General features: G+C 39.1%; 211 protein-coding genes, 1 tRNA gene, 7 pseudogenes, 4 riboswitches and 1 other annotated feature (2 of these 224 only partly in view). Of the genes and pseudogenes, 69 read left to right on the top strand and 150 right to left on the bottom strand.

What is annotated here, in order from left to right; genetic code table 11:
- The 8 genes from hsdR to RI196_RS05945 form a co-directional block, all read right to left on the bottom strand.
- Positions 1-207, bottom strand: the start of a protein-coding gene (gene hsdR / locus RI196_RS05975; RefSeq protein ID WP_311067071.1) for a type I restriction-modification system endonuclease. It extends 3039 nt beyond the left edge of the window; 207 of the gene's 3246 nt are visible here — the first part of the coding sequence; it begins with the start codon at positions 205-207; its stop codon lies off the left edge, out of view.
- 429 nt (positions 208-636) lie between these two features.
- A complete protein-coding gene (locus tag RI196_RS05970; RefSeq protein WP_066249918.1) occupies positions 637-1929 on the bottom strand; it encodes a TIGR02679 family protein in 1293 nt (430 codons plus the stop codon).
- 12 nt (positions 1930-1941) lie between these two features.
- Complete coding sequence (locus tag RI196_RS05965) at positions 1942-6093, bottom strand: TIGR02680 family protein (RefSeq protein WP_311067070.1); 4152 nt, start codon at positions 6091-6093, stop codon at positions 1942-1944.
- Entirely contained in the window at positions 6083-7213 is a 1131-nt protein-coding gene (locus tag RI196_RS05960; protein WP_117017513.1) for a TIGR02678 family protein, read from the bottom strand. The genes RI196_RS05965 and RI196_RS05960 overlap by 11 nt, the downstream gene beginning before the upstream one ends.
- A 47-nt stretch (positions 7214-7260) precedes the next feature.
- Positions 7261-8757, bottom strand: coding sequence for a TIGR02677 family protein (locus RI196_RS05955; protein ID WP_130157618.1), 1497 nt, complete (start codon positions 8755-8757; stop codon positions 7261-7263).
- Positions 8758-8775: 18 nt separating this feature from the next.
- Entirely contained in the window at positions 8776-9039 is a 264-nt protein-coding gene (locus RI196_RS05950) for a hypothetical protein (protein WP_063386432.1), read from the bottom strand.
- Between the two features lie 397 nt (positions 9040-9436).
- Positions 9437-9601, bottom strand: coding sequence for a hypothetical protein (locus tag RI196_RS18785; protein ID WP_510904270.1), 165 nt, complete (start codon positions 9599-9601; stop codon positions 9437-9439).
- A gap of 82 nt (positions 9602-9683) precedes the next feature.
- A complete protein-coding gene (locus tag RI196_RS05945) occupies positions 9684-9806 on the bottom strand; it encodes a hypothetical protein (RefSeq protein ID WP_261308773.1) in 123 nt (40 codons plus the stop codon).
- A 410-nt stretch (positions 9807-10216) separates the two neighbouring features.
- On the opposite strand from RI196_RS05945, the gene RI196_RS05940 reads away from it, so the two are divergent.
- Together RI196_RS05940 and RI196_RS05935 are read left to right on the top strand one after the other, a co-directional pair.
- The gene (locus RI196_RS05940; protein WP_311067069.1) at positions 10217-10735 is read left to right on the top strand and encodes a type II toxin-antitoxin system PemK/MazF family toxin; all 519 of its coding nucleotides are present in this window, start codon (positions 10217-10219) and stop codon (positions 10733-10735) included.
- 871 nt (positions 10736-11606) lie between these two features.
- Complete coding sequence (locus tag RI196_RS05935) at positions 11607-11945, top strand: thioredoxin family protein (protein ID WP_063386435.1); 339 nt, start codon at positions 11607-11609, stop codon at positions 11943-11945.
- A 647-nt stretch (positions 11946-12592) separates the two neighbouring features.
- On the opposite strand, the gene RI196_RS05930 is transcribed toward RI196_RS05935, so the two are convergent.
- Together RI196_RS05930 and glcD are read right to left on the bottom strand one after the other, a co-directional pair.
- The gene (locus RI196_RS05930) at positions 12593-13909 is read right to left on the bottom strand and encodes a (Fe-S)-binding protein (protein ID WP_130157634.1); all 1317 of its coding nucleotides are present in this window, start codon (positions 13907-13909) and stop codon (positions 12593-12595) included.
- Positions 13909-15321 carry a glycolate oxidase subunit GlcD gene (gene glcD / locus RI196_RS05925; protein ID WP_311067068.1) on the bottom strand — a complete coding sequence of 471 codons (1413 nt, stop codon included), beginning with the start codon at positions 15319-15321 and terminating at the stop codon, positions 13909-13911. The genes RI196_RS05930 and glcD overlap by 1 nt, the downstream gene beginning before the upstream one ends.
- Before the next feature lie 134 nt (positions 15322-15455).
- Here glcD and RI196_RS05920 point away from each other — a divergent pair, with 134 nt between their 5' ends.
- Positions 15456-16586 (top strand): CdaR family transcriptional regulator, encoded by a 1131-nt coding sequence (locus RI196_RS05920; protein WP_311067067.1) that lies wholly within the window; start codon positions 15456-15458, stop codon positions 16584-16586.
- Here the strand turns inward: RI196_RS05920 and RI196_RS05915 are convergent.
- The 5 genes and pseudogenes from RI196_RS05915 to RI196_RS05895 all read right to left on the bottom strand — a co-directional run.
- Complete coding sequence (locus tag RI196_RS05915; protein WP_311067066.1) at positions 16583-16846, bottom strand: hypothetical protein; 264 nt, start codon at positions 16844-16846, stop codon at positions 16583-16585. The genes RI196_RS05920 and RI196_RS05915 overlap by 4 nt on opposite strands.
- A gap of 137 nt (positions 16847-16983) precedes the next feature.
- The gene (locus tag RI196_RS05910; protein WP_311067065.1) at positions 16984-17556 is read right to left on the bottom strand and encodes a DJ-1/PfpI family protein; all 573 of its coding nucleotides are present in this window, start codon (positions 17554-17556) and stop codon (positions 16984-16986) included.
- Positions 17557-17612: 56 nt separating this feature from the next.
- The gene (locus tag RI196_RS05905; protein ID WP_117017476.1) at positions 17613-18323 is read right to left on the bottom strand and encodes an iron-sulfur cluster assembly protein; all 711 of its coding nucleotides are present in this window, start codon (positions 18321-18323) and stop codon (positions 17613-17615) included.
- Positions 18324-18375: 52 nt separating this feature from the next.
- The gene (locus tag RI196_RS05900) at positions 18376-19398 is read right to left on the bottom strand and encodes an amidohydrolase family protein (protein ID WP_063386441.1); all 1023 of its coding nucleotides are present in this window, start codon (positions 19396-19398) and stop codon (positions 18376-18378) included.
- Between the two features lie 272 nt (positions 19399-19670).
- Positions 19671-19841: pseudogene (locus RI196_RS05895) on the bottom strand (NAD(P)-binding domain-containing protein); the annotation flags it as partial.
- Between the two features lie 396 nt (positions 19842-20237).
- On the opposite strand from RI196_RS05895, the gene RI196_RS05890 reads away from it, so the two are divergent.
- Genes RI196_RS05890 through rpsN form a run of 3 tightly spaced genes read left to right on the top strand, consistent with a single transcriptional unit; the run spans position 20238 to position 22290 of the window.
- Entirely contained in the window at positions 20238-21437 is a 1200-nt protein-coding gene (locus RI196_RS05890; protein WP_063386442.1) for a GTP-binding protein, read from the top strand.
- Positions 21438-21457: 20 nt separating this feature from the next.
- Complete coding sequence (gene dcd, locus RI196_RS05885; protein WP_063386443.1) at positions 21458-22000, top strand: dCTP deaminase; 543 nt, start codon at positions 21458-21460, stop codon at positions 21998-22000.
- A gap of 44 nt (positions 22001-22044) precedes the next feature.
- A complete protein-coding gene (rpsN, locus tag RI196_RS05880) occupies positions 22045-22290 on the top strand; it encodes a 30S ribosomal protein S14 (RefSeq protein ID WP_063386444.1) in 246 nt (81 codons plus the stop codon).
- A gap of 364 nt (positions 22291-22654) precedes the next feature.
- Here rpsN and RI196_RS05875 read toward each other — a convergent pair whose 3' ends face one another.
- From RI196_RS05875 to RI196_RS05865, 3 genes are all read right to left on the bottom strand, one after another.
- Positions 22655-23179, bottom strand: coding sequence for a GrpB family protein (locus RI196_RS05875; RefSeq protein ID WP_063386445.1), 525 nt, complete (start codon positions 23177-23179; stop codon positions 22655-22657).
- A gap of 752 nt (positions 23180-23931) precedes the next feature.
- Positions 23932-24846 carry a TIGR03943 family putative permease subunit gene (locus RI196_RS05870; RefSeq protein WP_311067064.1) on the bottom strand — a complete coding sequence of 305 codons (915 nt, stop codon included), beginning with the start codon at positions 24844-24846 and terminating at the stop codon, positions 23932-23934.
- A gap of 13 nt (positions 24847-24859) precedes the next feature.
- Positions 24860-25852, bottom strand: coding sequence for a permease (locus RI196_RS05865; RefSeq protein ID WP_063386447.1), 993 nt, complete (start codon positions 25850-25852; stop codon positions 24860-24862).
- 899 nt (positions 25853-26751) lie between these two features.
- Between RI196_RS05865 and RI196_RS05860 the strand changes: the two genes are divergently transcribed.
- From RI196_RS05860 to bioA, 3 genes are read left to right on the top strand one after another with little or no spacing between them, the layout of a single operon-like run.
- Complete coding sequence (locus RI196_RS05860) at positions 26752-27315, top strand: biotin transporter BioY (protein ID WP_063386449.1); 564 nt, start codon at positions 26752-26754, stop codon at positions 27313-27315.
- The gene (gene bioD, locus RI196_RS05855; RefSeq protein WP_063386450.1) at positions 27315-28037 is read left to right on the top strand and encodes a dethiobiotin synthase; all 723 of its coding nucleotides are present in this window, start codon (positions 27315-27317) and stop codon (positions 28035-28037) included. Before RI196_RS05860 ends, bioD begins: the two co-directional genes overlap by 1 nt.
- Positions 28027-29400 (top strand): adenosylmethionine--8-amino-7-oxononanoate transaminase, encoded by a 1374-nt coding sequence (bioA, locus tag RI196_RS05850; RefSeq protein WP_311067063.1) that lies wholly within the window; start codon positions 28027-28029, stop codon positions 29398-29400. Before bioD ends, bioA begins: the two co-directional genes overlap by 11 nt.
- Positions 29401-29716: 316 nt before the next feature.
- On the opposite strand, the pseudogene RI196_RS18520 reads toward bioA, so the two are convergent.
- From RI196_RS18520 to RI196_RS05830, 5 genes and pseudogenes are all read right to left on the bottom strand, one after another.
- Positions 29717-29821: pseudogene (locus RI196_RS18520) on the bottom strand (transposase); the annotation flags it as partial.
- 235 nt (positions 29822-30056) lie between these two features.
- Positions 30057-31028, bottom strand: coding sequence for a carbohydrate kinase family protein (locus tag RI196_RS05845; RefSeq protein ID WP_117017470.1), 972 nt, complete (start codon positions 31026-31028; stop codon positions 30057-30059).
- A 16-nt stretch (positions 31029-31044) separates the two neighbouring features.
- Entirely contained in the window at positions 31045-32526 is a 1482-nt protein-coding gene (locus RI196_RS05840) for a glycoside hydrolase family 32 protein (RefSeq protein WP_117017469.1), read from the bottom strand.
- A gap of 79 nt (positions 32527-32605) precedes the next feature.
- Positions 32606-34048, bottom strand: coding sequence for a sucrose-specific PTS transporter subunit IIBC (locus RI196_RS05835; RefSeq protein WP_117017468.1), 1443 nt, complete (start codon positions 34046-34048; stop codon positions 32606-32608).
- 96 nt (positions 34049-34144) lie between these two features.
- On the bottom strand, positions 34145-35143 hold the full coding sequence (locus RI196_RS05830) for a LacI family DNA-binding transcriptional regulator (RefSeq protein ID WP_066249868.1): 999 nt from the start codon (positions 35141-35143) through the stop codon (positions 34145-34147).
- A 1059-nt stretch (positions 35144-36202) separates the two neighbouring features.
- On the opposite strand from RI196_RS05830, the pseudogene RI196_RS05825 reads away from it, so the two are divergent.
- The 3 genes and pseudogenes from RI196_RS05825 to RI196_RS05815 form a co-directional block, all read left to right on the top strand.
- Positions 36203-36535 (top strand): annotated as a pseudogene (locus RI196_RS05825) (T7SS effector LXG polymorphic toxin); the annotation flags it as partial.
- A gap of 12 nt (positions 36536-36547) precedes the next feature.
- Positions 36548-36943 (top strand): CDI toxin immunity protein, encoded by a 396-nt coding sequence (locus RI196_RS05820; protein WP_063386457.1) that lies wholly within the window; start codon positions 36548-36550, stop codon positions 36941-36943.
- A 345-nt stretch (positions 36944-37288) separates the two neighbouring features.
- Entirely contained in the window at positions 37289-37681 is a 393-nt protein-coding gene (locus tag RI196_RS05815) for an immunity 22 family protein (RefSeq protein ID WP_311067328.1), read from the top strand.
- A 103-nt stretch (positions 37682-37784) separates the two neighbouring features.
- On the opposite strand, the gene treR is transcribed toward RI196_RS05815, so the two are convergent.
- The 4 genes from treR to RI196_RS05795 all read right to left on the bottom strand — a co-directional run bounded on the left by treR (position 37785) and on the right by RI196_RS05795 (position 42292).
- Entirely contained in the window at positions 37785-38531 is a 747-nt protein-coding gene (gene treR / locus RI196_RS05810; RefSeq protein ID WP_063386458.1) for a trehalose operon repressor, read from the bottom strand.
- Between the two features lie 23 nt (positions 38532-38554).
- Positions 38555-40240, bottom strand: coding sequence for an alpha,alpha-phosphotrehalase (treC, locus tag RI196_RS05805; protein ID WP_063386459.1), 1686 nt, complete (start codon positions 40238-40240; stop codon positions 38555-38557).
- A 116-nt stretch (positions 40241-40356) separates the two neighbouring features.
- Positions 40357-41772: a PTS system trehalose-specific EIIBC component gene (gene treP / locus RI196_RS05800; protein ID WP_063386460.1), complete on the bottom strand. Its 1416-nt coding sequence runs from the start codon at positions 41770-41772 to the stop codon at positions 40357-40359.
- A 34-nt stretch (positions 41773-41806) separates the two neighbouring features.
- Positions 41807-42292 carry a PTS sugar transporter subunit IIA gene (locus RI196_RS05795; protein WP_063386461.1) on the bottom strand — a complete coding sequence of 162 codons (486 nt, stop codon included), beginning with the start codon at positions 42290-42292 and terminating at the stop codon, positions 41807-41809.
- Positions 42293-42656: 364 nt separating this feature from the next.
- Between RI196_RS05795 and RI196_RS05790 the strand changes: the two genes are divergently transcribed.
- From RI196_RS05790 to RI196_RS05775, 4 genes are all read left to right on the top strand, one after another.
- Complete coding sequence (locus RI196_RS05790) at positions 42657-43229, top strand: hypothetical protein (protein WP_063386462.1); 573 nt, start codon at positions 42657-42659, stop codon at positions 43227-43229.
- 54 nt (positions 43230-43283) lie between these two features.
- Positions 43284-44399, top strand: a complete 1116-nt coding sequence (locus tag RI196_RS05785) for an RNase A-like domain-containing protein (protein WP_311067062.1) — start codon at positions 43284-43286, stop codon at positions 44397-44399.
- Positions 44400-44419: 20 nt separating this feature from the next.
- A complete protein-coding gene (locus RI196_RS05780; protein ID WP_063389303.1) occupies positions 44420-44722 on the top strand; it encodes a contact-dependent growth inhibition system immunity protein in 303 nt (100 codons plus the stop codon).
- A 91-nt stretch (positions 44723-44813) separates the two neighbouring features.
- Complete coding sequence (locus RI196_RS05775; RefSeq protein ID WP_063389304.1) at positions 44814-45059, top strand: YxzC family protein; 246 nt, start codon at positions 44814-44816, stop codon at positions 45057-45059.
- Between the two features lie 320 nt (positions 45060-45379).
- Here RI196_RS05775 and tnpC read toward each other — a convergent pair whose 3' ends face one another.
- The 3 genes from tnpC to tnpA all read right to left on the bottom strand — a co-directional run bounded on the left by tnpC (position 45380) and on the right by tnpA (position 47689).
- On the bottom strand, positions 45380-46957 hold the full coding sequence (tnpC, locus tag RI196_RS05770) for an IS66 family transposase (protein WP_094245431.1): 1578 nt from the start codon (positions 46955-46957) through the stop codon (positions 45380-45382).
- Between the two features lie 61 nt (positions 46958-47018).
- Complete coding sequence (tnpB, locus tag RI196_RS05765; protein ID WP_003352857.1) at positions 47019-47375, bottom strand: IS66 family insertion sequence element accessory protein TnpB; 357 nt, start codon at positions 47373-47375, stop codon at positions 47019-47021.
- The gene (tnpA, locus tag RI196_RS05760) at positions 47369-47689 is read right to left on the bottom strand and encodes an IS66 family insertion sequence element accessory protein TnpA (RefSeq protein WP_003352856.1); all 321 of its coding nucleotides are present in this window, start codon (positions 47687-47689) and stop codon (positions 47369-47371) included. The genes tnpB and tnpA overlap by 7 nt, the downstream gene beginning before the upstream one ends.
- A gap of 84 nt (positions 47690-47773) precedes the next feature.
- Between tnpA and RI196_RS05755 the strand changes: the two are divergent.
- A pseudogene (locus RI196_RS05755) lies at positions 47774-48478 on the top strand (transposase); the annotation flags it as partial.
- Positions 48479-48818: 340 nt separating this feature from the next.
- Here RI196_RS05755 and RI196_RS05750 read toward each other — a convergent pair.
- The 12 genes from RI196_RS05750 to moaA form a co-directional block, all read right to left on the bottom strand.
- A complete protein-coding gene (locus RI196_RS05750; protein WP_311067060.1) occupies positions 48819-49133 on the bottom strand; it encodes a hypothetical protein in 315 nt (104 codons plus the stop codon).
- A gap of 943 nt (positions 49134-50076) precedes the next feature.
- Entirely contained in the window at positions 50077-50382 is a 306-nt protein-coding gene (locus RI196_RS18515; protein WP_375338785.1) for a TIGR04104 family putative zinc finger protein, read from the bottom strand.
- Between the two features lie 685 nt (positions 50383-51067).
- Positions 51068-52405 carry an MFS transporter gene (locus RI196_RS05745; RefSeq protein ID WP_311067059.1) on the bottom strand — a complete coding sequence of 446 codons (1338 nt, stop codon included), beginning with the start codon at positions 52403-52405 and terminating at the stop codon, positions 51068-51070.
- A gap of 92 nt (positions 52406-52497) precedes the next feature.
- A complete protein-coding gene (locus RI196_RS05740) occupies positions 52498-53286 on the bottom strand; it encodes an enoyl-CoA hydratase/isomerase family protein (protein WP_311067058.1) in 789 nt (262 codons plus the stop codon).
- Between the two features lie 30 nt (positions 53287-53316).
- On the bottom strand, positions 53317-54876 hold the full coding sequence (locus RI196_RS05735) for a class I adenylate-forming enzyme family protein (RefSeq protein WP_311067057.1): 1560 nt from the start codon (positions 54874-54876) through the stop codon (positions 53317-53319).
- Positions 54877-54883: 7 nt separating this feature from the next.
- A complete protein-coding gene (locus tag RI196_RS05730; RefSeq protein ID WP_063387539.1) occupies positions 54884-55375 on the bottom strand; it encodes a (2Fe-2S)-binding protein in 492 nt (163 codons plus the stop codon).
- Positions 55362-56249, bottom strand: a complete 888-nt coding sequence (locus RI196_RS05725; protein ID WP_066248256.1) for an FAD binding domain-containing protein — start codon at positions 56247-56249, stop codon at positions 55362-55364. Before RI196_RS05725 ends, RI196_RS05730 begins: the two co-directional genes overlap by 14 nt.
- Positions 56250-56834: 585 nt before the next feature.
- A complete protein-coding gene (locus tag RI196_RS05720; protein ID WP_063387537.1) occupies positions 56835-57290 on the bottom strand; it encodes an SRPBCC family protein in 456 nt (151 codons plus the stop codon).
- Positions 57287-59704 carry a xanthine dehydrogenase family protein molybdopterin-binding subunit gene (locus RI196_RS05715; protein WP_130157993.1) on the bottom strand — a complete coding sequence of 806 codons (2418 nt, stop codon included), beginning with the start codon at positions 59702-59704 and terminating at the stop codon, positions 57287-57289. Before RI196_RS05715 ends, RI196_RS05720 begins: the two co-directional genes overlap by 4 nt.
- Before the next feature lie 517 nt (positions 59705-60221).
- Positions 60222-61310, bottom strand: coding sequence for an XdhC family protein (locus RI196_RS05710; protein ID WP_311067056.1), 1089 nt, complete (start codon positions 61308-61310; stop codon positions 60222-60224).
- 11 nt (positions 61311-61321) lie between these two features.
- Positions 61322-62074, bottom strand: coding sequence for a response regulator transcription factor (locus tag RI196_RS05705; RefSeq protein WP_311067055.1), 753 nt, complete (start codon positions 62072-62074; stop codon positions 61322-61324).
- A 144-nt stretch (positions 62075-62218) separates the two neighbouring features.
- The gene (gene moaA, locus RI196_RS05700; RefSeq protein ID WP_311067054.1) at positions 62219-63238 is read right to left on the bottom strand and encodes a GTP 3',8-cyclase MoaA; all 1020 of its coding nucleotides are present in this window, start codon (positions 63236-63238) and stop codon (positions 62219-62221) included.
- A gap of 467 nt (positions 63239-63705) precedes the next feature.
- On the opposite strand from moaA, the gene RI196_RS05695 reads away from it, so the two are divergent.
- The 3 genes and pseudogenes from RI196_RS05695 to RI196_RS05685 all read left to right on the top strand — a co-directional run bounded on the left by RI196_RS05695 (position 63706) and on the right by RI196_RS05685 (position 65841).
- Positions 63706-63778, top strand: a tRNA-Val gene (locus tag RI196_RS05695).
- A gap of 696 nt (positions 63779-64474) precedes the next feature.
- Positions 64475-65302: pseudogene (locus tag RI196_RS05690) on the top strand (ComEC/Rec2 family competence protein); the annotation flags it as partial.
- 323 nt (positions 65303-65625) lie between these two features.
- Positions 65626-65841: a DUF3006 domain-containing protein gene (locus RI196_RS05685; protein ID WP_094245372.1), complete on the top strand. Its 216-nt coding sequence runs from the start codon at positions 65626-65628 to the stop codon at positions 65839-65841.
- A gap of 464 nt (positions 65842-66305) precedes the next feature.
- On the opposite strand, the gene RI196_RS05680 is transcribed toward RI196_RS05685, so the two are convergent.
- The 8 genes from RI196_RS05680 to RI196_RS05645 all read right to left on the bottom strand — a co-directional run bounded on the left by RI196_RS05680 (position 66306) and on the right by RI196_RS05645 (position 76455).
- The gene (locus RI196_RS05680; RefSeq protein ID WP_311067327.1) at positions 66306-68231 is read right to left on the bottom strand and encodes a TRAP transporter permease; all 1926 of its coding nucleotides are present in this window, start codon (positions 68229-68231) and stop codon (positions 66306-66308) included.
- 37 nt (positions 68232-68268) lie between these two features.
- On the bottom strand, positions 68269-68787 hold the full coding sequence (locus RI196_RS05675; RefSeq protein WP_311067053.1) for a DUF1850 domain-containing protein: 519 nt from the start codon (positions 68785-68787) through the stop codon (positions 68269-68271).
- Positions 68788-68860: 73 nt separating this feature from the next.
- A complete protein-coding gene (locus tag RI196_RS05670; protein ID WP_144596586.1) occupies positions 68861-69868 on the bottom strand; it encodes a TAXI family TRAP transporter solute-binding subunit in 1008 nt (335 codons plus the stop codon).
- A 168-nt stretch (positions 69869-70036) separates the two neighbouring features.
- Entirely contained in the window at positions 70037-71200 is a 1164-nt protein-coding gene (gene metC, locus RI196_RS05665) for a cystathionine beta-lyase (RefSeq protein WP_063387528.1), read from the bottom strand.
- Positions 71193-72308 carry a methionine biosynthesis PLP-dependent protein gene (locus RI196_RS05660; RefSeq protein ID WP_066248281.1) on the bottom strand — a complete coding sequence of 372 codons (1116 nt, stop codon included), beginning with the start codon at positions 72306-72308 and terminating at the stop codon, positions 71193-71195. Before RI196_RS05660 ends, metC begins: the two co-directional genes overlap by 8 nt.
- 116 nt (positions 72309-72424) lie before the next feature.
- Positions 72425-72562, bottom strand: a riboswitch (SAM riboswitch).
- A gap of 1337 nt (positions 72563-73899) precedes the next feature.
- Positions 73900-74910: an aliphatic sulfonate ABC transporter substrate-binding protein gene (locus tag RI196_RS05655; RefSeq protein WP_063387525.1), complete on the bottom strand. Its 1011-nt coding sequence runs from the start codon at positions 74908-74910 to the stop codon at positions 73900-73902.
- Between the two features lie 17 nt (positions 74911-74927).
- The gene (locus tag RI196_RS05650) at positions 74928-75686 is read right to left on the bottom strand and encodes an ABC transporter permease (protein WP_094245366.1); all 759 of its coding nucleotides are present in this window, start codon (positions 75684-75686) and stop codon (positions 74928-74930) included.
- The gene (locus RI196_RS05645; RefSeq protein ID WP_063387523.1) at positions 75670-76455 is read right to left on the bottom strand and encodes an ABC transporter ATP-binding protein; all 786 of its coding nucleotides are present in this window, start codon (positions 76453-76455) and stop codon (positions 75670-75672) included. Before RI196_RS05645 ends, RI196_RS05650 begins: the two co-directional genes overlap by 17 nt.
- A gap of 175 nt (positions 76456-76630) precedes the next feature.
- Here RI196_RS05645 and RI196_RS05640 point away from each other — a divergent pair, with 175 nt between their 5' ends.
- From RI196_RS05640 to RI196_RS05625, 4 genes are all read left to right on the top strand, one after another.
- Positions 76631-77362 carry an alpha/beta hydrolase gene (locus RI196_RS05640; protein ID WP_063387522.1) on the top strand — a complete coding sequence of 244 codons (732 nt, stop codon included), beginning with the start codon at positions 76631-76633 and terminating at the stop codon, positions 77360-77362.
- 61 nt (positions 77363-77423) lie between these two features.
- Complete coding sequence (locus tag RI196_RS05635; RefSeq protein WP_063387521.1) at positions 77424-77942, top strand: YjcG family protein; 519 nt, start codon at positions 77424-77426, stop codon at positions 77940-77942.
- On the top strand, positions 77942-78376 hold the full coding sequence (locus tag RI196_RS05630; RefSeq protein WP_063387520.1) for a GNAT family N-acetyltransferase: 435 nt from the start codon (positions 77942-77944) through the stop codon (positions 78374-78376). Before RI196_RS05635 ends, RI196_RS05630 begins: the two co-directional genes overlap by 1 nt.
- A gap of 222 nt (positions 78377-78598) precedes the next feature.
- The gene (locus RI196_RS05625; RefSeq protein WP_311067052.1) at positions 78599-79273 is read left to right on the top strand and encodes a DUF421 domain-containing protein; all 675 of its coding nucleotides are present in this window, start codon (positions 78599-78601) and stop codon (positions 79271-79273) included.
- A 7-nt stretch (positions 79274-79280) separates the two neighbouring features.
- Here the strand turns inward: RI196_RS05625 and RI196_RS05620 are convergent, their stop codons facing one another.
- The 6 genes from RI196_RS05620 to RI196_RS05595 all read right to left on the bottom strand — a co-directional run bounded on the left by RI196_RS05620 (position 79281) and on the right by RI196_RS05595 (position 81186).
- On the bottom strand, positions 79281-79481 hold the full coding sequence (locus RI196_RS05620; RefSeq protein WP_311067051.1) for a hypothetical protein: 201 nt from the start codon (positions 79479-79481) through the stop codon (positions 79281-79283).
- A gap of 129 nt (positions 79482-79610) precedes the next feature.
- Entirely contained in the window at positions 79611-79868 is a 258-nt protein-coding gene (spoVIF, locus tag RI196_RS05615; RefSeq protein WP_063387517.1) for a sporulation-specific transcription regulator SpoVIF, read from the bottom strand.
- Positions 79869-80037: 169 nt separating this feature from the next.
- The gene (locus tag RI196_RS05610) at positions 80038-80169 is read right to left on the bottom strand and encodes a YjcZ family sporulation protein (protein ID WP_311067050.1); all 132 of its coding nucleotides are present in this window, start codon (positions 80167-80169) and stop codon (positions 80038-80040) included.
- Between the two features lie 136 nt (positions 80170-80305).
- Positions 80306-80512, bottom strand: a complete 207-nt coding sequence (gene yjzK, locus RI196_RS05605; RefSeq protein WP_063387515.1) for a protein YjzK — start codon at positions 80510-80512, stop codon at positions 80306-80308.
- Complete coding sequence (locus tag RI196_RS05600; RefSeq protein ID WP_161939805.1) at positions 80493-80645, bottom strand: hypothetical protein; 153 nt, start codon at positions 80643-80645, stop codon at positions 80493-80495. Before RI196_RS05600 ends, yjzK begins: the two co-directional genes overlap by 20 nt.
- Positions 80646-80718: 73 nt before the next feature.
- Positions 80719-81186: a hypothetical protein gene (locus RI196_RS05595; protein ID WP_063387514.1), complete on the bottom strand. Its 468-nt coding sequence runs from the start codon at positions 81184-81186 to the stop codon at positions 80719-80721.
- Between the two features lie 252 nt (positions 81187-81438).
- On the opposite strand from RI196_RS05595, the gene RI196_RS05590 reads away from it, so the two are divergent.
- Both RI196_RS05590 and RI196_RS05585 read left to right on the top strand, forming a co-directional pair.
- Entirely contained in the window at positions 81439-82158 is a 720-nt protein-coding gene (locus RI196_RS05590) for a BMQ_0737 family morphogenetic spore coat protein (RefSeq protein ID WP_063387513.1), read from the top strand.
- Between the two features lie 336 nt (positions 82159-82494).
- Positions 82495-83529, top strand: coding sequence for a hypothetical protein (locus RI196_RS05585; RefSeq protein WP_311067049.1), 1035 nt, complete (start codon positions 82495-82497; stop codon positions 83527-83529).
- A gap of 908 nt (positions 83530-84437) precedes the next feature.
- Here RI196_RS05585 and RI196_RS05580 read toward each other — a convergent pair.
- From RI196_RS05580 to RI196_RS05510, 15 genes are all read right to left on the bottom strand, one after another.
- Positions 84438-84779: a DUF1360 domain-containing protein gene (locus RI196_RS05580; RefSeq protein WP_311067048.1), complete on the bottom strand. Its 342-nt coding sequence runs from the start codon at positions 84777-84779 to the stop codon at positions 84438-84440.
- 87 nt (positions 84780-84866) lie between these two features.
- On the bottom strand, positions 84867-85253 hold the full coding sequence (locus tag RI196_RS05575; RefSeq protein WP_063387508.1) for a CotO family spore coat protein: 387 nt from the start codon (positions 85251-85253) through the stop codon (positions 84867-84869).
- Between the two features lie 279 nt (positions 85254-85532).
- A complete protein-coding gene (gene fabI / locus RI196_RS05570) occupies positions 85533-86309 on the bottom strand; it encodes an enoyl-ACP reductase FabI (RefSeq protein WP_063387507.1) in 777 nt (258 codons plus the stop codon).
- Positions 86310-86407: 98 nt separating this feature from the next.
- Positions 86408-87220 (bottom strand): bifunctional hydroxymethylpyrimidine kinase/phosphomethylpyrimidine kinase, encoded by an 813-nt coding sequence (gene thiD / locus RI196_RS05565; protein WP_063387506.1) that lies wholly within the window; start codon positions 87218-87220, stop codon positions 86408-86410.
- A 14-nt stretch (positions 87221-87234) separates the two neighbouring features.
- Positions 87235-88248 (bottom strand): ThiF family adenylyltransferase, encoded by a 1014-nt coding sequence (locus tag RI196_RS05560; protein WP_311067326.1) that lies wholly within the window; start codon positions 88246-88248, stop codon positions 87235-87237.
- A complete protein-coding gene (locus RI196_RS05555) occupies positions 88245-89012 on the bottom strand; it encodes a thiazole synthase (protein WP_063387504.1) in 768 nt (255 codons plus the stop codon). Before RI196_RS05555 ends, RI196_RS05560 begins: the two co-directional genes overlap by 4 nt.
- Positions 89013-89018: 6 nt before the next feature.
- Positions 89019-89222 carry a sulfur carrier protein ThiS gene (gene thiS / locus RI196_RS05550; protein ID WP_066248320.1) on the bottom strand — a complete coding sequence of 68 codons (204 nt, stop codon included), beginning with the start codon at positions 89220-89222 and terminating at the stop codon, positions 89019-89021.
- Between the two features lie 7 nt (positions 89223-89229).
- The gene (gene thiO, locus RI196_RS05545) at positions 89230-90342 is read right to left on the bottom strand and encodes a glycine oxidase ThiO (protein ID WP_311067047.1); all 1113 of its coding nucleotides are present in this window, start codon (positions 90340-90342) and stop codon (positions 89230-89232) included.
- A 1-nt stretch (position 90343) separates the two neighbouring features.
- Entirely contained in the window at positions 90344-90943 is a 600-nt protein-coding gene (tenI, locus tag RI196_RS05540; protein WP_311067046.1) for a thiazole tautomerase TenI, read from the bottom strand.
- A gap of 139 nt (positions 90944-91082) precedes the next feature.
- Positions 91083-91191: riboswitch (TPP riboswitch) on the bottom strand.
- 54 nt (positions 91192-91245) lie between these two features.
- Entirely contained in the window at positions 91246-93099 is a 1854-nt protein-coding gene (locus RI196_RS05535) for a monovalent cation:proton antiporter family protein (protein WP_311067045.1), read from the bottom strand.
- 25 nt (positions 93100-93124) lie between these two features.
- Complete coding sequence (gene mgtE, locus RI196_RS05530; RefSeq protein ID WP_311067044.1) at positions 93125-94489, bottom strand: magnesium transporter; 1365 nt, start codon at positions 94487-94489, stop codon at positions 93125-93127.
- Positions 94490-94593: 104 nt separating this feature from the next.
- On the bottom strand, positions 94594-95493 hold the full coding sequence (locus tag RI196_RS05525) for an RluA family pseudouridine synthase (protein ID WP_311067043.1): 900 nt from the start codon (positions 95491-95493) through the stop codon (positions 94594-94596).
- A 14-nt stretch (positions 95494-95507) separates the two neighbouring features.
- Positions 95508-96302 carry an NAD kinase gene (locus RI196_RS05520; RefSeq protein WP_063387497.1) on the bottom strand — a complete coding sequence of 265 codons (795 nt, stop codon included), beginning with the start codon at positions 96300-96302 and terminating at the stop codon, positions 95508-95510.
- Between the two features lie 20 nt (positions 96303-96322).
- The gene (yjbM, locus tag RI196_RS05515; protein WP_063387496.1) at positions 96323-96952 is read right to left on the bottom strand and encodes a GTP diphosphokinase; all 630 of its coding nucleotides are present in this window, start codon (positions 96950-96952) and stop codon (positions 96323-96325) included.
- A 12-nt stretch (positions 96953-96964) separates the two neighbouring features.
- Positions 96965-97333 carry a UPF0738 family protein gene (locus RI196_RS05510; protein ID WP_311067042.1) on the bottom strand — a complete coding sequence of 123 codons (369 nt, stop codon included), beginning with the start codon at positions 97331-97333 and terminating at the stop codon, positions 96965-96967.
- 112 nt (positions 97334-97445) lie between these two features.
- On the opposite strand from RI196_RS05510, the gene RI196_RS05505 reads away from it, so the two are divergent.
- The 5 genes from RI196_RS05505 (at position 97446) to RI196_RS05485 (ending at position 100763) form a co-directional block, all read left to right on the top strand.
- Entirely contained in the window at positions 97446-98036 is a 591-nt protein-coding gene (locus RI196_RS05505) for a CYTH domain-containing protein (protein WP_311067041.1), read from the top strand.
- Positions 98036-98638: a lytic transglycosylase domain-containing protein gene (locus RI196_RS05500; RefSeq protein WP_082830278.1), complete on the top strand. Its 603-nt coding sequence runs from the start codon at positions 98036-98038 to the stop codon at positions 98636-98638. The genes RI196_RS05505 and RI196_RS05500 overlap by 1 nt, the downstream gene beginning before the upstream one ends.
- A 295-nt stretch (positions 98639-98933) precedes the next feature.
- Positions 98934-99344, top strand: coding sequence for a globin domain-containing protein (locus RI196_RS05495; protein ID WP_063387493.1), 411 nt, complete (start codon positions 98934-98936; stop codon positions 99342-99344).
- Positions 99334-100218 (top strand): ClpXP adapter SpxH family protein, encoded by an 885-nt coding sequence (locus RI196_RS05490; RefSeq protein ID WP_375338784.1) that lies wholly within the window; start codon positions 99334-99336, stop codon positions 100216-100218. Before RI196_RS05495 ends, RI196_RS05490 begins: the two co-directional genes overlap by 11 nt.
- 371 nt (positions 100219-100589) lie before the next feature.
- Complete coding sequence (locus RI196_RS05485; RefSeq protein ID WP_162536160.1) at positions 100590-100763, top strand: hypothetical protein; 174 nt, start codon at positions 100590-100592, stop codon at positions 100761-100763.
- Positions 100764-100933: 170 nt separating this feature from the next.
- On the opposite strand, the gene pepF is transcribed toward RI196_RS05485, so the two are convergent.
- From pepF to mecA, 4 genes are all read right to left on the bottom strand, one after another.
- Entirely contained in the window at positions 100934-102751 is a 1818-nt protein-coding gene (pepF, locus tag RI196_RS05480) for an oligoendopeptidase F (protein WP_063386997.1), read from the bottom strand.
- An 84-nt stretch (positions 102752-102835) separates the two neighbouring features.
- Entirely contained in the window at positions 102836-104029 is a 1194-nt protein-coding gene (locus RI196_RS05475) for a competence protein CoiA (protein ID WP_311067040.1), read from the bottom strand.
- Between the two features lie 270 nt (positions 104030-104299).
- The gene (gene cls, locus RI196_RS05470; protein ID WP_063386999.1) at positions 104300-105811 is read right to left on the bottom strand and encodes a cardiolipin synthase; all 1512 of its coding nucleotides are present in this window, start codon (positions 105809-105811) and stop codon (positions 104300-104302) included.
- Between the two features lie 118 nt (positions 105812-105929).
- Positions 105930-106592, bottom strand: a complete 663-nt coding sequence (gene mecA, locus RI196_RS05465) for an adaptor protein MecA (protein WP_063387000.1) — start codon at positions 106590-106592, stop codon at positions 105930-105932.
- Positions 106593-106859: 267 nt separating this feature from the next.
- Between mecA and RI196_RS05460 the strand changes: the two genes are divergently transcribed.
- Positions 106860-107516: a TerC family protein gene (locus RI196_RS05460; RefSeq protein ID WP_063387001.1), complete on the top strand. Its 657-nt coding sequence runs from the start codon at positions 106860-106862 to the stop codon at positions 107514-107516.
- Between the two features lie 50 nt (positions 107517-107566).
- Here the strand turns inward: RI196_RS05460 and spxA are convergent, their stop codons facing one another.
- Positions 107567-107962, bottom strand: a complete 396-nt coding sequence (gene spxA, locus RI196_RS05455; RefSeq protein ID WP_063387002.1) for a transcriptional regulator SpxA — start codon at positions 107960-107962, stop codon at positions 107567-107569.
- A 340-nt stretch (positions 107963-108302) separates the two neighbouring features.
- Positions 108303-108521, top strand: a binding site (T-box leader).
- A gap of 47 nt (positions 108522-108568) precedes the next feature.
- Between spxA and trpS the strand changes: the two genes are divergently transcribed.
- The gene (gene trpS, locus RI196_RS05450) at positions 108569-109561 is read left to right on the top strand and encodes a tryptophan--tRNA ligase (protein ID WP_066248353.1); all 993 of its coding nucleotides are present in this window, start codon (positions 108569-108571) and stop codon (positions 109559-109561) included.
- Between the two features lie 113 nt (positions 109562-109674).
- Here the strand turns inward: trpS and RI196_RS05445 are convergent, their stop codons facing one another.
- From RI196_RS05445 to RI196_RS05425, 5 genes are all read right to left on the bottom strand, one after another.
- Positions 109675-110427, bottom strand: coding sequence for a YjbA family protein (locus tag RI196_RS05445; RefSeq protein WP_066248356.1), 753 nt, complete (start codon positions 110425-110427; stop codon positions 109675-109677).
- Positions 110428-110563: 136 nt separating this feature from the next.
- Positions 110564-112210 carry a peptide-binding protein gene (locus RI196_RS05440; RefSeq protein ID WP_311067039.1) on the bottom strand — a complete coding sequence of 549 codons (1647 nt, stop codon included), beginning with the start codon at positions 112208-112210 and terminating at the stop codon, positions 110564-110566.
- Positions 112211-112301: 91 nt separating this feature from the next.
- The gene (locus RI196_RS05435; protein ID WP_063387006.1) at positions 112302-113081 is read right to left on the bottom strand and encodes a DUF2268 domain-containing putative Zn-dependent protease; all 780 of its coding nucleotides are present in this window, start codon (positions 113079-113081) and stop codon (positions 112302-112304) included.
- A 133-nt stretch (positions 113082-113214) separates the two neighbouring features.
- Positions 113215-114459: a beta-ketoacyl-ACP synthase II gene (gene fabF, locus RI196_RS05430; protein WP_063387007.1), complete on the bottom strand. Its 1245-nt coding sequence runs from the start codon at positions 114457-114459 to the stop codon at positions 113215-113217.
- A gap of 69 nt (positions 114460-114528) precedes the next feature.
- Complete coding sequence (locus RI196_RS05425) at positions 114529-115461, bottom strand: beta-ketoacyl-ACP synthase III (RefSeq protein WP_063387008.1); 933 nt, start codon at positions 115459-115461, stop codon at positions 114529-114531.
- A gap of 213 nt (positions 115462-115674) precedes the next feature.
- Here RI196_RS05425 and RI196_RS05420 point away from each other — a divergent pair, with 213 nt between their 5' ends.
- The gene (locus RI196_RS05420; RefSeq protein ID WP_063387009.1) at positions 115675-115947 is read left to right on the top strand and encodes a hypothetical protein; all 273 of its coding nucleotides are present in this window, start codon (positions 115675-115677) and stop codon (positions 115945-115947) included.
- A 55-nt stretch (positions 115948-116002) separates the two neighbouring features.
- On the opposite strand, the gene RI196_RS05415 is transcribed toward RI196_RS05420, so the two are convergent.
- From RI196_RS05415 to RI196_RS05405, 3 genes are all read right to left on the bottom strand, one after another.
- A complete protein-coding gene (locus RI196_RS05415; protein ID WP_066248363.1) occupies positions 116003-116953 on the bottom strand; it encodes a BMP family ABC transporter substrate-binding protein in 951 nt (316 codons plus the stop codon).
- 274 nt (positions 116954-117227) lie between these two features.
- Entirely contained in the window at positions 117228-118076 is an 849-nt protein-coding gene (locus RI196_RS05410) for an NAD(P)-dependent oxidoreductase (protein ID WP_063387011.1), read from the bottom strand.
- A 139-nt stretch (positions 118077-118215) separates the two neighbouring features.
- On the bottom strand, positions 118216-118953 hold the full coding sequence (locus RI196_RS05405; protein ID WP_311067038.1) for a hypothetical protein: 738 nt from the start codon (positions 118951-118953) through the stop codon (positions 118216-118218).
- Between the two features lie 146 nt (positions 118954-119099).
- Here RI196_RS05405 and RI196_RS05400 point away from each other — a divergent pair, with 146 nt between their 5' ends.
- The gene (locus RI196_RS05400; protein ID WP_311067036.1) at positions 119100-119282 is read left to right on the top strand and encodes a YjzD family protein; all 183 of its coding nucleotides are present in this window, start codon (positions 119100-119102) and stop codon (positions 119280-119282) included.
- A 542-nt stretch (positions 119283-119824) separates the two neighbouring features.
- Here the strand turns inward: RI196_RS05400 and clpB are convergent.
- The 11 genes from clpB to RI196_RS05345 all read right to left on the bottom strand — a co-directional run bounded on the left by clpB (position 119825) and on the right by RI196_RS05345 (position 133881).
- A complete protein-coding gene (gene clpB / locus RI196_RS05395) occupies positions 119825-122464 on the bottom strand; it encodes an ATP-dependent chaperone ClpB (protein WP_311067035.1) in 2640 nt (879 codons plus the stop codon).
- Between the two features lie 109 nt (positions 122465-122573).
- Positions 122574-122753 carry a YjzC family protein gene (locus RI196_RS05390; protein WP_063387015.1) on the bottom strand — a complete coding sequence of 60 codons (180 nt, stop codon included), beginning with the start codon at positions 122751-122753 and terminating at the stop codon, positions 122574-122576.
- 359 nt (positions 122754-123112) lie between these two features.
- The gene (argF, locus tag RI196_RS05385) at positions 123113-124033 is read right to left on the bottom strand and encodes an ornithine carbamoyltransferase (protein ID WP_066248375.1); all 921 of its coding nucleotides are present in this window, start codon (positions 124031-124033) and stop codon (positions 123113-123115) included.
- Positions 124030-127107, bottom strand: coding sequence for a carbamoyl-phosphate synthase (glutamine-hydrolyzing) large subunit (gene carB / locus RI196_RS05380; protein WP_144596630.1), 3078 nt, complete (start codon positions 127105-127107; stop codon positions 124030-124032). The genes argF and carB overlap by 4 nt, the downstream gene beginning before the upstream one ends.
- Positions 127100-128164 (bottom strand): carbamoyl phosphate synthase small subunit, encoded by a 1065-nt coding sequence (locus RI196_RS05375; RefSeq protein ID WP_063387018.1) that lies wholly within the window; start codon positions 128162-128164, stop codon positions 127100-127102. The genes carB and RI196_RS05375 overlap by 8 nt, the downstream gene beginning before the upstream one ends.
- 57 nt (positions 128165-128221) lie before the next feature.
- Positions 128222-129379, bottom strand: coding sequence for an acetylornithine transaminase (argD, locus tag RI196_RS05370; RefSeq protein ID WP_311067034.1), 1158 nt, complete (start codon positions 129377-129379; stop codon positions 128222-128224).
- Positions 129376-130188, bottom strand: a complete 813-nt coding sequence (gene argB / locus RI196_RS05365; protein ID WP_242009260.1) for an acetylglutamate kinase — start codon at positions 130186-130188, stop codon at positions 129376-129378. Before argB ends, argD begins: the two co-directional genes overlap by 4 nt.
- The gene (gene argJ / locus RI196_RS05360; RefSeq protein WP_311067033.1) at positions 130151-131371 is read right to left on the bottom strand and encodes a bifunctional ornithine acetyltransferase/N-acetylglutamate synthase; all 1221 of its coding nucleotides are present in this window, start codon (positions 131369-131371) and stop codon (positions 130151-130153) included. Before argJ ends, argB begins: the two co-directional genes overlap by 38 nt.
- A gap of 18 nt (positions 131372-131389) precedes the next feature.
- A complete protein-coding gene (argC, locus tag RI196_RS05355) occupies positions 131390-132427 on the bottom strand; it encodes an N-acetyl-gamma-glutamyl-phosphate reductase (protein WP_063387021.1) in 1038 nt (345 codons plus the stop codon).
- A gap of 329 nt (positions 132428-132756) precedes the next feature.
- Complete coding sequence (locus RI196_RS05350; RefSeq protein WP_063387022.1) at positions 132757-133065, bottom strand: metal-sulfur cluster assembly factor; 309 nt, start codon at positions 133063-133065, stop codon at positions 132757-132759.
- Positions 133066-133131: 66 nt separating this feature from the next.
- The gene (locus tag RI196_RS05345; RefSeq protein WP_066248429.1) at positions 133132-133881 is read right to left on the bottom strand and encodes an alpha/beta fold hydrolase; all 750 of its coding nucleotides are present in this window, start codon (positions 133879-133881) and stop codon (positions 133132-133134) included.
- Positions 133882-134010: 129 nt separating this feature from the next.
- Between RI196_RS05345 and RI196_RS05340 the strand changes: the two genes are divergently transcribed.
- The 8 genes from RI196_RS05340 to metH all read left to right on the top strand — a co-directional run bounded on the left by RI196_RS05340 (position 134011) and on the right by metH (position 143314).
- Positions 134011-134820: a Cof-type HAD-IIB family hydrolase gene (locus RI196_RS05340; protein WP_066248385.1), complete on the top strand. Its 810-nt coding sequence runs from the start codon at positions 134011-134013 to the stop codon at positions 134818-134820.
- A gap of 132 nt (positions 134821-134952) precedes the next feature.
- The gene (locus RI196_RS05335; protein WP_063387024.1) at positions 134953-135093 is read left to right on the top strand and encodes a hypothetical protein; all 141 of its coding nucleotides are present in this window, start codon (positions 134953-134955) and stop codon (positions 135091-135093) included.
- Between the two features lie 315 nt (positions 135094-135408).
- Positions 135409-136287: a fatty acid kinase binding subunit FakB gene (fakB, locus tag RI196_RS05330; protein ID WP_063387026.1), complete on the top strand. Its 879-nt coding sequence runs from the start codon at positions 135409-135411 to the stop codon at positions 136285-136287.
- Positions 136288-136318: 31 nt separating this feature from the next.
- Complete coding sequence (locus RI196_RS05325) at positions 136319-136450, top strand: DUF3941 domain-containing protein (protein ID WP_082829462.1); 132 nt, start codon at positions 136319-136321, stop codon at positions 136448-136450.
- Between the two features lie 343 nt (positions 136451-136793).
- Positions 136794-137072: an HPr family phosphocarrier protein gene (locus tag RI196_RS05320; RefSeq protein WP_063387027.1), complete on the top strand. Its 279-nt coding sequence runs from the start codon at positions 136794-136796 to the stop codon at positions 137070-137072.
- 144 nt (positions 137073-137216) lie between these two features.
- On the top strand, positions 137217-137708 hold the full coding sequence (locus RI196_RS05315) for a YajQ family cyclic di-GMP-binding protein (RefSeq protein ID WP_063387028.1): 492 nt from the start codon (positions 137217-137219) through the stop codon (positions 137706-137708).
- 101 nt (positions 137709-137809) lie between these two features.
- Positions 137810-137931: riboswitch (SAM riboswitch) on the top strand.
- Between the two features lie 108 nt (positions 137932-138039).
- Entirely contained in the window at positions 138040-139899 is a 1860-nt protein-coding gene (locus RI196_RS05310) for a bifunctional homocysteine S-methyltransferase/methylenetetrahydrofolate reductase (RefSeq protein ID WP_094245331.1), read from the top strand.
- Positions 139892-143314 carry a methionine synthase gene (gene metH / locus RI196_RS05305; protein WP_311067032.1) on the top strand — a complete coding sequence of 1141 codons (3423 nt, stop codon included), beginning with the start codon at positions 139892-139894 and terminating at the stop codon, positions 143312-143314. Before RI196_RS05310 ends, metH begins: the two co-directional genes overlap by 8 nt.
- 233 nt (positions 143315-143547) lie before the next feature.
- Here the strand turns inward: metH and RI196_RS05300 are convergent, their stop codons facing one another.
- The gene (locus RI196_RS05300) at positions 143548-143730 is read right to left on the bottom strand and encodes a hypothetical protein (RefSeq protein ID WP_311067031.1); all 183 of its coding nucleotides are present in this window, start codon (positions 143728-143730) and stop codon (positions 143548-143550) included.
- Between the two features lie 391 nt (positions 143731-144121).
- A pseudogene (locus tag RI196_RS05295) lies at positions 144122-144642 on the bottom strand (ATP-binding cassette domain-containing protein); the annotation flags it as partial.
- Positions 144643-144787: 145 nt separating this feature from the next.
- Between RI196_RS05295 and RI196_RS05290 the strand changes: the two are divergent.
- From RI196_RS05290 to RI196_RS05275, 4 genes are all read left to right on the top strand, one after another.
- A complete protein-coding gene (locus tag RI196_RS05290) occupies positions 144788-144916 on the top strand; it encodes a huazacin family RiPP peptide (protein WP_158640141.1) in 129 nt (42 codons plus the stop codon).
- A 74-nt stretch (positions 144917-144990) separates the two neighbouring features.
- The gene (locus tag RI196_RS05285) at positions 144991-146451 is read left to right on the top strand and encodes a radical SAM protein (RefSeq protein WP_066248391.1); all 1461 of its coding nucleotides are present in this window, start codon (positions 144991-144993) and stop codon (positions 146449-146451) included.
- A 13-nt stretch (positions 146452-146464) separates the two neighbouring features.
- A complete protein-coding gene (locus RI196_RS05280; RefSeq protein ID WP_066248394.1) occupies positions 146465-147703 on the top strand; it encodes a radical SAM/SPASM domain-containing protein in 1239 nt (412 codons plus the stop codon).
- Positions 147704-147718: 15 nt separating this feature from the next.
- Positions 147719-149389 (top strand): ABC transporter ATP-binding protein, encoded by a 1671-nt coding sequence (locus tag RI196_RS05275; RefSeq protein ID WP_311067030.1) that lies wholly within the window; start codon positions 147719-147721, stop codon positions 149387-149389.
- Positions 149390-149585: 196 nt separating this feature from the next.
- Here the strand turns inward: RI196_RS05275 and RI196_RS05270 are convergent, their stop codons facing one another.
- On the bottom strand, positions 149586-149756 hold the full coding sequence (locus RI196_RS05270) for a GH36 C-terminal domain-containing protein (RefSeq protein ID WP_199757321.1): 171 nt from the start codon (positions 149754-149756) through the stop codon (positions 149586-149588).
- On the bottom strand, positions 149743-149868 hold the full coding sequence (locus tag RI196_RS05265; protein WP_311067029.1) for a GH36 C-terminal domain-containing protein: 126 nt from the start codon (positions 149866-149868) through the stop codon (positions 149743-149745). Before RI196_RS05265 ends, RI196_RS05270 begins: the two co-directional genes overlap by 14 nt.
- Before the next feature lie 524 nt (positions 149869-150392).
- Here RI196_RS05265 and RI196_RS05260 point away from each other — a divergent pair.
- Complete coding sequence (locus tag RI196_RS05260; protein ID WP_066248403.1) at positions 150393-151262, top strand: SDR family oxidoreductase; 870 nt, start codon at positions 150393-150395, stop codon at positions 151260-151262.
- A gap of 909 nt (positions 151263-152171) precedes the next feature.
- Here the strand turns inward: RI196_RS05260 and RI196_RS05255 are convergent.
- The 3 genes from RI196_RS05255 to RI196_RS05245 all read right to left on the bottom strand — a co-directional run bounded on the left by RI196_RS05255 (position 152172) and on the right by RI196_RS05245 (position 160386).
- Positions 152172-153566, bottom strand: a complete 1395-nt coding sequence (locus tag RI196_RS05255) for a hypothetical protein (RefSeq protein WP_311067028.1) — start codon at positions 153564-153566, stop codon at positions 152172-152174.
- Positions 153514-154311, bottom strand: coding sequence for an ATP-binding cassette domain-containing protein (locus RI196_RS05250; protein WP_066248413.1), 798 nt, complete (start codon positions 154309-154311; stop codon positions 153514-153516). The genes RI196_RS05255 and RI196_RS05250 overlap by 53 nt, the downstream gene beginning before the upstream one ends.
- Before the next feature lie 606 nt (positions 154312-154917).
- The gene (locus tag RI196_RS05245; protein WP_311067027.1) at positions 154918-160386 is read right to left on the bottom strand and encodes a lamin tail domain-containing metallophosphoesterase family protein; all 5469 of its coding nucleotides are present in this window, start codon (positions 160384-160386) and stop codon (positions 154918-154920) included.
- Between the two features lie 171 nt (positions 160387-160557).
- Between RI196_RS05245 and RI196_RS05240 the strand changes: the two genes are divergently transcribed.
- Positions 160558-161613, top strand: a complete 1056-nt coding sequence (locus RI196_RS05240) for a lactonase family protein (protein ID WP_066251560.1) — start codon at positions 160558-160560, stop codon at positions 161611-161613.
- Positions 161614-162323: 710 nt separating this feature from the next.
- On the opposite strand, the gene RI196_RS05235 is transcribed toward RI196_RS05240, so the two are convergent.
- The 3 genes from RI196_RS05235 to asnB form a co-directional block, all read right to left on the bottom strand.
- Positions 162324-162767: a DUF1284 domain-containing protein gene (locus RI196_RS05235; RefSeq protein WP_130158619.1), complete on the bottom strand. Its 444-nt coding sequence runs from the start codon at positions 162765-162767 to the stop codon at positions 162324-162326.
- Between the two features lie 472 nt (positions 162768-163239).
- Positions 163240-164670 (bottom strand): alpha-amylase family glycosyl hydrolase, encoded by a 1431-nt coding sequence (locus RI196_RS05230; RefSeq protein ID WP_311067026.1) that lies wholly within the window; start codon positions 164668-164670, stop codon positions 163240-163242.
- A gap of 800 nt (positions 164671-165470) precedes the next feature.
- Entirely contained in the window at positions 165471-167315 is a 1845-nt protein-coding gene (asnB, locus tag RI196_RS05225) for an asparagine synthase (glutamine-hydrolyzing) (RefSeq protein WP_311067025.1), read from the bottom strand.
- A gap of 137 nt (positions 167316-167452) precedes the next feature.
- Here asnB and RI196_RS05220 point away from each other — a divergent pair, with 137 nt between their 5' ends.
- Positions 167453-167986, top strand: a complete 534-nt coding sequence (locus tag RI196_RS05220; protein WP_063387038.1) for a DUF2777 family protein — start codon at positions 167453-167455, stop codon at positions 167984-167986.
- Between the two features lie 374 nt (positions 167987-168360).
- Here RI196_RS05220 and RI196_RS05215 read toward each other — a convergent pair whose 3' ends face one another.
- The 17 genes from RI196_RS05215 to RI196_RS05135 all read right to left on the bottom strand — a co-directional run bounded on the left by RI196_RS05215 (position 168361) and on the right by RI196_RS05135 (position 182770).
- Entirely contained in the window at positions 168361-168969 is a 609-nt protein-coding gene (locus tag RI196_RS05215) for a hypothetical protein (protein WP_311067024.1), read from the bottom strand.
- Positions 168962-169546 carry an ATP-binding cassette domain-containing protein gene (locus tag RI196_RS05210; protein WP_311067023.1) on the bottom strand — a complete coding sequence of 195 codons (585 nt, stop codon included), beginning with the start codon at positions 169544-169546 and terminating at the stop codon, positions 168962-168964. Before RI196_RS05210 ends, RI196_RS05215 begins: the two co-directional genes overlap by 8 nt.
- A gap of 253 nt (positions 169547-169799) precedes the next feature.
- Entirely contained in the window at positions 169800-170141 is a 342-nt protein-coding gene (locus tag RI196_RS05205) for a YisL family protein (protein WP_063386645.1), read from the bottom strand.
- Positions 170142-170304: 163 nt separating this feature from the next.
- Positions 170305-171213 carry a fumarylacetoacetate hydrolase family protein gene (locus RI196_RS05200; protein ID WP_063386644.1) on the bottom strand — a complete coding sequence of 303 codons (909 nt, stop codon included), beginning with the start codon at positions 171211-171213 and terminating at the stop codon, positions 170305-170307.
- Positions 171214-171216: 3 nt separating this feature from the next.
- Positions 171217-171990, bottom strand: a complete 774-nt coding sequence (locus RI196_RS05195; RefSeq protein ID WP_311067022.1) for a TatD family hydrolase — start codon at positions 171988-171990, stop codon at positions 171217-171219.
- Positions 171987-172820, bottom strand: a complete 834-nt coding sequence (locus RI196_RS05190; protein WP_311067021.1) for an SPL family radical SAM protein — start codon at positions 172818-172820, stop codon at positions 171987-171989. Before RI196_RS05190 ends, RI196_RS05195 begins: the two co-directional genes overlap by 4 nt.
- A gap of 293 nt (positions 172821-173113) precedes the next feature.
- Entirely contained in the window at positions 173114-174112 is a 999-nt protein-coding gene (locus tag RI196_RS05185; protein ID WP_186439323.1) for an aliphatic sulfonate ABC transporter substrate-binding protein, read from the bottom strand.
- 33 nt (positions 174113-174145) lie between these two features.
- The gene (locus RI196_RS05180) at positions 174146-174913 is read right to left on the bottom strand and encodes an ATP-binding cassette domain-containing protein (protein WP_235600403.1); all 768 of its coding nucleotides are present in this window, start codon (positions 174911-174913) and stop codon (positions 174146-174148) included.
- Between the two features lie 17 nt (positions 174914-174930).
- Positions 174931-175716 carry an aliphatic sulfonate ABC transporter permease SsuC gene (gene ssuC / locus RI196_RS05175; RefSeq protein WP_066250605.1) on the bottom strand — a complete coding sequence of 262 codons (786 nt, stop codon included), beginning with the start codon at positions 175714-175716 and terminating at the stop codon, positions 174931-174933.
- Entirely contained in the window at positions 175713-176861 is a 1149-nt protein-coding gene (gene ssuD / locus RI196_RS05170; protein WP_066250608.1) for an FMNH2-dependent alkanesulfonate monooxygenase, read from the bottom strand. Before ssuD ends, ssuC begins: the two co-directional genes overlap by 4 nt.
- 136 nt (positions 176862-176997) lie before the next feature.
- Positions 176998-178008 (bottom strand): sulfonate ABC transporter substrate-binding protein, encoded by a 1011-nt coding sequence (locus RI196_RS05165; protein WP_130158334.1) that lies wholly within the window; start codon positions 178006-178008, stop codon positions 176998-177000.
- A 105-nt stretch (positions 178009-178113) separates the two neighbouring features.
- Positions 178114-179184: a sulfate/molybdate ABC transporter ATP-binding protein gene (locus tag RI196_RS05160; protein WP_311067020.1), complete on the bottom strand. Its 1071-nt coding sequence runs from the start codon at positions 179182-179184 to the stop codon at positions 178114-178116.
- Positions 179185-179196: 12 nt separating this feature from the next.
- Positions 179197-180051 (bottom strand): sulfate ABC transporter permease subunit CysW, encoded by an 855-nt coding sequence (gene cysW, locus RI196_RS05155; RefSeq protein WP_094246455.1) that lies wholly within the window; start codon positions 180049-180051, stop codon positions 179197-179199.
- Between the two features lie 26 nt (positions 180052-180077).
- On the bottom strand, positions 180078-180863 hold the full coding sequence (gene cysT / locus RI196_RS05150; protein ID WP_235600405.1) for a sulfate ABC transporter permease subunit CysT: 786 nt from the start codon (positions 180861-180863) through the stop codon (positions 180078-180080).
- An 87-nt stretch (positions 180864-180950) separates the two neighbouring features.
- Positions 180951-182018, bottom strand: coding sequence for a sulfate ABC transporter substrate-binding protein (locus RI196_RS05145; protein WP_311067019.1), 1068 nt, complete (start codon positions 182016-182018; stop codon positions 180951-180953).
- Between the two features lie 139 nt (positions 182019-182157).
- Positions 182158-182337 carry a YezD family protein gene (locus tag RI196_RS05140; RefSeq protein ID WP_094245314.1) on the bottom strand — a complete coding sequence of 60 codons (180 nt, stop codon included), beginning with the start codon at positions 182335-182337 and terminating at the stop codon, positions 182158-182160.
- On the bottom strand, positions 182318-182770 hold the full coding sequence (locus tag RI196_RS05135; RefSeq protein ID WP_063386634.1) for an RrF2 family transcriptional regulator: 453 nt from the start codon (positions 182768-182770) through the stop codon (positions 182318-182320). Before RI196_RS05135 ends, RI196_RS05140 begins: the two co-directional genes overlap by 20 nt.
- 425 nt (positions 182771-183195) lie before the next feature.
- Here RI196_RS05135 and RI196_RS05130 point away from each other — a divergent pair, with 425 nt between their 5' ends.
- From RI196_RS05130 to RI196_RS05105, 6 genes are all read left to right on the top strand, one after another.
- On the top strand, positions 183196-183417 hold the full coding sequence (locus tag RI196_RS05130) for a spore germination protein (RefSeq protein WP_063386633.1): 222 nt from the start codon (positions 183196-183198) through the stop codon (positions 183415-183417).
- Between the two features lie 11 nt (positions 183418-183428).
- Positions 183429-183638 (top strand): spore germination protein GerPB, encoded by a 210-nt coding sequence (locus RI196_RS05125; protein WP_311067018.1) that lies wholly within the window; start codon positions 183429-183431, stop codon positions 183636-183638.
- Between the two features lie 69 nt (positions 183639-183707).
- Positions 183708-184331 carry a spore germination protein GerPC gene (locus RI196_RS05120; protein WP_165381960.1) on the top strand — a complete coding sequence of 208 codons (624 nt, stop codon included), beginning with the start codon at positions 183708-183710 and terminating at the stop codon, positions 184329-184331.
- Positions 184328-184504: a spore germination protein GerPD gene (locus RI196_RS05115; protein WP_063386630.1), complete on the top strand. Its 177-nt coding sequence runs from the start codon at positions 184328-184330 to the stop codon at positions 184502-184504. Before RI196_RS05120 ends, RI196_RS05115 begins: the two co-directional genes overlap by 4 nt.
- Before the next feature lie 32 nt (positions 184505-184536).
- Positions 184537-184902, top strand: a complete 366-nt coding sequence (locus RI196_RS05110) for a spore germination protein GerPE (protein WP_157727918.1) — start codon at positions 184537-184539, stop codon at positions 184900-184902.
- Between the two features lie 89 nt (positions 184903-184991).
- The gene (locus RI196_RS05105) at positions 184992-185210 is read left to right on the top strand and encodes a spore germination protein (protein ID WP_063386628.1); all 219 of its coding nucleotides are present in this window, start codon (positions 184992-184994) and stop codon (positions 185208-185210) included.
- Between the two features lie 837 nt (positions 185211-186047).
- Here the strand turns inward: RI196_RS05105 and RI196_RS05100 are convergent.
- The 6 genes from RI196_RS05100 to RI196_RS05075 form a co-directional block, all read right to left on the bottom strand.
- On the bottom strand, positions 186048-189455 hold the full coding sequence (locus RI196_RS05100; protein ID WP_311067017.1) for an SbcC/MukB-like Walker B domain-containing protein: 3408 nt from the start codon (positions 189453-189455) through the stop codon (positions 186048-186050).
- Entirely contained in the window at positions 189452-190633 is a 1182-nt protein-coding gene (locus RI196_RS05095; protein WP_311067016.1) for an exonuclease SbcCD subunit D, read from the bottom strand. Before RI196_RS05095 ends, RI196_RS05100 begins: the two co-directional genes overlap by 4 nt.
- A gap of 29 nt (positions 190634-190662) precedes the next feature.
- On the bottom strand, positions 190663-194394 hold the full coding sequence (gene addA, locus RI196_RS05090; protein ID WP_311067015.1) for a helicase-exonuclease AddAB subunit AddA: 3732 nt from the start codon (positions 194392-194394) through the stop codon (positions 190663-190665).
- On the bottom strand, positions 194384-197887 hold the full coding sequence (addB, locus tag RI196_RS05085; protein ID WP_311067014.1) for a helicase-exonuclease AddAB subunit AddB: 3504 nt from the start codon (positions 197885-197887) through the stop codon (positions 194384-194386). The genes addA and addB overlap by 11 nt, the downstream gene beginning before the upstream one ends.
- A gap of 158 nt (positions 197888-198045) precedes the next feature.
- On the bottom strand, positions 198046-198552 hold the full coding sequence (lepB, locus tag RI196_RS05080; RefSeq protein WP_063386623.1) for a signal peptidase I: 507 nt from the start codon (positions 198550-198552) through the stop codon (positions 198046-198048).
- A gap of 10 nt (positions 198553-198562) precedes the next feature.
- Entirely contained in the window at positions 198563-199180 is a 618-nt protein-coding gene (locus RI196_RS05075) for a TVP38/TMEM64 family protein (RefSeq protein ID WP_063386622.1), read from the bottom strand.
- Positions 199181-199332: 152 nt separating this feature from the next.
- Here RI196_RS05075 and RI196_RS05070 point away from each other — a divergent pair, with 152 nt between their 5' ends.
- Positions 199333-199713, top strand: a complete 381-nt coding sequence (locus RI196_RS05070; protein ID WP_063386621.1) for a YhjD family protein — start codon at positions 199333-199335, stop codon at positions 199711-199713.
- 181 nt (positions 199714-199894) lie between these two features.
- Here RI196_RS05070 and RI196_RS05065 read toward each other — a convergent pair whose 3' ends face one another.
- Positions 199895-200467, bottom strand: a complete 573-nt coding sequence (locus tag RI196_RS05065; protein WP_082829581.1) for a competence protein ComK — start codon at positions 200465-200467, stop codon at positions 199895-199897.
- 229 nt (positions 200468-200696) lie between these two features.
- Between RI196_RS05065 and RI196_RS05060 the strand changes: the two genes are divergently transcribed.
- Positions 200697-200918: an IDEAL domain-containing protein gene (locus RI196_RS05060; protein ID WP_063386620.1), complete on the top strand. Its 222-nt coding sequence runs from the start codon at positions 200697-200699 to the stop codon at positions 200916-200918.
- Positions 200919-200987: 69 nt separating this feature from the next.
- On the opposite strand, the gene aceA is transcribed toward RI196_RS05060, so the two are convergent.
- The gene (gene aceA / locus RI196_RS05055; RefSeq protein ID WP_063386619.1) at positions 200988-202271 is read right to left on the bottom strand and encodes an isocitrate lyase; all 1284 of its coding nucleotides are present in this window, start codon (positions 202269-202271) and stop codon (positions 200988-200990) included.
- A 29-nt stretch (positions 202272-202300) separates the two neighbouring features.
- Positions 202301-203863 (bottom strand): malate synthase A, encoded by a 1563-nt coding sequence (aceB, locus tag RI196_RS05050; protein WP_222422784.1) that lies wholly within the window; start codon positions 203861-203863, stop codon positions 202301-202303.
- Between the two features lie 418 nt (positions 203864-204281).
- Here aceB and RI196_RS05045 point away from each other — a divergent pair, with 418 nt between their 5' ends.
- On the top strand, positions 204282-205733 hold the full coding sequence (locus RI196_RS05045) for a YfcC family protein (protein WP_311067013.1): 1452 nt from the start codon (positions 204282-204284) through the stop codon (positions 205731-205733).
- 100 nt (positions 205734-205833) lie between these two features.
- Here RI196_RS05045 and ytpR read toward each other — a convergent pair whose 3' ends face one another.
- The 5 genes from ytpR to RI196_RS05020 all read right to left on the bottom strand — a co-directional run bounded on the left by ytpR (position 205834) and on the right by RI196_RS05020 (position 209316).
- On the bottom strand, positions 205834-206439 hold the full coding sequence (ytpR, locus tag RI196_RS05040; RefSeq protein ID WP_063386617.1) for a YtpR family tRNA-binding protein: 606 nt from the start codon (positions 206437-206439) through the stop codon (positions 205834-205836).
- Positions 206436-207254 (bottom strand): DUF1444 domain-containing protein, encoded by an 819-nt coding sequence (locus RI196_RS05035; protein ID WP_063386616.1) that lies wholly within the window; start codon positions 207252-207254, stop codon positions 206436-206438. The genes ytpR and RI196_RS05035 overlap by 4 nt, the downstream gene beginning before the upstream one ends.
- A 33-nt stretch (positions 207255-207287) precedes the next feature.
- Positions 207288-207605, bottom strand: coding sequence for a thioredoxin family protein (locus RI196_RS05030; RefSeq protein ID WP_063386615.1), 318 nt, complete (start codon positions 207603-207605; stop codon positions 207288-207290).
- Between the two features lie 91 nt (positions 207606-207696).
- A complete protein-coding gene (locus RI196_RS05025; RefSeq protein WP_311067012.1) occupies positions 207697-208218 on the bottom strand; it encodes a DUF84 family protein in 522 nt (173 codons plus the stop codon).
- 24 nt (positions 208219-208242) lie between these two features.
- Positions 208243-209316 carry a M42 family metallopeptidase gene (locus tag RI196_RS05020; protein ID WP_311067011.1) on the bottom strand — a complete coding sequence of 358 codons (1074 nt, stop codon included), beginning with the start codon at positions 209314-209316 and terminating at the stop codon, positions 208243-208245.
- A 145-nt stretch (positions 209317-209461) separates the two neighbouring features.
- On the opposite strand from RI196_RS05020, the gene RI196_RS05015 reads away from it, so the two are divergent.
- Positions 209462-209776 (top strand): PepSY domain-containing protein, encoded by a 315-nt coding sequence (locus tag RI196_RS05015; protein WP_063386612.1) that lies wholly within the window; start codon positions 209462-209464, stop codon positions 209774-209776.
- Positions 209777-209825: 49 nt separating this feature from the next.
- Positions 209826-210608 (top strand): arginase family protein, encoded by a 783-nt coding sequence (locus RI196_RS05010; protein WP_066250639.1) that lies wholly within the window; start codon positions 209826-209828, stop codon positions 210606-210608.
- Positions 210609-210727: 119 nt separating this feature from the next.
- Here RI196_RS05010 and trmB read toward each other — a convergent pair whose 3' ends face one another.
- The gene (trmB, locus tag RI196_RS05005; protein WP_063386610.1) at positions 210728-211369 is read right to left on the bottom strand and encodes a tRNA (guanosine(46)-N7)-methyltransferase TrmB; all 642 of its coding nucleotides are present in this window, start codon (positions 211367-211369) and stop codon (positions 210728-210730) included.
- Between the two features lie 118 nt (positions 211370-211487).
- Between trmB and RI196_RS05000 the strand changes: the two genes are divergently transcribed.
- Positions 211488-211766, top strand: a complete 279-nt coding sequence (locus RI196_RS05000) for a YtzH-like family protein (protein ID WP_311067010.1) — start codon at positions 211488-211490, stop codon at positions 211764-211766.
- Here RI196_RS05000 and RI196_RS04995 read toward each other — a convergent pair.
- The 5 genes from RI196_RS04995 to thpR form a co-directional block, all read right to left on the bottom strand.
- Complete coding sequence (locus RI196_RS04995; protein ID WP_082829584.1) at positions 211750-212544, bottom strand: phosphotransferase family protein; 795 nt, start codon at positions 212542-212544, stop codon at positions 211750-211752. The genes RI196_RS05000 and RI196_RS04995 overlap by 17 nt on opposite strands.
- A 198-nt stretch (positions 212545-212742) precedes the next feature.
- Positions 212743-213507 carry an NERD domain-containing protein gene (locus RI196_RS04990; protein WP_311067009.1) on the bottom strand — a complete coding sequence of 255 codons (765 nt, stop codon included), beginning with the start codon at positions 213505-213507 and terminating at the stop codon, positions 212743-212745.
- Between the two features lie 24 nt (positions 213508-213531).
- Complete coding sequence (locus RI196_RS04985; RefSeq protein WP_186439324.1) at positions 213532-214218, bottom strand: LrgB family protein; 687 nt, start codon at positions 214216-214218, stop codon at positions 213532-213534.
- Between the two features lie 9 nt (positions 214219-214227).
- A complete protein-coding gene (locus RI196_RS04980) occupies positions 214228-214605 on the bottom strand; it encodes a CidA/LrgA family protein (RefSeq protein WP_311067008.1) in 378 nt (125 codons plus the stop codon).
- 24 nt (positions 214606-214629) lie between these two features.
- Positions 214630-215184: an RNA 2',3'-cyclic phosphodiesterase gene (gene thpR / locus RI196_RS04975; RefSeq protein WP_063386605.1), complete on the bottom strand. Its 555-nt coding sequence runs from the start codon at positions 215182-215184 to the stop codon at positions 214630-214632.
- Positions 215185-215310: 126 nt separating this feature from the next.
- On the opposite strand from thpR, the gene cysK reads away from it, so the two are divergent.
- The 3 genes from cysK (at position 215311) to RI196_RS04960 (ending at position 217103) form a co-directional block, all read left to right on the top strand.
- On the top strand, positions 215311-216243 hold the full coding sequence (cysK, locus tag RI196_RS04970) for a cysteine synthase A (RefSeq protein ID WP_063386604.1): 933 nt from the start codon (positions 215311-215313) through the stop codon (positions 216241-216243).
- A gap of 52 nt (positions 216244-216295) precedes the next feature.
- Positions 216296-216396, top strand: a riboswitch (guanidine-I (ykkC/yxkD leader).
- A gap of 57 nt (positions 216397-216453) precedes the next feature.
- Positions 216454-216792 (top strand): DMT family transporter, encoded by a 339-nt coding sequence (locus RI196_RS04965; RefSeq protein ID WP_311067007.1) that lies wholly within the window; start codon positions 216454-216456, stop codon positions 216790-216792.
- A complete protein-coding gene (locus tag RI196_RS04960; protein ID WP_130157144.1) occupies positions 216789-217103 on the top strand; it encodes a DMT family transporter in 315 nt (104 codons plus the stop codon). The genes RI196_RS04965 and RI196_RS04960 overlap by 4 nt, the downstream gene beginning before the upstream one ends.
- A 7-nt stretch (positions 217104-217110) precedes the next feature.
- Here the strand turns inward: RI196_RS04960 and pepV are convergent, their stop codons facing one another.
- Positions 217111-218505, bottom strand: a complete 1395-nt coding sequence (gene pepV / locus RI196_RS04955; protein WP_311067006.1) for a dipeptidase PepV — start codon at positions 218503-218505, stop codon at positions 217111-217113.
- 160 nt (positions 218506-218665) lie between these two features.
- Between pepV and RI196_RS04950 the strand changes: the two genes are divergently transcribed.
- The 3 genes from RI196_RS04950 to RI196_RS04940 all read left to right on the top strand — a co-directional run bounded on the left by RI196_RS04950 (position 218666) and on the right by RI196_RS04940 (position 221217).
- Positions 218666-219967 carry an NCS2 family permease gene (locus RI196_RS04950; RefSeq protein ID WP_063386600.1) on the top strand — a complete coding sequence of 434 codons (1302 nt, stop codon included), beginning with the start codon at positions 218666-218668 and terminating at the stop codon, positions 219965-219967.
- A gap of 539 nt (positions 219968-220506) precedes the next feature.
- The gene (locus RI196_RS04945) at positions 220507-220659 is read left to right on the top strand and encodes a hypothetical protein (RefSeq protein WP_165381916.1); all 153 of its coding nucleotides are present in this window, start codon (positions 220507-220509) and stop codon (positions 220657-220659) included.
- A 336-nt stretch (positions 220660-220995) separates the two neighbouring features.
- Complete coding sequence (locus RI196_RS04940; protein ID WP_063386591.1) at positions 220996-221217, top strand: DeoR family transcriptional regulator; 222 nt, start codon at positions 220996-220998, stop codon at positions 221215-221217.
- 179 nt (positions 221218-221396) lie between these two features.
- Here the strand turns inward: RI196_RS04940 and RI196_RS04935 are convergent, their stop codons facing one another.
- Complete coding sequence (locus RI196_RS04935; RefSeq protein ID WP_311067005.1) at positions 221397-222143, bottom strand: pseudouridine synthase; 747 nt, start codon at positions 222141-222143, stop codon at positions 221397-221399.
- A 5-nt stretch (positions 222144-222148) separates the two neighbouring features.
- Positions 222149-223762, bottom strand: coding sequence for a putative polysaccharide biosynthesis protein (locus tag RI196_RS04930; protein ID WP_144596682.1), 1614 nt, complete (start codon positions 223760-223762; stop codon positions 222149-222151).
- A 208-nt stretch (positions 223763-223970) separates the two neighbouring features.
- On the opposite strand from RI196_RS04930, the gene RI196_RS04925 reads away from it, so the two are divergent.
- Positions 223971-225245, top strand: coding sequence for a BaiN/RdsA family NAD(P)/FAD-dependent oxidoreductase (locus RI196_RS04925; protein WP_144596684.1), 1275 nt, complete (start codon positions 223971-223973; stop codon positions 225243-225245).
- Positions 225246-225288: 43 nt separating this feature from the next.
- On the opposite strand, the gene RI196_RS04920 is transcribed toward RI196_RS04925, so the two are convergent.
- From RI196_RS04920 to leuS, 5 genes and pseudogenes are all read right to left on the bottom strand, one after another.
- Positions 225289-225450 carry an IS3 family transposase gene (locus RI196_RS04920; protein ID WP_158640144.1) on the bottom strand — a complete coding sequence of 54 codons (162 nt, stop codon included), beginning with the start codon at positions 225448-225450 and terminating at the stop codon, positions 225289-225291.
- Positions 225451-226489: 1039 nt separating this feature from the next.
- Positions 226490-227014, bottom strand: a pseudogene (locus RI196_RS04915) (precorrin-2 dehydrogenase/sirohydrochlorin ferrochelatase family protein); the annotation flags it as partial.
- Positions 227015-227543: 529 nt separating this feature from the next.
- Positions 227544-227729, bottom strand: coding sequence for a sporulation protein Cse60 (locus tag RI196_RS04910; protein ID WP_063386586.1), 186 nt, complete (start codon positions 227727-227729; stop codon positions 227544-227546).
- A 213-nt stretch (positions 227730-227942) separates the two neighbouring features.
- Positions 227943-228263, bottom strand: a complete 321-nt coding sequence (locus RI196_RS04905; RefSeq protein WP_066249464.1) for a rhodanese-like domain-containing protein — start codon at positions 228261-228263, stop codon at positions 227943-227945.
- Between the two features lie 30 nt (positions 228264-228293).
- Positions 228294-230686 carry the 3' portion of a leucine--tRNA ligase gene (gene leuS, locus RI196_RS04900; protein ID WP_063386584.1) on the bottom strand. It continues 22 nt past the right edge of the window, so the window shows 2393 of its 2415 coding nt (coding positions 23-2415); the start codon falls outside the window, past its right edge; the stop codon is at positions 228294-228296.

Here is a 230686-nt window from a genome sequence, read left to right as displayed (position 1 = left end):
AAGAATTCTCAGACGCTCCTGTTGATCAGTTCTGCGTTCTTCCTTTATTTCTTCTAACGCTAAAATATATTTTGTTATAGTTTCAGCAAATTTTCTAAGCTCACTTATCGCCACATTTGGATTTTGATAGACATTTCGTTCTGCTGTTTCCCCAACACGGGCGAGAACTTCCCATTTTTCTTCTAAAAAGCGAAAATTTTGCGACATATACACACCTCACCCATAAGAACATGTATATAGTGCTATTTTATCATAAATTTTACAATATATATCATTTCCAGTCATACATCTATTTAATAGAGTTGAGTCCGTATAATTGTGTAAAAATGAATGGGTCTAAAAATACTAGCCAATTTCAAATCCGATCCTTTCAGATGCTTGAGCTTGTAAAATCTGGTTTATTTTAACCGCAAATTTTTTGAATTTCCTCGAAGAAGTTGATGCAACATTTCTAAATCTAGGTTAAACTTGTTTTGGTACATTCAAATCTTTTCTCCATTAGAGTTTGGCGGTCCAACTTAATGGCAACTGAGTGTTTTTATTTCCTTTGGTACATTTGCTTTTGCTGGCACCTGTCCCCATTCGCGCATTGTTAGCAAATCGAATGGGAACAGACTCGCAAATCATGTTTCCAGCCTAATCCCACATGTGGCGACAAATATCTTCATAAAGCTTCTTCAGGATTTCTTCTTGATACCCAGCTTTTTTTATTTCCCGCATTTTCTCTTTGATCGGCTGCAATTCTTCGATCGTAACAGTTTCTAGTTTCGCTACTCGGTCATCCGACAACAAAACTTCTGGAGATGACGCTAAGTAATCTTCTAATTGGAAATGCCATAAATGAATATGCTCCTGATTCCGCTCCTTTAATCGCTGTGCCATTTTTAGTCCTTCAGGATCAAAATCTCCAGAATAATATATTTGACAACCTTCTTGGATGATTAAGTCTATTAACATCAGTGACGCTAGTTTAAATTGCCCATTTGTGCAAATCAGCGGCGGGAAAGCGTCAGGAAATAAATCCAACAAAGCGGAAAATACGCCTGAGTTCTCAACGACAAATACGGTCTGCCCCTTAGCAGGATATGCACGTTTTAACTTCAATATTTCCCGCAATGGCACATTGAGTACTGTATTCGTTTTTACAGCAGAAGCAAACACAGAATGAATTCCCTGTTCCGTTTCTGTCAAAATTCCCGCACATGTCACAAAGTTTAAAATATCTTCCCGTAAAATGCCAAATGATTGCAGGAGCTCATTGACTTCCTCGACTGATGATAAGTCATAGTCTTGATCAGAGTAAAATTGAAGTACATGAAGAAATACTTTTCCTTGAAACGTATGCAAGTCAAATGCGTGCGGATCTTTTAGCACTTTTTGTGAAAAAATTGAAAGACGTTCATAATCACCTTTTTTCGGCAAATACTGAAGCGCAGTGCACACATTCTTTAAAACAGTCTCCAAATGTTCCCGATCTTGCGAATAGGCGATATGAATAAAGCGGTTTTGGGGAGCTGATTCAGCTATAAAAGACAGAAGCCTTGCTTGTTCGGGATATTGATGAATAAGGTTTTGAAAAAATTCTTCTTTTTTCTTCCGATCTGTTTCCCTCTTCTCTTGATTGGTTGTAATGTCTTCACCAAAATAATTCTCAAGTAGCGTAACGAGCGGTATACCGGCAAAGCGCGTTTTCTCTAATTGTTCGGCAAACATTTTTAATGAAACCGAAGGAGTAGATTCTTGATGAAAATCCTTCCCAAAAAACGCCCCGAGCGCTTCTTTTTCTTCAAAGGAAAAACCGTCTAATTTGACCGTTCCGCCGATTCTCCCGAGTGATTGATATTTCTTTTTCATCAGCAAAAAAAGGCGGTGAAAGCCGGGTTCACCGCGAAAAAACTCAACAGCATCCGCTACTTTTTGTTCCAACATGAACCATCCTTCCTATATGGATGATGTAAAAGTAAATTCTTCGTCCGGATTTGTCGCAAGTCGTTTCACCTTTCCGTCCCAATGATAACGTATAACCGTTACGAACGGAGCATTTTTCGGGCGAACTAATTCACATATAGAAAGCGCTGGTACCGTATCATAGTCTCCCCAAAGTGCCTGAGAGTTCATGATATAATTGAAACCAAGCTCTTCGACTAAAGCAAACATATCACGAATGTTATTTTCATCAACACCGGCAAACGCTTCATCTAACGAAATAATATATGGAGCATCCTCTGCAGCCTCTTGATAACGTGAATATGCCGCAGCAAAAAGTGGAATATACATCGCCATCGCCTTTTCTCCGCCGCTAAATTTATAAAACTTTTGGTTCGTTAATTCCCGCTTTGGTTCATTTGTTTTTTGGTAATAAAGCGTAAACGAGAACCACTTTCGGTAATCGAGCACTTCTTTAATGACTTGGTGAAGCGTATTGCCCTGCCCACGTTCTTCAAGCATTTCTCTCGCTCGGTTGATTTTTGAGCGGAAATGCATCGTAACCCGCTGCAAATCTTCTTCCTTTAGCAGCCGCGAATTCATTCGCAACAATTCGACTAAATCTTTCGTGTCCATTTCTTCTTCGGTTTCCGCGGTCTTCGGCTTCCATTGAATTGAAAACGTCAGACCTGAAGAAGTATCACGTTTTTCCATTAATGCGTTCATATCTTTAACCCAGCGTTCGGCACGCTGTATGCGGCTTCGCAATATTCGCCCGATCGTTTTCAAAATAATATCTTCATACAATTCGCGGTCCTGTTCGTTAATATATTCTTTTTGCAGCAATATATCTTTTTCAATCTCTTTTAATACATAATATGGTGTAACGCGTTGTCCTTTGTAGTCTAGTAAAATGATGATACGTCCTGCTTTTTCCTTCCAATCGTTCGCTTTTAGCTCCGATTCCTCATCTAATGAAAGCTCGACGAACGGATTTTGTTTGTTCCAATCGGCAGGTTCCTGTGCCGGACGATATTCGATTAAATTCGGTTGTTCTTGGAAAAATATTCGGTTTAATCGTTCGGTGACAGAAAGTCGTGTATTCTCTTTTAATACAGAACCATATTTCTTGGAAATGTCTATTGCTTTGTCCAAAAGCGAGCCTGTTTCATTTTCGTCAACAAACACTAGCCCTCGTTCCAATTCTTTGGCAAATAGCTCTTCCCATGCTTGGACAAGAACCTTTGCAAATTCCAGTTTTCTCTCTAAACTGCTTAATTTGTTTTTCATGTTTGAAAGTTGATTCCCGATGTCTGCTTGTTTCTTAATTTTCTCAGGAATTTCCGTTTTTAAAAACGTTAGTCGTTCTCGAATCTGTTGAATCTCTTGACGAATATGTTCCGCTCCCATTTTCGTTAACATCGATTCGATATGCTCAAGTTCAAGTGATACCCGCTGTTGTTGATCGAGAAGAACATTGATTTCGCCTTTCGCTTCGTCTATTTCGTTTTGTAATGTTTCAAGCTGATCATTTAGATTTTTGATCATTTCATCGGTGTGCACAATGTTTCCATGAGTAATTTGTACGTCATTTAACTCTTTTAAATATGATTTCATATAAGACAAAGCATCTTCGTACCCTTTTTTTGAAAACTTAAGGTCCAGTCCTTCTGTCTTGTTGCGCAAAGTATTTTTCACTTGCTGCCATTCTCGAGCGATTTGTCCGAGTTTTTCATTTTTCCTTACTGTTTCTTGTTCTTTGCTTGCTGCCAGAAGTTTCGTTTGCTCCCACTGGTCATAGGCATATTTGACATTTTGGTCAGTTGGAAACAATTGAAACCCTTCCGTAATGTGGCGGATTCGTTCATCAATGGCTACCAGCTGCTCTCGTTTTTCTCTGAGTTGAGTGTTTAAAAGCTGTAATTCTTCCTCAAATTGCTGAATTTTCTCAAGACGCAGCCGTTTCCGTGCGGCTCTTCCAATATACTTTGCCTTTTCCCTTTCAGGGGCATGTCCTTTTAAAAGTCCTAGTGAATATTGTCCGGATTCGTTTATGACAAAATAATCCTTTTCTTGCGGTTCGTCCGATACGATAATACTGCGCAATACCGCTTCGATTCGTTCCTTAGTAACACCTGAGTCATTCTCTACATCAGGTTTTAAATAATCCTCTAGCGTGTGTGCCATCATTGCCGGGTTTGGCATGATTACTCGATCATATTGGATATCTAAATCCGCTTCCACAATTAAAGCGTCGAGCAATCCAGCATGATTTAATGTAGATTCGATCCGTTCCCGCAACTCTTCAGAAACGTGCTCCTGAAATTCCACCGCCGCATATAACGGAACAAAAGGTATTCCTTTTTCTTTTAGCGACGCCCTTGTTTGCACCGTTTGCATGTCTCGTTCTGGTTCAGGATCTTTTTGTTCCTTCCAATAGCGTAATTTTTCTTCCGTTTCACGAATTTCATTTTCTATCAATTTCATTTCATGTTGTTTTTTAATTTTTTCCGCTTTCCACGATTCTAAAGATTGATAATATTGATTCGTAAACGGTTGTTTCACCTCTTCGAAATGATAGCGCTCATAAAGCTCATTCAACCTTTGTAAAAATACTTGAAATGCTTCGTCATCCACCTTTATATCCGGATACATTTTGCTCCATTCAAACACGCTTTCCTGCAAACGGGATTTTTCGTCTTCAACCAGTTCATACCATTTTTTCTCTTCATTTTTTAGTTGGTCTAATTCCCTATTTAATTCGCCGAGCTCTTTATACGTTTCTTCATAACGTAATTGAATTTCATCATGTTCTTTCCAAAGTCCGTTAATTTGCTCCAGTCGATCAAAATGTGCATTAGCTTCCCGCTTCCATACGGTAAAATCAAATTCATATTCTCGGTTCCGCTGAAAATCTTCTTCGTTGATTGTATGCTCGGAAAAAGAGCTTTCTAACGCATCGTTCCGCATCATTTCTAACTGTTCTGTTAGCTTTTTCAATAACTGTTCGAAACGTTCTTCATACATGTTTAAGTTTTGTTCAATTTTCCGTTCTTGCTCTCGTTTTTCATCTATAAATCTTTCTTTCTTTTTGAGCTCTTTGTTTACATTCTGCAGTTTTTCCGCTGTTTCATTACGCTTTTCTTCTGCCTGAAACACTTCATGATTGGATAAATCAAGTTCCCGTTTACGCAGCACTTCTTGTTCAATCGATAATTGTTGAGTCTCTTCTTTCAATGTCGCAAGTGTTTCCTCATATTCACGATGTTGTGCGACAAACTGTTTCTTTTCTTCAGCTAACTTTTTAAAGCTTTTTTCCGATTTTAAATATTCATTCGCTTTCTCAGCCAACATATACTCATTGTAAGTCGAATAATGCTGGCAAAGATGCTTTAGAGCCTTCTCGTCTTTTTCAAGCTGTTCTAATTGTTGTTTTGCTTGATCCATGTTTTCTATCGTTTCTGACAAGTGTCGCAGCTCTTCATCTGTAAGTGCTGGCAGCGAGCTTTCTAATATTTCGTAGATCACAGTTGGCTTAAAATCTTTTGAAAGCTTCGGACTGCGTAATTGAATGAGTAATTCAATCAATTCGTGGAACGCATCAAGCGACTCAAATCGAAAAATATGTTTATTCACTAACTCCATATATTCACGTTGCGAATCAACAACCGTACCGCCTTCACCAATAACAGTGATCAACTCCCGTTTCGTTAAAGGAATTTTTTGCGTCTTCCCGTCTGTCTTTTCTTCTTTATATAAACGCAAGTCTTTGCCGATGCGCCGATTGTCAAAAACGACAAATCCCCAAAAATCCATATTTTTCTGCCGTTTTGCCCGTAAGCCGATACCCGTTGTGATATATTGTTCAGAGTTTTTCCGCTTATATTCTAAAAATAAATAGCCTGTTCGTTCGTCCCTGTCGACGAGTTCTTTTTCCCCAAGCAAGTAATCTTCCATTCTTCTAGCTCGGGAACCGAACGGATCGAGGCGGTCAGGACTCTTTTTTCCATCAAGCAGAACCGGAAGAAAACTTTGCATCGTCACCGATTTGCCGGAGCCGTTGCTTCCACGCAATAGAAGTTTTCCGTCTGCGAAATGAAAAAATTCTTCATCATAATACCAAAAATTTAACACTCCCGCTCGATATAACTCCCATTTACTCGTCATCTTCATTCGTTCCTTTCATTAGAAAATCATCAGGATATGTTCCGACTAATCGACCTAAAAGAGGGTAGAGAATAATCATCCCAGTCTCCGCTTCACGTTCTGCCATTTTCCACTCCTTTAATGCACTCAATACTTCATCAGAAAGCTGAGAGATTGTCATGTCGCGGTATGTTTTACTCCATCCTTCGGAAAATTCGTCACGGCATTTTTTTAACAGACCTAAAAAATCATTTGGTGTTAAGCGGATTTGTCCATATTCATCAGGCATGTGAACATCAAGATGCTGGCGAATAATTTTGGAAAAATGAAGAATAATCTCCGAAGTACCTTTTTGATCTGGAAACAGCGTATAGCGGCTTTGACGTTCCGGTAAAGTTAAAAGTGCCGCATTTTTAAAAAGTTCATAGTGATAATCAGTATGTTTTTCAATATCTTCCCGCAAGCGATGGCGAAAGTTTCTTAAATAATAAAAGTCAGGATCGTCTTTTTGTCTTCGATAAATGGCTGGCGATAAAAATAGTTGCCGATATATCCGATGGCGGCGATAGTCTTGCGGGGACGCTTTCCATTCTTCTTCTAAAATCTCCTCTATCGTTTCATATTGAAACAAGTCTTTCGGATATGATCTCATAAAATAGCGGGATACAACGGGAACTTCATAGAGTGCTTCATGGTCTTCTTTATTTGCAAACCCTTCAAGATCCCCATCGACGCGTTTTACGATACCAATTTGCTCCGACGTCCTCAGCACCCGAATGAGCGACTTCCGATGTTGATAATTCGTCCAATCGATTGGCAGTTCCCCGGGATACATCGCTTGAATCTCTTCACATAAATCGGACAGAAGAAATTTCTCATCGACGGCTTTGCTCTCTAAATATGCTAATAAGCAGCAAAACAGGGCATAATCTAATATATCTTGAAAATCTTGAATACCCATCCACGATTCTGGCTCAGCCGGGATTTTCTCGAGCTTTGCAAAATAGCGGTGAATGATTAGCCGATATCCAAACTTTTCTTGCAAGTAACGTTTCAATACTTTTTCACGTTCTCTAATCTTTTGATAAAGCTCTGGTTCCTCTTCCCGGACAATCCAGAAGTTTTCAAACAGGGCTGTCATGGCTTCTTTCGCTTTTTCATCAAACCCTTGCTCCGTCTTTTCCAATGTTACATCTCTCCCTTTTCGAGGACATAAAGTTCATAATTCGGCATCGTAAGTGTACCGTCAGAGGCTTTCAATTGAATCGAGGAAGAATCCTTTTGCAAGATTTTCACTTTCCACCCGTTTTCCGTTTTTACGACTCCGTCTTGTTTTGTCATTGATTTTGCTATCCAGCTTAACAATGTTTTTCGAATGTGCGGTTCGATCACCGGCAACTCTCGTAATACGATTTTATTGTCTTGAATGAGGTTCTCTAACTCTTCTTTCTCACGTTTTTTCTCCAGCAAAAATTTCTCCTTCATCTCCTGTTTCTCTTTTTCATGTGTTTCGATCGCTTCCGGCTTTTTCTTTTCACGGTAATGGCGAACGCGAGGCTTTACCGTCCATTCTGTCGGCTCTTCTTCCCAAATATCGCGATAAAAGTTTTCTGTTGCATCGTTCTCTGTTATGAGATGCTTTGTATGGAAACAGCCGAAAACAACAGAGGATAGTCGGTGGGCATCTACTAAACTCGGAAGCTCGGAAAACCACTTTGCTAAATGGAGAAAATCTTTCTTGCGGCTGCGGAAATTGTGATGACGTTCCCCCAGCCTTTGCACGACCCGAGTCATGCGGCGAATGGCTTCATTCGTTTGGTGCTGAAGAAAATACAATTCACTTTCACGTCCTTCTCTGCCTAAAAACCATTCTTTTAGACCTCTCCACTTTTCGAATAAATCTTCTTCAAGTTGTTCTTTCGTCACTTCCATTTCTTCTAATCGAGGAATCGTCATTTGATAATCAGCAACAATTGCGACTAGTTTGTGAACATCATCTTCTGCGATATCTTCCAACAACTTTTCAATTTTTAACGATGTTTTCTGTAAGGCAACGATGAAATCGCGTAAATATGTCGTAAATTTTTCTTTATATACAAGAAAGGCTTCCGACATCATTCGTTCTTCCGTGTTCTCACTGTTAAGGTAAGCGATGTAATCCGCAGAATTTTGAATGATTTTTTTGAAATAATCGAATGTTTCTTCCCAAATTTGATTAATCTCTTCTCGTTTTTCTTGAAAATCGTTTTGTATAATATTTTCTATTCGAACGAGTGAAGAGTATAAACGGTCAAAACGCGTTTTTTCTAAAGATCCTCCGAATGAATCCCCTAGCTTCTCTAACGTGCGGATCATCCTCTCAATTTCAACCGTGTAAGGACTGCATTGATAACGAAACCGTTTCTTTTTAAATTCTTCGATTGTGCGAATATTCACCGTCTCTTGCCGAGCAATTAAGTTTTTCCATTTGACAAGCTGATCTAAATCCTGCTGGAGATCGTCTTCCGTATAGTTCTGAAACTCCTCATGTTCTTTTAAAAATGCAAATACTTCTTCAGGAAACAAATATTGCCGCATTCGTTCATGCTGCATATAAAAATATCGTAAAATCGCCCGATAGCGATAAGCATTGTCCGTTGCCAAATACTTTGCCTCAGAAATCGGCTTCAGCCATGAAGAATCCATTATGCATCACCTTATAAATTATGTTTTTATTTCTATTGTAATAGATTTGCAGAGAGATTGAGACAAGATTTTGATGGGGATTTTTTTGCTGTTTTGATTTTTTGGGTATATTTCGTTTTTACGATCTGTTTTGTAAGCGTTCGCCAACCATCTCATCCTGTTTGTATGTGCCTCTTTTGTTTTTTTAAATCCTTTCAACACTTTTAATGCTTGTAAATCGGTGTTCCTGCCGTTTTCCGAAATACTCCCGGCAAGCGGTGATCCACGCGGTTCTATCTCCATTCAGAAAACCAGTCCATCATCGGGTCATAGCTGTATTCTTCCATCATAAACCTTTCAAGCCCTTCCTACACCGGCTCATTTCGTCTGATGCACATAGTGACGTTTGTTTACCAAGGGCACTCGTGATCGATGTACTCCAACACCTGTTGAAGCAGTTCCCCGAAGGTTTCTTGAATCATCGAAAATAATTCCATTTCGATCTCTTTTAATGTTTGCTCACCTCTCTTTTCTCCTTGTGTTTGGTTTGTGCACTTATCACAATACAGGAAGAGAGTCCTTTTTGCATTTATTTTGCCTTTCCCCCTACTATTTAAGAGAAACTCCTGCTTCTAACGGAAGGATCTTATCTTTCTCCAACAAACATTTTACTCATACAGAGCGAAGATGCATATGAATGCTAATTTAATAAATGTACAATTTTGATTCTCGCATGAATACTGAACTTGAGGGAAAAGAGGATGCATGCGAAATGAACAATCACAAAAGAGATGAAGAGACCAAAACACTTTTTCTTCTTTTGCTCTTCCTCTTTGGCCACAGTGATCATTTTGCGTGTCCCCATGGATTCCTTTAGAAACCGCGTAAGAAGTTCATCCCTTTCCTTTATGTATTTCTGTTGTTGATCTAACCTCATCATGAGTACTTTAGCAGATCGTTTTGTTTGGCACCATCACTTTTAACGTTTGTATATTATCGTTATAACGATCTAATTCCCGTTTTGTCTTCATTTCGCAAACTGCTACGTTTGATTGTCGAACACATGCCATTACTGCTTCTGCCGCTTGTTTCTGGCGTCATATCGCTGCTCTGTTTTATCTCCATAAAACGCTTCAAGAGAATATAATGTCTTTTCTAAATAGCCTCGCTCCCACCCGCGTCTTGCTTGGAGAATGAGAGCATACTTTCTTAAAGCAGATTCCTTCATTCTTAACTAGGTACACACGTCTCTCGGTTCAATCAATATTAGTCCTTCGTCTATATCACTAGTCAAAACACCGATACATTCTGTTATTACACTGTTATATAATCATTCTATTGATGTTTCGGCATACCCTGCAAGCGACAAAATGATGGGAATGTATAGCGAAAAAATATTGAAGCTTTAACAAACTTTAAGATCATGACGTGATACAATCATGAGTGTAACGGTATAAAACAAAGGGAAAGCGAGAAGAAGATGGAATCAGATGCAGTAAAACGTGAGCGATTACGTTTAAAAAAAGCTGACAAAAAAGCTAAACTAGACGAATGGTATCCCAATAAGATCACATTAGCTAATGAATGGATTGAGAATGAGCAAACGCAAATGAAACGACTGATCGTTCAAGGGGCCATTTTCACTTGTGAACTCGGGGAAAATATCGGCACAGAGCAAAACGGAGAACGACCGGTGCTTGTCCTTTCTAATAACAGAATTAACCGTACATCCGGTAATGTTAAGATAGCTCCGCTGACTACAAAGTTAAAAACCAAAATTATAACAGATCGGAAAGGAAAAACAATGGTATCGCCAAAACTTGCGACACATTATTTTCTCAAAAAGGAAGTCTATCCGTTTTTAACGCAGACTTCCGCCGTAAAGGTGGAAGAATTAACGACAGTCAACAAAGTAAGGCTAAAGCAACATATCGGCAATATAAACAAGGATGATTTAAATAAGATTATGAACCGTGTAAAATGGGTATTTAATCTGTAACGTACTTACAACGTATTGACAGTGTATTGATCATGTATTGACATTTCCCAAGGTTTTTTCTATACTTAGAATACAAAATAAGTTGTCTGTCTCGTCACAGACCATTTCACACGTGAAAAAACGTGGATTCGTTTGTGTTTTCCAACGGAGAGGAGCCTAAATGGCTCCTCTCCTTGCATAATATCAGCAAAAAGCTCATAACTTAATGATAAGTTGCCTGCCGCGTCGCAGGCCATTTCACCCCGTCAGCGGGGGATTCATGTTTTTTTGCCCCAGTACTTAGGTGCTGGGGTTTAATGTATTTATTGGAGAAGATTTCTCTCGAAGAAAATCTACATAAAGGTCTGCGATGTTGAATGATTCCGCATCAAAGCGGCTGAATGACTTGTGTAATTCAACATAATTAATGTACGTGTTCACTTACAAGGGGTAGAAAAGAGCATCCGTTGATTTTGCTGCCAGCTGCCTAATAAATAGAAAAAGGTATTTTTGCCCAGCAGATCAACAAACAAGAACAATACGAAGGGCAATAAGTTAAAATTTCTTTGTTATATACAAGAAAGACTTCTAACATCATTCGTTTTTCCGTTTTCTTTCCTGTTAAGGTAAGCGATATCATCCGCACAATTTGAAATCATCGAACGTTTACTCTCAAATTTGATTCATCACTTCCAGTTTTTGTTCATAATCAGTTTTTCAAATATTTCTATTCAAACGATTAAAGAATAGAAGCCGTCAATACACATCTTCTAAAGCCCCTCCAAGTGAATCTCCTGCTTCTCAACGTGTGAAGCATCTGTTCAATTTCTTTATACCTTCCTATGGTATAATGAAGTAAGTTTTTTGATCATGAAAGGAGACGAAATGAATTTTGCAGACAAACCATGATTTATTTTCCATAGAAGATGTCGAGCAATTTATTAATAGTCATCATTTGGCATTTTTATATATATCCAAAACAAATTGCAGTGTTTGTCATGCTTTGCTGCCAAAGGTGGAAAAAGTGCTGGCTGAGTTTCCAAAGATTCAAATGGGCTTTATCAACGCGGATGATATTCCGAACATAGCTGGTCACTTATCCATATTTACCGCACCTGTTTTAATTTTATATGTCGATGGAAAAGAGGTTTTGCGAGAAGCGCGGTTTGTTCATGTTGAGCAGTTTAAGGAGAAAGTGAAGAAAATTTATTTTTTAGCGGAGCAATCGTAACTTGTTTGCGGGTGAAGGCACCTTTTGGCTGAGATTTTCCACAGAGACGGAATGCTAACTAATGTATTCCATGAGCGGAGTCTTCTACACATAGGGGCTTCTAATAAGTCGATTTTCCGGCTTATAGACGCCCCTTTAATATTTTTGAAACGTTGATATATCAATGCTTATGATGTTTCATTTTCAGTGGATTTTGACTTTCTGGTCAGCCCAAAAAATATTCTTGTTCTAAAAGGGAATGAATCTGCTTAAAGTTAGACTGGATCATCAAACGAAAGCAAACTTGCCAACGCCGCAAGCAAAATCTCCAATGATGAAAATGAAGTCTGGAATAAAAAGAGATGTTTAGTTTTTTCATGGAAAATCTAAATGTTTTGCCAACCGTAAAATCTATCTTGATGGCGGTTGAAATAACGGAATGCATGCGCGGTACATTCCGTTTCTTTTCTTCATTTTATGTTGAATTTAACTTAAAATCAGACACAGATGCTTCCGAAGGTCTGAGAAACTTGAGTAGAAGCTACTTCAAACAAGTCCGCTTCTTAGAGAAAGTCCTCCCCCATAATCATCTGAACAAAAAAACTGCAGCTTAGCAATTAAACATTCACATTAAGTTTCAAAATTACATCAAATATAGTGCTTGTTCGTTATTTCGCTGCTTCTAACAATAGATCCACAATATGAACAGCTTTTACATCCTTTAATCCTTCTCTTTCAATTCCTAGCTTCATTTGCATGAAACATCCTGGATTAGCTGTTACTATTGTAGTGGCTTTGGTTTTTTTCATTTTTTCCATTTTCTGATCTAAAATTTCCATGGATGTTTTCGGTTCGACAATGTTATAAATGCCTGCAGAGCCGCAGCAGCTATCGGCATTTTCCATTTCTGTGAATGTTACTCCTTTAATTGAACGAAGCAATTCTCTAGGAGCTTTTGACGTTTTCATGACGTTTCTCAGGTGACAGGAATCTTGATATGTGACGACTTGTTCAGGAAGTGAAAGGCGAAATTGTTTGTGAAAATCAAGCTCATATAAAATGGACGTAATGTCTTTTATTTTTGCAACAAATTTTTCAGCGCGCTCTGACCATTGCGGATCATCTTTTAATAAGTGATCATATTCAATCAAGAAAGCGCCGCAGCCACCTGCGTTTGTTATAATATAATCTACTTCGTTTTTTCCAAACGCTTCAATATTTTGTTTTGCTAATTCTTTCGCTAGTTCTTTTTCTCCGCTATGACCGTGCAAAGCTCCACAGCATGCTTGTGTTTTAGGAATAACAATTTCACACCCGGCTTTTTGCAATAATTGAATGGTTGCATGATTTGTTTCGAGAAACAACGTGTCCATTAAACATCCGGAAAAGAAAGCAACAGTTGCTTTTTTCTCTCCTTTTGGCGGGAAATATTCAGATCGCTGTTTCAGTGTCTTTCTCTCAGGAACATCAGGCAATATTTTTTCCATTTCCCGGAGATGATCTGGAAACAGTTTCATAAATCCTATTTTACGTGCCGCTTTTTGAAGTCCAGATTTTTGATAAAATCCAACTAAGCTAGTTATGTTGATTAAATTACTTTTTTTAGGAAATAGTTGTTTAAAAACCACATTTCGAACTGCCCGCACAGGTAAAGAATGCTTTTTATTTTGGTTAATTATGTCTCTTGCTTCTTCTAATAAATGTCCATAATTCACACCTGATGGACAAACCGGCTCACACGCACGACATCCTAAACACAAGTTTAAAGACTTTTCAAATTCATCATCCGGTTGAAGGACCCCATCATAAACTGCCTTCATTAAGGCAATTCTTCCTCTTGGTGATTGGCTTTCTTTATATCCAGACACAATGTAAGTTGGGCAAGATGGCAAACAAAAACCGCATCTCATACAATTTAACAGCTCATCTTCGTCCATGCGTTCCTTGAAATCTCTTTGGATATTTTGCTTTTCTGATTCTGTCATCATTTTGAGATCACCACACGTTTTCGTGTATCCTTTGCAAATAATTTCCCAGGATTCATAATATTGTTTGGATCCAATGCAGCTTTGATCGACTTCATCACATCGATTCCAGATTTCCCCAGCTTCCATTCTAAATAAGGCGCTTTCATGGCTCCTACTCCATGTTCTCCAGTAATTGTTCCTCCCAGTTCAATGGCCTTTGCAAATATTTCAGCAAAAGCTTTTTCCACCCGTTCCATCTCATCTTTCTTCCGAATATCTGTCGTGCAGGTAGGATGAAGGTTTCCGTCTCCCGCATGACCAAACGTGCATATTTTTACGTTATGTTTTGCGGCTATTTCATTAATGGCTTTGACCATTTTGGCAATTTCTGATCTTGGAACAGTCGCATCTTCTAAAATGGTAGTTGGTGCTAGTCTGGCTAATGCGGACAAAGCGGTGCGTCTCGCTGTTCGTAAAGCTTCAGCTTCTTCTTCTGACTGGGCAATTTGTACAGATACGGCGTTTTCACTCCTGCATATTTCTTCCATGACCTTCATATCTTTACTCACATTTTCAGGCGTTCCATCTTGTTCAATCAGTAATACGGCTTGCACGTCTGTTGGCAGTCCGATTTGTGAATAGTCCTCCACTACTTTTAGCGTCGGCTGATCTAAAAACTCTAAAGTTGCCGGAATTACTTTATTGGCAATAATTTTCGATACGGAACGCGCAGCAGCTTCTAAATCTTGAAATAAAGCAAGCATTGTCTTTTTTGATTCAGGCAGTGGGATCAGCTTTAATGTCGCTTCTGTAATCACTCCTAACGTTCCTTCAGAACCTATAAATAAGCGCGTTAAATCATACCCTGCCACATCTTTCGCTAGCTTTCCTCCTGTTCGAACAATTTCCCCATTAGGAAGAACCGCCTCTAGCCCTAGCACATAATCACGAGTTACTCCATATTTCAGTCCTCTTAATCCTCCAGAATTTTCGTTAATATTTCCCCCAATTGTAGATATTTTCATTGAGCTTGGGTCTGGTGGATAAAACAAACCTTTTTGTTCCACCGCATGGATTAAATCAAGTGTGATAACTCCCGGTTGACATGTGACGGTTAAGTTTTCCTCATCGATCTCTAAAATTTTGTTCATATGTTTAAATAGAAGAACGATTCCTCCTTCAACAGGACAAGTGCCGGCGCATAAGTTCGTACCAGAGCCCCGCGGAACAATCGGTATTTTATTTTTATTACATAATTGCAATATTTTAGATACTTCCTCTGTATTTCTAGGCGAAACGACCGCATCCGGAATCGATTGAAAATTTGGAGTCGCATCATACGAATATACTAACCTTTCAACTTCCGAATCTTCAAAATTTTCTTCTCCTACAATATTTATGAATTCCCTCTTTATATCAGGAGCAATCATTCAAACCCCTCACTTTTATTCTTTTCGTTTTATTATAAAGAATGAGAGTCACATTATCTATGTATGATGATATAATTAACATACCAAAAATGCCTTTTTTATTGTCTTTTTAACCAAAAGGGTGGTGATACGAGTTGCAATTATCCCCAAAGCTGGCTGCTAAAATTATTTCAGAGGTTCAGGACGTAGTCAAAGAGGATATCATATTAGTTGATATTAATGGGATCATCATATCCTCCACTGATGAGAGTCGGATCGGCTCTTTTCATGAAGGAGCTACGATTGTTATTAAGTCCAAACAAAAGCTTTACATTGATCAAATCAAAGCACAAGTGCTGAAAGGCGTCAAAGCAGGAATCAATATGCCCATTATGTTTCATAAGAAGGTAATTGGAGTGATCGGAATAACTGGCGAACCGAAACAAGTGGAGCCTTATGCGGACTTAATTAGAAGAATGACAGAGCTCATTATACAAGAAGCATATTATACTGAAAGAAACGAATGGGAAATAAGAGGAATAGAATCGTATCTTTATGAATGGATCAATGCTTCATCTGTGGATAAAGATTTTTTAGAGCGCGGGTTTATGTTAGGCATTCCTGTGTATGACACTCATGTTTGCACACTCATGGAATTGGAGATACACACATTAAATAATTACGATATTCATCGAATTCAAAAAGAAATCATAGAATTGTTTTATTCTATCTTCGGGAAAGAAAAACATTTTATTGTTCGATGGGGGCAAGAGCGCTTTTTAGTATTAAAAAAGATGGATGCTTCTTATAAACAAAATTATTTTTACAGTCAGTTAAACGATTTAAAAAAAAGATTCGAAAACAGATACAAAAGCACTTTAGCTATTGGCATAGGAAAAACAGCTTGCAAACACATGATCAATAAATCTTTTAAAGAAGCACAAAAAGCATTAAAGGTAGCGCGAAAAAATAAAGGCATTGTATTTTATGAGGATCTTATATTAGAAATCATCTTGGAAGATATCCCATCAGAGATGCAAAAGGATTTTTTGAAGCAAACCATTCATATGATGGAAAAAGATCAAATTCTAATCGAAACGTTACAACACTATATGAACAATAATCAATCGATCAAAAGAACGGCAGAGGAAATGAATATCCATATTAATACACTGCACTACCGTTTAAATAAAATCGAAGAGCTGACAGGAATTAACCCTAAAACAACAGAAGGAATTGTCATATTTTATATATCGTTACTGTTATTAAATTCTTTAAACCGTTAAGTCCGTATAATTTGATCGAAACGGGAGTGAATGAAAAAAGACAATCGGCAAATGTTGTTCGGGGAGACGACCGGCAGGAAAACTTTGGGATTGCTGCCATACGCCAAGTATTTAAGTCCATAGTGTCTTTCAATGGGCAATTTCCTTTTAGACAAGTAATTAGGAACTGCTCTAAATGTGAGAACGTCTGGACACATGTTTGACATTCCAATGATTTTCTCTAACTGTCTCATTTGAACGTCACTCAAAATCATCCTCATTGGATTTCCTCCGCTTACATCTTGTATTCGATGATAAACGTATTTTTCCTGATGAAACAAAAAATCCCGAATATCGAACTTTTTTCAAGTATCCGATATTCGGGTTGCATTTTCAAATACATCAGCCCTTTTATGTTTTAAACAGCAGACTTTTCTCTTACATTCAACAATTTAAAGAATTCTCTCATGAATCCCGGTAAATCCGGCCAAGCGTGGCCCGATACAATGTTCCCATCCACATGAAGCATTTTTTCCACATAAGTAGCGCCTGCTGCTTCCACTTCTGGTCTACAAGCAGTGTAAGCTGTCATCTCTCTTCCTTTGATATATTCTCTTACAGTTGTTAAGACTAATTGTCCATGACAGATCACCCCAAGAGGTTTATTTTCTTTTAAAAAGTGAGCAGTAATTTCCTGAACCTTTGGATTCATACGAATATATTCAGGCGCACGCCCTCCTGGGATAATTAATCCATCATAGTCGGCAGGATTAATCTCATCTACTGATGCATGAGATTCGATTTTATATGCCCATTTTTCTGTAAAAGTCTCCATTTCAGGAAGGAAATCATGGACAACCGTCTGGAGCTTCTTTTTAACAGGTGAGGCAATTGTACAATTAATATTTTCTTCAATACAACGATAATAAGGATAAAACACTTCTAATGCTTCAGCAGCATCGCCAGTAATAATAAGAACATTTTTACTCATCTTACATCACCTTTCCTTTTATTATGAAATTATTTGTACGCTGTAAAAATTATGAATCATTTTGCCAAACTGCCTTCATAAGCAGCAGATAAATTATATCGTGCTTCCAACAATCCCCGGCAATAATGCGCATTAAACTCCATGCTCAACCTTGTCAGCTTGGCGCCTTTCAAGTAATCTGAAAACTCTTCTTCAGTCAATGGTTTCCCTTCTGGAGTTGTTATGGCAAATGTACTTGAGTGATGGAATACTTTTTTCTTCTCCAAATATTTTTCTCTTAACAGCCTCCCTTCTTCAGGCAGGGACAGTTCATTCAGTTCTTGGAGAGATAAAGACGTAATTTCTTCCTTTGACATTCCTATTTTTAGTAGATATTTCATCAGTTTCTCTTGCCTTGCATAGTAGGCTTTTATATCAAAAGTTTTGCGTAATTCTTCAAGATCTCCGTCAGATACATTATGGAAGACTTCGCGAAACGATTTTCCTGCTGATGCTCCGTGATTAATTTCATCGGATGCACAATGATCGAGTAAATGAACTTGAACCGTTTTTACCCATTCAATCTCAGATACATATTTCCTTATATCTTCAGCCATGATGTAGGCAAAGTTAGGAGAGCACCAATAAGTTGGAAGGCGAAAGACTACTTTAACATGATTATCCTTCACTAGGACTTGATCGATAAATCCCAACTCTGTTAACGGCTGATCCAGTTCAGGATCATACACTTTTTCAAGCATGCTATATACTTGCTTTTCTTTATCCATTACCTCGCTTTCACCTCCCTTTTAAGTCTTTTCATCAACTATTCTCTATTCGTCACGCTATCCGTTTGGATAATTGACAATTTTTTAATTTTTCTTTTTGTTTTTCGATATCAATGTTATATAATCTCGCTGCATTTCCTGCTAAAATCTTTTTCTTCACTTCCAAATCAAATGTAACTCCAGTCTCTTCTTGTATATCCTCTGGAAGCTCAAATTCAAGAAACTTTTCAATGATCCATTTCGGTTCCCATATAGCATAGTCACTTCCAAAAATGATTCGGTCTTCATCAAGCCAATACAACAATTCACTTATAATGTGAGCAAAATAACGAGGTCGATCATGAATTAAAGCAATGGCAACTGCCAAACCTGCATAGACATTTTTCTCTTGTGTAGCAATCCAGCAAAAATCTTCTAATCTTGGAAGCCCTACATGTTCGACAATAAAGTTCAGTTCAGGGAAACAGCTTGCTGCATCATCAACATCTGCTACGTCAAATGCATCCCGATTTAAAGGAGTGATCGTCGGTCCCTTATGAATGTGTATGTTTCTTATCCCCAGTTCTTGACATTTTTCAAGATATCTTTTTGACCAATCATCAGATAGTTTATAGCCCTTTGAATTACCATACCAATCAGCTGTATATAACTTGACCCCTTGCCAGTTGTATTTTTCTTTGTTTTCTTCTAATTTTTCTAAGCCTCGTTCGCCATGCCGGGGATCGAATGTTCCATTGCAAATAAAGCGATTAGGGTACTTTTTTGAAAGCTCCTCATTTGCATCAAAATTACCAAAGCCATTTTTATAAAACTCTTTTAGAAAAACTGGCTGAAAAATCGCCATATCCACATATCCTTCCATAAACACGTCATTCACAAGTTTTTCTGGAGAATATTTTACAAACTCATCTTTCGGCCACCAATATTCTTTCGGACTTAGATTTTTGTGATAATCATAAAAACAACTAATAAATTGTTCTCCGTGGATATTCAATTGATTCTCCTTGCTTCCATCCCATAAGGCAATGTGTGCATCAATAATAAAAATTTCTTCACCATTAGATGCTTTAAACAATTTCATTCCCCCTCACATGAGATTAATTAAATAATTGAAAACGCTATCATTTTTCACGAATATTCATTGATGTTTATCAGGTAATAATACTTTATTTTCTTTTTATTCAGAAAATTTTAATCAAATTATACTTGGTTCATCCTCAATTTGATATATACACTTAAACAAAAAAACAACCATTTCTCCAGCAATTTTTTGGGTGATTAAACAAATTTTTTATAATCAAAAACAGACAGCGAAACAGCGTTTAAATCTAATGCACCAAATCCTTATCCTGTGAACGATGGCGTAATAAATCTCATCTCCTTCGGCCATTGCATAAACGATGACCCAATACGGTCACGCTCTAAAATTCCGAAATTTTTCATTCCTAATTGTTTTAATAATATCCCCATTCCAATCCCGACAGAACCCGCTCCTACGATTAGAATAAAAGGGTTCATCTCTTTTCCACTCCTTGAAAATAGTAAAAACTATACCATCTAAAACGGAATTTGTGAATGGATAATCTTTTTTCCATTTATAAAAGCATTGTGCACATTGATTTCAAGCTTCCAGAAATTGTTCATGATGTGTATTGTACGATTGTTTTGTAGAAGACCTTTCTCTGAAGTACTTTTTGGCAGCTATGGATGCGTTCTGCTTTTGTGTATATCGTTTAATATTCGGCTTGCGGAATTCTAAATCAATACTCCCACAGTTTATTTTGCATTTACGAAAAAAATATGTTTAAATATTATATAAATCGTAATGATTACGATTTATATAAATTGGTTTTCAATTATCTCGAACCAATCTGAGGTCAAAGAAAAACTTTAATTGTTGAAAGGAAGATGACAATGGATAAAAAAATACCTGTGACCGTTTTAAGCGGCTACTTAGGAGCAGGGAAAACTACCATTCTGAATCATATTTTACAAAATCGCCAAGGGCTCAAGGTAGCCGTTATTGTGAACGATATGAGCGAGGTCAATATTGATGCTGAATTAGTCAAACAAGGCGGAGAGCTTTCAAGAACTGAGGAGAAGCTAGTCGAAATGTCAAACGGATGTATTTGCTGTACATTAAGGGAAGATCTATTAATCGAAGTAGAAAGGCTCGCTAAACAAGGAAATATCGATTATATCATTATTGAATCGACTGGAATTAGTGAGCCAATCCCAGTTGCTCAGACTTTTTCATATATTGATGAAGAACTAGGAATCGATCTGACGCGCTTTTGTCGATTGGATACGATGGTGACGGTTGTAGATGCCAATCGATTCTGGAAGGATTACCAGTCAGGTGATCGGCTATTAGATAGAAAGCAAGCGTTAAGTGAAGACGATACTCGTGAAATCGCAGACCTTCTTATTGACCAAATTGAATTTTGCGATGTGCTCATCTTGAATAAGTGTGACTTGGTGTCTGAAGAAGAATTGGCAAAGCTGGAAAAGGTATTAAAAACATTGCAGCCAAAAGCGAAACTTATTCGTACTGTCAAAGGTGAGATTGATCCTCGAGAGATTTTAAACACTGGACTATTCAATTTTGAGGAAGCAAGCTCTTCAGCAGGATGGATCAAGGAGTTAGAGCAAGGGCATGATCAGCATACACCGGAAACTGAAGAATATGGAATTTCTTCCTTTGTTTATTCAAGACGTTTGCCTTTCCATTCCGAGCGCTTTTACAATTGGCTTCACTCCATGCCCGAAAATATTGTAAGGGCAAAGGGAATTGCATGGTGCGCAACTAGAAATAACCTTGCCCTTTTGATGTCTCAGGCAGGACCTTCTGTTAGTATTGAACCGATCTCTTATTGGGTCGCTTCTTTGCCGAAAGAAGAGCAGCAGCAAATTTTAAAAGAAAACCCTCATTTGCTGGACGAGTGGGATGATCAGTTCGGAGATCGGCAAACAGAATTAGTATTTATTGGAATGGATTTACGCCCTGAAGAAATTATAAAGGAATTGGATAAATGTTTACTAACCGACGCTGAGTTTGATCAAGACTGGTCTACTCTTCCAGATCCATTCCCTTGGAATTTACAAAAAGTGTAACTGGAGGAAGGAAAGAAGGAATGATTTTATCTGGAAAAACTATTCTTGAGAAAATACAACATAAAGAATTGGTCATTGATCCCTTAACAAAAGAGCAAATTCAACCTGCTTCAGTTGATTTGCGCCTTGGAAATCATTTTCTTGTGATGGCTGAGCACGCCAATGCTCATCTATCATTAGAGGCGAAAGCGAAATATAAAGAAGTAGTAGCTGAAAACGAGAAAATTGTCATTCCCCCCTTCTCTTTCTTGCTTGCTACTACTATAGAAACCATCGAGCTACCGGAAAATCTTACTGCTTTTGTAGAAGGAAGAAGCTCGATCGGCCGCTTAGGGCTATTTATTCAAAATGCCGGTTGGGTTGACCCGGGATTTAAAGGACAAATCACGTTGGAACTGTTTAACGCGAATCGCCTACCGATTGAATTAACGATAGGAAGAAGAATTTGTCAGATTATCATTTCTAAAGTTGATCAAGAAGCAAAACCATACAGCGGAAAATATCTATTTCAAAAAGGAGCGACAGAAAGCCGAATTTTTCAAGACGATGATGTCACGCAATAATGAGGAATTTTCAATAATAAATGATATGACAGGAAGGACGAACATTGGCTAAAAAATCAAAAATAGCGAAAGAAAGAAAAAGACAAGAATTCGTTGTTAAATATGCTGAGCTAAGACGAGAGCTAAAGGAGAAAGGGGACTATGAAGCTCTTCAAAAGCTCCCCCCTATCCGTCTAAAAAATCGTTGTGAAATTACCGGAAGGCCAAGAGGTTATCTCCGTAAATTTAAGCTGTCGCATATTGCATTCCGTGGGTTAGCCTACAAAGGACAAATTCCAGGCATCAAATAAGCAAGCTGGCAGCTAATTTTCAAGAATTTGAGTCAAAAATATTTCACCAATGTCTAATAGTCCGAGGAAATAAGAGCGGGCGTAAGCAAAATTGAGCTCTTTATTTCCTTATGCTTTTTTATAAATAAAAATTGGAGTTGATTTTCATAAAGAACTTTTTTGTTGGCGAGATCAAATTTATTCCGAACATATACAATATAATACATAAATGGTAATAAGGCATCTTGCAAGAAAGAAATAGCTTAAGGGCTTGCAACCAATTTGTTTTAGTCTTCTCCAAAATTTTGGCCAACAAAATAATTTCATAATAAGTATATTTTGTTTTTTTCCTGGACAACAATTGCTTGACCGAGTTTCTTTTTCTTTATTTATTATTTTTTGATGCCCATTTGAGAGATTTTTCAACCATCTCATTGACAAACGATTCTTTCCCCTTTTGATATTGATGAGTATGATCTGGAAACTGTTTTGCTAATTTCATTTTTAATTCACCATATTTTTTAGCTTCATCTGGATTTTTTATCATGTATTCTTTAAAAAGCAAATGTTTTTCAATATTTTCGTGGCCAATTTGATAAATATGTACATGGTGTGTTCGGTTATCTTGTCCTTTTGGGAAGTATCTTCTACCAGATATCCCATTTTCCCCTCTCGGTTCATATCCCAATTCCTTCATTTTTCCATTGTATAAATCAACCTTTTCAATATCTTTAACAACAATCAAAATATCGATAATTGGTTTTGCGTAGCCGATTGTCGGAATAGACGTGCTTCCTATATGGAATATATCAACGATTTCATCTTTAAAAATAGCTTTAAGTATTTTCGCTTCTTTCTTATACGATTTTTCCCACTCTTCTGTCCACGGAAGTATTATCGTTTTTCTCATATGTCACCCTCTAGATCAATTAGATTTACTTTTTATAATTGAACATAAAAATGATAAAGGGGAACCAATTCATCTCGCCTCGCGACAGCACAAATTATGTAAAACTTCTCCTCTTCCATGAGAGCTTGACAACATTTCTGCAGTTTAAAAAAGATAGGTGATCCTCATTATTTTTAACTTTTTTTGCAGTCTCCTTGAAGAAAAAAATAGCGGCTCACGAAATTTTTCTGCTTCCTCCACTCTCTTCTAAGTATAAACCTCTTCCGCATCAAATTGAATATTGTAAATCTTTATGCTTTATTTGGACTTAAACTTAGTTCCCTTTTTGACCATTTGAGCTGCGAAATTTTTGTATTGTTGCTTCTGCTGAAGTATTTTGTGCTGATGAAATGTATAACGGCGCATGAAAAGTTGAACTCATAACAGCTGAAGGAGCACGATTAGTAGAGATGTGAAAACGGAGAAGTTACATTCAAAACCATTAGGACAAGCATATATAGCGATTGATGAGTTAATCACGAATGGTTTTAAGAAAAATTTAACGGCCTTTCCCCGGTTGAATTCCGAGAAAAGACCGCAGCGTATTACACTCTTTTTTTCACAGTCTTCTTAACAGGGAGATGTGCACTTAATATACTCTTTTTTCACTGTCTACTTGACAGAGACATGGGAACAAAAGGCTCTCTTTTTCTTTTAGCCTACCATTCTTCAACAAACTTCGGAACATGCCAGACATCGAACCCTTTAGTCAGTTAGTATTCTTCATAAACGTACGGTTGGTCTGGTACCTCGATCATTTCTATAGCGGGTTGTTCAATGACTGGAATGGTTGATTGATGATACGTTGTTTTATGAATGGTACCTGTAACTTTAATCCAAGTGTCATCCTTCAGCTTCGCAACATTTTCTCCCTCCACCAGCATGCCGTAAACACTCGCATCGGCGATACAACATGTAACACCAAAACGAGCCACAACGAGTTGATTCGAACGAAAATCTCGTTCGCGAAAAACAAAGCCCGTAATTTCGACTTTTTTTCCAATTAATTGTTCGACATTTTCGCTAATCATATTAATGGTAGAAATATATTTTTCATCTGTCACAACAATTTTATCCGTTCCGATTAAATCGTTTTTCAACTGCTCATTTTCCTTTTCTGTACTTTGCACAGCCGAATTGTCCTCTTGCAAAATCTCATTTACTCGCTCGTCTACCTTTTTCATATAACCTTCTGGATCACGCAAATATTCCTCTACTAAATCTTTCTCTTCCGTTTGAACCTGCGAATTGGAACTCTCCGCTAATGGCTGTGCACCGAATTGGACGCCTCGTTTCGAAGCGACAGAACTGTCCAACACATGATTGGACAGCATTAATCCGATCATTACTGGCAGCAAAAAGAGCGAATAAATAAACACCGTACTAGCAGGCGTCTTCGGCATATGATGTTCTCCATCGCAATGACAATGACTCTCCGACGTATTCATGCCGCTCCGCAATATTTGCATTCCTCCTAATATAAGCAGCACAAATAGCGCAAAATATATAAATGGATGCATTTTCGGCGATACATAATTCGCTAATTGAGAAGTCAATAAAAGCTTAAAAAGCAATAGCGCATATCCTGCTAATATAATCCCTCGAATGAACATATGAAAAGAACGCATACGTCTCCCTCCTTTATAAAATGTTTAATGATTGCAGAAGAATGATACTGCCATAAATGACAACCGTTACTACGAAAATGAATACAGCTACAAATTTCGGTTTAAAATAGGCAAACAGCATAAACGTATTTTTTAAGTCAATCATCGGACCGTAAACAAGGAAAGCAATAAGAGAACCGATCGTAAACGTTGAACCGAACGAAGCTGCGACAAACGCATCCGCTTCAGAACATAATGAGAGAATGTACGCTAATCCCATCATGACTGCAGGTGCTACAGTCTGATCTCCCCCGATTTCCAGCAGCGTCGTTCGATCAAAACCAGCTTGAAAAGCACTTGCAACAAGCGCACCAACAATTAAATAGCGCCCCACATCGAAAAACTCATCACTGGCGTGCAAAAGTGTTTCAAGCCAGCGATTTTTTGCATGATGATGATGTTCATGCAAATGATGCTGTTTTTTTAATGGTAAGCTAGTGCGAAAAAAGAAATAAATGATTGCACCGATAACGATCGATGCGACAAACGCTAGTCCCATTCGGGCATAAACGACATCCATGTTTGTTTGAAAAGCGTAATATGTAGAGGCAAACACAACCGGATTTAAAATAGGTGCCGTCACCATGATAACGACGCCTAAATGTAGCGGCATTCCCTTTAAAACAAGTCTTCGCACGACCGGAACAATCGCACATTCGCAAATAGGTAAAAATGCGCCAACAATTGCGGCGGGAACGAGAGCGAGAATCGGGTGCTTCGGAATGAAGCGTTTGAGCGTATCTTCTGAAACAAATGTTTGAATGAGCGCTGATGCAAATACACCAAGTAAAATAAATGGAATGGCCTCTAAAATAATGCTTAAAAACAACGTACTTACATTTAAAACTTCTTTTGGAATGAAACTCGGATCAATAAGACGATCCCCGAATAAAAACAGCAATAAAATCCCGCCAAATAAGGCCGTACCGGCAACATCTTTCCCAATCTGTTTCCCTGCATTTTCCATCGTTCATTCTCCTAACATTGTTATTAATAAAACAGAATGATTCTTATTTTCTATATGCCTGTTTATCTTTTAACATACCAATTAGCAGTTGTCAAAGAGAAAAAAAATAGACCTTATCAAACTATATTTAATAAAGGCAATTTACAATTAAAGAAAATGCAGCAAACTTTTGTCAAATTTTTCTACACATTTTTGTAAACACTATTACTCCTTGAGTTTCCCGACTGCTCATAAATATTTGTTTACCCTTCTGAAACGACGAACTTTGTTGTTTTTACTTGAACTCATCATTCTCCAGAAAACTATCCATCTTGCAAACTGGACACTGCAAAAGAGATGGTGTTTAAAAGATTGCGAAACAGTAATTCATAAACACGAACAAGAAACTTTCTTGATTATAAACTGAAATCATCGGCCGCTTGTTCGATCAGATCTTGAACGTGACTGAAGGAGATGAATGAAATCTCCTGCAGCAACGCTACATCTTTCGTGCGCTAAAAAAAATGGCACCCAAACGTTTTTCGAAAGTGCGGGTACCAATTTTAGTGATGCCGTTTTTCTTTGCTCCTCGGTTTATATCATAATAAGCTTGTGCTCTTTTAATCCGGAAGCAGCGGGCGGAATAATTCGCCGTGTAAGAAAGAATGTGCTGCAGCTCCCGATTGATTTTGAATCGCTTATATCTATCTATTAATAGTCAAAATTATCCGGGTCTGGACCGAAAAAACTTCATGCTTCAATGACAAAATCGGTCTTTCGATGATTGCTGTTATAGCTGGCAAAGTTCCCTTCATTAACCTCCTTCTTTTTTAATATGTTAACCAAATAAAATTTTAGGTTGACATTTCTATCATTCTTCTTGCATAATAAAAAACAAATATTGTATTAGGAGGAAAAACATGAAAATCAAGTCGATGGTGTTAATTGCTCTTTTTGCGGCGTTAACGGCGATCGGTGGGTTTATTAAAATCCCTATTCCATATGTCCCATTTACGCTGCAAATTGTATCTGTTTATTTAGCTGGGTGTTTGTTAGGCCCAAAACTCGGAATGTTAAGCCAGCTTGTTTACGTTTTGATTGGACTGGCAGGTGCGCCTGTTTTTGCGGAAGGAGGAGGTCCAAGTTACATTTTTAAACCTACATTTGGTTATTTACTAGGTTTTGTGTTAGGAGCATACGTCAATGGCTGGTTGATTAAGAGATTTCAATTGGTAAAAACATTTTCTATTTTCCTCGCTAATTTCGCCTGCCTTCTTGTAGTGTATCTTCTTGGCTGTCTTTGGTTATATGCAGCAATGAAATTTATTTTCGATAAGTCGTTAACGATTGCTCAAACATTATTATTTGGTTTTGTGATTCCTATACCGGGAGATATTTTCTTATGTATCCTATGTTCCATCATCGCAGCGCAGATTCTTCCACGGACGAACTTTTTGATTCATAAACAAGGAGTTGCATCTTAATGGGAAAAGCGATTTTTATCACAGGGACCGGAACAGAAATTGGCAAAACGATTGTCACTTCCATTCTATTTCTGGTATTGAAAGAAATGGGAGTGAAAACAAAAATATTTAAACCCATTCAAACAGGTGTATTAGAAGAGAGCGATTCTTTTGCCGATCAATATTGGTATGAAGAAGTGATCGGAGAAGAAAAAGGCTCTACGGGGATGTATTATATGGAGCCTGCTGTTTCCCCTCATTTAGCTTCAGAGATCACAAATACTACGATTCTGCCAAATGAAATAAAAAATAAAATTTTAGAATTAAAAAATCAATACGATGTTGTTCTAGTAGAAGGAGCAGGTGGACTCGCGGTTCCGCTCATTGAACATTCTAACGGATTTTATATGACAAAAGATTTAATTCAAGAATGTGAATTGCCAACAATTCTCGTGTCTTTGGCTGGATTAGGGGCTATACACCATACACTCACAACTGTAAATTATGCCGAAATGCACGACATTAAAATCCTCGGGCTTATATTTAACCATTTTGACCAATACAATATGATTCATATTGATAATGTACGGACTATACATAAGATGTTGAATCTTCCTATCATCGCTAAATTGCCAACAATGGACTCTTTGTCTAAAGACAGTCTTACTCAATTAGCCAAAACATTGATATCCAAGCAAGAACTTAAGAATGTATTGTCAGGGGGATTAGAAATTGAAGTATAGCTACGAACAGTTAGAACAACTTGATAAACAATATGTATGGCATCCTTTTACCCAAATGCAGTCTTATATCGAAGAAAAGCCGCTCATCATTGAAAAAGGAAAGGGAAGCTACCTTTATGATGTCGAAGGAAAAAAATATTTAGACGGTTATGCATCTTTATGGGTAAATGTTCACGGACACAGTGACCCTGAATTAAACGAAGTGCTTCATGAACAAATTGAAAAAATCTCTCATTCTACGCTTTTAGGGTCCGCGAATGTTCCTTCCATTTTATTAGCAAAAAAACTAGTGGAAATTTGGGGAGGAAATTTATCAAAAGTATTTTATTCCGATACAGGGGCTGCTGCCGTTGAAATTGCATTGAAGATGGCATATCAGTACTGGCAAAACATTGACCCTGTCCGCTACAAAGATAAAAACAAATTTATCTCATTAAAAGAAGCTTATCACGGGGATACGATTGGTGCTGTAAGTGTTGGTGGAATGGATTTATTCCATCGAATCTTTAGGCCGCTATTGTTTGAACGAATTGAAGTACCTTCCCCATATGTATATAGAATGGACGAATATGGCGATGAAGAGGAAATTGTGAATTATTGTTTAAAACAGCTTGAGGAAACGCTTGAACAGCATCATTCAGAAATCGCGGGTATGATTGTCGAACCGCTCGTTCAAGGAGCGGCAGGAATCATTGTGCATCCAAAAGGGTTTTTAAAAGGTGTTGAAAAGCTTTGCCGCAAATACAATATTTTGCTTATTTGCGATGAAGTAGCTGTTGGATTCGGTAGAACCGGAACATTATTTGCCTGCGAACAAGAAGATGTCCAGCCTGATATTGTTTGCTTAGCCAAAGGTATAACAGGCGGATATTTACCGCTTGCGGCAACTTTGACAACAGAGGAAATTTATTCAGCCTTTTTAGGAGAGGTTCATGAAAATAAAACATTTTTCCATGGTCATACTTATACTGGAAACCAATTATCTTGTTCTGTTGCGTTAAAAAATATTGAGTTGATTGAAAAGAGAAACTTAGTATCGGATGTACAACGAAAAGCCCATGCGTTGGCAGGTAAATTGCAAAAGCTTTATGAACTGCCGATCGTCGGTGATATTCGTCAAAAAGGACTCATGATTGGCATCGAAATCGTCAAGGATAAGAAAACAAAAGAAATATTCGAGCGCTCGGAGCAGATTGAGCATAAAATTATTTTAGAAGCTAGAAAGCGCGGGCTCATTATCCGACCATTAGGTCCTGTCATCACGTTTATCCCTGTTTTGGCGATGACCGATGATGAGCTAAAGACCGCTGTTAATATTATTTTTGATTCGATTGCGGAAATGGTAAGCATCAAGCAGTTTTAAGATGAAGGTACTTTATCGTTGCAAGGGGATGTCTCATGTTTTGAGACATCCCCTACTTACAATTAGTCAAGAGTTTTTAGTAAATCTATTTGTTTCAGTGGATTTATTTAGGGGGCTGTCCAAAAAGTCAAAATCCACTGAAAACGAAACATCATAAGCATTGATATATCAACATTAAAGGGGCGTCTATAAGCTGGAAAATCGACTTATTAGAAGCCCCTAACTAAATAAATTTACGCATGCCAAATAGCCCCCACGATTTTTGCTTTTTTTCCTACACAACTACAAAGTTGCTGATGCGATTTCGTAATTGTAGGCGATTATGTAATATTTCCTCCTCATAAACACAAATCTGAGCAGAATTATAAATAACCATATAGCTCTTTCCCATACTAACATCAAAGGCAATGACACTTTGCATAAACCTTCCTCCATTATTTGTAGAAGCCTTCATATAACCTTAATGATTCCCTTTTCTTATCCACGATCTCATGGATCCAACTATTAAATCTGATTCTTATAAGATCCGTGAAGTAGGCCAGTTTTTCATTGCGAACTCATAGTTCTGGGGCTGTCACGACCTTTTCTCCACTCCTACTAAAAAAATAGCAGCACAGACCTTGACCGTGGTCTATGCTGCTAATCTTAATATGTATTTATTTACATGAAATGAAGTTAAGGATTTCTTCTTTTGTCGGTAAGGATGAAATGGCACCTTTTCCTGTTGTTGTGATCGCACCGCTTGCATTGGCAAAGGTGAGGATATCTTGATGGTGCTTATTTAATACATCTATTAAGTTATCATGGTTTACTTCTTTTTCGAGTAGTTTATATAAAAAGCCACCGATAAAGGCATCTCCTGCACCTGTAGTATCCTGAACCTCAACTTTGAAACCAGTTGATTCATATTTGGCATTCTTCGTGTAAAGGTCGGCTCCATTAGCTCCTTTTGTGTAAATAACGGCTTTTACATCACCTGTGAATAAGTTTTCAATCGCCTCTTTTTCATTAGTGATTCCTGTGATAAACGCTAATTCTTCATCGGAAATTTTGATGATATGTGCTTTCGGAATAAATTCTAAAATCGTTTGTCGACAATCCTCTGCACTGTTCCATAGTGGAAGGCGAACGTTGGGATCAAAGCTAATGATTCCCCCATTTTCTTTAACAAGTCGAATTGCTTTTTCATGGGCTTTTTTCATTGGGCTTTCGACTAGATCGACGGAGCAAAAATGTAAAATATCTCCTTTGGCAAACCAACTTTCTTCAATTTCATCTTCTGAAAGCAAAAGATCTGCAGAAGGATTGCGATAGAAGGAAAAATCACGTTCACCATCATCGCGCAGTGAAACAAATGCTAATCCTGTATTCGCTTCCTTTGTTCGCTTTATTTTATCTGTTTTCACACCGATTTTTTGTAACTCTTCAATTAAAAAGTCACTAAAGGCATCCATTCCAAGCTTTGTGATCATTGCAGATTCTGCCCCAAATCTCGCAACAGCTGCTGCAACGTTTGCTGGGGCTCCCCCAGGTGCACGTTTAAAAGATTGAACATCCTTTAATGCTTTGCCTTTTTGCATTGGAATAAAATCAATTAACACTTCACCAATTGAAAATAAGCGCCCCATTGTCTACACCTCCCTTTTAATTCATAGTGGATAAGTTATATTTCGTTGTGTCTAATGTAACTTTTCCGTTTCGTGCAAAGAAGCGAATATCTGTGCTTTCAGGTCTTGGAAAAATTCGGCTCGTAAATACTTCAACGCCGTCATTGATAAAAATTTCGACAGAAGACGTATCAACAAACAGATGAAGCTTTAACGTATCCCCTTCAACGCTGCACGTTCTTGTTGTTCCATATTCTTTAGCTGGAACCTCCCCTGAATGGGTACGGTCTAAGGTCACCTTTTGTTCCTTTCTGTTATAGGAGATGACCGTTTTTTCATCTTTACATGACCGGAATTCAATCCCGACTTCATCTGCTTCCATGTTCGTAAATTCACAAATAAGTTCATACGTCGTCCCATTGAATCCTTCATACATTTTTTTCTCATCATCGAGAATATCTTTCACATTTACCGAATCTTGTCGCAATGTTTCTAGTTCTTTTACAGGACACTGAATAAGCTTTCCATTTTGAACGGTCAACTCTCTCGGTAATGTTAAACAATGAGCCCACCCATCCTTATCAGTTGGATATTCGATTTCGGGAAGACCCATCCACCCGACTAAAAGGCGACGTCCCTTATGGTCAATTGTCGTTTGTGGTGCATAAAAGTCAAATCCACGGTCTAACTCAACAAACTCACCGTGTTCAAAAACTTTTGTCTTTAAATCTAGTGTGTTCCCTAAAAGATAACCGGATTGATAGATATTTTGAAATTGATCTCCCTTTGGCTCTAACCCTTGTGGTGAGAAGATCAGCACACCTTTTCCATCTAGTTCAAAATAATCGGGACATTCCCACATAAATCCAAATTCCTTTAAGTTTGTTTGAACCTCACCTTCAAATGTCCAATTTTTTAAATCAGGTGATGAATAAAGAACAATACAACCTGTTTTGTTTTCCCTCTGTGCCCCGATAACAGCATAAAAAGTGTCATTTTCCTTCCAAACTTTCGGATCGCGATAATGATCGGTATAACCTTTTGGAACTTCTTTAATAACCGGCTCTTGTAATTTTTCAATACGTCCATTTTCATTCATTACCGCTAAGCATTGATATGGATGACGAACCCAATTTTCATCTCTTGTATTTCCTGTATACATTAAATGGAGCTTACCGTCATGACAAATAGCACTACCTGAATAAGCTCCGTGAGAATCAAAATAATCGTTCGGCTTAATACCAATTCCGACATTTTGCCAATTGACAAGATCTTTTGATTTTGTGTGATACCAATATTTTAATCCATGAACAGGACCTAGCGGAAACCATTGATAAAACAAGTGATATTCTCCGTTAAAATAAGAAAAACCATTTGGATCATTTAAAAGTCCCGTTACTGGTTGAATATGAAATTTCTGACGCCAAATGCTTTTGTTGACTTTTTCTTTTAATGCATTCAATTCTTCTTTTGTCGCTTCTTCGATTCGGCGATACCGTTGTTTTCTCGTCCATTCCATCTTTAAACCTCAAACTCCTTCACGATGTAAACACAGGGCCTGACCTCTTTTTAAGGATCAGACCCCAATATTTAATTTATTAAGATGCTTTTTCTGCTGCTTGTTCTTTTTTCGCTGCACGTTTCGCTAAAATGATGGTTGTTACGAATGCAACGATGAATGAAATAACCATTCCAATTACGTATGGAGCTATGGAATCTGGACGAATTGAAATAATACCTGGTAAACCGGCTGCTCCAAGCGCAACAGCTTTTACTTTAAAGATCGTAATAAATGCGGCTGATACAGCTGCACCTGTAATAGCACCAATAAATGGATAACGTAGCTTCAAGTTAACACCAAACATAGAAGGCTCTGTAATTCCTAAAAGAGCCGAAATACCAGCTGCGGATGCAATACCTTTAATTTTCTTATCATTAATAATCATAAAAACAGCTAATGTTGCTGCACCTTGAGCTACGTTTGACATAGCCGCAACAGGGAAAATAAACGAACCACCTGTTTTAGCAAATTCTGCTAACAATTGTGTTTCAACTGCAATAAAGCTATGATGCATACCTGTAATAACGATTGGGGCATAAACTAAACCGAATAACGCACCACCAATGAGTCCCGTAGTATCATATAACCAAACAAGTCCGTCTGTTAATAAGTTACCTGCAGAACGAGTAATCGGTCCTACTGCTGTAAACGTTAAAATGCCTGTAATAAAAATCGTTAATAATGGCGTTAATAAGTTATCAAGTGCAGACGGAATATATTTGCGTAAGAATTGTTCTGTTTTCGCTAAAATAAAGGATGATGCTAATACAGGTAATACGGTCCCTTGATAACCGACTTTTTCAATTTCAAATCCGAAAATACTCCAAACTGGAATTTCACCGTTCGCTAAGGCGCTACCATAACCCCAACCATTTAATAAATCAGGGTGAACCATTAACATACCTAAAGTAGCTCCTAAGTACGGGTTACCACCAAAGCGCTGTGTAGCGGAGAAACCAATTAAAATTGGCAAAAAGACAAATGCCGCATTGGCAAATGTATTAATAAGTGCTGCTAAGTCCGCTATTTCTGGATATGCATCAATGAGGGACTTACCTTCAATAAATAGATCCTTTGCCGTTAATACGTTATTAATTCCCATTAAAAGACCGCCAGCAACAATGGCAGGAATAATCGGAACGAAAATATCAGAAAGTAGCTTCACTAAACGTTGAATTGGATTTAAATTTTTCGCTCCAGCATCTTTCACATCTTTTGTAGACATTTCTTGAAGTCCAGTTAATTTGGTCAATTCTTGATAAACTTTGTTAACTGTACCTGACCCTAAAATAATTTGGAACTGTCCACCCGTTGAAAAAGTTCCTTTTACATCGTCCATTTTGTCAAGCGCTTCTTGATTTATTTTACTTTCATCATTTAAAACTAGACGTAAACGTGTCGCACAGTGAGCTGCAGCAGAAATATTATCTTTTCCACCAAGAGCTTCTAAAATTTCTTTTGCGATTTGATCGTATTTCATAGCTTCCTCCCCCATTTATTTAGTGGAACCGGTTCCATTTTTCACGATTTAGGAACCGGTTCCAAACTTTATGAAATGGAACCGGTTCCAGTCTGATTATAAGTCATTAGGAATGATGCTGTCAACGCTTTCTCGTTCAATAATTTCATATTTTGATAATGTTCTTTTTGGAACTGACTCCTCATTGACAAGCTTTACAATGTTTTGCGCTGCCATCTTTCCAGCCTCTTTAAAAAACAGTTTTACTGTTGTTAGCCCTGGGTGAATAATTTCCGTCACATCATATCCTCCAAAACCCGTAATAGAAACATCCTTTGGAATGCTCAATCCTTTTAATTGTGCTGCCCTTAAAGCACCAAGAGCAATATTATCCGTTGCACACACAATGCAAGTTGGCTGAAATCCTTCTAGCATTTCTGTTACCCTTTGTTGAGCAGCAAACATATTAAAACCTGTTTCAAAATAACGAACCTCACATCCTTCCGCTTCTGCTATTGCCCTTTTAAATCCTTCCTTTCTTCTTACTCCAACTGCCACATCCTTTTCGGTAACACCTAAGTAAGCAATTTTTCGATGCCCTTTCTCTAATACATATTTTCCAATTGCATAGCCTGCTTCCAAATCATTATGAATCAGACTATGTACATCAGGATGTTCTTGACCAACAAGAAGAATCGGGATGTTCACCTTTTCAAATGCCTCTAAATGTACTTGTGTAATTTGAGTAGCAAGTAAAATAATTCCCGCAACTTTTTGACTAGCCAAGCTATAAATCGTTTCAATTTCACGTTCAATTTGCTGATTCGTATTGGATATTAATAATTGAAAATTCAACTCTTTTAATTGTTCATCAATCCCAATTAAAGTATGCGATGCTGCATAGGAATCTAATCGCGGAACAATCGTTCCAATAAAATATGTTTTCTTAGCCTTTAAACTTTGTGCAAAAGGATTAGGTGTATATCCTGTTTCTTTAATGGCAAGTTCAATTTTTCTTTTTGTTGCTTCACTAACAGATCCACCATTTAAGTAGCGAGATACAGTGCTTTTGGAAACTCCCGAAATTTTTGCTATATCTGCAATAGTTTTATTCATTCCTAGTCCACCTCAAAAATGAGTTCTCTTTTATTTATTATAATATTAAACCCATTTTTAATGCATGGGGTAACAAAATAAGCATTCGAGATTTAAAATCCTGTGCTCCGAATAATAAAGCAATCGGTCATTCACCGATTGCTGCAAATTTGATAGGTTACTTCTAGGATCGATTGATTCCTCCACTTTTGTTGGGGATTTAAATCACTTCTGGGATCTTTCCCATCACTTTGGCTAGAGATTCAATCACTTTTAAGCACTTTCCCATCACTTTAGCTAGGGATTCAATCACTTTTAAACGCCATTCCATTACTTTCCCCTAACATTTTTACGCACCTTTCCATCACTTTGGCGGGTGATTCAATAATCAATCTTTTGTTTCCACTACTCGATCGACTCTCAACTTTTGAACATGTAAATAGGTCAATGCCCTATATCTCAAGGATTTATGACTTTTCATCTCGTTGATTCCGACTGGTCTCAAACCAGCGACCTCCACCCTGTTAAGGTGTAGTAGTAGGATAAATCATAGTCTAATAGAATGCAAAAAATTTATTTTTATCTTAAACAAAAAATACGCCAACAAACATATTATAAAACCAAAAAATCGACGACAAGCTGCCGTCAAGATTACCTGCAAAACAGAATCATTTATCCCCCTTCAAATTTTAAGGGGGATTTTTATTTTAAGACAATATGATCAGTCTCTATTACCTAAATAAGAAAATAATCTAGAAACCTCTTGGTAGTTTTTTGCTAAAATTCCCTTTTTTCATTTCTATTTACTAAAAAATCCTTTATCTGTCTTATAATGAAACAAAAAGCTTTTCCACTTGATGGAAGCCATTTCGTTTCAATCGGAGGCATGTCATAACAAATCTGAAAAATGTGATCCCTGACCGGCAAATGGGATTCGCCATGGAAGGGGTTGGGGATGTTAAGGTTCCGGCGGAGAATACACATGCGGTGGAGAACAAGATTCAAGCTTGGTTAAGTAAGATGAATGGGATAAATGTAGGCGGAGGTAAAGCAGGCAATGATGGCGTTGAACTTAGCACTAAGGGTATTGGTAAAGGGGAACAAGTATTAGATAAAGTCTAGACATATGAACAGGCTAGAAATAAAGCACTAGACCTAGTTGGAAATTTAGGACCAAATTCAAAGCCATATATAGGAACTCTTAAGTCAAGTGCTGGATATGGTAAAGTAATTGGTAGGCAGTCTGCTGACGGAAAAGTAAGATGGAGATTAGACTATGACCCAAATAAGGGGACACATATAAACATTGAAGATTTTCGCAATGGTAAAGAGGCTAATGCTCGAAAAATCGTTATTCCATTCGAGGGTAACGAAAGCACCTTTAAATCTTTATTAAAACATTTAAATAGATAAGGGGGAATTTGAATGAGTTTATTTGATGAGTGTATTGAAGCACTAGGTGAGAATGTACACGTCTTATCTGATAGTGAGGGAGAGCAAGTACTAAGAGATTTTGAGAATTCTTTTCCATTTACTGAGTGGGGGCGTATTGAATGGGAGAAAGTGACTTATCATGCTAAAATGAATACAGTTGATGAGATCATCTCCTTTTTGAACCAAAACATTGATGAATACAGCAACGTTATATATGTTATTTGGGATGAAAGGACATTACCTATAATTCAATCTGAGTTAAATAAAGTATTTGAAGTTATAGATGATGTTACTGCTGTAAGTTTTGATACATGGATATTTTCACCATCTTCAGGATATGTTATTGAGATATTTCATGACGGTGAAGTAAGAATAGGATTGAAGTAAAATATCATTGAATTAACCCTCAAAAGGGGAATATAAATTCTCTTTTGAGGATTTTCTACTAGTGACGTAGTGCCGAACGAGCTGCTAGTGATACAATTTGTGCATGTAATCTATTCAAGTTCTATATGATAATTTTTAGAGTTATCTTGTACGCACAAAATGTATATAAAAAAGATGCCCTATTTTACAATTTTCATCAAATATAACCCGCTGAAAAATTATCAGTTACTACCGTTTTTTTCGCCAAAAACCTTACCCTTGTTTTTCCACCATTTTATAAAAATTTTTTCGCAACTTTTTCTTCGCTACCACCGATTACTATAGCGAGAGGATTACTCCACCTCGATTAGCTTCTGGCAAGAACCGCGTCATATCAAGATTTTTGAGGATGATTCCGACTGGTCTCAAACCAGCGACCACTATCCCTGTCAAGGTGGCGCTCTCACTAAAGAAGATGGAGATTTACTACCTTCCGAATTTGAAAAAGACTTTAACATTGATTACTACAATGAAGATTTTAGAAAAGTAGAATTCTATGATGAGCCATCGAATGATTGCCGTGTTCTACTTGAAGGCTTTTCTTATGATGAGGAGATAATTCCAAAATTTATAGAGTTTTGCGGTGATTGTTTAAATCAAGAAGCGAACTCAGTTCTTTTACTTTATAACTTTCAATATAATGGAAATATCAATGAAAAACATCAGTTTAGATTTCTAGGAGCCGTGCAATATAAGTAATTATAAACACCTTGAATGAGTGTTCGACACTCTTTCAAGGTTAGCTTGTCAACAAAATCTACAAGCTGAGTGGAGAAAAACAACTCGTTTTTCTCCACTGGCTTCATTTTAAGGACTTATCGGACATCCCCGGGTGATGAGTACGCCGCGCAAAATCAACAAACCGAAATTTATCGAGCCGATGTCTCGATTCGGTATACTGAAACAAGCTCGCATCTTCTAAGTAGACAAAATTTTTCACCACTACTACATGCTCGTAGCCGTTTAAATCCATATATTTTTGATCCTCAGCTGTCACTCGGTCGACAAACATTTCTTTTTTCGCAAAGCTAATGCGAAGCTTTAATTCATTTTCGATATATTCATAAATCGAATTTTCACAAATGCCGCGCGTCAATGTTGGAACGAATTTTTGGCAAAGAAAGTCCTTGTCTAAAATAATTTTCTCTTCTTCTATTTCCCTAGCACGAATCACTTTCCAAACTTTTTCCTTATTTTCGGTTTCCAATTGTCTTTTAATATATTCATCAGGCTCGATCAATTCCAGTTCATGTACGATCGTTCTTGCCGGCTTGTTCATTTTTTGCGCCAATTCTTTAAAGCTGACAAGTCCAGAGACAGGAAAATCATATTTTCCTACATCTAACACAATCGAACCTTTTCCTTTTATTTTTTGAATATAGCCATGCTCTGATAGAAGATTGAGCGCTTTGCGAATCGTCTCACGCGATGTTTGATACCGCTGGGACAATTCATTTTCAGAAGGCAGCTTTTCGTTCGGCTGAAAAATGCCTTTGCGAATATGAAGCAAAAGGTCGTTGTAAATCGCCATAAATTTATTTTCCTTCATAGTCATCACCGAATTGTATAGTATCATTTTGTTAAATGATACACAATCGCTTCATATGGACGCAACATGATTTCTTGTACATGTTCAGAAGAGTCATTATAGTTGGAAAGCAGGATACGGCTTGTATATCCGTTTATATCAAGCTCATTCGGCAAAACAAATTTTGTTTGGCCGCCAAAAAAGTTAGCCACTACTAGAAGCTTTTCACCATCTCCATTGCGCACATAAGCAAAAATTTGCGGATGATCCTCTAACAATAGCTGATAGTTTCCTGTTGTAATAATGTCATAGTTCTTTCGCAATTCAATCAAACGTTTGTAATGGTAAAAAATCGATGTTGGATCCTCTAATGCTTTTTTCACATTAATCTCTTTAAAATTCGGCGCGACATGAATCCAAGGAGTCCCAGTTGTGAATCCGGCATGCGGACTGTCGTCCCATTGCATAGGTGTCCGTGAATTATCGCGCGATTTACATTTTAAAATTTCAAGCACCTCTGCTTCTGTTTTTCCTTGCTCAAGCAAAATTTTATACATATTTAATGTTTCCACATCTCGGTATTCTTCAATTCGCTCAAACTTCGGGTTGGTCATGCCAATTTCTTCACCTTGGTAAATATATGGTGTTCCTTGCATCATATGAATAACTGTTGCCAGCATCTTCGCCGATTCTTTATGATATGCTCCATCATTGCCATAGCGCGACACAATTCTCGGCTGGTCATGGTTGCACCAGAAGAGCGCATTCCAGCCTCCGCCTTTATTCATCTCCACTTGCCAAGTAGATAAAATTCGTTTTAGAGCCAGAAAATCGAATGGAGCTGCCACCCATTTTTCACCATTTGGGTAGTCTACCTTTAAATGGTGGAAGTTAAACGTCATATTCAATTCGTTCCGTGCTGGATTAGTATATTGAATGCAATGGTCAATGGTGGTCGATGACATCTCACCGACTGTCATAATATCATATTTAGAAAATACTTCCCTATTCATTTCCTGCAAAAACTCATGGATGCGCGGACCGTCTGTATAAAATCGGCGGCCGTCACCCAATGGCAGGGATTCGTCATCATCGAGAAAACGTTGATCTTTCGAAATCAAATTAATGACATCTAAGCGAAAGCCATCAATTCCCTTTTGAAACCAAAAATGCATCATTTCATAAATCGTTTTGCGCAGCTCTTCATTTTCCCAATTTAAGTCGGCCTGAGTTACATCAAACAAGTGCAGATAATATTGTCCCGTTTGCTCATCATACTCCCAAGCCGATCCGCCAAATTTGGATTTCCAGTTTGTTGGGGCACTGCCGTCTGGTTTAGGATCCTTCCAAATATAAAAATGGCGGTAGCGGTTTTCTTTTGACGAACGCGCCTGCTGAAACCACTCATGATCGGTCGAGGTATGGTTTACGACCATGTCCATTATCACTTTGATACCGCGCCGATGGGCTTCAGCAAGCAAACGCTCGAAATCCTCCATTGTTCCATAATCTTGATGAATGCTAAAATAATCACTAATATCATAGCCGTTATCTCGCTGCGGCGAAGCATAAATAGGCGTCAGCCAAATGACGTCAATCCCTAATGTCTTTAAATAGTCTAATTTCTCGATAATCCCTTGCAAATCTCCTATTCCATTTCCCGTCGTGTCTTTAAAGCTTTTCGGATAAATTTGATAAACAACGGCTTTTTTCCACCATGGCTGCTTCAATGAATATCACCTCGTTTATAATTTTGAGACTATCGGGAAAAACGATACCATTGGCGGTCATTCACCAATGGTATGAATCTTTGATTATTCATTTTATTATTTAGAACACAGTTCTATTAATTATGATCTTTGCGAATTTTTCCTAACACAAATGTTAGAGCAAACGGCAGCACAATCGCGATCGCCATTCCAATGAAAAACGGCGCCCATTTTTGCTGAACGATTGATAAAAACCCAGGAAGACCGCCAACACCAATAGAAAATGCGATCACTTTATTGAGCGTAATGAACATTCCGCCAATTGCTGCTCCTATCATCGCAGAAATAAATGGATAACGGTAGCGTAAATTCACTCCAAACATGGCCGGTTCCGTGATACCCAAATAAGCTGAAACGGCAGATGTGAATGACAGCCCTTTCAGTTTTTCATCTTTTGCTAAAAACATCATGGCTAACGCCGCCGAACCTTGAGCGATATTAGAAAGAACGAGAATCGGCCATAAAAATGTTCCGCCAGTGTTGGTGATCAGCTGCAAATCAACCGGCAAGAACGTATGATGCATCCCCGTGACAACAAGAGGGGCATATATCGCTCCATATAGAAGCCCGCCAATTGCTGGAACATTATGAAACACTGAAACAAATACACTTGTAATCCCGTTGCCGATTGCAAATGTAATCGGTCCGATCGCAATAAACGCTAAAAAACCGGTAAATAGCAGCGAAAGCGGAGCGACTAACAGCAACTGAAACGCATCGGGAATTCGTTTACGCCAAAACAGCTCTGTTTTCGCCAGCACGTACGATGCCACTAACACAGGCAATACTTGACCCTGATATCCTACCTTTTGAACATCCAATCCGAACAAATTCCATACAGGAATGTTTCCTTCTTCTTTCGCTGCTCCCCAGCCCCATGCGTTTAACAAATCTGGGTGAACAAGCATTAAGCCTAGCACAATACCAAGCAATGGACTGCCGCCGAATTTCGTTACCGCTGACCAACCGATTAAACCTGGCAGAAAGACGAACGCCGTATTGGCAATTAAGTTAATAATGCTGGCAAGATCGGCCCACTCTTTATGCACTTCCACAAATGATTTGCCTTCATAAAAAATATTTTGGCCTGTCAGGATATTATTAATTCCCATCAACAAACCTGCTGTCACAATCGCCGGCAAAATCGGAATAAAAATATCAGCTAATGTTTTAATCGCACGCTGAAGCGGGTTTAGCTTCGCTTCCGCTGCATCTTTAATCTCTTGCTTTGTCGCGCGGTCAATCCCCGTCAACTCCACCATTTCGTTGTACACTTTATCGACAAGCCCTTGTCCAATCACGACTTGAAATTGACCGTTTGCCGAAAAGGAGCCTTTGACGAGATCAATGCTTTCCAAAGCCTCTTTATCTACTTTTCCCTCATCCTTTAATGCAAATCTTAACCGGGTAACACAATGTGTTGCCGCTACAATATTCTCTTTTCCTCCAACAGACTCAACAATCTTTTCAACTGATTGTTTGCTGATATTCATGATGATCCCCCCGTAATCGTTTACAAAACAAGTGTTATTTTGCTACGACAACCATAAATGAATCCGTTCCTGCCTGCACGCTTTCGAGCGACTTCTTTTCGAGTGATTGAACGGCATCCATATTGGTGATGACAATCGGTGTGATCGTGCTTGCTGCTTTTTCTTTGATCAATGCAAGATCGAATGTCAGTAAACTGTCGCCCGCCTTGACTTTGTCACCGACCTTCACATGTCCAACAAATCCTTCACCGTTCATCATAACGGTGTCTAAACCGATGTGGATCAATAGCTCCAGTCCCGTCTCAGAACGAATACCAATCGCATGCTTCGTATGGAAAAATTGAATAACTTCCCCATTGACCGGCGAAACGACAATTCCGTCTGCAGGATCAATAGCCACTCCATCCCCCATGAGCTTTTGGGAAAATGCTGGATCAGGAACTTGTTCGATCTCGACTATTTTTCCGGTTAAAGGGGCTAAGAGCGTTTCCTCTTTTTTTCGAAACCATTTTTTTAACATTGTGAACTCTCCTTTTAACCGCTTTCAAAACTTGTATATACAAGATGCTTTTATTTTAACCTGTATATACAAGTTCGTCAATAAAAAAGTTGCCCGTATACATCGTCACCACTGAAAAAGTACTTTATTTAATAAAAGAGTTCCTAATTTTGAACTTCCCCCTGTCAAGTTTACAGTGGAAATAATAAAAGTTGCTTTATACGGCTTTGGTTCTATATTCCATAAAGGGCATTTTTTATTCAAGACAATATAATCGGTCTCTATTACCTAAATAAGAAAATAATCTAGAAACCTCTTGGTAGTTTTTTCTTAAAATCTCCTTTTTTTATTTCTATTTACTAAAAATTCCTTTATATGTCTTATAATGAAACAAAAAGCTTTTCCACTTGATGGAAGCCATTTCGTTTCAATCGGAGACATGGATACAGTGAATGTCAACTATATACCTTCAGAATGGGAAAGGACCAAGAAAGGCATCGGCAACCTGATCGGCGCCGGTGCATGGGGAAAATGCATGATCGACAACTTAAAAGATATCAGCGATCTTTTGGAAGACGCCCAGTCAGACATCGCCAAATATGACAGCGACGGTGTCATCTCTTTTACCCATACCGATCGCAAAAGCCAATATCAAAGCTTATATGAGAATTTTCTTGTCATGCACCGCTTTAGCGGCCGCATCGGAGATATTGTCGACCGCACCATCGATGAGCCGTTTTATCAAGATATCGATGCTTTTGTCGAAGCGATGCGCGACTTATCGATATCAGAGATCAAGACGAAAAACCGCATCGGCGCAAAAGAAACAATCGTTGTTCCAGGAACTTATGGCTCACAGGAGACGATCGAAGTGCCGAAAGCCGAGGTCGGACTGGAAGATTTGTTCAGCGGCAGCAACTACTATGCCAGGCTGATGGAACGGGAATACGCCTCATGAAAAGAACTGAACCCCCGCCAGGACTTTTCGAAAAAAGAATATATACAGGCGACATTGAATTCCCATGCTTTTCAGTATGAATCGATCAAAGACGGACAGTTGAATAAAGAATTCTGGGGACAAATTACGGCGCTTGCCGTGATTGTCGGCGCTTCATTCATTTGTCCGCCGGCAGGGATGGCATTGGGTGTGGCTTATGGTACACTGGAATTAAGTTCGACCGTTTCCGGAAAAGACTGGATTTCAGGGAGGAAACTGGGAACAGGCGAAAGAGTATTCCGCGGTGCCCTCGTCCCATTGGATATCGTCCCTGGCGTCAACGCGCTTTCGAAATTCAGCAGCGCCGCCCGGTTCGCACCTCTTCTAGAAGCCATGGATCCCAAGCTATTTACAAGCTTGAAAGCTGGCTTGCACCAGAAATCACAACGTGCCTGCGACCTGGTTGTCCGTGCCGATCAAGACATAGTTGTCCGCATTCGAAATGCGAAAGCATGGGCGAAAGAAATGCCGCAGCATTTAAAAACCGGTGCAAAAAAAGGTGCGTTGCAAGTCGGCCGATTCGTAGACAACGCCGCAACAAACTTAAGACACCTCCTGCCAAGCCGGCAAATGGGATTGGCCATAGAAGGGGCTGGGAATGTTAAGGTTCCGGTGGAGAATAAGATTCAAGCTTGGTTAAGTAAGATGGATGGGATAAATGTAGGCGGAGGTAAAGCAGGCAACGATGGCATTGAACTTAGCACTAAGGGTAAAGGTAATGTTAATCCTAAAGACTTTAGCCCTCTTGCCCCCGGTGGAGGATTAGCAGCACATGAGGCAAGGGGTGGGCATTTGATTTCCAGACATGTTGGAAAGACTGATGCCGAGTTATTGCAGCGGTTAAAAGATAATCCTAAAATAACAGGAGCATCAACTTTTAAAGATAGAGCTACTGCTGAAAAAGTTGCTAGCGAAGTTTTAAACGATCCAAACAACAAAAAAATTATTCAAGCTTGGTTGAGTAATCCAAAAAGCAAATCAACTTTGGTTCTGCCTTATCAGGGTACAGAAATTATTGGACGTGGGGTACACAAAGGTTCTACGACAGTTGAACATATGTCGAATGCTAAGATAGTATTAAAGAAGGATGAAGCAGGGAATTTTATTTTAACTGGTTATCCAACCAAATAATGGAATGGAGGGAAAAATGCTTGTTAGTCAAAAATAATCCAGAAGATCCAGTTTTTCAGTTCTTGGCTGGGACTTTTCATCAAGATGCAGATTCACCTGAAGAGGCATTACAAGAATTGTTAACAGAGGAAAGTAAAGAATATCTTAAATCTGCTATCGTATTTTTAACAGAATTCATCAATAGTGAGTATTCGGATGATGAAAAGAATGAATACATTCAACACTGTGCAGACGGAGTATATTTTCCTGATCTTGAGCTAACTCCAATTCAATGGCTAAAAAGTGTAGTAGAACAATTAAAAGAAGCTGTAAAAGCAGAATAGAACTACAAATTCTTGAGTACCTTGATTGAGTAAAAACTCTTTCAAGGTTTTTTTTCTAGCAATGGGAATTATATTGGAAAGTGGTGAAAAAATGAAACAACCAACAAAAGAAGAAATAATTAATAAATTAAAAATGATTTTACAAGGAAAGCTAACACGAGAAGAAGTAGCAGATTGGGCTTCAAAATATGTAATACAGGATGAGCCAAATATATCAGATGAAACTGTTTGGGAACTTTTACAAATTGTTTCCGGAATTGATTTAAAAGATAGTCCAGATGAATATCTACATGTAGAACAAGACATTATAGATTGGATAAACAAGTATAGCAATTAAAAAGCGTTAAATAACCTTGATTGGTTACAAGGCTTTCAAGGTTTTTCTATTTTAAAGCTAACTCTACAACTGCCTTCATGGTTCGTGCCTCTCACCCTATAGAATGGATCCATGCCGGACGCACAAGAAAAATGCGATTCTTGTATTTCACAAAAACCGCGTCATACCAAGGTTTTTAATGATTATTCCGACTGGGCTCGAACCAGCGGCCTCTACCCTGTCAAAGTGATGCTCTCATTGCTGAGCTAAGGAATCTTCATAAAGCTTTGAAAGTAAGCGTAAAATAATCCCCACCTTTTAATGATAGGGATTAAATACTATTATTGTGATAAGTTATTAAAAACCCGACAATTCAAAGGAATTGTTTTGGACCAAGGAAGTAGTTGATCAAGCTCATCCATATTGCTTATATCCATATTGGGAAGCCTTTCAAATAAGTAGCGAAGATAATAAAATGGATTTAATTTATTCTCTTTTGCTGTCTCCACAATACTGTAAATGATTGAGCTGGCCTTAGCTCCTTTCGGAGTATTGCTAAAAATCCAGTTCTTCCTTCCGATCACAAATGGTTTAATGGATCGTTCACTTCGATTATTATCGATTTCTAAACGTCCATCCTCTAAAAATGCCACGAGTTTTTCCCATTGGTTGAGGCAGTATGTAATGGCTTGACCTAATAGACTCTTTGGTAAAACATTGCTTTTCTCTGTTTTTAGCCATGCTGAAAAAGCCTCCAACAATGGTTGGCTGTGTTTAAGTCGTTTTTTATATCGTTCTTCTGGTGTACATTCTTTCAAATCACGCTCGATGGCAAATAGCTGATTACAGAAATTGAGTCCTTCCCGAGCTGTGACTGCTGAATGACGTTTGGATTCAGGAAGTACGTTTAAAGCCTCATCGAACTTTCTGCGGGCATGAGCCCAACATCCAACTAATGTTACGCCGGATACCTTATGGTATCCTGCATATCCATCGACATGCAGGTATCCTTTAAACCCTTTTAGGAATTCTTTGGCATGTTCTCCTGCTCTAGTTTCCTGATAGTCATAAAGGACAAGTGGTGGATCCTCTCTTCCAGTCCGATAAAGCCACATGTAAGATTTCGATGTGCTTGACCTTCCAGGTTCATGTAAAACCTGAACAGTTGTTTCATCCGCATGTAGAATGTCTTTAGAGAGGAGATGCTCTTTCATTCGTTGATAAATTGGCGCAAGCCATTTTTCGGCACCATAAAGCATCCAATTGGCCATGGTTTGCCTGGATAAGATCACACCTAATCGTTTGAACTGTTGTTCTTGGCGATATAGAGGTAGCCCCTCTACATATTTTTGATTCATAATATATGCCATGCTTGACGGTGAAGCTAAACTTTTTGGATACACAGATTTTGGGGCAGGTGCTGTAACGATTGGTGTCTCTATTTCATTACGCTCACAATGACGGCATCCATAGACATATCGAACGTGTTTTAAAACTTTGACTTGAGCCGGAATAATCACTAATTCTTGTCGTACTTCTGTGCTCATTTCGTGTGTTTTTTCACCGCAACACGAACAGACCTGCTCTTCTTCGGGTAAACGATATTCAATCGTTTCCATAGGCAGGTTTTCAAACGTAGCTTGACGTTGACCACGTTTCTTTTTACGACGATATGTAATTGTTTCAACAGTTGGCTCTTCGGCTTTTACATTAGACTCTACCTCTGCTTCATTGAATAAAGGTAGTTCTAATTGATTAGGATTTGTTTTTTCGCTTGAAGAGCCAAATTTTCGTTTTTGACTAAGACGATACTGTTCTTCATACCATTGTAATTTCGCCGTCAATTCAACGATTTGCTGTTGAAGTTTTTCAATTAATTCAAATGGGTTTTGGTTAGGATTCTTTAAATTTTTCATCATGTAGTAATAATTCGACGGTTTTAGCTATTTTCCTCCAAGGTTTTTGTTAAAAGTAAAAAATTCATATAACTGTTCTAGCCTTTACTTCTGGGTGTGCTTTCTTTTGCTCCATTGCAAGACCATCCAATAACCAGCGTAATTGCCGATAACTAATTTGTATCGTTCCAGTGTCATTTTCATTTGGCCATTGAAATTTTCCTTTTTCCAATCGACGATAATAAAGCCAAAAACCATTATAGTCCCAGTGAAGAATTTTTAATTTATCTCGCTTTCGATTACAGAACACAAAATAGCTTGATGAAAAGGGATCTAAATCAAATCCCTCTTTCACCAAAGCAGCTAATCCATCAATGGATTTTCTCAAATCAGTACTTCCTTTTGCCAAGTAAACTCGTTCAGCTCTTGTACCAACTAACATGTTGATTTCAACGTCCTAACCACTTCTGAAAGAAAGGCCGGATCGAAACCAGGTTTTACTTCAATTGAAATCCCACTAATTTCAATCCGTAATGAATTTTCAACTGTTTGTGAATGATCTTCTAGGGTAACGGATGCCCATTTTGTAGACTTTCCTTGATTTTTTATTGGATTTTCAATTTTTCTTAACCAGTATTTAAACTGGTGAATACTCCATTGATTTTCCTTGCACCAGTTTACTTGAGTTTGACCGCTTTTACGATAGTCAGCGATTCGTTGTTCCCAAACCTTTCGTAATTCAGGATTCTTAGGCATAAAAAAACCCCCTTCAATTTCATCTTGAGGAGATTATCTCATGAAATTAGCACATCAAGAAGGTGTGCAAGATTTGACGCTTACTTATTTTTGAATGTCGTTCAATTATACCCTCATCCGGATCATGTGTTAGTTTGTTCAAAAACAGTGATTCGTAATCGTTTAAAAGCCAACACAAGAAAAAACTTATCATTGGCACGTGCTGAAGAAAAAGGGATCGCTTTAATCGAAGCAGCAAAAGAAGCGTATCCAGCAATTTCAAAAGATGATATTCGCTGTGAACAAGTGCGGGATTATGCCAAACGGATTGCAGACTTGAAGGAGAAAAGAGATCAACTTGTCCAAAAGATGGTTAAATTATCGAAAGATAAACAAGAGTATCAGATTTTAATTTCATTTCCAGGAATCGGAGAAACGACTGCAGTTCGTTTAATTGGAGAATTAGGAGATATTCGACGATTCAAAAACCATAAACAACTGAATGCTTACGTCGGTATTGATATTATGAGATATCAATCTGGGAATACCTTTTATAAAGACAAGATTAATAAAAGAGGAAATAACAAACTTAGAAAGATTCTATTTTACATGATCCAGACCATGATCCAACTACGGAAAAACACACAAAATCATATTGTAGATTATTATGATAAATTAAAAACGCAACCCCAGAGGAAACCTCATAAAGTTGCGTCCATAGCATGCGTGAATAAGTTCTTGAAATCGGCTTATCACCTTATCACACATAATCTGAAATACGATTACGAAAAGGCAACAATGCATCAGTAATCGTAAGTAAGATTATATCACAAAGACCTGACGAAAAAAATGGAAATCGTGAGGTCTATTTGTCATGCGAAAATTTATTTTGGAAGGAAGGGGTCCCCCTTCCTTCCAAAATAAAATCTATATTAACCAAATTATTTAATAAAAAATACTTGACTAGAGGTAAGAAACGGGGATAGTATTAATTGGATAATAATAGGAATGAATAAAGCTAAATAGAAAAAGGCGAAGAAGTTTGGACATTATTTTGAAGAAAACAGGGAGGCGAAAAGCTAATTTCAGACATCATTTTGTTTTTATCTAACGGTTTTGTCCAAAAAAAACACTTAATAGATCAGTGCGGTTAATATATGTTTAAAATATTTTTGACTCGCTTGATTTCTTTCTTATTTTCAAACAACTCTTCCACAAGAATTTTTTGACCGTTTGCTACATCAGTGAGCTGTTTGTCCATCTCCTCGATCTTTTGTTCAACTTGGTCGAGCCGCTCATTGATTTCGACCAATTGCTGCTTCGTTTGTTCAAACTGCTGATCGGTTTGTTCAAATCGTTGGTCAATTTGTTCAAACCGGTTATTCGTTTCTTCTGAATGGTTTTTTAGCTGCTCAGCCAGTTCTTTAATCGCTTGCAAAATCATTTCATTTGTAATTTCAGCCATCGGTATGCTCCTTTCTTCATTATAAATATAAATATTATTATACCATATTGCGGTCATTTCGATATCAATCGCATCAACTTTCATGTATTCACATGGTAATTGGAGTATGATGTTTAAAAACACTTTAAGCAATGTTTCGCTCAAATGGAGAAAGTTCGACACTCTCTACATTCGCAAGAGCGGTTATAGATACTTTTTGTTGATCTATTAAGAATCTATCACATTATTTCAGAATAATTTTCACTGATTTTTCCATTTTCGTTTTTTCGAATGATTGTCTTTTGTTGCGTTTCATAATTTAACAACGATGTTTCGCTTATTGATCATTTAATACGATCAAATGATTATTTGTAATCTTTAACCATACTTCTTTTTGCGCAAGTTCAGAAGATGTTGAGTAGAGATTTTTTCATAACTTTGCGTTTCTATCCCTTTTTTGCTCTTACTAATCGGTAGAGATCAAACGATACCCTCGATAACAGTCCGAATGTCTTTTCGTCTTCCTCAATAAAAATAGAAATTTTGGAAAAACCTCTTTCGTTTTTGAAAGGCATCGCTTAAATAGATCCAACCTACTTTCTCATTAATTTCGAAGGAGCAATTGAGAGATTGAATAGATTTCTGAACTGTTTTCGATCCTCAATTTCCTTATATTATTAGAAAATATTCATTCCTCTTTCATATATCTCTTTTGAACAAAAAAATTCTTCTCTCGTAATCGTAAACGACTGCTTCTCTCATTGACACTATAGTTATATGCGGGGATTTTTTTCAGGCGATACGGGGGTACCGATTCTGAGGTCCTTTTGATGAAAAATCGGGATTATTGAATTAAGATGAGAAGCTAAAAACTTTACACACTAATATTCTCCATAAAACTCCTCCCTATCATCAAGATTACGCAAAAACCCTTTTATCATCAGCTTTAACAATACGTCCTTTTTCACCAAAGGGGCTCCTCATGATCGACAAACGAATATAAAAATGGCAGCAATATCATACTCAAAACAGACAACAACAAAAATATCAACATAGTAAACTTGAATGGAAGCCCAAATACCTGTAATGCAAAAGATATGACCAATGGTACAAAAGTTACTATACCCATTTTTTGTCTTGATTTCATTGTTGGATACATTTTTGTTCCACACTTAGGGCACTTTATTTCTTGGCTAAATTTGAACGAAGCACGAAATATGTTTCTCCAACTAAATGGATAGTTACATTTACAACATTTTGGCAATCCCATTGAAACTACCCCTTTTTACTTTATTTTACCATATGATATATATTTCTCTATGATTGATAACAACAATCTTTTAGAGAATAGCTTTTATTTTACACTGATGTAACCTGTTACAAATCCGTGGGGTGTATCATGTTTTCTTGAGTGAAATGTTTGGATATTATGTGTGAAAATAAAGGCAGAAATTTCACTTATTGTCGGCATATAATAAATTATAAGTGTATGTATTATGATGAAAAAGAGGAATATTGCAAATAATCAAGAATGATCAATGCCGATCTTTAGGTAAAAAGAGTAATAATAGCATGAAAAAGATATTTTTTATGAGTCAAAAGGATTTGTTAAGACAGAAGACTTAACCAAAGAAGGGTTAAGCAAATATTATCGAAAGTTCGAACAAAATAATTAGGATCAAACGCGGACTTTACTGTTAAGCTGAATTTAAAAATAATGGGATCGATATGTTTCGCGTTGCAATGAATAAGTTCGGAACATGAAAAATATGATAAAGTAGAGTAAATATTTATGGATAAAATCAATTAACCTCCTTCTTTTTGAACATTTTTAAGAAGGAGGTCTCAAAGCAATCGTACGATAGGCTTGTTCAAAACAGATCTTTTTCCTATCCTGTATGTTGTTTTTAAAGGCTGTTTTCGTAAGCTTTGTTGACTTCCGATTGATTCGCTGTTTATTTAAAATTCCCTTTTGTTTCTGGTATGATGAAGCTGCCCAACAGATACAAAATGAAGAGAGCAATAAAGAAATACCCCAAGGACGATGGAATATTCGACGTTTGACCGCTGACCACTGTTACCAAAGTCGGCATCATTCCGCCTACAGCAAATCCCATATTCCAGGACAGTCCAGTACCCGTCGAACGAATAGATGTAGGAAAACGTTCATTTAAAAAGATCAGCACGGGAGCATATGAGCCATTCCCTAAAAACGACAACCCCATTGCAAAGAGCGTAATCATTGTCAGATTTTGAGCGTGTGCCAATTCTGTATACAAATACGGAAGAGCAAACAGATTTACGATGCCTAGTAAAATGAATGTTTTCTTTCTACCTATAATAGTGCTCAAATGACCGAGAACAACAGCAGCAACCAGTGCAGAAATACTGCTGACCATAAGAATAATTGAGGATTCGGTCTGCGGGATATCATTAATTACTTTTAAAAAGGTAGGCAAATACCCGCAAGTTAGGTAATAGGCTGAGCCGCCGCCGATTACAATCATTAAATTAATTAATAAAACTGACAAATATTTAGTGAACACCGTTTTCACCGGAGACTGCTGATGTTCCGGTTTCGTTTCTTGCTCCTTCTTATGCTGCACCCATAACGGTGACTCCTCAAGCTTCTTGAATACGAACAGTCCGAGAACAGAGCTCAATATGCCGGTAAAGAACATAAAGCGCCAGCCCCATTCGCTGAATTCCGGCCCAGAAAAAATATTTGACAAAACAAAATATACAATGGAGGCCAGCAATGCACCAAGAGCAGCACCGCCCCCGCCGACAAGGCCGGACATCAAGCCGCGCCATTTCTCCGGTACGGATTCCGTCCCAATTGTATGGGTGGAGGCAACAACTCCTCCGACAAATACACCTTGGATTAAACGAAGAATAATAAAGATGATTGATGCAGCGGCACCGATTTGAAGCACTGTTGGCAACGCTCCAAACAGGGCGGTAGAAATCCCTACACCAGACACGGCCACAACCATTGCTCGCTTCCTCCCATGGCGATCAGCATAGGCACCAAAAAGCGCTGAGCCGAGAGGACGCAAAAATAGTGTAACTGCAAAAGAAGCATACACAGCGGCCAACGAAAGTGTCGGTTTATCTGTCGGGAAAAACAACTTTCCTAACTCAGGTGCAACATAGAGAAGAATAAAGAGATCATACAAATCCAACGACCAACCCAACAGAGACGCCATAACGGCTATTATCATTTGCTTTCTACTAGTCGATGCTTCCAATGCTGAAGTTTGCTGAACGGTTGTCTCCATATTACCATTCATACTGCTCCACCTTTCTTTTGAAAAAATTTTTAATTTTCAGTAAATTTTAACTTCAGGAAACGGCTAGCTCGCCGTTTCCCGAAGTTTCCGTCTTATTTGCCTTTAAAATTCGGCTTTCTTTTTTCGACGAATGCTTCGACTCCTTCTTTGAAATCTTCTGTAGTGCGAAGCAATCCATAGGATTTTCCTTCTATTTCAATTCCTGCACTAAGCGGTGTTTCATCGGCTGCATTGAGCACTTGTTTACATACTTTTAATGCAAGCGGAGAGAAGTTTACAAGCTCTTCAACGAGTGAATCGACAGCGCTTTCTAGTTCTTCCTTTGGAACAACCTTTGTGATAAGGCCCCATTGATACGCTTCCTCAGCAGGAATTCTTCTTGCACGCATAATCATGTCTTTTGCGCGAGTTAATCCTACTGCTTTGGCCACCCTTTGTGTTCCGCCGCTTCCCGGAATCATACCAAGATTCATCTCAGGCAGTGCTAATAATGTGTCGTCTGCTGCAATTCGAAAATCACATGCCATAGCAATTTCAAAACCGACTCCAAACGTATAGCCTTGAAGCTGAGCAATGACAGGCTTTGGAGAACGTTCTGGTGCTGCAACGTTTACAGCAAGATGTGATAATTCTTCTTGATGCACTTCCAAAAATTCAGGGATATTCCCTCCTGCACTAAATGCCTTATCTCCTTCACCTTTAATAATGATGACGCGAACATCATCGTCTTTATTTAACTCATCAAAAATTTCTGGAAATTGTGAGCGAGCTAGCATGCTAATATAATTCATTTTTTCTGGACGGTCGAAAACAATTGTTGCCGTCTTTTTTTCCGGATTTTTTTCAACTCGAATGTGATCATATTGTTTTACTGCTTCCATGTTTTGGTTCCCCTTTCTTTTTTGAAAAAATTAAACGATTTTTTCACTTTCATTTATATATAGTTCAAATTCTCCCGTTTTGAGTTTACGACGGAGAATTTTCCCAACAGGGCTTTTCGGTACTTCTTGAATAAATACATATTTTCTTGGACGTTTAAAGTTTGAAAGTTTTGTATTATTTTTACAATAATCGTCAAGTTCCTGTATGGTAAGTGACGGATCTTTTGGTACGACATAGGCAGAAACAACTTGGCCCCAGCGCTCATCTTCTTCACCAATTACAGCAACTTCATGCACTTTCGGATGCTTGGCTAAAACATCTTCTACTTCAAGAGGATGTATATTTTCTCCGCCGGAAATAATCATATCATCGACACGTCCGACGACATATAAATCTCCATCCTCATCTAATTTGCCAAGGTCTCCAGTAAAATACCATCCATCCCGAATGGCTTTTTTTGTAGCATCTGGTCTATTCCAGTAGCCTTTAAAGCTTTCTGGTGATTCAATATTGACAATGATTTCTCCCAGTTCTCCTTTTTCCACTACATCCTCTGGAGTTGCATTGCCATCAGGATCTGCCTTAACAATGCGGATACTCTGATGAAATCCTGGCTTACCGGCACATCCTGGTTTTTCCTTCACATTATGGTTTATTGTAAATGTGTAAATTTCAGTGCTGCCAAAATGGTTCACAAACACTTCAGGCTTTAACATCTCAATACATTTTTCTGTTAAAGCTGTTGTCATAGAAGCGCCTGCATAACCAATTTTTTTCAACTTAGACAAATCGAAATGATGAAATTCAGCGTGATTTAACATATCGTGATATAACGTAGGTACTAAGTAAAGGCATGTAATTTCTTCACGTTCTATTAATTCCAACGCTTCCTTTGCATCAAAATCAGGCAGAATAACATATTTTCCATTTAAAAACATAATAGATAGAAGGGAGCGCATTCCCATTGTGTGATAAAGCGGCATTGTCCCTAATGTACTTTCCCCGTCTTGATATTGGTTTTGGATAATATGGGCTAGCGCTGCACTATATTCATTTTTGTGCGTTCGAGGAACTCCTTTTGGTTTTCCTGTTGTTCCGGACGTATAAAGCATAAGAGCGATATCGTTATCATCTATCGTTGGCTTTTCCAAGCTGCCAGGACTTCTTTCAACAAGCTCATCATAGTAGATATCAGCTCCTTCTACTTCGCCGAACCCAATAAGTATCGGTTTTTGGTGCAGATTTGCTTTCAGCACGGATTCTTGGCTTACGCTCTCGTATACGACAGCAGCAGCCTCAGCATCATTTACACAATACTCAACTTCTTTCACCGAAAGCCGAAAATTAATTGGAGTGTAAATGGCTCCAATTTTTTGCAGCGCCCAATAAATCACCGTATTTTCAAGACGATTTTTTAAAAGGATCATAACGCGGTCATGCTGTTTAATGCCGATTTTTTGAAGTGAAGCAGCGACTTTTTCCACTTCGTTATGATATTGCCTGTACGTATACCTTCTGTCTCCTTCTACAACAGCAAGTCGATTTGGATGACGCTCAACAGCAAATTCAAAAAGAGTTAAAAGGTTCATATCATCATCACCTTTCCACCCGAGCATGATTACTATTTTCTTCAACTGTTTTTTGAATTGCTTCTATAATTCCAACATAACCCGTGCATCGGCATAAATGTCCTGATAGCATTTCTTTTATTTCTTGAACGGAAGGATTCGGATTTTTTTGTAAATAGTCAGTTGCTGACATTAAGATTCCAGGTGTACAGAACCCGCACTGAAGGCCGTGACATTCAATGAAATTTTTTTGTAATGGAGTTAATTGACCGTCTTCTCCCAAACCTTCTACTGTTGTGATCTCCTGCCCATCCACTTGAACCGCAAATATGAGGCAGCTTCGAACAGCTGAACCATTTAAATGGATCGTGCAAGCGCCGCACACACCATGTTCACAGCCGACATGCGTGCCAGTGAGACCGCACGTTTCTCGTAAAAAATCACTTAACAGCAATCTTGACTCAACTTGTTCTTTATACTTTTTCCCGTTGATCGTCACTTCAATTTCATGAACGCTCATTAGCTTCACCCCTCGCTCGTTCGTAGGCTGATTTCACCGTACGCACTGCCAATTTTTTCGAAAGATGTCTTCTATATTCAGCAGTTGCGTGTATATCTGACTCTGGATCTACCATTTCATCCACTATATCCTCGACTTTTTGGAGAAGGGAGTCAGATAAAACCTCTCCTTTCATCCATTCGTTTGCCCCTTCTATTAACAATGGCGTTGCTTCAACACCGCCTAATACAAGTCTTACATTTGTAATGCGATCTAAATGATCAATCGTTAATTGACAAGCAGAGGCAACGAGTGCAAAATCACCGTGACGACGAGAAATTTCATAAAATGAATATCCATTTCTTTCTTGTTCTATGGGAATGTGAATTTCCGTCAGCATCTCATTTGGCATTATGTCAGTTGTTAAATAAGTAATAAAGAAATCCTCGACGTTTACTTCTCGCACCTCTTCTTTAGAAGCAATATGAAGGGTCCCTCCGAGCGCCATCAATGAAAGAGGAATTTCAGCTGTTGGGTCAGCATGAACAAGACTTCCTCCAAATGTTCCCCGATTTCTCGTTTGAACGTGCCCAATAAAGGGAACTGCTTCACTTAGAAGCCCTAAATGCTTCTGAACTACATCTGATCTTTCAACTTCCGCCTGCCTCGTTAACGCACCAATTTTAACTTTGTCACTATCAAACTCAATAAATTGCAAATCATGAAGCTGATTAATGTCAATTAAACATTCTGGCGATGATAGTCTCATGTTCATTATTGGTACAAGACTTTGACCACCGGCAATGATTTTCCCGTCAAATCCTGCTTCTTCTAAAAGTGTTAAAGCTTCATCAACTGTTTTCGGGGAATAATAATCAAATTTTACGGGTTTCATATACTCCCCTCCTCGTTTAGTATTTTTAGAATCCTCTTTAGAGAGAGGCATTTTCCAGTTAGACTCTTTGATAACTTTTTCAGATAGTGTTGCTAACTGGCACTATCTAAAAAAGTTCCATTTTAGGGGTAGATTTTCGTGATGCCCCTAGATAGTAGTATTAAGGATCATTGGGAGAAATCCATCAGCTATGACTACTTATAAAGTCTGTTTCTCCAGCTCTTGTTCGAGCTTCTAACCCGCAATCTTATTCCCTCTTGCCACCAATGCTGAATGTGACAGCTTCCAGACAGCATGGATTAGAGCAAGTTCTCGTGATTGATCAACAAGTGGACTGGGGACATCCCGAATAGTCCTTTCCACAGATCCTTACATGAAAGGGGTTATTTTCAGGAAAAGGGCAAAAATCGCTTTAAAGATGCTAAATGTAGCAAACTCCATTCAAAAGACAGCCAGATTTTCTTATCGGTGCAGAAGACTCAATCGACCTTTTCATTGCGTCCACTCACAGTATGATCTTGCAGTTCAAAGGATTTGGAATTTCCAATTCCTTTGATTTTTGTGCTTGACTAGTATTTTCTCTATTTAAATAGATTGTTCGCTTTTCGCTAGTTCTTTATTAAACTTTTTAAAGAAGTCTTGAATGATTAATTTAGCTACACCATTTAGCATTCTTTGCCCAACCATTGCCACTTTTCCGCCAACTTCCGCTTCATACGTATAGTTCAATTCCGTCTTGTTATCGTCAATTGGAACAAGATCAACAACTCCTGCTGCTTCAACACTTCCTGGTCCGCCTTCCCCTTTTACAACGAGCTTATAATGGTTCGGTTTTTGAACATCAGCAATTTCAATGGTTGATTCATATTTTCCTTTCACAGCAGCAATTCCAATAGATACTTCCGCTTCATATTTGTTTTCATTGACAGGCTCTAATTTTTTACAGCCCATAATGCAATTTTTTAATGCCTCTGGGTCCAGCAGCACTTCCCATGCTTTTTCAATTCCTGCATTTAATGTTACGCTTCCTTTTCCGTTCATGATGAAACCTCCTGTTTTTTAGACTGATTCAAAATGTTCCATACTTTATTTGGTGTTACTGGTAATGAATCAATCGTCACACCATATGGCTTCAACGCATCATTTACTGCATTTGCAATGACAACAGGTGCACTCATTGTATTTCCTTCTCCAAGACCTTTAGCGCCTAATGGTGTAAGTGGTGACGGCGTCTCGATATGTTTGATCGTTACATTTGGTACTTCAGGCGCTGTTGGACATAAATAATCCATAAACGATCCAGTTAAAAACTGACCTTTTTCATCGTAGACGAGTTCTTCATACATGGCGCCGCCAAGCCCATGGACTAGGCCTCCCAATATTTGTCCATCGACAATAAGCGGATTTAATAGTTTTCCTGCATCGTGAACCGTGAAATAATCAAGAATGTGAATGTCACCCGTCTCTGGATCAATTTCAACTGTCACTAAATCAGCAACAAATCCATACGTAACCGATGAATTAATTAAATCCTGGTCATCCGGCGGTTCAGCCTGGGCTGTATAATAGGCTGTTTCATAAATTCCAGGCTCCATCCCTTCTGGTAAAGAAAGCGGATTCCAATGGGCTGATCCAACAACCCTTTTTATAGAAATAGATTTAGATGGATCGGTTTTGGAAACAATGTTGCCTTTTTCAATTGTTAAATCTTCTTCCTTAGCTTTTAAAAAATGTGCAGCAATTTTGATAAGCTTATTTTTTACCTTATGTGCTGCGTAGTACACTGCACTTGATCCGAGTGACGCAAACCGGCTGGAATAGCTTCCAGAAGCAATGGACCATGCACTTGTTGCTGTATCAAGTTCAGCTACAACATTAATTTTTTCATGCGGAATTCCGAGAATTTCCGATACGATTTGGCTAGCGACCGTTTCATGCCCTTGTCCGGACGGTGTTGTACTAATGCGCACATTCACATTTCCCATAGGATCCATCGAAATCGTCGCCGCTTCTGAACAACCAGATTTCGGCAATCCTGCTTTTCTTTCCTCTGGAGTTAAGGCGATCGTAATGTACCCCATATTCGAACCGGATGGTTCAACGATAACAGCGAGGCCAACACCAAGAAGCTTTCCCCTCTTGCGTGCTTCAGCTTGTTTTTTTCTGAATTCATCATATTTACCGATTTTTAATAACAGGTCAAATGCTTTTTCATAGTCGCCGCTGTCATACACTCCACCAGATGCCGTTCTGTATGGAAATTGTTCTTTTTTAATTAAATTCCGTCTGATCACTTCAGCTGGCTCTAATTTTAATTCATCTGAAATGATTTGCATGATCCGTTCAAGAGGGAAATACGTTTCTTGTCCCCCATATCCGCGTATAAGCCCTGTTGGCAATTTATTCGTCATGACGGCATACGCATCAATCATTAAGTTGGGAATATCATAGGCACCGGTTGTGTTAGCATGATTCCGGTACAGACATGCCGGCTCTGGTGCCCGGATATATGCACCAACATTGTCAATCATTTTCATTTTTAATCCGAGTATTTTTCCGTCATTTTTTACTGCTGCTTCAATATATGTGACTCGATCCGTACAGCTTGAACTAGCTGCTAAATGCTCCTGCCTGTCCTCGATCCATTTCACTGGACAGCCTACGAGACGGCTTACAACGGAACAAAGAACGATATACGGGAATATTCCTGCCTTAATTCCATAGCTGCCGCCAATATCTTTTGGTATAATAATCCGCAACCGATTGCTTGGAATTTTTAATGCACCTGCCATAATCGAATGAAGTACAAACGGTCCATGAAAGTTTGCGTGAACTGTATAACTATCAGAGCTATGATCGTATTGGGCGACAATACCATATGTTTCAACTGGTGTTGCAGAATATTTCGGAAAATGAAAACGATGCTTGATGATTTTGTCGGCCTGCTCAAAAGCCTTCTCTACATCTCCATAATGAAAAGTTCGATGATTAGCGATATTTGAACCAACATTTTCATGTAAAATAGGTGCTCCTTTTTCGAGCGCACGTTCAATATCTACAATTGGTTCAAGATTTTCATATTTCACCTTAATTTTTTCTAACGCATCCTCCGCAATATATCGGTTTTTTGCCACGACAACTGCTACTGGCTCACCTACAAAACGAACTTTATCAATAGCAATTGGATAATAGTGTACTGGAGCACTGACGCCAACACTAAAAGGATTTAATAGAGGATGCACATCCTTACCTGTTACAACACCCTTTACTCCAGGAATTTCTAAGGCTTCCGAATAATCGATAGACACAATTTTGGCATGCGGATAAGGGCTCCTTAAAATGGCCACATGACCAGTATTCGGCGGGGTACCGATGTCATCAATATATTTTCCCTGACCAGTCAATAATCTAGCATCTTCAACACGCGTCACTCTTTTCCCAATCACTTTACTCATTTAACTTACCTCCTTCCGAAGAAATCTCTCATAATTTTGTGGTGACTCAACAACTTGAGAATATTGCGATCGCAGCAAAACAAATATCATTACGAATTTTTGCCCTTTGTCTCATCCTTTTAAAGAACTGGATGACCTTTTTAATTCGATATTTTGCTTGAACAATAAACAGGTTCCCATTTCTTTCATAGCATTGAATCACAGCACAATAACGCAACAATGGTGTCAGTCTTGTCAGATACATTTTTTAATCTTATTTTTAGCAACGTAATCAACCTTGATTGGCAATATCACCAAAAACCAATCGGTTTACTTATTTCACAGAAACTTCAGTTCCGAGTTAAGACAGCAACACTACCGCTTAACTGAGATTTTTTACTTACATCCACGGTATTTTGGTTAATACCTTTCCAATAGATGGTATTAATAGATTGTGTTTGACCATCCACTTTAAAAAAACTGCAGCTGATAACACAACAAAATATGTTTTTTCACCTTTATGACTGATGTATCTTTTTTAGGAATAAGCCATTGCCGCCAGCTCTGATAATTTCTTTCCTGTTCCTCCTCTGTACACCGTCATAATTTCAGCCAAAATACTAAAGGCAATTTCTTCCGGTGTTTTCGCTCCAATATCAAGACCAATAGGACTATGAATTTGCTGAATAGAAGGATGAGCCTTTAGAGTTTGGCTGCTTTCAATTAATTGGGCAGTTCTTTTTTTCGGACCTAAAAGGCCAATGTAAGCCGCATTTGAATGAATGATGGATTCTAATATTTCTTGATCGTGCAAAAAATTGTGTGTCATTATAATGACATATGTGTTTTCATTAAACGAAACGTCAGGAACAGACCCTTTAGGATAAACTTGGATAAAATCAGCATCAGGAAAATTATTTTCATTGCAATAAGTAGGACGATGGTCAAGAACAGTCACAATCCATTTCAAGCTTTTCGCCATTTTGACAAGCGGAATGGCATCAGGACCTGCGCCAAAAATCTTTAAGTGTGGTGGTGGACTTAATGATTCATAATATACGTACAATTCTTTTTCACCACCTAAATAAACCATTTCATTTTTTAAATTGTTTTTCCGATCTTGATAATCATGAGCAATTTCAGAAACGGTAATAAGTGAGTCGTCATTACTTTGCAAAGGGTCTAGGATCCATATTTTTCCTTGAAGATTTTCATCTTTCGCATTCACGATCGTGACAGCGTGTAATTGTTTTTGGAGGGATTGTGAAAAATATTGATCAATCACTTCTGTCCTTTCAGGCTGCTTTTTTGGCAGATATGGTTGTAAAAAAATGTTCATTTTTCCATTACAGCCGACACCAAGTCCCCAAACAATATCCTCTTCTCCGTAAAAATCATAGTGGAGAACTGCCGGTTTTCCCGTTTCGAGCACTTTTACAGCATGTTCCACAATATCTGCTTCGACGCAGCCTCCGCTTAAAAGACCTGTTAGCTTTCGATCTTCTGATACGAAGCATTTTGCCCCTGTCTTTTGGTAGGTAGATCCTTTTGTAGAAATAATGGTTCCAATAACACCTGATAACCCTTCCTTTTTGCAGCGTTCCAATTCCTTTTTAATCGTAATCACGACTTCACCTCCTATTCTTTAAAATGAAACTGCTCCCGATACTCTCTTGGCGTCTTCCCAACCAATTTTTTAAAAGCGGTTGCAAAATAGCTTGCATTTGAAAAACCGGTATTGTTAGCGATAATTTCAATCGGAAGACTCGAAACTCTAAGCAGCGTTTTAGCTTTTTGAACTCTAACAAACGATAAATATTCCACAAATGTCATACCAACTTCTTCTTTAAACAATCGGCTGAAATAAGATGGACTTAAATATACTTGATTTGCTACTTCTTTTAGAGTAAGAGCATAGCCATAATTCATTTGAATAAACTGAATGGCACTTTCGATCGGATTTTTTAAGTCAGAGGAAAAATGACTTTTACCATAGATGGTTTGATTAATTTCTTTATTTAATCCTTGGGGCAAAATCCGCTCAAATGTATCAAGCAGTTCATTTTTGGAAAGCGGTTTCAACAAATAAGCTGAAAAACCTGAGTTGATCGCTTCCTGAACAAACTCGAACATTTTTAACTGAGTCACAACAATCACGGGCAAATCTGGATACAGTTGCAGCGCTGATCTCCCTAATTTGATACCGTCTATATCTGGCAAGGAGATATCCACAATGAGTATAGTCGGTCGATTTTGCTTTAAAAGGATCATACCTCGTTGAGATGTACTTGCTTCATAAATGGAAAGAAAGCTGAATTTACTATCTTCAATAATTGACTTTAAATCCTTCCGAGCAGATTTATCATTATCAACAATTAATACATCAGCCAATTGCTCCCCTCCTTGTTTCTATATATTAGATAAAAATGTATTTTAATGGTTTAAAAATTTTGCGATTTCAATTTTAATTTTTTCTCTTTCGAATTTTCTAAAAAATAAAAAACAATCAGCATTTCATCACCAAACGCCGATTGTTTATCCTCCTATATATGACATCTCAATTTTATTTTTGTTCAACATACCTTTGTTTTCTGTACGTTCAACAGAATATTGATCTTTACGAGTTTGCCAAACACGTTCAATAGCCATTTTGATTTCTTCTGGACTTTTTCCTGAACGAATGAAATCCCGTAAATCAAATCCTTCGTGGGCATATAAACAAGTGTACAGCTTTCCGTCTGATGAAATACGCGCCCTCGTACAGCTTGAACAAAATGGTTCTGATACTGATGTAATAAATCCGATTTCTGAACCTGTGTCTTGATGACGATATCTCTTGGCTACCTCTCCAAAGTAGTTTTCATCAATTGGTTCAATGGAATAAACAGAACTAATCATCTTTACAATATCTTTTTTTATCAAGACATCTTTCATATTCCAGCCGTTTGTATTGCCTACATCCATAAATTCAATAAATCTTAATGGAATCCTCTTGTTTTTAAAATATTCCGTCATCGGCAAAATTTGGTGATCATTTACTCCTTTTTGTACAACCATATTTACTTTAACCGAAAAACCGATCGATACAGCATAATCAATATTTGCCAAGACCGTTTTTGCTGATACATCTCGGCCATTTAGACGGCGAAACGTATCGTCATCAATTGCATCAAGGCTGATGTTCAATCGGCGAAGACCTGCTTCATACAATTTTGAGCCATACTTTTTTAAATACACGCCGTTTGTTGTCAAACCAATATCATGAATTCCTTCAATTTTTGAAAGCATGGCAATTAGTTTATATACATCCTTTCGAAGAAGCGGTTCGCCTCCCGTCAGCTTAATTTTCTTCACGCCAAGCTCAACAAAAATTTTCGTGAGCTCGACAATTTCTTCAAACGTCAACAAGTGATCCTTCGGAAGGAATTGATAATCATCTCCGAATATCTCTTTCGGCATACAATACGTGCACCGGAAATTACATCGGTCGGTTACAGAAATACGCAAATCGCGCAAAGGGCGATGCCTCTGATCCAAGACTTGGTCTTTTTTCATTTTTTATCACATTCCTTTATAAGGATTTTCAAAAATGATCGATATTATAAATGTTATCCTATCAAATTATTAAAACGATTTCAAAAATATTGCATAAATGGCAAAAGGACACTCCTGTTTTTCGTTTTTCTTTCCTATCATTTTGTATAACAAAGAGGACTCCTTACAGATTATTTAGATAAAACGAAAAAATAACTACTGTTACACTTTGTCGTCAATCAGAAACAAAAACCGCCCGGTAATTCGGTTGGTCGTTTCGCATAATTTATAATTCTCAACATTTGTGCTTCTATTAAAAGCACTTCCTTTTATCAATTTAGATTCTAAGACCAGAAAGAGCTTATCAATGATTAAAAACTACAGCAAGTAAAAAAACTTGCATATTGAGGCTTGACATATTTTTATAACAACATTACAATAGGTATTGTCAAAAAAACGCATTAGAAATTCATCTGTTTTGTTAATATGATTCCGTAGCTCAGCAGGGAGAGCGCCACCTTGACAGGGTGGAGGTCGCTGGTTCGAGCCCAGTCGGAATCATCATTAAAAACCTTAGTAGACGTGGTTCTTGTGAAATACAAGAATCGCGTTTTCTTTTTCTCTTTTTTTGCCGACTTTTTAACGGCGAAACATTAAAATATCAGGTTTATTCAACAGACTATTTAACTTGTAATTTTTTTTAAATGTAAATTTTGTTTACGCCTTTTATATCGTTCAAATTTTCCATTTTCTCGCGGCCATATTGTATTTTTTAATAATTTTAGTTATATTCACCTTTTTTGACTGTGCAATATGTTTTTACGCTAAATAAAGTTAGGTACAGCGAGCTAATTGGCGACAACAATAATTAGCAACACAAAGTTTTATTTAATCTTCTTATCAATTGTTTTTAACAAATTACGTTTCTCCTTGTTTTAAAATATGCAAACTAGTTTTTTTACTTAAACTTTTTGATTCCTCCATTCACCAACAGTTGCGTTTGAAAAATTAAATTTTGGAATGACCAGATTTCAACAAAATTAAAAATGTACAGACCTTTGTCTGTTTAGGCCGATCCAAGCCTTTTGGGTCGGCTTCTTTTTTCGGCATGAAAAAATCGGATGAGACTTTAGTTCAATTAGACTAGAAAATTTAATTTTCTGTAAAAAAAATAAAATTTTCCAAATTAAATCTTGTAAATTTTTCCTACCACGCTGTATAATCAATTTGATCTATTCAGTACTCGGAGGGATTTTGATGAAATTACGTAAGCTATTGTTTTCGATAGTGTTTGCATTTTCTTTTTTGCTGATGCCGTTTCACGAAACAACAAGCGCTCAGGCAAAAAATATGTATGTTCATTTTATTAATGTCGGACAAGGAGACGCAATTTACATAAAAGCTCCGAATGGAGAAGATATTCTCATTGATGGCGGAAATAACAGTTATGGAGATGACGTTGTTAATTATTTGAAAAAGCAAAAAGTGGATGATATCGAAATAATGATTGCAACTCATCCGGACGCAGATCATATTGGCGGTCTGGACACTGTGCTATCTGCTTTTCGAGTAGAGCAGGTGTATGCGCCAAAAGTCAGCCATACGACGGAAAGCTACAAAGATTTTTTAAATGCTGTTAAGCGTGAAGGCAAAAAAATAAAGACCGCTCAAGCAAATGTTGCTTTGCCGATCAAAGGAGTTACCGCAAAATTCGTTGGGCCTGTCAAAGCATATCCAAAAAGCGACTTAAACAACTGGAGTGCTGTTTTAAAGCTTACTTACGGTAAAAAATCATTTCTTTTCACTGGCGATGCGGAACTTAAAGCAGAATCGGATATGATTAAAGCTAAACAAAATTTGCGAGCTGACGTCCTAAAAGTAGGACACCATGGTGCCAAAACATCTACAAGCACAGCGCTGTTAAACTCAGTAAAACCGACATATGCCGTCATTTCCGTCGGCAAGAACTCATACGGCCATCCTACTCAAGATGTGATCAATCGGCTGAAAGCATACAAAATAAACACTTTTAGAACGGATAAACAAGGCCATATTGTGGCAACAACGAACGGCTCCAATCTTTCCTTTAATGTAAAAGCGGCATCGTCCGGTGCAGCAAGCAAACCAACTAGCTACAAATTAACAGCAAGTGTCGATAACAAAACTCCAAAGCAAAACTCTACAATAATACTGAATGTAAAAGGGCTGCCAAACGGAACAAAATATAAAGCTGTTTTTAAATATAAAAGCAAAAACACCACTTATACCGGTACTATTGGCAAGCCATTGTCGGTAAAAATCGGCCGTGCTGCAAAAGGTTATACTGTTAAAATCGATGTATCAGCCACTTATAAAAACAAAACTTATAAAGCACAAACATCTTTCACTCCTAGATAAGGTGGGACATTATGAAATTTATTATTGATCGATTTGAAAATGACATCGCAGTCTGCGAAGATGAAAACGGCAAAATAATCGAAATTTTAAAAAGCCAGTTACCTAAAAATGCAGAAACGGGAGATGTAATTATTCAGAAAAATAACCGTTATTATGTCGATAAACAAGAAACAAGCAAACGAAGACAAGAAATTGAAGAGTTAATGGACGAATTGTTTGAAGATTAATCGTTTTTTCAATTAAGATTCCAAGCAAATATGATTGAAGTGGAAGTGTCAAATGATGCTTCCACTTCATTATTTTTTGCCGTTTTAGAATCGCGCCTATAGAGCTGATCATTCATTTTTTCCTCTATGCTTGGTTTTTATAGATTTAAATTTTCGTTTTCTATCGGATTTCATTTTGCCGTCTAGGTTGAAATGCCACTCCATTTCCCACCTATTCGTGACATAAAGCGGTTTTTCTTAAACAACATTTTGAATTTTGCAGCATAAAGATAAATCGGCCTTCTGCAAATTTATGGATTGATTCCAACACATCCTTTCTGTCTCTCCGACATTTTATCCTGATTTTGTTCGTTCCAATGTGAATTGCTCTCCGCGTTTATTCTGCGTCTCAATGATTCCGCCTGTAAGAAGACTGAATCATGTTCTAATCAATGGATCGATTCTTCCATGACAACCTGTCTTCTTTAAATGCTTTCACCCTTCACTTTTTGATCAGCTTTGTATTTCCATATATATTGAAACGCATATAATGCGATGAAAATGATGAGACCTGAAATGTCTGAAAAACGTTCTGGATAAATCAGCAACAGCCCGGCCACGACCGCGGCAATTCGTTCAATCAAATGCATTTTTCTCATCCAATATCCGATCATCCCGGCTCCAATTGCGATCATTCCGCAAAACGCCGTAAAGACTACCCATAAAATTCCAAGCCATGTCGTATCAATCATTAACATTTGCGGAGACAAAACGAAAATATACGGAATGATAAAGGCGGCGATTGCCAATTTTGAAGAGTGAATTCCCGTTCGGATCGGTTCCCCCCCTGATACACCGGCTGCGGCAAAGGCTGCAAGAGCAACTGGCGGTGTAATGTCGGCAATAATCCCGAAGTAAAACACAAATAAATGTGCAGACAGATCAGGTACCCCCAACAAAATAATCGCTGGTGCAGCAATCGTTGAGGTAATAACATAGTTCGCTGTAGTCGGCGAACCCATTCCAAGTATCAACGAAGCTATCATCGTCAGCATTAATGTCGGAATGAGATTGCCCCCGGCGATATCAAGCAGCCCGTTGGCAAGCTTCAAACCAAGCCCGGTTTTCGTCACAACGCCGACAATAATTCCGGCAGCGGCTGTTGCTGCCGCAACCCCTAACGCTGTACGGGCGCCGTCGACGAGCGCTAATACAATATCCTTAAATGTCATCCGATTCTCACGATTTAAAAATCCAGCGACAATCGAAATGACTATCGAATAAATGGCAGCATGTGTAACGGTCACTCCTGACATTAGCAAAATAATAATAACAACGATCGGGGCTAACAAATGCAGTTTTTTCAAAATTTCTTTCCGATTCGGCATTTCTTCTTTTGACAAGCCTCTTAAACCGATTCGCTTTGCTTCAAAATGAGTCATGATCCAAATCCCTGCAAAATATAGAATAGCCGGAATAGCTGCCGCTTTGGCAATGTCCCAATACGTAATGCCGTTCCCGATAAATTCAACCATTAAAAACGCAGCTGCTCCCATAACCGGCGGCATTAACTGACCGCCTGTAGATGAAGAAGCCTCCACCGCTCCTGCAAAATCTTTGTTATAACCAAGCTTTTTCATCATCGGGATGGTAAACGCGCCGGATGTGACGACATTGGCAACTGAGCTTCCGCTGATCGTTCCTTGAAGGGCACTGGAAAAAATAGCTACTTTTGCAGGACCGCCAATTCTGCGCCCTGCAACGGCAACGGCCAAATCATTAAAATATTGACCAATCCCAGTTCTAATTAAAAAGGAGCCGAAAAGGAGAAACAAAAAGATAAAGGTTGATGACACGCCTAGCGGAGTTCCTAAAATCCCTTCGGTTGTAAAGAACATAGTTTGAACAATTCGTTCAGAACTAAGACCGCTATGCTGGAGAAAGTTAGGCATGCTAGGACCAAAATAGGCATACGCCAAGAAAAGCAGCGCGATGATCGTAATCGGCAGCCCAACCGCCCTCCTTGTTGCCTCTAAAACTAGTAAAATAGCTAAAATTCCGATATAAAAATCCGTTTCTGTCAATATTCCGACGCGCATTACAATGTCATCAATGAACAGCGGCCAATATGCTCCAACGCCAATACTTAAAAGCGCAAGGATGATATCATACCAGGCCACTTGAAATTTATATTCTTTCCTCTTTTTTCGATTAGCCGGAAACAAAAGAAAAATCAAAGCAAGCGCAAAACCGAGATGGACAGAGCGCTGGATTTGCGCCGTAAAAACACCGAAAATTGATGTATACAACTGAAACAGCGAAAATGCCAATAATCCGGCAAATGCGATGCCTCCCAACACGCCTTTTAGCTTCCTCGTTCCTGCTTCAGGATCATATTTTTCAAGCAGCATTTGCTGCTCTTCTTCTGACAGTACGTCAAATTTCTCTTTACTCACGAATATTCACTCCTTTCACCTGCTGCCAAATACTGATTTTTGCCGGTTTTATTCTTACCCATGAGCCGGGTCCAAAAAAATCCGCCAATTTGTAGCTGTTACCTTGATAAACGATTCGGTGATCGGCCTGTACTTGTCCAATTCTCAAATCAATATAGGAAAATTCTCGCTCCATGTTTTTTATAAAAAATTTTCCATCCTTTTCTAAAAATTTCCCCTCCCCTTCCACATTAGAAGGCATTCCAACAGCAAAATTTTCATACTCAAGTTCTGTCTGAATGATTTTGTTATTGCGTAATGTATATGTCTCCTTCACATCCGTAAGATGGATGGAATGAGTGTACTGAATTTGAAACAAGTCATCATCACGGACAGGCAGATAACCTAATAAGTCATTCTGATCTTCATGATAAAAAGCGATGGCATTTACAATAGGAAGGAAAAATAAAAAAACGTTGATTGTCATAAAAAGGGGAAGACAGATGAACAAAGCTTTCATCCTAGCTCTCATGAAAATCCCCGCCTAAAATGGAGTTACATAAATGAAATCGATAGACCGTTTAAAACGGCCTATCTTTGATGCGTTATGGCTGAATTCCTTTTTCTGAAAAATACGTTTCAGCCCCTGGATGAAGCGGCAAATTGCCTATTCCATCAAGGGCTGCCTCCGCTTTGATTAATTTGCCTTTTGCGTGAGTAATTTTATTTGTATTTTCAAAAATCGCTTTTGTAATATTGTATACGGCATCTTCATCCAATTCGCCGCGGACGACCAGCATCGCTTTTACAGCGACTGTTTTTACGTCCTCAGGAATTTTATATGTCCCCTTTGGTACTGTATCTTCAGCATAGTAAGGATATTTTTCTATCAATTGTTTGATTTTGTCATCCGCAATCGGAATTACTCTAATTTCTTTTTGTGCTGAGAGCGATTCAACTGCAGCCGTCGGTGTCCCCGCAGTAATGAATGCAGCGTCTATGCTTCCGGATTGAATGCCGTCCGTTGATTCGTCAAAAGATAAGCTTTGCGCTTTAATATCATCAAAGCTTAATCCATGAATTTCTAAAATTTGCTGTGCGTTTGCATTCACTCCAGACCCAGGGGCACCAACGGAAACCGACTTGCCTTTCAAATCTTCAACAGAAAGGATGCCGCTATCTTTTGTTGTAATAATTTGCACCGTCTCCGGATATAAAGTCCCAATTGCTTTAACATTGTCGACTTTATTGTCTTTGAACATCAATTCACCGTTTAATGCATAAGCAGCAATATCAGTTTGCGAGAACGCAATATCAGCTTCACCATTTTTTAGCGCTTGCATATTTTCTGCTGATGCTCCTGAAGATTGTGCATTTGCATTAAAGTCCGTTTCTTCCGAAATAATTTGCGCCATCGATCCGCCGAGCGGGTAATAAGTTCCTCCTGTGCCTCCGGTTAAAATGCTTAACGTCTTGCTTCCTGCCTTTTCCCCGCTTTGATTGGAGCCATCACTTTTGCTGCTTCCTCCTTCGCTGTTATTTCCACACGCAGAAATGATCATTATGAAAAGAAGAGCTGTTAAGAATATAAGTCCGCTTCGCCATTTGATCATTGATACTCCCCCTTTTTAAATTCGTTTGACTTTGGGTGCATTACTATCATATTAAAGAACAAATGAAAAAATGTGGGATAATATGTCAGCTAGATTATCAACATAAAAAAAAGACAGGAATTGTCGGTATTCGACATCTCCCTGTCTTCTATTAAGGTAAGAAAAAATTTATTGATAGGCCAAAACAGTAGAAAGACCAGACTCCAAATCATTTTTTAAGTCTTCAAAATTTTCTAGCCCTACGCTTAATCGAAGAAGACCATCGGTTATCCCTCTTTTGATCCGTTCTTCTTTCGGCATCGCGGCATGGGACATTTTAGCTGGATACGACAAGATCGATTCAACTGCACCAAGGCTGACTGCGAAAACAGGCAGCTGAACATGATCAGCAAGAATCTTGACCGCTTTTTCATCTTCTAGTTCAAACGATAAAACCGCTCCACCGTTGACACTTTGCCGCAAATGAATATCTGACCCTGGGTGATCGTGAAGACCTGGATAGTACACTTTTTTAATGGCAGGGTGCTTTTTCAAAAATTCTGCTAATTGAGAAGCTGTTTTGACGGATTGATCCAGCCGCACATGAAGTGTTTTTAACCCTCTTAATACAAGCCAGCAATCATGCGGGCCGAGAACAGCGCCGAAGGCATTTTGAAGTTTGTAAAGCTCTTCGCCAAGCTTTTCATCTTTCACAACTGCCAGTCCTGCCAAACAGTCGCTATGACCTGCCAAAAATTTTGTTGCACTATGTAAAACAATATCGGCCCCTAAATCGAGAGGCCTTTGCAAAGCCGGAGTCATAAATGTATTATCAACAAATGTTAAACAGCCGTTTTCTTTTGCAAGCTGTACAATTGCTCGAATGTCCGTCACTTTTAACAGCGGATTCGAGGGCGTTTCAATGTAAATCACTTTTGTGTTCGGACGTATATTTGCTTTTACGGCATCAAGGTCCGTCATATCGACAAACGTATATTCAATGCCAAAGCGCGATAAAACATCGGCAACGATCCGGTATGTTCCGCCGTACACATCTTCAGTGACCAAAACATGATCACCGGAAGAAAGTAAAAGAAAAGCTGTTGATATAGCGGCCATCCCAGAAGCAAACGCAAAGCCTCTCACTCCGCCTTCCAGTTCGGCAATCGCCTCTTCCAACGCTTTTCGTGTTGGATTTCCTGAACGGCTGTAGTCAAATTCAGGAGATTCATCCAATGTTTGCTGATGAAACGTTGACGCTTGCTGAATCGCCACGCTGACAGCACCAGTTGTCGGGTCAACCTTATGTTTATTATGAATCAATTTTGTTTGAAAGCTCCATTGGTCATGCATTTAGTAAATCCCCTTTCGCAGCTGCTTGCAATGCCTGCTTGAGATCTTCCTTCAAATCCTCCACGCTTTCAATCCCTACAGAAAAACGGAGAAGCCGGTTACATACACCGTTTTGAATTCGGATTTCTTCCGGAATGTCCGCATGTGTTTGGGTAGCTGGATACGTTATAAAGCTTTCTACCCCTCCAAGGCTTTCCGCAAAACAGATTAATTTCAGATTCTGCAAAAACGGGTTGACCCATTCTTCTTTTTTCACACGGAAGGAAAGCATTCCGCCTCTGCCAGGATATAATACATCATCAATTTCAGGAAGCTCTTTTAAATATGCCGCCAGCTCCCTTGCATTTTCCTGATGTTTGGCCATTCTCAATGATAAAGTTTTCATTCCTCTAAGCAGCAGCCACGAATCAAAAGGAGATAATACCGCACCAATTGCATTTTGATGCATGGCTAATTTTTCGCAAATTTCTTTCCCTTTTGCACAGACCAGGCCGGCAAGGACATCGTTGTGACCGCCTAAATATTTCGTTGCGCTGTGAATCACGATATGCGCTCCTTCTTCAATCGGACGCTGCAAAACAGGTGTGTAGAACGTATTGTCAACGATCAGCAGCAAATTGTGCTTCCGGGCCAATTCCGCCAACGAGGAAATCGATGTTTCCTGCATAAGCGGATTAGTGGGCGTTTCTAGAAAAATCGCTTTAGTATTTTCGTTTATTAATGATTCCGTATATTCGCGAGACGTAAAATCGTCATAGTGGAAGGAAAGACCGTATTTGCGCCACTCTTCTTCAAACAAGCGGTATGTCCCGCCATATAAATCTTTTGAAACGATCAGTTCATCTCCACTTTTAAATAAAGCCATAATCGTCTGAATCGCTGCCATTCCGGAAGAAAATGCAAATCCTTGATCGGCTCCCTCCAATTTGGCTATGGCGTCCTCGACAAGCTCTCTCGTTGGATTTTTTGTCCGAGTGTAATCATAGCCTGTTGATTCACCTATTCCTTTATGCCGGTAGGCTGTGGACAAATAAATGGGGGCGCTTACTGTTCCTGTAAGAGCTTCACTTCGATTTCCTAATTGGGCCAAAACTGTTTCAATATTCATCTTTGACTTTCCTCCTTTTTTAGTTAGTAAAAATGTGCTGCTTTCATTGCCTGTAGAGGAGGCTTTAAAAATAAAACGCCCTCTTCATAAGAAGAAGGCGTTTATTGTTTGGCTCCTTCTTATCTTCCAAGCATATCTTACGGCAAAATGCTTGCTGGATTTAGCACCTTGGTACAAAGGTTATCATGCCGCCGTCCTTGTACCGGTTGCTGAGACTTCTTCGGGCCAGTTCCCTCCGCCTCTCTCGATAAGAATTCCGATATGAACTTTTGATAGGTATAACTTTACCTCAGTTTTAAAAAAAATTCAAGACGTTTCCTGCCAACAATTCCGATAACTTTGATTTATTTTCAGTAAAACTAAAGAAAAATAAGAACATTCTTTAAATAATCCGTCGATTCTTGAAATGTTTTTTTGCGAAAGCCAAAAGGGAAATTTTTTTGTATGGATCACCTTTGATCCTCCATCATTTCAATGAAAGTGGTTTTATTTTCCCCTGAGGCTTCCCAAATTTTAATAGATTTTAAAATATAAATATCCAATTCGGAAGCTGTCGTATTTGGAGAAAAATTGTGAACGAGGTGATCTTCTTTAGAGGAATTGGAAAATTTTAAGAGTATTTAATAAACAGTGAATGAAACAATTGAATTGGCAAACTAATCGTTTGATAAATTTTTCTCCAACTTCTGTCAAACGAACCCGTACTCCATAAAGCAGCTGAACAGAAAACGAAGATGCGATATTTGTTTTGCAGGTGAAGCTGGGAAGCAAAAAAGATGAACATAAACGTGCCGTTGGAAAATATGCTGAACATTCTTTACTGATGCGCCTTCTCTTTTTTATCAATATTATGGAAAGGAAAGACTGTTTATGATGCTGTATATGATCGACAGCATACGAACCAATAATTTTCATGACGAGCAAATGATGGGGCAAATCAAAATTATGTGAGAAAACGCTTTCTAAAAACTGGAACATCATCAAAACAATGTGTACGGAATTTATTATGATTATGAAAGCGACTACAGAGGAGATTATTTATTAAGCATTGCAATTGAAGAAAATAATGGGGAAGCTTTTAATTGAAATCCCGAGGAACATGAAAATAAAGTTTTTCAAGTAGATAAAACGGACGAACAAGGCATTTTTAAAACTTGGAGTAAGATTTGGAAGCAAGAAGAAACTGGTTTATTAGAGCGGGCTTACACATATGATTTTGAAAAATACGGCCCAAATGGAGAAATTGAAATTCATATAGGGGCTGTCTAATAAGTCGATTTTCCGGCTTATTAGACAGCCCCTTTAATGTTTTAGAAACGTTGATATATCAATATTTATGATCTTTCGTTTTCAATGGATTTTGACTTTCTGGACAGCTCCAAACAATGTGAAAAAACGGGAGCTTATTCGAGCGATTTGAATAAAAAGCTCTCACAACAACAGAATCCCAATATACAGGCATAGTCATAAACAACTTTTGGGATAAGCCCTGTTTTAACAACTGCTTCATCTTGAATTTACATCAACAAAATAACCCCCCTATCCAGAAGCCGCATAATATCAAAAAGCTTCTGTATAGGGGGTTTATTACTTAATTCAAAAAGCTTGTATCTACAAGACCTTTAAGATCCGGTTTTTCTTTTAAAAATTTCAAGTCATAAGAAGAGTTAGAAAAGTCTTGAAGAACTTTTTCATCCACTTCGGTTGTATAGCGGACACGTTCCCAAGCGCTGTCGATAATTTCTGGGTCAAGCTCTTGATTTGTTATTTCTTTAATCGATTGAATGGCAATATCGCGTGCTTCCTCTTTGTTTTTATTGATGAAGTCGACTGCTTTTTTGTGGGCTTTGACAATATTTTGAACTAAATCTTTATTTTCTTTAATAAATTTGTTGCTCGTCACTAAAACAGTGTTCGGAAGCGTTGTGCCATAGGCGATATCTTTCGTATCGACAATCACTTTCGCCCCGTCTTTTATTAATAATGAAGCCCAAGGCTCAGGCACAGCGGCTAAATCCACTTTTCCCGATTCAAAGAAAGCTTGATATTGTGCCGGGTTTCCAGTTGTATGCTTTAATGTGCCGCCGATTCTTGATGAAGCAATGTCGTAATCTTGCAAGTACGTTTCAAATTGGACATCGTGAGTGCAGCCGACACCAGGAGTAATGAATGTTTTATTATGAATATCATCTAAGCTTTCGATTCCGCTTTTTTTGCTTGCTACGACGACAGTACCCCCAGATGACGCACCGGCAATAATTTTCACGTCTGCACCATTAGAATAGTTATTCATGACAGGAGCTGGACCGACAAGCCCGGCGTCAATTTCGCCGGTTTTCAACGCTGTCATAAAAGCACCGCCATCCGGAAAAGTTTTATATTCAATCTCTACCTGATCCCCTAGCGCTTCTTCATAGTAGCCCTTTTCCTTCGCAATCATCGCCGGAACATGGTCAATATTTGGGAAATAGCCGATGACTACTTTATTTTTTCCGCTTTTCTCTTTTCCTGATGCCTCATTCCCTCCGCCGGCTCCGCAGGCAGATAAAATCCCAATTAACAACAAGGTGATAAATGATAGCAGCAAACCTTTTCTCTTCATAATCTCAACTTCCTCCTTTATTGTTCAAGCAATCCCCATTTTTTCATCACTTTCTTTTCAATTCTGCTGAAAAAAACTAAATCTACTAAAATTCCAATTAAGGCAATGATAAATATAATGCCCATCACTAACGCCATATCGCCAAAATCTGATGCGAATTTTAACGTATAGCCTAAACCCGGGCCGGTGCTTAACAGCTCGCTACCCATCAGGCCTCTCCACCCAAACGCCCAAGCAAGCCTTGCACCAGTTACTGCATGCGGGATGGCTGCTGGAAAAATCACGTGTGTAAACAGAGAAAATCCGCTGTAATCCATTGTCCTTGCCGCATTTGTATATATTGGAGGAACGCTTTTAATCCCTGTCCGCATATTCAATGTCATCACAAGCGTTCCACCGAGCACGACAATAAAAATGATCGCTTTTTCATTTAAACCGAACCAGATGATGGCTAGAGGCAGCCAAACGATGCTCGGCACGCTTTGCAACGGCAAAATTAAAGAGCCAATGGTATCATCAATTACTTTCGATTTTGCAAAAACGACGCCTAACACTGTTCCAAGAATAAGAGCAATCACAAGCCCGATTGCCAGCCGCTGAAAACTTGCCAGCAAATCATAGACAAGAGTTAGATCAGCAAAACCGTTCCACAATGCCTGAAAAATATCGCTCGGAGCCGGAAAGACGACAGCCTTAATATTTAACAGCTTGACGATTGCTTCCCATATACCCAGTGCGGCTGCATAAAAAATGATTCGTTTAACGACCTGCTGCATAACTTTCTTCCTCTTTCACTACTTTATCAATTTCTGACTTCAACAGCTTTTGAATGCGCTCTTCATATTCAGCAAGCTGCTTTCTAAATTCATCACGTGGTCTCGGAAAAGACACTTCTATTTCATCAATAATTCTCCCAGGCCTTGTACCCATGACGATAATACGGTCCGATAATTTTAACGACTCTTGGATGCTGTGCGTAACAAATAGAATTGTTTTTTTCGTATCGATCCAAATTTTTTCCAACACTTCGTGCAGGCGTGATCTCGTCTGCTCATCCAACGCTCCGAACGGCTCATCCATTAAGAGCACCTCAGGATCCATCGCCAAAGCTCTTGCGATCGATACGCGCTGCTGCATGCCGCCGGAAAGCTCGTGCGGAGAATGCTTGGCATATTGGCTTAATTGAACCATGGCCAAATATTCGTACGCCTTTTTTTTCGCTTCTTCCTTCGGCATTTTTTTCTTCAGCGGAAACATGACATTTTCCTCAACTGTCAGCCATGGAAAAAGGGCTGCCTGTTGGAACACTACTCCCCGGTCGCTTCCAGGTCCCTTTACTTCCTTCCCGTTTACCAGCACTTTTCCCGATGTGGGGGCTGTTAACCCGGCAACAATCGATAATAACGTCGACTTGCCACAGCCGGAAGGGCCAAGAATGGAAACAAATTCTCCTTTCTGCACAGTCAAATCAATTTGGTCAAGAACCGTTTGGGAGACGCCATGATGTTGAAATGTTTTTGAAATATGCGCAATTTGGACAGACAAAGTAATTCCCCCAGTATATGATCATTCTTACCTATCTTATCGGATTAGTCGTTATCATTATATAAGCATTTTTTATTTTGTCAACCTTTTTATTTGTTGGAGACTTTTCAAAAGAGTGATAAAATAATGAGAAGTCCAGCCTAACTGGTAATTAGTCAATTTTGGAGGAATTGGTATGGCCCAAAAAGTCGCACCTATAAAAGAAGAAACGTTTTTTAGCGAAGAGCTGGGGGAAGAAGTTTCTTTGCTCATGTATTTGCCGACTTCCTTTTCTCCATTATCTCATCATCATCTTCTCATTGCTCAAGATGGCGGAGACTATTTTAAACTGGGAAGGATCGCGCGTTTTGTTGAGGAGTTAACGGAGGAGCAAACGATTGAAGATTTGATTGTCGTCGGCATTCCTTATAAAGACATTCAAGATCGAAGAAGAAAATATCATCCCGATGGAAGCCAGTTCAACAGTTATATCCGTTTTTTAGCTCATGAATTAATTCCATTTTTAGAAGAACGTTTTCCGCTTTTGCCAATAGGAAGAGGCCGCGCGCTTATCGGCGATTCTCTAGCTGCAACCGTTTCGCTTATGGCAGCGCTTCATTATCCGCATACATTTGGAAAAGTGATCATGCAATCACCATATGTGGATGGAAAGGTGTTAGAAGCGATCGATGCTTTTTCACAGCCCTCTTTACTATCTATTTATCATCAAATCGGGAAACAGGAAACGGCTGTAAAAACGACTGATGGGAAAATAAAAGATTTTTATACAATCAATCAAAAACTTCATGAACAAATGGTACATAAAGGATTCGAATGCATTTATGAAGAATTTGACGGCGATCACCGCTGGACATATTGGCAGCCGCTGCTAAAAGACATATTAAAAAAAATGTTTGCTATATCATGAAAATTGATTCTTTAAGTTGTTATAATAAAGAATACGAGTAAATATCAAGGAGGCAAAAAAAATGAAGTACGGAATTGTGTTATTTCCTTCAAAAAAGCTGCAAGACATTGCCAACTCATATAGGAAACGTTACGATCCGAATTATGCGCTTGTCCCTCCTCATTTAACATTGAAGGCACCGTTTGAAGCTGACGAAAAAGAAATTGGCGACACTGTGAAAGAACTTAGGAAAATTGCGAAACAGGTTAAGCCTTTTAAACTCTCCGTCTACAAATTCAGTTCATTTGCTCCTGTCAATAACGTTATTTATTTAAAAGTTGAACCAAATCCAGAGTTAACAAAATTGCATGAGCTTCTCCATCAAGGAAAATTTAAAGAGGAGCCGGAGTACGCTTTCGTCCCTCACATTACAATCGGACAAAATTTATCGGATGATGAACATTCTGACGTTCTCGGCCGCTTAAAAATGTTAAAAATTCAACACGTGGAAACGATCGACCGATTCCACATTTTATATCAATTAGAAAACGGCTCATGGACTGTTTATGAAACATTCCTGCTTGGGGAAGGACGAGACTGATGAAGGCAGTCAAAGCTATTAATGAAAAACAACGAAATGATGCTTTATATGTAAGAAAAAAAGTATTCGTAGAAGAGCAGAACGTTCCGATAGAAATAGAGACCGACGAATATGAAGCCTTTGCCGAGCATGTCGTGCTTTATGACGATCATCAGCCTGTTGGAGCTGGCAGATTTCGTGTCATTGGCAACATCGGAAAGCTCGAGAGGATCTGTGTTCTGCCACAATACCGCGGAAAAGGAGCGGGAAATATCATTTTGGAAACACTTGAAAAACTCGCGGCCGAAAAAGGATTAAAGAAAATAAAATTGAACGCCCAAGTACAAGTAGAAAATTTTTATAAAAAGCATGGATATCAAACCGTTTCCGATATTTTTATGGATGCGGGCATTCCTCATGTCACGATGGAAAAAACGTTACATCCACATTCATAAATAAAGACAACCAAACGAGGCCGCGGATTGCGGTCTTTCATTTGGAATGGTCAGAAAGCGTGTTAAAGAGGTTAAAAATCTCCCTGTATTACATTCAGATCAATTCGAATGTTTCTCCATTTTCTCCACCGCACGACTTCCCATAGTTTTTTAAAAGAATGTACATGAATTTCGGCAGTTGGGACAACCTAACCATTACCGATCTTAGCAAAGGTGATGGAAATGGAATTTGTAGCAATTGCCACTGAACTGGTCTTCGGTTTCTTTGCCCTTTTTCTATTGACAAAAATACTAGGTAAAACACAAATTACGCAAATCACGACGTTCGATTTTATCTCTGCGCTCGTTTTAGGTGAGCTAGTTGGCAATGCTGTATTTGATGTAAAAATGGGCGTTGAAAAAATATTATTTACGGTCGTGATATGGGGAATGCTAATCTATTTATTGGAATTCATCACACAAAAATGGAGAAGAACCCGCGGAATACTGGAAGGAGCTCCGTCAATGGTCATCCACAAAGGAAAAATTATTCGTGATCAGCTGAAAAAAAACAAGCTTGATATGAACCAGCTTCAACATTTACTAAGAGCAAAAGGAGCTTTTTCGATCCGCGAAGTGGAATACGCAGTTCTTGAAACGGACGGCACGATCAGCGTATTGAAAAAATCGGAATTTGATAAGCCGACCCGAAACGATTTAAATATTTTATCTTCGCCAGCTACCATCCCCTACACGATTATTGTTGACGGAGAAGTGGTTAGTGAAAATTTAAAAGAAGCAGGTTTTGATGAAAAATGGCTTCAGCAGCAGCTTCTCGCTTACAGTGTGGAAGACGCGAAAGATGTTTTTTACGCGGAATGGGATCAAAACAACGGATTATTTGTCCAAAAATATTAGCTTGTTTCTAAACATATTCATGAAATCTTTTTTTGCTATATTTGCGCTTATTTGCGAATAAATCTTGCTTTCGCTGGAAATGCCAATATTCTTCATTCATCATAACATTGTTTCGCTGTTTGACTTTCGCATAATCTTCCTTTGGCTGAACAGCTCTGTTGGCATATTCATAAAAGGCAGGAGTCTGAACGGAAAAAATATATCCCATGTTGCTCTCTCCTTTCTTGATTTGCAAAAAATTATTTTCTAAATCGATCTGTCATTCATTTTTACCAGTTTTTCTAAAAATTGAAACATCATGTAAAAAAACATCAGCGGGAGCACACCCGCTGACGCGCTATTTTTTCTTATTGTCCAACATATTGGCGATGGTGTTAAAATCCATATTTTCTTTTCCGTTTACAATCGCATTGACAATTTTATTTTCTAATTCTCTTGGAACCGGCCGATTCGCCAATTGCGCAACCCGCTTGATCACTTTTCTGACAGTTGCTTCATCATTAAAATTGGAATTTTGCAAAGAATTGGCCAGTTCGAGTACATCTTTCATATTGACGCCGGTTTTTTTCTCAATATTTTTAAAAATATGATCCATTCTGAAATTCGTCCCCTCCTAAATTGTCGAAATGTCCTGTATAACAGGCCTTAATATTTTATGAAAATGAAATGAAAACGTGATGAAGAAAAAGTACAGTCCGCCTTCTAAAAGGCGGACATCCATCCGTGACCAGCACTCACCATTAGTATTGTAAAAGACTTACAGATTAGTATTTAAAACAGGAACAACCAACGATAATCAACAAGATGAATAAAACGACGATTAGCACAAAGCTGTTATTATGAAAACCGCCGCTATAAGGATAGCTGTATCCACCATATCCGCAACCAAAGCCCATTTTTCTGCACCTCCTCCTTTATTCATCACTATACTGTATGAAGCAATTCCTCATTTGGAGTGGACACATAAGATGGGCAAGTGCGGATTTTTTAGGTGGGGTTTCAACCTGTTTTGATTCCCTTTTCATTTCCCTATCAAATTTGTTTTTCAATCTTTTCGATCTCTTTTTCAAATTTTGCCGCCGTTTTTTCAAGGTCTAAAAGCTCCCTGTCTTTTTTCATCATCCAGCTTGAACATTTTTGCTGCACTTTGTCATGTTCTTTGTACATACCTTCGATCCATTTGACGAATTCCTTTTCGAGCTTGTTCATATTTCCCTTTTTAAAACCCTTTTTTCCCACAGCCGCAGCCACCGGAAGTCGTTGAATTGTAAATTTTTATTCCGAATGGATGTATTTTCTTTTTCATCATCTTCTTTTTGATCGCATTTTCTTTCGTCGATGAACTGGAAAAAACTTTTATGTTTTCTTTCAATATGTTTCTCCCCTTTCCCTCAAAATAAGAACCTTATTCATCGTATGAAGAATAAGGTTGATCTGTGTTCTTTCTAATCGTTTTTGACCACATCGTCCATCATCCAAAAATGAAATTCCTTTTGGTTGTTCTGTTCGTTTTTTTCCTTCACAAAATATTCCTTCCGTTCCTGAGGTTCAACTGTTCCTTGAATGGCTTGCGTTTCCTTTAAAATTCGGAAAAACCAATCTTCCTGTTTTTGTTCGTCCTCCTTTTTTTCATTTTCATCCAGATGATGATTTTTTTCAGCTAATTTTCTTTTTAACACTTCGATTTTTTCTAAAAGCTTTTTTCGTTCCTCCCACTTTAAATTTCGATCATTGCTCTGGCGGTGCTTTTCGATCGTTTCTTTTAGCTTTTCGTTTTCTTTGATTGCTTTTTCAAGCTCCCGCTCTTTTTCCTGCAATAATATTTCCAATTCTATCGATTCTTTTGCCTTTTCTTTATAAAACGCAAGCTCCGCTCTCATCCGTTGCAAAAATTCTTTATTGATTTGCGCCATCTATCTCACCTCTCACTGTAAATGTATGAGCTCAAATAAAAAATGTTGACAGAAGCCTACTAAAAAGATACAAATGGCTTTTTAAATGAATTTTTAAAACGGGGCAAAACCATTCTTTTAATGGAAAGAGAATTTTTTAAAAAATTAAATTTTCCGCTCCTGTCACTGCACATTTAACCAGTTTGCTCATAATATACAGTAGTCCGACACCTAAGAAGGTTTTGGAAATCAGAATGATTAGGAGGTAACAGCATGAGCCATTTGGGACATGATACAGAGAGATTATGTATTCGCGTTCCGAAAGTTTATGACTGGGTGAACCGTCAAATTGATCTTCCTCAGTTAAGCTTTAGAAAATTATCATCCATCGGTTTTAATTTCGATGGAATAGCAGGGACATCGGAAGATCCGTTTTCACTGTTTGAAGATGGGCTTTTAAATGTCAATTGCTACTTATCAGACAGCTTGGGAAATCCTGTTGATCCAAATTCACCAAATTCTATAACGGTGACAGAAATCGTTCAGCCGCAAGGTCGTCAATCGGTAGTCGTTCATTTACCAAAAGGAGGAAAAATTACCCTTCAAAAAGTAAAAGTTCTGATCAGAGGGTATATTGTCGTTGCGATCTCCGATTTGCAAGGTACTGTCACTAGTGTGTCAGATGCTATTCCATTTGCAACGGTTCAAACTTTCTTCCTATGCGCGCCGCCCGGCACAACATTAAACAGCCACGTTTCCTATTTTGAAACTGACGCTAACTTGATTTGGGATAATAAATCATTCAGCCAATTAGACATTTCTATCACGATCTGTCTAGATGTGCAAATGGAAGCCCAAGTGAAGCTTGAGGTAGAAGGAAAATTTTGCAGACCTCGTCGGGAACTTCCTTCATCTCTTACATGCGCAAACCCGCAAATTCCGCCGCAATGTCCGGAAATTTTTCCAAACGACGATTACGCCTTGGAGGAATAAATTAATTGCAAAAGGGGACGCTCTCCCCTTTTTATTTTTCCTCTCATTTTTCCGGGAAAGTGTTAAATGAAGGAAACATACATATGTATAGTAAAACTGCTCTTTCAAAGCTGGCGGTAGCGGCGCTTTGTGAGTTTCCATCCTTTTATAGCAAATTGGGCTGTTTTGAAACGCTTATCAGCCAAATTCCGTACATCACGCTTATTAATGATCTGAGGTTTTATCATTTATACTATTTTCCTGTTAAATCGTTAAATAAAAATTCTTCTGTTTGGAGGAAATGGCAACAAACTGTTTTCCACTTATATTTTTTTATTTGTCCGAGGAGGAGATTCAATGAACAAAATAAAACGGAACAAACAGGATTATTTACAGCTTCAGCAGCAGCTTATCCACTATAAATCCGAAATTTCGAAATACAAAAATGAATTGGCAAGCATGCAAAATAAGCTGCTGCAGGAACAGGAAAAAACGGAATATTACAAAGCAGTCATCCGAACCAGCGAGCAATATCGCATCGCAAAAGAACAATTTGAACATGAAATCCTTTCCGTTCAATCCCAATTAAAAGAAGCTGAGAAACATGTTGAAAAGATCAGCAATCAGCTTTCCATTGTTGAAGAGGAGCGAAACGACCTATTAAAACTGCTGAAAGCAGCTGTCACTGGTTTATTAAAGGAAAAGCAAGCCGCTGACAAAAAGATTCAAGACCTTTTGTTTGAAATAAACGAAAAAGAACGATTGATCACCGAATCGAAAAAAGAGCAGCTTCGGATCGATTTATTAACTGCTGAACGAAATGAACTTTTAGATGTCTCTCAATTTTTATTCCAATCACTTTACGAAAAAAATGTCCAACGACAAGAGAATGAATCTGTCCAAAATGAAAAAAACGCCTCCATAAACGATCCGATTCGCGCTCAATTTTCGTATTCGATTGTTCTTCCTCGTGAAAGCGATGATCCGGTAACGATTCTTGGCAATGCCTTGATGGAAAACATCACAGAACAACCTTTGCATTATCCTGTATTATGCATTCACATTCATCCCCATCAGCACGTTCAATTCAGCGGAAAAATCATTACAACCAAAAATCAAAACGAAAATGATTTCAACTATAATACTCATTCTTCCTTGGAATGGGAGTATTTGCACCCGGAATGGCGAAAGCAAATTCAAGAAAAAGGGGAATACTGGCTGAAACCTAGTGAAAAATTATCGATCGAACCAAATGAAAAAATCTCTTTTGAAGGCTTTCACATTACTTTCCCATTCGATGTCTTCGATGAAGCGCTGGTGATTGAAGGGTTTGTATATTGCCAGGAGAAGAAAGAAGGCATTCCGTTTGAAAACAAAATTATTATCAATTAACAGACGGTCAAGTTTATGAAAGTTCTTTATATTCCTTTCGGTTATAAAAGAACTTTCATTTTTTGACCGTTTCTTTTTTCACGACTTTAACAATCTGTCCTTTCCACACAATCATTCGAAATTGGCTGCTTACCTTTCAGCGATAGGCGGCAAAATTCATTACAGGGTGCTAGTCAGAATAAGAACTTTGCCGCCAGAAAAACTTTTTGACGCTGAAACTTCTCGTAAAGAAATGCAGCCGCCATGTCAGTCTCATAAATCAATGAAATTGAGATGAACGGATCAAATTCGTAAAAAATTCAGGTTTTCTTACACTTTTCCGTTTTTTTGAATCGTCTATTGCTAAAGCTTCGACTTAAGGGACATGCTCCACAGTGGTGTTTGAAATCAGCAAGAAATTATTAAAGCTTCCGGCTGTAAATGTTTATTTATTGCGTTCATAAATGGGGTCAAATTGCTCCTTTTCGTTCCTGACAAAACGGCAACTTTCATCCCCTTTCCCTTTCTTAACACCCAATTCCGAGAGTGAGCCGATTCCGCTTGAGGGGCATTTTAAGCTGTAAAGGTTCATAGGTTCTATATCGTCCTGTCGTTTCTGACCAAAATGAACCCCTTTTATTTCCTTACACCCAATTCCCAGAGTGAGCGATTCCGCTTGAAGATCATTTTAAGCTATAAAGGTTTATAGGTTCTATATCGTCCTGTCGTTTCTGACCAAAATGAACCCCTTTTATTTCCTTACATCTAATTCCCAGAGTGAGCCGATTCCGCCTGAGGGGCATTTTAAGCTGTAAATTGTTCATGGTTCAATATTCGTTCCTGACGAAATGAACGCTTTTCATGTCTTTAACAAACCATTCCCTTAGTTTATTCAATTCGTGCTTGAGGGACATTGTAAATGGCGACAATCAATCAAGTAAATGTTCAATAATTCCTGCCAAGCCTGAGATCGCTAAAATAACTGTAATCGGATAGAAAATGCCGTTTATATATTCATTTCCAAAAAATAAAATGGCGGCACACCATATTCCTGTGCACCAATAGCAGCTTAAAAGCTCACCGATCCACAATCGAAGTCCTTTTCCTTTCGGTCTGAAAAAAGAAACGGTTTCTCCTGTCTCCGCTTTTTCCTCCACAATTGTTATAAATGGAGCGCGCAAAAAAGAAGCAATTTTATCAAACACTATAATTCTCGTTAATCGAAAAGTTGCCAATGCAATGAGAGCAAATGAAAACCAATGCCATTCCATCGGAATCAATACTCCTTTCGTTCCCCAACATAGTGAGAAGACTTGTATCGTTCAAATAAAAAACCCGGCATAACCGAGTTCTCCATTTTAATTCCCTAACACTTTTATGTCTAAAATACTTTTCGATTTTATTTTCAAAGGTTCATTTTGATCAAATGTACGGATTTGAACGACATCGTTTTCCTTTGACAAAATAATTCCTTTGTATGTTTTCTCTACTGTTTTAATTTCACATACGTTTTTATACACATGCTCCGGAAGACTTGAAAAGAAATCGATCTTTTCATGAACCGTCATATTTGCCAATTCTCTTCTTCTTTTATAAATCTCTTCTTTCGTCCATGTACTCTTTACCGCTTGCTTAGAATTATTTGCAATTTTTTTTAATAACGTCGACTGCATGGTCACTTCAGGTTTTTTTATATTCGGCTGGACAATATACATCAAAGGTTCTAATTTTTCTTTTTTAATCAAGTTTGATCGCCACCCTCAAATATGATTTCTCTCATTATTTTATGACACGATAGAATGAAATCATGACGGAAATCTAACTTTTTCTTATGACAAAAGAGCATTTGAAAATCGCTGCACATTGACACAAAAAGTCGTAACAGAACATCAACAATAAATCCAAGCTTCACGGCTTGAAATAGTGGCACCTTGAAGCTGACAGCAAAATTTCATTTTATCCTACCATAAAAAAAGATTAATCTTGTGCGAGTAACGCACACAGATTAATCTTTTTCAGCTAGCTTAATAACCTAAAATATGAAAACCTGAATCAACATGAATCGTTTCCCCTGTAATACCGCGGGAAAGATCGCTGAACAGGAACAACGCCGTGTCTCCAACTTCTTCTTGTGTTGTGGTTCGGCGCAGCGGAGCACGTTCTTCTATTTCCTTCAGAATTGAATTAAAATCACTGATACCTTTTGCCGAAAGCGTACGAATCGGACCAGCGGAAATGGCATTGACGCGAATATTTTCTTTACCTAGATCGTTCGCCAAATATTTCACGCTAGCATCCAATGACGCTTTCGCAACTCCCATTACGTTGTAGTTTTGAACGACTCGCTCACCGCCCAAGTAAGTTAATGTAACAATGCTTCCACCTTCTGTCATCAAAGGACGGGCTGTTTTCGCAACCGCCGTTAAAGAATAAGAACTGATGTTGTGGGCCAACAGGAAGCCGTCTCTTGTTGTGTTCAAATATTCACCGCTCAGCTCTTCCTTATTCGCAAAGGCGATACAATGAGCGATACCGTGAATCACACCAACCTCGCTTTTAATTTTTTCAAAACACTGCTCGATTTCTTCATCCTTTGTTACATCACAAGGAAGCACGAGATAATCTTCCCGTCCTAACGAATCTACAAGCTCTCGAACCGATTTCTCCATTCTTTCGCCCACATATGTAAAGATCAATCTTGCTCCTGCTTCATGCAAAGAGCGGGCAATTCCCCAAGCAATGCTTCGCTTGTTTGCAACACCCATGACCACAATGTTTCGGCCTTCCAAATTCAATTTCATGGAAAATCCTCCTAAACATTATTACAAGTTATTAATACCTGATCATAATTATAAAGGACAAAAGAGAAAAAAGCCAGAACATATATGTCCGGCTTATGTTATTTCGAAGCAGCTAAATTTCTTTTATATGCCCAATGATTGGTAGGACCGTGGCCGCCTCCAATGCCTAGTGCATTTTCTACAGCAAGATGGATGAACTCTTTTGCGGTTTTTACGGCTTCGATAACGTCTTTACCTTTGGCGAGCTCAGCTGTCAGCGCAGCAGAAAAAGTGCAGCCTGTTCCGTGCGTATGCTTTGTGTTTACATAGTTGCCTTTAAATTCATAAAAATCATGCCCGTCAAACAACAAATCAATGATTTCGCTGCCCGACGGCTGATGTCCTCCCTTTATGATCACATGCTTTGCTCCCATTTGGCAAATTTTTTTCGCAGCTTCTTTCCGATCATCAAACGATTTTATCTCGATGCCCGTGATCGCTTCCGCTTCCGGGATGTTCGGCGTCACAATAAACGAAAGCGGAATTAAGTCGTTAATGAGCGCGTTGATGGCAGACTCTTCAAGTAATGGATGTCCGCCTTTTGCAATCATTACTGGATCAACGACAATTTTTTCCCATCCATGCTTTTGAACTTTATTTGAGACGATTTGGATGATTTCTTGATTAAAAAGCATTCCTGTTTTGACCGCATCTGGCGATAAATCTTCAGCAATTGCATCAAGCTGACTGATCACCCCTTCAATCGGAACAGGGTAGACGCCATGAACACCTAATGTGTTTTGAGACGTAACGGCCGTGATCACGCTCATTCCGTATACATCCAACTCCTGAAAAGTTTTCAAATCTGCCTGAATTCCCGCGCCTCCTCCTGAATCGGACCCGGCAATCGTCAACGCTTTTCCAATGGTCATAAACACACCTCCATTTAAGCTCCGAAGTAACGTTGATAAATAGCTTTTGCTTTCTCTTCTTCCTTAGTACCGTGAATTAATGCTCTTCCGTCTTGAAAAAGCACAACGCGGAAATCATCCGCCTGAAAGGAAATTAAATAAGCATTTCCTTTTAAGTCTTTCACGATCGGGCGCAAACGATTGGTAATTTCTGATAGCGAAATCTTCTGTTTTTGCTGCGGACGTATTTGTACGGTATTCCTTCCGCACAAAACCGCTGTTTTTAATCCATTTTCAACCGACAAATATGGATATGTCGGGTGATGTCCGCACGATGGGCAGTCGGCCTTTTTTAATTTTGTCATGTCCACTGCAGAATGCTCCCTTGTCCAAACATCAAATGAAACTAACTGCTTGGACACCTCTCCGCTGACTAAATATTTCAGTGCCTCTGCTGTTTGATAAGAGGCGACGATTTGCACCGCCGGGCTGATCACGCCAACTGTATCGCACGTCATTCCGTCAGACGGAATCGCTTGGAGCATACAATGGAGGCATGGTGTTTGTTTCGGAACGATGGAAACGGTCATTCCATAACTTCTCACTACTGCCCCATAGATCCAAGGTATTTCGTGCTTCATCGCTAAATCATTGATGAAAAATCTCGTTTCAAAATTGTCAGTCCCATCGATGATAAGGTCGACATCCTTTACATGTTCAATAAAATCAATTGAGAAATCGCCCACAATCGCTTCAATCGAAATGTTCGAATTGATTTCCTGCAAATGTTTTTTGGCAGCAACCGCTTTTGGCAGCTTTTGTTTCGCATCCTCTTCCGTATACAGCTGTTGACGCCCGAGATTGCTCCAATCGACATAATCACGGTCAATGATGGTTATTTTACCGATTCCAGCACGGGCTAACATTTCAGCGCTTGCACAGCCGAGTGCTCCAGCTCCAACAATGAGCACATGGCTTTTCAGCAATTTTTTTTGTCCCTCTTCTCCAATAGGAGAAAACAAGATTTGGCGAGAATATCGTTCCATTATGTCGTTAACATTCCTTCCGTTGGACTGCTTGCTTGTGCATACCGTTTTTTCGGAATGCGTCCTGCTTCATATCCAAGTCTGCCTGCTTCAATCGCCAGCTTCATTGCCTTCGCCATTTTCACAGGATCTTTTGCACCGGAAACAGCTGTATTTAATAAGATACCATCTGCTCCCATCTCCATGGCGAGTGCGCAATCTGCCGGCGAACCGATTCCGGCATCAACAATGACTGGAATATTTGCTTGCTCAATAATAAATGATAAATTGAGAGGATTGACAATTCCTTGGCCTGATCCGATCGGAGATGCTCCCGGCATGATGGCATGAACCCCTAATTCTTCAAGCTTCTTCGCCAGAACAACATCGTCTGAAGTGTATGGAAGAACAATAAACCCTTCTTCCAATAACATCTCTGATGCCTTCAATGTTTCAATCGGATCAGGGAGAAGCGTTTTATCATCTCCAATTACTTCCACCTTAATCATATCACATAATCCTGATGCCTTCGCAAGCTTGGCGATTCTGACTGCTTCCTCCGCAGTTTTTGCCCCAGCCGTGTTCGGCAGAAGCGTATATTTTGATAAATCCAACATCTCCAAAAAATTTGGCTGTGAAGGCTCGTAAATATTCATTCTTCTGACGGCAAATGTCAAAATTTCAGCACCTGAGGCTTCCACCGCTTCTTTTTGTATCTCAAAAGACGGATATTTTCCAGTTCCTAACATTAATCTCGACTGAAATGTTTTATCACCTATTTTTAACATGAATCATCATCCCCCTCCAACAAAATGGACAATTTCAATTTGATCACCATCATTTAATGTCTGGATACTGTATTGTTCTTTTGAAACAATTTCACCATTTCGTTCAACGACAACAATTCTTTCCTGTAATTGAAAAAAGTTCAGCAAATCTTCAATGCTTCGAACACTATTCTCCACTTCCATCTGCTGGCCGTTGATGCGAAGTTTCACCGTTTCATCACCTCCCTTTCGCATCAGAAAGCAATCTGTTTAAAGAAAAGGTATGAATATAACGCTCATATTGATTCGTTTTCAAAATCATGTCTTTTACGATCAAGCTTGTAATCGGCGCTAGAAGAATGCCGTTTCGATAATGGCCGGTCGCAAAAAAGATCCCCTCATGCTCCGGGTGCTCGGCAAAATACGGCCAGCCGTCAGCTGTTTGCGGCCTGAGCGACGACCAAGCACTAACGACCGGTTCAGACCCGATTTCTGGCATAATTTTCTGAACCTTTATCATTAATTCGGATACTCCTTTGACTGTCGGATGCGTATCCCAGTCGTTTTCATAAGAAGTTGCTCCAATAATAACGGTGCCGTCTTTTTTCGGTACGATATAACAGTGCTCGTAAAACACTGTTTTGTTGATCACCAGTTTTTTCGGTTTTATGGCTAAGCATTCTCCTTTAACGGGCTTCATTGGATTTCTCAGCCCCAGCTTTTCAAAGAAAAAGCCACTCCAAACTCCGCTTGAAACGACGACTTTTCCACATATAAAAACTCCTTGGGAAGTGACAAGCTTGTATGCTTTTCCCTCTTTAATCACGTCGAAAACAGGACATTGTTCAAAAATAGATGCACCATATTTTCTAGCGCCTTTCGCATATGCGTGGCAAACAGATGAACCTTTCACTTGGCCGTCATGCTTAAGCCAAAGAGCTCCCGCAATGTCTTCAGAAACATGTGGCTCATTTGCCAGTACGTTTTCCCTTGAATGCCATTCTAGTTCATTCTCATCTGCGAGCGATTGCAGAAAGCGGCCTTCTTCCTCAGTAAATGCAAGCCGATACATGCCTTCCTGCACAAGCTCAATATCCACACCAGATTGCTCCAATAATTCTTTTGCAAGGCTCGGATATAAATTTCGGCTCTCTAAGCATAGCTCAAAAAATATGTCTCTTTTTTCATTTTCAGAATGGGCACCCAGCATTCCTGCTGCAGCGGATGTCGCTTTACCTCCGATTTCGCCGCTTTCAAACACGGCGGTCTTCAGCCCTGCTTTTGATAGCTCATAGGCGATCCCTTGGCCGATGACCCCTCCCCCGATGATTCCAACATCAAAAACGTTCATTTTAAAAAGCTTCCCCTTTCCTGAAAAGTTTGGCAGCGCTCTCTGGATCTTTCGAAGAAAAGATATAGGACATAACGGCAATACCGCTTGCTTTTTTTTCTAAAACCTTTTGCATATTATCAGGCGTGATCCCACCGATGGCGATAATAGGAATATTGACGTGTCCAACGATTTTCCTAAGCAAATCTGTTCCCTTTGCCGGAAGTCCTTTTTTACTGTTCGTTTCAAAAACGTTTCCGAAAAAACAATAGTCTGCTCCGTCTTTTTCTGCTTTTACCGCTTCATCTAATGAATGGACGCTGACACCGGCTTTTATTTGCGGAAAAGCGCTTTTCACTTTTTTTACCGGCAGGCCGGTTCCCGGAAGATGAACATTTTGAACGCCTGTTAGGAGCGCAACATCGAGCCGATCGTTGATAACAAGCTGTTCTCTCCTTATCCCGTTTGCCAAAAGCTGTTCTACAAGATGAATGATCTCACATGGTCTTTTATTTTTTTCTCGTATATGAACGTAATCAACATGATCTGATATGGACAAAATTATGCGTATTAGCTCGTTGACCGGTTTTGTTCCGTCTGTTACGGCATGAAGTTCCAACATTGTACATTCCTTTCATGAGAAAGACGCTCACACTCGTCTTTCAAGGTTCAAAACTGGAAAGCAGCTGTCCAAGGGTGAGACTGGAAACAATAAAAAACCACCTTCCTTGCTGGAAAGTGGTAATGGAATATCAGACATATGTTTCAAATTCCCACTTCCCTACGCTGGCATCATCCAGATCAGGTTCAAAGGGTCTTAAAGTCAACACTTTAATCTCAGCCTTTCCAAAGGCTCCCCTAGTGGATGCTTATTAAATTTTCATACTAATTTCATGCTATCACAATTTGTTTTGTTTGCAAATATTATTTGCTAAATTCCAGCTCATCTTTTAACTCATTTACATATTTGCGGGAACCCGTTACAATCAAGCGGTCCCCTTTTTTCAATTCGGTATCGCCGTGAGGCACAATGGAATCTTCACCTCGAAAAATCCGGACAAAGATACAATCTCCTGTAAACGGAAAGTATCGAAGCTTCATTCCATCATATTTTCGGTTATTCATATTAATTTGATAAAGAGAGTTGTCTTGGTTTGTTAAGATCCGCATAACGCCAGGCGATTCGATCAAAGCCCTGAGCAGCGTTTTTGTTGACAGCATGACGGAAAATACGCTGATCCCCTTTTCTTTTAATGCTTGATCCAACTCCGGGGAAGAAATTGAGGCGATGACCTGTTCTACGCCGCATTCTTTTGCATATGTCGCAATTTCCGCATTTCTTTCTTCATCCCCAGTAGCCACTATTACTATATCAGCTTCCATTATGTGGTGTTCATTCAATGATTCTATCGAATAGTCTTTCAATTCTTCAATTTTAAACACCGATTGAGCAGTCCCGTTTTCAATTTTGTCTTGCTGTGTATGATATACGGTTGCTTCATACAAATTTTTGTCCAATTCTCTTGTGACTGGAAGGGTCATTTGATTTGCACCAATAAAAGCAATTTTCTTTTTAGGCTGCACCGCCATTTTTTTAGGGAATAATTTTTTAAATCCTATCGGCGTGATAATGCTTGTTAACACGGCAACTACTATTAGTGCGTCAGCCATTTGCTTATCAATCAGTTCGATTCGCTGTCCAATTTCAGCTGCCGCAATAACTAATGATAAAGTAGCAGTCAACAAGAACGCCGCCGCAATCGTTGTATTCGTATCATACCATTTTCTCAGCACAAAAACGGGAATAAACTTTGAGATCAAGAGGGCGAGAAATAACAAAGGAATTAACAAAAGAAGGTTCGGATCTTTGATCAATTCCCATAAATCCAATTCCACCCCTATCATGACAAAAAAGATCGGGATTAAAAAACCGTAGCCAAACGAATCTAGCTTTTGCACCAAGTCTGAATTAGGCGATAAAAGCGAGACTAAAACTCCCGCAAGGAAGGCGCCTAAAATATTTTCTGCCCCAAGCGTTTCCGATAAACCTACAAGTGCGAGAATTAACGTAAAAACCGCCCTTGTTCCAATTTGAACCGTTCCTTTTGACATCGATTTAATAAAGGATCGACTTTTAAACCTTTTGCCAATGAAGTAAAGCAGTACGCCTGCTGCAAACAAAAGAAGCAGAAGCCACGTATTGCTTTCTCCTTCGCTGTTTAAGGAGACAAAAACCGCCAGCAAAATCATGGTGACAAGGTCGGCTATGACAGCCACCAGCAAAATAATTTGGCCGATGGTTGTTTTCATAATTTGCTCGTCTTTCAGCGTCGGCACTACTACTCCTAAAGAAATCGTTGAAATCACTAACGTCATGAAAAAGGCATTGCGGATAAATCCCATCCACATTAACAAATACGATAAAAGTAATGAAACAACGAAAATGCCAAGAAAAACAATTGACGCAACCAAAAAAGTATGAGGAGCTTTTTTTCCGTTGGACAGCTTTTCTTCTTTTTTCTTCTCTTTGGAGAAAATGGTGAAATCAATCTCAAGCCCGCTTAAAAACATGAGAAATATAAATCCCAGCGTTGAGAGAGTTGACAGCCATACATCTTCTTGCACTAAATTAAATCCCGTTTTCCCGATGATTAATCCGACAATAATTTCCGCAACGACGACAGGAATGAATGCCAGTTTGAACCGATGCAGCAAAATCGGGGTTAAAAAAGCGCCTACCAACACGATGACAAGAGAGGTTACTGCATGTGATTCCATATTACGCCTCCTTTAGCTAATTTTGTTAGAGCAAATAGTTCATAAATAGTGTCGCCATGCCAAAATAAATCAAAATGCTGATCATATCATTAATCGTTGTAATAAATGGACCGGAGGCCACAGCCGGGTCAATACGAAGCCTGTGCATGACAAGAGGAACAAACGCCCCGGCAATTGTCGCAACAGTCAGCGTTGACAATATGGAAAGACCCACTAGCAGTCCTAAGAAAAATTTCTGCTTCCAAATAAAAATTGTCAGTGCAACAACAATTCCGCATACTGTTCCGGTAATCAAGCCGGTTCCAGCTTCTTTGAGAATAATTTTCCACACGCGTTCGGAAGTGCCTTCGCCTGTTGCAATTCTTCTTACGGCAACAGCGAGAGCTTGTGTTCCTGTATTTCCAGCCATCCCTGCAATTAATGGTATAAAGAGCGCTAAAGTTGCCACTTTGTTCAACGTTTCTTCAAACTGGCCGATTAGGCCGGCGGTGAACATTCCTAAAAATAGGAGAATAATAAGCCATGGCAATCTTTTTTTGGCAGCAGAAACAGCATTCGGATCATATGAATCTACATCCGAGACAGCGGCCAGTTTCGAATAATCGTCAGAAGCCTCTTCGTCCAGCACATCAATAATATCATCAACAGTTATAATTCCAACAAGACGATGTTGAAAATCAACAACCGGAAGAGCCAAAAAATTGTAGTCCTTCATCTTTCTTGCTACTTCTTCCTGATCATCCGCCACAGATACCGAGTAGACTTTCTTTTTCATAATGTCAGCAATCAAAGTATCGTCTTCATGAACAATTAAATCTCTTAACGACAGGACACCAACAAGATGTTTCTCTTCGTCAATCACATATAAATAATATATTGTTTCCGCATCAGGAGCTTCTTTCCGCAGCAAGTCCATCGTTGACTGCACCGTATAATTGGCATTAATGGCAACGAACTCGGTTGTCATAATACTTCCTGCGGTAAATTGTTCATAATCAAGAAGCTCGCTTATGCTTTTGGCAGTTTGAGCGTCCATGATGGTTAAATAGCTGGAAATTTTCTCTTTTGTCAGCTCACTTAATACATCTGCCGCATCATCAGCGTACATGTATTCCATCATTTTGGCGGCAAATGCCGGATGCATTTCCTCAAGCAGCGATTTGTAGCGGTTTTTATCATCCCTTATATTTTCAAAAACATTCGCCATTTCTTCCGGAGATAGAATTTGATATAAAAGCATTCTATCCGGCTGGTCAAGTTTTAGAAAAAATTTTGCCTGATCATATGGATGTAGCTCAAAAAACAGCGAACGGAATTCCTCTACATTGTTCTCTCTCAGCTTGTCAATCATCAACTGTCTGTATTCCGGTGCATCTGTTTTAGGCTGCATAAAATCTCCTCCTTTCCGGAAAAATATCGAAAAGTTTTGTGTTTTACTATATTAACAAATCTATCTGATTTTGTCGTACATTTTTTCATAACAAAAGCATGCACTTACAGGCGCGCATGCTTTATTATTTTTTCCATATCAGGAGGAAGCTTGCAAATATACGTCAAATTTTTATGCAAAACGGGATGATAGAAGGACAGCGACTGACTGTGGAGGGCATGGCGGTCAATTTCTTCTTTTTGTCCACCATAAAGCGAATCTCCTAAAAGCGGATGACCTATATAGGACATATGTAGACGAATTTGATGAGTTCTACCAGTTACAGGCTTTACCTCAACAACCGTTTTGTCAGAAAAGCGGCTTATGACCCGAAAATGCGTAATAGCTTTTTTTCCATCCTCCCTGACAGTTCTCTCGATGATGCTATCGTTCTTTCTTGCAATTGGCGCATCGATGGTGCCTTCGTCTTCGCTGATCCTTCCATGGACAATTGCGATGTATGTCCGTTTTACCGCTCCTTTTTGCTGTTCCTTTGAAAAAAGAAAATGGCTGTAGCGATGTTTGGCTACAAGAAGCAGCCCGGATGTATCCCGGTCAAGCCGATTGACGATATGCACCGTAAGATTTTGCCGCTGTTGATCATAATAGTGTAAAAGCCCGTTCGCAAGACTTCCTGACGGATGCTCTCTAGACGGAATGGTGGACAAAAACGCCGGTTTATTTACAATAAGGCAATAATCGTCTTCATAAACAATGTCCAATGGTATGTTCTCTGGAATGAGCGACTGGCTTCTCTTTTCTTCCGGAAAATGGACGGTTACTTGATCGCCTTCTTGTAAGACGTATCGGACATTTTTTTCGTTCCCGTTAACGACAATTTTTCCACCGTTAAATTTAATATCTGTTAAAGCGGATTTAGAAATATGATGCTCCCGCAAAAATTCTCTAAGCAGCCAGCCATGATGTTCTTTTTTGATGTCCCAATGAAGCTGAAATGTCCCCATGTTTTTTCTTTCCTTTATCTGTCGCCAATAAACGAGTCCCGGACCCGCTTCCAAAATGGGAAAGGCCGAAATCTCGCAAACCTTACCTTTTCCTGTGCGACCCGGCATTGGATGGACCTGACGTTTTTGTGAAGAAGTGTTAAATGATCGATTGTAATTTGAAAATCAACATCATTGACAGGCTTTAGCATACACGTATGGTGGTCAGGCAAAATTAACGGCGAGCCGATTGTCCGGAACACCCTGTTGTTTATGGAAGCCATTTCTGTTAATTGAATAGCCCGCAGTGAAGGATGAATGAGAGCACCGCCAAGCGCTTTATTGTAGGCGGTGCTTCCTGTCGGTGTTGAAATACACAACCCATCTCCTCGAAATGTTTCAAAGAGAAGCCCTTTAATTTCTATATTCATGACGAGAGTCCCTTCAATGCTTTTCACTGTGCATTCATTTAGCGCAAGGTAGGAGGCTTCACTCCCGCCATTATGCCGGACCACCACTTCAAGCAATGGATATTCAACGATCTGAAACGGTGTTTTAGCAATTGCAATCACCATTTTTTCAATTTCATTCGGGAGCCAGTCGGCATAAAATCCTAAATGCCCCGTATGAACTCCTATAAACGCTGTTTTATCCAATCGTTTATTATATCGATGAAATGCATAAAGCAATGTTCCGTCTCCCCCGACGGAAATCACGATATCCGGCTGATCTTCATCATATTGAAACTCGAAATCGAGCAAATAGGTTCTGATTTTTTGCGCCAAAGCATTAGATGTTTCATCACCTTTTGATGTGATCGAAAACTTCATTTAAGAATCATTCTCCTTTTTTATGTTGTTTCTGTTTTGCGTGAAAATATCGCGTGCGCTTCTTGAATTTCTCCCCGTATTTGCGACATTTCCTCGTCCAGCCGGTAAGCTGCTTCAGCTGCGCGCTGCAAGCGGATTTTAATCTGTTCAGGTATGTTCCCGCTATATTTGTAATTTAAAGAATGCTCAATCGTCGCCCAAAAATTCATGGCAAGCGTACGAATTTGAATTTCAACCAAAACCTTTTTCAATCCCTCGAACGATTGAACTGGGTAGCGGGCCACAACATGGTAAGAGCGGTAGCCGCTTTCTTTATTTCGGGTTATGTAGTCTCTTTCCTCCACGATTTCCAAATCATGCCGATCTCTTAGCATTTGAACAACCAATTGAATGTCGCCGACAAATTGGCACATCATTCGGAGACCGGCAATGTCCTGCATTTCTTCTTCTATTTTATCAAGTGGAATTTGTTTTCGCTTCGCTTTATCTAAAATGCTCGGCACAGGTTTTACCCTGCCTGTCACGAACTCAATTGGAGAATGCTCTCCTCTTAGTTCAAATTGGGAACGAATCCCTTTTAATTTGACCTTTAATTCTTCCACTGCCTGCTTATAAGGCGCTAAAAATTGCTCCCATTCCTTGTAGTTCATAAAGCCCTCCTCCTAATAAAACACGCTTTCGACCATTTTTTCCATCTCCTCGCCGTAATTTGCGTTTCCCTTTATATTTTCAAGCAAAAACTCGAGCTCCTCGTGAAATTGGGTAAGCAAAATTTCTTTTTCTCCCACTTTAGCATAAACAGGAAGCTCTTCATTTTTGGCTTCTTTTAAATGAGGCCAAATATCCGATGATAAATCTATGTAAAGAAAGTCTTCGCCATTATCCAATATGTATATAAAAGAAAATTGGTCTGAATCTACCAGCATCTGTCCTTTTGCTGCGAGATTCCCTGCATCATGGACTTGCTCCGTTTCGAGCAGCAATTTGCCTTCCGTTTTGCTAACCGCCAGCACTTTAATTCTTTTTTTCATGCTGTTCACCCTTCCAATCAAACATTTCAAGTTCATCTCATGTATATTTTATTGTATCATATTCATAACTACATTACCTTATTTTGATATTAATCATAGAGAGGAATGCCCGATGGTTCAAGAGCTTGAGATAGAATTTAAAAACCTGCTTACAAAAGAAGAATTCCACCGCTTAGCTGATTTTTTTCAATTGACCGAAAAAGATTTTGCCGAGCAGGAAAACTATTATTTTGACACAAAATGTTTTACGTTGAAAAATCATGGCGCCGCTTTAAGAATTCGTAAAAAGAAGGATCAATATGTTTTGACATTAAAGGAGCCTTATCATGTCGGATTGCTGGAAACACACCAGTTTTTAACCGATCAAGAAGCAGTTTCAGCCATTCATGAGTCAGTCTTTCCGAAGGAGGGATCAGTGGTCGAAAAAATCAAACAGCTTGAAATCAAGCCCGAAAGCCTTTTTTGTTTCGGTTCGCTCATTACAAGCCGGGCAACAAAAAAATATAAAAATGGTGAAATTGTTCTCGATCATAGCCGATATGAAAATAGAGAGGATTTTGAAATCGAATTTGAGGCAGAGGATGAAAAGGAAGGAAAGCAGCAATTTTTGGAGATTTTAAACAAACACAACATCCCGATCCGTCAAACAGAAAATAAAATAAAGCGGTTTTATTCCGCAAAATTTTCAAAGGAGAATTTGTGATGAATACAAACTATAATTTCAATGTTCTGTTTGAGCTTGAAGTCCTTCGTCTTTTGTCAGGCCAATCCGATGGGCCGCAAACAAAAGATGCAGCAATTTCGCTGAACTTTCAGGATGTTTTAAATGCCTTCATCGAACAAGATGTACAATCTGAAACGGCCAAAGAGAATATTTCACTGTCTTCCTCCCAATCTGCCAAAAAAACAAATGAACAGAAACAGGTTTCCGCTGATCTAAATGAAATCATTCAGAAGATGGCTCAAAAATACGGTGTCGATGCCAAATTAATCAGAGCTGTGATTCAACAGGAGTCAAGCTTCAAGGCAAATGCCGTCAGTCCTAAAGGAGCTGCCGGCTATATGCAGCTCATGCCTTCTACAGCAAAAGCGCTCGGTGTAAAAAATCCGTTTGATCCTGTGCAAAATATCGAGGGCGGCACAAAATATTTAAAACAGCTTTTAAACCGATATAACGGTAATGTAAAATTGGCGCTGGCTGCATACAACGCCGGTCCGGGAAATGTCGACAAATATGGAGGCATCCCGCCATTTAAAGAAACGCAAAACTATGTAAATAAAATTACTCAAAAATATTTTGCGTAAAAAGGTGCAAACAAACAGCACCTTTTTCTTTTTCATTAAAAGTAGTTGGAAACATTTTATCCAATCGATTTCGGCTAATCTTCGATAGCTGCGCTTCAAGCCGCAAGTCCTTCTATGTTCATTTCACAGCAAGCACAACATATTTGCGGAAATAGCTCCCGCTTTCGCTATTTATCCTTTTGTTTGCATTGCCTCAGCCAACTCCTTCAAAGCGATTCGTTTGAGATAAATAAGTTATGTTGATAAAATAAATGTAACATCATTATTAACGAATGATTCCAAAGGAGCTATCACCATGACAAAACCACCCTTAACTCCATATGACGCGATTGGAGAAAAGAAACTTCACGCTCTAATCGATGCTTTTTACAAAAATGTTAAAAAACATCCTCTTTTAAAACCTATTTTCCCGGAGGATTTAACGGAAACTGCCAGAAAGCAGAAACAATTTATGACGCAGTTTTTAGGTGGTCCGCCACTTTACACAAAAGAACACGGACATCCTATGCTCAGAGCCCGCCATCTTCCATTTCCGATTACGCCGAGGAGAGCAGAAGCATGGCTCTCATGTATGCGAAAAGCAATGGACGAGGTCGGACTTGACGGGGAAATACGAGAGTTTTTCTACGATCGGCTTGTGGTGACCGCCCATCACATGATTAATTCGAAAGACGAAGATCAGGAGGAGTATTCAGTTGAAACCTGACAAAAAAGACGAAGTGAATGCTGCTCACTTCTTTTCTCATTGTCACAGCCATCCAAAAAAGCCGATCGAGATTTATATGTTTATTGATCCGCTATGCCCTGAATGCTGGGCGCTTGAACCGTTTATAAAAAAACTGCAAATCGAATACGGCAGGCTTTTCTCATTGCGCCATATTGTTTGCGGAAAGCTTGCTAATTTAAACTTAACAAAACGGCGGAAACCGAAAACAATTGCCCAATCATGGGAGAAGATAGCGAGCAGAACCGGCATGTCATGTGACGGCAACCTTTGGCTTGAAAACCCTATATCATCACCCTACAGAGCTTCCCTTGCTTTAAAAGCAGCGGAGCTTCAAGGGAGAAAAGCGGGCATCCGTTTCTTGCGGCACTTACAGGAAGTTGTTTTTTTAGAAAAGCAAAATGTCTCTGATCAAAACGTTCTCATACAAATTGCTAAAAATGTCGGCCTTGATGTCAATGAATTTGAGAGGGACTTATATTCCGAAAGTGCAAGAAAAGCACTTCAATGCGATTATAAAATTACAGAAGAAATGGACGTGCATGAAATTCCTTCCCTTGTCTTTTTTCATTGCCGTGAAGAGAAGGAAGGATTAAAAATTACCGGATTATATCCTTATGAAACATATGTTGATATTCTTTGCGAGCTTGTCGGAGATAAACCGAAGCCGTCTCAAGTGCCGCCAATAGAGATTTTTTTAAAGCATTATAAATTTGTCGCAACAAAAGAGATTTCCGTTGTGTATAACATGACTGATGAAGAAACGGAACGTGAAATGAAAAGACTGCTTTTAAAGCAACTAGTTGAGCGGGTGCCTGTGAAATATGGAACTTTTTGGCGCTATATCGGGCAGTGAGATTGAGGGGTTTAATTCAACGAAACGTTCCCCATCGGCTTCTATGCTGATGGGGAGAGTTTTTAACCAAAAATGTAAGCGCTTTATCTTTATTAAACAATTAAAAAAGAAACCACAAACAAACGTTTGTGGTTTCTTTTTTGTCTTATGACAACAAAGGGGATGGGAGAAATTTTTCACGGTCAAACAAAGGGGTAAATGTTTGTTTGTGATCAATTTCACGTTTTTAATATAACAAATTCCTTTTTCAGTTTGCAAGAGGGGAAAACAACAATTCACAAATTTGTCACAAAACATGAAGAACGGGCAAGCTGCATACAATATACAAAATCTTTTTCCTCGTTTTAGAACATGTGTAGGAGGGAAAAATCGTGAAAACATTTTGGCTCATAATCAGCCTGCTGCTCGTCATCTTCGCTTTTTTTTATAATCTGTTAGGATTGATGAATCTCGCACCGATTTTCGTTTCTGCCCCCCTGCTTTTTATTTCTCTTTTCATATCGTTTCTTCTGTTTAACCATCGAAAAACGTTCCGCGGATTTTAAGATAAAAAAGAGAACGAGATGATGAACTGCATCTCAATTAGTAGATACAACTGACAATTGGAGGTGCAGTTTTTATATGAACGGAAACAAAAAAGGCATGAGTCCAGTTCCAGATCGAACTCATGCCACTAATTTTTTGGATTCAGATGATGCTCCTGTTTTCTTTCACTTTACTTTAACAGCAGCTCCTCCATCTCCGTCAGCTTTTCTTCAAATACTTTGCATGCATCTTCAATCGGCTTGGTTGATGTCATATCGACCCCTGCTTTTTTCAGCACATTAATCGGATAATCAGAGCTTCCCGCTTTCAAGAAATTAATGTACCTTTCAACGGCAGTTTCTCCTTCCGATAAAATCTGCTTGCTCAAGGCGCTTGCAGCACTAAAGCCTGTTGCGTATTGATAAACGTAAAAATTGTAATAAAAATGCGGAATTCTTGCCCATTCTAAGCCTATTTCTTCATCGACGACAATGTTGTCACCAAAATATTTTTTGTTTAACTCATAATACGTTTGCGTCAAAAATTCCGGTGTGAGCGGCTCTCCGTTTTGCGCCTTCAAATGGATATAATGTTCAAACTCAGCAAACATCGTTTGGCGGAATACCGTTCCTCTAAACCCTTCAAGGAAATGATTCAGCAAGTATAAACGTTTCTTTTCATCATCGATCGTGTTGAGCAAATATTCATTTAACAAGTTTTCATTGCATGTAGAAGCCACTTCCGCGACAAAAATAGAATAATCTCCGTACGGATACGGCTGTGTTTTTCTAGTATAGTAGCTGTGCACCGAATGGCCAAGCTCGTGAACAAGTGTGAATAAATTGTTCACATTATCTTGCCAATTCAGCAAAATATATGGATTTGTTCCATAGGCGCCAGAGGAGTAAGCTCCGCTTCGTTTCCCTTTATTCTCCTTAACGTCAATCCATCTGTTTTCAAAGCCTTCTTGTAAAATGCCGACATATTCTTCACCTAATGGAGCAAGCCCCTTCAATACGATGTCTTTCGCTTCTTCATACGTGATTTTCATATCGACGTTTTGTACAAGCGGCGTATAAAGATCATACATATGAAGTTCATCAAGCTTCAGCGCTTTTTTCCGCAAATCGACATAACGATGGAGCAGCGGCAAATGTTCATTGATTGTTTTCACTAAATTGTCGTAGACTTCCTCCGGAATGTTGTTGGCGCTTAGTGCAGCCTGGCGGGCATTCTCATATTTCCGCACCTTCGCATAAAAATTATTTTTCTTAACAGCTCCGCTTAATGTGCTGGCAAACGTATTTTTAAATTTTCCATATGTTGCGTATAATGCTTGGAACGCATCGCGACGGACTCGTCTATTTTCACTCTCCAAAAACTGGATATAACGGCCGTGAGTGATTTCCACTTCTTCTCCATTTTCATCCTTAATTGCTGGAAATTCCAAGTCCGCATTATTTAATTTTCCAAACGTATTGGAGGCAGTGCTCAGGGCTTCCGCAGCTTGAGCTAAAATGGCCTCTTGCTCCGCATCGAGCACGTGCGGTCTTTGTCGGTTGATTTCGTCCAAGGCATGTGCATAAAGCTTCAATTGATCATTTTCTTTCAAAAATTGCTGAAGCTTTTCTTCTTCAATGGATAGTATTTCCGGAACGATATAGGATGAGAGGCTGGAAGCTTGTGTATAAAGATTTGCTGCCCGATCATTCAATCCTTGATAAAAAGAATTAGTTGTATCTTGATCGTAGCGCATATGGGCATATGTATAAAGCTTTCCAAGCCTCTCCATCACGGAATCTTGATAAGAGAGCGCCTCATATAACAGATCGGAGGATTGACCTAATTTTCCTCTATATTCACCGATTTTTGGAATTAGCTGCTTTACTTCTTCAAATTCTTTTTCCCATTCATCATCAGAAGCAAAAATATCTTCTAGCCGCCAAGTATACTCAACAGGGATTTCTTCCCGTTTTGGCAGCCTTTTGACAGCTGTTTCATTGCCCATTCTCGATTTCCCCCTTTAAAAAAATCAGTCTGTTTCCATCATATTGAAATTTTTTTCAAAACGCAATAAATCACTATGTTTATATTATTCTACAGCAGAAAAAAACATACCTTCCTTGTCCAAATAATGTCCAAGACGTTGTTCACGCTTTTCCATCGACTCCAAATGAAAAGGAGATGATGTTTTTCGAAACGAATATGGACCGATTGGCTGCAAAAATTTTAAATGGGAAAGAGTCGTTAAATATTCAATAATCGGCTTTTTTAAATCCGTTTTTACACTACAGCTTCTTTCTTTCATCCCTATTTTCTTAAGGTGCCAAACTAGCTTTTCTGCGTGAAATACTTCATCGGCGCGCAATGTTTCAATAAATAATAAAACTGAGCATTGCCAAATATAGACCGCCTCATCAACCATATAACCGCTTTTTAAAGGGATAAAAACTTCAACTGGCAGCTGCGATAAAGATAAGCCAACTGTTTCGTAAACCTTTTTTTGCAGCTTTCGCTCTTCGTTCGTCTTTTGAAACAGCGGCTTTAAGCGATATTGACTTATTTTCTTCAGCCAATGCTTCCATAAACCGTTTGCCGCCAGACTCTTTCCTTGCAAACAATCTCGAAAGAAAAACGACTCTGGGGAGATCATAGCAGATGCGGCAAAAATATTCTGTTTAGAAAACGGAATCAGATGGGAAAAAAAGATGAAGGTTTTCTTATCTGAGCAATAATTGATGATAAAAGGATGATCGTTTTGCGGGGAATGAAGAAACTGACAATGAAAAGGAGTCAGTCGATATTGATGTACGCCGACTTGCTTCATTTGTTTCCAGCCTAATATCCAAATCGGTTTAATTCGTTCTTTTTTGTAGCCATTTGTCCGTTTTATCACCTGATCAGGGGGAATATTAGAGCATTGGTATTCAATCGCATACCGTTTATGCTGAAAAGATACAAACAGATCCGCTCGTTGTGCAATAGAAGGTATAAATTTTTCCACTTCCGCAGCTAACCGCTGCCTTTTCAACCAAACATACAATTGCTTTTTTCCGTTCAAATGGTACGTGCTTTCCGCTTCCGAATCAGCCTGACAAGAGGCCGTTAAGTGGGCAAAATGAGGAATTTTGATTTTACCTATTTTTAATTTTACCGGCTCCTTGCAAGCCGGACAAAAAAAGGCATGCTCTTCTTTCAGTTTTAGAAGCCTTTCTGTCGACCAGTACGGGGCGGCGACATTTACTTTTTCGCCGTTTCGCAAAAGGGCAACAAGCATATAAATCATCACTTCCTTTCACAAATAAAAACATTCGACAAAAGGGAAAAAAATCCTTTCAAAAGCAGCGTTTTTCAAAAGTTTTAAAAGATGCCAGAAACACTTCATGGAAAAATATACTTTTTTCAAAAACGCATGCTTGCCGCTAAAGAGGCGGAAGTTAGATGTTGCTTCATTCGTTTCACATCGTGACGGCCGGCAATTCACCCGTGGTGTTGTGAAATCCGCTCAAATAGAGCTTTATCCTAAAAAAAACACCGCTGTATCAAAAACGGTGTTTTATAATAAAGGAGACAAAAGCCGCGACGTTGATTCAAACAGCTTTATATATAGCGGGCGTTTTTTGAATTGTTCAAGGTCGATGACACTTGAATTTTCAATGTCTCGAATATAATCCTCTACAAGCGTTTCAATGCTGTCCGTTCGGTATAAAAAAGCATTTACTTCAAAATTCAAATGAAAACTTCTCATATCCATATTCGCCGTACCGATCGATGCCAGTTCGCCATCAACAATAATGATTTTGCTGTGCATAAACCCTTTTTCATATTCGTACACTTTAACCCCGGCTTCTAAAAGCTCCGGAAAATAAGATCGCGACGCATAAAATACAATCCGTTTGTCAGGCCTTTTCGGAACGAGGAGACGAACGTCAATGCCGCTCAGCGCAGCAATCTTTAAAGCGGATTTTATATCCTCGTCAGGAATAAAATACGGTGAGGCGATCCATATCGAATTTTTTGCGGAAACGATCATCGAAAAGAACAAGCTTTTAATGACCTCCCACTTATTATCAGGACCGCCGGCGATTAGCTGAACGCCTCCTTCTTTATCGTCCATTTGAAAATGAGGCAGCAAATATCGATCGGTAAGCAGCTTCTGCCCAGTCATATAATACCAATCCTGTAAAAAAATAAGATTGAGCGTCCGTACTCCTTCCCCTTCGAGCATCATATGCGTATCCCGCCAAAAGCCGAAATACGGATTTCTTCCCAAATATTCATCTCCTATATTTAAACCTCCGACAAAGCCGACTTTTCCGTCAATCACAATAATTTTACGATGATTGCGAAAGTTAATATTGTTAGACAAAAACGGAAGCTTTACAGGTAAAAATGGAACCATTTCCACCCCGGCATCAAGAAGCTCCTTCCTGTATTTTTTGGACAGCTTCCAGCTGCCGACTGCATCGTATAAAAATCGAACCTCTACACCGTTTTTCGCTTTCTCGATCAACAGCTTTTTTAATTTTTGCCCAATTACATCATGCCGAACAATATAGTATTCAAGATGAATATGATCTTCCGCCTTTTGAAGCTCTCGAAAAATATGGTCAAATGTTTCAATGCCGTTCGTCAGCACCTTTGTATTTGTCCGAAAAGAAATCGGACTGCGGCCAAGCTTATGGGCAAGCTTAAATAAAAGGCGCTGGTGATTTCTCATGAATTTAATTTTATCTTCATAAGTATGAAAGCTGGTTTCAAATTTGGCATAAGCTTGCTCATCTATTAAAGCTTTTTTCTTAAATAGACGATGCTTCCGGACATTTCTTCCAAAAAATATATAAAAGAAGAAGCCTATTAATGGAAATCCCCCTAAAACAACAAGCCAAGTAAGCGTTTGAGTTGGGTGGCGGTTTTCCAAGAAAATAACAAAACCGATAAAAATGATGGATAACGTGAACAAAATGGAAACGGCTCCTAAAAACCATTCCTCCCAGATGTTCTTTGTTAAATACAAGATGATAGCTAGACCAATGGCAAAAACGATTACTTGCAGAAATTTTCTCATAAGCTTCCTCCAGGCAATCGATATTTCTTATCTCTCGATTTGGACATATTTGTTTGATCTGCGATATGAAAGCGTTCCTTAAGTAAAAAAGACCGATTTCGAACATGAAATCGGCAATTTAAGAAAAGTGCGTTTCGATTTGTTCCAAGGCATTGTCCTTCATAATCAGCTTTCCGTATTCTTCAAGACGGTGAATTGTCATCCTTGATTCCTGACCGTATTCAAGCATAATGCTGAGCAAATTTTCAATTTGTTCATCGTCTTTATCCGAAAATTCAACGAATAAATAATATTTTTGTTCAAATACATATAAGCTATTCAAAAATCCGTCCAAACGATGGGATGCTAACGAAATAACGTCTTCAAAGTCCTGAAACTTTATGACAAATTGCAATTGCGCCGTTTCATCTTTCTCATCTGAGGAAGATCGTTCAGACATATTAAAATGTTTGTCCAACAAAGATTCTATATTCTCATCAACCGGGATTTCTCTTAATTTTTCATCGACTACCGGAAGCTCCAGCTTTTGTCCGTCTTTTGACAGCTGTGCTTTTGTGACAATGACTTCAAGCCCTTTGTCATTGGCATGAACTTGAATCCATAACGGACCTTCAAGCGGAAAGTCTTCTTCATCATTAATTTCATCCATCATTTCCCAAAACAGCTCTTCGCTTCTTTCTCTGTTATACCAGATTTCTTCTCTGTCAAATCCTCGTTCTTCTATGTCAACATATGAAATATAAAATTTTACTGTGTTTTCATTAATGCGTTCGATTTCCATTTGAACAACCTTCCCTTCTTTTTAAATTTTTGGAAGGGACAATAAACCCCCGAATTCGTTGCACTTTTCTTTCCTAATTTAAAAAATTTCAAAATTTCATCGCGAGCACCAAGTTGTTCAATTCTAATTCTATTGTATGATAAATCACTTCATAAAGAAATAAAAAAAGCCTTGATTTTGAAAAAAACCGTTATTTACCTATTAAGCATAAAATATTTCGTTTTTCATATATATTGTACGAGCCATAATTTGAAAAGAGGTTGACTGATGGATGAACAATTTTTCACATCTTTATTCCTTATCATTGGCATTGACCTCATATTAGGAGGAGATAATGCCATTGTCATTGCGCTGGCATGCCGCAATTTGCCGGAAAATCAGCGGAGGAAAGGAATTTTATTTGGAACAATGCTCGCGATACTCAGCCGAATTTTGTTGACATTACTGGCTGTCCATTTATTGAACATTCCTTTTTTACAGTTTTTTGGCGGATTATTTTTAATGTATATTGCCTTTTTATTATTGACAGGAAATGAAGGTGAGCATACTTCCGTGAAAAGCCACCGCTCATTGTGGAAAGCCATCCAAACGATTGTTTTGGCTGACATTTTTATGGGATTTGACAATGTCATTGCGGTTGCTGGAGCAGCTGGAGGAAATATCTTTCTTGTCATAACAGGTCTTCTTATATCCATTCCGATCATTATTTGGGGAAGCAGATTTATCATGTCTGCCATGTCCCGATTTCCTTTGCTCATTTACGGGGGCGGAGGAATATTAGCTTATACAGCAGGTAAAATGATGGCAACGGATGAAAAAATGACCCCTCTGTTGAAAACTGAAGCTGTTGCACAAACTCTCCCTTATTTCACAGCTTGTCTCATCCTTTTCTTTGCCCTTCTGTACAATATAACAAAAAAATAACAGCCTTCCGCAATCTATTTTGCTTTGCGTACGGAAGGCATCATTCCCTTTTAATTTGCCATTCTCTGAGCTTCTCTCAGCTGGTAGGTGCGAATTTTTCTTGGCAGAAAGCGTCGTATTTCATCCTCGTTATAACCGACTTGAAGACGTTTTTCATCAATCAAAATCGGGCGGCGCAAAATTCCAGGGTTTTTCCGGATAATATCATACAGCTCCTGCAAAGGAAGCGATTCAACATCAACCTTCAATTTTTGAAAAACCTTTGAACGAGTGGAAATAATTTCATCTGTTCCGTCTTCTGTCATACGAAGAATTTCTTTAATTTCTTCGATCGTTAAAGGCTCGGAAAAAATGTTCCGCTCTCTATATTCAATCTGATGCTTTTCCAACCAAGATTTTGCTTTTCTACAAGATGTGCAGCTCGGAGATGTATACAATATTACCATGCCAATCACTCTCCTTTTCGAGAAAAATATAAGTGTATATATAAAAACTATGCCAATCTCACATTAAAATAAATTTAAAAAAGTAATTTGTATTGATTATTATACTATAAAAAAGCAACTTCGCCTATATGTTTTTATTTCTCAAATTATAACAAAAATGTTACAACCGGTGAATGATGATCATTTTCAAGGCCATTTTCTCAATTAACACCTCTTTTCTTTCTCTACTCTTCTTTTCCCCTTTTTTGGTTCGATCAAACGTGAAAAAGAAATTTTTTCAGAAAGACGCTGAGAAGTTGCAAAGAATACACAATTTTTTTATAATCATCTGTAAATGAATACATAGGCGATGAGAAAGAGAAGTACATGCCGAAAACAGTTTTCAGAGAGTTTGTGGCTGGTGGAAACAAACACTGTCCGGTATGGAAATGGACTTTTGAGCTCTCAGCTGAAATCAGTAAGCTGCGGCGTTTTTGTCTTGCGTTAAAAGACGAAAAGTGATTTCACATGAAAGTTTGTGAAATAATTAGGGTGGCACCGCGGTCCATTCGTCCCTATACGGACGGATGGGCTTTTTTATATATAAAAATCAGGAGGAGTTTGCACATGAAAACGATCTTTTCAGGAATTCAGCCTAGCGGCACGTTAACACTCGGAAACTATATCGGAGCAATGAGACAATTTGTAGAGCTCCAGCATGAATATAAATGCTATTTTTGCATTGTCGATCAGCATGCAATAACTGTTCCGCAAGACAGACTTCAATTAAGAAAAAACATTAAGAGCCTTGCTGCATTATATTTAGCAGTCGGCATCGATCCGGAAAAATCCACCCTTTTCATTCAATCGGAGGTGCCCGCTCACGCGCAGGCAGGATGGATGCTTCAATGCGTTTCTTATATTGGCGAGCTTGAAAGAATGACACAATTTAAAGATAAATCTAAAGGGAAAGAAGCTGTTTCAGCAGGACTGTTAACTTATCCGCCTTTAATGGCCGCCGATATTCTTTTGTACAACACGGACCTTGTTCCAGTCGGCGAGGATCAAAAACAACATTTGGAATTGACAAGGGATTTAGCCGAAAGATTCAACAAAAAATATGCAGACATTTTTAAAATTCCAGAAGTCCGCATTCCAAAAGTCGGTGCTCGGATTATGTCGCTTCAAGATCCGACGAAAAAAATGAGCAAATCCGATGCGAATGAAAAATCGTTTATTTCCCTGCTCGATGATCCAAAAAAAATTGAAAAGAAAATTAAAAGCGCTGTGACTGATTCAGACGGGGTGGTTCGTTATGATAAAGAGAACAAACCTGGCATCTCCAACCTTTTATCTATTTATTCAATTTTAGCTGGCGTGTCAATTGCCGAGCTGGAAACAAAATACGAAGGAAAAGGCTATGGTGAATTTAAAGCGGATTTGGCAGAAGTTGTCATTAACACTTTAAAGCCGATTCAGGAAAAATATTATGAGCTCATTGATTCTGATGAACTTGATGACATTTTAGACAGAGGCCGGGAGGAAGCAAACAAAGTAGCATCCAAAATGTTGAAAAAAATGGAGAATGCAATGGGATTGGGAAGAAAAAAACGAAAATAAAAGCGCTAGCGAACGAATGACGATTGATGATGGAGCTGATTAAACAAAACAAATATACTAGCTTAAAAAATATGTTCGATAAAAAGAGGGCGGCTGATATAGTGCCCTCTTCCTTAATTTACTTTCGGTTCTTGCTCCATTTCCCAAAGCTTTTCAAAGAAAGGCTGCCCTTTTATTAATCGTTCGCATAATTGTTCATGCTTTTGAGACCATCCGACAATCGCTTCCTCATAAAGCATAGTCCAAATTTCCTCAAAACCGAGTGATTGAATTTGACCATACATGTACGGATTCCATTCCGTATACCAATATTTCATTTCCGCCGTATTTTTTGTCGATTGCAATTGATCAAGAGCCATAAACAAAAGCTGTTTCAGCTGTCTTTCTTTGCGGGTTAATCCGTGCATATATTCAGGTGCAAGGGATAAAAGATGATAATCTTTTTTGTCTTTGTCATTTGTTTGTGAGAACTCGTATGATTCCGGCTCTAAATCCTTCACCATGTCATATACAAGCTGCTCTTGTCTTGGGATAAGCCGGCTTTTGCGAATTGGCGTCGTATATCCGATCGTATCTACTGCTAAAATGCCGTTGCCATCCGAAACAACAAAGCAATAATCTAGCTGAATTCTCTCATGGTTTTTCCGGGCGTATGCCTTCTGGTAAACATCCTTTAAAAGTTTTTCAGGCAGTTCTTTTAAGTCATTTTCAATATAATCATAAAGTTCTTTACTCACTTTAATCAGCGGTACTTGGTCTAACAGTTCAACCTTATCATCCTTTCTCCATTCATGAAAATGACAAACATTATAACCATTTTCTTCTCCTTCAAACCAGTTTACCCAAACATCGTACAAATTCAGCATAATTAGCCCCCTTACTACAAGACTGTTTGTCATCATTATGGTCAGTGGAGAAGGTTTTTATTCCAAATTTTTCATTGCCCAAAAAACTTTTCATCATTACGTATTCCACTTTTGATCAATGCGGATTTCAGGCCTGTCAGCTTTCAGAAAAGGACCATTCATGCACTTTATAAAAATAATTTTTCGGATGAAAAATATAGCCGTTTAACCGTTCAGGCAACGCTCGAAATTCCTTCGGATAGTATAAAACTGTATATGGCTGTTCATCCTCGATAATTTGAAATATCTCCTTGTAAATTTGTTTTCGTTCGCTTTCGTCCATTATTTTTCTAGATTTAGACAACAGCAGGTCGGCCTGTTCGTTTTCCCACCAAACAAAGTTCAATCCATATTCTCTCTGACTGGAATGGAAAATATCAAAATGATTCGGAAATTTAGATAACGACCATTCTAAAATCAACGCATCGTAATCCCAATTCGGCGGTGAAATTTGCTTAATTAAATCTTCCCATTCCCAAAACTCTGTTTTCACGTCAATTCCGATCTCTTTCAATTGTTTTTGCACGAGCAACGCAACTTTTTCGCGAACAACATTTCCTTTGTTCGTTTTTAACGTAAACGAGAAATCTTTTCCTTCTCGATCCAGTATGCCGTCCCTGTCCGTATCTTCCCATCCCGCTTCTTTCAGCAGCTTTTTTGCTTCTCTCCGGTTATACTTTAATGTTTGAATTTCGTCGGTAAAAATAGAAGCAATAGGCGTTTCTGGAATATGTGCTTCCTTTCCTTGTCTGTGCAAAATCTTGTGAACGATCGCTCTGCGGTTAATCGCCATCGTCAAGGCTTGCCTTACTTTTTTATCTTGAAAAAGTTCGTTTTTTTCATTCCAGCCGATAAACACATAAGAATGGGAAATGTTCGATTGAACGTCCAATCCTCTTAACCTTTTTATTTTTTTTACGTTGGATAGTTCTATTTCAGGGGCGTAATGAACCTCGCCGTTTTTCAGCTGTTTGTAAAGAGCTTCCTGGTTATGAACAATTTTATACTTGATTTGTTTGATTCGAGGCTTCCCTAAAAAATAATGTTCATTTGCGGCCAGCTCTACGAATCCATTCTTTTCCCATTTTACGAACCGAAAAGGCCCAGTGCCCACAGGCTGTGATGTATTAAACTTATGCTCCTTTAATTTTGCAACCTGTACATTTTTCAACAAATGCTTCGGCAATATGCCGTATGATAATGTGACTGGAAGAAAGGAGGCGTCTTTTTCTCTTAAACGGAATTTCACTGTATACTTATCAAGCTTTTCAATGCTGTCAATCATTTCAAAGTCTGAACTTCTTTCGCCATTATAATCAGGGCTTAAAGGAATGCTGTAAGTAAAAACAACATCATCCGCCGTTAATTCTTTTCCGTCATGAAATTTGACCCCGCGCCGAATAGTGACCGTATATTCAAGTCCATTCTCTGATTGCTGAATCTTTTCAGCCAGATGCGGTTTCGGCCGCAGCTGCTCATCAACTGTCACCAGTCCATCAAAAAGCATCCCTTCTAACTGCGAGCTTGATTCATCTAGAGAATACAAAGGATTAAAAAGCTGCGGCGATTCAGTTGAACCGATTATAAATGTTTCCGGAACAATCAGCGGATCGAGCTCTTCCTCCTTTATCTCCTTAACCGTTGGTTGCGGCTTTCTATTATAATCCAGACTTGAGCAGCCATGTAGAAGCAATAAAAATAAGAGAATCGATATATACAGCCATGGTCGTTTTAATCGTGCCAAATCCATTCCCCCATCATTGGAAGTTTCGTTCTATTTTTTATTCATATTCACAGTCTGTCCAAATTATTAATAAATATAGAAACAAAGGAGCCTATTCCTTTGTTTCATAGCTTTCCACGAATTGTTCGGCAGGCAAATAAAAGCTTTCTTTTGTTGAAAACGGTTTTTGTTTATAAAACGTTTGTACGATATCATATCCAATTGCGTATCCAAGCATGGTCGGATAAAAGCCTTTTCCGAACAAAAGCTGATCGAATAACGGATGGTCCCATTTTATGTCTTGATTCGGAACAATTAAATTTTTCCACCAGCTGTATAGTTGTCTCTTCGAATATTTTTTCACCCAATTTGTTACATGCTGCTCACCTATCGTTCTGTAAACCGTATGCTCCGCCAAACCTTCCAAAATAATCGCATCAAGAAGCGTATAGTCTTTTTCGTGCTTCGGATTTTTCCTAAGCCTGCAAATATGATGATATTCGTGAATCAATAGCGCAATGAGCTCATCATTTTTTACATCCGGCGATAAAAATAAAAACATTTTATCCTGAAAAGACAACCCCGAACGACCTTTAAAATCTCTCCCAAAAAAACTTTTTCGCTCTTCAACAGGAAAAATAAAAATAGGGACATCTGGACCGTTCCATCTTTTCTTTAACTTCAAAAAAATGTTATTTGCTTTTGTCCAAATATTCGAATCATCAGCCTTAACAAGCCAATGTTCATAGCCAGTTCGAAGCATGCCGTATTGTGACAGGTAGTGATGGATTTCCTCCGCTTGTAAATGGTGAAAATATTTCTCTAGCTTTTCACAAAGCTCGATTGGATTCCGGCTTTCCTTCAACCAGTTTTTTGTGTCAATAACTCCCAAATCTTCGCACCTCCTTTTCTACACTATTCATTAGAAAAGAAAGATGTTTGAATTTTTTTTAAAAAGAAAAACCGCTACTGCCTGTTTAGGCAATAACGGTTTCATATAATCCTTAATTTCCTATATGTTGACATCAGGCTTCTTCAAATTTCTTGAAAACGAGCGTGGCGTTATGTCCTCCGAAACCAAGGGAATTGCTGAGCGCCGCCCGAACTGTTTTTTGTTTAGCCTGATTAACAGCATAATCCAAGTCACAGTCAGGATCAGGTGTTTCATAATTAATTGTCGGAGGAATTATATTTTCTTTCACTGCTAAAATGGTGAAAATGGCTTCAACTCCTCCTGCTGCTCCAAGGAGATGACCTGTCATCGATTTTGTCGAGCTGACGGTTAATTGATAAGCATGGCTGCCAAAAACTTCTTTAATCGCCGATGTTTCAAATTTATCATTATATTCGGTGCTTGTTCCATGGGCATTAATATAATCGATATCTTCCGGTTTTAAGCCTGCATCTTGAATTGCCATTTTCATTGCACGTGCTCCGCCTTCTCCGCCAGGAGCCGGTTGTGTAATGTGATAGGCATCGCCTGTTGATCCATAGCCGACGATTTCTGCATAAATGTTTGCTCCTCTTTTTAAAGCATGTTCCAGCTCTTCAAGAACAAGTATTCCTGCACCTTCTCCCATGACAAAGCCATCGCGGTTTTTGTCAAAAGGACGGCTAGCAGTTTTCGGATCAGGATTTGTCGACAACGCTTTTGCTGCACTGAAACCTGCAAAAGCCATCTTGGTCAGCGGCGCTTCTGTTCCGCCCGTAATCATCACATCGGCATCGCCACGTTGAATTACTTTGAAGGCATCGCCGATTGAATTTGATCCTGTTGCACAGGCAGTGACTGTACATGAATTTGGACCTTTCGCGCCGATCGCTATGGACACCTGTCCGGCTGCCATATCAGGAATCATCATCGGAACAAAGAAAGGACTTACACGTCTCGGACCTTTTTCCAGAAAAGTTTCGAATTGCTGTTCATACGTCTCCATTCCGCCTATGCCTGAACCGATCCAAACGCCTACCCGTTCACGGTTTTCATTATTTATTTTTAAACCTGAATCTTCAAGCGCCATCAACGAGGCGGCTAATGCAAATTGTGTGAAGCGGTCCATTTTCCTCGCTTCTTTCCTATCCATAAAATCTTCAGGTTTAAAATCGTTTATTTCGGCGGAAACTTTGACAGGAAATATGTCTTTATCGACTCTCGTCAATTCTCCAATGCCTGATACACCTTTCAAAGCATTTTCCCAGCTTGTTTTCGCATCCAATCCAATCGGTGTCACGGCACCGATGCCTGTTACAACTACTCTACGTTTTTCCATATCATTACACCTCGCCTTTTTCGGTTTGTATGACGGAAAAAAAGCATTTTTATTTTTGATTGAATGATTTTACTGTCCCCATCTTAATGCAATGGCTCCCCATGTTAAACCTCCGCCGAAGCCGACCATCACAATAAGATCACCATCTTTTATTTTACCAGCTTTTACTTCTTCGTATAAAGAAATTGGTATTGATGCTGCGGAAGTATTCCCGTACTTGTGAATCGTCTTGGACATTTTCTCCTCCGGCAATTCAAGCCGTTGTCTGGCGGCTTCCATAATGCGGATATTTGCTTGATGCGGAATGAGAAAGTCAACATCTTCTTTCGTTAATCCCGCTTTTTCCAGTACATTAATGCTTGATTCTCCCATCTGCCGCACAGCAAATTTAAATACTTCACGCCCGTTCATCACAATATGGCCTTTTTCATATAAATGCTTGCCGCCGCTTCCGTCCGCTCCTAGCTCAAATGAGAGAATCCCTCTGTCATCACTTACCTCGCCTAAAACAACCGCCCCGGCACCATCCCCAAATAAAACACCTGTTGAACGGTCATTCCAATCCGTAATTTTCGAAAGCTTTTCGGCTCCAACGACAAGAATTTTTTTATAAGCTCCTGTTTGTATAAACTGCTCTGCCGTTGCCATCGCATAAATAAAACCTGAACATGCGGCGCTTATGTCCAAAGCAGCAGCCCGTTTTGCACCAAGTCTTTCCTGCAGAACACAGGCAACTGACGGAAAGGATTGATCAGGTGTTGCGGTCGCAACTATAATCATATCGATTTCTTCCGGGGAAATTTTTGCATCTTCAATGGCCTCTAATGCCGCTCTTGCGCCCAAATCCGATGTTTTCATATCATCTGAAGCAATTCTCCGCTCTTCAATGCCGGTTCTTGTTCGAATCCATTCATCAGACGTATCCATGATTTTTTCTAAATCATAGTTAGTCACAACTTTTTCCGGTATATAACGGCCTATCCCGATGATCCCAGCTCTCATCAAGAACATCTCCTTCACAAAAAATTATTATCAAATGTTATGACTTGGTACTAATTTTATATTATTTTTCTACTTATAGCAATATGCTTCATAACAGTTAACTACAGGTTTTCTTGTTTTTGACTGATAGATTGAGCTAATCGTCTATTCCTTACTCAGTTTTGTTTCATAAAATAGGATGAAAAGGAAAAAAGAACGGAAGGTGAAACGGGAATGAGTGATGAAAACGTAAACGAGCGGCAGGAAGATGAAAAAGAGAAAGCAGAAGCACCAGAACCCGATTTTTTTACCCAATTTATGTTCGGCCGGCAGCTTCCGGTTCATTCTGAAAAAACTTCCGAAAAAAACGAGCAAAACGAGCAATCAGACTATCAAAAAATTTTTGAGCAAGTCGATGATATTGTGACAAAATTATCTGAGCTGAAGCCAATTATTAAAGAAATAAAGCCGTTCGTCAATCAAATTAAAAAACTATTTAAAAATTAAGGGGATGAATTCAACCATCCCCCAAAATTTTTATTTTATTTATCTCACCATAGCATTATTCGTTAGGCAATTTCCCTGTTTTCTTATATTCTTCCACATATTTTAAAACTTTATTTTTAAATTCTTTATCTACTAGAGGGCTGAACTTCCCTAAATCAATCACACCATCTTGAAAATCAAAATATAAATTCCCGCTTTCCAGTTCGCCTTTTATAAATTTTTTTGCGACTAATAAATACAACTCATCCACATGCTGTACTGTGCTTGTTAAAACCATTTGTTCGCCCAAATCACTTTGATCTGAAACAAAGCCAATTGAATATATTCCTTTTTCCTTCACTTTTTCGATCACTGGCACGTTGTATCTGTCGCCTGCCGGATAAACAACATCTACATTTTCTGCGACAAGCTTATCGAGCTTCTCAAGCGCCAAGTCAACATGATCAAACCCTTGGACATATTCAATGTGAATGGTTACGTTTGGATTTTCAAATTGCGCCCCTTGATAAAACCCCTCCACTTCAGGCTGCCACTCAAAAGCGGCAATAATTCCGATTTCGTTTGTTTTTGTCATATGTGCTGCCACCATTCCTGCGAAAAAGCCCATGGCATGCGCCTCAAAATTTAAACTTGTGGCATTCGGGCCTTTTGCATCACCATTAAAAAAAACGAAATGAATATCTGGATATTGATCCAGCAAATCTCTAAAAAAACCCTCATATTCGTGACCGTGCCCGATAATTAAATTAACTCCCTTTCCGTGAAATTCTTCGACCGCCTCCCTCACCGCCGCTTCGGAATTCATTCCTTCTTTATAAAAAACATCTACATTCAGCTCAGACTGAATTTTTAACAGCCCTTTATACCCTTTTGTCCCCCAAACTTGATCATTAATCGTTTCAGGAACGAGCAAACCCACCTTTTTCAGTTTTCCTTTTTCTGATGCTTGTCCGCAGCCAACGAGAAATAATAAAATAAAAATGATCACAAACATTTTTTTATACATACCAAGCAACTCCTTTAAACCAGTGAACTGCATCATCATTGAAATGGTGAGGTTTCTCAATAATCGAAATGATTACATATCGATCTCAGCTAAGTTCAAAACGATCTTTTGAATTTACGGTCAATTTGATTGTCACGAAATATAGCTTATGAGGCGTTTCTCTAGGAAGCTTCCTCTTTAACACGATGTATATTTAGTACTAAAATTTTCACGTTTCACTTCATTCCTCTTTTATTTTGCTATACGCCGTCAATGAAGTAAAGAAATTTTATATTTAGGTATAAAGTCTGCGTGTATTTTGCAGGAAAAAATCTTTTAATTCTTGCAAACTCTTTTCAATGTTTTCGACCGTCTTTGGAACAACTAAATGATGTTCGCTTTTCGATATAGGCTTGTAAATGTAATGAAAAATGTCAAAAAAGCTCATCACCTTCTTGATGCGCTCTTTGTCGTCGGAAATCAAGTAAATTGTTTTTTTCGCAAACAAATCTTCGTCAAATTCTGTTAACACCGGAACTATTTCATCAATATGAAGAATGTCACGAATGACAATTTTTTCATTCGCATTCGTCTTGGAACGGCTGATGCCTGTACATTCCAACAAACTGTTCGAAATCCAATGGCCTAGCGGCTGCCAAGGTCCGAAAACGGTTGGAAGATAAACAAATAAATAAGGGAAAGTCCATTTTTGTCCTATTTGCTGCATCCAGCTGTCAATTTCTTCATCCCTATATTCCAGCGGATTTTCTCCTTCAAGAGAAAATATAAAAATAATCGGAGTCTGCTTGAGGGATGCGATTTCGACCGTTTTTTCCAATCGGTGTTTTTCAGCTTCATCGTCTATCGGTTGATGATCTGTTTGACAATAATAAATCAAATCATATTGCTTTTTGGAAGCATCCTCTATCCAGCTGTCTTCTTCCAATAAATGAAAATGTGCGTTCCGCCCGAGCCACATCATTTCTTCTTCGCATATTTTTTTTTGCAACGGATTTTTAGGAACGATTACCACTCCATCGACTAGTAATCCTTCCTCTACCAGTTTTGAACATATATGAAAGCCTTCAAATTGATGAACCCCAACAATTAAAATATGTTTACACTGCTTTAAGGCAGTTGACATTTTGAAAACCTCCTTTATGAAAAAACTATTATTGTATCGTATGCGAAAAAAGAAGAGATTAGTCCAATGCCCTTTTCAAACAAAAAGGGGGCAGCCTGCTCACTTATTGAGCATTTTCGCCCAGGCCTCAATTCCATTTCTATAAGATTCTTTCATGCTCTTTGTAAAAACTTCTTATCATATCATGGATCCGATTTATATTTTCCTGGAAATAAAATGTGAATTGAATTGGAGCTTTCAGCTGCTTTCTCCATTCCTCATATTTTTTTCCATGAATTTTATAGGAATAGCTTCCCCCGTTCATTTTCTGCCAGATGCCTACAGGTATTTTTGATACAAAGTCTTGTATACGGACAAAGGGATAATGGGTGACAGCTTTTTCATCTAATTGGTAAGCTTTTGATAGTTCTTTTATCATTTGTTTGTAAAAAAATTTATTCTTTTTCTCTTCCGCTATTTGGGCTTTTATGTCCAAACAAGGATTGATCATCACCGATGAACGGATGGAATTTGGCATCTCTTCCATCAACTGCAGCGCAACGAGTGCTCCTATACCTTCAGACAGTATATGGATTTTTTTATTTAAAATTTCTTGTTTCATGACAAGATGATAAAGCTGTTTTGCCAACAAAACGGCGTGAGAGCTGCCCCAATGGCGTCCGTAAAGATTGGAATGAAACAATGTATATCCGCAGCTTTTTAACGTATTGATCAGCTGACGCCGCCCGTAATGCTCCAACCAGTAGCTTGAACCATTTTCAACAAAATGGGTTCGATCGCCAATGATCAAGATGCCGAATCCGTTCGGCTTTTCCGGAAGATGAATGACATTCCACTCGTTTTCAATTTGAAAAAATCTTTCCGAAACACCTTCCATTTGCCCACCACCTTTCCATCGATGACCTTTTATAATGTATGTACGAAATGTCAAAAAGGCTCGCAAAAAAATCGCGAAACAACCGTTTTCATGAAAAATGTTGTATGATAATATAAGTAAAGACAGGAATAAACGAGGTGAAGATAATGAGATATTTCGCAACATTTTTTTGGACGTTTTTGCTTGTCAACATGGCCAGCTATGTTGTTTCTTCCATGACAGGCTCTGCATTCCATTTTTCAACAGCAATTATAATCTCTGTTGTTTTTACCGTACTTCTCTTTATAATTGGGGAGTTAATTCCGGCTGAACCTTCAAAAGAGCATTAAGAATTTGTCGAAATTGGCGAATTGCCAATTTCTTTTTATTTATAACGAAAATCAGCGATTAGATGCCTGCTGCTATCGGCGAAGCCTCACTTGTTACGTCATAATATAGACAAATTCAAAAAAAAGGGGATAGTCTAAGTAAGTCATTTTTGGGCTTAAGACATCCCCTGTGATTTTTTGTTTTCAATGGAGATTTGTCTTTGGACAGACCCTTACCAGTTAACTATACGTCAGTATATTTAAGATTTCAGCCTAGCAAATTTACATGAAGCTGTTACGTATACGTCAGCACAACTAAGATTGGCGGAAAAAACTTATAAATCACTACACTTTTCCAATTATAGTTTTCTAGTCTTTTAGGCAGAATTAGGCTTTGCTTAGTTGTGCAAACTCCCCATGAAACTAGCCTGATAGGAATCTCGCCCTGTTTTTAGTCTCCGAATCAGATTCCCCGCCGCCAGAACACAGTTTCCTATGTCTACATGGTCCGCACAAAAAAAGACCCCTCCTCGATTGAGAAGGGTTTTAATATCCATTTATAGCTATTCTAATTTTGCTGCTCCGCTCTTCTCATGAGCATGCAAATCCGTTTTTATAACAATTTCTTCATTTTCTACCCCTAACAGAACTTGGTCACGATCATGAACGGTTCCAGCAATAACCGCTTTCGCAAGTTTTGTCTCTACATGCTTTTGAATAAACCGTTTCAGCGGCCGTGCACCAAATACAGGATCAAATCCTCTTTTTGCAATGAATTCCTTCGCTTCATCTGTAATCTTTAGTGTAAGTTGTTTATGGGATAGGCGCGCTTGAAGCTCTTTTAAAAGTTTTTCTACTATTCCCTTTACTTCGTTCATTGTTAAAGGCTTGAACAGGATCGTGTCATCAATCCGGTTTAAAAATTCTGGCCGGAAATGCATGGAGAGCTCATCAAGAACTTTCTTTTTCGCTTCGTCTGTTATTTCCCCCTGATCATTTAAACCGGAGAGCAAATGCTGAGAACCGATGTTGGATGTCATAATGATCACTGTATTTTTAAAATCAACTGTTCTTCCTTTCGAATCGGTCACCCTGCCGTCATCAAGCATTTGCAGCAATATGTTAAACACTTCTGGGTGAGCCTTTTCGATTTCGTCCAGTAATATAACCGAGTACGGATGTCTCCGAACTTTTTCCGTCAGCTGTCCTCCTTCTTCATATCCGACATAACCCGGAGGTGCGCCGATCAGCCTTGAGACAGAATGTTTTTCCATATACTCCGACATATCAATGCGGACTATTTCGTCCTCGCTGTCAAAAAGCGCTTCTGCCAATGCTTTCGCCAGCTCCGTTTTCCCGACCCCTGTCGGACCTAAAAAGAGGAAGGAGCCAATCGGCCTGTTCGGATCTTTTATGCCTGCCCGCGCACGCAAAACTGCATCCGATACTAATTCAACTGCATCGTCTTGCCCGATGACCCTTTCTTTTAATATTTGTTCAAGCTTCAGAAGCTTTTCTCTTTCCCCTTGTACAAGCTTTGCTACCGGAATGCCAGTCCATCTTGACACAATACCGGCAATTTCCTCTTCTGTTACTTCCTCGCGAAGCATCTTGTTTTCCTCTTTCTGCTTCATTTCTTCTTCCAACTGTTTGATTTGTTTTTCCAGCGCCGGAATTTTTCCATGGCGCAGCTCAGCCGCTTTGTTTAAATCGTATTCATCTTCAGCATCAGCTAAATCTCTGCGTGCTTTTTCCAGCTCTTCCCTCAAGCTTCTAAGCTGTTGAATACCTTCGACTTCAAGCTGCCATTTCGCCTTCATTTCATTTGCTTTCTCTTTTAAATTTGCAAGTTCCTTTTGCAACTCTTCCAATCTGATTCGGCTGATGTCATCCGTTTCTTTTTTCAATGCAGCCTCTTCAATTTCAAGCTGCATAATCCTTCTCGTCACTTCATCAAGTTCTGTCGGCATTGAATCTATTTCCGTGCGGATCATCGCGCATGCTTCATCGATTAAATCAATCGCTTTATCAGGCAGGAAGCGTTCTGTAATATAGCGGTGCGAGAGCTCACTCGCAGCTACAATCGCCGAATCATGAATTTTGACTCCATGATGGATTTCAAACCGTTCTTTTAGTCCTCGTAAAATAGAAATCGTGTCTTCCACAGACGGTTCGCTCACAAGCACCTGTTGAAAACGCCGCTCAAGCGCCGGATCTTTTTCAATATACTTGCGATGTTCATCAAGTGTCGTTGCTCCTATGCAGTGCAGCTCACCTCTCGCAAGCATCGGCTTTAACATGTTGCCGGCATCCATCGCTCCTTCTGTTTTGCCGGCCCCGACTATTGTGTGCAATTCATCAATAAATAAAATAATCCGTCCATCGCTCTTTTTGATTTCTTGCAAAACGGCTTTTAATCTTTCTTCAAATTCTCCGCGAAACTTGGCTCCCGCAATGAGCGAGCTCATATCTAAAGCAAATATTGTTTTATCTTTTAATCCCTCCGGTACATCTTTTCGTACAATCCGATGGGCTAATCCTTCCACGATCGCTGTTTTTCCAACCCCTGGTTCACCGATTAACACCGGGTTGTTTTTCGTTTTTCTTGATAAAATTCGGATCACGCGCCGAATTTCTTGATCACGGCCAATGACAGGGTCAATTTTTCCTTCTTTCACCTCTTTAACTAAATCACGGCCGTATTTCTCCAATACTTCATAAGTGCTTTCTGGATTAGGTGATGTCACCCGAGCATTCCCCCTTATTTCCTTTAACACTTTCAATATGGCAGCTTTTGTTAAGTGATATTGCTGAAAAAGCTCTCTCACTTCTTTTGAGCTCGATTCGGAAAATGCCAATATAATATGTTCAACTGATAAATAATCATCTTGAAAATCTTTCCTTATTTCGTCCGCTTTTGCAAAAGCTTCTGAAAGAGTACGGGAAATATAAATATTTACCTCACCGTTTCCGTGAACAGATATTTTCGGCTTTTTTTGTAAATACACGTTGATCGCTGACTCAATTTGTTGTACAGGACATTTAAGTTTTTCTAAAATTCTTGGAAAAATCCCGTCAGACTGCCGCAGAAAAGCAAGTAAAATATGAAATTCATCCACTTCTTGATGTTCATGTTCTTTTGCGATTTTTTGAGCTTCTACCAGACCTTTTTGCAGCTTCTCCGTGAATTGATTTACATCCATACCGAAACGCCCCTATTTTGACTTTTTTTGACCTTTAATTTTATTATAACTTCTTTATAAATCAAGTAAAGCCATTCGTTTTCCGAATGGCTTAGCGTTGTTCGAAATATTACGGCTTGCGCTTATAGGTCCAAACCCGATTATGGTTGGATGTTTCGGGGAATCGATCTCCTGCTTTGAGTTCAACCTTTTTGGGATCGACCACCATCGATCCGGTCTCGCCGACTTCGATGTAAATTCCGTTGTTAGGTGCTTTTTGACCAGGCCTGAATTGACGATTTTGACCCATGAATCATCCCTCCTTGGACATTATTGTTGGCTATCAGAAGATTTTTCATGTATAGACAGAAACACCTTTGATAATTTTCATTATGTGATGTACTTCGAAACTTTACTCAACGCCCAAAATCGAACTCACTGCATATGGCATCCTTTTGAAAAAATCGTTTAAGCGTGCAAGCACCGAATGCTGGGTCAAAAGCTCTTTTTACTGTTTCTGTGAGAATCATTATTTACAATTATTCCCAAAATCGTCTCACCTGTCGTTCTTTTTTGTCTGGATATACATGCAGTAGAGTAAAACCTTTCGCCCCGGTTTCAAAAGAAAAAAAGCAGGAGATCATCCTGCTTTATCAACGAAAGATCTTGTTAAGCCATAATTTCTTTTAAAATTGCTTTTTGCGCATGAAGGCGGTTTTCGGCCTGCAAAAATACCGCTGATTGGCTTCCGTCCATCACTTCATCTGTCACTTCCAAACCGCGCGCAGCCGGCAGGCAGTGAAGGAAGCTTGCATCTCGTTTTGCTTTTGCCAGCAAGGATTGATTTACTTGAAACGGTTTAAATGCTTTCATTCTTGCTTCTGTTTCTTCTTCCTGTCCCATGCTGACCCAAACGTCCGTATAAATAATATCAGCATCCTGAACCGCTTCGTCTGGATTATGAATTAATTCGACTTTCCCGCCCGTTTCGCCAGCAATTTCTTTCGCCTGTTTCAAAATGCTTTCATTTGGCTCATAGCCTTCTGGGGCTGCGATCGTAAAATGAGCGCCAACTTTTGCGCAGCCAACCATAAGGGAGTGGGCGACATTGTTGCCGTCGCCAACATAAACGACTTTTACGCCTGAAAATTTGCCTTTCAGCTCATAAATTGTCAATAAATCAGCTAACGCTTGGCAAGGATGGTACAAGTCGCACAAACCATTGATGACAGGGACAGTTGCATATTCGGCAAGCTCTTTGACCCGATTATGGTCAGTTGTGCGGAGAAGAATGGCATCCACATATCGCGACAATACTCTCGCTGTATCAGCGATTGTCTCACCGCGCCCGAGCTGAAGCTCTTTTGAAGAAAGAGCAAGCGCATGTCCCCCTAATTGCAGCATTCCTACTTCAAAGGAGACACGAGTTCGAGTGGATGATTTTTCGAAAATCATCGCCAGCGTTTTCCCATGAAGGACGTTTGATAGCGGGTTTTGCTTTAATTTCAATGCTTCCTCGAGCAAATATTGAATTTCTTCTGATGTAAAATCAAGCAGCTTTAAAACGTTACGACCTTTAAGTGTACTCATAAACTCATTTCGACTCCTTTATCTGACAGTTCATGTAAAGAAATAGGCGTGTATTTGCTAACTGTTAGTGCACTTAAAAATGCCTGAAATGATGCTTCTTCCGTCAATACCATAATTCCTCGTTCAAGCGCTTTTTGTCGTCTTGCCTTTGCCTGATCGTTTTCTTCCGGATTATAATAAAGCACCGCTTCTTTTTTCTCAAGCCAACTTTCAAAATTATCCGTTACCGGTTTTATATAATCGAGTACATCATCTTTCTTATCTCCATCCACAAAAATACCGTCCGAATGAATTGGAAATAAATGATCGAATACCTTCCGCATCGCTTCCTCAACAGATTTGCCGACACACATTCCTTCGCCCGTCGATTTCATTTCCGGACCTAGTTTCATATCGACATCTGAATGGGCGTGCGTTGAAAATACCGGATATTTAATAGCCACATATTCATGGGCTGCTATTTGAGGATGTAAGTCAGTTAACATTTTTCCGGTTAAAATGGTTGTCGCAAGATCTACTAACGGCACTCCGGCAACTTTGCTGACGATCGGCACAGTCCGGCTCGCACGCGGATTCACTTCCAGCACATAAACGTCCTGACCATCAATTAAAAATTGAATGTTCATAATGCCTTTATATTGCAAATGTTGAACCATTCTTTCCGCATAGTCGGTCATTTTTTCTTTTATTTCTTTTGACAACGACACAGCTGGAAAAATCGCATAACTATCGCCAGAATGAACACCAGCGGGCTCGATATGCTCCATAAATCCCGGAATAAACACATTTTTCCCGTCAGCTATTAAATCAACCTCCGCTTCCTGACCAAAAAGGAATTCATCTAAAAGAAGAGGAAAATGATTTTCGTCCGTCTGCTCCACTAACGAAAGCAGCTCTTCTTGATTTTTTACCTTCACCATGCCTTTTCCGCCAATAACATATGAAGGTCTTAACAGGATCGGATACCGCAGCTTTTTCGCTTCCGATATCGCCTCCTCTTTTGTATGTGCCATTGCTCCTTGAATGTGCGGGATATTCGTTTCGTCTAATAGCTGATAAAATCTTTCTCGATCCTCCAATATGTCCAGAAGCTCAGAAGTTGTACCAAGCAGCTTCACGCCTGCTTTTTCAAGCTTCTCCGCTAAGTTGATCGCCGTCTGGCCGCCAAATTGGACGAGCGTTACGTCAATGTTTTCATTTTCAACAACATTTAATATATGCTCGACTGTTAACGGCTCAAAATATAATCGATCCGCTGTTTCATAATCAGTGCTGACCGTCTCAGGATTATTGTTGATCATGATCGCGTCATATCCAAGCTTTTGCAATGTTTGAATGCAGTGAACAGCACTGTAGTCAAACTCAACTCCCTGTCCGATGCGAATCGGGCCGGAACCAATGACAAGCGCCTTCTTCTTTCCTCTTGTGGAGACAGCTTCGTTTTCACCGAAAACGTACGTAGAATAGAAATAATTTGTTCTCGCTTCAAATTCTGCTGCACATGTATCAACCATTTTGAATATGGCTTTAATCCCCCACTCTTTACGGAGCTTTCGGATTTCTTTTTCTTCTGTCTTTTGCCAATATGAAATCGAACGGTCGGAAAAACCGAAAAATTTCAGTTCTTTTAAAAGGCTTGGAGACAGCTTTTCTTTTTTCGCTTTTCCTTCAAGTTCAATTAGATGGTTGAAAACATGCAAGAAATAATAGTCAATTTTTGTCTGGCTGTGAAGCTCATCTATAGAAACTCCTCTTCTTAACAGCTCCATTAAGATGAAAAAGCGTTCATCATCTGCATGCTGGAGGCGGTTAATAAGAGCTGACGTATCTTCTTTCACAAGCTTAGGCAAATAAATGCCGATATTATTTAATTCCAACGATTCCGCAGCTTTTTGCAGAGCGGCTTCCATCGTCCGTTCGATCGCCATCACTTCGCCGGTTGCTTTCATCTTTGTTCCAAGCTTCCGATCTGCTTTTGTAAATTTATCAAACGGCCAGCGCGGAAATTTGACAACTACATAGTCAAGTGCAGGTTCAAAGCTGGCATATGTCGACATCGTTAACGGGTTCTTCAGCTCCGCTAATGAGTAGCCAACAGCTAGCTTTGCAGCCATTCTGGCAATTGGGTAACCGGTCGCTTTCGAAGCAAGTGCGGAAGAGCGACTTACCCTAGGGTTGACCTCAATCACGTAATATTGCTTGCTTTCAGGGTCAAGTGCAAACTGAATGTTGCAGCCCCCGACCACCTTTAATGCATCGATGATTTTCAAAGCCGCCTGCCGGAGCATTTGATATTCTTCATCTGTTAATGTTTGAGATGGGGCAACAACGATCGAATCCCCGGTATGAATTCCGACTGGATCAATGTTTTCCATATTGCAGACGGTAATACAAGTACCTTTTGCATCGCGCATCACTTCATATTCGATTTCCTTAAATCCGGCAATGCTTCTTTCCACAAGCACTTGATTGATTGGGCTCATTTTAAGTCCATTTGTGACAATGGAAATAAACTCTTCTCGGTTGTAGGCGATGCCTCCGCCTTTGCCGCCAAGCGTATAAGCCGGACGAATGATAATCGGAAAACCAATTTCATCAGCAAATTGAAGGGCGGACGGAACATCCTCCACAATTTTGCTTTCCGGGATCGGCTCGTTCAAATCAATCATCAGCTTTCGAAATAGCTCCCGGTCCTCCCCTTTTTGAATCGATTCGATCGAGGTTCCGAGCAGTTTCAAGCCGTATTTTTGCAAAATCCCTGCCTGATCAAGCTCCACAGCTAGATTTAAAGCCGTCTGGCCCCCCAATGTTGCCAAAAGGCCGTCTGGACGTTCTTTTGCAATTATTTTTTCAATGCTTTCCACCGTAAGCGGCTCTGAATAGACCGCATCGGCAATTTTCGTATCGGTCATAATCGTTGCAGGATTGTTGTTAACAAGTACAACTTCAAATCCTTCTTCTTTTAACGCCAAGCATCCCTGCGTCCCAGAATAGTCAAATTCCGCCGCTTGGCCGATAATGATCGGACCTGAACCGATCACTAGTATTTTGTTTAATGATGTATCTTTAGGCATAGACTTTTTCTCTCCCTGCTGCTACATATGTGTCTAAAAATTCATCAAAAATAAAACTAGCATCTTCCGGTCCTGGATGGGCTTCCGGATGAAATTGAACAGACATGACTTTCAATTTTTCATGCTCAAGCCCTTCAACTGAGCCGTCATTGACATTTGTATATCGCAATTTAAGAGGTGTTTTTTCCAAGCTTTTTTTATCCACCACATAGCTGTGGTTTTGTGATGTAATAAATACGTTTCCTGTTTTTTGATCAATTACCGGATGGTTTGCTCCGCGGTGCCCGAATCTGAGCTTTGTTGTATTCCCGCCAAACGACAGGGCAATCAGCTGATTCCCTAAACAAATCCCGAGCGTCGGATATTGCTTCATCAATTGGTTTAATGTTGAAAAATAATTTTTCATTTGCTTTGGATCGCCCGGTCCGTTCGACAGCACGATGCCATGCGGCTTGATTTCAAACACTTTTTCCATTTGATGAAACGGAACGACTGAAACTTTACAGCCTCTTTTCAGCAAAGAATTCAAAATCGATTTTTTAAATCCAAAATCAATTAGCGCAATGTGTGTCGCACCATTGCCAAACGTTTCGATTTCGCTTGCAGAAACATCGCGAATCGGAAAATCGGAGAGCTTATCCTGAGAGTCGTATTGTTTGTCTTTTGAAATGACCGCATGCAATGTCCCTTTTGATCGGATTTGTTTGACAACAGCTCTCGTGTCAACATTTGTTAAATAAGGAATATTCCATTTTTGTAAATAGTCTTTTAATGAACGGTTCGCTTTATAATGGGAATAGTGTTCAGTCAGCTGAAAAAGGATGACCCCTTTCACCTGCGGCTTTTTGCTTTCAAAATCTTGATCATTGATGCCGTAATTGCCAATAAGCGGATACGTAAAAACGACGATTTGATCTTTGTAGGAAGGATCTGTCAACACCTCTTGATATCCTGTCATTCCTGTATAAAAAACGAGTTCCCCTTTAACAGGAGACACGATTTCATCCATCTTGCCTTCAAAAACTGTTCCATCTTCTAATACAAGATAACCTTGCATATTGAACACCTCTTTGATGTATATTTATACAACAATTTGCAAGAAAATTCTCCTCTTTTAGGAAGAGAAGATTTTTTCTTTTTTCAAAACAGAAGCAATAATGCCCAGTCCTAAATCAATTTCTTCATTCGAAACAGTGAGCGGAGGAAGAAGCCGTAACACATTGGATCCAGCTGAAAGTGCTAGAAGCCCTTCTTCTCTTAAAGAAGCAAGCACTTTATTGACCTCAATATCCAGCTCAATTCCAAGCAGCAATCCTTTACCCCGCACTTTTTTTACAGTAGGCACATCTCTCAAGTGTTCTGATAGACCTTCGAACAGCCGCTGACCTTTTTCCTGAACGCTTTGCAAAAAGCTTGGCTGAAAAACAGTTTCCAAAGTTGCTTTCGCAGCTGCCATAGCCAAATAATTCCCGCCGAACGTTGAACCGTGTGTTCCCGGTGAAAAACTTTCGATCAATTCTTGTTTTCCGATCATGGCTCCGACAGGAAATCCGCTTCCCAATCCTTTGGCGACAGTGATAATATCCGGAGAAATGCCGTAATGCTGGTAGCCGAATGCTTTTCCGGTGCGTCCGATTCCAGTTTGCACCTCATCGACGATGAATAATGCGCCGATCTCGCTGCACTTTTCTTCTACCGCCTGTAAAAATTCCTTCGTTGCAGGAATAACTCCTCCCTCGCCCTGAACCACTTCCAGCATAAAAGCAGCTATATCCTCATCATGAATGTTTTTCACCGCAGCTGCATCATTGTAAGGAAGATATTCGAACGTAGGAATGAGAGGACCGAACCCTTTATGTACTTTTTCTTGAGCAGTAGCCGTCATAGTCGCAAATGTTCTGCCGTGAAAAGACTGGTAAAATGTAATGATTTTATGTTTGCCGGTATGTTTTCTAGCCAGTTTAATGGCGGCTTCATTCGCTTCGGCGCCGCTGTTCGCAAAAAATACGGCATCTCCGCTTGAATGCTCCACCAATTGCTTGGCAACCTCTTCTTGAAGGGGGATATGAAAAAGATTAGAAGTATGCCATACCTTTTGCAGCTGTTCAGTGATGGCATCCGCCACTTGCTTCGGACAATGACCCAGGTTGCATACAGCAATTCCGGAAATAAAATCTAAATATTTTTTTCCGTTTGCATCATATGCATAGCTTCCTTCTGCTTTTTCAATCGCCACATCCCACTTCGCATAGGTTGGAAATAAATAACTCATTTGACCACGACCTCTCGTTTTTTCGTAATTTTCGTCCCGATCATTTTCCCTTCCTTAAAAATACGGTCGTTGCCGCTCACAATCATCACATGCTCAAGCTGATCAGAAAGCGCATCTAAAGCCGCCTGTACTTTCGGAATCATCCCGCCGTAAATAACCTTCTGTTCAATGAGTTTTTCGATCATCGTTTCCGTTGCTTCTTCAATAAGCTTGCCGTCATGTAAAATTCCCGGAACATTCGTCACAAACAGCAGCTGTTCCGCATTTATTTTTTCAGCAATTGCACTAGCAGCCAGATCTGCGTTGATATTTAATTTTTGCCCATCCGCCGTTATGCCGATCGGGGCAATGACTGGAACATAGTCAAGAATTAGCAGCGAACGCAATAGTTCATCATTAATCTGCTCGACTTTGCCGACAAAGCCAAGATTTTCTTCATCTAAAAATGACGAGACAATTAGCTGACCATCAGTGCCTGAAAGACCGATCGCTTTCACACTTTTTTGTGTCAACAGAGCCGTAAGCTGTTTGTTAATTTTTCCTGAAAGGACCATTTCTGCAATTTCAAGCACTTCTTTTGTCGTTTTACGCATGCCGTTGTAAAACTCGCTTTTTACATTTAATTTTGTCAACATATTGTTAATGTCCGGTCCTCCACCGTGGACGATAATGACCCGTTTCGTAGTTAACAGTTCTTTTATGCTGTCTAAAAAGCTTTCTGACAGCTGTTCCAGCATGCTGCCGCCAAGCTTAATGACAACAATCGGTTTATCATGTCCGGTAACTTGCATTGATTTTGACATACTCATATGTTAAATCACATCCCCATGCTTTTCCTTGTACTTCACCATTATTTAACATTACCTTGATTTCTACGATTTCCTGATCCAAATATTGGATCGCTTCTTGTTCCGAAAATGAAACTGGCAATCCGTTTTTAAATAATAAGATATGGCCGAGATACACTTCCATTTGATTCGGATCGAATTCCGCTCCGCTGTAGCCGGCGGCGCACAAGATTCTTCCCCAGTTCGCATCTTTTCCATATATTGCAGTTTTGACGAGGGAGGATCCGACAATCGTCTTGGCCATGATGTTCGCTTCCTGCTTTGATTTAGCCCCATTAACAGAAACTTCAATCAATTTTGTCGCACCTTCACCGTCTCTGGCAATTTGCTTTGCTAAATCTTCGCTTACTTTTCTCAACGCCTCTTTAAAAACAGGCCAATCTGGATGCTCTTCCGTCAGCATTGAGTGTTCAGCTTTTCCGTTTGCTAAAACAAGCACCATATCATTTGTTGATGTATCGCCGTCAACGGTTATTTGATTAAACGTTTCATCGATAACTTCTCGGAAAGCTTGCTGCAGCGATTTTTCATCGATATTCGCATCTGTCGTCAAAAACCCGAGCATTGTCGCCATGTTGGGATGAATCATCCCCGATCCTTTTGCTGCTCCGCCGATGGTCACCTGTTTTCCCTCGATTTCAAATTGATAGCAGGCAGTCTTTTCACACGTATCTGTTGTCAAAATAGCCTCGGCAAAGCTTTTGGCTCCTGCTGATGAACGTTCATATTCAATATTGTTGATCCCCTCTTGGACTTTTTCCATGTTTAAATATTCGCCAATTACTCCTGTTGAAGCGACAGCCACAAGATGATCTGCAATTCCAAGCTTTTCAGCCGTCCATTTCCGCATTGCGTATGCATCGCTTAAACCTTTTTCGCCTGTACAGGCATTGGCGTTGCCGCTGTTGACAATCACCGCTTGAATTTTGTTTTCCTTTGCAATGCTCTCTTTTGTCACAAAAATTGGGGCAGCTTGCACAACGTTTTGTGTGTAAACAGCTGCAGCTGTTGCTGAAACGTCACTATAAATGATGCCGATGTCTTTTTTATGAGTGTAGCGGATGTGCGCTTCATAGCCGCCTGCATAAAAGCCTTTCGGTGTTGTAATTGAACCGTTGTCTATTTTTCTTATTTTGGTTGTCACTAGAAGTCCTCCTTGATGTTATGGATATACTGGCAAAAAGTTTAGTCCTTCATTTTCTTGGAATCCTGACATAATGTTGAAATTTTGCACTGCCTGCCCTGCAGCGCCTTTCATCAAATTGTCAATGACAGATACGACTGTCAACCGACTTGTTCTTTGATCAAATGCAAGACCGATATCGCAATAATTCGAGCCGTACACTTCCTTTGTGCTTGGGAACGTTCCGTTTGTACGCACTCTCACAAATGGTGAATGTTTATAAAATGATTCATATAAATCTACTAATTTTGAAGTATTCCATTCTTCTAATAATTCAATATACATTGTCGCCATAATCCCTCTTGTCATCGGCACTAAGTGGGTGCTGAACGAAATGAAGCCGACTTTCTCGTCCCACTTATGAAGCTCCTGTTCAATTTCCGGTATATGCTGATGCTGATGTACTTTATAAATTTTGAAATTATCTTGTATTTCAACAAAGCTTGTAGCAAGCGAAGCGTTTCGACCTGCACCTGAAACACCCGATTTTGCATCAACAATGATCGAGTTCTCTTTGACGATTTTTTCCCGCACAAGCGGTGCTAGGCCAAGCAAGGTTGCAGTTGGATAGCATCCAGGATTCGCCAAAATTTTAGCGTTCTTAATATCCTCACGATACAGCTCTGTCAAGCCGTATACCGCTTCCTGCAAAAGCATTTCAGGCGCTGGTGCTTTTTTATACCATTTTTCATAATCATCACTATTTTTTAACCTTAAATCGCCTGATAAGTCGATGATTTTCAATTGATCGTCAAGCAATTCCGGCGTCAGTGAAGCCGATATCCCCGACGGCGTCGCAAGAAAAACAACATCATTTTCTTCTTTTATTTGATCCGGCTCTAGCGGTTTTAGTTCATTTTCTTTTATATGGGATAAATGCGGATATTCGTCAATATAGCTCTTTTTTTCTGCTGAAGATGTATATAAATGAATGTTTTCGACATACCGATGATTGGCTAAAATTCGATAAAGTTCCACACCGCCATATCCTGTTGCCCCGATAATTCCTATATTCAACCTCAATCACCTTCAATTCATTCCGTTAAATTAGTTACCATTATAATACTGTATAAAAATAAAATCAATTGTATATTTATAATTTTTCTGTTCAAAAACAAGGATTCTTAATGTAGTAGAGAGCAGGGAATCCCTTGCAAATTATCCGGATATGCCATGCTGAAGAAAAAATGCAAGTTATGTTTCGGGATAAAAGCTCCATTATGGTGATGAGATAAACAAAAGAAGCGATAAAAACGAAAAAAAAACATAATGACACTTGCAGTCAAATTGATAAAACATTTGCATAATAAAAAAGACTGGCCTTTTCCGCCAGTCTGCACAAGTTTTTATTGAATACCCAAGGCAATTTTTGCGTATCTGGACATGCGGTCCTTCGTCCAAGGTGGATTCCAAACGATGTTGACATCGACATCTTTGATTTCTGGAATTCCGTCAAGCGCAGCTTTTACTTGTTGAACAATTGTTCCAGCAAGGGGGCATCCCATTGCCGTCAATGTCATAGTTACTTTGAGGACTCCTTCATCGTTCAGTTCCAAATCATATATTAATCCTAAATTGACAATGTCAATGCCGAGTTCTGGGTCAATAACTTGTTCAAGAGCACCCATTATATTTTCCTTCAGCGCTTCATCCATTTCGATCCACTCCTCTTATATTCGTTAATTACATTATATCGAAGTTAATGTCACATTAAAAATTTTCTACCTCAAATGCCGTACAAACCATTCAACCGTTTCTAGCACCCCTTTTCGAGACACCTTATGCCCTGCATCCTTTTCCGCAATAAATGCCAAATGTTCCGGATTGTCAGCATACAACGGCTTTATCTCTTCATAAAATTGATAAGTAGGAGCGAATGGTACAACTTGATCCTTCATCCCGTGCCAAAACAAAAGGGGGCGGTTGCATAACGCTTCTTTATGTACGGATAAATCATACTCATATAATGCATCAAATTGCTGCTGAATTTCTTCTTCAGACAACGGAAAGGTATAGCCTGCTTTTTGATAGGAGTCCACAAGATATTTGAAAAATTCCTGATAATTTGGGCTGCCCATTAAACTGACAGCAGCTTTGATCCACGGATATTGAGTGAGCGCTCCAAGTGTAGCAACACCGCCCATGGAAGTTCCCGCTACCCCTATATTTTTCCCGTCAATCAATTCTTTTTCAAAAAAATAATTTTTTATTTTTTCGAGCTCTTTAACAGAACTGATAACAATATTCCAAAAATTTAAATTTAAGTCAGCCTCTGAAAGATTCTCATCCCTCTCTCCGTGAAATTTCGCATCAGGCAATACTACTCGTAAACCTTTTTCCGCCAAAAGATAGGCAATGTGCAAATTATGCTCTTTTGCGCTCGTAAATCCATGGATAAACACAACAAGCGGCAGCTCATCTTTTATAAAATCTTCTTTGCATACATGCAGTACAGGGATATTGTCCGCCATCGTATGCTCAACAATGACCTTCAATTAGGATGCTCCTTTCATTATTTTTTTGCTAAAATTAGTTTAACATGTGGACAAAAAAGATGGAAAAAAGATACACTAAATAAAAACAAAAAATGAGGAGAGATTATGGCCAAAAAACATTTAATCGCATTGGATTTAGACGGCACATTGCTGAAAGATGACAAAACGATTTCTCCTTTTACAAAAAATGTTTTGCAAAAAGCACAAGAAGAAGGGCATATCATATGCATTTCAACAGGAAGGCCGTTCCGCTCGAGCAAAATGTATTACGAAGAATTAAATTTAAAAACCCCGATTGTCAATTTTAACGGAGCCTTTGTCCATCATCCGCTGGATGAATCCTGGGGATTTCATCATACAACCCTTGATGTATCTGTTGTAAAAGAGATTGTAGAAATCGCCGAACAGCATCAAGTCCATAACATTTTAGCAGAAGTGCTTGATCATGTTTATTTTCATTACCATAATGAACAATGGTTGGATATTTTCAGTATAGGAAATCCGAAAATTGAAATCGGCAACTTAAAAGCTGTTTTAAATCGCGATGTCACAAGCATGTTAATCCATTCAGACGAAGAAAATGTCAAGCGGATTCGCCATTATTTAAATGAAGTTCATGCGGAAGTTGTAGACCACAGAAGCTGGGCTCACCCGTGGCATGTTATTGAAATTATCCGAGCAGGCATTAATAAAGCAGTCGGATTGCAAAAAATCGCCGAATTTTACAATATCCCTCGAGAGCAAATTATCGCTTTTGGAGACGAAGACAATGATTTGGAAATGATCGAATATGCGGGATTAGGCGTTGCAATGGGAAACGGAATTGAGCCGCTCAAAGAGATTGCTGATGAAATTACGCTGACAAATGAAGAAGACGGAGTTGCAAAATTTTTAAAGGAATTGCTGTCCCTTTAATCTTTGCAAAAGTCCAAAAGTTCGATTATCTTTTTACACCTCACAACAATTGACAAGGATTTAGATGTTTAAAAAGGGATACCCTATAATTGACGAACTCATTTCGTCAATGATCAAAAGGGGGATTCCAACTTGGGCAAACGGAATAAATCGAAACGATTCATTGAGCAAGGAAAAGGTGCTGTCAAAAAACATGATGAAAAGTTTCCATACCGTATGACGTTTGCCGAATCAGAAGCAAGAGTCAATAACGAAGCAAGCTTCGAAGGATAATGCCCTTCCGTTCATTTTCGAATCCTTTTAAGGGCTGTTTTTATAATGAACAGATCGAATTTGAACAGACCAATCTTTGTACAGCATCTGCATCGAGAAAAAATCGAGCAGGCATAACACCATCCAGAATGCCGATTGTACGGCACATTTTGAACAAGGAATAAATATGAAATGGACGAAACGAGCTCCTCTTGTTTCGTCCATTTTTTCTTTTTTTGTCCTTCTTTTTTAAATTTTCAGTTTGCACAAATTGTATTGTTTTCTATTTGTGATCAAGATAGACTATATGTAAATGAAAAAAAGTAGGTGTGATTAATGAATATTCACATTATCGCTGATAGTGCTTGTGATCTGCCTGTCTCTTTTTTAAACGATCAAGGCGTTTCTTTCATCCCTCTTCGTGTCCACCTTGGCGAGAAGGACTATGAGGATCAATTGACAATCAAACCAAAAGAAGTTTACGACTATATGAGAGCTGGAAACGTTGCTAAAACATCACAAGCATCACCGGAAACAATCACCAATCAATTTGAAAAGCTGGCGAAAGACAATCAGCCGGCGCTGTATATTGCCTTTTCTTCCGAATTGTCCGGTACATATCAAACTGCCGTTATGGTTCAGCAGCAATTGCTTGAAAAATATCCGAATTGGAAACTGCAAATTATCGATTCGAAATGTGCTTCACTTGGGTATGGACTTGCTGTCCGCTACACCATTCAATTAGCAAAACAAGGACTTGATTTAGAACAAATGGCAAATGCAGTAAAAGAGTATTGCAGTCATATGGAGCACATTTTTACAGTTGATCGCCTGGAATATTTGGCTCGCGGCGGGAGAATCAGCAAAACATCTGCGTTTGTTGGCGGACTGCTTAATATCAAGCCGCTTTTGCATGTCGAAGAAGGAAAGCTGATCCCGCTGGAAAAAATCCGCGGGAAAAAGAAGCTTTACCGGAGAATTCTTGAGCTGATGGAAGAGCGTGGAGACGGATTGAGTGAACAGACAATCGCCATCAGCCATGGTGATGATGAAGAAGCAGCTCTCGAATTAAAACAATTAATTGAAGAAACGTTTCATCCAAAAGAAATTATCATCCATACGATCGGTGCTGTCATTGGTGCACACTCTGGCCCCGGCACCCTTGCTGTATTTTTTCTAAATAAACATATTCAAGAAGCTTCATGGAAATCATAAGTATATAACAGTATTGAAAGGAGCTTCCTGAATGTCCAAAACAAGCGATAATGATAAAAAAGCTGTAGACAACAATGCAAAACGACACGAAAAAAATCTATTGAAGGAAAAAAATCGAGAGCTTGGAAAACGGCAATACTCAAAGAAAACGGATCATTTATAATGCCCGCCTGTCGGGCTTTTTCTTTTTTTGAAATATCTCTAAAGGCGAGTCTTCCACCTCTTCTATCCGGACGTTCTGAAAGAAAAAGACGCTTTCTTATCTTACAGTATGCATCTTTTCTCTAGCTTTTGTTTTCATTTTTGTCTAATAAAACATGGGGCGGGGCAATAACTTTCAATTTGATTAGACCATTCATTTCATTAAAAAACAGAGAAATCCAGAACGTTTCCATATTCGAAAGCGGAGGTCATTTTTTTATATGTAAGAGGAAATGACAAACATGTGGGAATCTATCCTTTATTAATGTAAGATATTGTAAAATAAGTATACAAGAGGTGGCACAATGAAGAAACATGAAATTTCCGTGTATCTTACAAAAGAGATGGAGCCGGAATATGTCATTTCCCTTGTCCATGAAGCGATTAAATTTAACAGCTACATTTTATTCCAAACAAAAAAGCTCCAATTAAATGCGAAAAGCGTTTTAAGCATGCTCGGTTTTTCCGCCTTTTTAGAAGGTCATGTAGTCATCAGCGCTGAAGGAGAAGATTCGCTCGAAGCAGTAAAAAACTTACAAGACTTTCTTTCCCCTAAATGTTCTAAAGCGACATCTTTAGCTTAATTGCATTTAAGCAGATATTAATTTCCTTGCCGTTGCTTTAAGTAACGGTTTTTTCATTTAATTTGCGAGGAACCCCTAAAAGAGTTGTTCAACTGAACGACATTCACTATAATGAATGTAAATAACGTTATTGGAGGTAAAAAGTTGGCTAAGGAGAATTCATTTGACATCGTCTCAAAAGTGGATATTGCCGAAGTGAACAATTCCATTCAAATGGCGAAAAAAGAAATTGTAAACAGATATGATTTCAAAGGATCTAAAAGCGATATATCCCTAGAAAAAGATGAGCTTGTGCTAATCTCTGACGATGAATATAAGCTGAATCAACTAAAAGATGTATTAGTAAGCAAAATGATTAAACGCGGTGTCGCAACCAAGAATATTCAGTACGGGAAAATCGAAAAGGCTTCAGGAGGCACTGTCAGACAAAGAGCCAAACTTGTCAACGGAATTGACAAAGAAAACGGGAAAAAGATCAATGCGCTGATCAAAAATACCGGGCTAAAAGTAAAAAGCCAAATTCAAGACGACCAAGTCCGGGTAAGCGGCAAAAGCAAGGACGATTTGCAAAAAGTGATTGCAGCTGTGAAAAGCGCCGACTTGCCGATCGACGTACAATTTATTAATTTTCGCTAGCTTTGCCCTGTTCACAAAATTGAAATTTTATATTGATTATTTTGATAAAATTCGTTAAATTAGGATTAATCCGTTGTTTTAAAATTTCATACGGTAAAGCGTTCTTATCAAGAGAAGCGGAGGGACTGGCCCGATGAACCTTCAGCAACCGGATTACCCAAAAACTTTGGGTACCAAGGTGCTAAATCCAGCGATGCGTAAATTTGCGCTCGGAAGATAAGAAGAAGGGGAAAATGTTCAAGAAAAAGTCTTCTTCTTAGAAGGCTTTTCTTTTTTATATAGGTGTTCGCCTCCTTGCAGGCGCCTATTTCATTTGATTGGAGGACTTTTTATGGGGCTTTTACAAGATTTACAGAATCATATATTAATTGCCGACGGAGCAATGGGGACTCTACTATACTCATTCGGAATAGACAGATGCTTTGATGAGCTAAACGTTTCAAAACCGGAAGAAATAGAACGGATTCATTCAGCCTATTTAGACGCAGGCGCAACTGTTATTCAAACAAATACATACGGCGCCAATCGCATAAAGCTTGCCAGATATGGGCTGGAAGATGATATAAAGATCATCAACCAAAAAGGGGTTGAACTTGCAAAGAGGGCGTTACAAAAAGCGGAAAACAAAGGGTATGTCATCGGAACAATCGGCGGCATCCGTTCGTTTCAAAAAAGCGCCTTCACGCTATCTGACATTGCCGAAAATTTTCGTGAGCAGCTTCATGTCCTTTTATCCGAAAACGTAGATGGCATTATTTTAGAAACCTATTACGACTTGGAAGAACTGAAAACCGTTTTGCAAATAGCTAGAAAAGAAACGGATTTGCCCATTATCACAAATGTTTCTTTGCACGAACAAGGCGTCTTTCAAAATGGAACAAGATTGGCAGACGGTTTGAAAATGCTTGAAGAACTTGGTGCAGATATTGTCGGCCTCAATTGCCGTTTAGGCCCTTATCATATGCTGCAATCTCTGGAAGAAGTGCCGCTGTTTGAACATGCCTTTTTATCCGCTTTTCCAAACGGCAGCCTGCCAAGGTATGAAAACGGAAGATTAGTTTATGAATCAGATGAACACTATTTTTATGAAGCGGCTCTTCAATTCCGAAAACAAGGTGTCCGGCTTCTCGGCGGATGCTGCGGAACCGCGCCGAAACATATTCGGGCAATGGCTGAAGCTGTATCAAACCTCCCTCCTGTCACAGAGAAAGAAGTAAAAGAACGAAATGTTCCAATTCATGTTTTACCTATGAAAGAAAGTCAAGAAACTCCTCTCCCAGATATTGCAAAAAACAGACGCTCAGTGATTGTAGAATTGGACCCGCCGAAAACGCTCGGCTTGGAAAAATTTTTAACAGGAGCAAAAGCGTTGAAAAAAGCGGGGATTGATGCAATTACGCTTGCGGATAATTCCCTTGCTACACCAAGAATCAGCAATGTTGCTTGCGCAAATATTGTGAAAAGCCGTTTCCAGCTTCGCCCGCTCGTTCATTTAACATGTCGTGACAGAAATTTAATCGGCATTCAATCCCATTTAATGGGGCTGCATACGCTTGGCCTGCACGATATTTTAGCGGTCACCGGCGACCCGTCCAAAATCGGTGATTTTCCGGGTGCAACCTCTGTCTATGATTTATCATCGTTTGATTTAATCAGCTTAATTAAGCAATTTAATGAAGGTTTGTCATACTCCGGAAAATCACTTGGTCAAAAAACAAACTTTACTGTAGCCGCCGCCTTCAATCCGAACGTAAGACATCTTGATCGCGCAGTTCAGAGGCTTGAGAAAAAAATCAGCTGTGGAGCCGATTATTTTATTACGCAGCCGCTCTACTCGGAGAAGCTGATCGAAGAAGTATATGAAGCAACAAAACATCTGAATGTTCCGATATATCTCGGGATTATGCCGTTAATAAGCAGCCGCAATGCTGAATTTATTCATAACGAAGTGCCAGGCATTAAATTGTCTGATTCGATTCGCGAACAGATGCAAAAAGCAGGCAATGATAAAGAAAAGGGAAAACGAGAAGGACTTGCCATTGCAAAATCGCTTATTGACGCAGCATTTGACCTGTTTAACGGCATTTACTTAATCACTCCGTTTTTGCATTATGAGATGACAGTCGAGCTGACGGAATACATTCATGAAAAAGAAAAGGCAAAACGAGAAAGGAAGATTTCCCATGTATAACATAAAGGAACAGCTGGAGAAAAAAATTTTAATACTAGACGGAGCCATGGGAACAATGATTCAAGCTGCAGAATTATCTGCGAAAGATTTTGGCGGTGAAGAATATGAAGGATGCAACGAATATTTAAACATCACTTCCCCTGAAACGATTGTCCGTATTCATGAAGCGTACCTTGAAGCAGGCGCTGATATTATCGAAACAAATACGTTTGGCGGTACAAGCATCGTCCTCGAAGAATATAACTTGGGGCACCTTGCTTTTGAAATAAATAAAAAAGCAGCTGAGATTGCAAAGCGCGCTGCAGAAAAATATTCAACACCGGATTGGCCTCGTTTTGTGGCAGGATCAATGGGGCCAACGACTAAAACGCTCTCCGTTACAGGTGGCGTCACATTCCAACAATTGGCAGAAGCTTATCAAGTTCAAGCGGAAGGACTGTTAGTGGGGGGCGTTGATGTACTTCTCCTTGAGACAAGCCAAGATATGCTCAATGTGAAAGCAGGTTACTTAGGAATTCAACGAGCTTTTCAAAAGCTCAAGAAAGAAGTGCCGATCATTCTGTCCGGAACGATAGAACCGATGGGAACAACTCTCGCCGGTCAAGATATTGAAGCGTTTTACATTTCAGCTGAACATATGAATCCAATTGCCGTCGGCTTAAACTGTGCGACAGGTCCTGAATTCATGACCGATCACATCCGCACATTGTCTGAAATCGCCAATACCGCTGTCAGCTGTTATCCGAATGCCGGACTGCCTGATGAAGAAGGTCGCTACCATGAATCACCGGAATCTTTAGCAAAAAAAATCAGAGGGTTTGCAGAAAGAGGCTGGCTTAATATGGTCGGCGGCTGCTGCGGAACAACTCCCGAACATATTCGCGCAATAAGGGAGGCAATGGAAGGCTTAAAACCGCGAAAAATCGTCAAAAAGCAAAATCAACATACGGTATCAGGCATCGAGCCCCTTCGCTATGATGAATCAATGCGCCCGCTGTTTGTCGGTGAACGCACAAACGTCATCGGTTCGCGTAAATTCAAGCGTCTCATTGCGGAAGGAAAATTTGAAGAAGCAGCGGAGATCGCCCGCGCTCAAGTGAAAAACGGCGCCCACGTCATCGATGTCTGTCTCGCAGATCCGGACCGAAACGAGCTTGAAGATATGGAAAACTTCATCCGCGAGGTTGTAAAAAAAGTAAAAGCGCCGCTTGTCATTGACTCAACCGACGCCAATGTCATCAGAAAAGCGCTCGAATACTCACAAGGGAAAGCGATCATCAACTCGATCAATTTAGAGGACGGCTTAGAACGGTTTGAAGAAGTTCTCCCGCTTGTGAAACAATTCGGTGCGGCTGTTGTCGTCGGAACAATCGATGAAGACGGAATGGCTCTGACTGCGGAGCGAAAGCTGGAGATTGCCAAGCGGTCTTATGACATTTTAGTCAATCAACACGGTATAAGTCCAAGCGACATTATTTTTGACCCGCTCGTCTTCCCTGTCGGCACAGGTGATGAGCAATATATCGGATCTGCCCAAGAAACGATCGAAGGGATCCGTTTAATTAAAGAACATCTTCCCGGCTGTTTAACTATTCTCGGGATCAGCAATGTTTCTTTCGGGCTTCCGCCGGTCGGCAGAGAAATATTAAACGCCGTTTTTTTATACCATTGCACACAGGCAGGGCTCGATTATGCGATCGTCAATACGGAAAAATTAGAACGGTACGCTTCGATCCCTGAGGAAGAGCGGAAGTTGGCAGAAAACTTATTATTTGAAACAAATGATCAGACGCTCGCACAATTTACGAACTTTTACCGCGACAAAAAGAAAGAGGAAAAAAAGCCGAAAACGGAATTAACCTTGGAGGAACGGCTCGCACAATACGTTGTGGAAGGAACAAAGCAAGGATTAATCGAAGACTTGCAGCTGGCACTAGAAAAATATGATGATCCTCTCGATATCATCAACGGGCCGTTAATGAAAGGAATGGAAATTGTCGGCGAACTGTTTAACGACAATCAGCTGATTGTTGCTGAAGTGCTTCAAAGTGCGGAAGTGATGAAAGCATCTGTCGCCTTTTTAGAACCGTATATGGAAAAAAAAGATGACAGCGGCAAAGGAAAAGTCATTTTAGCTACAGTCAAGGGCGACGTCCATGACATCGGCAAAAATTTAGTTGACATTATTCTTTCCAACAACGGCTACCGCGTCGTTGATTTAGGCATTAAAGTTGCGCCGCAGCAGCTGATTGAAGCGGTCAATAATGAAAAGCCTGATATTATCGGTCTTTCCGGACTGCTCGTCAAATCAGCCCAGCAAATGGTGTTAACAGCACAAGACTTAAAAACAGCCAACATTTCGATTCCGATTTTAGTCGGCGGTGCTGCATTATCACGCAAATTTACCGATCAAAAAATATCACCGGAATATGACGGTCCTGTGTTATATGCGAAAGATGCAATGGACGGGCTGTCGCTTGCCAATAAGCTGAGAGAAAACCCGGATGCTTTCCTTGAGAAAAGAACGGTCGCAGTTGAGGAAAAACAGAATAGACAGAAAAGCAGCAAACCTGTTATGATCATTGAAAAAAAATCATCTGTGTCCAAACCGACCGTATATCATCCAGCTGACTGCAATCCACACATTATTCAAAACATTGATATTGCCCAAGTCGTCCCGTATGTGAACATGCAAATGCTTTTAGGACACCATCTCGGATTAAAAGGCAATGTCAAACAGATGCTTCTGGAAAAACAGGAAAAAGCGGTAGAACTAAAAAATGAAATAGATGAATTGCTGCGTTTAGGGAAAGAAAATGGCTGGTTCCGTCCATCTGCTATTTATCAATTTTTCCCGGCCTATCGCGAAGGAAACTCCATTCACATTTTAGATCCGGCTGCAAAAGATAAAATCATTGAGACGTTTACATTCCCTCGGCAGGAAAAGCCGCCGTTTTTATGCATTGCCGACTATGTAAGCGAACGGTCAGATGAAACACCGCATGATTATATCGCCCTGTTTGCCGTAACTGCTGGAAAAGACATTCGCAGCATCGCCATGCAGTTTAAAGAAAGCGGTGAATTTTTCCGGAGCCATGCGATTCAAGCATTGGCGCTGGAGCTGGCAGAAGGTCTTGCAGAGCGGACGCACCAGCTGATCCGCGACCGATGGGGCTTCCCGGATCCGCTTGACTTCACAATGCAGGAACGGTTTGCAGCAAAATACCAAGGTCAGCGCTATTCATTTGGCTATCCGGCTTGTCCAGACTTAGAAGATCAAGCGAAGCTGTTTAAGCTGTTAAAGCCTGAAAAAATCGGCATCCAGCTGACGGAAGGCTTTATGATGGAACCGGAAGCATCCGTCTCTGCCTTCGTCGTCTCACACCCTGAAGCTCGATATTTTAATGTCCTTTAATATTTCGTCTCGCCGTTAAGGGCAAGCTATTTTCGGATGCATATGGATAACGAAGTGCTAAACGAGCACTTCGTTATCCATTTTTTATTAAATCGCCTCAAAGCTTTTCCTAACCATAAGCTTGAATAAATTGTATTAAAATAGCCTATTGCGGTTTCCTATCCGCCCGCTGAATGAAAACAACTGTTATAAACATTAGCACGATAACGGTTATCGACAAAATAACCATTTTTTCAATAAAAATGGATCCCAAACAGGCGGATCGAATAGAAAGATGTGCGGCCATGGATAAATTCTCCTAACGTAAGCACTTCTAAAACCGTGTAAATCATAATAATCGTTAGAGAAATCTCAATGTTTTTAATCAGCACGATAAGTGATGTGCCAAAAAGCATATAGAATAATACTAAAATCATAAAATGAATCACGTTAAGACCAGATAACGAAGTCATCCCGTATTTCATCACAAAAGCGGTACATAAATGAAAAACCCCGATATATTGACAATCAAGTACTGGAAGAAATCCATCCCAAACCGTTTTTAGTAATATGGAACTAACGTTTCATGCGCCCCCTCTTCATACATTTCACTCAGCCGATACATAAGGCACCAGCAAGTAAACGGTATAAAAACACCTTGAATAATAATGATATTACTGTGAATATCATCTTCCTCTCTTGGAACAAACAGAATAAGCAACAGAGATAAGCTAAACATCACAGCAGGGACAAAAAAAGTGAGCCCCATCGTCTTTCGGTCAAATACAAAGGTGCATAAATGCTTTCTAAATAATCTCTCATTTTAGTTCAACCCCTAACAACGGCTAAATACCGATCAATTAGTCTTGGTGCGACTTGTTTCGCCCCTTCTTCCTCTTTTTTCGCAAACACCCATACATTCACGCCGTCTCCCTCTTCGAGAAGCTGAATCACTTCATTTTCCGCCATGATGGTATCCAATTCATTCGGCGAGACACGATATTCCCATACATATCTTTCCGCATGGGCTTTCAGCTCGGCTGGCGTTCCTTCGAATAGGACGTTCCGCTTTTTAAAACACCGATCTTTGTCCATAAAAACTCAATATCTTCGACAATATGCGACGAAATGATGACGGTATGCTCCAAACCAAGGTTTTTTAGCAAATTGCGGAAGCGAATCCGCTCTTCAATGTCCAATCCCGCTGTCGGTTCATCAAAAATTAAGATCGACGGCTTTCTCATTAACAGCTGTGCGATTCCCACCCATTTTCTCATTCCGCCGGATCATTCCATCATTTTTTTGTTTTCATGCCCTGTCAGATTGACCTTTTTAAAAGCCTCCCATATAGTTGGAAAAATTCAAAAATATGTAAAATTTTTCTGTAAATTAATGGAGTTCATCATTTATAATTTTTGGTAGAGAGGCCTCTTCACTTTCTTCCCCTAAGATGGTTGCAACAGGGTTAACGTTAAAATTGAAAGGAGGATGACAATGGCAACCTTATTCTGTCAGGTGAAATGCATCGCAACATGCGGTGCTGCATGTGCAGCTGACACAGTCTCACCGATCGCAGACGTATTAGGGTTTGCAGCAGGGGAAGCACGCTTCTTTAAAGCTTAATATCTTAATAGGCCAAGAGCCATGACGCCTTTTGTGGCTCTTGGTACTTTTAAATAAGTGAGGAGGAAGTGAAAATGATTAAATTTTTAACTGAACCATTATTATTTGATACCGAAAAAGGTAATTATTGTTATGACAACAGTACGAGAATAGTTATTCCAGTAAATAAATCAGAAAAAAACTTTTTGTCGGCAATTAAGATAGGTGACACCATTCATGAAGAAGACTTCCAAAAAAATAATCTAAATGAATTGCTTCATAAAATTGTAAAATATAACCTCTTTCAATCAGATTTTCAATTGCCAAAAATCACTGAACAATTTATTAAAGAAAAATTACTGACAGAGGGAATATCGCATCTATGCTTAATTGTTACCGATGCTTGCAATTTCAGATGCAAATATTGTATTTACTCTGATCATTATTTTTACTCAAAGAATTTTTCAAATAAACGTATGGATTTTCAAACCGCAAAATCCGCTATTGATTACTATATGAATGTAAATATTAAAAGTATCCAATACAACCCCAATTTAAGTATATCCATTGGATTTTATGGGGGAGAGCCTTTAATAAACTGGAAACTTATAAAACAGGTTGTTGAGTACACCAACGATAATTACAAAAAGGTATTTGACAATATTTTCTTTTCAATAACAACCAATGCATATTTATTAACTGAAGACAAAATCAATTATATGTTTGATAAAAATTTTTCTATTTCTGTAAGTTTAGACGGTGATAAGGAAAATCATGATAGAAACCGGGTTACAATCAATGAAAAGGGAACGTTTGACAGAGTTTTTAAAAATCTGGCTTTAATGGATGATATATATCGGGAAAAAGTGAGACTAAATAAACCGGTACTACCTTATGGAATATTAATAACTTATGATAATTTAACAGATTTTAGTAAATTAGATAAATACTTTATGGAGCATCCTGAACTGGATAAGCGGATTCAGCGAGTAAACAGGGTAAGTAATATAAATACTGAGTACTATAAAGGTGTCCAGTTGGAGCAATCCTATTTAGAAAGAAGAAAAGATTTTATCAAAGGACTCATTGAAAGAGCGAAAGATAAACAGTTTGAAAAGAAAGCAACTAACTTTTCCAAAACAATTCTTAAAAGCATCATCTTCGATCCTATGATGAATACTGCTTATAGCAATAATGAGTTAAGAGGTACTTGCCTGCCTGGAATCCATAAATTGGCTGTAGATAGTGATGGAAATTTTCATATGTGCGAAAAAATTAATCCTCATTATCCTGTTGGAAATATAGAAACCGGCTTGGATCCAACTAAGCAAGCTAATTACATGAATAATTTTTTCTCTGCTTTAGCAGGATGCAAAAATTGTAATTTAAATAATATTTGCAACCTTTGCTATGTAATAACTGAAACTGACGGACAAGGATTTCAATTAAAAGACACTTTTTGCAAAAACTTTAGAGAAGGAATTATAAATTCTTTCTCTACATACTACTCTATTTTAGAAAATAATCCGGGAATATTTCAAGAGATTAGAGAATAAGGAGAGGAAACGTATGAACTTTAAACTTCATCCGGAAGTCATATTTTTGAAGGGAAATGAAGGGGCGGTACTTTATCACTTAATAAGCGGAAAGAAATTTCAATTTAATAAAACTGATGCCGAAGCTATAGAATCATTAAATAATAACGAACAGGATAAAGAAAACATTCCTGATAAATTAATAGATTATTTATTGGAACATGATTTAGGTGCTTATTATCGTGATGGTGTATACTTGGAAAAAATAAAAACAAGTAGAATTGCTACATTAAAATACGATAAATTAATCCCTTTTAGACTAAATCGATTGGTAATTGAGTTAACCGGGACGTGTAATTTAAAGTGTTTATTTTGTACCGAAGAAAATGTAATCTACAGATCATGCGGATGTAAAAAATGGCCGGCCAAAGAAGAGATGAATTTCAATGAGTGGAAGGATATAATTGATCAAAGCATAAAACTAGGGATACAGGAATGCTTTATAACAGGAGGAGAACCATTTTTAAAATGGCATTTATTAAAAGAACTGCTAAATTATCTTTTTAAACACAAAATCAACGTTACCATTTTTACAAATGGCACTTTAATAAATAACGATATTGGCCTGTTCTTAAAAGATCAAAATGTTTCATTAGCTTTGCAAATTTTCAGTTCCAAAAATAAACAATATGAAAAAATCACCCAAGTTGACGGCTCTTTTGAACGTATTCAGGAAACTTTTAGAATAATTGATACACACAAAATACCTCATACTGTTTCAATAATAGTCTCTTCTTTAGATGATTCTTCTTTTGAAGAGATTCAATCAAAATTTGGAAAGAGAAATTACCAAAATATCTATATATATCCTACAAATAAATATTACTCTATTAGCAGAATAGCTGAAATGATGAACCCTGAAAATAGAGAAATTCCTATCAATTTGAATTCAGTTCCCTATTTAAAAAAATATAACAACTGTTTATACGGCCAAATCTTTATTTCCTCTGACGGCAAAATTTATCCTTGCATGATGATAAGGGATTATGAGTTGGGAGATTTAAAAAAAGAGAAACTTTGGGAAGCTTTCCACAGAAAAGAATACAAAATTTTTTGGGAGATGTCTAAAACGAAAATTCAACATTGTTCAAATTGTGAGAGAAATTTATTTTGCTTTGATTGCCGTGCGCTAGATTATTTTAAATCCAAAAGGATTGATGGAATGGTCTATTGCAATAAAATAGAAAAATCAACGGTTACCTCTACTAACTAAACCGGGGCGATATATATGAACAACAGCGTAAAATTATTGTTTAGCTATTTAAAAGAATTTAAAAAGAGCTTGTCTATAGCTTTTCTTTTATTAGTTGTTCTTTCTGCAATCACTGTACTTCCAGGATTAATCATTAAGAATATTTTTGATTTTGGAATAGCAAAAAAAGATTATCACTATGTTCTTTTATTCAGTGCAATACTTGCATTAATATATGTAATTAAGAGTATGCTCAACTATTTTTCCAATGTAGTTTTTACAAAAGTAAGCCAGAATATAGTGTTGAAGCTTCGGCAAAATATATCAACAAGACTGCTGAAACTGCCTATGGAGTTTTTCAATTTTTACCCCAGCGGATATATTACATCAAGATTAAATGAGGTAAATAATATAGGGGGATTGTTTTCTGCCAACACATTTAAAATTTTGCTGAGTTTTCTTGAACTGTTTGCTACCCTTATTATTCTGGCAGCAATCAATTTCAAATTAACATTAATTTTATGTCTGCTAATGCCGGCATATTACATCATTTCAAACAAATTCTTGTCTTCAATATTTCATATATCTACTGAAACAGCTGAAAAAAGTGCCGTTTTAAACAACAAAATACAGCAGTCAGTACAGGGTATCGAAGAAGTCAAAAATCTCTCGGTAGAGGATAAGGAAACAGAAAAAATCAATTCAGCAGCTAAAGATCTAGTGGATGCCAATATTAAACAATCAATCTTTTATTCAATTGGTATGGAATTAATTGTTTTGGTTGGTTCACTGTCCTCTGTTTTATTAATCGTTATGGGTGGAAAAGATGTCATAATAAATAGTATGACAATAGGCGGGTATATGGTATTTATGAACTACCTTCCCAGACTGTATTCGCCAATTCAAAATATATCGGCTACTGTTCTAACGATCCAGCCGGCATTAGTAAGTTTAAAAAGGCTCCATATATTTATTGAACAAATAGGAGAGGACGAGGAACAGAATAAAGTCAAAATAAATGATATTAAGAGCATTGAGTTTAAAGGTGTATCTTTTAGGTATAAAGAAGACCAGCCATATATCTTGAATAATGTAAGTTTTTCGCTAGCCCCTGCTGATAAGCTTTTAATAAAGGGGAAAAATGGAACCGGCAAAACAACAATACTTAGAATATTAATGGGATTATATAATGTGCAAAAAGGAAAAGGACAAGTTCTTATAAATGGAATACCGATTGATGACATAGATAAAAAATCGCTTCGGAAAAACATTGGCATCGTATCGCAAAAAATATATTTATTTAACGATACAATTGAAAACAATATTAAATATGGTGTAGAAAACGTTGATTCGAATACTTATATGGAAGTGCTGAGAACGACTGGTTTAGATGATATTATAGAAAAATTGCCTGATAAAGAAAATACATTAGTTGGGGAAAACGGAAAAAATTTATCAGGAGGCCAAATTCAAAGAATTGCTATTGCCAGAGCCCTTTTAAAAGGGGCAAACATCATTATGTTTGATGAAGCAATTTCTCATATGGATTTTAGCGGTAAAGAAAAGATAAAGAAATTAATTGAAAGCGGCTCATCAAATTCCATTTTTATCATTATAGACCATAGCAATGATTTTGACACAGTATGCAACAAAATCATTCACTTACATGATCATCCACAAGGCGAAGCAACAATCGCTGCCAATTAGCAAAACTCATGACTTCAACCTAAAATCCGTAAATACCGTTCGCATTTTGCAAATTGCCCGGATTTTGTGCACTTTGGGCAATTTGACTCCTCCCCGATCCATGCCCCAGCCTGCGGGAAAAATCCATCACTCCTTCTGGGTGTAAGGGGAAGTATTTGAGGCTCTGATGAAAAAACCGAGGCAGGCGCCCCGGTTTCTACCATTCTTTTGCTTTGAGCTTAAAGAGTTTTGAAGAAAAATCGCCCGATTCATTGACCCCGAAGCGGGCATCAAAGATATTGTTCGTCAGCTGAATGCCGACGTTCATCAGTTCATCGCCAAAAAATGTGTTTTCGACTCCTTTTATTTCATATTCAAAAATCGCCATTTAACCCTTTTAACAGAATGCGTGAATATCCGTGATTTGGTTTTTCCAGCACTTGGTAGTAACCTACAAGCTCTTCTTTTTGATCTTTTGAAACAACCATACATGCCGTCACATTTCCGTCCCCGTCAAATGGGCTTATTAAGCGGTAAAATGTTCCTTTTTGAATCCATTTGCGATGATCTTTATTCGATATAATCTCGCGATATTAGTTGAAAAAGAATATTTAAAATGATGAGATTCATCGAAAAAATAAGTTTATCTTTTAAGATACTCAATCAAAATAATGTCTTTCCTTCTAAATATTTATCAGGAATCAGTTTTATATTCTCCGATTTTATTTCTCCATCTTATCATTAATTTCCATTTAAGCCACTTTATTATTAACATTTCATCACCCAAAAGCCATTCTGTTATTAACGGTTCGCTTTTTCCAAATGTCATATCAAATATTTTCCATTTTATTTTATAACCAAATACTGTTACTTCACCTAAATATAACCATAAAACAGATTGTAGTATCAATAGTTTTTTGAAAAATCATTCTTTTCTAAAATATACCGTTAATCAATTTTTGTTTATTATCCCGCCAACTTCCCATACTAACTGTATACTTACTTGTTTTAGGAGGAGGTTTTTATGGTTCAGCAGCAAAATCAGCCAAATACACTTCCGCCTCAACAGCAAAATGTGCAGCCGGGGATTGAATCGTTTATGAATCCAAGACCAATCTTTGATGATCCTTCTTATCAAGGCAGCGGAAAGCTTGCAGGAAAGACAGCGGTCATTACCGGCGGCGACAGCGGCATCGGGAGGGCGGTTGCGGTGCTGTTTGCCAAAGAAGGTGCCGATGTGGCCATCATTTACTTAAATGAGCATGAAGATGCAAAGGAAACAAAAGGATATGTTGAACAGCTCGGGCGCAAATGTCATTTAATAGCCGGCGATCTCGGCGACGAAGCATTTTGCCAGCAAGCGGTGAAGGGAGCAAAAGATCAATTTGGAAAAGTGGATATTTTAGTAAACAACGCAGCCGAGCAGCATCCGCAGCAAGGAATTGAATTTATTACAGCAGAACAGCTTGAACGAACGTTTCGGACCAATATTTTTTCGTTCTTTTTCATGACAAAGGCTGTTCTTCCCCATATGAAGACAGGCAGCACGATCATAAATACGACATCTGTTACAGCCTATCATGGAAATGAACAGCTCATTGATTATTCGGCAACAAAAGGCGCCATTGCGTCATTTACCCGTTCTCTTGCTTTATCATTGGCCCCTAAAGGCATTCGAGTCAACGGTGTAGCGCCAGGACCCATTTGGACACCGCTCATCCCTTCTACTTTTGATCGTACAAAAGTAGCTTCTTTTGGCTCCAACACAGCGATGAAGCGGCCCGGACAGCCGATGGAAGTTGCGCCTGCTTATGTATATTTAGCAAGTGACGATTCTACTTATATGACAGGGCAAATTCTCCACGTAAACGGCGGCACGATCGTAAATGGTTAATCTGCAAAAAGGCCCCAAAATCCAATACTTTGGGGCTTTTCTATTTGTAAATAGCTCTTGGCATATCTGAGAGCAATATCCACATGGCCAGATCAATACGCTAAACAAAAGTCATCGATACATGTTCGCTCCTGTCAGATGCTGATAAATGAATTCCACTGGATTATTAATTTCTGGAAAATTCTACAGACTGCATCAATCGCTTTCAAATCCAAAGTAAAGAAGAAAATTTCGTGGCATTCAATATTTTGCTTGACGGTATGTCGTGAAAAATAAGCAAAATTTTTTACAAGCCCCTCTCTTCAGCGGCTCCTTCAATGAATTAACGGGATCTGTTTCTTGTAAAGAAATGAACCAAGTAATAAAAAGCCGTGCCTGCTACAAGTGAAAGAATTAAGCCTAACCAGGTCGCTTCCGCTACAAATTTACTTCCCTCTATTTTGATGACATATAAGGGAAGGTTCAGAATCTTCGGACTTGATTCAATGTGGGTGATGCCGGATAACCGAATAATAAAAGGAGTTATTAGAACTATTAAAGCGTACAGAAAAACTAAACTGATTCCGCCCATAAGCGCTCTAAAGAAAGTTGTCATAACATCTTCCTCATTTCTTCTATTGCTTTTACAATTTTTTTCATCAGGCCATTTGAGGACAAAAAGAGCAAATTACATAACGATGTTAAAAATAACATCTTCACAAAAAAGCTGTCAGTCATATTTATTCACACTATCGACACTGCCATTGGAGCAAATGCACAAATTTATTTCAGAATTGAAATATATTACATAAAAATACTTCAAATTGATTATTTGCCGAAGTCCAATATTTTTCATCCCCTCTTTATAATTCATTGCGATATATCCCGTCTCATGAAAAATTGGAGGCCAGACTGCTAATAGCACTTTTATCATTTGAAAACAGGCCTTCTTAAAAAAATATTTTGAGAAATCAAGTATAGAAAAATCCCGCCTGCAACATATATAAAATCAATATAATAACTTTGCGAAATGAAATAATGTAAAAAAGAATCAATGATTGCCACAATGACAAGGATTATAATTAACGCTACAGCCTTATTCCCGTCATGAATTCTCGCTATAAATCCGGCAAAGGTTGAGAGCATTGTAACGAAAAAAATAGAAAAAATTCCGGTTAATTGCGGAAGAAAATCTTGATTTAATATAAAACAATTTAAAACTACAAATAAAAAATAAATCATAAAATTTACTGCTATTGCCATGAATATTCTCGGAAAAAAATAGACGGAAGCCGGTGCATTGATCATAAATATGGAAAGATTATATTGCCTAAAATGCATCCCAATACATAAAGGCAAAACAATCATAAGTTCTTTTAAACCTAAATTCATAATAAATGAATATACAATGGCAAAGGTCATTGCATCCGAGAAAATATAAACCCCTATGGTGAGAGCATAGAGAATCGAGAACATAAGAGCCATTTCCGCAAAAAGTCGATTTCGAAAATAATAGATTGCTTCCAATACAAAATGAATAACGTAATGATTAAGCTTAAATTCCTTGCTTTTTATTTTTTTAGGATAATTACCTGTATGGCTTTGCTGAAATAAACCAAATAAATACCTTCCCGATAAATTTTTTATCCCTATCCATAATATTAAAAGAGCGACCAAACAACCGATCCACAACAGAAAGCCGAAATTTCCTATACGCTCCGCCATATGTTTAGAAACAAAATGCAGCCCCCATATGATGGACATAAATAATAATGATTTGAAATAAAGTCCATCTTTATGTCTGCCCAGCCATTTTCCGACAATCAAAGAGGATAAAATCCAAATAAACAGGATGAACCAAAAAATAATAAACAACAAAAGAAGAACTAGAAAAATATGAAAGATATGTATTTGAATATGTTTTATATAAAAAGAAATGAGCAAAGGCAAAAATGCGAAAAAAATGAAGATGTTAAAAAAGACATATAACAAAAAATAGCTTCCCGCAACAAATTGACCCGCATTAATAGAAGTGTTTAAAAAGAAAAAGGCATACTCCTTTCTTTTTAACTTTTCTCTGGAAAATATCATAAGGAAACACGCCAATAAGATGCTGAACACCAAAATTGAATCAAAAGCGTCTGTCTTATTCAATGGAATGAAATCCAAATATTGAAATAAAATTAAGGCATATACGACATAAAGGAGAATCGCTCCTAAAACAACTGCCAATAAATGAGTCGGGTAGTTCAAAAAGATATTTTTTGCTTTTTTAACCTGTTTCGGAATCTCGATCCTCGCTATTATCTCGAACATCGGGGGCATTTAAAATCTCCTCTGCTTTCAAGTAATAATCCTTGTTTGCCTCTTCATATATTTCTTCCAAAGACATTCTGCCAAACTGCTCAAATACTTGATCCCGCGTACAATTTAATTTTACTTTTCCGTTTCGAAGCAAAATAACCTTGTCGTACAATTCTTCCCCAAAACTAAGGTGATGGGTGGACAATAAAATCCCGATGCCTTTTGTTTTTAAAAAATGAAGAGTTTTCCGCAAGATAATGACCATATCGGGATCCAGCCCGTTCGTCGGCTCGTCAAAGATGACAAATTCACTTCCTTTAAAAAGCTGTGAAACAATTTGTGTTTTTTTCTTATTGCCATGAGATAAATTGCTTATCGGTATATGCAGATACCTTTCAAGTTCAAAAATTTTTATAAGCTTTTCTAATAACTGATGGTCTACCTGATGTTTAAATGAGTTTTCGATTAAAGAGAAGTATTCTTTCGGCGTCAAATAATCGAAAAGAGCAATCTCATCTGAAATATAGGAAACATTTTTCTTCAAATAATCCACATCTTCAGAAACATTCAAATCAATCTTTTTGTTATTTACGGATAAAGTACCGACATAATCCATTAATCCAAAGAGTGATTTAATAATGGTTGTTTTCCCCGCCCCATTATGACCTAATAATAATGTGATTTGAGAAGGCATGATGGTCACTTCTATATTTTTCAGCTCAAATTCATCACCGTGTCTCTTGTGTTGAATATATAATGACAGCATTCTATATTCCCCGCTTTGCAGTTGATTGGAAACATTCAATTATGATAGATCGAAAGAGAGAAAACGGGATCATGTTTTCTATCCTTTTTTCTTCACGTAAATGCACTGTCTAGGGATCAACAATAACTGAAAATAGTTCTTTTATTTTGTATAAAGATACTTGTGCTAAAACCACTGCTTATCCCGATGAATAATGGAAAAATCTATTTTCTTTGTAAACTATAAACTTCACTTTCATTCTTTTGAATATTATATATAATTTTCCAATTCATTGGTAATTTTACCAATACTTTTTTCTTTTTGTCAATTTTAATTTCCGATCATTTACAAACTTTATAGAAATTGTTTTTTCATAATAGATATAGAAGAAGTTTTCAAATGGTCATTTTTTAATGGAAAAAATCATAGGACGGCTGACTATTCAGGCAAGAGACCCAAAGTTTGCCGCCCGCTTCCATCAGAATCCGTGTCACCACGGACACCCCTTGCGTTAAGCTAAATGCTGCTTCTGCCTTCAGAGCTCGGGACTTTCACCCTATAGATTACACCCATGTCGGGCGCACCAAGAAACCCCCAAAGCACATGTGTTTTGGGGGCTTGCATATTTTATTTGTAAATAGCTTTGCGCTGACGAATCTTCAGCATCATTCCCATTGCTATCAGCAGCATGCCTATCAGCAGCCAGCGATACACGTACGTTGCTGTATCCGGAAGTGATGCCGAAGCTTGATTCTCACTCACCTGTTCAAATTTCGTTCCATCCGTAGTTCCATCCGTACCAGAAGGATTATTTGTGCCGCCTGATCCGCTACCGTTGTTTCCATTATGATTTTCGTTTTCAGGATGATCTTCGTTACCCGAATGATCTTGATCTTTTTCTTGGCCGCCGCTTTCGGAAGGTGTTTTATTGTCTTTGCTGCCACCTTCGGAAGGTGTTTTATCGCCTTGACCACCTTTATCCCTGTTGTCTTTTTCCGGATCATTTCCGCCTTCTCCCGGATCAGCCGGATTTGGAACAATTTCACCTTCTTTCGTTTGGAAAGACCAAATCGATGAGCGCGTTTTACCGCCAAATTGATCTTCCGCTTCCGTGTACCAATAATACACTTGGTTTGGCTCTAAATCATGCCACATGACAGAGGCCACTTCGCCGCTCGGAACGTTTTCGACTTTGCCGATCAAGCTGTCGGTATAGACGTTGACAACAAAAGAATCTGTTGCTACTTTTTTCTCTTGCGGTTGTAAATCGGTTTCAATGATAAATTCATCTTTTCCTGGATACTGTTCCGGATCGTAAAAGTTGTAGTCGTCTAAATAAGGCGAATATGTTTTTACATAAATTTGATTCGTATCTGTATTGAAATGCAGCAAACGGATATAGCCCTGGCCGCCCTCAGGACCGCCTTGATAATCAGCAAGTATTTGATATACTTTTCGGTCAGGCGCTCCATCTCCGTTATCATCAATCTCATCGACTAATGTCTCGCTGTCATGATAATGTCCGCATAATACCGCCATCACATTTTTATTTGGTTTAACAACTTTTTCAAAAATTTGATTTCCAATCGGGCTGCGGTTTCCGCTGACTAGTAAATATTCATGGAATGCTAAAATTGCTTTCCGATCGGGATACTTTTCAAGCACCGAATTCACCCAGTCCAAATCTTCATCCGAAACGCCCCAGCCCATATACACCATAATATAATCATTACCGTTCGCCGAAATTAAATCATAATGACCGCGGTTATTTTTATAAGAACCTCCATAATAGTCACGACCTGCAAACCGATTCTCGCCGAAATATTGATAATAATTGTCATAGCTTCCGTCTTTATGGCCAACATCATGATTGCCGGCTAGAACTCCATATCTGATTCCTGCATCATCTAGCACTTTCATAGCTTGATCGGCCACTGCCCATTGATTGTGATCATCTGCTTCATCGACTAGATCACCTGTATGAAATACATACTGAATATTGAGATTATCTTTTTGATCTCGAATCCATTCGACTTGCTTTTGATAAATGTGTGGATAGCTTTCCGAATAATATTGCGTATCGCTCATCCATACAAACGTATAATCATAATCTATAGTTTGCGCGATTTGGTCTTGAACGATCACGCTCACCTTTTGGTTTTTCACATAGTCTTTCGCAATTACGCTCCCTTTCAATTGAAATCTTTCTTCACCGGCAGTTTGTGAAGCAACTTCCTTCCATTTATTTTCCATATTGTTCCAGGCATACATCGTCACTTTTCGTCCCGGCAATGAAGAACCGTTCCAAATAAGTTCTATTTCATCATTTTCATCAACTTTTTGATCAACGGTAACGTTGAAGCGATGATACGGAAACTGCTCAGTTGATGTTGTTGCAAGCGCCTCGCCATCTGCGTTTTCCAACTTCCTGCGTTCATCTTTCGAAAGAACTTTTTCGCCTTCAACTTGAAATCCAGCAGGCGGTTCTGTATCAGATGCATTTTGCAAAATATCTACATGTTCTTCATCTGATGCTTTATACTGAAAAGCTTGAAAGAAAGATACATCAAGATCGTCCATTGTCGGATCCGCCACCCTTACGGACAATTTAGCACTTAAAGCATCCTCATCTGTTTCGGAAAAATCAGGTAAGAGCGGATGTTCGTCCACTGTATAGAAAGTGACTTCGCTTTTGCCTTCATTGCCTGCCTCATCAATAGCTGTAATGACAAGTTGATGTTTGCCTGATTGAAGCTGTGCTGACGAAGCTGCAAATGGAAGATCGATATATTGATCATCTAATTTGGCAGTGATCGATCTAATTTTACTCCATTTATCTTGAATTTCAGCATCAATAACAAAAGGTCCTTTATATTTTTTTCCTTCCTCAATAGTTGGTTTAATGATTGGCATTGTGTTATCGACAATAACTGTCGATTTCACTTCATTCCCCTTTTGGTCAACTGCTTTCACTTCATGCTCGCCATCTTCTTCATTTTCGCTGTTCCATAAGTAACCGAGGGAAGTAAATTTTTCATCCGGAATATTGAACGTAAATTCGACAACCGGGCTTAATCCGGCACTGTCGCCGACGGAAATCTCCTGTTCGGGTTCTTGATACTCGCTGCTGTATAGAGCTGTGCCGTCAGATAAAACTAATCGCACATTTTTTACATAAAAATCATCTCGATTTTCTTCAGATGTTTCATCAAATGGACTAACCTTTGTGCCTGCCCTAATCGCAATTGATAAATCTTCACCGATTTTCAGTCTTTCCGACGAAATCGGAACCGTAATTGTTGTATATTGATTAATGGTGTCATCAAATATTCTCAAAATGTCATTTCCTATCGTCACACCGTTTTGAAAATAAAGATTCGTTTTACGAACATCAAAGGCAAAATAAACGTCTGATTCAATCGTGCGGAAAGTATTTGTTTGTTTTGCTCCATCAATATATAAGGAAACCTTCTCAGGTGTAAGATCGCCTGTTGCCTTCACTACGGTTTCTTTTGAAACAATTTGTCCATTTTCTACATTTAACCGCAATCCCTGCTTCTTATTTGCATTTCCAATTTGAACGGTAAACTTAGGAGACTCCTTGATATTCACTCCATCGCCAGCGACAAAATAATACTCTACTACATTTTTCCCAATTAATTCAGGCGAATAAATCGTATATTCATATAATCTCGAATTATAGCTTTCTTCTAAATTCACTTTTTTAAATGGTTCTTGTATTTTTGTCCGGTAGTATAAAGAAACGGTTTTGACTTCGATATTATCTTTTACTTCCGCTTTGATGAAAATATTATCCGTTTCCATAGCTTTTTCAGTATTTGTTAAATTTTCAATAGTTGGCGCCATTGAATCGGCTGGAACAGTTACTTTCACTTTCGGAGTTTGTCCGTCTTTTACCGATCCGGGTGTAGCCGCTTCAACGCCGGCACTAATTTTTTGCATTATATTGCTTCCATCCGCAGGATATTTGTACAAAATCCCTTTGTCCTCTTTAGTATCATCAATATTTACCTGATCATTATAATGAGCAACGGAAATTTCTTTTCCGCTGTTTGTGGCAATTACTAATGATCTCGCACCACTGTTGGCCATTCCGTTATTATAAATTTTCACAATGTTTTTGTTCTCTTCTAACGAAACACCATAATGTTTATTAAAATCTTCAACAGCCAACGATGCATTCCCTTGATTGATGATCCAAAATACAAGCGTCCCACCTGAAGGAATTTGCAGTGATTGATCCTCATTAGGAGATCCCCAAATAAGATCGGATTCTGCACCTTCCTGCGGATATCGATAACGGATTTTGTAGTCTTTAAAATCAATAGTCTGATTAGTATTATTATAAATTTCAATAAATTCATAACCGTCCAACCCATTTATGTTGGCGCTGTCCGGAACTACTTCAGTAATGAGAAGTTTTGGGACTTTTTGATAATCAATATTGGGAGTTTTGAGTTGAACATGGTGTTCCTCTGTTTTGACCGTGTTTGTTCCATCTGATGCCTCTATGTAATATAGGAGTTCGCTTCCCCACATGTCCGCACTGGGAATCGCCGCCCTATATTCATTTTGATTTCCGTTTTCAGTCATTTGAAGGGATTTGTATGCTCCATTTTCCGTCAATTTATAAAATAATGTGACATAACGGACTTTTTTATTATCAGTGACTGTAGCTTTTACAATTAATGGCTCCTCGCTTTCCCATTCTGCTATTGGCTGATGTGTAATGACAGGAGCTTCTTTGTCATCAGGCTCTTCAATGGCGACAGGTGTCTTCGGCACTTGCCCTTCGATGAATGCACCTGGATTAGCTTTTTCACTTAAGCCAATTTTTTTCATTTTCGTCTCTTCCGTAAATTGATAAATGATTCCTTTATCTCTTTCAACATCATCAGCTCCATCATTATATGCTGCTGCAGATACTAATGAACCATCCTTTGAATAAACAGCTAATGCCCGGATGCCGCTGTTAGCCATTCCTTCAAATGGCAAGGCTTGGACTTCGCTTTCTTTCAAATCCGTTCCGTAAAATTGATTAAAATCTTCCAATCTTAAAGATTGATTAGAACTATTTTTCACCCAGAGAATGAAAGTTTTTTGCGGAGCTATTACTTGATTGTCCGAAAATTGAAAAACTTGATCGGCTTTTGCTGTACCCGGATATTGATAATGAAGTTCATAATTTCGCAATTCAATCGGCTTGTTGGTATTGTTGTAAAGCTCAATAAATTCATATCCGTCAGCACTTCCGACATTTGACGTGTCTGGAGCCAGTTCGGTGATTAAGATTTTCGGAACTTTTTGATAATCCGGTTCCGCATCTTGTTGAATAGCTACTGAAAATGTTTCAGAAGAATTTATTGGAAGTCTTGTTGTTTCTGTCTCATTTTTCCCTTCAAACCAATAAGAAAAAGTATAAGACCATAAGTCGCTTTCTGGTACAGTTGCCGTAAAGGTTGTATCATTTATTTTCTCCATTTTCATGCTTTTCACAAGCATACCCGGAGCTGTACGATAAAACAATGTCAACTCTGCAAGGTCTTTTCCTTCCGCATCAATTTTAAGCGGCCGGCCTTTTTGAATGACTGCCGGTGGCTGATGAACAATTTCCAGTGGCAGTGTTACAGCTTGCTGTTCAAGTTGGGGGGTAGTTTGTGAATTTGCTTCTGGTTCTTGTTTTGAAGTTTCGGGAACTGTATCAGTATCTTGCTGTTCTGGTTTTTGCTGCTTTTGTTCACTTTCATTAACCGGAGAAGATGGATGATCCCCTCCTTTTGCAGGTTCTTTCACTTCTTCATTTGCTGCATCAGGCTGTCTTTCATCACTTTTGTCCTGTTGAACTTCGTTTTGCTGAGAGTTGTTTTCTTCAACATTTGGCTCGCTGTCATTTTGATGAAGCGGTTGTTCTTGATTTGGTTTATCCGTTGATTTCGTTTGTTCCTCCATCTGCTGCTCGGCGTCTCCTGCAACTGTTGCTGTTGCATACGTATGTATCGGTGTTAACACGGAAACAAGAACAAGCAAAACAGCGGAAGCTCCAGCCAGCATAGAGCGTCTCTTTCTTTTTCTCAAATAAAACTCCTCCCTAAAATTTTCTAACCTCAATTATTGTAATATCGAAATATTTAGTTGATTTTAATTATTTGTAAATTTTTGTCTAATTTTCGTTCAGTTTAAAATAGAAAAATAGGAGAATTTCCATGATATAATTCTAGAAAAGTATATTTGAAAGGAGCATGTTTCGTGGCAAATCCATTCATCGGTTATATCGGTACATATACGAAAGGTGAAAGCAAAGGCATTTACAAATTTACATTGGACACTGAGAAAAAAGAGCTTAGTGAAGCTAAAGTAGCAGCAGAGCTTGACAATCCGACATATGTCGCGATTTCCAAAGACAATCAAAATTTATATTCGGTTGTTAAAGACGGAAATTCAGGGGGGCTTGCTGTTTTTTCCATTGACGAACAAACAGGCGATCTGCAAAGCATCAACCAGCAAGTGACGGAAGGACCTTCTCCGTGCCACGTCAGCGTCAACAAAGCAAACCATTTCGTCGTCACCGCTAATTACCATCGCGGAACGATCGAGGCTTACTTGCTGAATGAAGACAAAAGCGCAAATCCAGCGGCAAGCGTTGCAGAACATACAGGTTCAGGCCCTAATCTTGAAAGGCAAGAAAAACCGCACGCTCACTATTCGGGGTTTACACCAGATGAAAAGTATGTTGTAGCTGTTGATTTAGGAATTGACCAAATTATTACCTACTCTTGTGATCAAGGTGTTTTAAAGAAGGTGAGCAGCCTTTCTGTTAAACCTGGAAGCGGCCCTCGCCATATCGTCTTTCATCCAAACGGAAAATTCGCTTACGTGATGACGGAATTAAGCAATGAAGTGATCGTTCTTTCTTATAATGCAGATGAAGGAAGCTTTCAAGAGCTGCAATACATCCCAGCAATTCCGGAAGATTTCGCAGAAAACAGCCAAGGCAGCGCCATTCACATTTCTTCCGACGGCAAGTTCGTTTATGCTGCTAACCGCGGCCATGACAGCATTGCTGTTTTCAAGGTAGAAAATGATGGGGGCAAGCTTGAATTTGTTGAATGGACAAGCACCGGCGGCCATTGGCCAAGAGACTTTGTCCTCGATCCGACAGAAAGATTTGTGATCGCCACAAACCAAGAATCAAGCAACGCCGTCTTATTTGAACGCGATCCTGAAACCGGCAAATTGACACGCTTGCCATCAGAAATTTCCGTGCCTGATCCGGTTTGCGTGAAATTTCTTCATCAAGGCTAAAAAAATGTCTTTGCAATCTATTTTCACCTTTACGAAAAGAAGGCTCGTCTTGTTTTAAAACAAGACGAGCCTTTCAAATTTTTATAAAAATGGCACCTTCCATCAGTTTCTAATTTAGGAGCCTACTGGTGTTGGTCAACTTCGATCACAGTGCGAATCCCTAGTGAAAGAGTATAAAAACGGTGAAGTGCTGCTCAATCCGTTTGCCTCCAACTTATTAATTCAAATCTTATCGTCGTCCGATACAGAGCGTTTCAAACAATCTAGTTTTCCTCCAACTTATTAATCCAGTTCCCGAGCTCGAAAGAAAAATCGTCATGGAAGCACCCTTCTTTTAAGCTGACCGCTTATGATCCATCGGACAACAAATGTTGCAAACCTTTATGACATCTTCATTCATGATTCCTATAGAAAAGAAACAGAAACAGCTTTCTACAAAGCTTGCAGTATTATAGTGAAGAAGCATAGCCTCCGTGTTTAAAATTAGAATAGCCGAATTGTCGCTCGGCTATTTCCACGCAGAGGCTATTTCCTGCTTAACAGGGGCAAAATCTCAACATGGTTTCGCTAATACTTGGATTATGTAAAAGATGACGAAGACGAAAAAGAGTACAAAATTTCAACAAGATTGCGCCAATATGCACCAATAATTTTGAAAAGCCGCAATCAGCTACACTGACAGATTTGGCAGTGACGAAAACCGAAAAAAGCTACTTAGCTTCCTTTTGCGCAATATTCCCGTTACGGACATTGGCGATGCCTTCTTTGCATACACCGTGCGGAAGCCAGGAGCAATTCGCACATAAGTAATCTAAGTCGTCAGGGACTACTTTTTGGGCCGTGAGCCCCAATAATTCCGATTTTAAGTAAATCCCATTTTCTTCAATGCCTAAATGGCGGATTACTTTTTGATCCATGGAAATCACATGCTCATTTGAATTCGGATCCGCTTGGCACGTCGATTCTCCATGGTGCGGACATGCCATGCACGCATCATCAAGTGCAGAGACGACTTGAATGGGAAAGTCTTGCTCTTCATCACGAATTTTTGTAACTACTTCCCACATCTTCTCTACAAACGATGGACTATATCCCATTCCGCGAAATCCGTGCACACATAATAAATGATGCCCCCGTAAGCGAAGCGGCTTCATACATTTCTCCTCCCCTTTTTCTATTACTCCCATCTTATGAGAAAAAGCACAAGCCTACAACATAAACGTGAAAAAACATTGCATCCTTTAAAATTAAAATACAAGCGTCACAACGAAAAAGCGAGCAAAAGCTTGTTCCAAATTCACAAGCTATTGATAAGAAGCCCTCTTTCCTAATCTGTTATCCATTGATCAATATTGTTTTACCCACTTTAAATGGAGCCGCTCCTTTTCCAGCGTCTTGATATGAGGAAGGGGCTTTTTTGCGTTCAAAAAGGAAGAATTAGGCTTCTTTTCCAACATCTCAATATGAAAAGGAAGATGTGATAGGCGAACTTTCCGCCCCGAAGCTTTCAGTTGAAAAATTCCTGTTTAAAGCCTATGTGTACATAGAAGCAGCTTAAAAATGGCAAATCAAGACGAGTTTGTCCTTTTTTTGCACCTTTAAGGGATCAGCTTTTTATTTTGCATTTTACGACGGCTGTTTTCCCTTCCCTTTTTTATATGCGGCATATAAGAAAAGGATAAACAAAACTGGGACTCCGACCAAAATGGAAATAAAAGGGATGCTCGCGCCTTTTTGTTCGTCCAGTTTAAAAATCTCCGATGTTTCCCGTTCCAAAGTGATCGTGTATCCGTCCTTTGAACTTTTTATGCTTCCCCCTTTTAAATACCCTCTCAATTCGTGATTATCCGGCAAATATCGAAATCCGATCGTTACGCTTTTTGTTTGCGATGTGTTGTTAATGGCAATAATGGATGTTTCATCACCGCTTTTTAATTGATAAACGAGCATGCCGTCCTTTTCATACAACAAATGATATTGCCCTGTTCGGAGAGAAGGCAGGATTTTGCGAATGTCGGCTAAATTTGTTATGTACTCGACTATTTCGGTGCTCGTGCGAAAATCCATCATCCGATAATTGACTGCTCCATTTCCGCCATCCAATGCAATCTCCGTCCCGTAATAAACAAAAGGAACAGCCGGTAAAGTATATAAATACGTCAAGGCAAGTTTTAATCTTGTCACTGGAAACGCTTCATTCTCAACAGCTTTTCTTGTAAAACGAACGATATCCTCGTCATCTAAAAACGAAACGACAGGCAGATTGGATTGCGTAAACCCGTCCAATCCTGAAAGCGGTTCATCCACATTCGAAAATGATTTTTGCGCATTTTTCGCAAAATAGGTATTCATCACGGCATCGATTCCACTGTTTTGATATGTATTCGGATCACCCCCGCCAATATCTGCCACTAAAACGAAATCTTTTTTGACAGACTTAACTTCTTCAGCCATTTTTTTTAAAAATTGAGGTTCAGTTCGATTCGCGTCAATCAACCGATACCCGTCAATATCACTTTGTTTGATCCACCATTTAGCGACATCGATTATAAATGCTTGAACGTCGGGGCGAGAAACATCGAATGTCGTACTTCCTTCAACAAACCATTCTTTTTTAGCTGGATCAGACAGCCAAGGGTGGTTCGGTCCTGTTTCGAAAACAAAATCTATCATGACCTTTAGATCACGTTTATGTGCTTCCTTTGTCAGCTGTTTTAAATCCTGCATTGTTCCAAAATGCTCGTCCACTTTTTTAAAGTCTTTCACCCATTTCCCATGAAAGCCGTTTGCCTCATTTTGAAATATTGGTGATAATGAAACGATTGTAAAGCCCATTCCTTTTATGTAATCCAGCTTTTTGATCACCCCTTGCAAGTCACCCCCAAGAAAATGTTCAAGACCGCCCTTTCTTTCGCCGTCATTGGCCGTCGTTCCATTGTAAAAGCGGTCAACTGCTACGTGATAAATTGACTCATCCTGCAAGTTTACAGCGCTAGCAGTCGCTGAAAAACAAAAAAGCAATGAAACACACAAAATGAAAATCAATCCTTTTTTCACTCGTCAAAATCCTCCTTATGTCAGCAAAATCCATGCTTGTCGCTCAATTCATCTAAGTTCGCCGCTTCAACTCTTCCGCAAAATCGGCAAGCGGTGTTGCATCTGTTTTGGTTTGCTGTCAATCTTCTCATCGAATGTATGTAATGTTTGATGGGATTTATCCCCTTTTCCGATGAGTTTTTCTTTATAAGCCTCGCGAATCACTCGCTGGCTTATCCCCGTTTCATTTGAAAGAGCCTTTATTCCTTCCATGCTAACTGAAAAATAAGTTTACATGTTTGAAATCATTGCGTTACCTACATCATTTTGCCTGGATTGCGCCACGATCAAACAGTTCGTCAACGTATTCAAAAAGTTAGGTCAGTTAATTTTTCATTCATGATCTTCTTGAACTATTCTCTTACAACATGAACCGTACCAGGCCAAATTCGGATCTTATTGTAAGCTTCTCTCCCTGCTTGATTCCTAGACATTAGAAAATTTTTGAAAACGTTCATCATTTTCATAAAAATCTTTTTTCTACCGATGAATCATTCAGTTTCTACAAAATGTTTATATATCTCTCCCCTCCCGCTCCCCTTGCAGATCATTTTTGAATTTCATTATAAAAAACATTATAACATGCTGAACATGTTTGTCCTTCTTTATTATAAAAAGCAAGGGGGTGTCTAATAAGTCGTTTTTACGGCTTATTGACGCCCCCATTAATGTGTTAAAAACGTTGATATATCGGTGTGTATGATTTTTTGTTTTCAATGGCAATTTGACTTTCTAAGACAGCCTCATTTTCCCTAAATTCATCAAATGATATTAATCCGGTACTTTTCAAACCAAATGTGAATTTGCCAAAGATAGGCTAACAGCTGCGGTCCCGTCATCAGCTGTCCGTACCATGGACGTTGAAAAGATGCACCGTCTGTCTCTACTAATTTATTTAATGCAATCCCATCGAAAAGCTCGTGCAATATGGAGTCTTTCATGGCCAATACGTTTTCAAGCTGTTCTTTTACAAGCTTCGTATATTTCGGATGATGTGTTTTCGGATACGGGCTTTTTTTCCTGTAGACAACCTCCTTCGGCAAAAGATCTTCTAAGCTTTTCCGTAATAGGCCTTTTTCCCGATCGCCATATCGTTTCCATTCCCACGGAATATTCCAGACGTATTCGACAAGCCGGTGATCTGCAAACGGAACGCGCACTTCAAGCGATGCCCCCATGCTCATGCGATCCTTTCGGTCAAGCAATGTTGTCATAAACCATATCATATTTAAGTAAAAAAGCTCCCGCCTTTTTCTTTCCGTTTCAGGTTCTCCATCTAAAACAGGTGTTTCTTCAATCGTTTTTTCATATTGCCTTAAAGCATATTCTTTTATATTCAGCTTTTTTTGCCAATCGTTCCGGAGCAGCTTGATCCTCTCATCTAATGAACGAATCCACGGAAATCCTTCTCTTGCCAATTCCTCATGACGATAAAACCACGGATATCCGCCGAAAATTTCGTCCGCACATTCTCCCGACAAGCTCACGACAAAGTCCTTATTAATTTGCCGGCAAAACCAAAGAAGTGAAGAATCGACGTCCGCCATCCCCGGAAGATCACGGACTTCAACTGCTTCCTGCAAATATGAGACAAGCTCTTCCTGTGTCATGATACATTCGTGATGAATGGTTTGAAAAGATTCCTTCATTAAATGAATCCAGTAGGCATCAGCATTCGGCTGAAACTCGCTTTGTTGAAAATACTCAGAATTCCCTTCGTAATCAATTGAATAAGTATGAAGATGCCCCTTTCCTTCCTTTTCAAATGTCCTGGCGGCAATCGCTGTAATGGCGCTCGAATCCAATCCTCCCGATAAAAACGTGCATAGCGGAACATCGCTGACAAGCTGTCTTGTGACGGCATCTATTAGTAATTCACGCACTTTTTCGACCGTTTCTTCAAAAGAATCCTCATGCGGATGGCTTTTAACGTTCCAATACCTCCATATTTTTAAGCCATCTCGATTAAAAACGAGGGCATGGGCGGGTCTAAGCTCTTCGATTCCTTTAAAAACGCCTGAACCGGGAGATCTCGACGGCCCCAGCGCCATAATTTCTTGCAGCCCTTCCTGATCGAGCAAAGCATCGACTTCAGGATTGGCTAAAAGGGCTTTTATTTCAGAAGCGAACAGAAAATTACCGTTGTTTTCATAAAAAAAGAGCGGTTTAACGCCAAGACGGTCGCGTGCTATAAATAATTTTTCATCTGCTGAATCCCAAACGGCAAAAGCATAAATTCCGTTTAAATGGTGCACACATTCTTCTTTCCACTCCATGTATGAAGCTAAAAGAACTTCCGTATCTGAGTGGCCGCGAAACGTATAGCCTTTTTTCAATAATTCTTTGCGAATATCTTCCGTATTGTATAGCTCGCCGTTATAACAAATCGTGTAGGAATTATCTTCTTTTTGTTTTGTCATCGGCTGTCGACCGCATTCCGGGTCAATGACAACAAGTCTTTTATGCCCGAACAATACGTGCTTCTTTCCCCAAATATTTGTATCATCAGGCCCTCTTTTGCTTAACGTATCAATCATGTCTTCCATTATTTCAGTATTTTGGAAAAGTGATTGTTGAAAATTTACCCAGCCAGCAATTCCACACATATGCTTATCACCCCACTATCTATAACATGAAAGATGTAGCTATTGTATGCAAAAAAAGTTCAATGTTACCTGCCCATTTGTATAAAAAGAAAGCATTTTGTCTAAAACAATCAATAAAAAGTATTGAGGTGTTCATATTGTTTTCGGACGTAAAAAATGACCTTCTCCATAAACAAAAAAGGAGTTTTCGGACTGCAACCGTTGAAATGCTTCAAGCAAAACCGATTTTGATCGATGATGAAGATGACGAACAAATTTCTCTTGATGATTTAAACGATCAGCACATTGAACTTTTGAAAAACGGCCGATGGGTTGATATTGGACATAATAAGGAAGAATACTTGCGGTCAGGCGGAAAAATTCGAATCAAGAAGACATTCCCCTATGCATTTCATTCTTTTTTAAATGAATTGGATGATGAAAGCTTTATAATGTTTGTACACCATTTAAATGCTTTATCCTTTTCCGTTTATGACATCATTTACTGCCACAATCAATTGTTGTATCACCATGGAAACAAACCGATGAAAGGCGCTTCTGTTTTTATATTTGATAATACGGATTCTCTTTGTGCAGTTCAGCATTTTTTCCATCGGGGAGACAAACAAAAAGACCTGTTTGAATTCACTGTAAGCACAGGGGAACGAAGCTTTGTCAGCTCTATTTCATAACTGCAATTCAAGGAAAAAAGGATTTAGTTAAAAAGTACTTTTAAGACAGTCGGAGTAATGAAAGCTTTGCAATTGATAGGGGGAGTGCAGATGTTTTTGGCATTTGAAAATGGATGAAAAGACAAACAAAGATATTTAATAATTTGTTTCACACATCTTGTCGCTTGACATAAAGCCTCTGCGGGCATGCTTCTGGCAAAAGGGGCAAGTTGCAGAGTTTTTCCAGACATACAAGCCTTTCCTACCCGCTGCTCCATGTAAAGCTGAGAGAAATAGTATACGAGCTTCATTGCCAGTAACAGACTAGCATCAAACGAAATACAGTAGAAGGAGTTTATAGTTGGTGTGTCTCTATTACAATTTAAGATTTTCATTTATAATGGTTTTAAATTAATTACGATGCTATCAGATTCAAAAAATAAACATTTATTAATTTCTAATATATCACCTTTTTTAGGAACGATTTTATAATTTTTCTTATCTTCGAAATCGTACGTATTAAGAACTTCCCTATTAGATGATAAGATTTGAACAAATGGTTTTTCTTTCTCTGTTTTTCCGGCATAACTTAATATATATTCTCCCTCGGGTAGCTGTAATCCTATTTTATAAAATCCTGAATGATGAATTTCATATTGTCCTGCTTTACTCATCTTTATTGTTTCAAAGTTTGCAGGAGAAAGTCTCACTTTTCCTTTTCCTTCTACCCCAATATGTTCTCCATTAGTCAACTCAACACCTAATATTTTATCTTTTGCGGATAATTCTTTTTGCATAAATTTAATTTTCCCATTTATTACTTCTATATCATAAATCCCTTGATTCATATCTTCTCCTACAATATATTCTCCGCTTTTTAAAGTCATTTCCTTTGGTTCTACTTCTTTATAGCGATTTATGAAATCAGTAATATAAAGATAAGCGATAATGAACGAACATATCACTACTATAAAAATGAAAATAGTAAATTTAAATTTATTCATAAACTAAGTTCCCCTCATTCATCTTCAAACTAAAATCACATAAGGGTTCAATATCCTCTTTAAGATGGCTAGCAATTATTATAATCGCTCCTCTTTTCTTTTCTTCTAAAAGCAGGTCTTGGATTAATTCTACTCCTTTATCATCAAGCGCATTGGTAGGTTCATCCAAAAGGAGAATATCAGGCTTTTCGAATATCGCCTGTGCAATATTAAGTCTTTGCTTCATTCCTAAAGAATATTTTTTTACTTTTAGCTTAGAAAATGGATCTAGTCCGACTCTTTTTATAGCTTCTTCAATATCGTGTTTTGTGGCAACTTTTTTTATTTTTGATAAAATAAAAAGATTTGTGTACGCATCATACTGTGGCAATAACGCCATATTTTCTATAATGATCCCAACGCTTTTGGGGAAGGATATATCTTTATGTAATACTTGATTATTAATTATAACCTCACCTTCAGTAGGAATAACTAATCCAGCTAAAGTACGAAGTAGCATAGTTTTACCGGATCCGTTTTTACCAAAGAGTCCGTAAACCTGTCCCGGTTTAAAAGTATAAGAAACATTTTTTAACATATAGGCCATATAATTCTAATAATTATAGGATTTGGATGTTTTTTTAAGGCTGGTTTTTATTGTCAAAGACAAGAAAGAAAAATAATAGGGGGGTGTCTAATAAGTCGTTTTTACGGCTTATTGACGCCCCCATTAATGTTTTAGAAACGTTGATATATATCGGTGTTTATGATTTTTTGTTTTCAATGGCGATTTGACTTTCTAAGACAGCCCCTGCGAAATACGCTCCTATATTTTTGCATCAACATATTTTTTAAAAAGTAAGAGGCAGTCTAAATCCAAGCAAAATGACGAGAATCAGCACAATCCAAAAGCCGATCCAAATGCCTTTGGACGATTCGTTTCTCTTCTTTTTGCCCAAAACCATTTCCATAAGCCCGATCAAAACAATGGCAAGGAAAATTTTAGCGACATATTCCCCTACATAGTTGGCCATGCTGAACACATTATAGCGGAAAATTAATTCAAGTCCAGTTGCCAACACGATTAAATAAAAGATTCGCACAGCCATATGCAAACCTTTTGAAGGTTTGGCAAACGCAATGAAAAACAAAATCAGCAAAATGACCCATGATGTAATATGCAAATGTGTCATAAATGCCCTCCCCCATCTATACTTGCAAGTCCACATTCATCATATCAAATGATCATCCAAAAACATAGCAATTACTATGATAAATAAAATGATTTCACTAAATTGACAAAGACGCACTAAAACGAAAGATTAAAGGGGCTCACTCTTGCCCGTCCTTTCGCTATTAAATTTCCTTGACTTTATTTCTCAACGTGCCAATTCCTTCTACCGTAATTTCGACAGTGTCGCCAGGCTTTAATAATTTCGGCGGATTGAAGCCTTTTCCGACTCCCGCAGGTGTACCTGTTGCAATGATATCTCCCGGTTCAAGAGTCATGCCTTGAGAAATGATGGAAATGATCCGTTTAATCGGGAAAATCATTTGATTTGTATTGGCTTGCTGCCGAATTTCGCCATTAACTTTCGTCTCGATAGACAGATGCTGTGGATTCGAAACAGCCGATTTATGTACAATATACGGTCCCATCGGGCATGATGTATCCAAGCTTTTTCCTAAAAAATATTGTTTGTGGCGAGCTTGCAAATCTCTTGCTGTGACATCATTGATGATCGTATATCCAAAAACGTAGTCATAGGCTTCTTCTTCGCGAATTTGTTTTCCTTTTTTCCCAATGACAACTGCAAGTTCCCCTTCATAATCAAGTTCGTCGGTTAAATAAAGATGAGGATCAATTTCTCCTTCATGAGCAATAACGGAAGTTGAAGGTTTGGAAAACAGAATCAAATCGGAAGGAATATCACTTTCGCTTCCCATTTCCGCAACATGGTCACGGTAGTTTTTACCGACGCACATAATGTTTTTCTTCGGTCGTGGAATCGGTGCTTGGAGTTTAACAGCTGACAGCGGATAGACATATGTCTCCCTTTCTTTTTCCTTCGCAACCCATTCCTGTAATGCTTCAATATGGCGGACAAATTTTTCACCCATTTCAATGCACGCTTGCAGCGATGCAGGCGATATTTCCGATTCATAAAGCTTCAGTTCCGCTTTTTGAATATCAATAACCGAATCTTCGTTAAAAATTAGTCCGATAAACGTTCTGTCGTGAATATTTGCAGTGACAAGCTTCATGTTCTACCCCCAATTAAGATAAAGTTTTTTCGCATTATTTGCAGTTGTGCGCACAATATCTTCACGCGGCCTCTTTTTAATATTCGCCAATTTGCGGCAAATTTCCTTTAAAAATAACGGGGTTGTGTCAACATTTTTAAACGCTCCCCCATACCGCCAAGGGCCGTCCGTCTCAATAAGCAGCTGATCCATCGGAACTTGTTCAGCAAGCTGCTGATCGCGCAGGCGGTAGCAAACTTCCGGAGTCACAGAAATATAATAGTGTTGTTTACAAATTTCCTTCACTACAGATGATGCCGCTTTAAGCCAATGAAAATGCGCTTTTTTCACTTGATGTTTTTGCAAAAGATGGAAAGCTTTTTCCGCATCTTCATGAACTGCATGCAAGGCAACTGGCAGTGAATGTTCAACGCTGATTTTAAAAAATTCCTTCAAGACATCTATATAAGTTTGTTCCGAATACTTTGCAAATAATCGCTCTTTTTCATAATACGGCAAACCAATTTCCCCGACAGCTGAAATCGCCCTCTCTGTTCGAATCAGCGATAGAAGCTCTTCAAGCTCCCGTTCTTCAAGAATCTCCTGTTCAGGGTGAAAGCCGGCAGCTGCTATAATAAAATCTTCATGTTTCTGCTTCAATTCAAGCGTTTTATAGGCGGATGTTAAATCGGTTGAAACGGCCACAACATGAGTAATGCCCGCTTCCTGCCACTTTTTGATTTGCTCATCAATAGTTTTTGGATCGTATTGATCCAAATGAATATGAGAATCGATCATTCTTCATGACTCCCATCGGGCGGAATGAAGCCTTGCCTAGAAATGAACAGCTGATCTTTCGCAAACACATGTAAAAATAAGTCTTTCACATATTCGATGTTTTCAGGGGAAAACCATTCTTCTTCTCCAATTTGCGAAAAAAGCTTTGACAAACCGAGCGCCTGTGATCGTCTTCCGCCGCTTCCATCTCCTAAAAAGAAATCATCTAAACAGACTCGTTTCGTCGCATTCCGTAATAGATTCGTAAAATTAGGAGAAAAAGGCAGTACAGGAGAAACTGCCGCCTGTGACGGAATGTTCTCTTCATTTAGTTTTTTAAGCGCATTGATCCTAGCTTGAATCGGCGGCGCCTTTGGAGAAAAAATTTTGCGCACATCATCTCTGTCCGTTTCAACGGTAATGCTGACAAGCACCCGATCCCCCAATTTTTGAAAGATATCAATATCTCTAGTGACAAGCGGGCTTCTCGTCTGGACAAATAAAAAGTCCGGAGGCATTTCTGCTATCACTTCAAGGAGCCTTCTTGTTCGTAATTCCTTCGCTTCCAGCGGCTGGTAAGGGTCTGTTGAGGATGACATGAAAATCGTCACTTTCCCTTTCTTCTTGGCCCGCTTCAATTCGCCTAAAAATTGGTTTGGCTTTTCATCCTTTATTTCAACCCATGTTCCCCACTCTTTTTTCTTAAACAATGCGACTGGAAGCTTTTGTACATAACAATAATGGCAGCCGTATGAACAGCCGACATACGGATTTAAACTGTACGAATACCCTTGCAAATAGCCGTTTGTTTTCGTTAAAAACGAGTTTGGATTTTTACGGGTAATTTCCATTCATTACATCCTTTCCCGCAGCGAAAAGATTATCTCATTCAATGAAAAAAATTTTGAAAAGAAAAACGGCCTCAAGGTTCACAGACAGCCCGCTTGCAAACCGGCCATTACCGCTTCCGTGAAGATAAGGACAACTGTTCTCCACAAAAACAAATGGAGGGATAAACACCTCCATTTGTAAAAGGACAACTATTTGCGCTTGTCAATCGTTATCGCATGGATCTTTCTTTTGAACATTCCGTTTCAGGGTCATTATAACTTATAAAGCATGAAATGACCACTTTCTTGCTTCGTTAATCTGAAAGAACAGCATCTTGCACATTTATTTTCTCGTTTATCAATCCTGCCTCTAAAAAAGTATCTGCAAGCTTCTGTTGGGCATCCACCACTTCAGGTGTGATGTCAAATACTCCATATTCTCTTCTTTCCAAAGTTTGCTTCCATACATCTTTCGAAATGCCAGTTTTCTGTGAAAAGTTTTCGGCAGCCCCTTGTTTGTCTGCTTGAATCTCTTTGTGAACCTTCTCTAGTTCACTGATCACTAAATTTCGAAGTTCACGATTTTCTTGAAAATAATCGCGTCTTCCTACAATAAATCCATATTGACGCGGGAGACCTTTTGCATCGGCAATGATTCTAGCACCTCCACTTTCTTCTGCGTCCGCAAGATATGGATCCCAAATCACCCATGCATCCACATTGCCGCGTTCAAAAGCTCCTCTAGCATCTGAAGGCTGTAAATAGACAGGAGTAATATCATTCAAAGTCAGCCCTACACTCTCTAAAGCAGTAAGGAGCAAATAATGTGCGCTTGATCCTTTACCAAAAGCAACCTTCTTCCCTTTTAAATCTTCTATCTTTTGAATAGGTGAATCTTTTGGAACAACAATCGCCCGATATACTTCCGGTTCATAGGCAAGATAGGCTAATTCAGAATCTGAAACGGCTCCTGCAAGTACAGCAGGTGCTCCGCCTACATATCCTACATCAATTTTTCCTGCATTCAACGCCTCTAATAATGGCGGTCCTGATTGAAATTCATGCCATGTGACTTTAACTCCTTTTTCAGCCAAAATTTTTTCTAAGCTGCCTTTTTCCTTTAAGAAAAGCAAAATAGATGATTTTTGATAGCCAATTCTAAGTTCGTCTGGTAATGTCTCCTCTTCCGCTTTGGCATTTGATTTTTCCGCATTGGAGGTCTCATTTGCCTCCTCCTTGCTGCCGCAGCCTGAAATCCAAAGCACTAAAAGGAAAATCAAACTTAAAAACATACTTTTTCTGATAATTTTCATTAGTAAATCCCCCTTTAATGATTATTAAGCTTATTACGTTGATTGCCTTGCATAGACAGCTGGTGTGTTTTCTTCCTCACCCATTACGCGGCGCAAAATCTTTTCGACGAGGGCTGCAAATGCGGCATTACCGCGCTGCCTAGGACGAGGAAATTTAATCGGTGTATCCATCGCAATTTTTCCATCCTCTATCAACACCACTCGATCTGCCATTGCTACCGCTTCTTCCACATCATGTGTAATCAGCAAAGCTGTAAATCCTTGCTCCTTCCATAATCGTTCGATCAAACGCTGCATTTCAATGCGTGTTAAAGCATCTAACGCACCTAATGGTTCATCCAATAACAACAGCCTTGGCTTGCTTGCTAATGCTCTTGCAAGTGCCACCCGTTGTTTTTGTCCTCCTGATAAAACGTGAGGCCATTCTTTTGCCCTGTCGATCAGACCAACCTGCTTTAGAGCTAACTCCGCTTTAGGTAAATCTTCTTTTTTCATGCCAATCGCTACATTTTGAATTACGCGTTTCCAAGGCAAAAGTCTGGCATCTTGGAACATAATGCGAACCTCCGGATTTAATCCCTTCATCAATTCGCTGTTAGCCTTGATCTCACCAGCTGTCGGCTCATCTAATCCGGCAATTAAACGAAGCAGCGTGCTTTTTCCGCAGCCGCTTCGGCCGATGATCGCTACAAACTCGCCAGGCTGCACCTCAAGATCAATTCCGCGCAGAACTTGCTGATTCCCAAAGTGTTTCTCTACACCATTGATTTGCAGATGAGTTCCAAAAGTTGGAGATTCCACATTTATCCCCCCATTCTCTACAAGTTTTGATAATTTGGATTCCAATTTAAGCATTTTCTTTCAAGCCATTTTGCCATTGAATCCGCTATTTTTCCAAATAATGCATATAGAAGAATGCTGAGCAGCACTACATCTGTTTGCATAAATTCTCTCGCATTCATGGCCATATATCCGATACCAGAATCTGCGGAAATTGTTTCAGCAACAATTAACGTCAGCCACATGATCCCCAGTGCATATCGAACTCCGACTAAAATAGACGGGAGGGCGCCGGGCAACACCACTTGCCAAAAGAGAAGCCAGGAACGAAGTCCATATACCCGTCCCATTTCAATCAACCCTTGATCTACTGACCGAATGCCATGAAGTGTATTCACATAAATCGGGAACAACACTCCAGCTGCTACTAAAAATACTTTGGCTTCCTCACCAATTCCAAACCAAAGGATGACAAGAGGAATCATGGCCAGGTGAGGAATATTCCGCACCATTTGAATCGTTGTATCGAAAATTCTATCTGCGATCGGAAACAGCCCGTTAATAAGGCCGAGAAACAAGCCAATGCTTCCTCCAATCAAAAAACCGATTATGGCTCGTTTAAAGCTGATCAGCAAATGCTGAAACAATTCACCAGAACGAATGAGCTCCACTCCTGCCATCACAACGTCTGACGGCACTGGAAGAATTTTTGTTGAAAGAATCCCTTTAGAGGATAACAATTGCCAAATGATTAAAATCAATATAGGCAAAAGCCATGGGATTAATTGTTTTTTTACTTGATCGGAAAACAACGACTTTTTCATTTTCTGATTCTCTCCATTTCTGCTGGTAAACTGTTGTTGGCAATAATTTCTCCAAATGGTCCAAACGGTTGTGGTTCACTGTTTCTTTGAACATGGCTTATCGGCAAGTGAGGAAACAACAGTTCAGCTGTTCTATATGCTTCCTCTAAATGAGGATAGCCGGATAAAATAAATGTCTCGATGCCGAGATCAGCATATTCCTTCATCCTTTCTGCAATTGTTTCCGGACTGCCGACTAGCGCCGTACCTGCTCCGCCGCGCACAAGACCGATTCCTGACCATAAATTCGGGCTGATTTCAAGCGACTTGCGGTCTCTTTTCACAAGATCTGACATCCTGCGCTGCCCTACTGAATCAAAACGGTCAAAAACCTTTTGTGCCTGAGCGACCGTTTCATCATCCACATATTTGATTAACCGTTCGGCTGCTTGCCATGCTTCTTCATCCGTTTCACGGACGATGATATGCAAGCGAATGCCGAAGCGCACTGTTCTTCCTTGTTCCTCTGCCAGCTTTTTCACCTGATTCAGTTTTTCAGCAACCTGTTTCGGCGGCTCTCCCCATGTTAAATATACATCTGCATGCTTTGCCGCTACTTGCTGGCCAGCCAATGATGAACCGCCGAAAAAGACAGGCGGATATGGTTTTTGCACTGGCGGGAACAAAAGGTCTCCTCCTTCCACCTGTAAGTAACGACCTGTGAAATCGACTTTTTCATTTGCAAGCAGCTTTCGCCAAATTGTCAAAAATTCGTCAGTCACTTCATATCTTTCATCATGTGAATAAAAAATTCCATCACCCTTCAGCTCCACCGGATCACCACCGGTTACAACGTTTACTAGCAATCGTCCATTTGAAATTCTGTCAAATGTCGAGGCCATCCTTGCAGCAGCGGAAGGAGCCATCAACCCCGGCCGAACTGCCACAAGAAACCGTAAGTTTTCCGTAACGGGAATTAAGGCAGAGGCAATAATCCAAGCATCTTCGCAAGATCTTCCAGTTGGAATCAGTACCCCGCTGTAACCAAGGCGATCCGCTGCTTGGGCAATTTGTTTGAAATAAGACAAATCGGTTGTACGTCCTCCAATGGTAGTACCTAAATAATGCCCATCACCATGTGTTGGAATAAACCAAAAAATGTTCATTTTTCACTCCACCCATTTCGTTTTTAGATTTTCATCTGTCATTCAAGGTTTTAAATGCGCAAAAAGGCCCCTTTCTTAGCATGCTTCTGCTAAGTAGGAGCCTCCAGTTGTCTGGTCGGTTCGCTATTGTTTTCATTTAGTTGTTTGTTTCCTCCAAAGCTGCTTCTTTTACATTGATTTTTTCAGGAATTAATTTTAATTGATGAAAAGTATCTGCTATTACCTGCTGATCATTTAGAACTTGTTCGCTTATTTTCTGAACACCATATGTTCTTCTTTTAGCTGCTTTTTCAAGCGAAGCAACATCAATTCCCAATTCAGGTGACAATAGTTCTGCAACTTCTTTTGGAGCACTTTTAGCCCATTGATCTGTTTTATTGATTTCTTCCAATAACAGATCGATAACCTCTTTATGATTTTCGGCAAACTTTCTGCTCGCTAAATAAAACTCTCTATTTTTCACTAAATCCTTTCCGTCTGCCAAAACTCTGGCGCCTGTCTCCGTTTCAGCAACAGCAAAGAAAGGATCCCAAATGACCCATGCATCCACACTTCCTTGTTCAAAGGCTGCTCTTGCATCTCCCGGTACGAGATATTTAGGTTCAATATCATTTATGGTCAGCCCCGCTTTTTCCAAAGCTTTTACGAGCAAGTAATGGACGTTTGAGCCTTTGTTGAGCGCAACCTTTTTACCTTTTAAATCCTGAACAGTGCGGATGGGTGAATCTTTTGGAACAAGAATAGCTTCTGAAAGAGGGCTTTCTGGCTCATGACCAATATAAACTAAATCAGTGCCTGCCGCTTGTGCAAAGATCGGCGGCGCTTCGCCAGTATGCCCGATATCAATGCTGCCGACATTTAATCCTTCCAAAAGCTGCGGACCTGCCGGAAATTGAATCCATTCGACAGAATATCCGTGACTTTTTAACGCTTTATCCAGCGTTCCTTGTTTCTTTAAGATGTTTAATGTCCCGTATTTTTGATATCCGATTCTAACTACCTTTTCCTCTTTATCTTTTGTTTCTTGAGATTCACCGGCGCTTTTCACATTCTTTTCTTCTCCTGAGCAGCCGGATATAACAGCAAATAAACTAACAATCATGATTAAAAGCAAGGCAAGCAAAGATTTTTGATTTTTTCTCCTCATTTTGCTACCCCCTTTGTCCTTATAAAAACTATTAGTCAAATTTATTTACATTCTTTTTGAAATGCAGGCTTTTCGAGTGATAATGATCTTGGCGACATTATTTATTCATTCTACGGATGGAGAATCTGAAAAAAACTTTATTTTTTCCAAGTCAGCATAAAGAATCTCATCATTTTTCACGTTCAGTTGATTCGCCTGTTCAACACTCAAGTCCACTTCGATCAGATCATTCGTTTTCAATCTTTCCAATTCCAAACGGACAATCGGACCATAAGATTGGATGCGGCGAACCTTTACTTGAATTGATTTTTGATTATCATTATGTCGAGTTATTCGCACTTCATGAGGACGAATATACCCGATCATTTTTTTCGTTTGAATGTTTTCATCAGGTGCAGCAAATAATGCTTCTCCGATATGTAGGCGACCATCGTTCACTTCAGCATGAAAAACATTAACACGCCCTAGAAACTGATACACGAATTTCGTTTTTGGATGTTGATATACTTCATCCGGTGTTCCGACTTGCTCAATTTGTCCATTATTTAAGATTACCACTTGATCAGCAACCTCTAAGGCCTCTTCTTGGTCATGCGTAACAAAAACAGTTGTTACATGTAATTGTTCATGCAACTGCCGCAACCATCTCCGCAATTCTTGACGCACTTTTGCATCAAGAGCTCCAAACGGCTCATCAAGCAGAAGCACGTTCGGCTCCACTGCTAACGCTCTAGCTAATGCAACTCTCTGCCTCTGTCCGCCTGATAATTGAGCCGGGTAACGGCGATCAAGACCATTTAATTGGACTAAATGAAGCAATTCATTTACTTTTCGTTGGACGTCTTGTTTGGTCGGTCTGTCTTTTCGCGGACGCACTTTAAGTCCGAATGCAATATTCTCAAAAACATTCATATGATGAAATAAAGCGTAATGTTGAAAAACAAAACCGACATTTCTTTCACGGACCGTTTTTGTCGTATAATCATGGTCGCCAAAATAGATGCCTCCGCTATCAGGCATTTCCAATCCGGCAATCATCCGCAGCAACGTAGTTTTCCCTGAACCGGATGGACCTAACAAAGCGGTAATCTTCCCTGACGGTATTGTTAAATTTACTTCTTTTAATGCTTGAAATGAGCCATAATTTTTAGAAATTTGCTTCACATTGATATCCATGATGCACACTCCTTACCCTTTTCCATCAACTACACCCTTCCATTCAAGCACCCCTTTAACAATTAATGTAACGATCGCCAACATAGCTAAAAGGGAAGCGACTGCGAATGCAGCAGTAAATTGGTACTCATTATATAAAATTTCTACATGGAGCGGGATCGTATTTGTCATTCCTCGTATATGCCCTGACACAACAGAAACGGCTCCAAATTCACCCATTGCTCTCGCATTGCACAGGATGACGCCGTATAAAATTCCCCATTTGACGTTTGGAAGCGTCACGAATAAAAATGTTTTCCATCCGCTGGCACCTAAAGATAAAGCGGCTTCCTCCTGTTCACTCCCCTTTGCCTGCATGACCGGTATTAACTCGCGGGCTACAAACGGAAAAGTTACAAATAAAGTAGCCAAAATTATGCCTGGGACAGCAAAGATTATTTTCAATCCGAGCGAATCTAAAACCGGCGCTAACAAACCTTGTGCACCAAACAATAAAACAAAGCTTAAACCAGCGATAACGGGCGATACAGAAAACGGCAAATCAATAAGCGTGATGAGCCAGGTTTTCCCGGGAAACTGAAACTTTGTGATACACCATGCAGCAGCAATACCAAAAATAAAATTTAATGGCACTACTATTGCTGCGGTCAAAAGTGTAAGACGGATCGCTGATTGAGCATCCGGTTCTGTAACCGAAGCAAAATAAACTTCTAAACCGTTTTTCAAAGCTTCTGTAAAAACAGTAATTAGCGGGATAATGAGAAAAAAACCAACAAATAATAGAGCCGTTCCCGTCAATATAAAACGAATCCACGCAGATTCTGTATGAACACCGACAAGAGGCTGTTTCTTCGTTTTAGTACCCATTTGAGGCATAACATCTCCTTAGTGACTTAATGAATAAAATATTTTCGACTCGTTCTCCATTGCAAATAATTTATAAGAAAAAGCAGGAAAAAAGAGATAATCAATACAATAGCGGCAATCGCTGTTGCCCCCTCATAATCGTACTGTTCCAATTTGGTGACGATCAAAAGAGGGGCGATCTCCGTTTTCATTGGCATATTGCCGGAAATGAAAACGACTGATCCGTATTCGCCTAACGCCCGCGCAAATGCGAGCGAAAACCCGGTGAACATCGCAGGAACAAGTGATGGCAAAATCACTTTCCAAAACGTTTGCCAACGGTTTGCACCTAAAACAGCTGCCGCTTCTTCGTACTGCTGATCTAAATCATGCAAAATGGGCTGGATAGACCGCACAACAAACGGCAATCCGATAAACGTTAAAGCAATTACGACACCGAGCGGGGTATAAACAGCCTCAATACCGAAGCGGTCCAAATACTGTCCAATAACGCCTGTCGGGGCATAAACAGCTGTTAAAGAAATTCCCGCTACTGCAGTTGGGAGAGCAAACGGCAAATCGATTAATCCGTCGATAATTCTTTTCCCTGGAAAATCATATTTCACTAACACCCAAGTAAGCAAAAGACCAAAAACTAAATTGATGGCAGCGGCAATAAATGAAGAAACAAAAGATAAACGAAGCGAGGCTGCCACCCTGTCAGTTGTGACGATTTGCCAAAATTGCTCCCAGCTGAGTGTTGAGGCTTTTAAAAAGATAACGGACAAGGGGATCAACACTATTAAACTAAGATAAGTTAGCGTAAAGCCCATCGTGAGTCCCCAACCTGGAATAACCCCTTTTCTGTGCTGTTGTTTTGTTTTGGCCACTTCCAATCCTCCATTCATCGGAACAAATCATTATTTCGGCTGATAAATTTGATCGAAAATACCGCCGTCGTCAAAATGTTTTTTCTGAGCCTCTCTCCAGCCCCCAAACAGTTCGTCAACTGTAAAGAGTTCCAATTGCGGGAATGTATCTTTATATTTTTCAGCGACTTTTGGCAATGTTGGACGATAATAATGCTTCGCTGCCAATTCCTGTCCTTCTTCCGTGTACAAATATTTCAAATACTCTTCAGCTACTTCGCGCGTTCCTTTCTTATCAACCACCTTGTCTACAACAGCAACAGGAGGTTCTGCTAAAATGCTTACAGAAGGCACAACAATCTCAAATTGATCCTTTCCTAATTCATTGATGGCTAGAAAAGCTTCATTTTCCCAAGCAAGAAGAACATCACCGATTTTTCTTTCGACAAATGTTGTTGTAGCACCCCTTGCCCCGGAATCTAATACTGGAACATTTTTATATATTTTCGCAACAAATTCTTTTGCCTTCTCTTCATCGCCGCCATATTTTTTCAATGCGTATCCCCATGCAGCTAAATAATTCCAGCGTGCTCCACCCGATGTTTTTGGATTGGGGGTTATAATCGAAACATCAGATCTGACAAGATCGTCCCAATCTTTAATACCTTTCGGATTTCCTTTGCGTACTAGAAACACAATAGTGGACGTGTAAGGAGAACTGTTTTTATCCAATCTTTGTTGCCAATTTTTTTCGATCAATCCAGTATCTGCAATGGCGTCAATATCATAAGCCAGCGCTAACGTTACAACATCAGCCTCCAAACCATCGATAACAGACCGCGCCTGCTTGCCAGAACCGCCATGTGATTGCTTTATCGTAACCTCTTGACCAGTTTTTTCTTTCCAATAGCTTGCGAAAGCTTTATTAAAGTCTTGGTAAAGCTCACGTGTAGGGTCATAAGAAACGTTTAATAACTCGACTGCCTTTTTATCTCCCTCTGAGCTGGAGCTGGCACTTTCATTTTTTGAACCACAAGCACTTAAAACAAGAGCTACACTTGTAATAACAGATAATAGAAAAAATAGTCCTTTTGACTTACGTTTATTTGTAATATTCATAAAATTCATCTCCCTTTCCGCTATGTTTCGATGGCGGTGTTATAAATAAAAAAACTTCCTCGATCCGGGAATATTGAAAAGACATAGGGAGTCTTCGGTGGACCGATCGACGACCTCTTTATGATATTGTTTTATATGTTCACTTAGCCCCTTTGTTATGGCTATCCTTTCGTTCTAAAGGATAACGGAATTTTTCCAATTTTTCGATTTGTGTAATTCTTGAGTCATGTACAATAATTTGCACAGATCCGTATTCCAAATCTTCTAGTGAACGTATAATTCTTTCAATCCACTCCTGATCAATTTTCGTTTTTAACAAAGCTCTCCCCTCCAATTCCCGTTGTAATTCTTTTATTCAATAAATCATCTAAAGTTGTTTGTTCAAGAACGCGGGCAATTGTGTCACGTACAACCGTCCAAAGCGGCTTTAATAAACACTTATCTTCCAATGGACACGGCACATAAGCCGTCGTACTGGCACACCCCATTGGAGATAAAGGACCTTCAATTTGCCGGATAACCTCCCCTATGTTAATGTCAGTCGGCGATAAACGGAGCATATAGCCTCCTTGTATACCCCTTTTACTGTGCACATACCCCAATTTTCTTAATTGGAGCAAGATTTGTTCCAAGTATTTGACCGTAACTAGCGTTTGTTTGGCGATTTCATTGATCGGACAGACTTTTCCCTGTTGCTGACCAAGTACAAGCAAAGCACGTAATGCATATTCACCTCTGCTTGAAACCTTCACCAAATGCCCCCTTCCCCTGAAAGTTTACTAGATTAATCTCGACTAAAACGGTAGGGATTTTCACGACAAAAACTTTTTGATAGTTTAAGAAAATAATATTGAGTTACATTTTAATCGTATTAATCCTATATGTCAAGTAAGAATAATAATTTTTTTGTACTTTTTTCCATTATTTTTCCTTGACAAATGAAAAACATTGTAAAACAAGAAGAGTCATCATGCTATTCGGGCAAAAAAATTTTTTTGTGCAATCATTTGATGGAGTTTTTCATGTAAACGGGCTAAAAGCACCACGAATTTTGCATAGTTATTTTGTGAAATATTGAGGATACAAAAATGCGACTCTAAACGTTTATCACAGTTTTCAAGACATAACATACACTAAAAATAGCTAAATAACTTTTAAGGTAAAGGAATGGAAAACGATGCCTGCAATTGTTGGTGCTATGAAGGTAAATAGCGTCGGGACGGCCAGTGTCGTTCATGTCGGAGACGTCGTAAACATTTCACCATACAGTGAAGTGAAAACATTCGCAGGGGCAGGTTCCTTCAATACAGGCGACGGTCTTTACGTATTTAATCAAAACAGCATTACGAATACGTTTGACAGTGATCTCGTTGATCAGCCGCAAGTGTTAAACGCTTAGAGGGTGGTTTTATGAATTTTTATATTCAACAATCGATTCACATACAATTTATACGTATCGGAACGATCGCCAATTCATCCGTATTTCAAATCGGCAGCGCCGGAATCATAAAACCGCTGTCGAATTTATACAACACAGGACAATTTACTGAACCGTCTCCCGCTCCATCCGGCCAGGGAAACGGAGTCATTGTGCCTCTCCGTCCACCAAGCATTTCATAGTGATTCACCTTTCATTTGGAAAAGAATATAAATATGGTAACGAATGCTGATAAAGGTGGGGAGAACATCATGAATTACACTGTGCAATCATTATTGCAATATATCCTAAAATTGGAACAATATCTCCATTCCCAAAGCAAAAGAATCGACCATCTGGAAAAAGGGTTTCTTTACCTTGAAGAACAAATGGAAGAGATCAAAAACAAACCTTATACAAATATTGAAAAAGTTGAGTACAAATTTGACCAATTGAAAATCGAAACGCTCGAAGGAGTCTTGAATATCGGTTTAAATCCTGCCGATCAGGAGGCAATTGAACAATTTTCCGTAAAAAATGAAGAACTAAACGTCGATGATGTTCATCGCGAATTAAAACAGCAAATATTCGAACAATGCGTTGAAAGCATTCATAGTTATTTACAAGAAGAATGTCCGAAAAAGATTGAAGACTTTGCTAAAAACTATGAATATGAATTAGATGAAACATATAAAGCTATCATCATAGAAGACATTAGAAAACAACTTGAAGGAAGGATTACTTATTATCTACAAAGACTCCGTCTCCATGAGCAAACAGATATAAAAGAAAAAATACAATGGATTGAAGAAAAGGTAAAAAAAGATATTGATCAATCGATCGATCATTTTTTTAAACATTTCCCCAATAAAAAGAAAGGCGACGAATTGTCATGAATTTTACCGTCATCAATAACGGCTTGCATGTGGGCATGGTGAGAATCATAGGGGTTTCAAGTTCATCAGTTTTTTTAATAGGGGATGCGGATAAAATCTCTCTTTCTTCCATTTTTGATACGCCACCTGAATCATTAATCATCGGTCCATTTGTTCCTTTGTCATTAGACTAATGTATTTGTTAAAAAGATTTGCGAACATAAGAGTGGCGTATATACACTCAGTAGACATCTGTTCCGTATTCCAAATCGGTGACGCGAAAAAAATTACCCCTAAAACGAATGTTCTGGCAGTTCAGCGGGACTATGAAAAATTTAATACAAAGGAAGGGTCGTTTCGCTCCTATCAGCTTTTCCGCGAATCTATTCCTCAGCCTTCCTTTGACGAACAATTTTCCAGCGCATATTCAAACAATTCTCCGAACATATATGTCGATCACGTAAAAATTTTGGGCATTTCATCTTCAAGCATCGTGAACTTTGGATCAGCCGAAGAAATATGCGCGGAAGCACGAATAAAACATATTCGACAATTGTCTAAAAACGTTGATGGCGACGAAAAACAACGGTAATTTCAACAGGACAAAACATATTGATCCCTGAACAATAGATTTTCTCTACGCATGTGATTTATGAGACAACAAGGAAAAGGATGTTCCTCATGCCAGCGATTGTCGGACCGATAAAAATTAATTCCGTTTCAGGAGGAGTTGTGAATTTCGGAGATTCCTTTTATTTATCTCCAAAATCAGCATCAAAATCCATCAGCGGCTCTGGTAGCAGCTGCACAGGCGATTTTCATATTAATAACAACGGTCTCAGCATAACAAACGGAATCGATCCGGACGTAAATGATCAAAACCAGACGGCAAATGCATAGCCACCTGGTTCGTTAAAAAGACTTAGTGAAAAATAACGATTGGATTTATATTATGATCCAGAAACACTATTTGCGAGCAGGACATTCAATTTGTTGTCCTGCTCAATAAAAAAAGCGCATTGTCTTGCATTTCAGATCAAAAGACTCTTTTTAGGAATGGATGTCCTCATGATGCACAAATAGAGTGAAACTATGAATCGGTTCAAAGAAGCTGAAAACCTGCATTAGTTTTTTCATGGACTGTTATACAGTTAGAAAGCATTCGCACTCACAACATTAACATACAATACAGTTAATTTCGTAAAGTGATTTTCATCCCGTTGTAAAAGAGGAATTTTATATTTTATAAGACTCGCCTTTTCATAGTCTTTTTTTTTGACGGAAAACTTTTACTCAACCTATTTCAAAACGGGGTAAATTGCAGATGGTACCGTTCTCCTGTTTTTAAGCTTATTTGGAAATGCTGAAACGATTTGTGCATGATGCAGCAGGCGTCACCATCGAACCTGCTTTTTTCGCTTATTTGGAGAATGCTGAAGCAGCATACATCTTGTCAAAACAATGAAAAACGGTTAAAAAAGTACGGATGAGCACAGCAATCAAAACATGCTAAGATTAGCAGGGGCTGTCTTAGAAAGTCAAAATCCATTGAAAACGAAACATCATAAACATTGATATATCAACATTTCTAAAACATTAACGGGGCGTCTATAAGCCGGAAAATCGACTTATTAGACAGCCCCGTCATGTTGAGCGGTTAAGATCCTTTAGAGAATGTAATACTTGCTGTTAACTGGTAACGGCATACTAGGTCAGAAATATCCTTGCTTCATGTAATTAAATCGTTTCGATTCGCACGGTCGTTCCATTTCCGGAAGGTTCAGCTGGCTCAATGATCAGCCGCTTAGGCAATCGTTCCCTTAGCTCCTGCACGTGACTGATTACGCCAACGGATAAATTTTGCGATTGCAGTTTTTCCAAAGCCGATACAACCGTATCGAGAAGCTCTGCATCAAGCGTTCCAAACCCTTCATCAAGGAAAAAAAACTGAAGCGGATATTTTCCGCGAAGCTGAATTTGGGTGGACAACGACAAAGCTAAGGCTAAAGAAGTTAAAAATGTTTCTCCGCCAGATAATGTCGAAACAGGTCGTTTTACTCCGCCATTTGCATTGTCACGCATGATAAAACCGCCTTCTGAATCGACTTCAATCGCATATCTTTGTCTTGTCAATTCCCCAAGCCGCTGTGAAGCATCAAAGCTTATTTGTTGAAGCTGTTCCTCAGCCATGTATTCGACAAAACTATTCCCTTTCAGGACGGCTTGAAGTTTTTCTAACCGATTAAGAAGAAGCTGCAACTCTTCTTTCTCTTTTTCTATTTCCACATATCGTTCATGTTTTTCCTTTAACAGCTGCAAATGCTTTGCCGCCGCGCCTCTTTGTTCCATTGCTTCGTTTACTTGCTTTCTAGCTTCTTCTAAGCATTTTTTCGTTTCTTCCCATGTTTCCTGCTTAAGAACAGTTCCGCCTAATTTTTCTTCCAGACGTTCAATTGCAGATGCTACATGCTCCATTTCTTTTTTATATTGATCTAGACTCGTTTGCATAGCCAGTTTTTCTTCTTCCTGCAAAACGGAATTTCTCACTTCATGCACATTTGCAAAAGGAGTCTGCTGTTTTCGGTCGTTCCAATTTTTTTCCGCTTTTTCAAGCTTGCTTATACAGCTTGTCAATTGCTGTTTGGCGGTATGGAGCTGACTTTCAGCTTTTTGATATTCATTTGCCGTTTTTTGGAAAATATCATAAGCTGCTTGTTCATCCCTTTTTAGCTGTTCAAGGGCAAGATCGATCCTCTTAAGCTCTGTTAAAAGGTTTTCCTTTGCAGCTCTTTGCGCTGTGAGCCTTTTCTGTTTATCGGCTATCAGTTCTGCCTGCCTGTCCATTTCTCCTTTTTTGGCAGCTAATTGAGTGGAAAGATTGAGTATTTCTTCCCTTAACCGCTCGATTTCCTGTTCTTTTTCTTGAATAAAGCTGACGCTTTTTTCAATTCGTTCGTGCAGCTGTTCAACGAGCGAGTCTTTTTTACTAATTTCCTTTACATACATCTCGATTTGATCCATATCGAGATCAGCAAACTCTAAATCCCACTTTCTTTTTTCTTCTTCCAGCTGCTCTATTACATTTTGCAATTGTAGCATGATTTCGGATAAGTCTTTTTCCCCAGCATCCAGCAACGGTTCTATTTGTGCTGTAATATGGTTGACTTCACGAATGTCTGCTATTGTTTTTCTTATTGCGTCTTTTATTTCTAAGTAATCTTGGTTCAAAGCTTTCCATTCGATTTTAAATTTGTCATATGCCAAAAGATCATGAGGCTTATCGTCCATCGTAATGATCGGCTCTTCGTTAGCCGACGCTATTTCTTTCACTCCGGCAAGGAATGACTGTTCCGCTTGTAAATCTTCAGACAGCTCCTGCAGCTTTTGCTTCAGCGAGGAATACAGCTGTTCGGTTTGATCACATTCTTTGAAAATTCGTTCTAGCTGCTGCGTTGTTTCTTCTAATTTTTTTAAACGTTCAATCGAAAAATGTCTGTTCGGGGCCGGATGATGTGTGGAGCCGCAGACAGGGCAAGGCTCCCCCTCCGTCAACTGCTCGGAAATCAAAGCTGCCGCCTGATTTGTTCTTTCTTCTTCAAGCTGACTTTTTGCAGCTTGTAAATCATCCTTTACTTTTTCTTTAAAAAATTCATGCTCCCGCATTTGGCTGCATAAACGATCATAAACTTTTTGTAATTGATTGAAATTACCTGCCAGGCGTTCGTTTAATTCACTCTTTTTGCGGGCGGACTCGTCAGCCTTTTCCCGCCATTCGTTAAGCTGGTCTTCTTTCTTTTGCTTTTTGCTTTTTAATTCATATTCGTCTTTCATAAGCTGCATGATTTTCAGCTTCTGTTGATATGCTTTTTGGATTTTTTCCCGGAATTCTCTTGAAACTGTTTCTTCTTTCGCCTGCTGTTTTAAAGCCTGCTGCTTCTCTAACGCCCTATTTAATAATTCGCTCGTCTTTCTCTCTGTATGCTGTTTTTCATGCAGCCTCGTTTTCAATGCTTCATAGTCTTCTTTCAGCTTTGCAAACGATGCTTCATCCTCTTTGATTTCTGCATCCAATGAGATAAGCTGTTTCAATAGTTCACGTTTTGTTAAAAGCTCCGGCTCTTCAACAGCTTTTTTGGCACGAATCGCTTCAAAAGCTTCCTTTTTTTCTTTATAAAGGCTTGCTAGCTTTTTCTCTTCCTGCTGCCAAAGCTCTGTTTCTTTTTCAAAACGGTCCTTTTCCGCTAAATGCTCGAGCACTGCTTCCGCATATGGTTTCAGCATCTCCGCTTGCTCAGCTTTTTTCAGCTTTTCTTCGATTTCTTGAAACCGCTCCTTTTCTTGCTCAAGCTCCTGTCGTTTTTTCTCATAAGTCGTTTTTTCCGTCTGCAAATTCCAGATTGTCTGAATCCGCTCAAATTCCTTTGCTGCCTCATCCAGCTGCTTTTCCCGTTCTTTCAGCACTGTATCACAGCGTATAAACGTTTTTTTTGCCTCTAAAACAGCTTCTTTCGAGGCATCGCCAAGACCTGCTTGTTCCGCTGACAATTCAGCGAATTGCTGTCTTGATTCCAAAAGACGTTTTTTCAGCTTTTTATTTAATTGGTCGCCGAATCGTTCCAAATTGAACAATCGTTCAAACATTTTCCTTCTTTCCGAGCCTTTTAAAGAAAGAAATTCAGCAAACTTCCCTTGCGGAAGGACAACAGCGCGGGTAAAATCCTCTATCGTCAGCCCTAAAAGCTCGTAAATCTTGTCATTTACATCATTTGTTTTATCTGCCAAAACGACCGTTTCTTCTCCTATTTCGAGAAGCCGGCACAGCCTTGTGTTGATCCTGACATTATCCACCCGCTTAAACGCTCGTTCAACAGTGTATCTTTTTTTTGATCGGCCATCTTCAAGCTCAAATGTAAAACTGACATATAATTGATCTTCCGCATGGTTCATTATCCCTTGCGTATTATTGGCCGCTCGCTCTACTTTTCCATAAAGCGCTAACGTAATGGCATCCAATATCGTTGATTTTCCACTGCCAGTCGGACCAAATATTCCGAAGACACCGCCGTCGCATAGTGTTTCAAAATCGACCGTCTGCATCTTTCGATAGCTATTCAGTCCAGCTAAAGAAAGTTTTATCGGCTTCATGACTGTGCTCCTTCCTCTTTTAAGTCTTCAGAGAGCAATGTCATAAACAGTTCAATAAGCTCTGCCTCCGGCTCGGCGCCGCCAGTTTGTTTTTTGTAAAAACGTTTAAACATTTCATCAATCGGGAGATTTTCTCTTCTTTCTTGTTGGACCTTTTCGGCTTCTTTTTCAAAAATCGGCCGGATGTGAATAAAACCGTCGTGCCATTTTCTCAACCGATGAATTTCTTCTAATGAAAGGCTGTCGGTCAAAAAAATTTCAAGATCAATCCATGCGTTTTTGTCTCTTCCTTCTTCAAGCCACTGGTGAACTTGAAGAAGACCGCCAGTTGCTTTCCATTTCACAAGCGGTTTTCCGCTCGACAAATAAATTTCGGAAACAACCGCGTTCTCGCCGGGTTTTGCATCGATCACTGTGACAGACTTCGTATAACCTGCCTCAGAAAAGCTATAGGCAAGCGGCGATCCGGAATATCTTGCCGGCACATTGGACTTTTTAACATTTTGCGGCCGGTGAAGATGCCCCAATGCGACATATTGCGCTTTTTCCGGGAGGCTTGTGGCTCGAACTGTATACGCTCCGCCGACTTCAATCGGTCTCTCCGAATCTGTCGTGCTGCCTCCGGCTACATAAAGATGGCTCATGGCAATATTCACCGTATGAGGTTCAAACTCTCTGCTCATCATTGCAAACAAGCCGCGAATTTTTTCATCGTAATGCTCTCTCAATAAGAGTTCATCATATTCGTTTGAAAGCAGTTCATTCAGCCTTGCTTCCGACGGATAAGCAAGCGCCGCCAGCTTCATTGTTTCATTTGTCCGCGGAACTTCAACCGTTAAAACATCGCCTCTCGGGTAGCCGATCAGCTCGATCGCCTGCTCCTTTGCCAGCGGAGCTGCTGCTTGCAATCGTTCCGGACTGTCATGATTTCCGGAAATGATGATCACACGTCTTTTACCTCTTTCAGAAAGTCTTGAAATACTTTCATAAAACAGCTTTTCTGCTCCTGCCGGAGGATTCACCGTATCAAAAACGTCTCCTGCCATCAAAATGACATCAATTTTCTCCTTTACAACAATTTCATACAGTTCATCAAGAAACTGTGCCTGCTCTTTTAGCCTGCTCCGACCTTCAAGCGTTTTTCCGAGATGCCAATCCGCCGTATGCAAGATTCTCAATTGCCTCACCTCTAAAATAGTCTGCAAATCTATAATTTTATGATGAGCCCTGCATCAAAAAAGAATAAATACCGATCATCGACTCGTCTTTTTAAGATTGACTCTACCGCCTTTGCATACAAGTCAATTTGAATTTCATATCGAGAAGCAAGCACCTGTTTTGCCTTTTCAATGGATGGAAAACGATCCTTTACCGCATCCGTTTTGTAATCTAACAGAACGAGCCCATCGTCATCTTCAAAAAGGCAGTCGATCACACCTTGAACGATGACCGTTTCAGTATTGAGAGAACTTCCTTTTTCGTAAATTTCGTTCGCCGGAACTGCCAAATTGAAAGGGATCTCGCGAAAAATTTTTTTTGCGCCTTTTAGGCGTCTACCCAGCGGTGATTCAAAAAATTGCACAATTCCTACTACATTGACCGCTTCCACCTGCTCCTCCGTTAATATTTCTTTTTTCACGAGAGAATGCACGGTTTGTCGAATCGTTTGTTCCGTCAAGTCTTCACCCAATGGCAAATGCTGCATCACTGTGTGCATGGCCGTTCCTTTTTCTGCTGCTGTAAGAGATTTTGCCTGCATAAATTTCGGACGCTTGTACGAGGAATTCCCTTGTATTTTCTTCTTTATGGAAATGTCGCTGTATTCATCTGAAAATTGAAGTCTTCTTTTGATTTCCGTCACCGATTGCTTCGACCGGAGAGAGGCTGCATCTGAAAAAGGATAGATCCAGGACAACTGATTTTGCACTTGGTTGGCAAAGCTACTTGTTGACTGAACAGGAACAAAATTTCTCAAAGCGTCCATTTTTTCATCCATCATAACCGCTGCCTGCTCATTTTGCTCTTTTAATTTTTCTTCAGGAATCACATCAATTTGCAATTTCACCGGATAAGAGAAGATTTCATCCGCTGCTTCTCTTTCTTCTTCTCGTAAAATTGCCGCATCTTTATGACGGATGACAGCAGGACCGATCCAATCTAAATAACATACTGCCTTTAAACGATCGTAATCTGGAAGCAGCCATTCGCGGTGAGTGAATGATTGCTCCCATTCTTTAAACTTTTTTTCTCCGTCTTTCACTGTGCCGATTAAAAACAGCTTTTCCTTTGCTCTAGTCAAAGCCACATACAATACCCTAAGCTCTTCCGAAAGCATTTCCATTCTCAATTTCTTTTTTACAGCTATATAAGGAAGAGTAGGATACACAATCCGCTTTTTTTCATCGATAAACAGCGAGGCAAATCCTAATTCTTTATCGAGCAAATATTTTTTGGTCAAATCTTTCATATTAAATCGTTTAGATAAACCTGCACAGAAAACAATCGGAAATTCAAGCCCCTTGCTTGAATGAATCGTCATAATTCGGACAACATCTTCCTGTTCTCCTAAAGCTCTTGCTGCTCCTAAATCATCGCCCCGTTCCTGCATTCTTTCAATAAACCTCAGGAATCGGAACAATCCCCGAAAGGACGTTTCCTCATATTGCCTTGCTCTGTCATATAATGCCCTTAAATTGGCCTGCCGCTGCTTTCCGCCGGGCATTCCGCCTGCAAAGTCAAAAAAGCGGGTATCACGGTACAATTGCCAAATTAAATTCGAAACGGAGCTTTTTCTCGCCAAGTTCCGCCATTGATTGAGCCGGCTGACAAATTCGCTTACTTTCTGATAAAGCTCGCTATGATGGGCTTTTTCTTGCTGCAAAAATGATTCAAGTGCATCGAAATACGGACCGTTTTTCTTATAAAGACGGATGATGGCAAGTTCATTTCCGCTTAAGCCGACAATCGGCGAACGCAGCACAGAAGCGAGCGGAATATCTTGATAAGGATTGTCGATAATTTTTAAAAGCGAAAGCATAATGGCCACTTCTGTTGCTTCAAAATATCCTGTTGATAAATTCGCATACACCGGAATACCTTGCTGCTTAAACTCTTCCATGATTTGCGGCGCCCAAGGCATCGAACGAAGCAGGATCACAATATCTCTGTATGTGACAGGTCTCGTACGATCAAGCTTTCGGTCGTAAACAGGAAAGCCTTCCTGAATAAGCTCTTTTATTTTTTTCGCCATAAGGCGGGCTTCAAGCTGCACCGTTTCCAATTCTTCTTCATCAAATTCAATCATTATTTCTTCTTTTTCTGCTAATTCCTCCTTCCGGCGGTCTATTAGGAGGAGCTCTGTATTCATTCTACTGTTCTCTGGATAACGTGCGCCAAGCTTCAATTCTGCTGCCTCATCATAAACGACTTCGCCTACAGTCTCTCCCATCAATTGTTTGAAAAGAAAATTTGTGGCGTCCAAAACTTCTTTTCGGCTGCGGAAATTTTTAGCTAAATCGATGCGCAAGCCGGAATTCGTTCCGCTGGAGGTAAACCGTTTATATTTCGCCAAAAACAATAACGGTTCAGCCAGCCGAAAACGATAAATGGATTGTTTTACATCGCCGACCATAAATAAATTTCCTTCCGCTTCATGATCCTTTGACACCAGCTTTAAAATCGCTTCCTGCACCAAGTTGGTATCTTGGTATTCATCCACTAATACTTCTTGAAATTGTCGTTTGAAAAACAAAGCAGCATCACTCGGAACAACATTTCCCTTCTCATCTTTTTCTGTTAATATTTGCAAACAATAATGCTCAAGATCCGAAAAATCGACAATTCCTTTTTCTTTTTTCATTGCTTCCAGCCGGACAGCAAATTTTTTCACCAAGTCGGCTAAACAAATCATTGTGCGCTTCATTTTTTTCAAATCGAGCAGTTGGTTTTGAATATCCCTAGAGAAAAGCTCATTTTTTAATTTCTCTATTTCCTTTGTCGCTTTCTTTCTCATTTCCGTCACTTCATCAATGAGCTCTTTTCGATATTCTTCTCCCCTGCATGCCTTGGCGCGTGTCGGTTGAAAAGCTCTCATTTGCTCGGCAAGCTCCTGCCACGATGAAGCGTTTATAATGTTTTCCACCTGTTTCATGTCATCGAGTAAATTTTCAGCCCTTGGAGAGGGGCCGCCCGGCAATTTCGTAATGTCGAGAGCTCTCGCTAACAAATCCTTTATTCCGGAAAGCTGTATCGCTATATCCTTCCGTAAATATTGAAAAAACGGCAAGTCCTCGTATGATTCAGCTTGTTCTATGTCATACATTTGCACCATTTCATCAAGCCATTTTTCCGGGAATGGATTAGATCTAGCAAATTCATAAATGGATCTAATAATTTTTTTGATTTCATCATCTGAGCGATCGCCTGTATATTTGTCAACTAATTCGAAAAATAGTTCATTATGCTCCATTCCGTATTCTTCTTCTAACAATTCATCCATGCAATCTTCCATTAACAGTTCCATTTCTGTTTCGTCCGCTATTCGAAACCCGGGATCAATATCAATTTTGTAATAAAATTTGCGAACGACTTGCAGGCAAAAAGAATGCAATGTTGATATTTGCGCTTTGTTTAAAAGGGTTAATTGGCGGCGCAGATGGAGGGAAGAAGGCTGTTTTCGCAAAGCCTTTGCCAGCGCTTCGCCAATTCTGCTGCGCATTTCTGCAGCCGCAGCGTTTGTAAACGTTACGATTAACAGCCGGTCCACATCTACAGGATGCTGATTGTCGGTCAGCTTGCGAATAATCCGCTCAACTAGAACGGCCGTTTTCCCTGATCCGGCAGCGGCCGCCACTAATATATCTTGTCCGTCGGCAACAATCGCTTTCCATTGTTCATCGGTCCATTGGCCTTTTTCTAACTTTTTCAGCTCATTCTTCATCTGAATCCACCTTCTCTCTTACCTTTTGCAGCACTTCTTCCCCTTTTAAGCTTTTCAATATGCGAAAACGGTTCGTTTCAATCGATTCATCAAATTGACAGACCGATTTAAAGGAACAAAAGGTGCAAGGCGTTTTCTCTTTCATTTTATATGGCGCAATGGAAATATTTCCGTCTGTTATTTCCGTACCGATCCGCTTAAATTCGCGCCGGATATACGAGCGTAATGCATGAAATTCATCCTCGCTGGCGATTTGAGAATTTGCATAAAATTCCCCGGTTTTCTTTATGCCGGCTTGAACGATTTTGGAATAGCCGCTTTCCAATTTTTGATCCATTAACCGCACCGTTTCTTCGTCTCCAAGCAGCAAGCCTTTCATTTTAAATTTCTTCAAAATTTCTTCTTCTATTTCATCATCCGTTAATAAATCTGGGGACTGTATGAACGGATCATGAATATGGAAATACAGCACCCCTGCTGGAGTCGCTTCTACGCCAAGCCAAGATTGAGAATTGGAAATAACAACATCCAAGTAAGTGAGCATCTGCAGCGCAATGCCGTAATACACTTCTGCCAAATTTAATGTTTTGTCGCTCGATTTAAAATCGACGATGCGAAGCAAAAGACCTTTCGAACTTTCCGCTTTATCCACTCGGTCTATCCTTCCGACGACCTCCAACGTACATCCGTTTTCAAGCTTAAATCGGAACGGGGGGAGCTTGCTTTTTTCATCAAATGATATTTCTAAACCAATTGGGACAAAACCGCTTGCTTTTGCATGTTCGCTTAAAACCTTTGATGCGCGGGCAACAATATTTTGAAGCTTGCGTTTAATATAATAGTGGCGGTTTGTGCTCATTAAAATTTCTTTTTGCAGCTTCGGCGCCAGCTGTTCGACTGCATCATGAGCAAGTCTTTCGCAATTCTCCTTTGTTAATTCGCGCCATTCTACTTTCATGCTTTGAAGCCGGTCTGCCATCAGCTTTAATGCCGCATGGAACAATTGGCCGATATCCGGCGCTTCCAATCTGTAATACTCCCGTTCTTTTAACTTTAAGCCGTGAGAAGCAAAGTGGGCAAAAGGACATGCCCGAAACCGCTCCATCCTTGAAACGCTTCCTTGTATTTTCCGTCCATATAATTTTCTGCTTACCTCTTCGGATAAAGGTCTTTCTGTATTTGAATAAAACAGGCTGGCAATCGCCTTTTTCGCTTTGCTGCTCCATTCTTGATCATATACAAAGTAATTGTAAACATCCCACCACAGCTCATGGAGAGGATACTGCTTTTTCCAATTTTGCAATTTTGAAGTTAAAACAGACAAAGAAACATTCGGACTGACAATAAAAGAAAGCTGTTCTTCCGCCTCCTCACTTTCCGGTTCATTAAGAGAGATCATTTCCTTAGCATCTGGAAACATTTCTTTTAACCGTTTGACAATAATAGACGGCATGAGCGCTTTTCCTTCTTCATCCGCCAAAGAATACGATAAATACAGCTTTTGCTTAGCAGACGCGAGCGCTAAATAAATCAAAAAATTTTCATCCAGCAATTTTCTTCGAGCTGTCGGCGCAAGCTTCACTCCATTATGATATAGAAGCTCTCTTTCATCATCTGTTAAAACTCCGTCTTCCACCGGTTTTGCTGGAAGCACTCCGTCATTTGCTCCTGCAATAAATGCCATCTTAATGCCATATAAACGTGACCGGTCAAGTGTTGCGACAATCACTTGGTCAATGGCCGGCGGAACGAGAGAAAATTTCATCGATTCCATTCCGGTTTCGACCATTTCCCTAAACAAATGAATGGAAATTTCCTGATCGCCCATAATTTCTACAAATTCATCCAATAGCTCTATCACAGCATTCCAAACTTGATCATGCTCCCTTGCTTCAATCAAGTTCCCTCCATTTTCCGCATCTAGACGAAGAAGCTCCAGCTTATCAGGCACTTTTGTTTGTTCTAAATACATATATAGCGCTTCGGCCATATCCCTGCCGGTTTTGGCGCGTTTCATCTTATTTTCCAATGCCTGCAGAGGCTCCACAATCAGCTTCCGTAATTGATTGATCCGTTTTTCTATTTCCTCTTCTTCATCTGTCTTTTTGTCGTTGTCATAGAATGAATGGTACTTCCTGTACGTCCAGCCGGCTTGATCCGTCCATTTTTTCCCTTGAATACCGTAGGCAAGCACATAATTTTCCAATTGATCCATTTCTTTTCTCATTTCGGCTTTATCGGCATCTAGCGGGTAAAGAAATTCTGTTTTAATCGTTCTGAAAACAGCTTCATACCGCCAGTTTCCGGTTATGACTTCCAAGCTCGAGCGGATAAATTCGATCAGCGGATGATATGTCATTGAGCTTTTTTCATCTATAAAAAAAGGAATCTCGTAATCTTGAAACAATTGCTCCAGCAAATCTCTGTAATCGGACATGTTTCTAATAAGCAGTGCAATCTCCCGAAATCGCACTCCCTCATCCCGAACGAGGCGGATAATTTCTCTAGCAATCCCTTCAATTTCGGCGCGTCTATTCACCGCTTGCATAAATACAATCGCGCTGTCTCCGTGAAAAGGTTCGGGAGTATGGGAAGAGTACATTTTTTCTAGATGAACAAGTGACGGCTCTTCAATAAAACGTTTCCGGTCAGTCATATATGCTACTTCATCAATGGAAATATTATTTCGTTCAGCCATTTTTTTCAGCAAAGAAAAGGTTTCAGCCGTCATGTAAAATAAATGAAGCTCGTCGGCAACGGCCTCTTCAGGCGGTTTATCCAATGTGAGAGCAATTGTTATAGAAGAAGCTGTTTTCAGCATCGATTCGATTACTTGCAATTCTTGAGGCGTAAAATTGTGAAAGCCGTCGATATAAATTTCCGCTCCGTCCATGTAGCTTGATTCATAAATCTTCTCTGAAAGAAGCTGCAAATAATCCTCTGAATCTATGTATTTATCAGCAAATAATTTTTCCACGGAACGATAGATGCCCGCCAAATCTTTCAATTTATCGGAAAGAATCCGCTCTCTATGATCATGGCTTTCCGCTAATTTTTTTACTTGATCATCCAGCATATCTGGACTGATGATATATCTTTTCATTTCTGTAATCATCTGTTCGATATGCTCAATAAAGCCTTTTTTTTCACTGGCTTTGGAAAACACTTTAAATTCGTGCTTTTTTTCTTCGATGATTTTTCGAAGAAACATGTTCATGCCTGTTTGGGAAATAAAGGTACGGCTGATGCCTCCTTCCTCCTGCAGCACCCTCCACGCCAAACGGTTGAAGCTCAATACTTGTGCTCTAATGATTCCTCCTAATTCCGGAGTTTTCATCAGTTCATATTCCATTTGAAAAGTCATTTGATCTGGAACAAGAAACAAAATAGGTTTTCCATTATACGGATCTTCTTTTAATTTTTCCCTAATTTTGTTTAAGATTGCCGTCGTTTTTCCTGTGCCGGATGAACCGACCAAAAACTTAATACCCATGAAATCTCCCCCCTTCAGAAGGCATCCAAACGGAAAATGGGACAATTTTCTTGTCCCATTCTGATTTCGTGTTTATGAATACATTTATTTTACTGTAAATGGTTTTGAAAATCCATTGATTCGGACAATCCGAATTTCCAACTAATAGGAATCATCGTTTACGGTTTTACCTCTCCGATCACATTTTTTTCATGAACAAAGCCAAAATGCCGGCTGTCCCTGCTGTTTAACCGATTGTCGCCAATGACAAAAATACATTTTTCCGGCACCGCTTCTTTTCCAGTTATTTCTTTTAATGTAAAATTCCCTGTGATTGGATTTCCATATACTTTTTCTTTATTTTTCTTTAAAAATGGTTCCGGTACATATTTCCCATTCACATATAATTTGTCGTTTCGATATTCAATTTTTTCTCCTGGAAGGCCGATGACCCTTTTAACCAAAACTTGCTTTTCGCCGGGCATCTGAAACACGACAATGTCAAACCGTTCAATTTTATTAAACCGATTCGTCAATTTATTTATATAAAAATGATGGCCTTCTTTTAAGGTGGGCTGCATCGATACGCCATCAACAGTGTACGCGGCAAACGCAATATTTTTAATTAAAACGGTTGATAAAAGAGCTGAAGTGACGATTCCCGCAATAACTCGTTTTTTCCTCACGGCTCTTCACCTACTTTTTATCTTTTCGTTTAATTAACGAAACATTTAAACGCTGCTCAATCCTTTTTCCGATAAACCACATGAGCGCCATCACAACAAACACAATGATCAACCGGACGGGCTCTTCAATCAGCTCCCGTAAATCATACCCTGATAAGCTAAGCATAAAAATCATCACGAGCTTCCCTGATAAAACAGCGAGCGCAAACTGCCACACATTGATTTTGGAAAGACCGGCTACTACATTTACAAGCGCAGAAGGCGTAAAAGGGAAACAGAGCATTAAAAATAAAGGAGCAAAGCCGTGCCGTTCGACCCAGTTCATCATTCGTCTTACTTTTTCATGTCTGCTTAAAAAATTTAAAAAACGCTTCCGGCCAAACTTTCGCACTAAAAAAAACACGAGCAATGCGCCTGCCGATGAACCGATCCACGAGTACAAAAAGCCGAACCAAAGTCCAAATGAATTAGCGTTCGCAATTACAAACAGAATAAGAGGCAAGAACGGAAAAAAAGCCTCAAGCATCGGAAGCAGAATCCCTGGAAGAGGTCCGAGCGCTCGGTATTCTTTAAAGAATCGTTCAACATCTTCTAATGTAATGGAATCGAAAAATGCAATGACATCCATATCTTAACTCCTTACTTCAACATCTCCTTTTATTTTACACCTTTTGAGCATAAGTTGAAAAATTTTGCCGAAAAAAACTAATTGAAATGATTTATTTTCCTGTTTTATAATAAAAATAGAACATATGTTCCATTTGAAGCGAGGTATTCCCTATGTCGAAAATACCAACCGACATTCGCCATTTGATTGAACAGTCGATCTACTTACCGATGACTGCTACGGTGCTGAACAAAGACATGAATGTCGTAAAAAAAAGTCCATTCAAGCTGAAAGATCCTTATTTGCATCTAATTGAAGAGGCGTTAAAGCTTGTACAAAAAGATTTGGCAGAGGTTCGCAAAGAATTGCGCAGACAAAAGGTGAAAGTTTTAAAAGCCAAACAGGATGAAGCATTCACAACGTACACTTTCTACTATAACGGCTACGAAGAACACCACAGCTACTTCAATCCAAGAATCCGAAATAAAGTAAATGAACTGATTGAACATTATTTGTTTAAAACTGAAAAAAAATCTGGCATTCCAACCTCTTAGACTTTTTATCTTAAAAGAAAGACAACGGCCAAACCGTTCGCTACAGAAGATGAGGGAACAGGACTATTTGTTTCGCCCGTTGAATGCCTGTCCCCTTATAACAGAAAAAATGAAATCTCCCCCATTTTCTAACACGGAAAAAAGCACGCAAATTGACAGCTTGCGTGCCGGAAGATAAAGCTTATCCATCTTCTTTTCTGAATTCGCGAACGAGCTGTTCATAAATATATGCATGCTGCTCCTTCGGAAAAAGGATTGTGTTCATGCGACGCTGCTCCTGCTCAATTCTTGAAGAGATAATCGTTCGAAGATGTGCCGTTTTATAAAATTGATGGGAAAAAGAAGATGGAGATATGTCAGCAACTATTTTCTGACCGTTACGGAATATGACTTCCGTACAATTCGAATCTGTTTTCATAAAGCGGGAAATGTGGGAATGGGAAAACCAGGCGCACTGATGCCTTGCGGGTGAATGAGTAGGAAAAAAATAAAGGGAATTGGCAGGATCAATGACAATCGGAAGCTTTTTTGTTATGCCAAGCAGCCCTTTTGATCCTTCAACTCTTCCTTTAAAGCTTGAACCATAATAACGGCAGCTTTGATCAATAACATAAACAGGTCGAATAGGTACTATGCGCTCTCCGCTAGTTTCCAAAATTTTAGCGTACAAGTGATGTTCTTTTCTAAAAGGCAAAATTGCCATTGTTTCCCCATTTACAATACATTTTTCTGCCTCAAACTGCTTCGTACTCACTAGAATTCTTACCTCCTAATTTTTTCTATATAATAGTTCTTTTTTACTGATTCAAATCTATCATAAAAATTCCAAAATTTCTATATTTTTTTAAAATTTTTAAATACAAAGCATTAGATCAAGGCAAGATGTTATTGTTAATATAATTTTTCTAAAAATTACAAATTATAAGTTGATTTTTCCTTCTGAAATCCATATAATATAAAAAAGGCATCAGAGGTGATGGGTTATGGAAAACCGGAAATCTTATTCCGAACTGATGAAGACCCGTTCTGTGAAGGAAAATCCAGAAAACTTCATGATGGATGTATACATCCAAATGATTCTGGACGAAGCATGGTTCAATCATCGAAAAAAAATGCTGGAAGACAAAATTAATGATGCTCTGGACCGAAAAGATAGAGAAAAATTTATGGAGCTATCCAAAGAATATGCGAAATGGGTGCGTTAAATGATAAAAAAAAGCCAATCCCAGAGGATTGGCTCAATCTATGTGAAGGTAATGATTATGGCCAGTCAATTAAGTTGTGGTAAATTGTTCAGCTTCCGTAGACCCTTTTAAAGCGGTTGTAGAAGAAGTACCTCCAGTAATCACTTGGGCAACCTCATCAAAATAACCAGTTCCAACCTCCCTCTGATGCCGTGTTGCTGTATAACCATACTGTTCGCTTCTAAATTCGGCTTGCTGAAGTTCAGAGTAGGCAGCCATTCCATGATCTTTATACTTGCGTGCAAGTTCAAACATGCTGTAATTCAATGCATGGAATCCAGCTAAAGTAACGAATTGGAACTTGTAGCCATAAGAAGCAATTTCCTTTTGGAAACGTGCGATAGTATCGTCATCAAGCTTTTTCTTCCAGTTAAAGGAAGGCGAGCAGTTATATGCCAATAACTTGCCTGGGAATTCTTTATGAATAGCCTCAGCAAACTTCCGTGCTTCTTCCAAATTAGGTTCAGATGTTTCACACCAAATCATGTCTGCGTATGGCGCATATGCCAAACCTCTAGCAATTGCTTGATCAAGACCAGCGCGAGTGCGGAAAAATCCTTCCTGTGTCCGTTCCCCAGTAATAAACTCTTTATCCCTGTCATCGATGTCGCTTGTGATCAAATCAGCCGCATTGGCGTCAGTGCGAGCAATGATAACAGTCGGAACATTCATCACATCAGCAGCCAGTCTTGCAGCAATCAAATTGCGAATAGCTGTTTGTGTCGGGAGCAAAACTTTTCCGCCTAAATGGCCGCATTTTTTCTCAGAAGACAATTGATCCTCGAAGTGAACAGCAGCTGCTCCTGCTTCAATCATCGCCTTCATCAATTCAAAAACGTTCAACTGACCGCCAAATCCAGCTTCAGCATCCGCAACAATTGGAACGAACCAATCGATTGAATGATCCCCTTCCATATGATGGATCTGATCTGCCCGCTGCAAAGCTTGATTAATCCGCTTTACGACATGCGGCACACTGTTAGCAGGATACAAGCTTTGATCCGGATACATTTGCCCCGCAAGATTAGCATCTGCTGCCACTTGCCAGCCGCTTAAGTAAATTGCTTTTAATCCGGCTTTTACTTGTTGGACAGCTTGATTTCCTGTCAAAGCTCCGAGGGCATTTACGTATTCCTCAGTTTTCATTAGATTCCAAAATTTTTCTGCTCCTCTTCTGGCAAGAGTATATTCGATTTCAATGGAACCTCTAAGCTTCAACACATCTTCAGCCGAATAAGGGCGTGTAATCCCTTTCCAGCGTTCATCTTTCTCCCAGCTTTCTTGCAATTGTCTCGCTTTTTCTTGTAATGTCATCTTTTCTCTCCCCTTTTTTGAAATATTTTTTAATTTAATCTTTCATAGCCTGGAAGCGTCAGAAAATCTACGAATTCATCATTTCTCACAAGCTCATCAAACAATTTTGCCGCTTCATCAAAACGCCCTTTTTGATAGGCTTCTTCACCAAACTCTTGTTTTATTTTTTCCAGCTCTTCCTGCTTAATTTTTTCATAAAGCTCTATTGTAACCTTCCGTCCGTCCTCCAACACCCCCTTTGGATGACGAATCCATTGCCATACCTGTGCCCTTGAAATTTCTGCCGTTGCAGCATCCTCCATCAAATTGTGGATAGGAGCAGCTCCTCTTCCAGAAAGCCATGATGCAAGATAACGAATGCCGACATCAATGTTCGTTCTTAATCCTTGCTCTGTAATTGTTCCTTCCGGGACTTCAAGAAGCTGTTCTGCTGAAATCTCAACATCTAGCTGTTTATCAATCTGGTTAGGTTGTTTCATATATTGGTCAAAAATTTCTTTGGCAACCGGTACAAGCGCAGGATGTGCCACCCATGTGCCATCGTGTCCATCTTTCGCTTCCCGCTCTTTATCAGCGCGCACTTTTTGGAACGCCTCTTCATTTTTCACCGGATCATCTTTAACCGGAATTTGCGCTGCCATTCCTCCAATGGCATGAACGTTCCGGCGATGGCACGTTTTAATCGCGAGCAGAGAATACGCCCTCATAAACGGAACCGTCATCGTTACTTGCGCCCGATCAGGTAAAATGACGTTTTGATCGTTTCGGAATTTTTTCAGATAGCTAAAAATGTAATCCCATCTGCCGCAATTCAATCCAGCTGAATGCTCTTTCAGCTCGTATAATATTTCGTCCATTTCAAACGCGGCCAATATCGTTTCAATCAGAACGGTTGCTTTAATCGTCCCCCGCTTTATCCCCAATTCATCTTGCGCGAAACAGAAAACATCGTTCCACCATCTGGCTTCTAAGTGGCTTTCCAGCTTAGGCAAATAAAAGTAAGGTCCGCTTCCTCTTTTGATCAGTTCTTTTGCATTGTGGAAGAAATAAAGTCCAAAATCAAACAGACTGCCTGAAATCCGTTTTCCGTCCAATAGGACATGTTTTTCTTCTAGATGGAGTCCTCTCGGCCGCACGATCAGCGTTGCCGTTTCTTCATTCAGCTTATATACCTTTCCGTTTTCATTCACATATTCAATCGTTTTGTTGACCGCATCCCTTAAGTGAATTTGTCCTTCCACAATATTTTCCCAAGTCGGTGATGTGGCATCTTCAAAGTCCGCCATAAAAACTTTTGCGCCTGAATTTAAGGCATTGATAATCATTTTCCGGTCGACAGGTCCAGTAATTTCAACTCTGCGATCCTGCAAATCTTTTGGAACAGGCGGTATCGTCCAGTCCCCTTTTCGAATATGTTCCGTCTCCTTTAAAAACGACGGCTTCTCCCCTTCATTAATTCGCCTTTCCCGTTCTTTCCTCAGTTCAAGCAGCTCGATTCTTCTTGAACCAAATGTTTGTTCAAGCTTTTCGACGAACTGAAGGGCTTCGTTCGTTAAAATCTCCCTGTAAGAAGGCAGAAGAGTTCCCTTCACTTCCAGCCTAGATGCTGCACTAGCCTTCACGTTTCCTCACCTACCTTGTTATAAAACAGTTTTTAAATTACATTTTTAATATATAACAGATTAATACAGATTGGAAGACTTTTTTGAAAATTCGTTGTTTTCGTTTTCTTATCACATTCAATAAGTTTTTATTAACTTCCCTTTTTCGCTCGTACATCCGATCCATACCTCTATATCAATCAGCACTTTTTGAAAACTTAAATAATTTTATGTTATTTTTTATAACATGATTTCGCTTTTCAAATTAAAATAATTGTAAAATTTAATAGATTTTACAAAAAAATAGTTCATTTTCAGTGAAAATAACCAATGACAGAATAGCTACCACAAATTATTATGTTATAAAAACGAACATGAATTGTCACAAACAGAGGAGGAGGGATAAAAAATGGAAGCTGAAAAAGGTGTAAAAAATGCAGCTTTTATTAATCAAAAACCACAATTGGAGAAAAAGAAATTAAGAATGCCTCATATTTATGTCATATTGTTTGTTTTAATAATTCTTGCTACAGCCGCTACTTATTTTGTACCTGCTGGCGTTTATGAACGTATTCCAGGACCTGAAGGAAGAACAACGATTGATCCAAACTCATTTGATTTTGTTGAAGCAGCACCTGTAAGTCCTGTTGAATTTATGATGGCAGTCCCAAAAGGATTAGTTGCAGCAAGTGATATCGTTTTTTTCACTTTGATCATCGGCGGTATATTTGCCGTTATTCGGAAAACAGGACTTATAGAAATAGGAGTAGAGAAACTAGCAAGAACATTTGCTTCCAATGGTATTGTATTAATTCCAGTTTTAATGACTGTATTCGCAATTATATGCAGTTTAATTGGAACGCAAGAACTGAGTTTAGTTTATATACCTGTAATTCTCCCTCTATTTATTGCTTTAGGATTTGATTCAATGGTGGCGGCGGCGGTTGCTTTAGTTGCAACTACTGCTGGTTTTATGACAGGCTTTCTTAACCCTATTAATACTGGTTTAGGTCAAAAAATTGCAGGACTTCCAATATACTCAGGTATAGAATTTCGCATAGCGGCTTTCGTTGTCTTTGTTTTAGCAGGAATGATTTACATTATGCAATATGCTAAAAAAGTTAAAAAGAATCCTGAAGCAAGCTTAGTATATAAAGACGATCATGCTAAAAGGAATATGTACTTCAATCAATCTGTGTCCAAAAGGAATGAAATGAATAAAAAACAAAAAGCTGCTTCTTTTGCATTGTTATCCTTTTTTGTCTTATTAGTGTACGGTGTTTTAACTCAAGGCTGGTTTATGTTAGAAATGGCTGGACTGTTCATTATAATGGGTGTGGTTGTAGGTCTGATCGCTGGATTAACATTAAACGATATTTGCGAAGCATTTAATGACGGTTTTCGTGAAGTTTTAGTTGGGGCAATCATTGTTGGTATTGCCAGAGCAGTATCAGTAGTTATGGAAGACGGACAAATAATGGACACCATTGTCCATACACTAGGAACGATAGTAGGCGAAATACCAGGAACATTTAGTGTCATTGGGATGTTTATTGTCCAAATGCTATTTAGCTTTTTAATTCCGTCAGGCAGCGGACAAGCATTAGTTACTATGCCGATTTTAGCTCCGCTTTCTGATTTAATCGGAGTTACGAGACAAACAGCTGTTTTGGCCTACCAATTTGGAGACGGACTAGGCAACATATTATTTCCAACTTCAGGATATTTTATGGCTGCACTAGCACTAGCTGGAGTTTCATGGCAAAAATGGGTTCGCTTTTATGTACCATTATTTTTAATTTGGTTTGGATTATCTGCTATTTTCCTGATCACCGCTCACTTCATTCAGTGGAACGGTTGAATCATGATTTAAAATGAGTCAAAAATTAATAAATCATCATATAAAAAACACGCGGCAAACAAAATGTTTTCCGCGTGCTTTTTGAAATTTTATCGCATTTTTACTTAAAAAACGGCTCCCCTGGCTTTCGACTATCTTCCAATACAAGAATCCCTTTTTCCTTTGGTGCATTGGGCAGGTTTAATTCTTTTGCCGAACAGATCATGCCGCTCGAGGAAATGCCTCTTAGTTCAGCTTCTTTTATCACCATTCCGCTTGGCATAACCGCTCCTACCTTTGCAACAACAACTTTTTGTCCAGCCGCAACATTCGGTGCCCCGCAAACAATTTGAAGCACTTCATCCCCCACATCGACTTTGCATACACTTAATTTGTCAGCGTTCGGATGCTTTTCTTTTTCCAATACATGGCCAACGACAAATTTCGGTGATAAATCTGCCTCCAGCTTATCTGAAAAACCGTTTTGCGCAATTGTTTGATTGATCTTTTCCACCATTTCTGCCGTTACATCTAATTGGCCGTTTCCGTCAAGCGAAAAATAAGAAGTTGCCTGAAAAATGTTGAAGCCTGCTGTTTCATTAGTTTCAGCATCAAATATTTTTACAACATCTCCTTTTCTTTCAAACCGCTTCTGTTCATACGGTATATCTTTTAAAGAGATGATGAGTACATCGCCGATTCCTTCTTTATTGTAAAATACATTCATTGCTTGTCATCGTCTCCTTTCGTCAGTTTTCTGCGGTTTTTTGCCAAAATAAAGATCGGTTCGAGCTTTTTGTTTTCATAAATAAAGGATAAAGCCGTAATCGGCACCCTCCCATTTGTAAAAAAGCTCATCGTCAGCTGTGCCAGCACGTCATAACCCGTTTCATTTCGAATGTCGCCTATGATCAGCACGTCTTGATGAGGAACGCTGACAGTCATATCCCCTTGAACTTTTGATTCATATTCTTTTAAAATTGACTCATTTAAAATCCTGCTGGCATCGTAGCCGTCATTTGAATTAAAAAAATAAAAAACATTGCCTGCGACCTTATCTTCTTTTACTTTTGTCGGCAATGAACGCAAATTAAAGGCAGCCATTTCCTTCAATTGCTGGCGTGTCCAATTCTCCTTCTTCATCATCTGTTCATCAATTAGGCGATACGAATTTCCGAGATCAAGGGCATAATAAATGCGGGTCTCAGCAGTATGATCCTCAAAAATAAGAGGAACGCCATTCGACTCAACCGGAAAGGAAGTTGAGCGAATGACAGGATAAATCTGTTTTTCCTTGCCGCTTAATGCACCTTCATTTTTCATAGCTGAGAGAGACTCGGTTATGTAATAAACGAATTCATCAATCGCTTTTTCTTTTTTTTCGTTCCATTTTGAAATAATACCTGGCAAGGAGAGTGTCAGCCCTTTTTTCAATTCTGGATCTTCGATTCTTAACGTATCCTTTTTTCGATTAAATGAAAAGTGAAATGAGTAATCATTTAACTTCTCTTTTAACAATTCGACCATTTGTTCAGAATTCATAAGGCTGATCATCTCCTTTTTATTTTCTTTATATTAAAGATTTAAGCCATCTAAAAATTGCTGAACTTCCTCTTTTGTTTTCCGATCTTTGCTGACGAAGCGTCCGATCTCTTTTCCCTCGTTAAATGCGATAAAGCTTGGGATGCCAAAAACATTTAATTCTGCGCATAAATCGATATATTCATCCCGATCGACATAATAAAATGCGAACTGCGGATTCTCCTTTTCCAATTCAGGAAGATGCGGCTTAATAAACCCGCAATCTGGACACCAATCAGCCGAAAATACAAACAAAGCATTTTTTCCTTTCGTAAGCTCCCAAAAATGATCAACAGATTGAATGTTTTCCATCTCTGCAAGTCTCCTTTTATCTTTTTTCATTGGCATCGTAACAAATCTCAGCAAAAAAAGCTACTAACTCGCATGCCTGAGCCGATCAAAGTTAATTTTTTTTGGAAAATTGATATTGTCCTATTAACAGCTTCACGATATGTGCAAACATTTCTTTACGGTCGATAAAGCCGTTTGTAAAGATTCCGATTGCTCCTTCTCGATGTCTCACATTTCTTTTTTTCGCATATGCATCCATTACATCTCCAAGCTCCAAACCTTTTTTCAACGGCTCAAGAAATTCATTCGGGAGCGGGATTCTCGCCCCTCCAGCAATATATTCATTTCCATCTTTATCAATTAATGCACCCCAATTGCATAAAAACAATCCGCGAGGTGTAACATCCACCCCCCCCTCAAGACCAACCGAAAGATCCGGTTTAACTTTTTCAAAGACATTTTTTGCCCGATTTAATGCCCCCTGCAATGTTTCCTCATCGGAAAATGGCTGTGTTGAAACCCCGGATGGAACATCAACTGAGATGAATTCCATGTTCTTCTCTTCCAAAAGAGAAAAGGTCTCCTTCACCGCATTGATTTTCGCCAGGTTTTTCGATCCGATTGCGACATTCATTTTTTCCCTCCGGAATGTTTTATGTTAAACGTTTTGCTTAATCTTTTCAACAGTGGATCGATCGCAAGCTTTTATGAGCTTCACAAGCAATTCTTTTGCTGCTAAATAATCATCGACATGGATCATCGAAGCATGAGTATGAATATATCGGGCGCATATTCCGATTACCGCTGAAGGCACACCGCTGCCAGAAATATGTACTCGGCCTGCATCTGTTCCGCCTTGGGATGTAAAATATTGATATGGAATATTGTTTGTTTCAGCTGTGTCAAGAATAAATTCCCGCATTCCCCGATGAGTGACCATTGTCCGATCATAAATTCTCAGCAGAACTCCTTTTCCAAGCTGACCAAATTCGTTTTTGTCCCCGCTCATGTCGTTGGCAGGACTCGCATCCAATGCAAAAAAGATGTCCGGCTTAATCAAATTGGCGGCCGTTTGCGCTCCCCTTAACCCTACTTCTTCCTGGACAGTCGCTCCAGAATACAAAACGTTTGGCAATGTTTCATCTTTCACTTCTTTCAACAGCTCAATGGCCAGCCCGCATCCATACCTGTTGTCCCAAGCTTTTGCCAAAATTTTTTTCGAATTAGCCATCGGCATAAACGGGCAGACCGGAACAATTTGCTGTCCTGGCTTGATTCCTATGGCTTCCGCATCTGAGCGATTATCAGCGCCGATATCAATCAGCATATTTTTAATCTCCATCGGCTTTTTCCGAACTTCCTCATTGAGCAAATGCGGAGGGATGGATGCGATCACGCCGATCACCGGACCGCGTTCAGTTATAATTTGCACGCGCTGCGCCAGCAAAACCTGACTCCACCATCCTCCCAGCGGCTGAAAGCGGATCATTCCATTTTCTGTAATAGATGTGACCATAAAGCCTACCTCGTCCATATGGCCTGCAACCATTATAGTTGGTCCATCCTCACTACCTTTTTTCACTCCAAAAATGCTGCCGAGTTTGTCTTGAACGATCTCATCTGCATATTTTTCTAGCTCTTTGCGCATAAATGAGCGAACAGCGTGTTCATTGCCTGATGCACCCGGCAGCTCTGTTAATGTTTTAAATAAATCCAACGTTTCGTTGTTCATGTTTATATCCCCTTCTTTAGCTTAATTTAGACCATCACGTACACAAAATATGTATAAACTTATTTTAGCGAATGATGAATGTATATTCCACAAATGTAACAAAACTGCGTTATACTAATAGTAAATTGTTTAAGGAGGGAAGATTGTGAAATGGAAAAATTTCCTGATCGGCTTCGCAGCAGGGATTGCCGTCGGATATGTATTAAAAAACGAATATAAAAAGCCGTTTCTTTCGCCGGAAAAAGCACTTGAATCGGTGAAAAAAGCTTTTAAACAAAAAGGCCCGATCAACGGATCCTGGATTTACACCATCCCGCAAGATTATGAAAAAAATGATATATCTTATAAAGTGTATGAGGCAGGAATCAGCCGTTTTTATAAAGGGAAAACTGAACAGTTTGAAGTTATTGTCGATGCATCGAGCGGAACCATTTTACATGTAAATCAGCTTTCCTCTTAACAAGAAACAGAGAAAACGAATTTCTTTGTCTCTTTGGGGAGTGAAAAAAATGGGGATTGTTAAAAAAGGTGTGACGATTTTACATTTTGATGAAACATACCATTATCAAAGAAAATTACAATCGTATTCTCACGAATGCATTGATTTCACTGATTTAGAAGGAACCCGGCTGTTTTGTGACGGACAATCGTTAAAAGTAATAAAAAGAAAGCTGTTGAGCCGCAAGCAAAAAGGAATTACGTTCATCGGCAGCGGCGATTATCACTATGTTACATATCTCCTGTTGAATGAAATAAAACTTCCGTTTACCCTTCTTCTATTTGACCATCATACAGACTTAGACGATTCTGCAATCGGGAGGAACATGCCAATTTCTTGCGGCTCATGGTTATCTTTTGCGCTAAAAGACAATCCTTTTTTAACAAAAGCCATTATCATCGGTCCAAAATGGACAGAAAAACAAGAAATAGAAAAAGTCAAGGTCATCCCGTATACACCTGAAAATCATCCGTTTATTTTACAACAAATTCAACAAATACAAAATGATTTTGTTTATATTAGCATCGACAAAGATGTTTTAAAAAAAGGGGAGGCGGTGACAAACTGGGATCAAGGTACAATGAGTGCTGCAACATTGCTTTTTTATTTGCGGACAATATTAAATGAAAAAAAAGTGATCGGCCTCGATGTTTGCGGCGAGGCGCCGCGTAAAAGACTGGCTTTCTCCTTTCTCGAAGATCGAATGACGAATAAAAATGAAACGATAAATCTGAACATTTTAAAAATGTGCTTACGGAATCCTCACGTGTACGAAACAAATCAATTCGCCTAAAGTTTTTGCTTAAGCAAAAGACTGAAGAGTGCAGAAGATTCATCCCTCGAAGATTCCATTTTTTATCAAAAAAACATCCCGCACACTATCGTGCAGGGATGTTTGTCTTTACCGAATTTTCACTTTCGCAATTTCACTTCCGCCCTATAAATCTTTTGTCCTTTTTTGGAAAATTTCTCTTCGTATTCCGTCATTACATTGTCTGTAAAATCACTTTGGTGAAGATCTAAACTTACCCATTTCAATAAAAATCCGTATTCGGAAAAACTGACAAGCGAATATTCAAACAGCCTTTGGTTATCCGTTTTAAAATGAATTTCACCTTCATCAGCTAAAATGCTCTCAAAAATGGAAAGAAAGGAATGATGTGTTAAGCGCCGCTTCGCATGGCGTTTTTTTGGCCAAGGATCTGAAAAATTTAAATAGATTCGCTCAACCTCGCCTTTCGCAAAAATTTCAGCTAACTGGCTCGCATTTACGTTCATAAGCTTTACATTCGGAAGTTCCTCTTCTTTTAATTTTTTTAAAGCCGAGACGAGGACGCTTTCCTGAAGCTCAATGCCGATATAATTAATATGCGGATTTTGCTTCCCCATACCGACAATAAACTGTCCTTTGCCGGTGCCGACTTCTATATGAACGGGATGCTCATTCCCGAACAAATCGTTCCATTTCCCTTTCCATTCAAAAGGCTGCTGTATAACAAATTGGGGATGATTTCTTAAAAAATCTCCGGCCCAAGGCTTATTTCTTAAACGCATATTCCACCTCTGTTTATTTTTTTACTATGTCAAAAGAGCCGTATACTGAACGGCTCTTTATTGTATAGAAATCGAAATGATGTATATTCTAATCAATAAAGAAATGGGGTGAGAATGAATGCAATTGAATTATCGTGATCAACTGATGCTTCTGAAAGATATTTTATCTGAACATGAAAGTGAATGCTGCGGATCAGTAGCGGAATATGAGCAATTAGAGCGCCTCATTCGGTCATTAATGGCCAATGCTGAAGTTAATGATCAGTTAAAGCAATCGCTTGAAACAATATATACTTATTGCCAAAACGGGAAAAATTCCAGCGATATAACCAATTTTATCGCCTCACATCAAGGGCAGTTGACTCAATGGCTTGAGGATATCAATGCCCTTTCCTAAGCAAAGCATTTAAAAATTCCAGCTGCTCCGCCATTTCTTTTTCATTGTTTTTCTTTCTCAAAAAAGAGATGGACAAAATGACTTGAGCTAACATATACCAATGCATGCGAACTTTTAAATCGTCCGTTAAATCAGCTCCGTATTTTTTCAGCCATTCATCCCATTCACTTTCATGAATGTAAGTATATAACAGCATTCCTAAATCAATCGCCGGATCGGCAATCATTGCTCCATCCCAATCGATTAAATACAATTGGTTGTCCTCAGATAAAAGCCAGTTGTTATGATGAATATCACAATGGCAAACAACAGCTTCTTTATGCTGCACCTCTGTCACGTTTTGTTCCAAATAACATAGTGCTTGTCGAATAACCGGAAGCTCCAAAAGCTCCAAATTCGCTGCTTTTTTTACATTTTCAAGCAGCGTTTCAGGCGAGAGCGGCTCTTTTCCTAAACGTTTTAACATATCAAGTAGTTCATACGACCGATGGATTTTCTTTAGGAGCTCCGCAACGTGCTCGTTTTTCATATCTTTCGGTTTTAAACCGCGCCCGTTTAGCCAATGCTGCGCCGTAATCACATCACCGTTTTCCATTCTTTTCGTCCAAACGAGCTTAGGAACAATTCCTTCCGCTGACAAAACAGCTAAAAACGGCGAAGAATTGCGTTTTAAGAACAGTTTTTTTCCATTTTTTTCAGCATAAAAGGCTTCTCCTGTCGCTCCTCCTGCCGGAGATATTTCCCAATCGCTACCTAATACGTCTTCCAACCAATTCACCTTCAATTTCAAGCCCACATTTCGTTAGTAGATTCACCCTGCGCAATAAAAAAGACAGCTATTGAATTGAATGAGATGTTTCCAATAGCTATCCATAATAAATTTTATCTTCTAACAGTCTTTTTCGTCAAGAAAAAGTAAAAACATACCCTCATACTTCCATAAAGAACAACATGTAATCGAACATTTTCAAAAAATTCATTCATTAAATCGTTTTACCGCATTTGTTGCACATGATGCTAAAAGAGCCTTTACAGCTTTTAGTTGCATATTTTTAAAAGGAGAAGGCTGGCGCCGCATATTTTGAAACCAGTCGTCGTAGCTTCTCACATCAATTATTTCAATATCTGCCGGCAGCTCTGAAGCATGTATATATCCCGTTCTGTTTAATAATATTTTTCGAATTGGAAAGTCAACCTCCGCATTTGATAAAATCTGTTTTACTATATTTGCTGTCCGCTCCAATCCGATAATGGGAGATAATATTTTTTTCTCGCCTTGATCGTCCCGTTTCAGCCAAAATTTCTGTTTTGTACCGATTAATACGTTGTTTTCTTTATATTCTAATGCGGTAAGGCATACGACATCTGTTGGCCGAATGATGATAATTTCTCCTTGGACAGAGGCTTTTTTAATAAGAAAAACCGGATAATACATGACAAAATAAGTGTCAGGAAACCGCTGCAAAAAATATTTGAGCAGCGAATCCTTTTCAAAAGCTTCATCCATCGGGGAAATTTCCCGAATGGTAGAGCTTGCCCATACAAGCTGGGAGTTGAAAATCCGATCTAAAAACAATTGTTTTTCACTATCTAAGGTTGAATGAGCAAATTGGATACTCTCAAACCTTTTTTTAATTTCTTCCCACTGTTGTTTTTTCAAGCGGATAAATTGATTGGCATAACGATTTAGATCTATTTCATACCTTGATATATAATCCTCCATTTTAATCAACTGAGCCAAGATCGCGTCATCTCCTCTTTATCTCTACAAAAATAGCTGAACAACGTACGGGCAGATAATGGAAGCAAATATAGCGCTTAACGTCATCGAAATCGAACCGATTGCTCCTTCCAGACTGCCGTATTCTGCTGCCCTCGCTGTGCCAATTCCGTGGGAAGCTGTACCATATCCGATCCCAATAGCAATTGGATGATGTATGCGAAGTAATTTCAATAAATAAGGTCCAAACATCGCACCAAATATTCCTGCTATCATGACATAAACTGCAGCAAGGGTAGGATTACCTCCAATTATGTCTGTGATATCCATAGCTACCGGCGAAGTGACCGATTTGGGTGCAAGCGAAAGAATCAGTTCCTTATCTATTCCGAATAAAACAGCCATCATAATTCCTGAACACAGCCCGATAATCGTGCCGACGACAACGCTCAAAACAATTGATACAGCGTACTTTTTCAATGTTGATCGATGCTTGTACAGCGGGAATGCCAGCGCGACTACGGCAGGGCCTAGAAGCTCATCAATCCATTTTCCTCCATACATGTACGTATGATACGAAATATGAAATGTAATCAATAAACTAATGATGACAAATGTTGAAGTGGCAATCGGAACTAATAATGGAATATGGATTTTATTGTACAATTTAACCATTAGCCAATAAATCAGCACTGTAGCAAGTATCATTAAGATGGAGACTATTATTTTCATAAGCCTTGATCACTCCCATTCTGCCCAGCAGCCTGCTTTTTTTTTGGCAGCGGTCATCTGGCTGACGAAAGATGAAATGGACATCACCAGCACCGTGCTAATAATGACAATGAATACTGTCAAGATACCTTTTGATTGGAACAGCGAAAAATATTCCATCACCCCAACTGTCGCAGGAATAAATAAAAGGGCAAGATGCTTGACTAAAAAAGAGCACCCGTCTTTCACTAAATTTTGAAAAGGCTCGTAATGCAAAAGAGCGAAAAGAATCAACATGCCTATAATGCTTCCTGGAATCATTAAATGAAACAATTTTTGAAGGAACGTGCCAATAACATAAATGACATACAACAAACCTATTTGCCATATCAAATTAAATATTTTCAATTTTTTTACCCCTTACTCCTCTCATTATCCTCCAAGAGGAATTTGTTTGATCGCTTCATATTTAGGCGTTTGGTCAATATTCGTTTGGAATAAAGTAACAGAACCCACATGAAAATGTTCGTTTAACAAATATGGGGCGCTTTTCTCCTCCAAGGAAAATGAAAGCTGTCCTTCCCATTTTCTGGCGACAGTAATATGAGGTCTAAACGGACGTTCATCTAAAGAGAAATCGAAAGCTTTGCACGTATTATAAACTTCATTTCGCAACTGGTATAATAACTCGTTTTCTTTCACGCCTACCCATAAAATTCGCGGATGTTCCCGTTTCCCAAAAATTCCTGCCTCTGAAAGTTCAAGTGAAAAAGACGGAATTTTCCGGCAGGGCTCAAGCAAGCTTTCTGACAGCAAAGCAAGCCTCTTTGCATCAACATTCCCTAAAAACACTAATGTTACATGATAGTCAAAAGGATGGACGTAACGCGAAAAGTGCCACCGATCTTGATTCGCTGATATCCATTTTGTAATACTTTTTGCCGTTTCAATCGGAACATCCAATGCAAGAAAATAATGTTTTTGCATTTTTTTCTATCCTCACTTTCGAACATATTGTAGCAAAAACTGCGCATTCTTTGTATATCCGAGTTTTTCTGTCCGTATAAATTATGATATGATATGGATGGACTATATCAAAAGGAAGTGTTTTGAATGCGCGTAGTTCATAATATCGCTGATTTAATAGGAGAAACTCCATTAGTCAAATTAAACAGAATTAGCCCGAAAAACGGCGCAGATATTTATGTAAAGCTTGAGTATTTTAATCCTACCCGCAGCGTTAAGGACAGAGCTGCTTATAATATGATCGTAGAAGCTGAAAAACAAGGTTTGTTAAAACCGGGAGCTACAATTATTGAACCGACAAGCGGCAACACTGGCATTGGGCTCGCCATGAATGCGGCCGCCAAAGGATATCGGGCAATTATTGTCATGCCGGACACCATGACAGAAGAACGGATCAATTTGCTGAAAGCATACGGAGCTGAAGTTGTATTAACGCCTGGGGACGAGAAAATGCCCGGTGCGATTAAAAAGGCGCAAGAACTGGTAAAGGAAATACCGAACAGCTTCATACCGATGCAGTTTGAAAACCCTGCCAACCCAGATGCCCACCGGAAAACAACAGCTTTAGAAATTGTCGAAGCAATGAAAGAAATAGGAAAACCGCTTTCCGCTTTTGTTGCAACGTCTGGAACAGGAGGAACAATCACCGGCACGGGAGAAACGTTAAAAAAATATTTTCCTGAGATGACCATTCACGTTGTCGAGCCTGCTGGGTCACCTGTTTTATCCGGGGGCAGTCCTGGCAAGCATAAACTTGTCGGAACAAGTCCTGGCTTTATCCCTAAAACATTAAACACGAACATTTATGATGAAATACACAAAGTGAAGGACGATGAAGCGTACGAAATCACCCGCAGACTCGCCAAGGAAGAAGCTATATTAGTGGGACCTTCATCAGGTGCTGCATGTTTTGCCGCAATTCAAGTTGCAAAAAGATTATCTCCTGATGATGTTGTCGTGTGCATGACGGCTGATACAGGCGAACGCTATTTATCAAGCGATTTGTTCTTATTTGAATAACCGATTATAAATTGCCTTCTTGCTGTTTCTGTGAGATAATTGAATCTAATTATGTAAAGTTTTCTAGGGTTCCGCAAGTGCCGTTCGCTTGGACTGGTCCGAGAGAAAACGCACAAATTGCTGTGTACACGGAAGGATAAAAGCCTGGGAGAATGACCTTATGGTTTCTCGCAGGCTTTTTTGATTGTGATGGAAAGGGGGAATTTGTTTATGAATTGGTTTTTAATCGTTGTTTCGGCTATTTTTGAAGTGGCGTGGGTCATCGGCTTAAAGCACTCAGACAATGTTTTGGAATGGATGCTAACCGTGATCTCTATTTGCATAAGTTTTTTGCTGCTTCTTTATTTAACTAAAAAATTGCCGACAGGAACGGTATATACAATATTTGTCGGACTCGGCACTTTAGGAACAATTTTATGTGAGGTTATTTTATTCGACGCCCATTTCAGCCCGATGAAAATGGTATTTATTTTGTCGCTAATTTGCGGAATCATCGGGCTGAAATATCAAACAAGCAAATTGGAAGCAAAAGAAGGTGACAAATCTTGAGCTGGATATTTTTAATTATTGCAGGATGCTGCGAAGTCATCGGCGTAACAGGATTAACAAAAGTGAACTCGTCGCCAAGCTTCTCATCCTTCTTTATGCTAATTGGCGGATTTATTTTAAGCTTATATTTTTTATCGCTTTCGATGAATGAAATTCCGATGAGCATTGCCTATGCAGTCTGGACAGGTATCGGCACTGTCGGCAGCACGCTCGTCGGCATGTATGTATTCGATGAACCGAAAGACAAATGGAGAATAACATTTATCGCCTTAATTATCGTTTCTGTTATTGGGCTGAAGCTAGTAGACTAAAGGACACTTATTTGGCTAATTCATAAATCGCTTGAGCGTAGATGGCTGTCGCTTTTAACAGGTCTTCGATATAAATGTATTCGTCTTTTTGATGAGCGATATCTTCCCTTCCCGGAAACAACGGACCAAAGGCGATTCCTGCCTTGAGAGATCTGGCATAAGTGCCGCCGCCGATGGAGATGAGCTCCGCTTTTTGCCCTGTTTGCTCTTCATACACTTTTTTCAATGTTTGAATAAGCGGATGATTTTGTTCTACGTAATGGGGAGCTGAATCGGAAAAGTGAATAAGCTGGCCACCAGCTATTTTTTCTAGTTTTTCTTTAATCTCGCTCCCTTTTTTTGTTACAGGATAGCGGATATTAATGCTAACGGTTTTCTCTTTCCCCTTTTCGTAATGAATAATTCCGACATTCACCGTTAACTCACCGCTTACTTCATCTTGTGTTGAGATATCCAGCTTTTTCCCTCTTGTATCTTGATAAAAATAACGATTAATCCAATCAACAAAGCCTTTTCCTTCGCCATCCAGCGGCAATGCTGACAAAAAATTCGCCAAATAAATCCCGGCATTTTTTCCGTTATCAGGTTCCATCGCATGAGCGGATATCCCTTCAAGCTCGGCGACTGCACCTTCTTCATTTTGATACATTCGACCTTTTAATTGTGATGCTGATAAAAATTGCTTAAAGCTTTTTTCAACCTCTGAGAAATTTTGGACATTTCCAAGCACAGCTTTCGCAAAATCAGGAACCATGTTAAACCGTCTGCCGGAAGAAAAGCTTTTTAACACATATTTTCCTGCTGCATGTTTATTCACGCTGTTCACCGAAAACACTGCATCGATTATCCCTTTTTCTGCATGAATAATTGGAAAATCAGCATCTGGCGCAAATCCGATGTCAGGCATTTCTTCATGCTTAAAGTAATGATGGACACAGCGCCAGTCACTTTCTTCATCAGTGCCAATGATCATTCTCACCCGCTTAGATAACGGAAGACCTAATTCTTTTACAATTTTCATGGCGTAGTATACTGCCATCGTCGGCCCTTTATCATCCAACGCACCGCGGGCATATATTTTCCCATCATGGATCGTTGCGCCGTAAGGATCAAATGACCAGCCGTCCCCTTCTGGCACGACATCAACATGGCAGAGGACGCCGACGATTTCCTTTCCTTTTCCCATTTCAATATGACCGGCATATCCGTCTAAATTTTTGACTCGAAACCCGTCTTTTTCCCCTTTTTGCAAAAGATGTTCTAACGCTTGCTTAATTCCTTTGCCAAACGGTGCTCCAATTTGTTTTGTTTTTTCATCGAGCACACTTTTGATTTGTAGAAATTTTTGTGTTTCTAAAATAATTTCTTCTTTTCTTTTTAACACTTCATCCATCCAGTTCATGATACGTTCGATCCTTTCTTTCTCTTATTATTTAAGTGTAACATAAAGATTCTCTTTTTTTTCAGCAAAAAAAATGTGGTTGTCTTCTTGCAAAAAAGTCAAAAAACGAATATTATATATATGTTTTTATAAAATGTTCGTATTTAATTGGAGGTATCATATGTTTAAACTAAAAGAACACGGAACAAATGTTAAAACTGAAATTATTGCCGGTTTAACCACCTTTTTAACAATGGTATATATCGTTGTTGTCAACCCAATTATCTTATCGGAAGCAGGCGTTCCGTTTGATCAAGTGTTTACAGCGACAGTTGTTGCCACGATCATCGGTACTTTATGGATGGCGCTTTCGGCAAATTATCCGATAGCGATCGCTCCAGGTATGGGAATGAACGCATATTTTGCCTATACTGTTGTTGGGGCGGAAAAAGTTAATTATGAAATTGCCTTTTCAGCAGTATTTCTTGCAGGCATCCTGTTTATTATTCTTTCGCTAACTCCGTTTCGTAAACAAATAATCGAAGCCATTCCAAGCAATTTAAAAAATGGAATTACCGCCGGCATCGGTTTATTTATTGCGTTTATCGGACTAAGATTGACCGGGCTGATCACCGATCATCCGCAAAATTTAGTGACTCTTGGGGATCTGCATTCTCCTTCCGTCGTTCTCGCTCTTGTCGGCCTTGCTATAACTCTTATCTTAATGAGCTTGAATGTTCATGGTGCACTTTTTATCGGAATGATTTGTACCGGTATCATCGCATTTTTTACCGGACAATTATCGTTTGACCAAGGAATTGTTTCAATTCCAAAACTGCCGGAAGGCATTATAATCGCCAACCCGATTGATGCAATTGGGGATGTGATTCAACATGGTTTATTTGCAGTCGTCTTTTCCTTTTTATTAGTGACCATTTTTGACACAACTGGAACAATGATCGGCGTTGCCAAACAAGCAGGTTTAATGAAAGGGGATGAAATGCCGAACGCACGCAAAGCCCTTCTAGCTGACTCAATAGCAGCAACAGCAGGCGCTATGCTCGGAACAACTCCGACGAGTGCTTACATTGAGTCTTCTTCAGGAGTAGCTGCTGGCGGTAGAACTGGATTGACAACTTTAACCGTTGCCGTATTGTTTGGTGTTGCTGCATTTTTCAGTCCGATCGTTGCTGCTGTGTCCGGCATTTCAGCGATTACAGCACCTGCGTTAATTATAGTTGGAAGCTTAATGATGGGCTCAATTGCCGAAATTAATTGGAAAGAAATTGATGAAGCATTTCCGGCCTTTTTAGTCATTTTAAGCATGCCGCTTACATCAAGTATTGCAACTGGAATTGCGCTCGGATTTATCTCTTATCCTCTCATGAAAGTCATGAAAGGAAAATGGAAAGAGGTTCATCCATTTTTGTACATTTTCGCCGTACTATTTTTCATCCAGCTCTTTTTCCTGGGAGGTCATTAATTAAGAGGCTTTCCCAAAAGGAAAATCTATTAAAAATAAAAAATGGATATCGGGTTTTTGAAATTGGAGATGCCTCTCTAAGCTGATATGCACCCCTTAAGGTAGAGCAATCTGTTTTGCCTTAAGGGGAGTTTTTCTATGTATAAACATTCGAAAATCTTTGCGTAACACCGTTTCGTCGTTCACCAAATGAGCTTTTCTATGTATCAAGATTCGAAGGAGTTCTGAATGCGAAAACAGTTGAGAAAATGCTTTTGTTTGCAGTAATAGCTTATTGGACTGCAATGAACCATTTTCTATTAGAAAAGCAAAAATATCTTGAAAATTGCCAACTATTTAAAAAACCTTTAACACTAGGCAACAGGTAAAAAAACGAATGGAAGACAAAGTAAAAAATGCCGATAAAGTTAAAACAATAAACAACATAAGAAATATTTATTATTTTTTCGGAACTTTTCAATAGATTTTGCGTCTCTCTTAAAAAAGAGGGAGTGGTAAAATGAAAAAGATACTAATGTATCATCATTGGAGTGATTTTCTTGGAAATAATTTTTAATATTTCTTTAGGCATTGCCCTTGTATTTTACATCGTTTTTTCATTGCTTATCGATTTTAGCGGCAAGGATTTGCCTTTCATCTATTTAGGCATCGTTTTATTGTTTGCATCTGAATTGCTTAACAAAGGTATTTAAGAAAAAGATAATTTGTAGATTTTTGAAAACTCCAACGGTGGGTTTTTTTTGCATTCATCAAGCTTTCTAATCACCAATGGAACCTTTTTTACCGATTGAAGGAATCATCACTTCACTATTTGTCTATTCGACTGGGGTCAGTTCAAGCTGTTAAATCGGCCTATGAGAGGTAAGTATTGTAAATATTATGTGAATTTTATGAACACACTGGAAAGTTTACATGTAAATTGTGTATAATGGAATTGTACCACTTTAGGAGTTTGACATCTAATGCATGGACATTGAAGAGTATGTAGGTTTGTGATTTCGATGCATTAAATGATAGGGAGTGGTTTTTTGAAACCTTCAACAAACCGTATGCTAACCCGAATCAAATCCGTCTACATGTTCATTCATGAAAGGGGTACAGTAACAACTCAAGAGCTTGTCGATGAATTTGGTATTACCCCCAGAACGATTCAGAGGGATTTAAACGTGTTAGCATATAACGATTTAGTGCACAGTCCTGCAAGAGGAAAATGGGCAACAACTAACAAGAAGGTCAAGATGTCATCCTAGCTACTAAAAAAAGAAAATTTGGTTATTCGTTCACATACATATATGGGGCTGATCCAAAAGTTACATAACTTTTGGTCTCAGCCCCTTTTTGTCTGCTGTTGCAAGCAATTTCCACCTTTTTCGGCGCCAGTTTGTCCGCCTTTTTAAAAAACGGAAGTTCAATTTGAACGTTTTTCAAACTACAAAGGAAAATCGGCTGAATCGCCCGGCTGTCCTTGAATCGATCGCAGTTGTTCTAATTCTTCTTTTGTCAGTTCTCGATATTCCCCTGTTTGCAATGTTTGATCTAGTTCAAGCGTTCCCATTTGGATTCGTTTTAAATATTTCACTTTTTTCCCGACAGCAGAAAACATCCGCTTAATTTGATGGTATTTCCCCTCCGTTATGGTGACAAAAACTTCAGAAATGTCGTCTGCCTTAATAATTTCAAGCCAGGCAGGCTTTGTAACATAACCGTCATCAAGTTTTACACCTGCTTTGAACCGCTCGACATCTTCCTCTGCCACTAGACCAATAACTTCCGCAAAATATTTTTTAGGAACATTTTTTTTGGGCGATGTTAATTGATGGGCAAGCTGTCCGTCCGATGTTAACAGCAATAGCCCTTCGGTATCTTTGTCAAGCCTGCCGACAGGAAAGGGATTATAGCGAAGATCTTCCGGATCAAGCAAATCGACCACAGTCTTTTGGACGTTGTCTTCTGTAGCAGATAAAAAACCAGCTGGCTTGTTCATCATGAAATAAACATGTTCTTTGTACAACACCTGTTCACCGTGAATGATGATTTCTTGTTTATTCGGGTCGACATTTGTTTTCGGATCCGTCACCACTTCTCCATTAACATGAACGGCCCGTTCCTTTAGCAGCTTTTTTACTTCTTTCCTGCTGCCGTAGCCAGCATGTGCTAATAGTTTATCAATACGCATATTATCTACCCCCTTTCCTTCCTCTTACTTAAAAATCTAGTTCCAAAAATAACTTTTAGAAATCCTGATTGCTTAGCCAGCCAAAAATACGAGCCTGCTCCTAATAATGCAGCAATTCCAACCATGATGGCGGCATTTGTTTTACTTGCATGGTAATCAAAAAAGACAGTGAAGAGAGAGGAAAACGCTACAACGACAATTGACATACAGATGACCAAAATTCCCGTAAATATTGTTCTTTTCCAAAATCTTTTATACGAGTAGCCTGTATGACGGCGAATCATCATTAATCCGTATATGAGCGAGCCAAGAAACCCGATCGCAGTTGCCATAATCGAACCGTATGCACCAAACTGCGTGATAAGCCAGCTGTTTAAACAAATTTTTAGCAGAAGACCGAATGCAAGGCTGATGACAGCCAATTTTTGTTTATTAATCCCCTGCAAAATGGCGGCTGAAACAGTGAAATAAGAAAAAAGCAAAGCGATCGGTGCATAGGCAGCTAAAATGCTCGCACCTGTTTCATTGTCATTATAAAAAAACATGTAGATTGGTTCGGAAAGAATAATGATCCCAATGGATGCAGGGAGAACGAGAAACATTAATGTTTGAAACGCTTGGTCAATTTGTCTTCTAACAAACGGAAAGTTTTGATTCGTGAACGCATTTGTAATGGCCGGCACGAGCGTTAAGCCAAAAGCAGTTGCTAAAGAAACAGGAATCATGACAATTTTATTCACTAAAAAATTGACCATGGCATATAATTCTTGCGCTCTTTCGCCTTCTCCCGCCTGAATCATAGCTTTATTAAACGTAAAAGAATCGACAAATTGATATAAAGGAATAGCTAGTCCGACAAATACAAACGGACCGGCATACCTGAACACCTCGAGAAACATTTGCTTCGTAGAAATGCCGGAAGGTTCAATTTTGTTCTCCTGCATCGCCAATAAGGAATTTTTTCTTTTCATCCAATACAAAAAAAGGACGAACAGCCCGCCGATGGCGCCAACAAAGGCGGCAAATGTCGCATAACCCACCGCTGTAATGATATCGCCATGTAATACTTTTAAAATGATATAGCTGGAAACAAGCAAAAAAATGATGCGCACTAGCTGTTCTATTACTTGGGAAACGGACGTCGGGCCCATTGACTGATGCCCTTGAAAAAAACCTCGTATTAAACTCATGATCGGAACAACTATAAGCGCAAGGCTGACCATTCGTATAACATATGTGACATCCTCAACTGTCACACCTTGCAGCTCCTGTTGGCCAAGCTGGTGTTCCGCAAAGAAAGGCGCAGTCACAAATAAAATAAAACAAGTGAAAATTCCTCCAAGAAGCATAAACAGCATCCCAGATCGAAACATTCTGCGGCTTGTCTCGTAATCACCAATGGAATTATATTTTGCGACAAATTTTGAAATGGCCATAGGAAATCCCATTGTCGCAACGCTTAAAAAAATCGTATACGGAACATATCCATATTGATACAAAGCACTTCCCGTTTCTCCAACCAACGCGAAAAACGGAATGACATAAATCATTCCTAAAATCCTTGAAATATATGTACCTAATGTTAAAATAAACGTCCCTCTTAATAATTTATCCGACATCTTTTGCTCACCATTGTTTCTAACAAAAATTTTCAACTATAACATTTTACCACATTCACTAGGAACTAAGATATAGTCATCACTCATTGAATTCAAAAATTCATCTTTTTATAATGATATAAGACTAGGATGTAGACGAAACTAGGATCAATCTAAAAGTACGAATAAATTGGACAAGCAACATCAACTTCTTAAAGGTTGTGAGAATATGAATTATGATGTAGCAGTAATTGGAGGAGGACCATCTGGATTGATGGCCGCCATCGCCGCCGCTGAAAACGGAGCGAACGTGCTGTTAGTCGATAAAGGAGAAAAATTAGGAAGAAAGCTGGCGATCTCCGGTGGCGGACGGTGCAATGTAACAAATCGCCGGTCAATTGAAGAAATTATCAAAAATATTCCCGGCAACGGACGATTTTTGTATGGCGCTTTTTCGCAATTTAATAATGAAGACATTATACGCTTTTTCGAAAACCTTGGAGTTCGTTTAAAAGAGGAAGACCATGGCCGGATGTTTCCAGTATCAAACAGAGCTCAAGACGTAGTCAATGCGCTACTTTCCGAACTAAAAAGGCTGAACGTTACAATTAAAACAAATCATCCGGTTGAAAACATCGAATACAGTGAAAGCAAAGTAAAAGGAATCTGGTTGAAAAATAAAACCTTTATTCCTGCCAAAGCTGTTATCGTAGCTGTAGGAGGAAAATCTGTCCCTCATACCGGAAGTACTGGAGACGGATACGTGTGGGCCAAAAAAGCCGGTCATACTGTGACGGAATTATTTCCAACTGAAGTGCCGATTACTTCGAATGAACCGTTTATCCGAACAAAACAATTGCAAGGCCTGTCGTTAAGAGATGCGGCTTTAAGTGTGTTGAATCAAAAGGGCAGACCGATTATTACGCACAAAATGGATTTTATTTTTACCCATTTCGGCTTATCAGGTCCTGCTGCACTAAGATGCAGCCAATTTGTTGTAAAACAATTGAAAAAAGAAAAAACGGTGACGTTGTCAATTGACGCTTTGCCTACTGAAAATGAAGAAAATCTTTTTCAGCATATTTGGCTGAATTTGAAAGGCGAACCGAAAAAGGCTGTTAAAAATGTATTAAAAGGTCTCTTGCCTGAACGATATTTACTATTTTTGCTGGAAGAATCCGAAATCGACCATTCGATGACATTCTCCCAGCTTTCAAAAGATAAGCTGCGCCAATTTGTTCGCTTAGTGAAAGATTTCCGCTTCGAAGCAAACGGCACGCTTCCAATCGAAAAAGCGTTTGTGACCGGCGGAGGCGTTTCTATAAAGGAAATTGATCCAAAGACGATGGCCTCTAAACTAATGAACGGTCTTTATTTTTGCGGTGAAATATTGGATATTCACGGCTACACGGGCGGCTACAACATCACGGCTGCGCTCGTAACCGGACGGTTGGCAGGCTTGTACGCAAGCCGTTACGTGGAAAAGGGCGAACCGATAAGTTGAACTGCCTCCTGTTAAGTAGTCAGTGGAAATAATAAAAATTGATCTAAGCGGTCTTGGCTCTATATTCCAAAGGACTGAGACCGTTTAATTTTTCTTGATACAGATGGTAATTGAAAAATTGGATGTATTCATCAACCGCATTCTTTAGTTCTTCTAATGTATCGTACTTATGTAAATAATATTTTTCACATTTAATGTTCCCCAAAAGGATTCCATTGGACCATTATTCTATACATCGTCCTACACGAGACATATTATGTGTTACCCCTGCTTGATCAACCCTTCCTTTAAATCCATGTGAAGTAAATTGAAATCCTCGATCACTATATAGTAAATAATGTTTACCATGAATAGAAGAAATTCCCTTGACTAACGGGTAAAACACTAGCTTATTATTATTAGAATGCTAAAGACATCATTTCATCTTACTCTTATATTTTTAAATACAATAGTATAATATCAAAAAAATACATATTTAACATTTTTTGTATTAAAATAGTATAATAATGGTATAATTTAATATGAAATGAGGATAATTCTAATGAATTGTAACAAATCCGTATTTTTAGCAGTGTTTAGTATTCCGATTTATATGTTAATCACATCTTTTGATTTATCTATACAGACTGATAGAATAAATGCCATAATTTTCCTTGGATACACATATCCGATATTTTTCCTTTTGTATTATTTAGTTAAGTTTAAAAATTTTAAACCAATGTTAGTTCTATCAATAGGAATATTATTATGGACTGCATTCACTAGTTTTTTATTCAAAGATACCTTTATTACAATTGGTTTATTTATAATTTCCATCTTAGTTTTAGTGACAATAACAGTTATAACTAAAGAACCTAATTAATCCGTATTTAATGTCATGGTATTAAATGGAACGTTTTGGATGTCATAGTATCAAATTGCATTTTTAAACCTTACCTTTTTCATTCAAAGCGCATAAATTGATGGGTCTGTCTAAAAAGTCAGGATAACTTACTCTTTTTTTTAAAAGACACACAAAAAAACGTCCTATCTAGTAAAATGTGAGGTGACAAGCCCAATTTTGCAGAAAGAACGTTTTTTATGAACTGGGCAGCTGACTTTTGGGGGCGCTTCTTTTTTTGCACAAATCGCTATCCCGTTGAACGGCCATGTGCGATCCGGTTTAGCTATTCGCTAGACCTGTTCGCATTCAAAAGCATTTCCAGCTGCTTATACCGTTCTTCATTTGAAGCTTCTAAAAAGCTCTTGTCTAATAATTGATGTAAAACAATCCTTTTTTGCTCTGGGTCGTTGATTTCTTCTAAGACACGTTTTCGACCTTCCTTTAAAAATTCAACATAGTCAGCAAAATGTTCATCAAACTGCTCTGCCAAATTATTTTTTAATTTTCTGGCGAGCCCCGGAACTTTCCCGCTCGTTGATACACTGATGATTAAATCGCCCCTTTTAAATGTTGCCGGCATAATGATATTGCTTTTTTCAGGTGCATCCACTACATTGATCAGCTGATGTGCTTCACATGACTGGTAGACCTGCTCATTAACTTCCCTTTCATTCGTTGCCGCAATGACTAGAAACGCACCGTTTACATCGTCTTTTTCAAACGTTTTTTGTTTCCACGATATTTTTTTTTCTTGATGCATTCGAAAAAGATGATCTGATAGATCGGGACTGACAACCGTTATATCAGCACATGCATCGAGCAAAGCTTTTATTTTTCTTTCCGCTACCTTCCCTCCGCCGACAACGACTGTCTTTTTTCCTTTCATATTCAATATTGCGCTGTAATACATATGATCACCCTTTTTTGTCTTAGCGCTTACAATTTCTGGTTGATGCGAAGCGTTTTTTCCTTTCAAATCAAAAGGTTCTAGGATAACTTCAAAAAATTGGCCATCCTTTTTTTCGTGCGGTCGCTTCGGAACGGCATTGAAATCTTTTTTCCAATAAAAAAAGACCTAGATTCCCCATAAACAAGGATTTTCAAGCGGGTCCAAAGCTTGTTTTAAAAAGCTTTTTCATGAGTTAGTCCGTCTTCCATCCTGCAAAACGATGGCGACCATTTCAGTTTTATTCGACTTTCTCTCATCAGGTACAATTTTTAAAGTGTTTCCTATCTGGATCAGTGCTTATAAGCTTTCAAGATCCACTGGGCATAGCAACTGCTTGGAGCGCATGCGAACATTGATGCATTGACGAAGATTCTCTAAAATTACAATCAACCTGCGCTTCACGTCTAATTCTGTTTACATTCTTACTAAATATAATAGACTTTTCATTATTAATGTGAAAGTCTTCTTATTCTTTGTAAATAATCATCGCTGAAAAACAGTAAATTTGTTCACCTTTTTGATCGCATGTTACCGCTACATGATATTTTATGTCGATATATTTTTGACTTGGAAGCGCAGTTAAAAAAGCGTTCACTTCCTCTTCTAAATCTTTTTCATGCTCTTCGTCAAAAATGGCGACTTTATAGCTCAATTTCTTCACACTCCCTTTATTTATCTCGTTGCTTCCAATATACTTTTATGCTTGTACAAATATGACACTTTTAATAAAGGGAAAAGATTTGCTCATGTCGGCAGTTTTTATGGGGATTTTGAGGGTATTACATGCGGTATGGTTTACTGTTTTGGCCACGCTAATCTTCCTTTATAAGGAAAAACCGCGCCTACATAAGCGCGGTTTTTCCACTTATTTTTTTATCTCGCTCTTCGGTTTGGTTTCCCCTGTCCATTCGAGCATTCCGCCAACCATATTGATGACATTAAAACCAAGATCCTGTAAATATAAACAAACATTTTCACTTCTTCTTCCTGAGCGGCAGACGAAAATATATTCCTTTTCTTTATCAAATTCTTCAATGCGGTCCGGGATTTCTCCCATCGGAATATGTTTTGCTTGTGGAATCATGCCTTCTTCTACTTCTTCTTCCTCGCGGACATCAATAATGTCTAATTTTTCGCCGTTTTCAAGCTTCGTTTTGAGATCATTTGGTGTGATTTCTTTTACCATGAATGGCCATCCTTTCATTGATATTCAAGCTTAATTGGCTACGATGTTGACAAGCTTGCCAGGAACAGCAATCACTTTACGAACGGTTTTGCCTTCAAGCTGTTCTTTTATTTTTTCATCATCCATCGCGATTTTTTCCATTTCCTCTTTAGAAGCATCGTTTGGTACAAGCAGCTTTGCCCGCACTTTTCCGTTGATTTGAATGACAATTTCCACTTCATCTTCGACAAGCTTTGATTCATCCCATGCCGGCCACGATTCATAAGCAATCGTTTCAGAATGGCCGAGTTTTTCCCAAAGCTCTTCGCAAATATGCGGAGCAACCGGCGATAAAAGCTTTACAAAGCCTTCCATATATTCTTTCGGAAGAATTGTCGCTTTATAAGCTTCATTAATAAATACCATCAGTTGCGAAATAGCTGTGTTAAAATGCAGATTTTCATAATCCTCCGTTACCTTTTTCACTGTTTGGTGATAAATGCGTTCAAGCTCTTGAGACGGTTCATCGACGATTTTCGGATTCAACTCGCCATTTTCCATTACAAACAGCCGCCATACACGATCTAAAAACCTTCTTGCGCCGTCGAGTCCTTTTGTTGACCATGCAATGGATGCATCAAGCGGACCCATGAACATTTCATATAAACGGAGAGTATCCGCTCCGTGGCTTTCAACGATTTCATCAGGATTGACGACATTTCCTTTTGATTTGCTCATCTTTTCATTGTTTTCGCCGAGGATCATTCCTTGGTTAAACAATTTTTGGAACGGTTCTTTCGTCGGAACTACTCCGATATCGTATAAAAATTTATGCCAGAAACGTGCATACAGCAAGTGTAAAACAGCATGCTCAGCCCCGCCGATATAAATGTCCACAGGCAGCCATTTTTTCAATTTTTCAGGATCAGCTAATTGTTCTGAATTGTGCGGGTCAATATAGCGCAAATAGTACCAGCAGCTTCCCGCCCATTGAGGCATTGTGTTTGTTTCGCGCCGCCCTTTTTTGCCTGTTTTCGGGTCAACGACATTCACCCAATCCTCAATATTCGCTAAAGGTGACTCACCGGTTCCCGAAGGTCTAATTTCATCTGTTTCCGGAAGCACTAACGGCAGCTCCTCTTCAGGAACAGCTGTGATCGTGCCGTCTTCCCAATGGATGATCGGAATCGGTTCACCCCAATAACGTTGACGGCTGAACAACCAGTCTCGGAGACGGTATGTCACTTTTCTTTGTCCTTTTTTGTTTTCCTCCAGCCATTTGATCATCGCTTCAATTGCTTCTTCTTTATTCAATCCGTTCAAAAAGTCGGAATTTACATGCTCGCCGTCTCCTGTATAAGCTTCTTGTTCGATGTTTCCTCCAGCGACAACCTCTTTAATCGGCAGGTCAAATTTTTTCGCAAATTCATAGTCCCGTTCATCGTGGGCAGGCACGGCCATGATCGCACCTGTACCATAGCTCATTAAAACATAATCGGCAATCCAAATCGGCAATCTTTCTCCATTGGCAGGATTTACAGCATAGGCTCCGGTAAACACGCCTGTTTTTTCCTTCGCCAAATCCGTTCTTTCGAGATCGCTTTTACTTTTAATTTGATCTAAATAGGCTTCCACCGCTTCTTTTTGTTCCTCGGTTGTAATTTCTTTCACAAGCGGATGTTCAGGCGCAAGCACTGTATACGTAGCACCGAAAAGCGTATCTGGACGAGTAGTAAAAACAGTAAAGGTTTTATCAGTTCCATCGACTGTAAAATGAACTTCCGCACCTTCCGACCGGCCGATCCAATTTCGCTGCATTTCCTTTATGCTTTCCGGCCAATCAAGCTCTTCTAAATCTTCCAGCAGCCTGTCAGCATATGCGGTGATTTTTAACACCCATTGTTTCATCGGACGGCGTTCAACAGGATGTCCTCCCCGTTCGCTTTTTCCGTCGATGACCTCTTCATTTGCAAGAACAGTTCCGAGTGCTGGGCACCAGTTGACGGGCACTTCATCAATGTAAGCAAGTCCTTTTTCATAAAGCTTTAAGAAGATCCATTGCGTCCATTTGTAATATTCCGGATCAGTTGTATTTACTTCCCGATCCCAATCATAGGAAAATCCTAGTGATTGAATTTGTCTGCGAAAATTATCAATATTTTTTTTCGTAAATTCCGCAGGATCGTTGCCGGTATCTAAAGCATATTGCTCAGCCGGAAGTCCAAATGCATCCCATCCCATCGGATGGAGAACATTGTATCCTTGCATCCGTTTCATTCGCGCCAAAATGTCGGTTGCCGTATAACCTTCAGGATGGCCTACATGAAGACCAGCTCCCGAAGGATACGGAAACATATCCAATGCATAAAACTTCGGTTTATCGGAATCATCCTCTGTTTTAAATGTTTTGTTTTTTAGCCAATAATCTTGCCATTTTTTCTCAA

Origin of the sequence: Aeribacillus composti, assembly GCF_031760945.1 — a bacterium.
In the GTDB taxonomy this organism is placed as follows: domain Bacteria; phylum Bacillota; class Bacilli; order Bacillales; family Aeribacillaceae; genus Aeribacillus; species Aeribacillus composti.
The sequence above is the reverse complement of the archived record's forward strand: the minus strand, read 5'-3'. Positions and strand labels throughout refer to the sequence as shown.

Bases quoted from the DNA above. Each gene is read 5' to 3' on its own strand.
- RI196_RS05970 (WP_066249918.1), bottom strand. From the start codon at position 1,929: ATGTTGGAACAAAAAGTAGCGGATGCTGTTGAGTTTTTTCGCGGTGAA.
- RI196_RS05965 (WP_311067070.1), bottom strand. From the start codon at position 6,093: ATGACGAGTAAATGGGAGTTATATCGAGCGGGAGTGTTAAATTTTTGG.
- RI196_RS05960 (WP_117017513.1), bottom strand. From the start codon at position 7,213: ATGACAGCCCTGTTTGAAAACTTCTGGATTGTCCGGGAAGAGGAACCA.
- RI196_RS05955 (WP_130157618.1), bottom strand. From the start codon at position 8,757: ATGGATTCTTCATGGCTGAAGCCGATTTCTGAGGCAAAGTATTTGGCA.
- RI196_RS05950 (WP_063386432.1), bottom strand. From the start codon at position 9,039: ATGGAGATAGAACCGCGTGGATCACCGCTTGCCGGGAGTATTTCGGAA.
- RI196_RS18785 (WP_510904270.1), bottom strand. From the start codon at position 9,601: ATGGGGACACGCAAAATGATCACTGTGGCCAAAGAGGAAGAGCAAAAG.
- RI196_RS05945 (WP_261308773.1), bottom strand. From the start codon at position 9,806: ATGGCATGTGTTCGACAATCAAACGTAGCAGTTTGCGAAATGAAGACA.
- RI196_RS05940 (WP_311067069.1), top strand. From the start codon at position 10,217: ATGGAATCAGATGCAGTAAAACGTGAGCGATTACGTTTAAAAAAAGCT.
- RI196_RS05930 (WP_130157634.1), bottom strand. From the start codon at position 13,909: ATGACAGAATCAGAAAAGCAAAATATCCAAAGAGATTTCAAGGAACGC.
- glcD (WP_311067068.1), bottom strand. From the start codon at position 15,321: ATGATTGCTCCTGATATAAAGAGGGAATTCATAAATATTGTAGGAGAA.
- RI196_RS05915 (WP_311067066.1), bottom strand. From the start codon at position 16,846: ATGAGGATGATTTTGAGTGACGTTCAAATGAGACAGTTAGAGAAAATC.
- RI196_RS05910 (WP_311067065.1), bottom strand. From the start codon at position 17,556: ATGAGTAAAAATGTTCTTATTATTACTGGCGATGCTGCTGAAGCATTA.
- RI196_RS05905 (WP_117017476.1), bottom strand. From the start codon at position 18,323: ATGGATAAAGAAAAGCAAGTATATAGCATGCTTGAAAAAGTGTATGAT.
- RI196_RS05890 (WP_063386442.1), top strand. From the start codon at position 20,238: ATGGATAAAAAAATACCTGTGACCGTTTTAAGCGGCTACTTAGGAGCA.
- dcd (WP_063386443.1), top strand. From the start codon at position 21,458: ATGATTTTATCTGGAAAAACTATTCTTGAGAAAATACAACATAAAGAA.
- RI196_RS05875 (WP_063386445.1), bottom strand. From the start codon at position 23,179: ATGAGAAAAACGATAATACTTCCGTGGACAGAAGAGTGGGAAAAATCG.
- RI196_RS05870 (WP_311067064.1), bottom strand. From the start codon at position 24,846: ATGCGTTCTTTTCATATGTTCATTCGAGGGATTATATTAGCAGGATAT.
- RI196_RS05865 (WP_063386447.1), bottom strand. From the start codon at position 25,852: ATGGAAAATGCAGGGAAACAGATTGGGAAAGATGTTGCCGGTACGGCC.
- RI196_RS05860 (WP_063386449.1), top strand. From the start codon at position 26,752: ATGAAAATCAAGTCGATGGTGTTAATTGCTCTTTTTGCGGCGTTAACG.
- bioD (WP_063386450.1), top strand. From the start codon at position 27,315: ATGGGAAAAGCGATTTTTATCACAGGGACCGGAACAGAAATTGGCAAA.
- RI196_RS05845 (WP_117017470.1), bottom strand. From the start codon at position 31,028: ATGGGGCGCTTATTTTCAATTGGTGAAGTGTTAATTGATTTTATTCCA.
- RI196_RS05840 (WP_117017469.1), bottom strand. From the start codon at position 32,526: ATGGAATGGACGAGAAAACAACGGTATCGCCGAATCGAAGAAGCGACA.
- RI196_RS05835 (WP_117017468.1), bottom strand. From the start codon at position 34,048: ATGAAATACGATCAAATCGCAAAAGAAATTTTAGAAGCTCTTGGTGGA.
- RI196_RS05830 (WP_066249868.1), bottom strand. From the start codon at position 35,143: ATGAATAAAACTATTGCAGATATAGCAAAAATTTCGGGAGTTTCCAAA.
- RI196_RS05820 (WP_063386457.1), top strand. From the start codon at position 36,548: ATGAGTTTATTTGATGAGTGTATTGAAGCACTAGGTGAGAATGTACAC.
- treR (WP_063386458.1), bottom strand. From the start codon at position 38,531: ATGAAGGAAAATAAATTTATGGCGATTTACAACGACCTTTTGCTTCAT.
- treP (WP_063386460.1), bottom strand. From the start codon at position 41,772: ATGAATATCAGCAAACAATCAGTTGAAAAGATTGTTGAGTCTGTTGGA.
- RI196_RS05795 (WP_063386461.1), bottom strand. From the start codon at position 42,292: ATGTTAAAAAAATGGTTTCGAAAAAAAGAGGAAACGCTCTTAGCCCCT.
- RI196_RS05790 (WP_063386462.1), top strand. From the start codon at position 42,657: ATGAAACAAAAAGCTTTTCCACTTGATGGAAGCCATTTCGTTTCAATC.
- RI196_RS05775 (WP_063389304.1), top strand. From the start codon at position 44,814: ATGAAACAACCAACAAAAGAAGAAATAATTAATAAATTAAAAATGATT.
- tnpC (WP_094245431.1), bottom strand. From the start codon at position 46,957: ATGATGAAAAATTTAAAGAATCCTAACCAAAACCCATTTGAATTAATT.
- tnpB (WP_003352857.1), bottom strand. From the start codon at position 47,375: ATGTTAGTTGGTACAAGAGCTGAACGAGTTTACTTGGCAAAAGGAAGT.
- tnpA (WP_003352856.1), bottom strand. From the start codon at position 47,689: ATGCCTAAGAATCCTGAATTACGAAAGGTTTGGGAACAACGAATCGCT.
- RI196_RS05750 (WP_311067060.1), bottom strand. From the start codon at position 49,133: ATGGCTGAAATTACAAATGAAATGATTTTGCAAGCGATTAAAGAACTG.
- RI196_RS18515 (WP_375338785.1), bottom strand. From the start codon at position 50,382: ATGGGATTGCCAAAATGTTGTAAATGTAACTATCCATTTAGTTGGAGA.
- RI196_RS05745 (WP_311067059.1), bottom strand. From the start codon at position 52,405: ATGAATGGTAATATGGAGACAACCGTTCAGCAAACTTCAGCATTGGAA.
- RI196_RS05740 (WP_311067058.1), bottom strand. From the start codon at position 53,286: ATGGAAGCAGTAAAACAATATGATCACATTCGAGTTGAAAAAAATCCG.
- RI196_RS05735 (WP_311067057.1), bottom strand. From the start codon at position 54,876: ATGAACCTTTTAACTCTTTTTGAATTTGCTGTTGAGCGTCATCCAAAT.
- RI196_RS05730 (WP_063387539.1), bottom strand. From the start codon at position 55,375: ATGAGCGTTCATGAAATTGAAGTGACGATCAACGGGAAAAAGTATAAA.
- RI196_RS05725 (WP_066248256.1), bottom strand. From the start codon at position 56,249: ATGAAACCCGTAAAATTTGATTATTATTCCCCGAAAACAGTTGATGAA.
- RI196_RS05720 (WP_063387537.1), bottom strand. From the start codon at position 57,290: ATGAACGGAAAAGGAAGCGTAACATTAAATGCAGGAATTGAAAAAGCA.
- RI196_RS05715 (WP_130157993.1), bottom strand. From the start codon at position 59,704: ATGAGTAAAGTGATTGGGAAAAGAGTGACGCGTGTTGAAGATGCTAGA.
- moaA (WP_311067054.1), bottom strand. From the start codon at position 63,238: ATGAAAAAAGACCAAGTCTTGGATCAGAGGCATCGCCCTTTGCGCGAT.
- RI196_RS05685 (WP_094245372.1), top strand. From the start codon at position 65,626: ATGAAATTTATTATTGATCGATTTGAAAATGACATCGCAGTCTGCGAA.
- RI196_RS05680 (WP_311067327.1), bottom strand. From the start codon at position 68,231: ATGCTGCTTGAAAAATATGATCCTGAAGCAGGAACGAGGAAGCTAAAA.
- RI196_RS05675 (WP_311067053.1), bottom strand. From the start codon at position 68,787: ATGAGAGCTAGGATGAAAGCTTTGTTCATCTGTCTTCCCCTTTTTATG.
- RI196_RS05670 (WP_144596586.1), bottom strand. From the start codon at position 69,868: ATGATCAAATGGCGAAGCGGACTTATATTCTTAACAGCTCTTCTTTTC.
- metC (WP_063387528.1), bottom strand. From the start codon at position 71,200: ATGCATGACCAATGGAGCTTTCAAACAAAATTGATTCATAATAAACAT.
- RI196_RS05660 (WP_066248281.1), bottom strand. From the start codon at position 72,308: ATGAATATTGAAACAGTTTTGGCCCAATTAGGAAATCGAAGTGAAGCT.
- RI196_RS05655 (WP_063387525.1), bottom strand. From the start codon at position 74,910: ATGAAGAGAAAAGGTTTGCTGCTATCATTTATCACCTTGTTGTTAATT.
- RI196_RS05650 (WP_094245366.1), bottom strand. From the start codon at position 75,686: ATGCAGCAGGTCGTTAAACGAATCATTTTTTATGCAGCCGCACTGGGT.
- RI196_RS05640 (WP_063387522.1), top strand. From the start codon at position 76,631: ATGGCCCAAAAAGTCGCACCTATAAAAGAAGAAACGTTTTTTAGCGAA.
- RI196_RS05635 (WP_063387521.1), top strand. From the start codon at position 77,424: ATGAAGTACGGAATTGTGTTATTTCCTTCAAAAAAGCTGCAAGACATT.
- RI196_RS05630 (WP_063387520.1), top strand. From the start codon at position 77,942: ATGAAGGCAGTCAAAGCTATTAATGAAAAACAACGAAATGATGCTTTA.
- RI196_RS05625 (WP_311067052.1), top strand. From the start codon at position 78,599: ATGGAATTTGTAGCAATTGCCACTGAACTGGTCTTCGGTTTCTTTGCC.
- RI196_RS05620 (WP_311067051.1), bottom strand. From the start codon at position 79,481: ATGGGATATATTTTTTCCGTTCAGACTCCTGCCTTTTATGAATATGCC.
- spoVIF (WP_063387517.1), bottom strand. From the start codon at position 79,868: ATGGATCATATTTTTAAAAATATTGAGAAAAAAACCGGCGTCAATATG.
- RI196_RS05610 (WP_311067050.1), bottom strand. From the start codon at position 80,169: ATGGGCTTTGGTTGCGGATATGGTGGATACAGCTATCCTTATAGCGGC.
- RI196_RS05595 (WP_063387514.1), bottom strand. From the start codon at position 81,186: ATGGCGCAAATCAATAAAGAATTTTTGCAACGGATGAGAGCGGAGCTT.
- RI196_RS05590 (WP_063387513.1), top strand. From the start codon at position 81,439: ATGAGCCATTTGGGACATGATACAGAGAGATTATGTATTCGCGTTCCG.
- RI196_RS05585 (WP_311067049.1), top strand. From the start codon at position 82,495: ATGAACAAAATAAAACGGAACAAACAGGATTATTTACAGCTTCAGCAG.
- RI196_RS05580 (WP_311067048.1), bottom strand. From the start codon at position 84,779: ATGGAATGGCATTGGTTTTCATTTGCTCTCATTGCATTGGCAACTTTT.
- fabI (WP_063387507.1), bottom strand. From the start codon at position 86,309: ATGAAATTGAATTTGGAAGGCCGAAACATTGTGGTCATGGGTGTTGCA.
- thiD (WP_063387506.1), bottom strand. From the start codon at position 87,220: ATGACCATTGGAAAAGCGTTGACGATTGCCGGGTCCGATTCAGGAGGA.
- RI196_RS05555 (WP_063387504.1), bottom strand. From the start codon at position 89,012: ATGTTAAAAATAGGTGATAAAACATTTCAGTCGAGATTAATGTTAGGA.
- thiO (WP_311067047.1), bottom strand. From the start codon at position 90,342: ATGAACGTTTTTGATGTTGGAATCATCGGGGGAGGGGTCATCGGCCAA.
- tenI (WP_311067046.1), bottom strand. From the start codon at position 90,943: ATGTTGGAACTTCATGCCGTAACAGACGGAACAAAACCGGTCAACGAG.
- RI196_RS05535 (WP_311067045.1), bottom strand. From the start codon at position 93,099: ATGGAATCACATGCAGTAACCTCTCTTGTCATCGTGTTGGTAGGCGCT.
- mgtE (WP_311067044.1), bottom strand. From the start codon at position 94,489: ATGCAGCCTAAAACAGATGCACCGGAATACAGACAGTTGATGATTGAC.
- RI196_RS05525 (WP_311067043.1), bottom strand. From the start codon at position 95,493: ATGGGGACATTTCAGCTTCATTGGGACATCAAAAAAGAACATCATGGC.
- RI196_RS05520 (WP_063387497.1), bottom strand. From the start codon at position 96,302: ATGAAGTTTTCGATCACATCAAAAGGTGATGAAACATCTAATGCTTTG.
- yjbM (WP_063387496.1), bottom strand. From the start codon at position 96,952: ATGAACTACAAGGAATGGGAGCAATTTTTAGCGCCTTATAAGCAGGCA.
- RI196_RS05510 (WP_311067042.1), bottom strand. From the start codon at position 97,333: ATGAAAAAAAGAATTAAAGTGCTGGCGGTTAGCAAAACGGAAGGCAAA.
- RI196_RS05505 (WP_311067041.1), top strand. From the start codon at position 97,446: ATGGTTCAAGAGCTTGAGATAGAATTTAAAAACCTGCTTACAAAAGAA.
- RI196_RS05500 (WP_082830278.1), top strand. From the start codon at position 98,036: ATGAATACAAACTATAATTTCAATGTTCTGTTTGAGCTTGAAGTCCTT.
- RI196_RS05495 (WP_063387493.1), top strand. From the start codon at position 98,934: ATGACAAAACCACCCTTAACTCCATATGACGCGATTGGAGAAAAGAAA.
- pepF (WP_063386997.1), bottom strand. From the start codon at position 102,751: ATGGGCAATGAAACAGCTGTCAAAAGGCTGCCAAAACGGGAAGAAATC.
- RI196_RS05475 (WP_311067040.1), bottom strand. From the start codon at position 104,029: ATGATTTATATGCTTGTTGCCCTTTTGCGAAACGGCGAAAAAGTAAAT.
- cls (WP_063386999.1), bottom strand. From the start codon at position 105,811: ATGAGAAAATTTCTGCAAGTAATCGTTTTTGCCATTGGTCTAGCTATC.
- mecA (WP_063387000.1), bottom strand. From the start codon at position 106,592: ATGGAAATCGAACGCATTAATGAAAACACAGTAAAATTTTATATTTCA.
- RI196_RS05460 (WP_063387001.1), top strand. From the start codon at position 106,860: ATGGATGAACAATTTTTCACATCTTTATTCCTTATCATTGGCATTGAC.
- spxA (WP_063387002.1), bottom strand. From the start codon at position 107,962: ATGGTAATATTGTATACATCTCCGAGCTGCACATCTTGTAGAAAAGCA.
- trpS (WP_066248353.1), top strand. From the start codon at position 108,569: ATGAAAACGATCTTTTCAGGAATTCAGCCTAGCGGCACGTTAACACTC.
- RI196_RS05445 (WP_066248356.1), bottom strand. From the start codon at position 110,427: ATGCTGAATTTGTACGATGTTTGGGTAAACTGGTTTGAAGGAGAAGAA.
- fabF (WP_063387007.1), bottom strand. From the start codon at position 114,459: ATGGAAAAACGTAGAGTAGTTGTAACAGGCATCGGTGCCGTGACACCG.
- RI196_RS05425 (WP_063387008.1), bottom strand. From the start codon at position 115,461: ATGAGAGCTGGGATCATCGGGATAGGCCGTTATATACCGGAAAAAGTT.
- RI196_RS05420 (WP_063387009.1), top strand. From the start codon at position 115,675: ATGAGTGATGAAAACGTAAACGAGCGGCAGGAAGATGAAAAAGAGAAA.
- RI196_RS05415 (WP_066248363.1), bottom strand. From the start codon at position 116,953: ATGTATAAAAAAATGTTTGTGATCATTTTTATTTTATTATTTCTCGTT.
- RI196_RS05410 (WP_063387011.1), bottom strand. From the start codon at position 118,076: ATGTCAACTGCCTTAAAGCAGTGTAAACATATTTTAATTGTTGGGGTT.
- RI196_RS05405 (WP_311067038.1), bottom strand. From the start codon at position 118,953: ATGGAAGGTGTTTCGGAAAGATTTTTTCAAATTGAAAACGAGTGGAAT.
- RI196_RS05400 (WP_311067036.1), top strand. From the start codon at position 119,100: ATGAGATATTTCGCAACATTTTTTTGGACGTTTTTGCTTGTCAACATG.
- clpB (WP_311067035.1), bottom strand. From the start codon at position 122,464: ATGGATGTAAATCAATTCACGGAGAAGCTGCAAAAAGGTCTGGTAGAA.
- RI196_RS05390 (WP_063387015.1), bottom strand. From the start codon at position 122,753: ATGGGTCAAAATCGTCAATTCAGGCCTGGTCAAAAAGCACCTAACAAC.
- argF (WP_066248375.1), bottom strand. From the start codon at position 124,033: ATGAGTACACTTAAAGGTCGTAACGTTTTAAAGCTGCTTGATTTTACA.
- carB (WP_144596630.1), bottom strand. From the start codon at position 127,107: ATGCCTAAAGATACATCATTAAACAAAATACTAGTGATCGGTTCAGGT.
- RI196_RS05375 (WP_063387018.1), bottom strand. From the start codon at position 128,164: ATGCAAGGTTATCTTGTATTAGAAGATGGAACAGTTTTTGAAGGCAAG.
- argD (WP_311067034.1), bottom strand. From the start codon at position 129,379: ATGAGTTATTTATTTCCAACCTATGCGAAGTGGGATGTGGCGATTGAA.
- argB (WP_242009260.1), bottom strand. From the start codon at position 130,188: ATGAGTATGTCAAAATCAATGCAAGTTACCGGACATGATAAACCGATT.
- RI196_RS05350 (WP_063387022.1), bottom strand. From the start codon at position 133,065: ATGGATGAAGCGCTGAAGGAAAATATAATGGGTGCTCTTGAACAAGTT.
- RI196_RS05345 (WP_066248429.1), bottom strand. From the start codon at position 133,881: ATGGCGGACAATATCCCTGTACTGCATGTATGCAAAGAAGATTTTATA.
- RI196_RS05340 (WP_066248385.1), top strand. From the start codon at position 134,011: ATGGCCAAAAAACATTTAATCGCATTGGATTTAGACGGCACATTGCTG.
- fakB (WP_063387026.1), top strand. From the start codon at position 135,409: ATGAATATTCACATTATCGCTGATAGTGCTTGTGATCTGCCTGTCTCT.
- RI196_RS05325 (WP_082829462.1), top strand. From the start codon at position 136,319: ATGTCCAAAACAAGCGATAATGATAAAAAAGCTGTAGACAACAATGCA.
- RI196_RS05320 (WP_063387027.1), top strand. From the start codon at position 136,794: ATGAAGAAACATGAAATTTCCGTGTATCTTACAAAAGAGATGGAGCCG.
- RI196_RS05310 (WP_094245331.1), top strand. From the start codon at position 138,040: ATGGGGCTTTTACAAGATTTACAGAATCATATATTAATTGCCGACGGA.
- metH (WP_311067032.1), top strand. From the start codon at position 139,892: ATGTATAACATAAAGGAACAGCTGGAGAAAAAAATTTTAATACTAGAC.
- RI196_RS05300 (WP_311067031.1), bottom strand. From the start codon at position 143,730: ATGATTTTAGTATTATTCTATATGCTTTTTGGCACATCACTTATCGTG.
- RI196_RS05290 (WP_158640141.1), top strand. From the start codon at position 144,788: ATGGCAACCTTATTCTGTCAGGTGAAATGCATCGCAACATGCGGTGCT.
- RI196_RS05285 (WP_066248391.1), top strand. From the start codon at position 144,991: ATGATTAAATTTTTAACTGAACCATTATTATTTGATACCGAAAAAGGT.
- RI196_RS05280 (WP_066248394.1), top strand. From the start codon at position 146,465: ATGAACTTTAAACTTCATCCGGAAGTCATATTTTTGAAGGGAAATGAA.
- RI196_RS05275 (WP_311067030.1), top strand. From the start codon at position 147,719: ATGAACAACAGCGTAAAATTATTGTTTAGCTATTTAAAAGAATTTAAA.
- RI196_RS05270 (WP_199757321.1), bottom strand. From the start codon at position 149,756: ATGGCGATTTTTGAATATGAAATAAAAGGAGTCGAAAACACATTTTTT.
- RI196_RS05260 (WP_066248403.1), top strand. From the start codon at position 150,393: ATGGTTCAGCAGCAAAATCAGCCAAATACACTTCCGCCTCAACAGCAA.
- RI196_RS05255 (WP_311067028.1), bottom strand. From the start codon at position 153,566: ATGCCCCCGATGTTCGAGATAATAGCGAGGATCGAGATTCCGAAACAG.
- RI196_RS05250 (WP_066248413.1), bottom strand. From the start codon at position 154,311: ATGCTGTCATTATATATTCAACACAAGAGACACGGTGATGAATTTGAG.
- RI196_RS05235 (WP_130158619.1), bottom strand. From the start codon at position 162,767: ATGAAGCCGCTTCGCTTACGGGGGCATCATTTATTATGTGTGCACGGA.
- asnB (WP_311067025.1), bottom strand. From the start codon at position 167,315: ATGTGTGGAATTGCTGGCTGGGTAAATTTTCAACAATCACTTTTCCAA.
- RI196_RS05215 (WP_311067024.1), bottom strand. From the start codon at position 168,969: ATGAATAAATTTAAATTTACTATTTTCATTTTTATAGTAGTGATATGT.
- RI196_RS05210 (WP_311067023.1), bottom strand. From the start codon at position 169,546: ATGTTAAAAAATGTTTCTTATACTTTTAAACCGGGACAGGTTTACGGA.
- RI196_RS05205 (WP_063386645.1), bottom strand. From the start codon at position 170,141: ATGACACATTTGCATATTACATCATGGGTCATTTTGCTGATTTTGTTT.
- RI196_RS05200 (WP_063386644.1), bottom strand. From the start codon at position 171,213: ATGAAGCTTGTCACTGCAAATATTCACGACAGAACGTTTATCGGACTA.
- RI196_RS05195 (WP_311067022.1), bottom strand. From the start codon at position 171,990: ATGATCGATTCTCATATTCATTTGGATCAATACGATCCAAAAACTATT.
- RI196_RS05190 (WP_311067021.1), bottom strand. From the start codon at position 172,820: ATGGAAATTACCCGTAAAAATCCAAACTCGTTTTTAACGAAAACAAAC.
- RI196_RS05185 (WP_186439323.1), bottom strand. From the start codon at position 174,112: ATGAAAATTATCAGAAAAAGTATGTTTTTAAGTTTGATTTTCCTTTTA.
- ssuC (WP_066250605.1), bottom strand. From the start codon at position 175,716: ATGAAAAAGTCGTTGTTTTCCGATCAAGTAAAAAAACAATTAATCCCA.
- ssuD (WP_066250608.1), bottom strand. From the start codon at position 176,861: ATGAACATTTTTTGGTTTATTCCAACACATGGTGATGGGCATTATTTA.
- RI196_RS05165 (WP_130158334.1), bottom strand. From the start codon at position 178,008: ATGAGGAGAAAAAATCAAAAATCTTTGCTTGCCTTGCTTTTAATCATG.
- RI196_RS05160 (WP_311067020.1), bottom strand. From the start codon at position 179,184: ATGGATATCAATGTGAAGCAAATTTCTAAAAATTATGGCTCATTTCAA.
- cysW (WP_094246455.1), bottom strand. From the start codon at position 180,051: ATGGGTACTAAAACGAAGAAACAGCCTCTTGTCGGTGTTCATACAGAA.
- cysT (WP_235600405.1), bottom strand. From the start codon at position 180,863: ATGGGCTTTACGCTAACTTATCTTAGTTTAATAGTGTTGATCCCCTTG.
- RI196_RS05145 (WP_311067019.1), bottom strand. From the start codon at position 182,018: ATGAATATTACAAATAAACGTAAGTCAAAAGGACTATTTTTTCTATTA.
- RI196_RS05130 (WP_063386633.1), top strand. From the start codon at position 183,196: ATGCCTGCAATTGTTGGTGCTATGAAGGTAAATAGCGTCGGGACGGCC.
- RI196_RS05125 (WP_311067018.1), top strand. From the start codon at position 183,429: ATGAATTTTTATATTCAACAATCGATTCACATACAATTTATACGTATC.
- RI196_RS05120 (WP_165381960.1), top strand. From the start codon at position 183,708: ATGAATTACACTGTGCAATCATTATTGCAATATATCCTAAAATTGGAA.
- RI196_RS05115 (WP_063386630.1), top strand. From the start codon at position 184,328: ATGAATTTTACCGTCATCAATAACGGCTTGCATGTGGGCATGGTGAGA.
- RI196_RS05105 (WP_063386628.1), top strand. From the start codon at position 184,992: ATGCCAGCGATTGTCGGACCGATAAAAATTAATTCCGTTTCAGGAGGA.
- RI196_RS05100 (WP_311067017.1), bottom strand. From the start codon at position 189,455: ATGAAGCCGATAAAACTTTCTTTAGCTGGACTGAATAGCTATCGAAAG.
- addA (WP_311067015.1), bottom strand. From the start codon at position 194,394: ATGAAGAATGAGCTGAAAAAGTTAGAAAAAGGCCAATGGACCGATGAA.
- addB (WP_311067014.1), bottom strand. From the start codon at position 197,887: ATGGGTATTAAGTTTTTGGTCGGTTCATCCGGCACAGGAAAAACGACG.
- RI196_RS05075 (WP_063386622.1), bottom strand. From the start codon at position 199,180: ATGGATGTCATTGCATTTTTCGATTCCATTACATTAGAAGATGTTGAA.
- RI196_RS05070 (WP_063386621.1), top strand. From the start codon at position 199,333: ATGTCGAAAATACCAACCGACATTCGCCATTTGATTGAACAGTCGATC.
- RI196_RS05060 (WP_063386620.1), top strand. From the start codon at position 200,697: ATGGAAAACCGGAAATCTTATTCCGAACTGATGAAGACCCGTTCTGTG.
- aceA (WP_063386619.1), bottom strand. From the start codon at position 202,271: ATGACATTACAAGAAAAAGCGAGACAATTGCAAGAAAGCTGGGAGAAA.
- RI196_RS05045 (WP_311067013.1), top strand. From the start codon at position 204,282: ATGGAAGCTGAAAAAGGTGTAAAAAATGCAGCTTTTATTAATCAAAAA.
- ytpR (WP_063386617.1), bottom strand. From the start codon at position 206,439: ATGAATGTATTTTACAATAAAGAAGGAATCGGCGATGTACTCATCATC.
- RI196_RS05035 (WP_063386616.1), bottom strand. From the start codon at position 207,254: ATGAATTCTGAACAAATGGTCGAATTGTTAAAAGAGAAGTTAAATGAT.
- RI196_RS05030 (WP_063386615.1), bottom strand. From the start codon at position 207,605: ATGGAAAACATTCAATCTGTTGATCATTTTTGGGAGCTTACGAAAGGA.
- RI196_RS05025 (WP_311067012.1), bottom strand. From the start codon at position 208,218: ATGAATGTCGCAATCGGATCGAAAAACCTGGCGAAAATCAATGCGGTG.
- RI196_RS05020 (WP_311067011.1), bottom strand. From the start codon at position 209,316: ATGAACAACGAAACGTTGGATTTATTTAAAACATTAACAGAGCTGCCG.
- RI196_RS05010 (WP_066250639.1), top strand. From the start codon at position 209,826: ATGGGGATTGTTAAAAAAGGTGTGACGATTTTACATTTTGATGAAACA.
- trmB (WP_063386610.1), bottom strand. From the start codon at position 211,369: ATGCGTTTAAGAAATAAGCCTTGGGCCGGAGATTTTTTAAGAAATCAT.
- RI196_RS05000 (WP_311067010.1), top strand. From the start codon at position 211,488: ATGCAATTGAATTATCGTGATCAACTGATGCTTCTGAAAGATATTTTA.
- RI196_RS04985 (WP_186439324.1), bottom strand. From the start codon at position 214,218: ATGAAAATAATAGTCTCCATCTTAATGATACTTGCTACAGTGCTGATT.
- thpR (WP_063386605.1), bottom strand. From the start codon at position 215,184: ATGCAAAAACATTATTTTCTTGCATTGGATGTTCCGATTGAAACGGCA.
- cysK (WP_063386604.1), top strand. From the start codon at position 215,311: ATGCGCGTAGTTCATAATATCGCTGATTTAATAGGAGAAACTCCATTA.
- RI196_RS04965 (WP_311067007.1), top strand. From the start codon at position 216,454: ATGAATTGGTTTTTAATCGTTGTTTCGGCTATTTTTGAAGTGGCGTGG.
- pepV (WP_311067006.1), bottom strand. From the start codon at position 218,505: ATGAACTGGATGGATGAAGTGTTAAAAAGAAAAGAAGAAATTATTTTA.
- RI196_RS04950 (WP_063386600.1), top strand. From the start codon at position 218,666: ATGTTTAAACTAAAAGAACACGGAACAAATGTTAAAACTGAAATTATT.
- RI196_RS04935 (WP_311067005.1), bottom strand. From the start codon at position 222,143: ATGCGTATTGATAAACTATTAGCACATGCTGGCTACGGCAGCAGGAAA.
- RI196_RS04930 (WP_144596682.1), bottom strand. From the start codon at position 223,762: ATGTCGGATAAATTATTAAGAGGGACGTTTATTTTAACATTAGGTACA.
- RI196_RS04925 (WP_144596684.1), top strand. From the start codon at position 223,971: ATGAATTATGATGTAGCAGTAATTGGAGGAGGACCATCTGGATTGATG.
- RI196_RS04905 (WP_066249464.1), bottom strand. From the start codon at position 228,263: ATGGTAAAAGAAATCACACCAAATGATCTCAAAACGAAGCTTGAAAAC.